The 230,686-nt window shown below is 71.3% G+C and carries 172 protein-coding genes and 9 pseudogenes (2 of these 181 cut by a window edge); 53 read left to right on the forward strand and 128 right to left on the reverse strand.

The genetic code is table 11. The annotated features are described in order from the left end of the window. Window positions 1-176: the 3' end of a tetratricopeptide repeat protein gene (locus tag BOQ63_RS00285; protein WP_454131645.1), read on the forward strand. Its footprint begins 1,174 nt before the window's first position; only the last 176 of its 1,350 coding nucleotides appear in the window; the start codon falls outside the window, past its left edge; its stop codon occupies window positions 174-176. Between the two features lie 138 nt (window positions 177-314). Here the strand turns inward: BOQ63_RS00285 and BOQ63_RS00290 are convergent, their stop codons facing one another. The 3 genes from BOQ63_RS00290 to BOQ63_RS00300 form a co-directional block, all read right to left on the reverse strand. Further along, the gene (locus BOQ63_RS00290; protein ID WP_143174560.1) at window positions 315-1,049 is read right to left on the reverse strand and encodes a hypothetical protein; all 735 of its coding nucleotides are present in this window, start codon (window positions 1,047-1,049) and stop codon (window positions 315-317) included. Window positions 1,050-1,306: 257 nt separating this feature from the next. Further along, entirely contained in the window at window positions 1,307-1,858 is a 552-nt protein-coding gene (locus BOQ63_RS00295) for a hypothetical protein (protein ID WP_072652970.1), read from the reverse strand. A 241-nt stretch (window positions 1,859-2,099) separates the two neighbouring features. Next, entirely contained in the window at window positions 2,100-4,028 is a 1,929-nt protein-coding gene (locus BOQ63_RS00300) for a helix-turn-helix domain-containing protein (RefSeq protein WP_454131624.1), read from the reverse strand. A 267-nt stretch (window positions 4,029-4,295) separates the two neighbouring features. Here BOQ63_RS00300 and BOQ63_RS00305 point away from each other — a divergent pair, with 267 nt between their 5' ends. Beyond that, entirely contained in the window at window positions 4,296-4,688 is a 393-nt protein-coding gene (locus BOQ63_RS00305) for a hypothetical protein (protein ID WP_072652973.1), read from the forward strand. 336 nt (window positions 4,689-5,024) lie between these two features. Next, window positions 5,025-5,282, forward strand: a complete 258-nt coding sequence (locus tag BOQ63_RS00310) for a helix-turn-helix transcriptional regulator (protein ID WP_072652974.1) — start codon at window positions 5,025-5,027, stop codon at window positions 5,280-5,282. Between the two features lie 43 nt (window positions 5,283-5,325). Here BOQ63_RS00310 and BOQ63_RS00315 read toward each other — a convergent pair whose 3' ends face one another. Next, window positions 5,326-6,798 carry a hypothetical protein gene (locus tag BOQ63_RS00315; RefSeq protein ID WP_454131626.1) on the reverse strand — a complete coding sequence of 491 codons (1,473 nt, stop codon included), beginning with the start codon at window positions 6,796-6,798 and terminating at the stop codon, window positions 5,326-5,328. A gap of 659 nt (window positions 6,799-7,457) precedes the next feature. Here BOQ63_RS00315 and BOQ63_RS00320 point away from each other — a divergent pair. From BOQ63_RS00320 to BOQ63_RS00330, 3 genes are read left to right on the forward strand one after another with little or no spacing between them, the layout of a single operon-like run. Next, complete coding sequence (locus BOQ63_RS00320; RefSeq protein WP_072652977.1) at window positions 7,458-7,751, forward strand: hypothetical protein; 294 nt, start codon at window positions 7,458-7,460, stop codon at window positions 7,749-7,751. After that, window positions 7,748-9,199: a DnaB-like helicase N-terminal domain-containing protein gene (locus BOQ63_RS00325; RefSeq protein ID WP_072652978.1), complete on the forward strand. Its 1,452-nt coding sequence runs from the start codon at window positions 7,748-7,750 to the stop codon at window positions 9,197-9,199. The genes BOQ63_RS00320 and BOQ63_RS00325 overlap by 4 nt, the downstream gene beginning before the upstream one ends. Then, entirely contained in the window at window positions 9,196-10,023 is an 828-nt protein-coding gene (locus tag BOQ63_RS00330; protein WP_454131627.1) for a hypothetical protein, read from the forward strand. The genes BOQ63_RS00325 and BOQ63_RS00330 overlap by 4 nt, the downstream gene beginning before the upstream one ends. On the opposite strand, the gene BOQ63_RS00335 is transcribed toward BOQ63_RS00330, so the two are convergent. Continuing rightward, a complete protein-coding gene (locus tag BOQ63_RS00335; RefSeq protein ID WP_072652980.1) occupies window positions 9,962-11,044 on the reverse strand; it encodes a beta-ketoacyl-[acyl-carrier-protein] synthase family protein in 1,083 nt (360 codons plus the stop codon). The two genes, BOQ63_RS00330 and BOQ63_RS00335, sit on opposite strands and share 62 nt — an antisense overlap. A gap of 728 nt (window positions 11,045-11,772) precedes the next feature. Here BOQ63_RS00335 and BOQ63_RS00340 point away from each other — a divergent pair. After that, window positions 11,773-12,405 carry an SMI1/KNR4 family protein gene (locus tag BOQ63_RS00340; RefSeq protein ID WP_072652981.1) on the forward strand — a complete coding sequence of 211 codons (633 nt, stop codon included), beginning with the start codon at window positions 11,773-11,775 and terminating at the stop codon, window positions 12,403-12,405. 249 nt (window positions 12,406-12,654) lie between these two features. On the opposite strand, the gene BOQ63_RS00345 is transcribed toward BOQ63_RS00340, so the two are convergent. The 4 genes and pseudogenes from BOQ63_RS00345 to mobF all read right to left on the reverse strand — a co-directional run bounded on the left by BOQ63_RS00345 (window position 12,655) and on the right by mobF (window position 20,646). Continuing rightward, window positions 12,655-13,305 (reverse strand): hypothetical protein, encoded by a 651-nt coding sequence (locus tag BOQ63_RS00345; protein ID WP_143174563.1) that lies wholly within the window; start codon window positions 13,303-13,305, stop codon window positions 12,655-12,657. Between the two features lie 271 nt (window positions 13,306-13,576). Beyond that, window positions 13,577-13,861: pseudogene (locus BOQ63_RS00350) on the reverse strand (WhiB family transcriptional regulator); the annotation flags it as partial. Next, window positions 13,858-15,687 (reverse strand): hypothetical protein, encoded by a 1,830-nt coding sequence (locus BOQ63_RS00355; protein ID WP_072652984.1) that lies wholly within the window; start codon window positions 15,685-15,687, stop codon window positions 13,858-13,860. The pseudogene BOQ63_RS00350 and the gene BOQ63_RS00355, both read right to left, overlap by 4 nt. A 162-nt stretch (window positions 15,688-15,849) precedes the next feature. Next, window positions 15,850-20,646: a MobF family relaxase gene (gene mobF, locus BOQ63_RS00360; RefSeq protein WP_454131630.1), complete on the reverse strand. Its 4,797-nt coding sequence runs from the start codon at window positions 20,644-20,646 to the stop codon at window positions 15,850-15,852. Between the two features lie 383 nt (window positions 20,647-21,029). Between mobF and BOQ63_RS00365 the strand changes: the two genes are divergently transcribed. Together BOQ63_RS00365 and BOQ63_RS00370 are read left to right on the forward strand one after the other, a co-directional pair. Beyond that, window positions 21,030-21,533 (forward strand): hypothetical protein, encoded by a 504-nt coding sequence (locus tag BOQ63_RS00365; protein WP_454131632.1) that lies wholly within the window; start codon window positions 21,030-21,032, stop codon window positions 21,531-21,533. Window positions 21,534-21,568: 35 nt separating this feature from the next. Further along, on the forward strand, window positions 21,569-22,012 hold the full coding sequence (locus BOQ63_RS00370; RefSeq protein WP_454131634.1) for a hypothetical protein: 444 nt from the start codon (window positions 21,569-21,571) through the stop codon (window positions 22,010-22,012). A gap of 105 nt (window positions 22,013-22,117) precedes the next feature. Here BOQ63_RS00370 and BOQ63_RS00375 read toward each other — a convergent pair whose 3' ends face one another. The 7 genes and pseudogenes from BOQ63_RS00375 to BOQ63_RS00405 all read right to left on the reverse strand — a co-directional run bounded on the left by BOQ63_RS00375 (window position 22,118) and on the right by BOQ63_RS00405 (window position 28,341). Further along, complete coding sequence (locus tag BOQ63_RS00375) at window positions 22,118-22,573, reverse strand: hypothetical protein (RefSeq protein ID WP_072652986.1); 456 nt, start codon at window positions 22,571-22,573, stop codon at window positions 22,118-22,120. A gap of 684 nt (window positions 22,574-23,257) precedes the next feature. Continuing rightward, on the reverse strand, window positions 23,258-23,632 hold the full coding sequence (locus BOQ63_RS00380; RefSeq protein ID WP_072652987.1) for a hypothetical protein: 375 nt from the start codon (window positions 23,630-23,632) through the stop codon (window positions 23,258-23,260). 84 nt (window positions 23,633-23,716) lie between these two features. Further along, entirely contained in the window at window positions 23,717-24,193 is a 477-nt protein-coding gene (locus tag BOQ63_RS00385) for a hypothetical protein (RefSeq protein ID WP_072652988.1), read from the reverse strand. Window positions 24,194-25,033: 840 nt separating this feature from the next. Beyond that, window positions 25,034-25,609, reverse strand: coding sequence for a hypothetical protein (locus BOQ63_RS00390; protein WP_454131637.1), 576 nt, complete (start codon window positions 25,607-25,609; stop codon window positions 25,034-25,036). 486 nt (window positions 25,610-26,095) lie between these two features. After that, window positions 26,096-26,527, reverse strand: a pseudogene (locus tag BOQ63_RS00395) (XF1762 family protein); the annotation flags it as partial. A 614-nt stretch (window positions 26,528-27,141) separates the two neighbouring features. Next, window positions 27,142-27,573 (reverse strand): hypothetical protein, encoded by a 432-nt coding sequence (locus tag BOQ63_RS00400; RefSeq protein ID WP_072652989.1) that lies wholly within the window; start codon window positions 27,571-27,573, stop codon window positions 27,142-27,144. Between the two features lie 240 nt (window positions 27,574-27,813). Continuing rightward, window positions 27,814-28,341, reverse strand: coding sequence for a hypothetical protein (locus BOQ63_RS00405; RefSeq protein ID WP_072652990.1), 528 nt, complete (start codon window positions 28,339-28,341; stop codon window positions 27,814-27,816). Between the two features lie 179 nt (window positions 28,342-28,520). Here BOQ63_RS00405 and BOQ63_RS00410 point away from each other — a divergent pair, with 179 nt between their 5' ends. The 4 genes and pseudogenes from BOQ63_RS00410 to BOQ63_RS00425 all read left to right on the forward strand — a co-directional run bounded on the left by BOQ63_RS00410 (window position 28,521) and on the right by BOQ63_RS00425 (window position 30,894). After that, entirely contained in the window at window positions 28,521-29,018 is a 498-nt protein-coding gene (locus BOQ63_RS00410) for an IS5/IS1182 family transposase (protein WP_072652991.1), read from the forward strand. Between the two features lie 80 nt (window positions 29,019-29,098). Next, window positions 29,099-29,522: pseudogene (locus BOQ63_RS00415) on the forward strand (transposase). 649 nt (window positions 29,523-30,171) lie between these two features. After that, complete coding sequence (locus BOQ63_RS00420) at window positions 30,172-30,333, forward strand: hypothetical protein (RefSeq protein ID WP_167395613.1); 162 nt, start codon at window positions 30,172-30,174, stop codon at window positions 30,331-30,333. 189 nt (window positions 30,334-30,522) lie between these two features. Beyond that, window positions 30,523-30,894, forward strand: a complete 372-nt coding sequence (locus BOQ63_RS00425) for a hypothetical protein (RefSeq protein ID WP_072652992.1) — start codon at window positions 30,523-30,525, stop codon at window positions 30,892-30,894. A gap of 667 nt (window positions 30,895-31,561) precedes the next feature. Here the strand turns inward: BOQ63_RS00425 and BOQ63_RS00430 are convergent. From BOQ63_RS00430 to BOQ63_RS00470, 9 genes are all read right to left on the reverse strand, one after another. Continuing rightward, window positions 31,562-32,047: a hypothetical protein gene (locus BOQ63_RS00430; RefSeq protein ID WP_072652993.1), complete on the reverse strand. Its 486-nt coding sequence runs from the start codon at window positions 32,045-32,047 to the stop codon at window positions 31,562-31,564. Window positions 32,048-32,751: 704 nt separating this feature from the next. Then, window positions 32,752-33,240: a hypothetical protein gene (locus tag BOQ63_RS00435; protein ID WP_072652994.1), complete on the reverse strand. Its 489-nt coding sequence runs from the start codon at window positions 33,238-33,240 to the stop codon at window positions 32,752-32,754. 390 nt (window positions 33,241-33,630) lie between these two features. Continuing rightward, entirely contained in the window at window positions 33,631-34,371 is a 741-nt protein-coding gene (locus tag BOQ63_RS00440; RefSeq protein WP_072652995.1) for a hypothetical protein, read from the reverse strand. Between the two features lie 302 nt (window positions 34,372-34,673). Continuing rightward, on the reverse strand, window positions 34,674-34,946 hold the full coding sequence (locus BOQ63_RS00445) for a hypothetical protein (protein ID WP_072652996.1): 273 nt from the start codon (window positions 34,944-34,946) through the stop codon (window positions 34,674-34,676). 622 nt (window positions 34,947-35,568) lie between these two features. Further along, window positions 35,569-36,063, reverse strand: a complete 495-nt coding sequence (locus tag BOQ63_RS00450; RefSeq protein WP_072652997.1) for a hypothetical protein — start codon at window positions 36,061-36,063, stop codon at window positions 35,569-35,571. A 677-nt stretch (window positions 36,064-36,740) separates the two neighbouring features. Further along, complete coding sequence (locus tag BOQ63_RS00455; RefSeq protein ID WP_072652998.1) at window positions 36,741-37,097, reverse strand: hypothetical protein; 357 nt, start codon at window positions 37,095-37,097, stop codon at window positions 36,741-36,743. A gap of 177 nt (window positions 37,098-37,274) precedes the next feature. Then, on the reverse strand, window positions 37,275-37,775 hold the full coding sequence (locus BOQ63_RS00460; protein WP_072652999.1) for a hypothetical protein: 501 nt from the start codon (window positions 37,773-37,775) through the stop codon (window positions 37,275-37,277). 348 nt (window positions 37,776-38,123) lie between these two features. Beyond that, complete coding sequence (locus tag BOQ63_RS00465; protein ID WP_072653000.1) at window positions 38,124-38,303, reverse strand: hypothetical protein; 180 nt, start codon at window positions 38,301-38,303, stop codon at window positions 38,124-38,126. Between the two features lie 1,256 nt (window positions 38,304-39,559). Continuing rightward, on the reverse strand, window positions 39,560-41,596 hold the full coding sequence (locus BOQ63_RS00470) for an ATP-binding protein (protein ID WP_072653001.1): 2,037 nt from the start codon (window positions 41,594-41,596) through the stop codon (window positions 39,560-39,562). A 698-nt stretch (window positions 41,597-42,294) separates the two neighbouring features. Between BOQ63_RS00470 and BOQ63_RS00475 the strand changes: the two genes are divergently transcribed. Further along, window positions 42,295-42,987, forward strand: coding sequence for a HEPN domain-containing protein (locus BOQ63_RS00475; protein WP_143174564.1), 693 nt, complete (start codon window positions 42,295-42,297; stop codon window positions 42,985-42,987). Window positions 42,988-43,016: 29 nt separating this feature from the next. Here the strand turns inward: BOQ63_RS00475 and BOQ63_RS00480 are convergent, their stop codons facing one another. The 11 genes from BOQ63_RS00480 to BOQ63_RS00530 form a co-directional block, all read right to left on the reverse strand. Further along, window positions 43,017-45,035 (reverse strand): site-specific integrase, encoded by a 2,019-nt coding sequence (locus BOQ63_RS00480; protein WP_143174565.1) that lies wholly within the window; start codon window positions 45,033-45,035, stop codon window positions 43,017-43,019. 334 nt (window positions 45,036-45,369) lie between these two features. Further along, the gene (locus BOQ63_RS00485; RefSeq protein WP_072653004.1) at window positions 45,370-45,717 is read right to left on the reverse strand and encodes a helix-turn-helix domain-containing protein; all 348 of its coding nucleotides are present in this window, start codon (window positions 45,715-45,717) and stop codon (window positions 45,370-45,372) included. A 1-nt stretch (window position 45,718) separates the two neighbouring features. Beyond that, window positions 45,719-46,795, reverse strand: a complete 1,077-nt coding sequence (locus tag BOQ63_RS00490; RefSeq protein ID WP_499503212.1) for a tyrosine-type recombinase/integrase — start codon at window positions 46,793-46,795, stop codon at window positions 45,719-45,721. Window positions 46,796-46,893: 98 nt separating this feature from the next. Further along, window positions 46,894-47,571, reverse strand: coding sequence for a hypothetical protein (locus BOQ63_RS00495; RefSeq protein ID WP_499503214.1), 678 nt, complete (start codon window positions 47,569-47,571; stop codon window positions 46,894-46,896). Window positions 47,572-47,754: 183 nt separating this feature from the next. Next, window positions 47,755-48,774, reverse strand: coding sequence for a PD-(D/E)XK nuclease family protein (locus BOQ63_RS00500; protein WP_072653005.1), 1,020 nt, complete (start codon window positions 48,772-48,774; stop codon window positions 47,755-47,757). Continuing rightward, window positions 48,771-50,093 (reverse strand): hypothetical protein, encoded by a 1,323-nt coding sequence (locus tag BOQ63_RS00505; RefSeq protein ID WP_499503216.1) that lies wholly within the window; start codon window positions 50,091-50,093, stop codon window positions 48,771-48,773. Before BOQ63_RS00505 ends, BOQ63_RS00500 begins: the two co-directional genes overlap by 4 nt. An 807-nt stretch (window positions 50,094-50,900) precedes the next feature. Then, window positions 50,901-51,956, reverse strand: coding sequence for a hypothetical protein (locus BOQ63_RS00510; RefSeq protein ID WP_499503218.1), 1,056 nt, complete (start codon window positions 51,954-51,956; stop codon window positions 50,901-50,903). 396 nt (window positions 51,957-52,352) lie between these two features. Then, the gene (locus tag BOQ63_RS00515; RefSeq protein ID WP_072653008.1) at window positions 52,353-52,952 is read right to left on the reverse strand and encodes a hypothetical protein; all 600 of its coding nucleotides are present in this window, start codon (window positions 52,950-52,952) and stop codon (window positions 52,353-52,355) included. Window positions 52,953-53,234: 282 nt separating this feature from the next. Continuing rightward, window positions 53,235-53,411: a hypothetical protein gene (locus BOQ63_RS00520; RefSeq protein WP_167395614.1), complete on the reverse strand. Its 177-nt coding sequence runs from the start codon at window positions 53,409-53,411 to the stop codon at window positions 53,235-53,237. A gap of 24 nt (window positions 53,412-53,435) precedes the next feature. After that, window positions 53,436-54,182 carry a hypothetical protein gene (locus tag BOQ63_RS00525; protein WP_072653009.1) on the reverse strand — a complete coding sequence of 249 codons (747 nt, stop codon included), beginning with the start codon at window positions 54,180-54,182 and terminating at the stop codon, window positions 53,436-53,438. Further along, window positions 54,179-55,369: a C40 family peptidase gene (locus BOQ63_RS00530; protein ID WP_454129482.1), complete on the reverse strand. Its 1,191-nt coding sequence runs from the start codon at window positions 55,367-55,369 to the stop codon at window positions 54,179-54,181. The genes BOQ63_RS00525 and BOQ63_RS00530 overlap by 4 nt, the downstream gene beginning before the upstream one ends. A gap of 376 nt (window positions 55,370-55,745) precedes the next feature. Here BOQ63_RS00530 and BOQ63_RS00535 point away from each other — a divergent pair, with 376 nt between their 5' ends. From BOQ63_RS00535 to BOQ63_RS00575, 9 genes are all read left to right on the forward strand, one after another. Next, window positions 55,746-56,066, forward strand: a complete 321-nt coding sequence (locus BOQ63_RS00535; RefSeq protein WP_072653783.1) for a DUF8827 family protein — start codon at window positions 55,746-55,748, stop codon at window positions 56,064-56,066. Further along, window positions 56,066-56,875: a DUF8175 domain-containg protein gene (locus tag BOQ63_RS00540; RefSeq protein ID WP_072653010.1), complete on the forward strand. Its 810-nt coding sequence runs from the start codon at window positions 56,066-56,068 to the stop codon at window positions 56,873-56,875. Before BOQ63_RS00535 ends, BOQ63_RS00540 begins: the two co-directional genes overlap by 1 nt. A 130-nt stretch (window positions 56,876-57,005) precedes the next feature. Beyond that, a complete protein-coding gene (locus BOQ63_RS00545; RefSeq protein ID WP_454129484.1) occupies window positions 57,006-58,535 on the forward strand; it encodes a hypothetical protein in 1,530 nt (509 codons plus the stop codon). Between the two features lie 36 nt (window positions 58,536-58,571). Then, complete coding sequence (locus tag BOQ63_RS00550) at window positions 58,572-60,059, forward strand: SCO6880 family protein (protein ID WP_197697922.1); 1,488 nt, start codon at window positions 58,572-58,574, stop codon at window positions 60,057-60,059. Between the two features lie 14 nt (window positions 60,060-60,073). After that, complete coding sequence (locus tag BOQ63_RS00555; RefSeq protein ID WP_454129669.1) at window positions 60,074-61,441, forward strand: putative type IV secretion/conjugal transfer ATPase; 1,368 nt, start codon at window positions 60,074-60,076, stop codon at window positions 61,439-61,441. A 23-nt stretch (window positions 61,442-61,464) separates the two neighbouring features. Continuing rightward, window positions 61,465-63,216 carry a type IV secretory system conjugative DNA transfer family protein gene (locus BOQ63_RS00560; RefSeq protein ID WP_072653787.1) on the forward strand — a complete coding sequence of 584 codons (1,752 nt, stop codon included), beginning with the start codon at window positions 61,465-61,467 and terminating at the stop codon, window positions 63,214-63,216. Then, window positions 63,209-63,799, forward strand: coding sequence for a hypothetical protein (locus BOQ63_RS00565; RefSeq protein ID WP_072653011.1), 591 nt, complete (start codon window positions 63,209-63,211; stop codon window positions 63,797-63,799). The genes BOQ63_RS00560 and BOQ63_RS00565 overlap by 8 nt, the downstream gene beginning before the upstream one ends. Before the next feature lie 88 nt (window positions 63,800-63,887). After that, window positions 63,888-64,775: a TniQ family protein gene (locus BOQ63_RS00570; RefSeq protein ID WP_072653012.1), complete on the forward strand. Its 888-nt coding sequence runs from the start codon at window positions 63,888-63,890 to the stop codon at window positions 64,773-64,775. Window positions 64,776-64,789: 14 nt separating this feature from the next. Further along, window positions 64,790-65,536, forward strand: coding sequence for a hypothetical protein (locus BOQ63_RS00575; RefSeq protein ID WP_072653013.1), 747 nt, complete (start codon window positions 64,790-64,792; stop codon window positions 65,534-65,536). A gap of 293 nt (window positions 65,537-65,829) precedes the next feature. Here BOQ63_RS00575 and BOQ63_RS00580 read toward each other — a convergent pair whose 3' ends face one another. The 3 genes from BOQ63_RS00580 to BOQ63_RS00590 all read right to left on the reverse strand — a co-directional run bounded on the left by BOQ63_RS00580 (window position 65,830) and on the right by BOQ63_RS00590 (window position 104,206). After that, window positions 65,830-66,006: a nucleoside phosphorylase-I family protein gene (locus BOQ63_RS00580; RefSeq protein ID WP_167395615.1), complete on the reverse strand. Its 177-nt coding sequence runs from the start codon at window positions 66,004-66,006 to the stop codon at window positions 65,830-65,832. 473 nt (window positions 66,007-66,479) lie between these two features. Continuing rightward, window positions 66,480-66,821 (reverse strand): hypothetical protein, encoded by a 342-nt coding sequence (locus BOQ63_RS00585; protein WP_072653014.1) that lies wholly within the window; start codon window positions 66,819-66,821, stop codon window positions 66,480-66,482. Window positions 66,822-66,844: 23 nt separating this feature from the next. Then, window positions 66,845-104,206 carry a DUF6349 family protein gene (locus BOQ63_RS00590; RefSeq protein WP_465398221.1) on the reverse strand — a complete coding sequence of 12,454 codons (37,362 nt, stop codon included), beginning with the start codon at window positions 104,204-104,206 and terminating at the stop codon, window positions 66,845-66,847. A gap of 925 nt (window positions 104,207-105,131) precedes the next feature. On the opposite strand from BOQ63_RS00590, the gene BOQ63_RS00595 reads away from it, so the two are divergent. The 3 genes from BOQ63_RS00595 to BOQ63_RS00605 all read left to right on the forward strand — a co-directional run bounded on the left by BOQ63_RS00595 (window position 105,132) and on the right by BOQ63_RS00605 (window position 107,714). Further along, window positions 105,132-105,479, forward strand: a complete 348-nt coding sequence (locus BOQ63_RS00595) for a hypothetical protein (RefSeq protein WP_143174568.1) — start codon at window positions 105,132-105,134, stop codon at window positions 105,477-105,479. After that, window positions 105,469-105,972 (forward strand): hypothetical protein, encoded by a 504-nt coding sequence (locus BOQ63_RS00600; protein ID WP_072653019.1) that lies wholly within the window; start codon window positions 105,469-105,471, stop codon window positions 105,970-105,972. The genes BOQ63_RS00595 and BOQ63_RS00600 overlap by 11 nt, the downstream gene beginning before the upstream one ends. Window positions 105,973-106,751: 779 nt before the next feature. After that, entirely contained in the window at window positions 106,752-107,714 is a 963-nt protein-coding gene (locus BOQ63_RS00605; RefSeq protein ID WP_072653020.1) for an ATP-grasp domain-containing protein, read from the forward strand. A 119-nt stretch (window positions 107,715-107,833) separates the two neighbouring features. On the opposite strand, the gene BOQ63_RS00610 is transcribed toward BOQ63_RS00605, so the two are convergent. After that, window positions 107,834-108,883, reverse strand: a complete 1,050-nt coding sequence (locus BOQ63_RS00610; protein ID WP_499503226.1) for a helix-turn-helix domain-containing protein — start codon at window positions 108,881-108,883, stop codon at window positions 107,834-107,836. A 434-nt stretch (window positions 108,884-109,317) separates the two neighbouring features. Here BOQ63_RS00610 and BOQ63_RS00615 point away from each other — a divergent pair, with 434 nt between their 5' ends. Further along, window positions 109,318-110,130, forward strand: a complete 813-nt coding sequence (locus BOQ63_RS00615) for a helix-turn-helix domain-containing protein (RefSeq protein ID WP_072653022.1) — start codon at window positions 109,318-109,320, stop codon at window positions 110,128-110,130. Between the two features lie 686 nt (window positions 110,131-110,816). Continuing rightward, a complete protein-coding gene (locus BOQ63_RS00620; RefSeq protein ID WP_072653023.1) occupies window positions 110,817-112,664 on the forward strand; it encodes a hypothetical protein in 1,848 nt (615 codons plus the stop codon). Between the two features lie 787 nt (window positions 112,665-113,451). Here BOQ63_RS00620 and BOQ63_RS00625 read toward each other — a convergent pair. The 4 genes from BOQ63_RS00625 to BOQ63_RS00640 all read right to left on the reverse strand — a co-directional run bounded on the left by BOQ63_RS00625 (window position 113,452) and on the right by BOQ63_RS00640 (window position 116,898). Continuing rightward, window positions 113,452-113,949, reverse strand: coding sequence for a hypothetical protein (locus BOQ63_RS00625; protein WP_072653024.1), 498 nt, complete (start codon window positions 113,947-113,949; stop codon window positions 113,452-113,454). A gap of 26 nt (window positions 113,950-113,975) precedes the next feature. Next, window positions 113,976-115,190, reverse strand: a complete 1,215-nt coding sequence (locus BOQ63_RS00630; RefSeq protein ID WP_143174569.1) for a chymotrypsin family serine protease — start codon at window positions 115,188-115,190, stop codon at window positions 113,976-113,978. A 493-nt stretch (window positions 115,191-115,683) separates the two neighbouring features. Then, window positions 115,684-116,046, reverse strand: a complete 363-nt coding sequence (locus tag BOQ63_RS00635; RefSeq protein ID WP_072653026.1) for a hypothetical protein — start codon at window positions 116,044-116,046, stop codon at window positions 115,684-115,686. A gap of 726 nt (window positions 116,047-116,772) precedes the next feature. Beyond that, window positions 116,773-116,898, reverse strand: a complete 126-nt coding sequence (locus tag BOQ63_RS00640; RefSeq protein ID WP_454129492.1) for a hypothetical protein — start codon at window positions 116,896-116,898, stop codon at window positions 116,773-116,775. Between the two features lie 111 nt (window positions 116,899-117,009). Between BOQ63_RS00640 and BOQ63_RS00645 the strand changes: the two genes are divergently transcribed. After that, the gene (locus tag BOQ63_RS00645; RefSeq protein WP_167395617.1) at window positions 117,010-117,162 is read left to right on the forward strand and encodes a hypothetical protein; all 153 of its coding nucleotides are present in this window, start codon (window positions 117,010-117,012) and stop codon (window positions 117,160-117,162) included. Between the two features lie 35 nt (window positions 117,163-117,197). Here the strand turns inward: BOQ63_RS00645 and BOQ63_RS00650 are convergent, their stop codons facing one another. The 6 genes from BOQ63_RS00650 to BOQ63_RS00675 form a co-directional block, all read right to left on the reverse strand. Then, a complete protein-coding gene (locus BOQ63_RS00650; RefSeq protein ID WP_454129494.1) occupies window positions 117,198-118,679 on the reverse strand; it encodes an NUDIX domain-containing protein in 1,482 nt (493 codons plus the stop codon). A 500-nt stretch (window positions 118,680-119,179) separates the two neighbouring features. Then, window positions 119,180-119,944, reverse strand: coding sequence for a PIG-L deacetylase family protein (locus BOQ63_RS00655; protein ID WP_072653027.1), 765 nt, complete (start codon window positions 119,942-119,944; stop codon window positions 119,180-119,182). A gap of 63 nt (window positions 119,945-120,007) precedes the next feature. Further along, window positions 120,008-120,223, reverse strand: a complete 216-nt coding sequence (locus BOQ63_RS00660) for a hypothetical protein (protein ID WP_454129496.1) — start codon at window positions 120,221-120,223, stop codon at window positions 120,008-120,010. After that, window positions 120,193-120,915 (reverse strand): glycosyltransferase family 2 protein, encoded by a 723-nt coding sequence (locus BOQ63_RS00665; RefSeq protein ID WP_454129498.1) that lies wholly within the window; start codon window positions 120,913-120,915, stop codon window positions 120,193-120,195. The genes BOQ63_RS00660 and BOQ63_RS00665 overlap by 31 nt, the downstream gene beginning before the upstream one ends. Beyond that, window positions 120,912-123,254 (reverse strand): methyltransferase, FxLD system, encoded by a 2,343-nt coding sequence (gene fxlM / locus BOQ63_RS00670; RefSeq protein WP_454129499.1) that lies wholly within the window; start codon window positions 123,252-123,254, stop codon window positions 120,912-120,914. The genes BOQ63_RS00665 and fxlM (BOQ63_RS00670) overlap by 4 nt, the downstream gene beginning before the upstream one ends. A 26-nt stretch (window positions 123,255-123,280) precedes the next feature. Next, entirely contained in the window at window positions 123,281-124,279 is a 999-nt protein-coding gene (locus BOQ63_RS00675) for a phosphotransferase enzyme family protein (RefSeq protein ID WP_454129500.1), read from the reverse strand. Window positions 124,280-124,512: 233 nt separating this feature from the next. On the opposite strand from BOQ63_RS00675, the gene BOQ63_RS00680 reads away from it, so the two are divergent. Continuing rightward, a complete protein-coding gene (locus BOQ63_RS00680) occupies window positions 124,513-125,085 on the forward strand; it encodes a hypothetical protein (RefSeq protein ID WP_072653029.1) in 573 nt (190 codons plus the stop codon). Between the two features lie 99 nt (window positions 125,086-125,184). Here BOQ63_RS00680 and BOQ63_RS00685 read toward each other — a convergent pair whose 3' ends face one another. The 10 genes from BOQ63_RS00685 to BOQ63_RS00730 form a co-directional block, all read right to left on the reverse strand. Next, window positions 125,185-125,310: a hypothetical protein gene (locus BOQ63_RS00685; RefSeq protein WP_454129502.1), complete on the reverse strand. Its 126-nt coding sequence runs from the start codon at window positions 125,308-125,310 to the stop codon at window positions 125,185-125,187. Next, window positions 125,307-125,786, reverse strand: a complete 480-nt coding sequence (locus BOQ63_RS00690) for a GNAT family N-acetyltransferase (protein WP_072653030.1) — start codon at window positions 125,784-125,786, stop codon at window positions 125,307-125,309. The genes BOQ63_RS00685 and BOQ63_RS00690 overlap by 4 nt, the downstream gene beginning before the upstream one ends. A 65-nt stretch (window positions 125,787-125,851) precedes the next feature. Beyond that, a complete protein-coding gene (locus tag BOQ63_RS00695) occupies window positions 125,852-126,520 on the reverse strand; it encodes an NUDIX hydrolase (protein ID WP_454129504.1) in 669 nt (222 codons plus the stop codon). Next, on the reverse strand, window positions 126,450-127,298 hold the full coding sequence (locus tag BOQ63_RS00700; RefSeq protein WP_454129506.1) for an NUDIX hydrolase: 849 nt from the start codon (window positions 127,296-127,298) through the stop codon (window positions 126,450-126,452). The genes BOQ63_RS00695 and BOQ63_RS00700 overlap by 71 nt, the downstream gene beginning before the upstream one ends. Before the next feature lie 29 nt (window positions 127,299-127,327). Beyond that, window positions 127,328-130,498, reverse strand: coding sequence for an ATP-binding cassette domain-containing protein (locus tag BOQ63_RS00705; RefSeq protein ID WP_072653031.1), 3,171 nt, complete (start codon window positions 130,496-130,498; stop codon window positions 127,328-127,330). Window positions 130,499-130,832: 334 nt separating this feature from the next. Next, window positions 130,833-131,924 (reverse strand): hypothetical protein, encoded by a 1,092-nt coding sequence (locus BOQ63_RS00710; protein ID WP_072653032.1) that lies wholly within the window; start codon window positions 131,922-131,924, stop codon window positions 130,833-130,835. Window positions 131,925-131,927: 3 nt separating this feature from the next. After that, complete coding sequence (gene fxlM / locus BOQ63_RS00715) at window positions 131,928-133,982, reverse strand: methyltransferase, FxLD system (RefSeq protein ID WP_072653033.1); 2,055 nt, start codon at window positions 133,980-133,982, stop codon at window positions 131,928-131,930. A gap of 45 nt (window positions 133,983-134,027) precedes the next feature. Then, on the reverse strand, window positions 134,028-135,101 hold the full coding sequence (locus BOQ63_RS00720; RefSeq protein ID WP_072653034.1) for a lanthionine synthetase C family protein: 1,074 nt from the start codon (window positions 135,099-135,101) through the stop codon (window positions 134,028-134,030). Beyond that, window positions 135,098-137,134 carry a lantibiotic dehydratase family protein gene (locus BOQ63_RS00725; RefSeq protein ID WP_454129509.1) on the reverse strand — a complete coding sequence of 679 codons (2,037 nt, stop codon included), beginning with the start codon at window positions 137,132-137,134 and terminating at the stop codon, window positions 135,098-135,100. Before BOQ63_RS00725 ends, BOQ63_RS00720 begins: the two co-directional genes overlap by 4 nt. 80 nt (window positions 137,135-137,214) lie before the next feature. Then, window positions 137,215-137,391, reverse strand: a complete 177-nt coding sequence (locus BOQ63_RS00730) for an FxLD family lanthipeptide (protein ID WP_107488394.1) — start codon at window positions 137,389-137,391, stop codon at window positions 137,215-137,217. A 232-nt stretch (window positions 137,392-137,623) separates the two neighbouring features. Between BOQ63_RS00730 and BOQ63_RS00735 the strand changes: the two genes are divergently transcribed. Beyond that, window positions 137,624-138,910: a helix-turn-helix domain-containing protein gene (locus BOQ63_RS00735; RefSeq protein ID WP_072653035.1), complete on the forward strand. Its 1,287-nt coding sequence runs from the start codon at window positions 137,624-137,626 to the stop codon at window positions 138,908-138,910. On the opposite strand, the gene BOQ63_RS00740 is transcribed toward BOQ63_RS00735, so the two are convergent. The 3 genes from BOQ63_RS00740 to BOQ63_RS00750 form a co-directional block, all read right to left on the reverse strand. Beyond that, window positions 138,896-139,513, reverse strand: a complete 618-nt coding sequence (locus BOQ63_RS00740) for an HAD family hydrolase (protein WP_072653036.1) — start codon at window positions 139,511-139,513, stop codon at window positions 138,896-138,898. The two genes, BOQ63_RS00735 and BOQ63_RS00740, sit on opposite strands and share 15 nt — an antisense overlap. 826 nt (window positions 139,514-140,339) lie before the next feature. After that, on the reverse strand, window positions 140,340-140,567 hold the full coding sequence (locus BOQ63_RS00745) for a DUF397 domain-containing protein (RefSeq protein WP_072653037.1): 228 nt from the start codon (window positions 140,565-140,567) through the stop codon (window positions 140,340-140,342). Further along, entirely contained in the window at window positions 140,551-141,444 is an 894-nt protein-coding gene (locus tag BOQ63_RS00750; RefSeq protein ID WP_072653038.1) for a helix-turn-helix domain-containing protein, read from the reverse strand. The genes BOQ63_RS00745 and BOQ63_RS00750 overlap by 17 nt, the downstream gene beginning before the upstream one ends. Before the next feature lie 373 nt (window positions 141,445-141,817). Between BOQ63_RS00750 and gntD the strand changes: the two genes are divergently transcribed. The 7 genes and pseudogenes from gntD to BOQ63_RS00785 all read left to right on the forward strand — a co-directional run. Continuing rightward, window positions 141,818-142,804, forward strand: coding sequence for a guanitoxin biosynthesis L-enduracididine beta-hydroxylase GntD (gntD, locus tag BOQ63_RS00755; RefSeq protein ID WP_072653039.1), 987 nt, complete (start codon window positions 141,818-141,820; stop codon window positions 142,802-142,804). Further along, window positions 142,804-143,931, forward strand: coding sequence for a capreomycidine synthase (gene vioD / locus BOQ63_RS00760; RefSeq protein ID WP_079183303.1), 1,128 nt, complete (start codon window positions 142,804-142,806; stop codon window positions 143,929-143,931). The genes gntD and vioD overlap by 1 nt, the downstream gene beginning before the upstream one ends. Continuing rightward, a complete protein-coding gene (locus tag BOQ63_RS00765) occupies window positions 143,928-145,751 on the forward strand; it encodes a non-ribosomal peptide synthetase (RefSeq protein ID WP_072653040.1) in 1,824 nt (607 codons plus the stop codon). Before vioD ends, BOQ63_RS00765 begins: the two co-directional genes overlap by 4 nt. Next, window positions 145,748-149,578 (forward strand): SDR family NAD(P)-dependent oxidoreductase, encoded by a 3,831-nt coding sequence (locus tag BOQ63_RS00770; protein WP_072653041.1) that lies wholly within the window; start codon window positions 145,748-145,750, stop codon window positions 149,576-149,578. The genes BOQ63_RS00765 and BOQ63_RS00770 overlap by 4 nt, the downstream gene beginning before the upstream one ends. Continuing rightward, on the forward strand, window positions 149,575-151,728 hold the full coding sequence (locus BOQ63_RS00775; protein WP_072653042.1) for an asparagine synthase-related protein: 2,154 nt from the start codon (window positions 149,575-149,577) through the stop codon (window positions 151,726-151,728). The genes BOQ63_RS00770 and BOQ63_RS00775 overlap by 4 nt, the downstream gene beginning before the upstream one ends. Before the next feature lie 118 nt (window positions 151,729-151,846). Continuing rightward, a complete protein-coding gene (locus tag BOQ63_RS00780; protein ID WP_072653043.1) occupies window positions 151,847-153,490 on the forward strand; it encodes a glutamate--tRNA ligase in 1,644 nt (547 codons plus the stop codon). A 146-nt stretch (window positions 153,491-153,636) separates the two neighbouring features. Continuing rightward, a pseudogene (locus tag BOQ63_RS00785) lies at window positions 153,637-154,005 on the forward strand (helix-turn-helix domain-containing protein); the annotation flags it as partial. A gap of 35 nt (window positions 154,006-154,040) precedes the next feature. On the opposite strand, the gene BOQ63_RS00790 reads toward BOQ63_RS00785, so the two are convergent. Genes BOQ63_RS00790 through BOQ63_RS00800 form a run of 3 tightly spaced genes read right to left on the reverse strand, consistent with a single transcriptional unit; the run spans window position 154,041 to window position 155,023 of the window. Beyond that, window positions 154,041-154,502 (reverse strand): hypothetical protein, encoded by a 462-nt coding sequence (locus tag BOQ63_RS00790; protein ID WP_072653044.1) that lies wholly within the window; start codon window positions 154,500-154,502, stop codon window positions 154,041-154,043. Beyond that, window positions 154,421-154,798 carry a hypothetical protein gene (locus BOQ63_RS00795; protein WP_454129514.1) on the reverse strand — a complete coding sequence of 126 codons (378 nt, stop codon included), beginning with the start codon at window positions 154,796-154,798 and terminating at the stop codon, window positions 154,421-154,423. Before BOQ63_RS00795 ends, BOQ63_RS00790 begins: the two co-directional genes overlap by 82 nt. Window positions 154,799-154,852: 54 nt before the next feature. Continuing rightward, the gene (locus BOQ63_RS00800) at window positions 154,853-155,023 is read right to left on the reverse strand and encodes a hypothetical protein (protein ID WP_465391506.1); all 171 of its coding nucleotides are present in this window, start codon (window positions 155,021-155,023) and stop codon (window positions 154,853-154,855) included. 74 nt (window positions 155,024-155,097) lie between these two features. Between BOQ63_RS00800 and BOQ63_RS00805 the strand changes: the two genes are divergently transcribed. Then, complete coding sequence (locus tag BOQ63_RS00805; protein WP_197697923.1) at window positions 155,098-155,550, forward strand: site-specific integrase; 453 nt, start codon at window positions 155,098-155,100, stop codon at window positions 155,548-155,550. Between the two features lie 103 nt (window positions 155,551-155,653). Further along, entirely contained in the window at window positions 155,654-156,562 is a 909-nt protein-coding gene (locus BOQ63_RS00810; protein ID WP_143174570.1) for a hypothetical protein, read from the forward strand. Between the two features lie 296 nt (window positions 156,563-156,858). Here the strand turns inward: BOQ63_RS00810 and BOQ63_RS00815 are convergent, their stop codons facing one another. From BOQ63_RS00815 to BOQ63_RS00825, 3 genes and pseudogenes are all read right to left on the reverse strand, one after another. Continuing rightward, window positions 156,859-157,458, reverse strand: coding sequence for an SMI1/KNR4 family protein (locus BOQ63_RS00815; RefSeq protein ID WP_072653046.1), 600 nt, complete (start codon window positions 157,456-157,458; stop codon window positions 156,859-156,861). A gap of 384 nt (window positions 157,459-157,842) precedes the next feature. Then, window positions 157,843-158,379 (reverse strand): annotated as a pseudogene (locus BOQ63_RS00820) (coenzyme F420-0:L-glutamate ligase); the annotation flags it as partial. A 318-nt stretch (window positions 158,380-158,697) separates the two neighbouring features. Then, window positions 158,698-159,645, reverse strand: a complete 948-nt coding sequence (locus tag BOQ63_RS00825; RefSeq protein WP_072653793.1) for a S66 peptidase family protein — start codon at window positions 159,643-159,645, stop codon at window positions 158,698-158,700. 83 nt (window positions 159,646-159,728) lie between these two features. Between BOQ63_RS00825 and BOQ63_RS00830 the strand changes: the two genes are divergently transcribed. Further along, window positions 159,729-160,211 (forward strand): glycosyltransferase family 4 protein, encoded by a 483-nt coding sequence (locus tag BOQ63_RS00830; RefSeq protein ID WP_072653047.1) that lies wholly within the window; start codon window positions 159,729-159,731, stop codon window positions 160,209-160,211. A gap of 151 nt (window positions 160,212-160,362) precedes the next feature. On the opposite strand, the pseudogene BOQ63_RS00835 reads toward BOQ63_RS00830, so the two are convergent. The 4 genes and pseudogenes from BOQ63_RS00835 to BOQ63_RS00850 all read right to left on the reverse strand — a co-directional run bounded on the left by BOQ63_RS00835 (window position 160,363) and on the right by BOQ63_RS00850 (window position 164,692). After that, a pseudogene (locus tag BOQ63_RS00835) lies at window positions 160,363-161,670 on the reverse strand (UDP-glucose dehydrogenase family protein). A gap of 505 nt (window positions 161,671-162,175) precedes the next feature. Beyond that, window positions 162,176-163,012: a 5'-3' exonuclease gene (locus tag BOQ63_RS00840; protein WP_499503243.1), complete on the reverse strand. Its 837-nt coding sequence runs from the start codon at window positions 163,010-163,012 to the stop codon at window positions 162,176-162,178. Window positions 163,013-163,095: 83 nt separating this feature from the next. After that, on the reverse strand, window positions 163,096-163,605 hold the full coding sequence (locus BOQ63_RS00845) for an NUDIX hydrolase (protein ID WP_079183306.1): 510 nt from the start codon (window positions 163,603-163,605) through the stop codon (window positions 163,096-163,098). Between the two features lie 307 nt (window positions 163,606-163,912). After that, window positions 163,913-164,692, reverse strand: coding sequence for a methyltransferase domain-containing protein (locus tag BOQ63_RS00850; RefSeq protein ID WP_072653048.1), 780 nt, complete (start codon window positions 164,690-164,692; stop codon window positions 163,913-163,915). A gap of 698 nt (window positions 164,693-165,390) precedes the next feature. Here BOQ63_RS00850 and BOQ63_RS00855 point away from each other — a divergent pair. Beyond that, on the forward strand, window positions 165,391-165,723 hold the full coding sequence (locus tag BOQ63_RS00855; RefSeq protein ID WP_072653049.1) for an NUDIX domain-containing protein: 333 nt from the start codon (window positions 165,391-165,393) through the stop codon (window positions 165,721-165,723). Between the two features lie 105 nt (window positions 165,724-165,828). Here the strand turns inward: BOQ63_RS00855 and BOQ63_RS00860 are convergent, their stop codons facing one another. Continuing rightward, window positions 165,829-167,034 (reverse strand): response regulator, encoded by a 1,206-nt coding sequence (locus BOQ63_RS00860; protein ID WP_072653050.1) that lies wholly within the window; start codon window positions 167,032-167,034, stop codon window positions 165,829-165,831. Beyond that, window positions 167,031-170,012 (reverse strand): ATP-binding protein, encoded by a 2,982-nt coding sequence (locus tag BOQ63_RS00865; RefSeq protein ID WP_454129673.1) that lies wholly within the window; start codon window positions 170,010-170,012, stop codon window positions 167,031-167,033. Before BOQ63_RS00865 ends, BOQ63_RS00860 begins: the two co-directional genes overlap by 4 nt. A 440-nt stretch (window positions 170,013-170,452) precedes the next feature. Between BOQ63_RS00865 and BOQ63_RS00870 the strand changes: the two genes are divergently transcribed. After that, window positions 170,453-170,824 carry an NUDIX hydrolase gene (locus tag BOQ63_RS00870; protein WP_197697925.1) on the forward strand — a complete coding sequence of 124 codons (372 nt, stop codon included), beginning with the start codon at window positions 170,453-170,455 and terminating at the stop codon, window positions 170,822-170,824. 258 nt (window positions 170,825-171,082) lie between these two features. Further along, entirely contained in the window at window positions 171,083-172,849 is a 1,767-nt protein-coding gene (locus tag BOQ63_RS00875; protein ID WP_072653053.1) for a hypothetical protein, read from the forward strand. 127 nt (window positions 172,850-172,976) lie between these two features. Here the strand turns inward: BOQ63_RS00875 and BOQ63_RS00880 are convergent. Further along, a pseudogene (locus tag BOQ63_RS00880) lies at window positions 172,977-173,099 on the reverse strand (helix-turn-helix domain-containing protein); the annotation flags it as partial. A gap of 131 nt (window positions 173,100-173,230) precedes the next feature. On the opposite strand from BOQ63_RS00880, the gene BOQ63_RS00885 reads away from it, so the two are divergent. After that, complete coding sequence (locus BOQ63_RS00885) at window positions 173,231-173,551, forward strand: DUF6087 family protein (RefSeq protein WP_072653054.1); 321 nt, start codon at window positions 173,231-173,233, stop codon at window positions 173,549-173,551. Between the two features lie 348 nt (window positions 173,552-173,899). Next, window positions 173,900-174,250, forward strand: coding sequence for a competence protein CoiA family protein (locus BOQ63_RS00890; protein ID WP_143174571.1), 351 nt, complete (start codon window positions 173,900-173,902; stop codon window positions 174,248-174,250). Between the two features lie 789 nt (window positions 174,251-175,039). Here the strand turns inward: BOQ63_RS00890 and BOQ63_RS00895 are convergent. The 22 genes and pseudogenes from BOQ63_RS00895 to BOQ63_RS01000 form a co-directional block, all read right to left on the reverse strand. After that, window positions 175,040-175,357 (reverse strand): hypothetical protein, encoded by a 318-nt coding sequence (locus BOQ63_RS00895; RefSeq protein WP_143174572.1) that lies wholly within the window; start codon window positions 175,355-175,357, stop codon window positions 175,040-175,042. A gap of 233 nt (window positions 175,358-175,590) precedes the next feature. Continuing rightward, a complete protein-coding gene (locus BOQ63_RS00900) occupies window positions 175,591-176,256 on the reverse strand; it encodes a M15 family metallopeptidase (protein WP_072653796.1) in 666 nt (221 codons plus the stop codon). 33 nt (window positions 176,257-176,289) lie between these two features. Next, window positions 176,290-176,694, reverse strand: a pseudogene (locus tag BOQ63_RS00905) (GFA family protein); the annotation flags it as partial. A gap of 34 nt (window positions 176,695-176,728) precedes the next feature. After that, window positions 176,729-177,832, reverse strand: coding sequence for an NUDIX domain-containing protein (locus BOQ63_RS00910; RefSeq protein WP_072653055.1), 1,104 nt, complete (start codon window positions 177,830-177,832; stop codon window positions 176,729-176,731). Between the two features lie 45 nt (window positions 177,833-177,877). Then, window positions 177,878-178,656 (reverse strand): annotated as a pseudogene (locus tag BOQ63_RS00915) (PIG-L deacetylase family protein). An 18-nt stretch (window positions 178,657-178,674) separates the two neighbouring features. Then, entirely contained in the window at window positions 178,675-179,286 is a 612-nt protein-coding gene (locus BOQ63_RS00920) for a hypothetical protein (protein WP_454129525.1), read from the reverse strand. Window positions 179,287-179,536: 250 nt separating this feature from the next. Next, the gene (fxlM, locus tag BOQ63_RS00925; protein WP_072653056.1) at window positions 179,537-181,909 is read right to left on the reverse strand and encodes a methyltransferase, FxLD system; all 2,373 of its coding nucleotides are present in this window, start codon (window positions 181,907-181,909) and stop codon (window positions 179,537-179,539) included. A gap of 32 nt (window positions 181,910-181,941) precedes the next feature. Beyond that, the gene (locus BOQ63_RS00930) at window positions 181,942-183,324 is read right to left on the reverse strand and encodes a phosphotransferase (RefSeq protein WP_072653057.1); all 1,383 of its coding nucleotides are present in this window, start codon (window positions 183,322-183,324) and stop codon (window positions 181,942-181,944) included. Beyond that, complete coding sequence (locus BOQ63_RS00935) at window positions 183,321-184,172, reverse strand: class I SAM-dependent methyltransferase (protein WP_072653058.1); 852 nt, start codon at window positions 184,170-184,172, stop codon at window positions 183,321-183,323. Before BOQ63_RS00935 ends, BOQ63_RS00930 begins: the two co-directional genes overlap by 4 nt. Continuing rightward, complete coding sequence (locus tag BOQ63_RS00940) at window positions 184,169-185,422, reverse strand: methyltransferase domain-containing protein (RefSeq protein WP_454129528.1); 1,254 nt, start codon at window positions 185,420-185,422, stop codon at window positions 184,169-184,171. The genes BOQ63_RS00935 and BOQ63_RS00940 overlap by 4 nt, the downstream gene beginning before the upstream one ends. 62 nt (window positions 185,423-185,484) lie before the next feature. Beyond that, window positions 185,485-186,855 carry an MFS transporter gene (locus tag BOQ63_RS00945; protein ID WP_072653059.1) on the reverse strand — a complete coding sequence of 457 codons (1,371 nt, stop codon included), beginning with the start codon at window positions 186,853-186,855 and terminating at the stop codon, window positions 185,485-185,487. Between the two features lie 102 nt (window positions 186,856-186,957). After that, window positions 186,958-188,280: an NUDIX hydrolase gene (locus tag BOQ63_RS00950; RefSeq protein WP_197697927.1), complete on the reverse strand. Its 1,323-nt coding sequence runs from the start codon at window positions 188,278-188,280 to the stop codon at window positions 186,958-186,960. A 71-nt stretch (window positions 188,281-188,351) separates the two neighbouring features. Continuing rightward, window positions 188,352-189,119: an ABC transporter ATP-binding protein gene (locus BOQ63_RS00955; RefSeq protein ID WP_454129531.1), complete on the reverse strand. Its 768-nt coding sequence runs from the start codon at window positions 189,117-189,119 to the stop codon at window positions 188,352-188,354. Beyond that, entirely contained in the window at window positions 189,116-189,802 is a 687-nt protein-coding gene (locus BOQ63_RS00960; protein ID WP_072653061.1) for an isochorismatase family protein, read from the reverse strand. Before BOQ63_RS00960 ends, BOQ63_RS00955 begins: the two co-directional genes overlap by 4 nt. Further along, window positions 189,799-190,383, reverse strand: coding sequence for an NUDIX domain-containing protein (locus BOQ63_RS00965; protein ID WP_079183312.1), 585 nt, complete (start codon window positions 190,381-190,383; stop codon window positions 189,799-189,801). Before BOQ63_RS00965 ends, BOQ63_RS00960 begins: the two co-directional genes overlap by 4 nt. Beyond that, entirely contained in the window at window positions 190,380-191,741 is a 1,362-nt protein-coding gene (locus BOQ63_RS00970; protein ID WP_072653062.1) for an NUDIX hydrolase, read from the reverse strand. Before BOQ63_RS00970 ends, BOQ63_RS00965 begins: the two co-directional genes overlap by 4 nt. Window positions 191,742-192,007: 266 nt before the next feature. Further along, window positions 192,008-192,265, reverse strand: a complete 258-nt coding sequence (locus BOQ63_RS00975; protein WP_143174573.1) for a hypothetical protein — start codon at window positions 192,263-192,265, stop codon at window positions 192,008-192,010. A 47-nt stretch (window positions 192,266-192,312) separates the two neighbouring features. Beyond that, window positions 192,313-193,323, reverse strand: a complete 1,011-nt coding sequence (locus tag BOQ63_RS00980; RefSeq protein ID WP_079183314.1) for an NUDIX domain-containing protein — start codon at window positions 193,321-193,323, stop codon at window positions 192,313-192,315. 27 nt (window positions 193,324-193,350) lie between these two features. Next, window positions 193,351-193,767 (reverse strand): hypothetical protein, encoded by a 417-nt coding sequence (locus tag BOQ63_RS00985; RefSeq protein ID WP_072653064.1) that lies wholly within the window; start codon window positions 193,765-193,767, stop codon window positions 193,351-193,353. A gap of 191 nt (window positions 193,768-193,958) precedes the next feature. Next, window positions 193,959-195,080: a phosphotransferase enzyme family protein gene (locus tag BOQ63_RS00990; RefSeq protein ID WP_454129534.1), complete on the reverse strand. Its 1,122-nt coding sequence runs from the start codon at window positions 195,078-195,080 to the stop codon at window positions 193,959-193,961. A 47-nt stretch (window positions 195,081-195,127) separates the two neighbouring features. Next, window positions 195,128-195,364 carry a hypothetical protein gene (locus BOQ63_RS00995; RefSeq protein WP_072653065.1) on the reverse strand — a complete coding sequence of 79 codons (237 nt, stop codon included), beginning with the start codon at window positions 195,362-195,364 and terminating at the stop codon, window positions 195,128-195,130. 32 nt (window positions 195,365-195,396) lie between these two features. Beyond that, window positions 195,397-195,639 (reverse strand): hypothetical protein, encoded by a 243-nt coding sequence (locus BOQ63_RS01000; RefSeq protein ID WP_143174574.1) that lies wholly within the window; start codon window positions 195,637-195,639, stop codon window positions 195,397-195,399. A gap of 73 nt (window positions 195,640-195,712) precedes the next feature. Between BOQ63_RS01000 and BOQ63_RS01005 the strand changes: the two genes are divergently transcribed. Then, complete coding sequence (locus BOQ63_RS01005; protein ID WP_079183316.1) at window positions 195,713-196,102, forward strand: hypothetical protein; 390 nt, start codon at window positions 195,713-195,715, stop codon at window positions 196,100-196,102. Window positions 196,103-196,179: 77 nt separating this feature from the next. Here the strand turns inward: BOQ63_RS01005 and BOQ63_RS01010 are convergent, their stop codons facing one another. The 7 genes from BOQ63_RS01010 to BOQ63_RS01040 all read right to left on the reverse strand — a co-directional run bounded on the left by BOQ63_RS01010 (window position 196,180) and on the right by BOQ63_RS01040 (window position 204,191). Further along, the gene (locus BOQ63_RS01010; RefSeq protein ID WP_072653067.1) at window positions 196,180-197,181 is read right to left on the reverse strand and encodes a thioesterase domain-containing protein; all 1,002 of its coding nucleotides are present in this window, start codon (window positions 197,179-197,181) and stop codon (window positions 196,180-196,182) included. Then, entirely contained in the window at window positions 197,178-198,188 is a 1,011-nt protein-coding gene (locus BOQ63_RS01015; RefSeq protein ID WP_072653068.1) for a beta-ketoacyl synthase N-terminal-like domain-containing protein, read from the reverse strand. Before BOQ63_RS01015 ends, BOQ63_RS01010 begins: the two co-directional genes overlap by 4 nt. Then, complete coding sequence (locus tag BOQ63_RS01020) at window positions 198,185-199,318, reverse strand: beta-ketoacyl synthase N-terminal-like domain-containing protein (RefSeq protein ID WP_072653069.1); 1,134 nt, start codon at window positions 199,316-199,318, stop codon at window positions 198,185-198,187. Before BOQ63_RS01020 ends, BOQ63_RS01015 begins: the two co-directional genes overlap by 4 nt. Next, window positions 199,315-201,099: an AMP-binding protein gene (locus BOQ63_RS01025; RefSeq protein WP_454129537.1), complete on the reverse strand. Its 1,785-nt coding sequence runs from the start codon at window positions 201,097-201,099 to the stop codon at window positions 199,315-199,317. Before BOQ63_RS01025 ends, BOQ63_RS01020 begins: the two co-directional genes overlap by 4 nt. A gap of 95 nt (window positions 201,100-201,194) precedes the next feature. Then, window positions 201,195-202,037, reverse strand: coding sequence for a nucleoside 2-deoxyribosyltransferase (locus BOQ63_RS01030; RefSeq protein WP_143174575.1), 843 nt, complete (start codon window positions 202,035-202,037; stop codon window positions 201,195-201,197). A gap of 91 nt (window positions 202,038-202,128) precedes the next feature. Then, the gene (locus BOQ63_RS01035) at window positions 202,129-202,848 is read right to left on the reverse strand and encodes a uracil-DNA glycosylase family protein (RefSeq protein ID WP_072653072.1); all 720 of its coding nucleotides are present in this window, start codon (window positions 202,846-202,848) and stop codon (window positions 202,129-202,131) included. 119 nt (window positions 202,849-202,967) lie between these two features. Further along, the gene (locus BOQ63_RS01040; RefSeq protein ID WP_072653073.1) at window positions 202,968-204,191 is read right to left on the reverse strand and encodes a class I SAM-dependent methyltransferase; all 1,224 of its coding nucleotides are present in this window, start codon (window positions 204,189-204,191) and stop codon (window positions 202,968-202,970) included. Between the two features lie 754 nt (window positions 204,192-204,945). On the opposite strand from BOQ63_RS01040, the gene BOQ63_RS01045 reads away from it, so the two are divergent. The 3 genes from BOQ63_RS01045 (at window position 204,946) to BOQ63_RS01055 (ending at window position 208,076) form a co-directional block, all read left to right on the forward strand. Next, window positions 204,946-205,653: a hypothetical protein gene (locus BOQ63_RS01045; protein ID WP_072653074.1), complete on the forward strand. Its 708-nt coding sequence runs from the start codon at window positions 204,946-204,948 to the stop codon at window positions 205,651-205,653. Beyond that, window positions 205,650-206,546 (forward strand): glycosyltransferase family 2 protein, encoded by an 897-nt coding sequence (locus BOQ63_RS01050; protein WP_072653075.1) that lies wholly within the window; start codon window positions 205,650-205,652, stop codon window positions 206,544-206,546. Before BOQ63_RS01045 ends, BOQ63_RS01050 begins: the two co-directional genes overlap by 4 nt. 162 nt (window positions 206,547-206,708) lie before the next feature. Next, complete coding sequence (locus BOQ63_RS01055) at window positions 206,709-208,076, forward strand: NsdA family TPR-like regulatory protein (RefSeq protein ID WP_072653801.1); 1,368 nt, start codon at window positions 206,709-206,711, stop codon at window positions 208,074-208,076. A gap of 45 nt (window positions 208,077-208,121) precedes the next feature. Here BOQ63_RS01055 and BOQ63_RS01060 read toward each other — a convergent pair whose 3' ends face one another. The 22 genes from BOQ63_RS01060 to BOQ63_RS01165 form a co-directional block, all read right to left on the reverse strand. Continuing rightward, window positions 208,122-209,486 carry an NsdA family TPR-like regulatory protein gene (locus BOQ63_RS01060; protein WP_072653076.1) on the reverse strand — a complete coding sequence of 455 codons (1,365 nt, stop codon included), beginning with the start codon at window positions 209,484-209,486 and terminating at the stop codon, window positions 208,122-208,124. After that, window positions 209,483-209,644, reverse strand: a complete 162-nt coding sequence (locus BOQ63_RS01065; RefSeq protein WP_167395619.1) for a hypothetical protein — start codon at window positions 209,642-209,644, stop codon at window positions 209,483-209,485. The genes BOQ63_RS01060 and BOQ63_RS01065 overlap by 4 nt, the downstream gene beginning before the upstream one ends. Window positions 209,645-210,001: 357 nt before the next feature. Next, a complete protein-coding gene (locus tag BOQ63_RS01070) occupies window positions 210,002-210,679 on the reverse strand; it encodes a hypothetical protein (protein WP_143174578.1) in 678 nt (225 codons plus the stop codon). A gap of 334 nt (window positions 210,680-211,013) precedes the next feature. Continuing rightward, entirely contained in the window at window positions 211,014-212,030 is a 1,017-nt protein-coding gene (locus BOQ63_RS01075) for an NUDIX domain-containing protein (RefSeq protein ID WP_072653079.1), read from the reverse strand. Window positions 212,031-212,284: 254 nt separating this feature from the next. Next, window positions 212,285-213,127, reverse strand: coding sequence for an SAM-dependent methyltransferase (locus tag BOQ63_RS01080; protein ID WP_079183320.1), 843 nt, complete (start codon window positions 213,125-213,127; stop codon window positions 212,285-212,287). Window positions 213,128-213,296: 169 nt separating this feature from the next. Beyond that, a complete protein-coding gene (locus tag BOQ63_RS01085; RefSeq protein WP_072653081.1) occupies window positions 213,297-213,839 on the reverse strand; it encodes a hypothetical protein in 543 nt (180 codons plus the stop codon). Beyond that, window positions 213,836-215,755, reverse strand: coding sequence for a glycoside hydrolase family 15 protein (locus BOQ63_RS01090; RefSeq protein ID WP_072653082.1), 1,920 nt, complete (start codon window positions 215,753-215,755; stop codon window positions 213,836-213,838). Before BOQ63_RS01090 ends, BOQ63_RS01085 begins: the two co-directional genes overlap by 4 nt. A 795-nt stretch (window positions 215,756-216,550) precedes the next feature. Next, the gene (locus BOQ63_RS01095; protein WP_072653083.1) at window positions 216,551-217,267 is read right to left on the reverse strand and encodes a hypothetical protein; all 717 of its coding nucleotides are present in this window, start codon (window positions 217,265-217,267) and stop codon (window positions 216,551-216,553) included. Next, entirely contained in the window at window positions 217,267-218,106 is an 840-nt protein-coding gene (locus tag BOQ63_RS01100) for a hypothetical protein (protein WP_072653084.1), read from the reverse strand. The genes BOQ63_RS01095 and BOQ63_RS01100 overlap by 1 nt, the downstream gene beginning before the upstream one ends. Beyond that, complete coding sequence (locus tag BOQ63_RS01105) at window positions 218,103-218,603, reverse strand: hypothetical protein (protein WP_072653085.1); 501 nt, start codon at window positions 218,601-218,603, stop codon at window positions 218,103-218,105. The genes BOQ63_RS01100 and BOQ63_RS01105 overlap by 4 nt, the downstream gene beginning before the upstream one ends. Beyond that, entirely contained in the window at window positions 218,600-219,124 is a 525-nt protein-coding gene (locus BOQ63_RS01110; RefSeq protein ID WP_072653086.1) for a hypothetical protein, read from the reverse strand. The genes BOQ63_RS01105 and BOQ63_RS01110 overlap by 4 nt, the downstream gene beginning before the upstream one ends. Next, entirely contained in the window at window positions 219,121-219,303 is a 183-nt protein-coding gene (locus BOQ63_RS01115; protein ID WP_072653087.1) for a DUF5999 family protein, read from the reverse strand. The genes BOQ63_RS01110 and BOQ63_RS01115 overlap by 4 nt, the downstream gene beginning before the upstream one ends. A 51-nt stretch (window positions 219,304-219,354) precedes the next feature. Then, window positions 219,355-219,558, reverse strand: coding sequence for a hypothetical protein (locus BOQ63_RS01120; RefSeq protein WP_143174579.1), 204 nt, complete (start codon window positions 219,556-219,558; stop codon window positions 219,355-219,357). Next, entirely contained in the window at window positions 219,558-219,821 is a 264-nt protein-coding gene (locus BOQ63_RS01125; protein WP_072653089.1) for a hypothetical protein, read from the reverse strand. The genes BOQ63_RS01120 and BOQ63_RS01125 overlap by 1 nt, the downstream gene beginning before the upstream one ends. A gap of 9 nt (window positions 219,822-219,830) precedes the next feature. Then, a complete protein-coding gene (locus tag BOQ63_RS01130) occupies window positions 219,831-220,766 on the reverse strand; it encodes an SAM-dependent methyltransferase (RefSeq protein WP_079183321.1) in 936 nt (311 codons plus the stop codon). A 51-nt stretch (window positions 220,767-220,817) separates the two neighbouring features. Next, window positions 220,818-222,047 (reverse strand): cytochrome P450 family protein, encoded by a 1,230-nt coding sequence (locus BOQ63_RS01135; RefSeq protein ID WP_072653091.1) that lies wholly within the window; start codon window positions 222,045-222,047, stop codon window positions 220,818-220,820. A 30-nt stretch (window positions 222,048-222,077) separates the two neighbouring features. Further along, on the reverse strand, window positions 222,078-223,316 hold the full coding sequence (locus BOQ63_RS01140; RefSeq protein ID WP_072653092.1) for a cytochrome P450 family protein: 1,239 nt from the start codon (window positions 223,314-223,316) through the stop codon (window positions 222,078-222,080). Continuing rightward, a complete protein-coding gene (locus BOQ63_RS01145) occupies window positions 223,313-223,909 on the reverse strand; it encodes a GTP-binding protein (RefSeq protein WP_079183322.1) in 597 nt (198 codons plus the stop codon). The genes BOQ63_RS01140 and BOQ63_RS01145 overlap by 4 nt, the downstream gene beginning before the upstream one ends. Beyond that, window positions 223,884-224,225, reverse strand: coding sequence for a DUF742 domain-containing protein (locus BOQ63_RS01150; RefSeq protein WP_072653093.1), 342 nt, complete (start codon window positions 224,223-224,225; stop codon window positions 223,884-223,886). The genes BOQ63_RS01145 and BOQ63_RS01150 overlap by 26 nt, the downstream gene beginning before the upstream one ends. Continuing rightward, complete coding sequence (locus BOQ63_RS01155) at window positions 224,222-224,641, reverse strand: roadblock/LC7 domain-containing protein (RefSeq protein ID WP_072653094.1); 420 nt, start codon at window positions 224,639-224,641, stop codon at window positions 224,222-224,224. Before BOQ63_RS01155 ends, BOQ63_RS01150 begins: the two co-directional genes overlap by 4 nt. Further along, the gene (locus BOQ63_RS01160) at window positions 224,638-225,918 is read right to left on the reverse strand and encodes an ATP-binding protein (RefSeq protein ID WP_072653095.1); all 1,281 of its coding nucleotides are present in this window, start codon (window positions 225,916-225,918) and stop codon (window positions 224,638-224,640) included. Before BOQ63_RS01160 ends, BOQ63_RS01155 begins: the two co-directional genes overlap by 4 nt. Before the next feature lie 207 nt (window positions 225,919-226,125). Beyond that, a complete protein-coding gene (locus tag BOQ63_RS01165; protein WP_072653096.1) occupies window positions 226,126-226,731 on the reverse strand; it encodes a hypothetical protein in 606 nt (201 codons plus the stop codon). 233 nt (window positions 226,732-226,964) lie between these two features. Between BOQ63_RS01165 and BOQ63_RS01170 the strand changes: the two genes are divergently transcribed. Further along, the gene (locus BOQ63_RS01170; protein ID WP_072653097.1) at window positions 226,965-228,344 is read left to right on the forward strand and encodes an NsdA family TPR-like regulatory protein; all 1,380 of its coding nucleotides are present in this window, start codon (window positions 226,965-226,967) and stop codon (window positions 228,342-228,344) included. A gap of 75 nt (window positions 228,345-228,419) precedes the next feature. Next, complete coding sequence (locus BOQ63_RS01175) at window positions 228,420-228,902, forward strand: SAM-dependent methyltransferase (RefSeq protein WP_072653098.1); 483 nt, start codon at window positions 228,420-228,422, stop codon at window positions 228,900-228,902. A gap of 113 nt (window positions 228,903-229,015) precedes the next feature. On the opposite strand, the gene BOQ63_RS01180 is transcribed toward BOQ63_RS01175, so the two are convergent. Further along, window positions 229,016-229,495 (reverse strand): ATP-binding protein, encoded by a 480-nt coding sequence (locus tag BOQ63_RS01180; RefSeq protein WP_167395621.1) that lies wholly within the window; start codon window positions 229,493-229,495, stop codon window positions 229,016-229,018. Window positions 229,496-229,792: 297 nt separating this feature from the next. Between BOQ63_RS01180 and BOQ63_RS01185 the strand changes: the two genes are divergently transcribed. After that, a protein-coding gene (locus BOQ63_RS01185) for an NsdA family TPR-like regulatory protein (protein ID WP_465398220.1) crosses the window boundary here: on the forward strand, window positions 229,793-230,686 show its 5' portion. It continues 459 nt past the right edge of the window; only the first 894 of its 1,353 coding nucleotides appear in the window; it begins with the start codon at window positions 229,793-229,795; its stop codon lies off the right edge, out of view.

A 230,686-nucleotide genomic window follows, 5' to 3' on the forward strand; every position in this document is an offset into this window, starting at 1 on the left:
CACGGGCGCTCGCCCTCGCCGCGCTAGGCGAGAGCGAGCGGGCCCGGCGATGCCTGGAACAGGCCCTGGCGGTCCGGGACGGATCGGACCGGTTCGACCCCGTGCTGTACGAGCAGTTTGCGCGGCCGCCGCTGCCCGGGCTCGAGGTCCTGGTCGGCCTGTGGCGCGATCTGTGATGCGAACCGCCGGTATAAAAGTGTCGGCGTCGGGGCCCCCGGATCATCCCTCGTGGAGGGCCGTCGACGAGGCGAGTGCGGACGAGTCACCCGGTGTGCGGTACGGAGACCGGGTCGGCGGTGGCCGGCGGCCGGCGGTCAGTGTGCGGACTGGAGGCCGAGCGCGCGGTCCAGGCGCTGCTCCCAGTCGGAGGCGAGGAGATCGCCGACGCACAGCCCGTGCCCGAACCGGTAGGAAGTCCAACGAGCGGGGCTGATCTCCAGGACCTCAGCTGCCCGCGTGCTCAGTGCGCGCGTCCCGGCTTCCCAGCGCTGCTGAGGCGACAGCACCCGCCAGGCCTGCACCGCACGGTCCGGGTCCTGGTCCGGGTCCTCGGCGTAGCCGCAGTCCCAGAAGTGGGGGAACTCGCGGTTGTAGGAGACGACGACGGGGTGGTCGTCGCGCTGGCGCAGGAACGCGGCGACGTTCTCCCAGCCGACCCCCGGCGGGTAGGCCTCGGTGAGCAGTCCCACCTCCACGATGCCGGCCAGCCAGGAGCGGTGGGCACCGTCCACCCAGCAGTTGATCTCGCACTGGCCGTGGAGGCGGGCGGCCAGGCGTACCGGGTCGCCGCCGCGTGCGATCGCGCTGTTCAACAGGAGAGGCCACGTGGACAGCAGCCGCCCGCGGTACTCGAGCACCGGGCGGCCGGAGCCGCTGTGCAGCTCGCGGGTGTAGTCCGTGAGCCAGCCGCCGATGCCCCGCCCGGACGGGTCGGGGGCGGGCTGTTGCCGAAGGCGGCTTGTGCCGGGCAGCAGCCCGTACAGGCGGGTGCCGATGTGGCCGGGAACCCGGCCGCGGGCGAGGGTGTCGGCGACCGATTCGTGGACCAAGCCGAGAAGGTGGAGGCGCGGGTGACCGGGCAAGGTCGCGCAGCCGGATGGGTCCTGAAACCGGATGAAGCTCACTCGGGGCGTGCCCTTCGGTTCGGCGGGCCTTGAACGGCCGGGGGCTGCCCGGGTCGTCCTCTGGTCGCGCCCCGGGCCGGGGTGCGGCTGTGACCGGTGCCCGCGCGGGTGGTGCGGTGGACTGGGGGTGGCGGTGGGGCGGCCCGGCTGCGTTCCCCTCCTGCGCAGCGGGCCGCCGCCGCTCATGCCAGGCGCAGGCCCGGCCGCTTCTTGCTGCAGGCCTGACCGGCCGCTGCCGGCGGGCGGGTGCGGCGCGCGGGGGCTGGCAGCGACTGCAGGTGATGGGGGCGCGACGGCGGCTCGGCCAGGCCGAGCTCGAGGGAGGCGATGGGGATCTCAGGGCGCTGCGTGGGCAGGACGAGGTCGGCAATGGCCAGGATGGCGTCGCACACCTCCCGGCTGCGCAGGTCCAGGACGGTGGGGGGGCTGGCGACCAGGACTCCGCGCACGTCGAGGACGGGGACCCGGATGCGTCTGACGCGGGCGAGGTCCTGCAGCAGCCCCCAGGGTTCGTCACCGGTGCGCGGATAGTGGGTCATGTCGAGCCACCAGCCTCCCGGTGCCATCGCGGCGATGACGCGGCGGGTCTCGTCGTAGATGGCCGGGCTCGGTTCCGCGGCGGCGAACGCGGTCACGAGCACGTGGGTGCCGGTGGCCGGCGGCTGGGCGCCGGCGGGCGGTGCGCTGGTCGTAAAGCCGGCGTCGGCCAGACGGTCGGCGACGCTTCGTGCCACGGATCCGGTGCCTATGACGGTGACGGAATCAGGTCTCATGGTGTCCCCCCGGTTCCGCACGTGCCCTGTGACGTGCGGTTTAGAGACCGTAAGCCGGTCATGAGGACCACGGGAACTGAACGAGCGCACCATCGCGGCCGCGGTGGCATGCATGAGCGCACCACGGCGCTACGGTGGGCGTCTGTGCGGCAGCCGTGCGTGCCGGAACGGCTGGACCCGCCCCCGTGCTGGCATGGGACGATCAGATCCGGCCATCCGCTCCGCTGGGGATCGACAGTGCCAGGACGACGTCGTGCGCGCCGACCACCCCGGACACGGCCTCCGCGTCCGTGTCGGGCACGGCGTCGAGGTCGAGTGAGGTGCCCGTGACCAGGCGGCGCTGCAGCAGGCGCTCGGCGGCCCGCAGGTGCGAGCGGACCGTGGCCGGGTTGACGCCCAGAGCCTCGGCGGTGGCCTCGATCGCACTGTTGGCCCTGACCCAGGCCTTCAGCGTGGTGGTCAGCGGCCGGCGGTCGGTGCGCAGCGGCTGGAGGAACCGGTCGGCCCACCGGCGCACTTCGTCGGCGCGCAGGATCTCCTCGAGTGCTGCGGGCTCGGCGGGTTCCTCGGGCAGGCGCTCGGCGCGGGTTCGCAGTTCGAGGGCCAGAGCGAGCGCGGAGCGCTGGCGGATGTCCTGCAGGTCGATGCCGAGGACCTCGCCCGCTTCCTTGAGCCGGCGGGCAACCGTGTTGCGGTGGGTGCTTCCCAGGATCCTGGCGGCTGCGGCGGGGGTGAAGTGGAGACCGACGGGCAGGGTCGCCAGGAGGGGTTCGCGGCGTTTGCCCGGCAGGTTCAGCAGCGGTGCGAGGTAGGCGCGGGCCCACGCGTCGGCCCGGGCGTCGAGGATGTGGGAGAGCTGGACCTCGGCCGCGTAGAGGTGGACGCGCTCGGCGACGCGCTCGGCGACGATCAGGGCACGGCTGGCGTCGATGTAGGCCTCGTCGGTCTCGGCCAGCTGGCGGGTGGCGCTGCCGCCGAGGTAGCGGTTGGGGGCCTTGCGGGTGACGGCGGTGAGGCCGTCGACGACCTGTTGTTCCGTGCCGCCGTGCGGGACGACGACGATCACCTGGTCGGGGAAGGCGGGGCAGGCGCTGACGAGCGCGCTTCCGGCGACGGCGTCCTGGCAGTCCTGGATGACGGCGGTGCGGTCGGCGTGCCGGGTCCTGAGGATGAAGACGCGGCACTCGTCGGTGTCGAGGACTCCTGGGGACAGACCTTCGACGGTGCGCTGAGCATCGGTCACATGGCCTGTCATCAGCAGTTGCAGGACGGCCTGGCGTACGCCTGCCTCCCCGCGTCTGAGGCGGCGCCGTTCGATGGCGGCGGCTTCGATACTGGCCTGCAGGGCCAGCAGGTCGAGGATGCGCGCGGTGGCGGTGTTGGTCTCGGGCGTGAAGGCGTGGGCGGGGGCGGCGACGGCCAGCACGTGGGAGGGGCCGGGATCGCCAGCGGTGCGGGGGCCGATCGCGAAGAGGCGGATCTGGAGACCGTCGGCGTCCACGGCGGCGGCTCCACGGCCGGTGCGGGCGAGGTCCTCGATCGTCTCCCGGGCGGGCGCCAGCACGTCCGGGGCCGGCGCAGGGCCGCAGGCCGTGGCCGGGCCGGCGGCTCCAAGGACGGCGACGTACGCATCAGTGAAGGAGGCGAGCCAGGCGACCATGCGCTGGGTTCCGTCTGGCCGGCCGAGGTGGTGGGCCTGTTCGAGGAGCCGCTGGTGGAGTTCGGCGGTGCGCATCGCGCGATCGTGGTTCTGTGCGGTGAGCGTGTTGTGGAGCGTCAGCCAGTGGGCGGGGTCGTCGCTGATGGACAGCAGCGGCACCCCGTGCTGTCGCGCCGCGGCGCGCACGGAGGGCGGCGGCAGGGCGCCCGGCGGCAGGGCGACGGCCACGCCCGCAGCGCCTGAGCGCCTGAGGGCGGTCATCAGCCGGTTCAGCTGCGCGCGCTCCCCCAGCCGTGGATCTTGGTCCTGGATCACCACCAACCGGTGGCGGGTGCCGGTGTCGTCCACCTCGTCGCCCAGGGCCAGGGCGTGGACGCCTTCGAGTGGCTGATCAGCGTCTGTGGCCGCGGCTTCCTCTACAAAGGCCAGCCTGACGTAAGGCACACTGGTCGCGAATCGCAGCGTGGGCAACCTGACCTCCCCCGGGGTACGGATGCCCCGTTGGCCGGGGCACTGCCTGCGCAGTACCCGGCCGGTTGGACGGCTAGCCCACCCGGCCAGAAGTCTGAACGGATTCAGAGAACTGCGGGCTGTGATCATAGAAAACTGGTTGAACGTTGACCATACGGTTGAACGTTGGCCATACGGTAGACGGCCCCGCGGACAGGCAGCGCCGGCTGCTGCGACTTCCACCAAAGCTCCACCGGATGGCAGGCGATCGTCGAAGGGGGCGCAGCCGTGAACAGTGAGGACACCCCTGGGACCACCCTGGCCCAGCGGATCGAGAGCCTTCGCCGGGCCAACTCTCCCGCCGGGGGCCGGCCGGCCTCCGACGCCGAGGTGGCCACCGCCATCGCCAGTACCGGCGGGAGGATGAACGAGAACACCCTGTATCGGCTGCGCACCGGGCTGACCGTCAACCCGACCATGGAGACGCTCGCACTCCTGGCCCGCTGGGGCGGGGTCACCCCGGACTTCTTCTTCCCCGACTGCGCTGGGGACGACCCGGCGCAGTACCGGGAGATCAAGACTGCGCTGGACCGCCCGGACGTGCGCCGGATCGCACTGCGGCTGGCCGACATGCCGCCCGACAGGGTCGCGGCGCTCGAACGGTTCCTCGAGGTTTCGTAGGCGGGGTTGCGGTGCTCGCCCCGGCGGGCCGCGGGCCCGGGCTGGCGCCCCGCCCGGTCCGGGCCCCATCCCCGGGGGCGGACGGCTGTACCGGGGCGCTGCGGCCTCTTCGCGGGCCGCGCGCCCGGTGCGCGCCGGCGGGTGCGGTGTGCGCCGGTGTGCGCCGGGTGAGCTTTGCGCGGTGTCCGTGGTGCGCTCGTGCAATACCGCCATCCGGCGATCTCTGATTTCGTTCAGAGTGCACCGCCCGGCGCGTAGGACGCGCGGCTGGTGGCCGGGCGGCGACGTCCCGGCCGCGGCCCGGGCGGTCCCGCAGCTTACGAGGGAGGCCCCGCCATGTCCGTCATCACCGCGTCGCCGGCGCCCGATACGCTCCGCGATCTCATGGTGGCGTGCCGCGACCGCATCGGTGCCTCCCAGGAGCAGGTGGCGGTCACGGTGGGGGTTTCGGGTCGCCATTACGGCGCGCTCGAACGCGGGCGGGTGCGCAACCCCAACCCCGTCCTGCTGACCCGGGTGGCCGAGGTGCTGCGGATGAGCCAGGACGAGCAGGAGCGCATGCGCGACCTGCTCGAAGCCCTGCCCTCCGCCTGAGCGCCCCCGCAGCACAGCTGCGGGGCGGTGGCACCGCCGCACGCTAGGCTCCCGCCCCCGGCCGGAACTCTATGCGCCGGTACAGGTCCAGGATCGCGTCCGGCAGGGGCAGGTCCACCGGCGGCGGCGCCACCGCGGGCCTGGTGCCGCTGTGGTGGCGGATCGCCAGCTCGTGGTCCACTCCGTGCCACCACCACCAGGACCAGGCGGTCAGGCTCTGCCACGCCTGGGCCTCCCGCTCCAGGCGTCTCACGCGCCCGGCCACGGCCAGCAGATCGGCGGCCACTGCCTCCTCCCGCAGGCGCGGCAGGTCCTCCAGGAGCCGCTCCCAGTCGCCCAGCGGATCCGCCGACCACGGTGCCCGGGCCCGGGCGCCGGCCATGAGGGCGCGCACCCGGCCCGCGGCGCACTCGCTGCGTTCCCACGCCCGCCCGGCCTCTCCCAGGTGGACGCGCTGCCTGGCCCGGCAGGCGGCCCGGCCCGCCCGCGCCGAACGCAGCCGCAGCCACCACCACCAGGCGGGCCGGCCCGTGCGGCGGGCCAGCTGCCGCGCGTGCGTCAGATGCTCGCGCCTGCGCCCGAGGTCCCGTTTTCGGCCGCGCTGTACCCGCACGGCGGCGGCCATCGCGGCAGCCGCCTGGGCCACGTGCGCTGCGCGTGCGCGCAGCCGCGCCGAGGCCGGCCCGTCCTCGTGGAGCGCTTCGTGCCGCAGCGCCCGGGCCTCGAGGGCCCGGACCGCGGCAAGCCGCCCGGCGGCGCGCACCGCGCTGCGCTCGGCCGCGGCCAGCTGGGCGTGCAGCTCAGCGGTACCGCGGTGGGCGTGCGGGCGCTCACCACGCCATTCGAGGTTCTCGCACCGCCCTGAGCACGCGTGGGCGCCGCCGTCCCGTCCGCCAGAGGGTTCCTGCGGCGGGTCCCACCACTGCTCCAGCCCCTCACGGTCCGGGCGGGGCTGGGCCAGGCGCGTCATGCGGGCGGACAGGAGGCCGAACCAGGGGCCGTGGGCCCAGCGGGCGAGCAGGTCGTCCGCGTGGCCGGCCATCTCCCGCTCCACGGCGTCCAGGCGCACCGGGTCGGGCTCCGCGTCCCGTGTGAGGCGCTCGGCCTCGGCCTCGGGCAGGACGCCGCTGGCACGTGCGAAGTCCACGAACGCCCGGCCGTCCCGGTAGCGGGCGCGTTCCATCGCGTCGAGCTCGTCCAGCGCGCCGCGCTGGGCCAAACCGGCGGCCACCAGGTCCTCGAGGGCGAGCTGGGCCAGGGGTTCCTGCGGGGCCTGGGCGCAGGTGAGCAGCCGCCAGGCCGCCTCGGCCCGGTCGGTGGGGACGCCCAGCGCGAGGGCGGTGAGGCTGCCCGAGGAGCGCACGGCGTACAGGTGGGCGCTCTCACGGTGGCGGATGAGGGTGTAGAGCGTGCTGCCGCACTGCCAGGAGGCCCCGGCGTCGGCGCCGCCTTGTTCGGCATCCCGCAGGGGTGCGCCGAGCTGATCGGAGCCGAGCTGACGCTCGCTCTCGGGCACGAGCAGCCACGGTGCCCGGCCAGGGCCTTGCCGAGCGCGGCGCCACCGCGGATCCGGTGACGCGCTCGTGCCGCCGGGCCCGGGCATCAGCACCGCACCCCGCCGGACATGGCAGGCCGGCGCAGCGGCGCGGCGTGGGCCATGGCCTGCTCCACCGGATACCTCACCGCGCTCCTGCCCCCATCGTTCGACCTCGCCGTCCCGGCCCCGGTACAGGTTCAGCCCCGTGCGTGCCGGTGCTCGTAGCCGTCCTCGTCGTCGGCCGCGCCCTCCTGCGTCTGCCGTCCCAGCACCGCGTCCCACTCCTCGTCACCGACGTCGTCCCGGTTCACGCCCGTGCCTTCCCGTCGCACTGTGTCTGGATCCCGGGGCGGCCGGCACTGGGGGGCCGCCGCCCCGGAAGGGGGACCGGTCCAGGGCGGGCCGGATCGCGTCCAACAGTGCACCCGGCGCTTTGGCGCCGCGCCGCGCCGCGCCCCGCGCCTCCCGGCCCCCGGGAGACGGCGGCACCGGATCCCGGCAGGCGGGATCAGCGCCCCGCGCGGCCCGAGGGTCCGGCGGCCCCGTGCTTTTGATGGGCCCAGGTACTTCGACGGCCTCCGCCCGGCGGTGCCGGGCGGCGCTGTCGATCCCGTGCCGCCGACCCGGGAGGCCCGCACATGGCACTGACCGACCATCAGCTCTCCTCGCTGGCGGACTTCGCCGCCGCCCGCACCGACCGGCTGCGCTCCCAGCCGGTGGGACTGGAGGAGATGCGCGCCCTTCTCGACGAGGGCCAGGCCACCGCGCTGGGCGAGTTCACCGGCGCCCCGGTGCGCTACCTCGACCGGTGGTGGCGCGCGGGCAAGGACTGCTGGGAACCGCTGAACGAGGCGGCGGGCGCGGTCCTGGACGAGGACGCCCGCCGCTGGGCCCTGGCCGCGCAGGCCGCTCACACCGCGGACTCGGTGTGAGCGCCCCGGCGTCGGCGTACGCGGAAGCGGCGCTGCTGGGGGCGATCCTCAAGGACCCGCGCCGGGCCCTGGAGGTACGCGACTGGATCCGGGCGGAGGACTTCGACAGCTTCTGGGACCAGGAGATCTATCGGGCGCTGACCGACCACGGCCTCTACGCCCGCGCCGACATCCTCTCTCAGCCGGCCCACCTGCGCAGCGCGGCACTGCAGCGCGCGGTCCTCGAGCAGCTCTACCACACCGCCACCGTGCAGGGTTGGCCGATGTCGACCCAGGCATGGCAGGAGGTCGCCGCCTATGTCGCCGATCTGCCCCTGCCCCGTAACGTGCCCGACGCCGCCAACGCCGCCGCCTACGGGCGTGTGGTGGCCCAGGCCAGCCTGGAGCGCACGGTCGGTGTAGGCGGGGAGCTGGCGGAGCGGGCGGTGCTGGCGGCGGTGCTGGCCCGTCCCGAGGAGGCGCAGCGTCTGAGGGGCTGGCTGAAGTCCACCGACTTCATCGACCCTGCCTACGGGCAGATGTACCGGGTGCTGGTGGAGGAGAGCCTGGCCTCGCACCCGGCGGTGACGATCCGCCGCCCCGAGGAGCGGACGCAGGTCCTGGCGAAGATGCTGTACCAGCAGCTGCAGCACAAGGCGGCGGTGGAGGGCTGGGGGACGCCGCAGGAGTTGTGGCCTGTGGTGGCCCACCAGATCCGCGACATGACCGGCGTGCACCGGGTCCCGCACCCGGAGCGGGCCGCGCAGCTCGGACAGCGGGTCCTGCAGTCCAGCATCCAGCGTCTGGTCGCCGCGAGCGGCGACATGGTCGAGCGTGCGCTCGACCATCCCGGTGCGCTGGCCGCCTCTACCCGGATCAATGAGACCCTCGCGCTGCTGCAGCGGTTGGAGGACCGGTGGGAGCAGGCGATGGGCCGCCCCGAGGGGGCCGGCGCCAGTCTGCCGCCCGCTGCGCGGCCGCGCACCAGCGAGTTTGCCTTCACCGAGGACGCCGTACTCGGCTCGCTGTTGCGCGACCCGGGCCAGGTGGAGGGCGTGCGCACGTGGCTGCGCGCGCAGGACTTCAACCAGCCGGGCCGGGCCGAGTTGTACACGGCGATCGTGCGGGCCGTCGACTCCGGCGGCGCGATCGATCCGGTGCTGGTCGTCTGGGACGCCCACCGGCGCAGTGCGGACCCGCAGGGGATGGACGCCGACACGGTGTGGTCCATCTACCGGCGGGGCGAGCCGGGACTGGCCCGCTCGGGCGCCAAGCAACTGGTGGAGGCCACCATCGTGCACCACGTGCGCTCGGCCACCACCGCCATCTCCCAAGCCGCCAGCGACCCCACCGCTGCTCCCGGGATGGTCATCGGCACCGCCCGCGGGCACCTGCAGCACGCCAGTGCCCAGGCCGCCCGGCTCGCACTGGCGCAGCAGAGCACGGGCCCGGTGGTGTGGGCCCGGTGACACGCACATCCGCTGGGCACACGGCGGCCGCGGTCCCCGCTCGGCTGCGGGCCCGCTGGCGCGACCTTCCCGTGCTCGCCGCCGTCCTCGCGAACGCCTTCGCCCCGCCCGGGGCGCGCCCGTGCTGGCTGTGGCGCCTGTTCGTCCCCTTCTGGCTGGTGCAGGCCGTCCTGCAGCAGGTCTCGGGAATGGTCCTGGCCGTGGGCCCGGCCACGGTGACTGTGCGTCAGGACGGGGCGTGGGGGCGCCGCGTGCTGCGGGGCGCGGTGGCGCTACCGGCGGCCGTGCTGGGACTGTGGGTGGCGCTGCTGCCGCTCGTGGGGGCGGGGGCGCTGGCCGGTGCCGCCGGCGCGGGCGGCGGCTCGGCGCCGGCGGGCGCGCTGGCGGGCCTGGAGACGGGCGCGGGCCTGCTGGTGTGGCAGCTGGCCTTCCTGGCGCGGGCGGCGCCCGCGGGCGCGCAGTTGCGCCGTGTGCTGCGCCACCTTCGGCGGGACGGGGCGTGGGCGGAGGTGGCGTGCCTGGCGGGCGGGCGAGACGGTCAGGCCACCCGGGAGCTGGTATTCGCGGTGCTGGCCTGGGCCGACGAACAGCGGGTAGGGCTGGCGGCGGTGCCCGCCACGCCGCAGCTGGCCCGCTCGTACGGGCGGGCGGGCTTTCGGCCGGCGTTTCCCGGGGCGGCGGTGCTGGTGCGGGAGCCGCAGCACCGGATGGCGGGGCCCGAAGGGGCGCGGTGCCCGGTGGGGCGGGCTGCCGCGCCGCTCGTCACGCCTGCGCTGGCGCCGCGTTCGGCTGGGTCCAGGTCACCAGGAGCGCTGCGAGGGTGACGCCGGGGCCCAGGCCGAAAACCAGTCCGCGGGCGCCGTCGGCGGGCGCGGTGGCGTAGGTGCGGTCGAGGACGGAGAAGATCGTTGCGCCGCCGAGGTTGCCCTCTTGAGCCAGGACGTCGGCGGAGTGGGCGGTGAACGCCTCGTCGACGCCCAGCGCCCGGCCGAGTTTGGCGAGGATCTGCGGCCCGCCGGGGTGCAGGACCCCGAAGTCCAGTCCCCCGGCGGCGACATCGTCGAGCCACTTGCGCAGCGCAGGGGTCAGGTCGCTGACGGAGCGCAGGGAGTCGCGGGTGCTCGCGAAGTGGTCGCCCAGGTGGTCGGTCTCCTTCTGGTAGCGGTGCAGGGTGCCGGGCAGCGTGATCTCCTTGCTGTGGTCGATGCGCAGACACGCCTCGCGGCCCAGCGGGCGGGTGGCGACGACGGCCGCGGCCACGGCGTCACCCCACAGCGCTTTGAAGATCTGGTCGTCCAGGGACGTCCTGCTGCGCTGGTGGATGGAGGACAGGTGCTCGGCGGCCACCACGACGACGTTGTGGTCGGGGTGGCGGGCCAGGTACTCCTCCGCGGTGATCAGCACCAGGGCGCCGCCCATGCAGGCGGCTTGGGCCGTGGCCCGCAGCCGTGTGTCGGGGCGCAGGCCGAGGGTGTTCAGCAGGTGCTGGTGCAAACCGGGCAGCATGTCGCCGGTGGCGCTGGTGACGATGAGGCAGTCGACCTGCTCGGGTTCCAGGCCGGCGGCTTCGAGGGCCTGGCGGACGGCTTCCTCGGCCGCGGGCAGGAGCGTGTCCAGGACGTGGCGTTTGCGTTCGGCTGCGGTGCGCTCGGCGGTGACGGAAGTGTAGTCGTGGAAGTAGCGGCGGGTACCGGGCAGGTTGGCCGTCGCCCTCCTGATCTTGTCCGCGTCGGGGTTGTCGGGGTCCTGGGCGAGGATGTCGTCGCGTATGTGGGAGGCCGGCACGACGTGAGGGCCGCGCACGAGGGCGGGGCGTGTGATGTAGGCGGCTGGGGCGGCGGTCACGGGGTGTGTGTCCTTCGGGGAATGGCCGGCGATACGCGGCGGGGGCCGCGTACCCGGCTGGCGGGGCCCGCTTCCTGCGGCGGGGCAGGAAGAGGGCGCGTGGAAGAACGTGCCTGCTGTTTCCGGTCGGAACAGCAGGCACGGGTGGTGCGGGGGGCTTAGCGGGAGAAGCGGCGTCTAGGCGCCGCTGGAGCGCAGCCTGGCCGAGGGCTGGTACGTCCGGCCGGTTCGGGCAGCCGTCGAAAGGCCCCGGGAGGGCGCGGGGCCGACGGGCCGGCGCCGGGTGGGCGCGGACACAGCGCCGGGGCAGGGTTCCGGTCGGCCGCACGGGGTCGCCGCGGCGCCGGGTGGTGGGCGCGCGTGGTCCGTGTGGCCAGGGCGGCATGGCTGCGCGACATCCTCGTCCCCCCAGTGGCATGGATGCTGGTCTGATTCACGCTATCGGGGGGCACAAGAGCGCATTCGTACCGGCCGGTATGCGCGGCGGGCCGCTGCCGGGCGTGTGGTCCGGACCGTTGCTTTCGGCAAGATGATCGGGGTTCTGACCCAGGTGGTGTGCCGCAGCTACGGAGAGTCAGATCGGTTCCGGTCTACCTTCTGTGAACGGTGACACTCACCACCGGGGCGACCTCGTGTCGGAGCCGTCGCCTAGAGTGCAGCGTCCAACGGGCCGACGGCTGGCAAGAGGGTGGGCGATGACCGAGGCATGGAAGCGGCTAAGAGCGCTCATGGGAGAGCCGGTGTACACCCCGGCACAGGTTCCGTGGGAGCTGGCGCCCGTTGATCTGGGCGTCCAACTACCCTCGGACTACCGCGCGTTCATCGACCTCTACGGCGGGGTGAACCTGAACGGCGAGTGGGGTGTGTTCACACCGAAGAGGAACTCACGCTTCCCCGACGTGCCGGGCGGGATGGCGGGATGGCGCATCGAGGCCGACATCAACCTCCGCGATCAGGTCGAAGGCGAGGAGCAATGGTGGGACCAGCAGGACCCCACCCCGGTGTTCCCAGACCCCGGCGGCTTGCTGCCCTGGGGCTGGAACAGCAACCACCAGCAGTGCTGCTGGCTGACAACCGGTCCGGACCCAGAGCAGTGGCCGGTGACGGTGTTCTACGACGACCGACTCGACCACTTCGACGGTGGTTTCGCGGAATTCCTGCTCACCGTGCTGACCGGCGGTTACGCCGCAGAGGCCGAGTTGCTGGTACGCGCCGACCCTGACGTGTGGGGGCCTCCGCTGCCCCGCCCGCTCTGGTCGCCCGGCGATGACTGGGCGGGCAGGAACTGGGGCCGTGAGTGGGGCATCGAGGGCTTTCTCACCGAGCCCGGGTCGACGGAGATGCCCTGGGTCCGGAAGTGACGCTCTGCGGGAGAATGCAGACACCGGTCAGCGACGGTAGGCCGACTCACATGCGGACGGCAACACTCACTGCCACCTCGTCACAGAAGTTGGTCCGGCCCCCGAAACACCCTGCCCAATACAGGACCGTCATGTCCTGTTGGTGAAAGGCAGGTTCGTGGCGGCCGGCGCGGGCCTTGCCCCATCCGGGCGGGTGTTGTCGCAGCGCGGGCCCTGCGGCTCGGGTGCGGATACGGGCTGGCGGGGGTGTCAGGCGGGTGCGGTGCCGGCGGTGTGGGTCACCTTGTGGAGCTCGAAGTCGTCGAGGAGCCGGGCGAGCGTGGCTTCGTCGCCCTGGCCCGGGGCGCCGCGCACGACGAGTTCGCACAGGCATGACAGCGCCAGTTCGACGGCGGCCGACAGCACCGACATCAGCGCGGCGTGAGGGGTGGGGCCGTGGGCGAGCGCGCGCACGAGCGGGCCCAGGGCGCTTTCGTGTAGGGGCCTGCCCGTGGGCAGTTGTTCAGCCATGGCCAGGCGGGCCAGTTCTACGCTGGTGTGGCCGTGGGGATGGGCGCCGACGGCGAGCAGATCCCAGTCGTGGCGGTCGAGGGCCGCGGTGATCGCGCGTACCTGCTCCGGCACCGGGGCGCAGGGTGCGACGGGCGGCCATCGGTCGGCCGCCGGCTCCCGGGTGTCGGGGGCCGCTGCCCTCAGTGCCGCGTAGGAGAGCCGGGCGAGGGCTCCGACGGTGGCCAGGGCCGCGTCGTGGGCGGTGAGCGGAGGATGCTGCGCGGCCAGGAGTGCCATGGCCTCGTCGGCTGCGGGCAGGAGGGGGCGGCCCGCGCTGGCACAGCGTATGAGGTGCACGGCGTGGAGCTCGGCGTGCCCATACAGGCGCCGGTAGTGCTGGGCAGTCATGGTCACACTCTTTGCTCCGCGGCTTTCCCCTTGACCCGGTGGCGGGCCAACGCTCTTGGCAGCTGGGGTGGTTGGGGTGGTGTCGGATGCACACCGTATCGCGTGGCAGGCGGGCTCCGTAGGCGGGGCGGGCGGGGCTCGAGTGGACGGCAGCGCGGTGCACCCGGGGTGGCGCGGTGCGGCGGCGGGGTCAGCCGGACGTACCGACGGCGGGTGCCGTGGGCTGGGGGCTCTGCGGACGGGGGGCGGTGGTCCTGCCGGGAGCGGACTTGGCCGTGCTCTCGCGCTTCCTGCGGCGGGCGGCGCGCTGGCGGATGGCACGCAATTCGTCTTCGTCCAGACCTCCCCATACGCCGCAGTTTTGGCCGGTCTCCAGAGCCCATGTCAGGCACTCGGCGCGTACCGGGCAGCGGTCGCAGACGGCTTTGGCCTGGCTGGTCTGGTTGGTGACCGTGCCGGAGGGGCCGAAGGGGAAGAAGAGCTCGGGGTCCTCCTGCCGGCACTGGGCCCGGTGGCGCCAGTCTGCGGCGCGCGCGCCCTGGTGGTGGCCGGTCACCGCACACCTCGCTGGGTTGCCGAAGGGGCCGGGCGTGCCGTCTGCTGGCGGGCCTGGGGGTGGGCGGACGCACGTGCCGGCGCCACGGGCGCGGGTGCGGGCGGTGCGGGGTTGAGGTTCTCGGTGAGGCGTTCGGTGAGGGTGCGCCGGTGTGCGGCCAGGCGCTCGAGTCCGTCGTCGGTCGGCTGCCGGGGGGCGGGCAGGTCCATCACGGCCCGCAGTACGCGCATGGCCGCCTGGGCGGCGGGCCATTCGCGGCTGCGCAGGTCCTCCCACCGCTGCTGGGCTTTGGCCGCGAGGTCGCGGGTGGCGGCGAGGTTCTCGTCGCTGGGCTTGTGCGTCTCATGGGGGTCGGCGGCGCGGGCGGTGAGGTGGTCGAGCTGGTTGCTGGCCGCGGCGTAGGCGGTACGCGCCTTTGTCAGGGCGCGGGCGTCGACGCCGCGGAAGAGGTCCTCGTACAGGTGGTGGGTCGGGCGGGGGAAGTGAGCGGCCACGGTGGCGCGCACGGTGCGCCGCTGCTGCTCGAGGCTCTGGTCCACGACGCGTTTGGCGCTGTCGTAGGTGTTCAGGAGCGCGGCCTGCCCGGCGGCGTGGGCCTCCCAGCCCTGTGCGCCGTGTTCCTGCTCGGAGCGGCCCGCCGCTTCGGCGGAGCGCTGGGCCGCGTCGTGGAGGGGAATCTCCAGTGCCTCGGCGGCGTCCTCGGCGCGGGCCAGAGCGTACAGGCGGCCCAGGATGGCGTGGCGGCCCTGCACTTCGTAGGCCAGTTCCTCGGCGGCCCGCACGCTCCCGGTGTCGCCGGCGGACCTCGTTCCGGCCTCCGCTTCCCGGCGGGCATGGGCGGCGTAGTCGAATGCGCTGTTGAGGAACTGGTCGCAGTCGCGGCCGTCCCGGGCTGCGGAGGGCACCATGCGGCGCCACAGGAGCGCGGCCTGGACGTCGCTGGCGGGCTGGGCGGGCAGCTGCACCTCGACGCTGACGCGGGTGCGGGCGACGGTGTTCTCCAGCCGGGTGCGGGTTGTCTCGTCGAATCCCCAACGGTCCAGCTCCTCGCGGGCGGCGTCCTCCAGCAGTGCCCGGGCGTCCACCGGGTCGTCGGCGGGAGCGGCGGCGTCCGGATCCGGGCCTGTGTCGTGGCCGGCCCCGCGCGCGGGTGCGGGCGGACGGGCGGTGAGCGGGCCGGTGGCGGCCAGCTGCTCCAGGTACCACTGGGCGGCGGCCCGTACGGCGGGCTCGCGGTGCGGCGCACGGTCCAGAAGCTGGGCGTTGGCGCGCAGCAGGGCCGGGTTGGCCTGCGGCGCCGGGGTGCCGCTCTGGCGGATCGCGCGGGCGATGGCGAACGCCGCCGAGCTGAAGCTGTGCCGTCCCTCGCCCCGGGGCGGGGCCGCCTCGGCGAGGCGGTCCAGGACCTGGGCCTCGGGAAGCGGCAGGCGCGGGCCGAAGGCGGCGCCCCACGCTGTTCCCGCCCGTTCCCAGGAGGGCTCGTCGTCCTCCCACTCCGCCGGGTCGCCGGGCGGGTAGAGGCGGTGTTCGAGCCACTGGGACTGAGCGTGGTCAAGCAGGCTGCGGCGCGGGTCGTCGTGCGCGAGCTCGCGCAGGGCCCGGTCGAGGATCTCGGCGGGCAGGCACGGTGTCAGCCGCCCGCCGTCGAAGGCGCTTTCGGTGAGCACGTCGAGGTGGCCGGCGCGGTCGTGGCGCAGGAAGAACTCGGCGGCGAGGAACGGGTCGCCGGTGAGCAGCGCGGGGCCTTCGGCACCCGCGAGGCGGTAGTCGGTGTAGACGCTGGTCAGCGCGTAGTGCGCGGGCTGGGGTTGTGCTGGCGCCGCCATGGTGGGGTTTCCCTCTGCTTGCCGGGGGCCGCGGTCACCCTCGAGGTTGCGGGGGGCGGGCCGGGGTGGGCCATCTCGGCGGGGGCGCGCTCCCGGTGCGCGGGAGCGGCGCGCGGCCCCTCCCCGGGCGGGATGCCGGCGCGCCGGGCGGGCGGGTGCCGGTCAGCGGCGGCGCCGCGGCCCGGGGCGGCGCGGGCGCCCCGGGGAGCCGGGGCGTGTAGGCCGGGCGGGTGCCGGGCAGGCGGTGGCAGCCTGCTGGGCGGCGGCCTGCAGGCGTTGGCGGTCGGCCTCGCGGCGCAGGCGCAGCAGATGGAGGCGGTCGTCGATGCGGGCGCGCTGGTAGAGGTCGAGGGCGCGGGCCAGGTGCTGGCGTTCGTCGGCGGTGTGGTCCTCGCGGGGAGGGCCGAGGGGGTCCGCCCCGGTGACGTGCCGGCGCATCCGGTAGTCGGCGATGGCGGCGACCAGGCGCTGGTAGAGGTGCTGCTGGGCGGTGTCGTCCTCGTCGGGGGCGGGGATCTGCTCGACCCATTCCTCGGGGGCCGCGGTGTGGGTGAGGGCAGCGGCGAGGGCGGCGAGGGCGAGGCGTTCGGCCTGGGGCAGCAGGGGCTGGACGGCGGGCAGGCGGGCGGGGCCGGCGGCGGGTGCGGGCTGCCGGCCGGCCGGGTGGGCTGGTGCGGCGGGGTGGGGTGCGGTGGCGGCGCGCAGCAGGCGCAGGCGGGCCAAGTGGGCCAGGGCCTGCCGGGCCAGGTCGCCGGGCCCGAAGTGGCGGTGCTGGTGGGCGGTGCGGATGCGGTGGCGCAGGGTGTGGATGCGCTGTTCGAGGCTGTCGTAGGCGGCGCCGTGGAGGGGGTCCTCGGGGCGGGGGCCGAGGCCGGGGGTGGTGTCGGGGACGGAGTTGACGGCGCGCCAGGCGTCCAGGAGGGCGGCGGTGCGTTCCCAGTCGGCGCGCAGCGCGGCCCCGGCCTGGGCCGGCGGGAGGGGGCCGAGCGGGCGGGCCCAGGGCGGGGTGTCGGCGGCGAGCTGGGCGCCGCGGGCGGCCAGGTGGCGGTCGATGATGTCGCGGCGCTCGGTGAGGTGGTGGCGCCAGCGGGCCGGGGTGAGGTGGTCGGCCAGGGCTGCGGTGGGGGTGAGCCAGTGGGGCAGGTCGCCGCCGGGTTCGGTGTGGGCCTGGTGGTCTGGCAGGCGGTGGCGCAGGCGGCGTTCGGCGTGGATACGGGCGGTGACGGCATCCGCGCGCTGCCAGGCGTGGTGGGCCGCCTCGGTGCGCCGGCGGGCGCGGTGGAGGTGCTCGCGGGCGGCGGCCGGCGGGTCGGCGCTGTGGGCCGGGGAGTGGTCCAGGCGGCGCTGGTAGTCCTCCCGTGCCCGGTCGCGCCAGGGCATGGCCCGGCGCAGGCGGTGTTCGTCGCGCAGGCCGGCGAGGGTGTGCGCGGCGGCGACTTCGGTGCGGTGGTCGCCTTCGTCGGCGGCGCGGCGCGCGGTGCGGCGGGTGACGGCGAGGCGGTGGGCGAGGTCGGGTGCGGTGAGCGGGCCGTGGGGGCGCTCGGGCCAGGGGGCGTGGCGGCGGCCATGGGCGGTGACGGGCTTGGGCTGGGAGGCGAGTTGAGCGTCGGCGGCGTGCAGTTCGGTCAGGGCCCGGGCGCGGTGGTCGGCGGCGAGGGCGGCCAGGCGCTCGAGCTGGGCGTCGTCGAGGGCGCGCAGCAGGCGCCGGTTGGGGTGGGGGTCGGCGTCGGCCTGGGCTTCGGCGGCGCGGGCGGCCTTGACGCGGCGGTCGATGCGCCAGGCCAGGGCGGCGCCGGGCACGTCGGCGCCGGTGAGGGTGCCTTCGGCGTGGGCGGCGGCGAGGATCCGTGCCGGGGTGAAGCCGGCCTGTTCGGCGCGGGCGAGGGCGCCTGCGACGGCGGTGAAGGCGCCGTCGATGTCGAGCTGGGCGGCGGCGGGCCCCAGCGTCTGGTGGGCGGCGGCGCGGTAGCGCAGTTCGTCGGCGCGCTGGGCCGCGTCCTGGTACTCGGCGGCCAGCTGGACGATGCCCCAGGCGCGTTGCTGTTCCTCGCGCAGGCTCTGGCGGGCGCTCTTGGAGTAGGCGCTGTGGGCGGCGATCCGCTCCAGGACGTGTCCGAGGTCCTGGTCGTCCTCGAGGGCGATGTAGAGGCGGTTGCCGGCCCGGCCGCGGGTGGCCGCGACGTAGGCGGCCTCGCGGGTGGTGCGGGCAGTCAGCAGGGCGTGGGAGCGCTCGACGGTCATGCCCTGGGCGCGGTGGATGGTGGAGGCATAGCCGAGTTCGCAGTGCTCGGTGAGGTAGTCGGCGGGCAGGGTGAGGCGGCCGTGGTGGCTGGTGTGGCGCACGATGGCGTCGCCGCGCCAGGTGTAGCCCTCCAGGCACCACACGTCGCCGTTCTTGACGAAGTCCTTGCCGCCCCGGCACACGAGTGTGCGCCGGTTGCGGCGGGTGACGATGAGGTCGCCAGGGTGGGCGAGGTGGCCGTCGCGCAGGCGGGCGGCGGGTTTGAGGCGGGCGGGGCGGATGTCGCCGCGGGCCAGCCGGTGGGCCTGGGCGCGGGTGTTGAGGCGGGCGACCAGGTCGCGGTCGGGGGCCATCATCAGGGTGTGGTGGCCGGCGTCGACGTCGGTGCGCCAGGCGGTGAAGACGGCGTCGAGCATGTCGGTGGTGGTGCCGCCGGTGACGCGGCCGTGCTCGCGGTACCAGGTGAACGCGGTGTGGGGGGTGCCGTCGCGCAGGACCAGGGAGGCGTCGGCTTCGCCGGGGGCGCGGAAGCGGTGGACGGCGCCGAGGTGAAGTGCGCCGACCTCGGTCTGCAGCAGGCGCAGGGCGCCGCCGGATTCGACGGCGGCGAGCTGGGCGGGGTCGCCGATCAGGCGCACGTGGGCGCCGGCGTCCTTCGCGCGGGCCACGACCTGGTCGAGGTCGAGGGTGGCGGCCATGCCGGCTTCGTCCACCAGGACCACATCGCCCGGGCGCAGGCGCTCGCCATGGGGCAGGACCAGGCGGCCGTGGTCGGCGAGCTTTTGGCGGCGCAGCCACAGGTGCAGGGTGTGCGCGCCGTGTCCGATCTCGGCGCCCAGGACGTGGGCGGCGCGGGCGGAGGGGGCCAGGGCGATGACGCGCCGTCCGGCGGCGGTGATCGCGGCCGTGGCCAGGCGCATCGCGGTCGTCTTGCCCGCGCCGGCGGGGCCGATCGCTGCGACCAGGCGCCGGTCCGCGGTGGCGAAGGCCTCGGCCATGGCCCTCTGCCCGGCGTCCAGGGGCCCTTGATGGCGTTCGAGGACGCGGGTGAACGTGGCGTGGTCGCAGGCCGCGGGGATGCGGGCGCGGGCGGCGGCGACGATGCGGTCCTCAGCGGCCAGCAAGGCGCGGGTGGTGTAGAGCTCGCCTTGGCGGCGCCGGTAGATGCTGGTGCCGTCCGGGCGCGCCAGGGGCGCGAAGGGCGGGTTGATGTCGGGCGGGGTGAGGTCGACGCACACACGGGCCAGGGCGTGGTCGGTGATGCGTTCGGCCCACCCCTGGCCGCCGCGCCCGCGGGTGGTGCGGGTGGTGTAGCGGCGGGCCTCGGCGAGGATGTGGCGGCGTGAGAAGACGGCCCGGTGCCGGGAGACCGCGCCGACGACGTCGCGGGCGGCAAGGTAGAGGTCGAGTTCGGGCGGGGCCTGGTCGCCGTGGAGGTTGCGGGCCGCGGTGCGGGCGGTGGCGAGCAGGTCGTCGACGCGCTGTTCGCCGGCGGCTTCGACGGCCTGGTGGCGCCAGATCTGCAGGAGTGTGTGCAGCGGCCTGGCCTGCTTCTTGGCGGGGCGGGTCTGGCGGGCGGCCTGATCCATCAGCGCGATGCGCGTCTTGGCGTCCGGCTGGCGGCCGTGGCGGAGCCGGTAGTCGTCCGCCAGCTGGTCGAGGCGTTCGCGGATCGCGCGGGCGCGCACGCCGTCGGCGCCGTACAGGGCGGGGTCCACGCCGGCGATCTCCATCACCGGCCTGCGCCCGGGCGCCGGTATCCGTTCCTCGACGGCCAAATCCAGCCTGGTGCAGACCCGGCGCAGGACCTCCTCGTTGTACAGCTCGGAGGCGGCGACCATCTGGGCCAGCAGCAGGCGTCCGTCGATGGTGCGCCAGCGCCCGTCGGCGGCCTGGACCCGGTTGGCGATCAGCACGTGGTCATGGAGAAGCGCCTGGCCGCAGCGGTTGTCGAAGTGCCTGAACTGGGCGGCAACCAGACCGCCGGGCACATCCTGCTGGGCGATGCCTCCCTTGCCCGAGCGGGTGGCCAGCGCGTGGTCCTCGATCCACGCCAGCGTGATGGCGATGGCCTCGTCGTGGGCCTGCTCGACAGCCGCGCGCACACTCTCGTCGCCCAGTGCCCACAGCTGGTCCACGCTGGAGGGCGGGCGGAAGACCGGGTGCCAGGCGGCCACCGGCTGGCGTGCCGGGCGCAGCTGGCGGGCGATGTAGCGGCCCAGTTCGGCGCCGTTCTTGGGGTCGCGCCGGTACTCGGCGCGAAAGGCGCGGGCGCCTTCGCTCCAGCGCGCCTGCTGCTGCTCCTTCGCGGTGGCCGCCCGGCCGGTCCTGGCTTCCAGGGCGGCGATCTTCCCCTGGACCGCCGTGGCGAGTTCGGTCGGTGTGCTGCCGAACTGGTAGTACCTGGCGCCCAGCCGGGCGGCGCGCACAGCCTTGCGCGCGCTGTCGCCGGCGCGCAGCCGCTCGGCGGTGATCTCCTCGGCCCGGGGGTGCAGGCCCTCCCCGTACAGGGCGCGCATCTGAGGCTCGGTCACCGCTCCCGCAACGCCCAGCACGGTGGCCGCCCGGCCCACCCACCAGCCGGGCGGAATCCCGGCGGTCCTCTGGTGCTCGGCCAGGTCACGGCCGCGCAGACGCACCTCGTCGCCGGAGGCGACCTGGCGCGCGAAATAACGCCAGCCGTCCCCCGGGTTGAGGCTGCCCATGTCGACCGTCACGGGCCCACCGTCGGGAAAGCACACGAAAGATGCAAGAGCTGTCATCGACTCCGACCCCCTATGCAGGGCCCTGTAACCGGCCCGGTGCTGACCCCGCGCCGGGGCCCGCTGGCAGTGATGCGCGACGTCCTTGCTGGCCACAGGTGGTGAGCGCGGTGTGAGGGTGCCGGATGGAGGGCGCCGGGGGCCTGTTTCGCCGGGTGGGAAGTTCGGTTCGGGGCTGTGCTCCGGATCCCGTCGGGCGGGATCCGGGGCCGGGCCGGGTTGGGCGGGTAGCGGGTGCGCGGGTTGCGTGGCTGCGAGGGCACACCCGGGGTGGGTGGCGGGAGCGGCCGGCCGGTCGTGTAGGCCGGTGCTGACAGGGACGGGAAGGGGTGGTGGCGGTGGCGGCGCGGAAGGCGGCGGTCTCGGTAGCGGCGCGGCAGCGGGCTCGTGAGCTGCAGGTGCGGTTCCAGGAGCGGGAGCAGCGTCTGCTGGAGGCGGCGGAGGAGTTCATCGCGAGTCAGGAGGACACCGGCAAGGCGCTCGCGGGGATCGGGAGGCAGATCGTCGACCTGGAGCAGGCTCGTGGGCGGGAGGAGCGGGTGGGGTGGGAGCGGGGGGCTCGGGTCGCGGCGCGGATGCGGGCTTTGGGGGCTCGGGAGGGTGAGGTGGCCGAGCGGCTGGGTGTGGATCTGGGTGAGTTGCGGCGGATGCTCACGTGGGCCCGGGATGTGGTGCAGGGCGGTGGGAAGGCGGGCCCGTCCGGCGGGGCGCAGCCTGGGGCGCGGCCGGGGGCGGGCGGGGCGGCCCCGGCCGCGGGCCCGGTGCCGGGCCCGGTGGCGGGCGGTGTGGCGGGCGGTGTGGGTTCTGGCGGCGCTGCGGTGCCCGGCGGGGTCAGGGTGTGAGCGGGTGGCCGGGTTGGGACGGGGCGGGTGGGGGTGTGGCCGTGCAGGTTGCTGAGGTGACGGCGGGTGAGGTGGATCCGACGTGGCTGGGCCGGGCCTTGGAGGTGACGGAGGAGGGACCGGACGGGCCGTTGGTGCACGGGATGCGGCTGGTGTCGTATCGGAGGGTCCAGGGCCGGGATCAGGTGGTGCTGGTGGGTGAGAACACCAGCGTGGTGGTGGAGTCGTCGGTGCGGCTGACGTTCTACGCCGAGCCTGCGGTGCCGGGGCGGTTCACGGGTGCGGTGGTGGATGCCGGGGCGCAGCCGGCGGCGGGCTGGCCGGTGGGCGGGTATCCGGCGCCTGGGGGTGTGGGGGTGGGCGAGTATCCGGGGACGGTGGCGGGGCCGCACGTGCAGGGCGCCCCGGCTGCCCCGGCTGCCCCGGCGGCGCCTGCAGCGCCTGCGGCTCCGTGGATGCGGCCTCGGCCGGGGCCGTGAGGCGCAGCGTTCGGGCATGGCGGCGGGCCCGCATCCCTTGGGGGGTGCGGGCCCTTGGCGTGGGGCGGTACGGGTTGGGTTCTGTCCGGTCGGGACGGGGCTGGATCAGAGTCGGCTGTTGATGAGGCAGGCGCGGGTGAGGGGGTTTTGGATGGCCAGGGCGAGCGGGAGCGGGGGGGTGATGCCGGGCAGTGCGGTGGCGGTGCTGTAGGGGCCGAGGGCGTAGTAGTGGCGCTCCTGGGGGTTGGTTTGGCGGGCGATGGCGATGACGTCGCCGGTGACGAGGGGGCGCAGGTGCTGGGGCCAGGCGTTGCGGTGCAGGTCGGTGGTGAGGCGGCGGCCGATGCTGTGGGCGCGGGTGATGGCTTCGTGCAGGTCGGCGGCTTCGAGGGTGAAGGTGAGGGGCTGGGTGAGGGTGCGGGGGTCGGCGGCCTGGACGAGGGTGTGGCCGGGGCGGTAGCCGAAGTGGTGGTCGGGCCAGCCGTGGGGGCCGGTGGCGATGTTCAGCAGCGGGGTCATGGCGTAGGGGGTGAGGGTGGTGGTGAGGGCGTGGGTGGGCATGGCGGGTTCTCCCGTGGCAGGGGTGGGGAGACCTGGGCAGGCCCGGGGCCGGGGGCTGCGGGTGCGGTGGCCGGGCGGCCCGTGGTGGCGTGGGCCGCGGGGTGGGTGTCCACCGGGGCGGGTGCGCGGCCAGGGGGCGGCGCTGTGTGGCCGGGCCCGGGGCTGGGGCGTGCCGGGGTCTCGTGACGGGGTGGAAGGTAGCCACGGGATACGGCCGGTCAAGGGGGGATGTTCTTGGGTTCCGTGCGGGCGGTGGTGGTGTGGGGTTCGGGGGTTGTCCTCCGGCCGGGCCGGGTGTTCCGGCGGCACCGACGGCACCGGCGGCCGCGGTCGCGCCGGTGGGTGCGCCGGGGATGCCGGGCGCGGTGGGGGGGTGGGTATCCGGTAGTGCAGCCGGGGTCGGAGGTACCCGGCGTCGCGCAGCCGACGGGCACCCCGGACGGGCCGGTGGTCCCGGCGGCGCCGTGGATGCGGCAGCGTCCGGGGCCGTGAGGCGCAGCACCCGGGCATGACGGCGGGCCCGTACCCCGGGATAGGGGGTACGGGCCCGTGGTGCGGGGGCGGTCGGGTAGGGGCGCGGGAGCGTAGCCGGGCCTGGCCGGCCGCCCCGGCGGTGAAGTGCCAGAGCCGGGGTGCGGGGACGTCAGGGTGGGGGTTGCTGTGCGGTTGCGGGGGGCGCGGTGGTCACCGTGGTCCGTTGTCCTCGTTGTCGGTGTCGGGGGTGGCTGCGCGGTCCGTGGTGAGGTGGGCGGGGTAGGTGGCGTTGATGCGCGCGCGGTGGTCAGCGGCCAGCTCCCGGAGGGCTTGGTCGTCTTCCCGGGTGGTGAGTCCGGCTGCTTCCCTGGCGTCGGCCAGTTCGGTCAGGGCGTCGGCCACGTTGTTGCCGTGCTGGTTCATGTCGGCGATCCAGAGCTGGTGGGGGGTGTCGTGGACTGCGTCGCCGGTGAGGGTGGGCCTTTGGGCGGCGTTGGCCAGGAACGCGGCCTGTGCCTTCGTCAGGGCGCCAAGGGCCTTCTCGTAGCGGGCGCGGGTGGCGGGGGTGGCGGGGGTGGGGGTCATGGTGATGGTCCTTGGTGTGGGCGGTTGGCGGGCGGGGGCGGCCCGCCCCGTGCTGTGGTGGGGCGGGCCGCCGGGTGTGGCTGGTCAGGTGGTCTGGTCGGCGGTCAGGGTCTGGGCGTGGACCAGGCGGGCGCTGATGGCGGGGTTCTGGATGGCCCAGGCGAGCGGGAGGGCCGGGGTGATGCGGGGCAGGGCGGTGGCGGTGGCGTCGGGGCCGAGGGCGTAGTAGCGGGGTTCCCGGGGGGTGTTCGCGGGGGTGAGGGCGATGACGTCGCCGGTGTACAGGCGGCGCAGGCGGCGGGGCCAGCCGGTGCGGTGCAGGTCGGTGGTGGCGCGCTGGCCGATGCTGCGGGCGGCCTGGACGGCGTCGGTGAGGCTGGGGGCTTCGAGGGTGAAGGTGAGGGGGCGAGTCAGCAGGTCGGGGTCGGCGGCCTGGAGGAGGGGGTGGCCGGGGCGGTAGCCGAAGTGGTGGTCGGGCCAGCCGTGGGGGCCGGTGGCGGTGTTCAGCAGGGCGGTGGCGGTGTAGCGGGGGGTGAACAGGGGGCGGCGGTGTTGGGGCATGGCGGGTTCTCCCGTGGCGGGGGTGGGGAGACCCGGGGGCAGAGCGGAGCCGATGCCGGCCGGGCGGGGCCGCGGCGGCAGGGCCGGGCCCGGGGCCTCCGGCAGGGTGTGGCCCATGGCGGGGCCGTGGCCTGGGGCCCGGGGCCGCAGTTGGGGTCTGCCGGGGTCTCGTGACGGGGTGGAAGGTAGCCACGGGATACGGCCGGTCAAGGGGGGATGTTCTCCGTGCGGGCGGTGGTGGTGTGGGGTTCGGGGGTTGTCCTCCGGCCGGGCCGGGGGGCAGGGGTCGGCCGTGGTGGCGTCGGCCCGGGTGCTTGTCCTGGCGCCCGGTAGGCACGGGCGGCGGCCGGCATGGCGGGAAAGGGGGGCGCAGCATGGGACCGTGGGTGCGCCGTGGGGCCTGAACCCGGACGGGGCTCCGTGCCCGGACCGCGCGCGGGCGAACGTAGGGGGCCGGGTCTTGGTTGCCGGGCAGGGTGGGGTCTCGACGGGGTGCGTGTCGGTGCCGGACTCCAGTGGCCCCACCCGAACGGCGAGAGTTGGCGCCTCCAAACGTTCGAGGGCGAGCCGCTTGCCGGGCTGGCGTACGGACATGGCCCGCAGAAACGGGGGCGAGACAGTCATCTCACTGGCTGTTCGAGGGTGGGGCCGGAGGAAGCCGTCTGGCTGGGCCCGGCGGAGGCCGTCCAAGACAGGTGCGGGTGTCGGGACGGGCGGTCGGTGGGCGGGGGCGAGGGGTGTGGGGGCGTGCGGCTCGGGGCGGCGGGCGCGGGAGGGGGCACGGGTCAGGGCCCGCCCCTGCCGGTTGGCGGGGTGCGGGCCCTGGGGGTGTGGAGCGGGTCAGAACGGGAGTTCGTCCGTGGTGGTTGTGGGGCGGCGCTCGGGGCGGCTGGCGCTGACGCTCAGGAAGCCGAGGTAGCGGGGGCAGGTGCAGGGGGTGGGTGCGGGAGGGAACGTCTGGTCGGGTTCGCAGTAGCCGTGGTCGTAGCGGTCCTCGTGCTCGTAGAGGTGGAGGGTGTGGGTGGGGCAGTCGTGTTCGGGCAGTCGTTCGATGCTCAGGCCGTGGACCGTGCGCAGGGTGGTGGCGGTCCATGGTCCGAACGCGCGGATGCGGTCACCGCGGCTTGTGGTGGACGGGTGGGGGCGCAGCCAGGCTCGCAGCCGGGCGGGCAGCGGGCGCGGTGCGCGTTTTAGGGGCGGGAACTCGCTGTCGAGGTCGTCCATGCGCCACTGGAGGGTCAGGTCGAGGACGGCGGCCGGTTGTGGGGCGCGCCGCCAGGGATCGGGTTCGGGGTCGGGGGTGTGGGGGCGGTGCAGGGTGAGGGAGGCGAAGGCGGTGGGGCTGAGGGTGAGGGTGAGGGTGAGGGTGAGGGTCCAGCCGAGGATGCGTTGGGCGTGGATGCGGACCGGGTCCACGGGCTTTCTCCGTTTCAGGGCGGGACGACGGGGGCGGAGCGGGTGGGGTGGTCGGTGGGGCACTGGCCGGGGCGCAAGGTAGCCAGGGGAGACGGCCGGTCAACACGGGTGTCGTGTTGGGTGGCGGGTGCGGTGCGCGCAGGTGGCTGGTGGTCCTGGGGGCCGGGCCCGCAGGTGGCGGCCGGCTGCCGAGAGGAGGCCGGTATGGGCCGGGACGCGACCCGGGGTGCGCGACCGTGGACTGGGCCCCCGGACGAGGGCGCGCCGGGACGCACGGGTGCCGCGGGCCGGGAGGTCTGGTCCTGATGGCGGGGGCCGGGAGCGGGCGGCGCGGTGCTTGCGGGCTCGGCATCGGGTCGAGCACGTCGTGCGCGGGCGGCCAGGGCCCGCGCGAAGGGGAATCGGGTTACCGCACTCCTCACACGGGATTTCGTTACAGATTCCGTTACGGGGTAGCGCAGTTGGCCCCGCCTTCGCGGTCGTGATCTCCCACAGGATGCGGGCGATGCGATCGGTTCCACGATCCTGCCGGCGCCGCGAGGGAGTGTCCCACCCCCGGCGAGGCGAGAGCTCGGCCGCCCGCCGCCAGCCCACCGCGCGGAGGCTGGCGCCAGATTCGCCGGCCTGGGTGTACGTGATCAGCCGGTGGTAGCCCATGCCGCGTACGGTCCGCCATGCTGCGCCGTAGAGGGCGGAGCAGGCGTTGTGGGTGCCGTCGGTGGCGACGCGGGTGACTTCCAGGGTGAGGCCGGTGTCGAGCGCCCGTGCGACGGGTCGGCCGACGATGGCAACGCCCACCAGGGCGCCGTTGGCCACCGCACCCAGTGAGAATTTGTGCCCCTGGGGGGCTCTGTGGTGGCGGTGCAGTGCTGTGACGTAGTCGCAGGCCTGCCGGAAGGTGAGCGGCACGATGTTCACGGTGCTCCTTGGGGTCGTAGCGGTCCTGTAGCGCCGCGTTCGGGCGTCGGTTGGCCTCGTGGGGCCGCTGGGGTCTTTCTCCTCGACCGCGTGGTGGAGGGCGGCCAGCCAGGGGCAGTTACCGGCGGAGTGTTCGCGGCGGGCGTCGACGGGGGCGGCGGCGAGGCGGTCATTCCACTGACCGTTCGAGGAATCCGTCGGGATGGGTCCAGTCAGGCCCTCCAAGACCCCGGCCCGCCCCGCCCGGTCCCGGCGTCGGGCCGGGCCGGGCCGGGACAGGACGGGCGGGGACAGGGCGGGCGGGGTCGCCCCACGCATCTGGGGGGTGGGGGTGCGTGGGGCGGCCGGGACGGGGCCTGCCTCAACCCACCGCTGCGGGACGGTAGGGAGGCGCCGGGGGCCCCGGCGGGCAAGCCCGGTACCGGCCGGAACACCGGGGGCGGGGTGTTCAGCAGTCGGCATCGGGCGGGACCGGAGGACGGAACACGACGGACGGTATCGGCGGGAACGGGCCAGTCAGGACGAGAGAAGGGTCAACAGGGCGGTCGGTGGGCGCCAGCCGCCCGGGGGGCCAGGGCGGTGCCTGGCAGTACGGGGCGTGCTGTGGAGCCTGGTCATCTGCGGTGCTGCATGAGGATCTGGTTGATCTGGCGCATCGTGTCCAGCACCTCGTCCACCGCGTCCAGGCTCTCGTCGGGCGAGCGGCGGCACACAGCGTGGTAGGCCTCGGCGAGGATGGTCTTGGCACTGTCGAGGCCGCAGCGGACCTGCAAGGCTGGGACGCCCGGGAGTTGGCGGTAGAGGTCCATCATGTCCAGCCCGGCGGTGGCCTGTTCCATCAGGTCAGCGACGATGACCAGGTGACGGCGCAGCACTGTCGTCCACGGGGTCCTCTGGTGGGGGATGAGCCGGAGCGTGATGCGGTCCAGGCTGTCGCTGGGGCCGAGGTAGGACGCGAGGCGGGTGATCTCCTCCTCGATGGTGGTCAGTGTCGGCGCGAGGCGCCTGGCGGTGGTCTCCAGGTCGGTGGACTCGGTACCGGTCATGGCGGGTTCTTCTCCTGAGCAGGCGGTAGAAGTGGGGTAGAGGCCTGCGAAGCAGCGGCCGGGGCGCAGCGGGGGCCGCTGCGGGCACCTTCCCCGGGCGCACGGGCGAGCGATACCGGACGGGCGGCGCGCGGCCGGTCCGGGCCTGTCGGCGGCGGCCGGCCGGTGGGCGCCTCCACCACCCGGGGGGACAGGCAGTAGGGGTGCGGTGCGGCCTCACAGCGCGGCTGCGCCCGGAGTTCAGTGGGTCGGGGCGATGACGTGGGTGGCGTCCGGGGTGGCATCCGGGTCGGTGTCGGCCACGCCCGGGTAGGTCCACTGATCGGCGTTGTGCGGGAAGGGCCAGCGCAGGGCGGTCAGCTCGGCGCGGGTCGTGGGAGACAGGTGGAACATGTGGGAGAGGGCCAGCCCGGCGAACAGGTTGCACCAGGCGATGGGCTCGATAGGTACCCGGCGCTGGCAGAAGCAGCAGCCCTGTTCCTGTGGGTCGCACTCGGCGTCGTGCAGGGTGCGGTACCGCATGGGGGACGGGTTGACCAGGGTGACCAGGCGCCAGTCCTGGACGGTGCCGCCCAGGATGCTCGGCTCGCCCGTGTCGATGATCTCCCACACGCACAGCGTGGTGTTCTTCAGCGCGGGGTCGTCGGCGGCGGCGTCCAGGGCGTCACGGACGGGGCCGATGTTCAGGTCGTCGGTGAGGATGGCGCGACTGACGGTGGTGAGGCGGAAGCCGGTGCGAATACCGGGGCCAGGGGCGGGGGCGTTCATGGCGGGCTCCTGAAAAGGGCGGTTGGTGCGTTGGGCGCGCTGTGGGGCCCGGGCTGCGCCGCGCGGGGCGCAGCCGGGGGCTGCGGGGGCTGTCAGGCGGCATTAGGGCGCGTATTCGGTCGTGATCAATCTGCCCGATTCACCTTCGCGGCGGGTCCCGATCCGGTAGACCGTAGTGCGTGACACGAGCGCAACTTACGGATGCGGAGTGGGTGTTGATCGAGCCGTACTTGCCGATCGGCGAGTACGGCCCGTACCCGGAGCGGCTGCGGCAGCAGTTCGAGGGCGTGATCTGGCGATTCCGGACGGGCGGGCAGTGGCGGGAGATGCCGAAGGAGTTCGGTGCGTGGTCAACCGTCTCCAATCGGTTCCGGCAGTGGAGGGACGCCGGTGTCTTCGAAGCTCTGATGGAGGGCGTGATCGCGGAAGCCGCGAAGCGCGGCGAGGTGGACTTGTCCCTGGTCAGTGTGGACTCCACCACCGTGCGCGCTCACCACGACGCCGCCGGGATGCACCTCGATTCCGACACCATGGCCGCCCTGGAGAAGGCTGCCGAGGAGGCGGAGAAGGCCCGGCAAAAGGGGGAGGCCCGGAGGAACAAGACGGGCGGGACGCCTCAGGTGACCCGAAACGGGCAGAACGGCGACGCATCCGGCGCCGGCGCAAGCTCCGGCTGAAGGAAGCCCTGCTCGGGCGCTCCAGGGGTGGGCAGACCAGCAAGATCCACGTTGCCGGTGAGCGCAAGTGCCGCCCGCTGGTGTTCATCCTGACTGAGGGCCAGACCGCGGACAGCCCGCAGTTCATCCCCGTGCTGAAGAAGGTCCGGGTCCGGGTGCCGGTCGGCCGTCCTCGCACCCGGCCCGACGCGGTCGCCGGGGACAAGGCCTACTCGTCCCGCGGCAACCGTGCCCACCTGCGCAAACGCCGCATCAAGGCGGTCATCCCGGGAGAAGAAGGACCAGGCCGCCAACCGGAAGAAGAAGGGCAGCCGGGGCGGCCGGCCTGTCAGCCACGACGCCGAGCTCTACAAGGAGCGGAACACCGTCGAGCGCCTGATCAACAAGCTGAAGGCCTGGCGAGGCATCGCGACCCGGTATGACAAGACCCCGGAAAGCTACCTCGCCGGCCTCCACCTCCGCGGCGCAATGATCTGGATCAAGGACCTCACCCGAACCCACTGATCACGACCGAATACGCGCCCTAGTGGGTGGCGTCGGGCGGGCGGGTGCTGGTCATCGTGGTCGTGACGGTTGGTGTCGCGGGCCCGGGCCCGGGCCCAGGGGGGTTTGTAGTGCGTGGGGCGGACGTCGTGCCGCGCCCGGCCGTGGCGGGGCGCAGCAGCGGGGCGGGGCGGGGCGGGCCCTGGAGCGGGCGTGGCGGCATCCGCGGAAGGCACCCGGCCGGGCCGGGGCCGTGGGCAGGCTGCGAGACCGGGTGACGGGAGGAAAGGTAGCCACGCCGCCAGGCCGGTCAACACCTCGCCGGGCCGGTCTACTCCGTGGTGTCGGGCGGTAGTCGACAGGGATCGGACCGGCGCGGGCCGGGAACCTGCCCGGCCACTCTCCGGCCCCGGCTGTCTCTGCCGGGTCCGCTCACGGGAAGCGGCCGCCCCGCGCACCCCCGGGGGGAAGGGGGCGGCGGGGCGGCCGGGCGAGACACGCCTCGACCCGCCGGGGGGCAACGGGGAGGCAGCCTCGCGGGGAAGCCCACCCCCGGGCCGGAGCAGCACCACTCGACAGCCGGGAACAGGCAGGACCACAAGACGGAACAGCGCGACGGGCAGGACGGTAACCACCCCGCGCGGCCGGTCAACCCCCGGGACTGCGCGCGGTGGGCTGGCTCATCGCCGAGGCCTGGGGCCGCAGCATGGCCTTCGACACCGTCGAATGGCTCCTGGAAGCCGTTCAGGGGATGCTGCCGGAGTACGGGCCCCACCTGAGCTACTACGCCGCGCTGGAGAACCCGGACGACCCCAGCCAGTGGCTCGACTGAGCCGCGGGCCTGGACGGAACCACGCTGCTGGCGAGCATCGGGGCCTGGAAGGCCGACAAAAGAGGCCGCGGAACCGACCCCCTCACCTGCCCAGCCCCTCCCCGGTACGGTTGGCCACGCATAGGCCTCCCCATCGCGAAAGACGACCCGATGCCACTCCCGGACAACAGCCGTCCATCCAACCGGCCCGTGCCGGCCGCCATCCACGCACTTGTCAGCAGGCATGGCCTGGTCACAGTCGAAGACGATCCGACCCGAAACGACGCGCTGGTCCTGCACATCGACACCGCAGACCACGCCATCGCTTGCGCCCGCCTGCTGCGCCGAGCCGACTACCGTGTGGCCTATCTGGACCGTGCCCACCAGGGAAGAGAGCAACTGCAAGTATGGGGTCCGATGCCACCCGAGTTCTCAACCGCCAGCCGCTCCCTGGCCGAGATCATGGAAGACACCCTGGATGCCGTAGAACTCGCCGAGCACGACCTTCTCCCCAGCGAGCCCAGCGACCAGCACCGGCAGACCCTACGCGATCTGGACCGCCGGACGTGGCCCAGCCAATGACGGTGCATCAGGTCAGGGCGTAGCCGCGTCGAGAGGGCCGAGCGGGCGAGCAGAGGCCGGGGGGTGCGGCGCAGGGGCAGGTACGAGGCGTCCAGATCCTCCAGATCCCAGCGGACCGTCAGGTCGAACGCGGGCTCGGGACGCGGCCACGGGTCGGGAGTGTGGGGGCGGTCAAGGGTGAGGGACGCGAAAGCGCTGGGGCTGATGGTGAGGGTGAGAGTCCAGCCGAAGATGCGTCGGGCGTGGATACGGACCGGGTGCACGGGTCGTCTCCGATTCAGAACGGGAGTGGATGGTCGATAGGTCGGTGAGGCTCGCGACCAGGAGGGAAGCCGGGGTGGAAGGTAGCCAGGGGAGACAGCCAGTCAAGAAGTGGTGCTCACGGCAGACCGGACACGGGCTGGCACGGAACAACGCAGGCGGCGGGCCCCGGGAGCGGCACGATGCCAGGGGCGCCGGGGGGCGGCCGGCTCCCCGGGAGGAGCGGCGAGTGGGCCGGGCGCAGCGGGGGTGTGCTACGGGGCACCGGCCCAGACAGCACGCCGGGGCGGCACAACGGCGCAGCCGCCTGGTGGGCGAGGGCTATCGGCCCGCCGCGTGACGAGCCGGTGAAGGGCAGACGCCCTCCGCCCCGGGAGGGCGGGGCGGAGGGCGTTGTTGTCGCCTGTCAGCTCTGCGGAGCCTCACCGGCGGCATCCGCCGCCGCAGCGCGTTGTTCGGCTAGCCGCGGGGACTCCAGTACGGCCCGGTTGACCTGCCGCATCGCGTTCGCGGCCATGGTCAGTTCTCGCAAGGCCGGATGCTCCACCTGGGCACACACCGCCCGGTGGGACTGCTCGACAGCCGACTTCGCCTCGTGGATGACGGCCAGGATCACCAGCGCCGAGGATCCCGGCAGCGGCTGGGAGAGCTCCCTGCGCAGAACGCCGGCGCCCGCCTGCTCTAGCAGGTCGTCGACGATCGCGAGGCGGCGGCGCAGCGATGCGGTGTGCGGGATCGTCTTGTGGCGGCCGGGAATCAGTGTGATGCGGTCCAGGTCGTCGAGGAACCCGAGGGACGACGCGAGCCCCGTGATCTCCTTCTCGATGGTGTCCACCGCTGTCAGGAAGCACGCGGCGACGGTCTCGAAATCGATGGTGTCAGTACTGGTCACAGTTGTCCTCCGAGAGGTTTGACAGTGGATCGGGCAGGCGAACCCAGCACAGGCCCGGCCGGGACGCGGCCACCGCCGACCGGCGGGTGCCGGGGGAGGAAGCTAGCCAGCCCGATAGCGTGGTCAAGTGGCCTGCCTGACACGGTGCCGCCCGAGACACGGACGCGTGGCCGTGGTGTGTGGGCGTGCCCGGGCTCGGGCGGCGGGCGGCGGCGGTCCTGTGAACGGGCACAGCGTGGCAGCGGGGTGACCGGTCGCGGCAGGCCGCGCCCCGGGCGGGCAGCCGGGGGCTGGTGGGGCGACGGGAGAAGTGCGCGCCCGCCCCCCGGCACGCGGGCGGCCGGCCGCGTGCGGGCGTGCGCCCCGTGCCTGGGGCTTGGACTACTGGGACACGGCCGTGGAGGGCGGCAGACGAAGCCGTGCCCGGGCCGCAACCTGCCGGCGCGGCACGGGCCAAGGTCAGGGCCCGCCCCTGCCGGTCAGCATCTGCGGACTGACTCCGGACCAGGGGTCGGGCGGCGGCCGGAGTACGGGCCGAGTGGCCGAGGGCGGCCGGGGATGCAGTTGGTCAAGCCTCGGGCCCGCTCCTGCCCGTCGATGGGTGTCCCTGTACGACAGCCCGCCCTCTTCCCGTACGCGGAGTGCGGGAAGAGGGCGGGTTGGAGACGACCCGGTGCTATGTGGAGCGTCGCTGGGAGCGGTGGCTAGTTGGTGGCGGGCACAAGGGCGCGCTTGCGGCGGCGGGGCTGCGTGGCGAGGTAGTGCGCGGCCATACGCAGAAGGATGAGCGCGCACACGCCGACTGTGTTGGTGACGGTGGCGGCGGGTCCCCCTCCGACCATAGTCGTGATCATGGTGTCGTGCGGGGCCAGGAGGATGACGAAGACAGCTATCGGGCCGAGTGCCGCGAAGGCCAGATCGAGGCTGACGGCGAGATTCGCCCAGCCGGTCCGCACATCGGCCGGGTCGACCTTCTTCACGTCGTCTCCCGCTATGTCGGCGACACTGCGCCTGGCGGCAAGGGAGGCAACAGCGGACACCAGGACGGTGACCGCCAACAGGTAGGCCAGGTATCCCAGCTGGTAGATGGAGAAAGCTACGGCGATGACGACGTCTTCGGCGTTGAGGACCCTGTGCAGGGAGCGGCACCAGCGGTGCGGGCAGGCTCTGGTCAGGGTGTGGGGCTTGCGCATCAGGGCTCCTTAGGGAGGGATGGTCAAGACAGGTCGCGGGATCGGTTCGCTGTGCTGGGAGCAGGACGCGCTCGTGACAGCCGCGCCTGGACCCGCCCGGGGGGAAGGGGGGCGGCCTCGCGGGGAAGCCCGCCCCCCGTCCGGAGCAGCGCTCGGACAGCCGGGGACAGGTAGGACCGCACGAAGGGAACGGTGCGGCGGGCAGGACGGTATCCACCCCACACAACCGGTCAACCCCCGGGCGGGACAGGCCGACGACCGATCCAGGCGGCACCACGCCTGCCGTCGGGCGAGGCATGCCGGGGCGGGACGTTTCACACGCCCGCGCGCAGCACCGCGGTCCCGGGGCGCGGCACCGCGGCCTACAGTGCCGCGCCCCGGCACCGCTCGTCAGCCAGGCAGCGGGAGGAATCCGGTCCCGGCGCAGCGCTGGCACGCACACACGCTGGCGCGGATCTCGTCGCTGGTCCCCAGGTTCCCGTCGGCGGGAACGAGGGCGGGTTGCAGACAGTCGGGGCAGGCAGTGTTCTCGGTGACCACCCGCACCCGGCTGACTGCCGTCGGGTAGCCGAGGCCCGTGAGCACCGCGGTGAAGTGATCGGCCAGCACCCGGCGCCGGTCTTCCGCGGTGGGCTCGTTGCCGGGCGTCGGCGCCGTGAAGACAGCGGTGCGGCGCTGTGCGGGGTGGAAGAACTCATACGTGCCCTGTTCGGGCAACGACTCGTCGGTGAAGCCGGTGCCGGGGGTGTAGGTGATCACCTCGGGGAAGTACTCGACCTCGTAGCCGACGGCGACGCCCCAGATCACGGCACTGGCGCGGTCGGCGCACGCGGCGAACCGGTTGAGCGTGTCGAAGAGGTGCAGCCGTACACCGTCGTCGCCGCCGGGGTCGCGGGTCACCCAGGCCAGGCCCGTGACGGTGTCCGGCTGGTCGCCGGGCAGCAGGGCGTAACGGGTGTAGGCGCCGACGTGCTCCTGTTCCTTGTTCCATGCGGTGGTCAGGGCCTGGCCCGGGACGAGGAGGGATGCCTGGTGCGGCGTTGCCGTGTCCCAGGGCCCGGCCAGGAACCGGGCGGCCGGAAGCGCCTCGTCCAGCCAGACGACGCCTTCCGAGTCGTAGTAGCCACTCATGACAGGGCTTCTCCTTCAGTTTCAGTCGAGTTGGCCGACCCTTGCCTGAACACGGCCAGGCACAACGGGGCCAGGGGGTGGCAGGAAGCCGCCGGGCGGGAGGTGTGGGTGGTGCACCGGGCGGGTTCACCGGTACTGGTGTGACGGGAGGGAAGGTAGCCACGCGGCGGGGCCAGTCAACTGCCCTGGACCGCACCGTGATGGGCCGATGCGGCCCGGCAGACCCGCGCGGCCGTCCCCTGGTGCCCGGCCATCAAAGGGCGATGGCCGGGCACCAGGGGACGGGGCGGCGGGGCGGGCTGTCAGAAGTAGTGGTAGCCGTCGTTCACTACGAGGGCCCCGTTGGATCCCGCCTGAAGGATGGCGCACTCGCGTTCGTGTCGGGGACACAGTTCCCAGATCACGGTGAGCCGACCCGCGAGATAGGCCTCTTCCAGAGCGGCAGTCGGGAACGGGCAGCCCTCACACTGGCGGTGCGCGGTGTGCGGGCCGCCGCCGGCCCTCGGGTGGCTGCAGCGGGTCCCGGGGTGGTCCGGGCAGTCATCGCCGGAGGTACTGGCGTGCTGGCTGGTCATCGGCGGAATACTCCTTCGTGTCGTGGCTGTATCCGGGTCATGGCTCACAGGCGACCGCCCCGGCCCGCGGCAACGGTGGAAACGCCCGGGCGATACGGCCCGAGGAGTGCCGCTACTCCCCCGCCCCCAGGCCGGCTGCCCAGAGAGCGGGAGCAGCAGTACGAGGTCTCGCGTCGGAACGGGAAAGTAGCCGCGCAGGAAAGCCAGTCAACCCGCCAGCCACGCGGGGCTGGTGTGCGCCGGAGCCGGGACCGGCGGCGGCCGGGACGGCGGCCAGCACGGGACGCCCGGGGTGGGCGGGTCGGACCGTGGCAGAGGCGCAGCGGGCGGGCCGGGATGCGCTGCCTGCTGGTGGCTGCCGGGCAGCGGGAGGAGCCACTCCCCCGGTGCCCGGGCGGGCAGGGCGGCGGGACCGGTGGCGGGCTTGGGAGCTGAGCGCGGCCGCAGGCTGGACCGTGATCGGCGCGCGGCCGGCGGAGCGCCCGGGCGGCCGCCGGCCCGCGGGCTGTCGGACGCCCGGGGCTTCAGTGCTTGATTCGAAGGGGCTCGGGGCGGCGGTGCCAGCCGCAGCCCCGAGCAGGTGCTTGAGCAGGTGTTGATGCGGGCCGCGCCCGGTGGCCTGTCAGTTGAGCCGGTCGGCCCGGAGCACCACGGGCGTGCGCGGGTGCTCGGAGCCGTTCTTCCAGCCGTATCCGTGGCGATCCACGTGCACGACCGACGGGTGGTCGACCGGCAGCGCGCACCAGGGGCCGGGGCCGCTGGCCGGGCGGGCCTTGCAGAACTCGGCGGCCATCGCCTGCACCTCCTCCCAGACGTCCTCCGCTATGTCGGGTCCGTGTTCGGCTATCAGGCGGGTGTAGAGCTGGGGGAAGGTTTCTGTGGGGTGGTCCAGCACCAGCATGACCAGCTCCCGGGCGTCCTGGGGCAGGGAGGCGGTCAGGTGCGACTCAAGGGGGTCGAACGGGGCGATGGTCACGGTCAGGCCCTCCGGGTGGGGCGTGGTGTGGAGCTGGCCGCCCAGCCCGCACCGGAACTGGTCCGCGGCGACCCTGTTGTCGAAGGGACCGATCCGGACCGTCGGATGCCCGGGGCTGGTGAGAAGAAGGGAGAGCTGCATCGTGGCTCCAGGTCAGTGCGTGATGTGAACGTGGTTCCAGGCCAGTGCGTTAATCGAAGGGCCCCCGGGGACGGCGGTGCCTGCCGCGGGCCCCGGGGACGTGGCCTTACCTTGAATCGGGCGCAGCGGCCGGTCAGGGAGGCGGCACACGCCGTACCGTATGCGGGCTTCCGGCCCGGTCAATCCCCAAGCCCGGGGAGCTGGACCGGGTGACCGCAAGCGGCATGGCGGCGTCCGGGTTCGAGGGGCTCCGGGACTGTCTGGCCAGCCAGACTGCTGGACCCGCCTGCCAGCCGGGCTGCGGTGCGCGGTGTGCAGGGCGCCGCGCTGTGGGCTCGTCCTCGCCGGAGCTGCGGTCGGGGCGCGGTGTGTGGGCCACCGCCGGGCTCCGTGCGGGCGGGCCCCGGGGGGCACTGCCCGGACTGTGACAGCAGATGGACCTCGGATGCGCTGCCTACTGGCCGCAGCCCCGGGCAACGCTCCCCCGGAACCCCGACAAGCAGATGGCGGAGCACCTGAGCAGCCGCCAGCCCGGGTACGCGCGGGTCTCGGCCGTGTCGGCGGTGCCGGCCAGCTCGTCGGGGGTCAGCGTTCGTTCACGGTGGGGTCATCGGGGAGGCCGGGCCCGGCTGGTGGGCCGGGCCCGAGGGGATGGGCAGAGGTGACGTAGCAGGCCGCTACAGGGGCGTGCCGTCGCAGTCGACGTGCTCGCCCTGGCTGTTGCGGTGGGGCTGGTAGCACTCGGCGTGCGGGTCCTGGCCGTGCTGCTCCAGGAAGACGCTGGCGTCCTGGGCGGCGTCGGCCCAGCTGCCGTGCGGCTCCTCGCTGGCCCCGGGGGTGCCGTCCACGCCGGTGGCCTCCCACACGAAGCCGGCCCCGCCGGGCAGCTCAGTGATCTCGATGGTGTCGTTGGACAGCCGCATCAGCTCGCAGACCTTCCAGCCCTCGTCCCGAACCATCACCAGCGGGGCGGCGGGCGTGCTGACCGCCGGCAGGTTGTCGCTGGTGTCGAAGGTGGTCTTGTCGTCGCTCATGGTCTCGCTCTCCGTTGAGTTGTCGGGTCGCCGCCCTGGTAGCGGGTGGTCGAGGGATGAGGTCAGGACTCGGTGCGCCAGGTGAGGTACTGCTGGCGAACGTAGTGCCGCGGGGGCCCTTCACGACGGCCCGGTCGTGCCGGTCGGCGAGGGCGGCCCCTGGGGGTGTGGAGCGGGTTAGAACGGGGGTTCCTCCATGGTGATGGTGGGGCGGCGCTCGGGGCGGCTGATCCTGACGGACAGGTAGCCGAGGAAGCGGGGACAGGTACACGGGGTCGGGATCAGGGGCTCGGCCTCGTGGGCGGGGCAGCCGCCGTCTTCGTCGTAGATGGAGAAGAGGGTGTGGGTGGGGCAGTCGTGTTCGGAGTGGCGTTCCACGGTCAGGCCGGTGCGGTACACGTCCAGGGTCCACGGTCCGGGGGCGTGGGGACGGGGGCGGGTCCACCGGGTCCGTAGGCGGGCGAGCAGAGGCCGGGGGGTGCGGCGCAGGGGCAGGTACGAGGCGTCCAGATCCTCCAGATCCCAGCGGACCGTCAGGTCGAACGCGGGCTCGGGACGCGGCCACGGGTCGGGAGTGTGGGGGCGGTCAAGGGTGAGGGACGCGAAAGCGCTGGGGCTGATGGTGAGGGTGAGAGTCCAGCCGAAGATGCGTCGGGCGTGGATACGGACCGGGTGCACGGGTCGTCTCCGATTCAGAACGGGAGTGGATGGTCGATAGGTCGGTGAGGCTCGCGACCAGGAGGGAAGCCGGGGTGGAAGGTAGCCAGGGGAGACAGCCAGTCAAGAAGTGGTGCTCACAGCAGAGCGGACACGGGCTGGCACGGAACAACGCAGGCGGCGGCCCCGGGGGGCGGCACGATGCCAGGGACGCCGGGGGGCGGCCGGGCCCGCAGCCACCCCACACCCGCCGGAATACCGGTGACGGGCGGAGGCAGCTGCGGCGGGAAGCCCGCACCAGCCGGAACACCACCAGGGCGGGTGATCGACAGCGAGCACGGCGGGACCGAGAGTGGGACGGGCGGCGGATCAGCGGGCGGCGTCGTCCATCGGCTGGTCCGAGCTGTGGGCGCCCTGCTGGCCGGCAGCGGCCTCCTGACGGCCGTAGCGCTGGCCGGAGCGGAAGGCGACGTGCCAGAGCACTGCGCCGAGAAGGAAGTGGCTCACCGTACTCACGGAGAAGATGTCGTCGAGGATTTCGCTGAACATGTTTGCCTCCTGGGGCGGTTGGATGTCCCGGCAGCAGCCGGGCGTGTGGGCGGGTGTGTACTGCCCCGCCACGCGAAAATGGGGAGGGCGGTGTGCTTCCCCGGCCGGGCGAACGGGCTGTGAACCGGGCACGGGCCCGGACGACGGTGGCCGACGATCCGATGGATCGGTGTAGGCGGGACCGGGTGCCAGGACGGACGGTAACGACGAGAGCAGACCGGTCAACCCACCGCCAGGAACGGCGTCCGACCCCGCCAGGCACGACGTCGTGTCGGAGAGCTGACTGCCGCCGGGTAGCAGTCAGCTCTCCAACGAGCTGCGCGGCCACGGCCGAACCAGACCGAGGCGGGAGGGTAGGCAGCCACCGTTCTCGACCGGCGGCCGGGTCCATTGGGCCGGAAGAGGGGGCCGCCCCCGCCCCAGGGGGTAGGGGGTGCGGGGCGGCCGGGCCGGAGCCGCCTCGACCCGCCGGGAAACGGTCGGCAGGGGGAACAGCCCCGGCGGGAAGCCCGCCGCCAGCCGGAACACCACAGCGGGTGCTCAACAGCCGAACGGGCAGGACCGGGTGGAACAGGACGGGAACGTAGCGGCGGGAACCGGCCAGTCAAGACCCGGGCAAAGGGCAGATGGCCGGGTCGACGGCAAGGCGGGCGCGCTCGGCACCGGGCTGGGCGGCGGCTGCCGCCCACGGGATCCGACCAGCCCACAGCACGGCAGTCGACGCGCAGTCGAGCGCTGGCCTGGACCAGACACGAGCACCACCCGGCATCCGCCCGACAGATTGGCCGGGGCACGCAAGCGAAACTCGGGCATGGAGCCCGGCCGCCTGCAGCCCCCGGCCAGTCCAGGTCCCCCAGCGGTGCGCGGTCGCGCCGGGCGCGGGCCCGCACGGCGTCGCGCGTCAGCCCCCGGGCACGACAACGGGCCCGCCCCAGCAAGGGGACGGGCCCACTTGTGGCCGGATCGTGCACGGCCTGTGCGATGCCTCGGACTGAAGTTCAGCTCGAAGGGCTCCGAGGCCCCTCGACGATCTCGGCGACTGTATCCGTCATCGTGACGTGCACGTAGGTGGGAACGCAGGCGATCCGGGTGACGGGGTTCAGCGTCCGGCGGCTTCGCGGGTCTTGTCTGGAGGTCCGGCTATCCCTGAGGCGAGGGGGCGTGGATCGGTCCTGGGTGCGACTGCCCGGGAGGTGCGGTGCGCGGAAACGCCGGTGCCGCCCGGCTCTGGCTGAGCCGGGCGGCACCGGTCGCTTCTAGCTGAGTCGTTCTTCTTCGGCTTCGAGCAGGATGTGAATTGGCCTCAGCCACTCGCCGTCTTTGTCGCTTGGGGTCTCTCCGTTGGCCATGGCGCGGATGCTGGGGACCTGTTCGGCGTAGATGCCTCCGGCAGTTTCGAGGTCGGTGATGGCTCGTGCCACCGATCCTTGAATTCGGCCGGACCATGGCCGCTGGCTGTGGCCGTCGCCGCGCCGGTTGTAGGTGGGGGCTTCCTCCGCCATGTGTGCGAGGAACACGACGGCCGGGTTGACGCCGACGAGGTTGGCGATCGCGGTGATCTTGTCGTAGTCGGTCAGGCAGCTCACGCCTTGGTTTCGGCGCCATCCCACCGGGTTCGGGCTGTGGAGTACATCCCAGTAGACCTTGTTCAGGGCGATGGTCCTGAGGACCCGGACGACGCTCTTGGTCCGGTGAGCGGCGAGGAGTTCCTCCATTCGCTGGTCGAGAATCTCGGCGAGGCGACGTCGGAGTGGCGATGTGTCGTTGAGTATCCGCGTTCGGGCGATTTCGTTCCGGTTGGGCTTGCTGTACTTGGCGGGGGGCGTGTGGGTGGCTGCCCCGGCAGCGGTTGTCTGGGCGGTGGTGAAGGCTTGGAGGAAGGTGGCCGCAATCTCGGTGAGAGCCCGTGTGAGTCCCTGGCTTCCTGCGTGATGGGTGAGCTTCTGGAGGTAGGCCATTCGGCTGGCTGTCATGTGGATGACGGTGCTGATGGTTTCGTCACGCTGGGTCAGGCTGTCGATGTGCAGTCCGATGGTGTCGGACTTCTGGTCGTACAGGCCGGAGGTGGCGTAGCCGATCTGGCGGGTCTCGCTGTAGGCCCGGGTCCTGCCGATGCTGTCGTTCCCGAGGGCTGAGCGGATCAGCGCTACCGCGTGTTCGAGATTCTGGCGCTGTTCCTCTGAGAGGTCCTTGTAGTCGACCCACTTGGTTGTGCGTTCCTGCCGGTCGACCTCGGTACGCGCCGCCGCTCGCCTGCGCTCGACTCCGAGGAGTTTCATCAGTGCTTCGTGCTGGTGCCCGGGCAGTTCGGTGTCGATGAGCTGGACGCCGCTCTCGCGGAGCCAGGCTTCCGCTTCGAGTCCGTCGGCGCCTGCGCCCTTGTCCCGGTAGTACACCCGCTGTCCGGCCGGAAGGAGCTTTCCGGCGATCTGTCGGAAGGCCAGTTCGACGGAGTAGGTGTTGACGGCGTGGAAGTACTGCTCCTGGGCGGCGATGGGCTGCTTGGCGAGGGCCCTGCTGACAAAGTGCTCGATGACGGCCGGGTCGCTGCTGTTGGCGAGGGCCTCCCGCAGGTGCCGGTCCAGTGCCCGGCCGTCGATGAACGTCCGGTCGCGGTTCTGGTCTCCCTTGGCCGAGGCCAGGGGGAGGTCGTAGCTGGCGCACAGACGGGAGTCGCGGGTGACGAGGATTCCGCCGATGTAGATCCGCCCGGGATCTCCGTCGAGCATGATGGAGGGGGTCCGGTTGGGCGGGGTGTAGCCGGGTTGCGTCAGGTACAGGACGCGGGCGATCGCGTCGTCTGCGATCTCCTGGGCGCACTGGATCGTGATCTTGGTCCCGACCGCACGGTCGAAGGGGTAGAACGTGTAGACCAGGGTCGCCGGTGAGCTGCCGTCGCGGCTGGGGACGATTCCGTCCAGGGGGCTGTGGTTCTCGATGGTCGGGGTGAACGCGTAGCCGACGGTCTCGAACCAGATTTCGCCGATGTCGGGGTCACGCGCTAGGACGAGCGAGGCGAGCTTCTTCCCCTCGCCGAACTGGCCGATCTGGCTGGCGGTCTTCTTGGATGCTCCGAGGAGGAAGGCGTCCTGGGCGATGCCGGGTCCGCCGTCTTCGATGGTGAGGACGCCGTTCTCCCAGCGGACGGTCGCTTTGCGGTCCTCATCGAGCGCGTTGGCGATCAGCTCGACGATCGCCCTCGGAGTACTCCAGGCCCTTACATACTCCGGGGAGATGGGGAATGGAACAGCCTTTCCCTTGCCGAGGTTTCGGTATTGCTGTGGGGCAGTCATGGATTCCCTCTCCATCATGAGCGGCCTTCTCGTGGGCCGCTTTCGATGAGCGAGAAGATATGGCTTCGAGAGCGCGAGTCAAGCGGCACTCCAGCGGGATTCCGTTGTCGGACTTCGCGCCGGTCTGGGTTGGCGCGCGTGGAGCATTCGCCGCTCTTGCGTGGGCACCCGGTGCTTTTGCAGCTTCGCTGCCTTGTCTGAACCGGGCCGGACCGGTCGGCTGGTCGCGCACAATTGCCCGGACATAGGCCGAGCCGCCCCGTCTCACGCTGGAGAGGGGGCGGCTTGCGGTATGGACTATTATCTCGCTCAGGCTGACGGTCCGACTGGCAGTCCCCAGTCGCCTCTGATTGGCAGGGCTGAAGCTAATCGTTCCGGCCCCGCGATGCCTCTTCTCTCAGGCGAAGTTCTTTCAATGTCAGCCTGTATACGACCTTATTTTTCTGTTCCTTGAGAATTGTGTAGTCGCCATGCTTGGCTCGGAAGGCCTCCTCCTGCGCCTCGGCCATGGCGTAGCGGTCGGGGAAGGTCCGCAGGGTGTGCAGCCAATGCGCCTTGCCGGCCCTGACGCACAGACCTCCGCAGTTAGATTCCGACGGGTTCGCGAATTCCTGGAGTAGATCCAGGCTGAACCCGTAGGCTCCTCCTCACTCCGCGGGCAAGTAGCCCTCGGGTTAGGGGCGGAGGATGGTCACGGCATGGGAGCTTTCGGCGTCGCACATCGCAGTCTTCTGGATGATGCAGTGCCCGATATCGAGCGGCTGATCGAGTTCCACTCGAAGGAAACCGGATCGGCTCCGGGCCGGCGACGGCCGGACATTCAGGTGGTCAGCCGCTCAGCAGTGGTGATGACCTGCGCGTCGTGGGAGGCGTTCTGCGAGGACCTCGTGGCAGAGGCCCTGCGCCACCTGGCCGATCATGCTCCGGATGGCGCCGCCTTGCCGAAAGAGGTCAAGAAGACCCTCAAAAAGATCTTGCTTGACGATCAGAACGAGCTGGCGATATGGGGCCTTGCGGATGACGGCTGGCGAACCGTACTCCGCGACCGGGCCACCGCACTGTCCGCGGACGGCGACAGCTCTCTGAACACGCCGAAGCCCGCACAGTTGAAGACCTTCTTCCAGCAGAACGTCGGCATCGCGGACATTACCTCGGCGTGGTTCTGGCACAAGAACGATCAGGCGCGAACCACCAAGCTGCTGAACGACTTTGTCGTTCTCCGTGGATCCATCGCGCACCGCCGCTCGCCAGCGGGAGGTGTGCGGAAGAGCCAGGCGACGGGTGGCCTCGACCTCATCCTTCGTCTTGCGGAGAAGAGCGCGGCGGCCGTCAGCGAGCACCTTCTCAAGCACACGGGCCAGCCGCTCCCGGAACTAGATCCACCAGCCTGACCCTCAAGTCTGCTGATTGCCAACGGAGTTCATGGCGCGATGGGATCGGGCCGGATGTCGGCGGGGTGCGCGGTGGCAATATACTTGATCGCGGTCGCCTGGGACAGGCCGAACATCCGCATCAGGTGGACGGGGTCGGCACTCTCGTGGGCCTCGTCCAGGATGCGGTCCTCCCGAAGCTTTCGGGCCTGGACGCCGGCCTGGTGGAACGGGGCTCGCAGGGTGATCTTGGTGACTGGGGCGTTCTTGTCGGAGGCCGCGGACACCCGGGTGACCAGGAGGTGCGGGTTGGCGGTGTAGGGCCATCGCTGGTCGCGTTCGATGACCCACTGGGTGGCCAGGTTCAGGGTGATCTCGTCGAGGAAGACGATGTGGTCGGGGTGGCCTGGCCTGATGACTCGAAGTCGACCTCTGGCCCGGTCCAGGCCCCGAAGTGGAAGCCTTCGCAGGTCGGCGAAGGTGAGGGCGTGGATGGCGACCAGGGCGAGGATCAGGCGGTCGCGCGGGCTTGAGACCTTGTCGAGCAAGCCGTTCAGCCGGTCCGGGGGCAGTGGCGTGGGCATGCGGGGGCTGACGTGCAGGCTGACGGCTCGGGCCGGGTCCCGGAAGATCAGGCGCTCGCGCCGCAGGGCCCGAAACAGCGACCTGAGTCCGACGTGGCGGGCCCGTTTGTCGCCGGCCTTGACGGCCTCCTCGACGTGCTCCTTGGTGATCTCGCGGAAGCTGGTGATGCCGGCGGCGGCCCAGCCCTCGAGCACGGGTGACACGTCCTTGACGTATCGGCTGGCGGTGGCAGGAAGGATGGGGATGCTGGGCTTCGTGCTCTGGCCCAGAAGGACGTCGATCCAGACGTTGACCCCGTGAATGAACGGCTTGGGCAGCCCGTCCGCGATGCGCCGGGCGCGTGCGATGTGCGCGTCGACGGCATCCTCCTCGGCCAGCAGGCCTTGGCGACGGAGGTAGTCGATCACGCGGGCGCCCTGGTGGTTGGAACTCAGCGAGGACAGCGAGCGGACATCCGCCTCGCGGATCGGCGCGTCGGCACCGAGATAGGCCAAGAGGATCCGCAGGACCCGCTGGCTGCTCTTGGTCTGCTCCGGCGTCCAGCCTCGGTCCTTGATGTAGTGGTTGAAGTCGGCGATCAGATCAGCCGCCTCAGGGGTGACGGCCGGCAGGTCGGCCTCATCGATGCGAGTCCAGTCCCGAGCGGGGGCCTTGAACAGCGCCTGCTGGCCCGGGGCGGCCAGGTGCTGGGACGGAGGCTGCGCGGCCCTGTCAGCCGCCTTCGCGGCCCGTCTGCGGGTATCGAAGCGGCCCCTGCGCGGGCAGCTCTGCCCGGGGCCGTAGGTCGCCCGTCTGGAGGGCGCGAACCGGCCGCCGAACCAGAGCTGGTCACCCCCCTCGAGTGCGGCGCCGTGGATGTCGACCTCGGTCTCGGCCAGGACGAGGGTGCAGAATCGGCAGAGCTCCCCGCTCAGCGGGAGTACTCGTCGACAGCGCGAGCACGGCCTGGGCCGAGGGTGGGCCTGCTGCCAGGCCGCGCAGGGCAGGCAGATCTTCCAGCGGTCGTTCGCCCAGGCCATGCAGTGGGCACAGCTTCCGGAGAAGAGAAGCGATCTGGGGACGATCCGGTGCTTTCGTTCAGCGAGGAGTCCGGCCCGGTCGAGGGCCGATTCGATCGTGGGCCGCATCTGGGGCAGGTCGGCCAGGGACTCCGGGTGGACCAGCCGTTCGCCCGGCTCCCGCGCGGCCAACGCGAGCAGGGCGAGGCCGCGGGTCGTACGTCGCCAGGCGGCGTCGGTTCCGCGCTCTGCCGAGATCTCCGCCAGCGTCTCCACCACGAGCTGGAGGTCGGGAATGTCGCGGGCCCGGAGACGGGCCGCATGTTCCATCGTGAAGAACCTGGGCGGGGTCGCGAACAGCCCAAGCTGGCCATCGACTTGCGGCGTGCAGATGTACTCGGCGCTCTGGTCCTCCTCGGGTGGGAACTCGGGTGGAAGCCGTCGGGCCTTGGTGCTCGCGGTGCCGGCACGGCTCGCCTTCCGCAAGGGCTGGATGTTGGGCAGTCGAAGTCCGTCCAGGTGAAGCGTGAGCTGACGGGGCCGGCCGCTCGGCAGGTACTCCCCTCGCACCTCTGCCCGAAGCCAGGCGTCGTCCTCACCGAACCGAACAGCCAGGAGACACGCCGGGCAGGTGCCTTCGAAGTTGAGAGCGACTCGCCACCCGCACCGCCGGCAGGCCCCCAGCCGTGCCCCGTCATTCCCGCGCTCAGCCCGGCCAAGGCTTCGAGCGCAGGTCGGACACAGTCCGCACCAGTTCACGAGCCCCCAGCCCGCGCAGAAGCTGCAGCTGCCGACCCTCCGTAGACGTGGCATCTGAAGCTCAGTTCGGGGGGAGCGACCGTCGGCGACCACCCGTGGACGGCTTGGCAACCGGCCGAGCCGGGCCGCTGGCGGGCCTCGCTTCGTCTCCGACCGCCAGCCGTTGCGGCCCGTGCTCGCCCACAGCCGTGGCGACGGGCTCGGCTTCCATGAGCTCAGCAACCGTGCAGTTCAACGCGGTGCAGATCATGTCGAGATCGTCGAGCCTGACCGTGATCGGCTTGTTCGACCACAGGGCCGCGACCTTGCTCAGCGAGGGGGTGAATCCCACCTCCGCGAAGGCCGCCTGCAGTTGGGTGGGCCGCCAGATGTCGCGCTTGGCCGCGACCCAGCGCAGGTTCCACTTCACTTCATGACTCCCCACTCAGCCGGCGAACCGCTCGCCGGGACGACTCCAGGCTCCGCCGCTCGGGATCTCCCTTGGCGGTCGCCAGATATCCAACCGTGGTCGTTGCCCAGGTATGACCCAAAAGCACTTGAATATCCCAAAGAGGCATCCCTGCTTCATAGTTGTGTGTTGCGCATGCATGTCTCAGCAGGTGCGGGAAGAGATGGTCGACGGAGCCGCTCAGATGTTCACGCGAGGCGATCTTCAAGGCCCGGCGGAAGGTGTCAGGACCGACCGGTGGAGCCGTCGGCATGTTGAGATCGGCCACCGACTTGGGCAGCCGCTCGGATGGGAACAGCGGCGCGTGGGGATCACTGGGGTCGTCGTGGAACTCTCCCCGGATCTCCTCGATGAACCACCACAGCAGTTCCCGCCCCTCAGCGAACAGGAAGGCCTCGCGCTCACGCGGCCCGGACCCCCGGGCTCCTTTGCCGTGGACCAGGAAGCGTCCCCACTGACCGTGTTCCCAGTGGATGTCACCCAGACGGACCGCACAGAGCTCCGCCGCCCTCACTCCGGAGATGTACGTCAGCTTCGACATCACGTAGTTACGGACCGCCACCGGATACTTCCGCGCGGCAGGAAGCGCGTCCCGCCAGGAAGCGAAGAAGTCCGCCGTCTCCCTGACCGAGGGCGGGATCCGAAGGCCGAAGTCACCACGATGCCGAGGCCGGTTGAACGCATCGATCGGCGATTCGACCGTGGCCCCGAACCTCCTCATGATCTCGCCCGCGTACCGCTGCTCGAGGAACGCAAAGTAGCCGTCGATCTTCGTGGCCTTCGCGCGCATCGTCGAGTGCTTCCCCGCCTTGCCCGGCCCGGCGAAGTAGCGGTCCAGGTCCCGCGACGTCAGCCGCCACGGAACGACGTCGTAGAACGAGCACACCTTCACCACGGGCTGCACCAGAGCCTGCAAGGTCCTGGGGGCCAGCCCGGCCACGTCCCGGGCCCAGCAGTACTCCGCGAGCGTGTCCTGGTACAGATCGCGCTCCGCCTCCGGCGAGGAGGACTCGCTGGCCCGCCGCTGAAGAGTGAGCACATCAGCAAGCGCCGGCTCCCGCTCAAGCGTGCCCGCGCCGCCTGCTCCCGTGATGAGGGACAGGCGAGGGGTCCCAGAATCTGTCACAAGCTGTGAAATTACGCGACAAGCTCCTGGAATCTGCCAGTAACCGTCAGAACCTCACCCGATCGTGTAGACCTGGCGCACAGGGCCCTGACCAGCGTGAACAGCAGAGACGCGCCCTCCAGCACCCCCGGGGAACCCGCCGTCTCTCCACTTTTGTGCGAATACCCCAGAGCATACAGGCGCGGTGGTTCTATTCCGGCGTTTCTGGCTTCTTCCAGGAGCTCTTCTTTGGTGAGTTCTGGCTCACCTTCGGCACAGAGGATGAATTCGGTGCGCCAGGGCTTCCAGTTTCGCGCGATCGGCGGGATTCTGGCCCTGTCCTTGGCACTCGCATCGATTCCGATGTAGAGGGTTGCGTGTTCCGGATCGGCGTTTCTTGTCAGCCACTCCAGGCAGGGTTTGACCTTCAGGTGGAGACTGCACGGGGAGAGTCGGCTATTTCCGAGGAATTGCTTGTCGTGGAATACCTGGAAGGGGTTCCTGCCATCTGCCACTCGCACCAGAGGAACATCGAGATAGTGGCTGGCGTCCTGGCTGAACCTCCAGAGGTCCGGGTCTTCGATAAGGGTGTCTGCTATGAGGAGGGTGGTGACCTCCGGGCCGTACCTTTCGACGACCCGGAGGGCCGTGGCAAATGATGCTATACCTCCGCTGAATTGCACGACGCGTTTGTGCGCTGGAGCTGCCATGCCGTTGCCTTCTCCCGTTGGTATGTCGCGCGGTGGCGGTGGAGGGGAATGTAGGTCGGCAGCGGTGCGAGTCAACCGCCGCCGGGCACGGCTGGCAGTGTGTGGCGTTTGGGGTGCGCGCGGGCGTCAACTCCTGGTCGTGCGCGGAGCCCGCAGGCACCATCGGCGCCTGCGGGGCGTGGGTCACCCGAGCGGGCGGCGTTTGACGATCGCCCGCCGCGATTCGCGGTCCGTCGTCATGGGTATCGGCAGGCCGTTGTTGGCCAGGAGGGCCTTGGCCTCGCCCTGGTTGAGGCGTCTGCGTCCGCCGCTGGCCACGATCTCCACCATGTAGCCGTCGGCTTCGTAGGTGCCGGGAGTGGTCCTGGCCAGAGCGGCACCGTGGAAGGCCTTCTCCTCCTTCCAGCGGCCCACCTGCGCGGCGGCCTCGGCATGGCGCAGGCCATGGTTGACGATGTCGGCGTCACTGCGCACCTGGGCGGCCTGGGCCGGCTGCGCCCCGGGCCAGCACTCGGACCGGAACGGGCAGCTGTCACACTCCCTGTCCAGTCCGGGGCCGCGGTGTCCGTCCCTGGGGGCGAAGAACGGGGCTCGGGCGTGGTGAAGAAGGTCGCGGACGCGGGCGTCGACGAGTGCCTCCTCACTGGGGCCGAACTCTGCGAGCCAGAGCCCGTCGGTCGCACCGTGGATCCGGGACATCGGCAGGATCGCGACCAGCTCGATCGGGTGCCCCTGGGCCCGCAGGCCCAGGGCGTAGCCCCAGATCTGCATGAGGCGTGCGCGAGAAGGCGGACGGGCGGGGTCGCTCTGGTCGTACCCGTGGGTCTTGAGGTCCAGGAGCAGCCCTCCCCCGATGGCGAGTGTGGCGAGATCGAAGCGTCCGCGGATGTGCAGGCCGCGCATCGGCAGGATGACGTCGTGTTCGATGAGGCTGAGTTCACGGCCCAGCTTGGCGGCAAGGCGGGGCAGGAACCAGTCATGGATGGCCCGGCCGAGGTGGGAGGCTCGTTGCTCCCAGTGGGAGTCGTCGTCGCTGGGGGCGTGCCCGGCGAGTTGGAGGGCAGCCCGGCGGGTGCACCCGCCGAGGCCGGAGAGGGTGAGTTCGCCGGGGTCGTGGTGATCCTCGGCCGTCGCGTCGGTGAAGACCCCGGCCACGGCGCCCTCAAGGTCCCGCCGGTGCTGCTCAAGGAGTTTGCGCTTCACGGGGATGCCGTCCCTTCGTCGGCCGGGCCCCGGTCGGCTTCAACGACGGGCATCTCGGGACGGGGCGCGCTCTGCAGGGGCGTCGATGAGACGGGGCCCGGCTCGGTGACAGGAGGGACCTTGTGCTTGAGCAGCGTCCGGTAGACGGTGTCCGGGGTGAGGCCGACGGCCTGGTGCGCCGCGCGTAGAGCCGCTACGTCGTCGGGGGTGATGTTGCCTGCGGATATCTCCTTAGCGGTCCGCTTCTCGTCGCCGGCGAGGATTCGGTAGATCGCGATCTCTTTGAGCCCCTGGGAGTGCCGGCGCAGCTGTTCCCAGGCGCGTTGCCGGTCGTCCTGGTCGGGTTGGTCGGGCTCGGTGTTCGGGTTCGCGCCTGCGGGTCCCGCAGTGGTGGGCGGAGCGGTTGCCGACGGGGGGTTGCTGTCGGCGGGTTCCGGTGCGGGTGTGGCGGGTGCGGGATCTGCTGCCTGGTTGGGCTCCCTGCTGGTGGTGTTGTCCGGGGGAACCGGGGCGGGGGTGGGCTCGGCGGAGGGGCGGGGGACCTGGGCCGCTGGGGCGGGGGGCGTGGCGGCTGTGGGGTGAGGGTGGGCGTGCCCGGGCTCGACGGGTGCGTCGGGTTCCGGCATGGGCGGTTCGTCGCCGAGGTCGGGTGCGGGGGCGGGGTCATGGAAGAGTGCGGGGGGCCTGTGGCCGGTGGTGTGTGTGGGAGTGGGGTTGGGGGTGCTGGTTCCGGTCGTCGGGGCGGGATCGGCCGCGAGGGGGGTACCGAGGATGCGCGGGCCCGCCCAGAGGGTGTGGCGGACGTGGGCTTCGAATGCGAGGGCGGTGACGCGGGCGTACAGCATCTGGCGTGGGTAGCGGCGCCAGTAGCTCGCGTTGGGTCCGTCGAGGAGCTCTGCAAGGCGGGCGTCTTGGATGGTGTAGGTCTCGGTGATCTCGCCGTGGCCGGGCTTGTCCGGGTCGGTCAGGGCGACGGTGCACCGCTCGGGTGTTACCTCGACGATCCGCCAGCCCCATCCTGCGCGGTGCATCAGCGCGCGTTTGGCGGAGGAATGGAGTCCCAGGCCCCCGTCTTCTGTCTCGTCGGGGTAGAAGGAGTTGAGAGACTCGTAGGTGGTGAGGCCGAGGTCCTTGCCGTTCTGCAGGACGAACACGATGTCGATGGGGTTGCCCTTGAGCCAGCGTTTCAAGGATCGGGCGTGGCAGAGCAGTTCGGCTTTGCGGATGAGCCGCGCGAACTCGGGGTCGTCGGCGAACAGTTCGGCGGTGTCGGACAGGACGGGGTAGAGGTCGGTCGGCCTGGAAAGCATTGCGGTCATGACAGTTAGTTCCTTGGCGGCGGGCCCGGGACCGTGTGGCCGGGCGAGGGAACCGGACCGGTGGGTCCGCTACGGAGCCGCACAATGGCATGGCGAGACGACGGGTCAAGTCCTGGTTTGCTGGAAGCCGGGTGTGCTCCGCCGACCTGGCCGTCCGGACGCCGCGTGGGCCTCACCGCATGTCCACTGGTGGTCCACGGGCCCTGTGTCCTGGTCCCCCTGCGCCGCGTGGCGGCAGCCGTCGGCGTGCTCCGCCCCGGGCCCGGGCCCGGGGCGCACAACGGCTCGGGCTCTGGAGAGTACGCACATCCGCGCCCGCCGTTCCCCCGGGTCGTGCCGCCAGGAACGTCCGGCGCGCGCAGGATGCGGCACCAACGGGCATTGCCAGATGCATACCGGTGGGCGGCGTGTGCCGCCGCGAGCCTGCGGACCGGATGGGGTAGTTACACGGTGGGCGGCTCAGCGGAGCGTCTCGGCTGGCTGGCCTGGGGGCGGCGTGCCAGGTTCTGGGTGCTGCCCGCGCCCTTTCGCGTGCGTGGGTAGACGGCGGTGCGCTGGCGTTCGTCCTGGGCCTGCTGCTGTGGGCTCAGTACAGCCCTCGTGTGCCGCTCCTCCAGCAGGGCGCCGAGTGTACTGTCATAGTCGGCCGCCACGTCCTGCAGTCGCGCGGCCTCGGCCAGAAGCCGCGTGGCCTCCTGTTGGGCTGACGCGATGTCGCTCTGGACCGCCCGGTCGTGGAGGTCCGGAAACCTGGCGCGGATGTAGGCGAGGTCGCTCCGAGGGTCACGGGGCCATAGGCTCCGTGCCTCAGCGAGCAGAACAGTTGCGTCGGCGCCGGCACGGAGTGACGCGCCGGCTGCCCGGTCGGCCGCCTCGCGCAGCCGCTCCGCGGCTGTCTGCTGGCGCCCCCGGGGTGGTCGCGTTCAGGAGGAGCCGTACCGGATGGCTGCCCGCACGCCGCTGCGCGCCCGCGGCCAACTGCCCCAGCGCACGGGCCTTCTCTGCTTGCTCCCGCTGCTGCGCGAACAGTTCGTCGGCGCGCCTGTGGCACTCCCCGGCCCGGCCCATGGACTCGAACCTGCTGCGCAGCCGGACGGCGTTCGGGCCCTCCCCGGCGGCCGCCTGGGCGGGGACGGCTTCGGCGCGCTCCTTGAATCCGCGGGCGCGTTCGCGGGTGCGGGCCGTGGCCTGGCCCAGCCAGGCGATCTCCTGGGCCAGGTGCGCGTCCGGCAACGATCCGTGGGGACGCGAGTGCCACGGGGGTGTTTCCGTGTCGTGGGCGGCCGGCCGGCCGGGGCGCCAGACGGCTTCGAGTCGCAGCCGTGTGGTCTCGTCGGTTCCGGGAGTGCGCTCGTTGTCCGTCGGGCCGGGCGGCTCGGTGGCGATGGGGCCACCGGGTGCGGTTCGGAGGTGGTGTCCCCCGAGCTGGCGCCAAAGTTTCTTGAAGGTCCGCAGCTGCCCGAGCCGTGCTGCGATGCTGTCGTGTTCGGCCGCCTGCCGGGTGAGCTGGGGCTCGAGGCGGGTCAGGTACTCCTCCACGTCGATGGCGCCTCGGTCGAGGAGGTCGCCGAGTTCCCGGCGCTCGGCCACTTCATTGAGTAGCTGCTGGTGGGCCAGCGCCCGGGCGGCGGCCTCCTCGACGATGCGCTTCTCCCTGCGGAGCAGGTGGAGCGGTTCGGTGGTGGTGGTGGCGGCGAGGCGGGCGAAGGCCTGGGGGACGCCGTCGCCGGTGAGGAGGGTTTCGCGGGTTCCGGATGCCCGGGTGGCGCACAGCGCGGGGCCGATGGCGGTGGCCAGCCATTCGTAGGTGGTGTCGCCGACGGTTGCGGTGCCCATCAGCTCGGTGGAGCGCCCGTCGTCCATCGGCTCTTGTCCCCCCGGGGTTCGAGTGACGGCGGTGGTCCGCCCTCTAGGATGATGTGCTGGTGAGAGGGGGCGGGCGAGCGCGGTGTCGTGTGGGTTCCCGGGTTGTGGTATCTAGCGGCCGAGTTCCCGCTCTGCGGGATCTCTGCCAGGCGTGCCGGCCCGCGCGCGCGATGGGGATGCGACGCGAAGTGGGACCTGACAGGCTGTCCGGGACGAGCTGGACAAGGTTGCGCGAGAGCGGGACGCGCACGGTTCACGCGCAGGTGGTGCGGTGCCGGTGATGGTTCGGGGCGTGGAGCGGTAATCGTCGAGTTGAACGCCTAGCGCCTCGCTGCACCGGCGCGTCAGAGTTGTTCAGGGGCGGAGGCGGGCCAGGTTGTGGCGGGTCGTCGCCTACGGCTTCGGTGTCTCTTCTTGATCGGCTGGGATGTCGGCGGGTTCGTCGGCGGTGCCGATCCAGATCGGGCTGCCGATCACGACGATATCGGCGGTGACCGCGCCGAATCGGATGGGGCCGCCGTGGTAGGCGTAGATGTATGCGCCGACCTCGCGGCGGGCCGGGAAGGCATGCTGCTCGTAGTGGCGATGGGAGTCGGCGGCCAGTTCGGCGATTTGGCGGGTCACCCCGGGTAGCGCGAGGGTCTCGATCGCGGCCTCGTCGGCCTCCGGGTTGTCCACTGCGAGAAGCTGGAGGGCGCGCACTGCCTCCGGACCGGTGAGGGTCTCCCGGGCGGCTGGCAGTGCGGTACGGCCGGGCCGGACGTTGCGGGCGGTCCCGAAGAGGGCCCAGGCCACTGTCACCGGCATCTTCTGGCTGACACCGGTGTAGAGGACCAGCCTCGGATCGTGAAACTCGCCGATCTCGAACAAGTCGAGCTCGGCGTGGGCCGCGTGCGTGGGCAGAATGGCCGGCCAGTTGGAGAACAGCTGGTCAGCGGAGGGGATCCGCGCCTTGATGGCGGCCAGGTCGGCTGCGTGCTCGTGCGCGCTCACAGGTTGTATCCCCCCTCGCTCCCGGCGCCGGTTACAGCCGAGGGCTCGTCCAGGATACCGAGGCCGGCATTGTCCACTCCCCGCGCCATGCCACGGTGTCCGAAGACACGGACGTCCTGCCTGATGTGGGACATGTTCGTTCGTTCCTGTCTGTTCCTGACCGTGTCCCGCCCGCACTCCCCTCGCTGAGCCGGCGAACGGCCGGCTCGGGGCGTTGGAGCGGTGAACGGGCCCGGTGCCGGCGATGTGCCTGCCATCGATACGCCGGCCCGTCGGGCGGTGTCAGCGCCGGGTGCGCGCGTTGCGGATGCGGCCGAGCACGATGCCGGTGGCTACGACGCCGAGTGGGGCGAGGATCTCGGGGAAGGTGTGGAGCTTCGTAATCGTGAGGAATCCGACGATGACCAGCACGTACGGGAGGTTGCGCAGGATCAGCCGTGCCATCGCGATCATCGGCATGAACTCCCCCTTGGTAGTGGGTGCTTACGTTACATCAGGTGCGGTGGCAGTGAGGCCGGCGAGGCGGGTTCGGACGGCTGCGAGGGCGCGGTCGGCCTGGGGGGTGGGAGCGATGGCTTCCAGGGCGGCCAGGAGAGCGGGGCCGGTTTCGCGCGCCTGAGTGTCGGCTGTGTAGCGCCAGGACGCGGTGGCCTGGCGGATGCTGAAGCGGGCCTGGCGGCTCGTAGGCCCGAGGGCTTGGGCCCAGGTGTCGGCGATGAACGTCCACAGCTCGGCGGCGTAGCGGAAGTCTGCGGACATCCAGGCGAGGTCGGCTCGGACCTGGGCGGTGGTGAGGGTGGCCGGGTGGTGGTGGCCGTGGGTGTGGGTGATGTCCTGCAGGAGTTGATCGGCGTGGCGGGTGGCGGTGGTGAAGTCGTGGGCGCGTCCGGCAGCGTGCACAGCTTCGAGGGCCTGGCGGTGTTCGGCGGGGAAGGGGTCGGGGTCCGGTGAGTGCGGTTGTGGCGGGGCGGCGGCGGGGGGCTGGTGGTGTAGGGGCTCCCCGGGGGCGAGCAGGTCGGTGGATCCGTCGGGGTTGACCTGCAGTCTGAGGTGTTGACCGGTGCGGTCGTCGGTGATGGCTGCGGCGAGGGGCTCGCCCAGGCCGGCGGCCTCGAGGGTGAGGTGGTGGAGGACCGCGTGGGTGGGGTCGATGTCGGCGGGGGCGGTCACCGAATCGTCGTTGATCGACGCTGTTCCGTCGGCGGTGATGTGGACTCGGGTGTCGTTCATGCCACTCCCTGGGGGATGGGCAGGGATGTTGAACCTGCCGCGGACGGGAAGGCGGGCTGGGCCCAGCCGCGGTAGCGCAGGTGCCACGTGCCGTTGGTGAAGTCGGTTCGGGGCCGGATGCCGATGAGTCCATCGCCGGCGATGTCGTTGCTGGCGACCATGTCGTTGCCCAGGTACAGGGCGACGTGTCCGGCGTTGCTGCCGGTGTCGTAGAACAGGAGCGCCCCTGCGGGGGGTGTGTTGTCTCCGGGGTGGGCGTCGCCGCTGGCGACCAGGCGCTGCCAGTGGACGTTGGCGGTCTCGGAGCCGGATGATCCCCAGCCGTAGGACTGGGCGACGAAGTTGTCGCACATGCGGTGGAAGTCCGAGCGTCCGCTGGTGGAGGCGGCTCGGGCGGCGGCGATCGCCTGGGTCGGGGTGCGGGGGTTGTGGGCGGTGAAGGTGCCGACGGCGTCCGCGGCGGCGGCCCCGATGGCGGCGCCACCCGCGGTGCCCGTGTTGGTCGCCGCGGCGGTGTCGCAGCCGGTGTAGACGGAGGTGACGGCGGCGGTGCCCCAGGAGGTGCTGACGAGCCCGCCGGCGCTCTGCTCCCACTTGGCGTAGGCCGTGCGGTAGCGCGCGTCGGGTGCCTGGACGTCCGCGGCGACGTCGGTCAGCGGGCGGGTCTGCCAGTCGCGGACCTTCACGAGTGCGTCGTAGTACTGGTTGGAGGCGTAGACCGGGTCGGTGATCTGCGCGGCCGTACCCCATCCCTGGCTGGGCCTTTGCTGGAACAGTCCCAGGCTGTCGCGGTCGCCGTGGTTCAGGTTCTCCAGGGTCGACTCCTGCATCGCGGTGGCGACGGCGATGACCGCGGCACGGGGGCTGAGGTTTCTGGTCCGTGCGACGTTGGTGATGGTGGCCGCGTTGCGGGTCTGCTGGTCGGACCACTTCGGGCTCTCCTGGGGGCCCTGGGGGTTCATCGGTACGACGACGGCCTGATTGCCCTGGGTGGAGGGGGAGTCCGCTCCGGAGGCGTCGGCGGCGGAGCCGGGCCCCTGGGCGCCGTCGCCTACCGGAGTGATGCCGCCCGTGCACGTCGTCGTGTTGGCTGCGCTTGCGTGACCTGCTGCTATGAGGACGATGACGGACAGACCGCCCGCCATCGCGAGGAGTAGTGCGAGAAAGCCCAGCGCGATCTTCCGCACCTCACCGTCCCTTTCCTTGAGCGCACTCGGGGCGGCCGCCGGACAGCTCAGATTCCGTGGGCCGGGATGCCGCCTCCGGCGTTTCCCGTCCTGCGGACTCCTGGGCCTTGAACGTCACGGGGTTAATGCGGCCGCGACCACTTGTTGCATGTAATGGGCCAGCGAACTTGCTGGGGTTCAAGGAGAGGGAGGAAGCCCAGACTCTCGGATTCGTGGCCAACATCCACCGAATCCACCGGAAAACGGAGAGTAGCCGATAGTTCCGCGATCTGCAATTGCCTTCCCATATTTCAGGCGGGAAGGGGCGGACCTTTCAATGCAAAGTCTTCAGCAAAGGGGTGGGCGGGATATGTTGCATCTTGCGCGGGAAGTTTTCTTGGCCAAGGATCCGGATTCTGGGAAAGCCGTCGGGGGGACCGTCGACGGGCTGGTCAAGGGTCTTGCACCGGACTGGGGGCCGTTCGCACAGATCGGCGGCACCGCGCGCACCGTCATTCAGGCGATCATGGCCGCGGTGATTCTCGTGCTGCTCGGCCGCGCCCTGCTGGGCGTCGTCCACCTGCGTTTCGGAAATTCGCAGCACGACACGGTCCAGGTCAAGCAGGGCCAGAAGGAGCTGGCGGGAAGCCTGGTCGCCGCATTCGTCGTCGCGTCTATCGGAACGCTGTTCACCATCGTCTACGGGATGGGGATCTAGTGCGCCGCGCCAGGTATTCCGGCGCCGGCACGAAGGTCATCAGCGAGGACAGGGAAGCGAAGCAGAACGCCCGTTTCCGGCGGGGCCCGGCGATCACTCTCGGCGCCATCGCGGTCGTTCTGGTCCTCGGCTTCGCGCTCGCCTCGCGCGGCGGGGACGGCACCAACAGCACACCCGGCCCCTCGCAGGCGGGGGCCGCTTCCGCGTCCGGCGCCGGAGGGGAGAGCCTGGCCGGCTCCGGCGCCAGCGGCCAGCCCGCGGGGCTGCGCCTCGTCGGCGGCGTTCCGGCCGGCTACACCGACACCCGTGAGGGCGCCGTCGCCGCCGCCGTCAACGCCGAACTCGCGCGCTCAAGTGCCGCCTACCTCACCGACCCCAAGGTCAGGGAGCGCATCCTGAAGGCGATCATGACCGCGGATGCCGCACCTGACCAGATCAAGGCCGATGACGCCGCCTCGGAGAAGTTCAGCTCCGCCCTCGGACTGACGGCCGATACCGCGGACCAACTGATCGCCCGGGCCTCGCCCCTGGGCTCCAAGCTGACGAGCTTCTCGCCCCAGGTCGCCACGGTCAGCGTGTGGATGTGCGGCGTCGTGGGCCTGGCCACGCCCAACGCCCCGCTCCCGGTGTCGGCCTCGTGGACTACCTACACCCTCTCCATGGTCTGGCAGGCGGGGGACTGGAAGGTCTCCTCGATCTCCGGCTCGGCGGGTCCCACACCTCTGCAGACCACCGGGCAGAAGCCGACGTCGGTGGATGCCTTCGCCTCGACGAACAAGGAATTCGATGCGCCCCCGTACGTGGGCTGACCGCAGTCTGCCGCGCCGAGCAGCGGCACCCGTCGCGAGCGCCCTGGTCGTGTTCCTCTCGGTGGTCTTCGCCACTCCGGCCCGCTCCGACAGCGGCGACGTCGCTAAGCAGGTGTGCAGCCTCCCCCTGATGGACCAGATCTGCGACACCGCCATCACGGTGGGCAAGACGGCTGACTTCGTTTCCGATCCGTTCGGCTACATCGCGCGTGCGATCGCGAATGCCGTCGCGAGCGTCCTGACGTCCCTGGCCGAGGACTTGGACGTTACCCAGGTCGACTGGTCCAATGAGGGTTTCGTTCGGACCTACACGATGGCGTTCGGCGCTTCCGTCATCCTGACCGTCATCCTGTGGCTGATCGCGGTCGCCAAACGCGCCATCCAAGGCGTTCCGCCCCTGCAGGCGCTCGGCGAGTCCATCGGATTCCTTCTGATGTCCGTCATGGCCTCAGCGTTCGCACCACTCGTCGTCGCCTACGCCACGGAGCTCTTCGACAGCGTAGCCGCCGCCATGCTCACACCGGTCGCCCACGACGTTGGCCGAGCGGCCCCCCTCATCCTCGGCGCGCTGCTGGCTCTCCTGGTCTTCGGGCCGGCGGGCATGGCCATCATCATGATGGTCGGCGCGTTCCTGCTGATGGCCATTCTCGGCGTGTGGCTTGAGATCATCGTCCGCAACGCCCTCATCTACGCCGGCCTTGTCTTCGGGCCCACGGTCTTCGCGGGCCTGGTCGACCGAGACCTGTGGGGTCACAGCAAGCGCTGGGCCGGGGTCATCGTCGGCATCATCGCCTCGAAGTACGTCACCTTCACGACCCTCGCCCTGGCGTCGGGACTCCTGGTAGGTAACGGGAGCCAGAAGGCCGGCATCCTGCAGGCGTTCGGAACCGTCCTCACGGCGCTCGCCCTCTTCTGGCTGGCCCTGTTCCTGCCCTTCCAGGTAGCCAAGTTCGTACCGATTCTCGGTGACCAGCTCCAGGAAGTCTTCAGCTCACGCAAGCAGCTGCAGGGCGGCGTCTCCGACGGCGCCAATTCTGCGCAGTCGACATACGGCGAGCTCAAGTCGCGTCTTGGCCCGAAGAAGCCGGAGAAGAAGGACGGCGAAGAAGGCGCCGATGGCGCGGCGGACCCGCAGGCGGCGGAGGCCGGGGCCGACGCTGCCGAGGGAGTCGGTGCCGCCAGCGCGGCCGGTGGCGTCGCGATGGGCAAGGCGGCGGACAAGGTCGAGCAAAGCGCGATGCGTGGCGTGGACGCTGCCACTGCTGCTACGACCCCGGACGAGCCGCAAGGTGGTCAGGAGGCGGGACCTCCGAGCCCGGCGGCTGGCACCGAAGATGGGCAGTCCGACCCCGGCGCTGCCTCGCTGCCGCAGGAGCCCGTGAGCGGCGAGCGGCCGGATGCGGTGAGCGCCGCGCCGGACGCCGCCTCCCCGGCAGCTCCGGACGGGTCCACTCCCCCGCCCGCACCGCCAGGCGGCGGCCCGGACACAGGCAGCCCGGGCACAGGCGGCCCGCCTCCTGCCGGCAGCGTTCCGGCTCCGCCGCCCCCGCGACCCATTGCTCCACCCGTGCCTGCCGCGCCCGCTCCCCCGGCGCCGGAGAACGCCACGTGGTCCGACGGGAGTCCGCTGGAGGAACCCCCCGATGTCGACGAGAACTGACCCGGCCCCGTCCCGAGACCACGATATGGAGCCCCGATGAGCCGCAGCTTCGTCTTTCCCCGCCCGCGTCCGCGGGGCCTGCTGGGGCGGCGCCTTGAGGCGGACGAACAGTGGGTTCTCGGCGGCGGCGTGCTCGCCGGTCTGCTCGCACTGTGGGTGAGCCCCGGCATCCCGCTCAAACTCCTCGCCTTCGTGCTCGCCGTGGGCAGCACCACCTGGGCGACGCTGGCCCCCTGGCAGGGCCGGACCTTCCTCAAGTGGTACGAGATCCGGCGCACCCACCGCCGACTGCTGCGCGACGGCCGGCTGCTCTACCAGTCCCTCGCGCCGAAGGTCGGCCGCAACTGGGACGGCTCCCCCCGGCCCGTCCAGCCGCCACCCGGGGTCCCCCAGCTCGAGTGGATCAACGCCCGTACCGCCTTCGGCGACCTGGCCATCTTGCTCCAGCCCGACGAGGCGATGTTCACGGCCGCCATCGAGATCGAAGGACAGCAGAACTTCGGCGGCCTGGACACCGAGGACAAGGAGCGGCTCGTCGGCGCGTGGGACAGCTTCCTGAAGGCGCTGGCCGACTCGGGAGGGCGCATCCGCCGCATCCAGTGGCTCAGCCGCGTGGTGCCCACCGACCCCAACGCCCATGCGCGGGACGCAGCGCAGCGTCGTGACCCCGGCGCGCCGCAGTGGCTCCTCGACTCCTACGACAGTCTGCTGCGGACCGTCGCGATCTCGGCGGAGGACCGGCGTCTGGTCCTGGTGGTGGGCATGCCCTACGACACGCGGTTGGTCGCCGAGGCCCGCCGGTACCGGACGCTGCACGAGGGGTTCGGGATCGTCCTCGGGCGGGAGGTGGAGGAGTTCATCCGCCGCCTCGGGATGGCCCAGCTGCGGTGGGTGCGCAACCTGGACGAGCCGACACTGGCCAGCTGGATCCACCACAGCTACGACCCGAGCCACTGGATCAACGACACGGAGGGCATGGACCGGGCGACCGCGTGGCCGGCCGAGGTCGACGCCCGTGACCCGAGCGTGATGCTCTCCCGCAGCTGGGAGGGGGCCGATCCCTGGCACAGCGTCACGGCCTGGTGGAAGCAGTTGCCGGTCCTTCCCGTGGGCATCAACTTCCTCGCTCCGCTCATGCTGTACGTGCAGGACGTCATCTTCACCGTCGGGGTGACGATGGACCTGGTCAGCAGCGACGACGCCCTGCGCGAGGCGATGGCGGACGTCACCAACGAGGTCGGGCAGGCCGACACGAAGGCGGGCAGGGTCGCCGACCCGCGGGAGGCCAAGGAACGGCGCACCGCGACCGCCGCCATGCACGACATCGCCAACGGCGCGGCGGGTATCCGGTTGACCGGCTGGGTCACCCTGACCTCGCCGGACCCCGAGCTGCTGCGCCAGCACAAGGACGCTCTGGCGTCCGGTGCCACCCTGGCTCACCTGCGTCTGGAGTGGTGCGATCACGAGCACTTTCGGGCCCACGCCAACACGTTGCCGCTGGCCGGCGGCCTGCTGAAGGACTGAGTGCCGTGCTGGAGATGCTCCGAGCACAGAAGCAGACCCGCCGGCGGGCGATGCGGACCACGACAGCCCAGGCGTGCGGGCTCTACCCCGCCGTCGGCGCTCCGACCGGTGACCCGCGGGGGGTCATCATCGGGCGTGAGATGTACAGCGGGAAGGCCTACATCTACGACCCGTTCATCCTCTACGACCCCTCTGCGCGCGAGCGCCTTCCCAGCGGCCACATCCTCATCCTCGGCAAGAGCGGGTACGGCAAGAGCGCGTTGGAGAAGTCCTATGTGCTGCGCCAGCTGCGCTTTCGCGACCGGGCGTTCGCCGTCCTGGACGCCCAGGGCGAGGACGGCGTCGGCGAATGGGACGGCATCGCCCGGGCGCTGGGGATCAAGCCGGTCCGGTTGATCTACGGCGGCCGCGACGAGGAGGGCGCCGTTCGGATCAATCCGCTCGACCCGCGGATCCCGGCCGAGCACCAGTTCAAGATCCTCTGTTCCATGATCGAGATCATCGGCGGGGACATGTCCGCCGAGACCCGGTTTGCGCTGTCCGTCGCCCACCAGGCCGCCGTGGCCGCCGCGGGTGCCGCCCGCCGGGTGCCGGTCCTGTCCGACGTGCTGAACGCGCTGACCGCGCCCGAGCCGGCGGAGCTCGGGCAGCGGACCGTGAGCGCCAGCGAGCTCGGGCGGTGGGGCCGGCCCGCGTCACTGGCCATGGACGAGCTCTGCTCACCGACGCGCGAGCTGGCCGGGATGTTCGACGGGCCGACGACCGCCGGCATCGACCTGGACGCGCGCCTGATCGTCTTCGATCTCACCCGCCTCCCGCGTGAGGGCACGGCCATGCCGCTGCTCATGTCGGTGATCGGGCCGTGGCTGAGGTTCGGGTGGATCCGGCCCGGTGACCGCGTCAAGCGCACGCTGATCGTCGAGGAGGCCTGGCACATCCTCAGCCACCGTCCTGTGGCACGCCTGTTCGAGGAGTTCGTGCGCTACGGGCGCCGCCTGGGGCTCTCCTTCATGGCCGTGGTCCACCACCTGACCGATGTCGACGTCAACGAGTCCCCGGAGGCCATGGCCATCCTCAAGCTCACCGCCACCCGGGTCCTGTACCACATGGACAAGGCGGACGCGGATGCCACCGCGGACTACCTGCAGCTGCCGCAGTGGGCGCGCGAGGCGATCGCCGACGGCACCAACGTGTGCGCGCCGGGGCGCGCCGTCTGGCAGGTCGGGGGTCGCATCTCCCTGGTCCAGCACATTCGTTCGGCTGTCGAGGTCCGCCTGACGAATACGAACAGCAGGATGACGGAGTCCGGGAGCAGCGGCGAGGCGCGCAGCGCCCCGTCGCAGGCCCCGCTGATAGCCCTCACGAAGGGCGGTGCGGCGTGAGCATACCCAAGGTCGCCTCCCCGATGTCGGCCACACGGCTGCGGCTTGGCCGGGACTCCTGGTGGATCGGGCCGCTGGTGGGGCTGGTCGTCCTCACGGCGCTGGTGTGGCTGGCCGCGGTGCTGTCCGGGCTGGCGGCCCATCAGCGTCCCGCCCATGTCGGCTGGGGCGAGGCCGGTGCTGGCTCCGCCAAAGTCTTCATCCACTTCCTCGAACCCTCCGTCGCCTTCAAGAAGGGGTCGGGAGTCGGGGGCCCCGTTCCGTTCTGGACGGTGTTCCTTGCGGAATGCGCGGGCCTGTACTTCCTGGTGAAGACCGGGTGGCAGCGCTGGCAGCGCCGCCGCTCCGACGGCGCGGACGGCCTGGCCACCCGCAAGCAGCTGGAGGCCGCGATGGGCGAGGCCAAGGCGCTGAGCCGGATCCCGGCGCTGCGGCCCACGCTCGCCACGGCCGCCCCCGTGGACGTGACCCAGGTCGCGGTCTTCTGCGGCAACGCGGATCCCTCGGGTATCCCCCTGTGGCTGACCATCGAAGAGAGCCTTCTCCTGGTCGCGCCCCCTCGGGAAGGAAAGACCAGCCAGTTCATCCTTCCGGCCATCCTGAGTTTCCAGGGGACAGTGCTCGCCACCTCCAGCAAGACCGACGTGCTCTTCGCCTCGGCCAAGCTGCGGGAGGTCCACGGCAAGGTGTGGGCCCTCGACGCGACAGGCCTGTCGGGCTGGCCCCATCAGCTGGCCTGGCCGTTGACCGACGGATGTGAGGACTTCCAGACCGCGCGCCGGCGCGCCGAGACCCTCACCGCCTCCACGAAGTCCGACGAAGGCACCAAGAACGGCGGCTACTTCGTCATGAACGCCAAGATGCTGATCACCTGCTGGCTCCACGCGGCGGCACTGGACAAACGCAGCGCTCTCGACATCCTCAAGTGGGCCACCGCACCGGCCGAGCGGGAGGCCGTGGACATCCTGGCCCGGCACGGCCGTGTGGAGCTCTCCCGGGCCCTCGCCGCGCAGCACGCGGCCGCGCCCGAGGAGCGGTCCGCGTCGTGGCGTACGGCCGAGCAGTCCTTCCTGGCGCTCTATGACGACCGCGTCGCGTCGATCTTCGCTCCGTCGCAGCGGAACTTCGACATCGAGGCGTGGCTTCGCGGCGGCGGGACCCTGTTCCTCATCGGAGACGAGGAAGAGGGGTCGGCACTCGCGCCGATTCTCGCCGTGTTCACCCAGGCGATCTTGGACGCCGCGAAGAAGATCGCGGCGCGGATGCCGAACGGGCGTCTAGACCCGCCGCTGGGGTGCTTCCTGGACGAGCTTGCCAACGTGGCGCCGCTGCCGCAGATCCCGAGCTTCATGAGCGTCAGTGGGAGCCAGAACATCTTCGTGGCCGCTGTGCTGCAGAACCTGGCGCAGGCGGAGGAGCGGTGGGGCCAGACCGGAGTGCGCAAGATGTTCGGCGCGGCCACCGCCAAGATCATCCTTGGTGGTGTGAGCGATGAGCAGGAGCTCAAGGCCTACTCGGCGCTCGTCGGGGAGTTCGACGAGGACACCGAGTCGGTGTCGGACGACGGCGACAGGGTGTCGTCGTCGCTGTCGGTCAGGCGCCGCGCCGCTCTTGAGCCGAGCGACATCCGCATGTTGGAGGAGCGGACGGGGCTGCTGGTGCACCGCCGCACTCCTGCCACCCGGGTGCGGTTCGTCCGTGCCCATGAAGGCCCGAGGGCGGCTGAGATCGCCGCAGCGACCAAGGAGGCCCTGGCGATGGTGAACCATGCCTGACGCGTTCGATCCGCTCTTCGAGGAACTGGCCTCGATGAACTCCGAGATCGCCGCGCTGACCCAGCGGGTGCTCGAATTGGAGCAGCGCCCGGCGCCCACGGCGGCTGGGGGAAGCAATGGGGCCGTCGGCGGGCCGTCCGATCGTGCTCCCGGTGTCCCGGTCCTGTGGCGGTCCCTGACCTCCGAGCAGACAGGGGCGTTGTGGCCGGAGTTCGTTGCGTGGGTGGTGTGGCTGGCTGACGCGTACGAGTTGACGACCGAGCAGCTTCCGCGGCAGTGCTGGTGGCAGCATGCCGGGGTGGTGGAGGAGCTGACCGCGCTGTGGACCTCCCACGCTTCCGCTTACGCCTCGGAGGAGGATGTCGGGGCATCACCGTACCTGTGGCAGGACGCGCTGGCCAGGGCTGTGGAGCGGATCAACCGGAACTGGCTGGGCGGGTGCGTCAACGGCTTCCACGAACCCCGGTCCCGGATGTCCTTCGGCCAGGACAAGGCGTATGGAGAGGTGATTGTCGATGCCGGACCGCCGCTGGCTGAGGAAGTGGCGGCCGGAGCCACTGAACTTGACGCTGGTGGGTCCTGACCAAGAATCGCCGGCGATCGGGATCGCAGCGGCGCGGCGTCAAGCGACGCGACTACGGCTCGGGGGTGTGAGGCTACTCGGCCCCTGCTTGCAGACCTCGCCGTCGGGGGGCGGCCCCGTCCAGGGCGAGACCCTCGGCTCCTACCTGCACCGCCTGGCCGTCGCCAACAACCGAGCAGCCAGCCGCCTCGTCCGGCTCCTTGGGCCGCTGCCTTCGGAGTTCTCGCCACTCACCGACAGCACGGTCGGCTGGACCCCCGAGTCTCCGAACCTGCTGTCCGCCCTGCTCAATCGCCCGGCGGCCCGACTCGCCAGGGCGCTTCCCGAGCTGGCCGACTTCCTCGATCCCCAACACGCCTTGCCCCGGTCGGAATACGTGATCGGCCGACTCTGCCGTTGCTGCACGGCCCGCCGCAACCCGTCGGCCACGATCGTGATCGTCCGCGCGCCCGCCCCCCGGCACCTCTGCCCGCGCCACAAGCGGTGGACCCGCTCCACGCATGACATCCCGCTCACCTCTCTACCCGAGGTCCTCCAGGCCCAGCACCACCTCGACCTGCTCGCCCGTCGTCAGGACCGCAGGATGCAGAAGGCCCTCGATCTCGCATGGAAGATCGTCGACGAGTGGTCCGCCAGCGGCATGCCGCTCGACCTCGGGCGCGAGTGGACCCGTCGCCTCGACCGCATCGACGACCACCCCGTCAGCAGGAGGATCCCCTTCGAGGACCGCCACCGCCTGGCGGCCTTCCCCGAGATCACCGTGCTTGCCGACCTGATCCTCAACCCGCCGACGGTCACCGTCGACCCCAAGGAGCTGTACCTGGCCACGACAGCTGAACTGAGCCGACGCTTCGCCCGCATCTACTCCACCCTCGGCGCTCACGACCCGCTCTACCAGCACTTCTGCCACCTCCCCCGAGCACGGCTCCCCAGTCCGGCCGTCCGATCTCCGCATGCGATCATGAGGACCCTCTGACCTGGGAGGGGCACATGGGCCACGTCTTCGCCGCTTCGCCCGGGTTCCCTGCGCCGCTCCAGCATCCTGGAATCGCTGAAGAGCGGGCGGACGACGATGTGTTGATCGAGAAGCTTCGTGCCCGGGCCTGGGATCCGGGGCGGCGCTTCGATAGAGCGAGGGTGCCGAGCGCATGGATCACGGAGCGCTACGGCGCAGAGTGGTTCGACCGACCCCACCCAGGCCTGCGGGCGACAGGCAGCGATGGGTCGGTCACGCTTGGATCCTGGGCCGAGGAAGTGGCCACGTACTACGCGGACGCCCCACGCGGACCGCTGTTCCCGCCAGTCACCATGGCTGAGGTCGAGGATGTCGAGCGCCGGGTCGGACGTCGGCTGCCTGATCTGCTCCGCCGCATCTGGACGGAGGTCGCGGACGGGGGCTTCGGGCCCGATGGCGGGCTTGTCAGCGTGCGCGAGGGGAATCGGGTGCAGGGGCACCTGAGCGACTGGCCTTCCGCGGTGAAGGTCCAGGAGAGGGACCGAGCGGAGGGGGTGCCGACGTCCTGGTTCTATCTGACGGGCGGCGGCTGCACGATGCACTGGTACGTCTCGTTGCTTGCCGTCGAGAATCCGGTGCTGCTCTACGACTGCGACGGTTGGGAGCCGGGGTGGGGCGAGACTCCGCACGACGGCCTCCGCCATGCGACCGCTTCGTTGCGGAAGTGGTTCTGGACCTGGGCCGAAGGCGGCAACGTCTGGCGGGAGGTTCTGGACAGATGACGGCTCGAATCCGTTCCAGTTCGATCGTGTAGTCACACGAAATTCCGCAGGCCAGGTCCTGTCCGTCGCCTGCTGCCACGATCCCGGACAATCACCCGATCGAGATCTTGGCCGCCCCTGTGGTCCGGCAACCCACTCCGAGATTCAAATTGAGAACGCGCGAACGCACAGTTCTCAACCGACCTGGCAAGCCTGCAGCTCAGAACAAGATCCACGGACATCCCGATTGCGACAGGACACAGGCACCGCTACCTCGACTGCGTCAGAGGTCGATGACGATCCAGTCGAAGCCGTCAGGGATGTTGGACCCTCGCTGGCAGCGCCCGGTCGCGGACGTCCAGGGAGCCGGGCGGCAGCTCGCGGCGAAGGGCGGCTGCGGTGCCGACAGAGGTTGCCGCAGGGGTGCCGAGCGCGGTGAGCTTCTCGAGGACTAGGGCGGTGGCGGGGGCGCCGAGGGCGATCGAGGCCAACCGACACCGAGTAGCCCACTGCGAGGACTCCGGCACCCGGGAGGTGCGTACCCTTGCCCGCCAGTACGCCACCAGGCAGCCGCTGTTCTCGGCCTGGTACGGGACCTACCGGAACACCAACTGCGGGCCGTCGTAGCGTACCGCCCGATCGGGCTAGGCTCACACAACCTCGGGGTTGCAGCGGAGACGGCCGGTCTGTACCTGTGGCGGCCGGGGCGGGGCTGTACGACATCGTCTACTCGGTGTTCGGCGGGCTCGACTTCACCGGCTCCCGCGTGCTGCTGCCGGCCGCTGCCCGTGCCTTGCGTCCCGGCGGCCTGTTCGCCGCCTCCGCGCTCGGCCACCACATCGGCGGCGTGCCCGCCGCGTCGCCAGGCTGGCGTTGCCCGGATTTCGGGCGGGTCACATCCTCATCATCGCCGGGCGTACGTGGTGCCGGGGTAACGCCAGGTGGCCCGCATCGCCAAGTACGCTCACCCCATCAACCGTCCGGTGTCGCTGACTGTGTTCGGCGATGCTGTCCGGTGTCTCCAGGTCTGCTGTTGCTGGGCCTCGGCTAGGGGTCTGGTGGTCGGCTCAGTGTGGGCCCTGGCTGGGCGCAGCGGGGCAGGATGGGTGTTGATGGCCGCGGTGACCTCATGCAGTCTGATGGCCAGGATGGCGAGCAATCGGGCGTCGGCCTGTTGCCGAGCTGGGTCGCGGGCGGCCTCTGGTGCTGCCGCGTTCTCCGCCATCGTGCGTTGGATGCTGAGCATCATCCGGACGAGGAGCGCGCGCACCCTGGTGAGCCAGTCGAGGTTCGGGGGCTCTGCCATAGGTCGTCCTCCCTTTCGCCGGATTACGCAGGCCCGCGGCGCGGGCTCTCGGGCCGGCGCGGGCGTTGCGCAGCTTGCTGGTTGGGGTTCGGTCCGCGCTGGGTGCGGGGCTGGCCCGCGGCAGCGGGTCGGGACGCTGCAGGCGCTTCGCCGTTGAGCAGGGTTGCCAGGACCTTGGCGTCGGTGTGTGCTGTGGAGGGGCTCGCGGCGAGGGCTTTCAGGCCTTGGAGGGTCTGGGGTACGGGGACCTTCCGCAGCTGGGTGTTCCGTTGGGTGGTTCCGGCGTTCCGGAGGGCCCCGGGCTTGAGCGTGACGAGCATCTGTTGTGTGCTGCGGCCCTGGTCGGTGTTCGTCCCCACCCGCCGGTAGTACTCCTCCCCCAGGTAGGTGAGGTGCTGCTGGAGTTGCTCGGCGGGCATCCGCGAGTACTGCTGGGGGGGTGCCGGGGCCTGCTCGGGTTCGTTGGCCGAGTTCAGCAGCCGATCGAGGTCGTCCGGGGTGGCGAGCGTGCGCCTGACGGGCTCCTTGAGGTCGTTGGCCTCAGGTAGCGGGCCGACGACTCCGGCGCGTTCGAGGATTCGGAGTACCTGGTCGGCTTCCATGAAGCTGGTGCTGAGGCGGTCCCGAAGTGTCAGGGGCGAGGCCGGGGTGCCGTCGACGATGGCCCTTAGAGCTGCGCCGACGGTCTCGGGGGCGGGGGCTGGCCCGGTTTCGAGAACACTGTCGCGGCCGCGGACCTCGAGGCGTAGCGCGCGGGCGAAGTCGCTGAGGGTGCGTGCCTTCTCGGGTTCGTCGGCGATGGTCTGCTCCGCACGCGCATCAAGGTAGGCGGCGAGTGCCAGTCGTTCCGTGATGGGGTCGCGAAGCGGCATGGCGCCGGCGACAAGGACGCTGGGTTCCCGTAGTCCTGCGGTGTGAGGGTCCGGGGCGGGGCTGACGAGGTGGTCGGAGAGGAGCGACTCCCGGTGGGCGTTGAGCAGCCACGCCTCCTGGAGGGCGAGTCGGTCGGGTATGTGCATGGTCGTCTGCTCGAGCTTCGCCGTGATCGTGCGGCGTTCGGCGCGCAGCTTCTGGGACTGGTCGGACCGTGCGAGGAAGTGCTCGCTGTCGTCGTAGTAGCCCTCGGGGCGGTTCTCCTCTGGCGGGAGAGTGCCACGCAGGTGTTCGCGGTGCTCCTTGATGCGGTGGCTGGCCGCGCGGGCGAGGTCGTCGATGCGCTGGCTGTGCTTGGTGCCGCCTGTCTTCGGTTTGCGGAAGGCGTCGATGCGATTGGCCAGTGCCTCGACGGCGTTGAGCCACAGGGCCTTGAAGAAGCCGAACTGTTGGGCGTTGGTGCCGAATCGGCGGCCTGCGGCGGCGGTGGCTTCGAGGTATTTCGACATGGCCGTCCACAATCGCATGACGCGGTTCCAGGCCGGTGCGGTGGCAGCGGCGATTCGCTTGTCGAGTCCGTTGAGCCATGTGCCGACGGTGGCTGCGGCCTTCTGCCAGAGGGAGAGGTCCGGGGTTTCGGGTTGTGATCCGTTGCGTGGGGTGGTTGGGGGCTGCTGGGTTTCGGTGGGTGCGCCGGGAGCGGGATCGGCGCCGCTTGGCGCCTGGGGTTCGGTGTCGGCCTGCTGTGTGGCCTGGTGGAGTTGGGCCTCGACGCCGTCCCTGTCGGCGCTGTCGTCATGGGGCAGCGCTCGGCCGAGGAGCCGGTTCTTGAGGGCGTCGGCCTTGCGGTAGAGGGTGCGGAGCGCTTCGTGGGCGGGGGTGTCGGCTTGCCCGCGGGCTTCCAGGCTGCTGGCGAAGCGGAAGGCTGCCTTGGAGATGCCCTGGGCGGCGGTGGCGGTGACGGCTCGCAGCGCGCGGGCGATGGCCGGGTTGTCGGGTTGGGCTTGGTAGTGCTGGTTGAGGGCGTTCCACGCTCCGATGGAGGCGGTGCGCAGGCTCTGGATCCTGCTCCATTCGCGGCCCGTGAGGAGCCATGGGGCGCTGTCCTCGACGGCGGCGATGTCGTTGTCGAGGACCGTGATGGGCTCGGGGTTGGCGGGGGAGTCGAGGGCGGCCGCGTCCTCGCTTCGGAAGATCTCGTTGAGGACGAGGCGGTAGTCGGTGAGCGCTTCGAGTAGGGCGGCCTCGGCTGCCTCGGTGTCCTGGGGGGTGGGCATCGCCTCTTGTACGGCCTGTGCGGCTTCCTCGGCGAGGCGCTGGAACGGGTTGGGGGCGGGTTCGGCGGCTGCCGGTGCTTGCTGGGGAGTAGCGGGACCGCCGCTAGGGGTGGGTGTGGCGGGGTTGTGGCGGGGTTGCTGGGGCTGGCGCGGGGCGGTGGCCTGCGGGAGTGCCTGCCCGGTCGCCGTCGCGGGTTGCCGGGCTGTCCCGGGTGCGGGTGCGGGGCTGGTCACGGGAGTGGTCTCCTTGGTGTCGGGCTTCGGCTCGGCCGACGGGTCGTGCGACGGCTCGCTCTCTACGGGGGCCGGGATGCCCAGGCGGTCGGCGGCGGCGTTGAGGTAGGTGTGGCGGGGGTGGCGCCCTGCTGTGGTGCACAGGTGCCGAAGCGCGCGGGTGGCGTCCCCGTTCAGGAAGAGCTGCAGGGCCTCGTCGATGGCCGTCTCGAGGCCGGGCAGGAAGTCGGGGCCGGGCGCCAGGCGGGGTGCCGTGTCCGTGATGATGGTGAGGAACTGCTGCCGGGTGATGGGGCCGGCGTCCGTGTCGAGGCGCTCTGGCAGTGTCTGGCTCCAGTGGGTTAGCCAGGTTGTGGTGCCGACGGGCCCGACCGGTTGGGTGGGCTCCGTGTTCTGCTCTGCGGGTACAGGGGGCTGCGCCCCGGGCGCGGGGGGTGTGCTTGTCGCCGTCGTGGACGCGGGTTGGTTGTGCTGAAAGGAGGGTGCTTCGGCAGGGGGCTCGTCGGTGGGCACGGCCGGTTCCTCCGTGGTGGTGGGTGTGGGGGTGTGGTCGGCCATGACTGCCCGCAGTTCGCGCATGTAGGCGGCGCTCGCCTGCACGTCGGCGAGGTGGGAGAGCTCCCGTTCGATCTCGTCGGCGACCTGCCGCGTGTCGACGCTGGCTGCCAGGCGCGGGAGCTGTCGGCGGATCTGCTCGGGTTGTCCGGTGGACAGGATCAGCCGGGCGATCTCCTCGGGCAGCGCGTGCGTACGGTTCGCATACAGGGTGACTGTGGCGTCGAGGACGGCGTCGAAGGCGGGCTGGACGCGTTGCCGCAGGAGTTGCTGGAGCTGCTGCGGCCCTTGGGTCTGGTGGATGTGGGCGGGGTCGTTCTTGGGCTTGCCCTTCTCGGAGGCCGGCAGGCGGACTGCCCAGATCTGGCCTTGCCAGTTCTGGCCCCGGAACTTCTCCCAGGCCGCCCGAAGGGCTTTGTCCCCGGCGTCGTCGGGGTCGAAGACGAGGACGACTCGGCGTGTGTCGTCGATGCCGGCGAGCAGCTGGACTTGTTCCTCGGTCAGGGCGGTGCCGCAGGGTGCGACGGGGATGACCGGGCGGTCGCCGCGGGTGACGCCGGCGGCAGTGAGCGCTGCGAGGTCGAATCCGCCTTCGCAGATGAGGACGGATCCCTCAGTGGCCAGGAGCTGGCGGTGGTGTCCGAGTCCGAGAAGGGAGGTCTTCTTGGTGAAGATCTCGGTGTTACGGGTGTTCAGCCACTTCGGGGTCTTCTCCCTTTCGGCGAGTGCGCGGCCGGTGAAGGCGATGACCGCACCGTCCGGGTCGAGGATGGGGAAGGTGATGCGGTTGCGCAGGGTGTCGAGGAGGCCGTGCTGGCCTTTGTAGCTGACGCCGGAGGCGAGCAGTTCGGTGTCGGTGAAGCCGCGGGCGCGTAGGGCCTCGGTGAGACGGGCTTCCCCTGGGGCGAAGCCGAGTCCCCAGAACTGGGCGGTCTCGCTGTCGGCCGGCAGTCCGCGGCCGGCGAGGTACGTGCGGGCAGGCTCCGAGCGCGGGCCATCGGCGAGGTGTCCGGTGAGGAGTTCCTGGGTCGCGGCGAGGATCTGCAGGAGCCTGTCGGGGTCGGGAGCGGGCTGGTCGGCCGTGGTGTGCGTGTGGATCTGAGCCCAGACGTCCTGCGGGTCGCGCGCTTGGAGGTCGGTGAGGCCCCATCGCGGGGCGTTCAGGTCGGGTTCCTGGTCGAAGGCCGCCGCCACGACCACTCCGGCTGGGCTGTCGAGCAAGGTGGTGTGGAGGATCCGGCCGTCGATTTCGGGCCCGGTCTGGGGGCCGAACAGCATGCGGGCCATGGAGAGTTCGACGCTGCCCACCATGTCCTGGTACTCGGTGAGCCGGACGGTGAGCGCGTGGTGCAGCAGCTCTTGGGGGCTGCTGGCCTGGTGGACGCCGGACGCATCGCCTCCCGTGGGCAGGGTGCCGGCGTCCGTCGGGCCGCTCGGCTGGTGCGCCACGGTGGGTGAGGCGGGTTCAGGGTCTGCTGTCTCGAGGGTCTGATCCTGGGTGGGGGCAGTGGGGTACTGGGCAGCAGGGGCAATATCGGCGGTGGTCGGCTCCTCCTGGACGGTGGCGGACTCGGGTGCGCTCTCGTGGCGCGGGGCGGGCTCCGGTGCCGGTTTCTCGTTGGAGGCGGACTGGGCGTCGGCAGGCTCGCCGGCTTCGTCGGGGAAGGCCTGCCGGGGTTCGGCCGGCTGCTGAGCTTGATCGGGGCTCGCTTCGGCAGGAGCAGGTGGTGCCCCCGGCGCGGGTTCGGCGATCGGAGCAGGGGGAGCCGGTTCGACAGCCGGTTCCGCTCGGCTTTGCGATAGCACCGTCTCGGCGGCGGGGGCCGCTTGGGCGCCTGCCGCGGCCTGTTCTTCGGCGGCGGGCACGGCCGCCGGGGCCAGGGCGAGGGGCTTGTTGCGGGGGAAGACACGGCGCTGCGTCCCGTTCTCGGTCTCCAGGGTGAGGAGCACTGCGCCGAGGGCGTCCACGTGGGTGCCGGTCACCGTCACGTCTTGGCGGTTGGTGTTCGGGCCGGCGATCGAGATGCGGTCACCGTCCCGCAGCTGGTCGGCGTAGGCCAGGCCTTCTGGCGCTTCGCCTCGCCCAGCCGACAGTTCGTACTCTTTCCATCGTGTGACGAAGCGTGAGGAGGGATGGTTGTGGGTGCGGTCGAACTCGGCTCGGGCCTGGACCAGGAGACGGTCCAGGGTTCCCGGGATCTCGCCCAGCGCTTCAAGGCGTTGCGCGGCGGTCTCGGCGAGGAGCGGGTCTGTCCAGTCGAGCCGGGGTACGGCGCCGGACAGCGGCGGTTGGTGGAGCAGGCGCGCCGCCGTGGCCGCGAATTCGCGTGCGTCTGCTTTGGTGTCGAAGCGCCCCATGGCCGGCGGCAGGTGGTCGAATCCGCCGCCTGTGGGCAGGAGGTCCCACTTGTTGTCGGTGCGGGTGGCGTAGAAGAGGCCGTCGAGGAGGACGTCGATGTCGCGGGCCTGGAGGGCGCGCTGGAGGGTCTCGCGCCGGGGGCCACTCGCCGCTTCGGCCAGCCGTTGAAGGCTTGCCCGCGCTTCCTGCTGGGTGGGGCGTGGCCGTTGGGGTGCCGCAGGGTAGGTGAGCCTGCCTTCGCCGGGCCGGACGCGGACGACGTCGATGTGCGGGAGGTCGCTGGTCGCCACCTCGTAGCGTCCGCCGCGCTGCGGCTGCGCGGTGATCCCGGGAGCGGTGCGGTGGACACGGATGGGTCCGCCGGTCGCGATGTACGCGGGTGGCAGCACCTCGGCCACCGCACTGGACCATGCCTTGATGTCCCGCTGCAGGCGGCCCCGGTCGATGGCGTCGTGCCAGAACGGCTCGGCGAAGACCGGGGTGTTGCGCCAGCCGGGGTGGCTGTGGTCGAAGGCGTCGGCGGCGGCGGGGTTCTGTTCGGTGTGCTCGGGCCCACGTGCCGCGCAGCACAGGCATGCGCCGCGGTGGGAGGTTCCGTCGGTCTCGACTGTCGCCCAGTGGGCCACGCCGTCGGGGGCGTCGTCGGGGATGGTTGCGGGGTGGCCGTCGGCGATGCGCCACAGCGTCGGCACCGCGACGGCTGGGCGTTCGGCGCTGACCGGTTTGGTGGGAGCTGTGGCCCCGGCCGGGGCGGGGGCGGATTCGAGGTCCGGCCCGGTGGCCGGCCGGGCCGGGTCGGCGGTGTCGACGGCAAGCGGCGCCTGCCTGGTGTCGTCCGGCCCGGCTGCCGGGGTGCTGGTGTGGTGGTCCGTGTCCTTGGCGGCGGTTGTCGGCGCCTGTCCGTCGGGGGCAGTCGGGCCGGCGTGGTCTGCGGTTACCGGCTGCGGTTCAGGGGTGGCCTTGGGCTGCACGTCGGGGGTGTCCGGTGCCTGCTCGTGTTCGGCGGCCTCGGGGGCGTCCGGCAGGGGGACGGATGCGCCGTTCTCGTCGAGGCCCGGGACGGCGGACAGCGCGCTCGCCATGGCCGTCGGAAGGTCGCGGCCCCTGCTGTCCCTGAACTCGCGCCACAGCTCGCCGAAGTTCTGGGCGTCCCAGGACACCGGCCTGCCCTGGTGGTCGACGAGGGACTCGAGGACCTCGGCGATCTGCTCCGCGTGTTCGCGGGAGGCTGCCCGGGCCAGGTTGGGGATCTTGCGGAGGAACCACGGTGCGTAGATCTCCCAGCTGCGGGCGCCACCGGATCGGCGCGGGGCGGCGGGAGCCGGGGCGATGGCCAGGCGTCCGCCCCTGGAGAGCGAGAAGCCGTCGGCCGCGGCGCGGCGGACACGGGCCTCGAGTTCCTGCCGGGCCGCTCGCTGATCCCTGATGTGTCCGGGGATGCGCATCGCCGCGTAGTGGCGGCGCAGGTGCTCGACGGTGCGGAACCACGGCTCGTCGACGGTGGCGTTCATGGGCGCCCTCAGGCTGTCGTCGGGTGCTGGTGCGGTGGCGGCGTGCGCGGCGATCGCCGGGGGTACCGCGGCGCCCATGTCGCTCAGGTGCGCAGCCGTCACACGCAGGGCTTGTGCTGCGCGGGTGGGGTCTTCGGCGTGGTCGCGTGTGCCGGGGACGAGGGCGGCGATGGTGCGTCCCCATGCTCCGGAGGCGGCGCGGCGCAGGACGTCGGCCGGGTCGGTGTCGTCGCCGGTCTGGCTCGGCTGGGACGGTGCCTGGCCCGCGGGCACGGCGAGGACCGCCGCTCGCTCGACCGATACGGGTAGGCCGGTGTAGACGTCGATGCCGTGCCAGGGCCCGGTGCCGCCGTTCTGGAGGCGGATCGTCGTGTAGCGTCCGCCGTCGGCGGCGATGCGTACTTCGTGTCCGGCGGCGAGGTTCGCTCCGGGGTCGGTGACGAACGACCATCCTTCGGGGACCTCGAGGTCGCGGGTGTGTGCCCAGGTCAGGGCCTGGTCGATGAGAGCGCCGATCCGGTCCGCGGGGGTGGCGCCGAGCCTGGCCTGGTGGCTGTCGAGCAGCTGGGCGAAGCGTTGTGCTGTGCGGCGCACGGCTTGGATCGGGTGGCCGGCATCGTCCTGCGCGTCGAGGCGCAGCCGGTTGTCCGTGGGGTGCATCAGGTTGTGCTGGGCCCTGTGGCGGGTCTCGGAATCGGGGTGCCCGGCAAGGACGCGGGCCGCCTCGGCGGTCTGGGCCAGCGTGCGAAGGTTCGCGGCCGTCAGCGCGGTGCCGGCGACGCTGGACAGGGCCGTCTCCCCGGCCTTGAGAATGGTCTTGGTGGCGCGCTCGGTGGTGGCCCGGTGCTGTCGGATGACGGCGGCCAGGTGCGCCCAGGCCTGCTGAACGTTCTCGTGGGTGTGCAGAAGGTCGGCGCCGCTGGTGTAGGGCCCGGTCGGGCTCGGCTGTGGGTCGGGTTGCCCGGCGCTTGTCTGGCCTGCCAGAGCGCGGGCGCGGTCCTCCACGGTGGTGAGCTGTGTGGCGCTGCGGTGCGCGTACACGGTGGTGGGGTCGACGTACCGGCCGGTCGCCAGGCCGAGGGAGCGCGCGCCGGGCGTCTTGACACTCTGCCAGCCGGCGGCGGCGACCAGCATCTCGTTGTTCCCGGCCAGCAGCACCTCGTCGCCCGGCTGGATGGGGAAGTCGCGCCAGGCTGCGGAACGCTGCTGGTAGGGCATGGCGAGCAGTGCCGCGCGGAGGCGGCGCCGCTCATCGGGCGACAGATCCGCCCGGGTAGCGGCCGGTGTTTGCACGGCGGACGGTTGCGACGGGACCGGCGGTGCGACGGGCAGGGGGGCGGGCAGCGGATTCGGCTGGGGCGTCGTCTTCGGTGTGGTGGGCAGGGCGGGGACCGCCTCGATGCTGGAAGCGCTGAACTCGCGTGTGCGTCCGTCGGGGGTCCTGCCGACGTAGCGGTCTCCGGCTGGGTCCTGTTCGACGTGTTCGATGGTGACGGTGCTGTAGACGCGTGTCGCGGGCTGGACCAGTGAGGGCGTGTACCGGGTCACCTTGAGCGGGCTGTTGGGCCTGGCGAACGGGCTGTCGAGGTCGATGACGCGCGCCAGGTCCCCGACGGCGAGGGGTGGCGGTGCCTCGTCGTGCCTGATCTTCCGCCATCCCGCCGGAGCGGGCTGGCGCGCGTTGGCACGCTCGTGAGCGTCCGCGACCAGTTCCACGGTGGATGAGCGCAGTTCGCTCTCGCCCCGGTCGGTGTTGTGTTTGGCGACCTCGCCGCTGACGTAGACCAGGTCGCCTGGCGCGGCGGCGGCTCCGCGAGGGTTCCAGGCCACCACGCGGGCGCCGGAGGCGGTCTCCAGCCGCACCAGGAGGGAGGTCCGGGAGGTGTTCGGCGTGCGGACCTCCCTGGTCTCGACGACGGTGGCCTGCACGGGCTTCAGCTGCTGGCCGACCGAGCCGAGGTACTGCCCCCGGCCGGGTTTCGGCGGCAGGTGGGGCGTGTGCTCCGCCTCGGACGGGGGCTCGTCCGCTGCTGGGAGCGGGTCGCCGCTGTTGCTCGTGGTGGCGACGGAGTGGGGTAGCGGGTTCACGGGTTCGGGTGCGGGCTGGTTGCCCGCAGCTGGCTCTTCCGCGGCCGGGCCACCCGTTCCGGCCGCCCCACGGGCGGTGTCGTGACTCTCCCGCTCCTCGGATACCTGTGCCGGAGCGACGGATTCCTGGGGTGGCGTCTGGCCGGCGGGGGCCGTGGACGGCTCCGTAGCGGCCTCAATGGTGTGCTGCCGGTCGTGACTCGGAGTGTAGGGCGTGGCCCAGGGGTCCGGTTCCCCCGGGTAGGGCAGGGTGACGAGGCGGGCCTCGGTTTCGAAGGCCTGTTTGTCCAGCTTGGCGGCGACCCGCTCGAGGATCCCCCTCCTTCGCCTGTCCTCGGTGGTGTCGGTGCCGGTGGCGGAAGCGGTGGTGCGCGCGGTGTGCGCGTAGGCCCGCATCTGGACGGGCGTCAGAACGTACCGCCGGTAAATGCCTGGCCTGAACGCGATGGGCTCGGCTGTGTCTGGGCCGGACCGGGCGAGTTCGAGCCGGTCGAGCTCGCGCACCTGTGCCTCGGTGAACTCCACTTCCTCGCTGACGTCGCCGGGCAAGTTGGGGCCCTCGGGCCCGTTGCTGTACGAGTGGTCGAGGGCCGCCACATTGGCGGCACGCACGGGGGCAATGCCCGCCTTCCGAGGCATGCCCTCGGCGAACGGCATGCCGTGGGGTTTGCCGCCGCGGGCGTCCTGTCCCCACCAGTAGATGCGACCGTCGGCGCCCTCGCGCCTGCGGATCCAGCCGATCACTGCGCCGGTCTCGTCCTCGACCACGCCGCTTCCAGCTGCTTCGTCGAAATGCGTCAGCTGACCGTCAGTGATTGGGATGCCTTCGGATGTTGCGGCCTGGGCGAGAATCTCCTGCTGGTCACGCGCGTCGTCCGGCTGGCTGGGAGTGCTTCCGACATGCCACAGCTCCTCGGCGGGGCGCGCCTCGATCGTGCCGTCCTCGGTGCGAAGGTGGGCTGTTCCGCTGCTGTCGATGCCCATGAAGGTGCCCGTGAGGCCGCCATGGCCGATGACCGGGTCTCCGTAGGTGAACCGATCGTGCCCGGTGCGCGGGGCGGCGGCGGTATCGGCGCCCGAGGTGTTGTGTCGGCTCTGCTGTCGGGTGCTGGGAAGCGGCGTCCGGTCCCAGCCCTCTTCTTCCGGCGTGTTGCTGTTGCCGGTGGCGACGGGTTGGTCCAGATCGGCTGATTCCAGTGCGGAGTCGGCGGGCGCCTGCTCCCCGCGGGCCCGATGGTCCGCTGATTCACCCGGAGATACGGGTGCGGGCGCGGGCTGTTGAGCGATGGTGTCAACGATTCGAGCCCAGTACTCGGACGTGGTGAGGGGCGATCCCCCGGCTCCGGCGACTACAAAGGGATCACCCTCGGTGAGTGTGTCGCGCACAACGTAGAAGGAGGCCTTGTCCGGGCGGGTCACGGTCCACGATTGATCGCCACCATCGACCAGGGACCAGCCGGTCGGGAGGGCCATGGCGTCGCCGAGTTCGGGCAGGTCGAGGGTGGTCTGTCCGGCCCCGGCGGTGTCGGAGGGCTCCGAGCCCCTCGCGCTGGTCCTGTGGTCGCCCGGTTTGACGGTGGGGGCCTGCTCGTGGTTGCTGACGGTTGTAGGGCCGGCTGCGGCCATCCCCGCAGTCTTCGCAGGTGCCGGTGGCGCGCCGCCGACGTCCTCGAGGCCGGGGTCCGACACGATGCCAGGCGCTTCATGCGGCAGCACCGTGGACGAGCGTGTCGCCTCCGGGACCGGCTGGTCGTACACCTCGGGGTCTGGCTCGCGTTCGGGCTCTGCGGCCATTGGCGGGGTGCCGTAGCTGTCATGCGGAGGGGTGGTGGCCTCCGGGGTGATCGTTCCGCCGGTCTCGGTGTGCCCGAAGTCGGCGCGGTGCATCTCCAGCCAGTTTCGGCCGGTCGGGTGCGGCGTGGGCGCCTCGCCGCTCGGCGCCCGGGTTTGGGCGCTGTCTCCTTCAGCGGGGCTGGAGTCGAGGCGCCGTTCAGCTTCTGCGATGAGCCTGGTGTGTCGTGCCTTCACCATGTTCGCGTGGTCGGGGTCAGCGGGCGGCATGTCGAGGGCGCCCAGCTCCGCCCGGATGTCTTCGGTGGTCATCGTGGCCGGATCGGCGATGCTGGGCCGGGCGTCCCCCCGGGGGACGGGGGTGTCCAGGGTGGTGATGCGGCCGGCCCGTCGGTAGGCGATCACGCCGATGATGGGGACGGGAGCGCTGCGGCCGGTGTCGAGCGAGCTTGCTTGAACTGCGTGGACCGGCTCCCACCAGCCTTGGGTGGTGAGCACTTCGTCGCCGATCCGGAAGTCGACCGGTGACCACCGCTGTCCCCGGGTTTCAGACGTGGACGCCGCCAGGTGTCGTCGCTCGTCGGGGGCAAGCTGCTCGAGCAGTTGATGGTGGCGCCCGCCAGCGGCCAGCGCCTCTGCACGGTCCTCGCGTGACAGGTAAACGGGGACTTCACGGCCCTCGGCAGCCAGCCGCTCAACAAGGGTCACCACACGCTCGTCCCGCTTGGCCTGCTTCCACGAGGTTGGCAGCTCCAACAGAACCTGGCCCCGCTCGGTGACGCTCTTGAACCCGCGGACCTCCCGACGGATCTTGTTGAACACCGTGTCGTGAGGGTCGGCCCCGTGAATTCGGGTGATCTTCTTGGTGTGCTCGATCCACGGCCCTGCCTCGACACTGAGGCTGGCGCGGTGTGAGCCGTGGCGCTGCTTGGAGTCCGCCCGCAGGGCGTCCAGCATCGAGGGCCACTGCTTTTCGTAGTGCTCGGTCGAGCGGCCCACCACGACGCCGTCGAGCTTGATCACCAGGTCGGCGCCCCGGCCGCCTGCGCGGCGGCGATGCTCCCGGGCGACGTTGTAGGCGATGCCCTCACGACTGGTAATGGTCCACGAGCGGTCCGCGTGATAGGTAATCGTCTCGCCGTCACCGACCTCCGGCATCAGCCACAGTCCGGACGCGTAGTAGAAGAGATCGGCAACCTGCCGCGGATCGTTGCCCTGCGACTGCGCCCAGTGCGCAGTGATGAACTCGGCGACGTCGTCGAGGGTCTTGACCTGGCACAGTGCCCAGACCTCGAGGTCGTCGCCCTCACCCTCGAGCCAGCTGCAGCGGTAGGACCTGTGCTCCGGCACACCGTTGCGGACCTTGCCCTGGCAGTCCCCCGTGACCCTGTAGCCGCCCATGTCGCCGATCGTCGCGGTCCAGGTGTAGGAGAAGGACCCTGGGTCGGCGGGCTCCTGAGTGAACACGACTTCCGGGGTGGCATCGTCCACCGTGGAGGTAGGGGCTTGGCCGGGGTGGAGGGTGGCGTCAGTGGCGCTGTCGGCCTGTTCGTCGGCTCGCAACTTGTTCTGGAGCCAGATTCGCTCTTGGTCCGTCATCCCGCGCCATAGGTGTGTTGATTCCCGGCGGGCCACCCAGTGGTCGGCCCACGCTCTCAGGTACTCGCGAGCCACCCCATCCGCCGCCTGGGAGGACGCACGGCCGATAGACATGCCGCTGGGGTTGAAGACAACCCAGCGGTCCGCGTGCGTGCTGAGCTCGGGCGGGAAACGTCGAATTGCGAAGACCGATCTGCCGAGTCGCAGGTGCCACAGGTCATCAGCGACCTGCTCATAGGCAGCTTCGGCAACGGAATCCTGGTAGGCAGCACGAACTTCCAGCCAAGGCGTCTTGCCATGACCACGGGCGCCCCCAAGAACGCGGCTTACGTGACTGAAGTAAACGCTGTTCGCAGCCCCGAGGGTCGCGAACGTACCAAGGTCCGCAATCTCGCCGGCGTGCGGACAGACACACAGCGCTGTGACTGTGCCGTCGGTATGCGGCACTACTCGACCTTCGTGGGAGTGCCCGAACACTCGGCCGGTCGTGTCAGGGCCTGAAACCTCGTAGGCAGGGAGCGCCACCAGCGCCCTCTCGTGCCGCGTTAGTGCTGTGACATCCAGATTGGCCAGCGGATCGACAGGTGCCGTGACGAGTTGTCCAGCGGATGATTCGGACTTGGAGGAGTCGTTATGCACGCGACGCCGCTCGGACCTGCTGCGTTGCTCCACATCGGTCAGGATCGAACGCACCATCTTCTGGCGCTTCGAGACTTCTTCAAACAGTATGGGCAGGCCCCACTCGGAGCCGTCGGCGTAGTAGACGAAGTAGCGGCCGGATTGCCTGCTGACCCAGTAGGAGTGTCCCCAGATTTCTGCTCGTTGCTGGTCCCCGTCCCCGCTGAAGGTGATGTCCGATGCCTGGGGCTTGGTTTGGGGCCCGGCCGGGTCTCCTTGGCTGATGACGGAGTGGTGCGGCAAAGGGTCACGATCGGGTGCCGCACCAACCGGGTCTGGGCGGGGCTCCGGTCCGCTGCCCTTGGCAAGGACTGGCTCGCCGGACATGGGCGCGAGGTCGCCCGAACGTTGAGCCTCCCGAGCGATCTGGCCTGTCCGCGGACCCTGGGCTGGCTTGTACGGCACGTCGGTAGCCGGAACTGGTACGGCGGGAACGGGATCGAGATCGAGCCCCAGCTCTTGTTGGCCGGCAGGCCCGGTGAGGGCCTTTCGAGCGGCCTCTTTCGCGGATGCGCTGCCTGCCCGGTACGGGACCTCGCCAGTGGGCATGGCGACGACGTTTGATGCCGTGAAGACGACGGGGAAGTCGGGGTCCAGGCTCTCGTAGTACTCGCCGCCGGTCAGCGGACCGACCACGGTGGTGACCCGCTTGCCCTTGACCAGTAGTTGGACGGCCTCACCGCCTTGGAGGTCAAGGTCCGCGCCGACGACGGGTTCCCACCGCTGGGACTCGGGCGGGTCCCCGAGGGGGGTGTTCAAGGTGCCGCTAGCCTTGGCGCCGATAAGGACGGAGCGTTCGCGCGCGAGTCGCTGCTGCTTCTGCACCCGCGGGTCGGCGAGCAAGCGCTCGGCTCGGCTCTGCTCGTCGGGACCGTCGTCGACGACGTACTCGGTGAGAGGATGGACACCCTGGTGGTATCGAAAAACCGAGCACCGCGGTCCGTCCGAGTACAACGACCAGGTGTACAGACGTAGTGCGCCGGGGTGCCCGCTCTCGGGCCCGGTGTGGGTCACCAGGTAGGAGGTGCTGAACTGGGCATTGCCGTATTGCGTCCGGACCTCTCGCACGATCTGGCCGGGCTCGAGATCCTTAGCACGCACGATGCGGCTGGTGGCCGGCAGGTCTGCGGCCCAATCCGGCTCCGGCATAGTCGCGCCGGTGGCTGTGGCGCGTAGCCGGCCCGATACCACGAGGTGTTCATGTCCCTCGGGGTCCCGGACCCACCAGACGTTGGCGTGGGCGGCCATCGTGATGTGGCCGTAGGGGATGTGGCGGCCGTCGTGGGTGTAGATCTCGACGGTGTCACCGGGCTCCCAGTCGGCACGGTCGGGGAAGGGGGAGACGAAGGAGGGCAGGAGTCCGGCGTTTGTGTCGGCTGCGGCCTTCTCCACGCGGACGGTGTTTTCCGCTGCCCGTGCCTTTCCCCGGCTCAGGCAGTCTCGAAGGTCGGGCTGCTTGAGCCTCGTGTCGGCGAGCGCTTTGATGTGGCCCGCTTCGGCCCTGGGCACCACGTCTCGGGGGGCCAGGATGAGGGAGCGGCCGTTGATGCTGGCACCGAGGTTGTCGAGCTTGATGTCGTGCCGGCCATCGGGGCGGAGGTACGCCGATGTGACGATGCGGGGAACCCCGAATTCGCCGGATCGCTCGAGGGTGAGAACGACGTCACCGACCTTGAGGTCCGAGGCTTGGGCGAGCCCGTAGTCGTCGGGCATGCTGTCGGCCCACTCCGGTGGTGTGATCGGCTCGTCGTCGCGGTACCAGACGTCTCGGACGTTGGCCTCGTGGACGATGCCGTCCTTGTCTGCGACGAGGAGGTACGGCCACCGTGTGTCGCGGAACTCACCTCGCGCGAGTGCGCCCTCTGGGGTGTGGAAGTAGGCGGGATCTCCTGCGTGCCATGTGCGGTAGGGCGCTGTCCCGGGCAGCAGTTCGTCGCCGCTCAAGAACGCGTCGTCGGTCTTGCCGGTGAGCTCGCCTGCCGCGTGTTCGCTCGCTCCTCTGGAAGCGCCGATCGCGGGATCGGTCGGCTCGCCGTCGGCGGTTCGGTCGGGGGGTATGGCCTTCGGACCCGTTTCTGCCGGCTCAGGCGAGGCGTGTTGGGCAGTCGGGCTCTGCGCCGTCACGGTACTGGTCTGCGTGTTTGTCCCGTGTCCGGGGACTGCGGACAGGTCGGTGTCTTCGTCCGGCACCACCGGTGCGATCCCGCTGACCTGCAGTATCGGGTTGGCACCCGCGGCCACCTGGGCCGGGACGGCGGTGGGCCCGGTTGCGAGTGTCGTGGTGGCCGCGGGCTCGGTGCCGGGGGCTGGCGAAGCAGCGGCGGGCGCTGTGGGCTGTGGCTGTTCGGTGATGGTTGGCGGCTCGGCGGTGACCACAGCGCCGGTGTCCAGGCGGCGTACGGGTCCGTTGATGCGCAGGATGTAGTCGAGGGAGCCGAGTTCGAGCTGTTTCTTGGCCCGGGTGACGGTGACGTAGGCCAGGCGCAGGTCCTCGTCCGGCGGCAGCATGAGCTCGCCGGTCTTGGTGTCCTCCTTGGGCTGTGGGAAGTCCGGGCCGATTCGGACGTTGGGCCATTCGCGGCCCTTGGCCTTGTGGGCGGTGGAGACGGTCAACTGGGGTCGCCGGTCCGGGGCCTTGGCGTCCTCGGGGACCAGTTGCCTGATCATGTCGATGATGTTGTCGGGGCTGTGGCGTTCGAGCAGGCGTACGAAGGTCTTGAGTGCCTTCGCGTCCTCGTTGGACTCGGCGTAGTCGCAGACCTCGTCCCAGTCCTTGAAGTCCTTGAGTTCGGGGTGCTTGGTACGGCGTCCGGCCTTGAGGTCCTTGGCTGCCTTGGCAACGGCCTCGATGTCGGCGCCGCCTCCCACCATGGCGACCCTCTTGTCGGCCTCCAGCCCTTCGAGGACGGCGTCGAGCGCACCGACGTTCGTCTTGGTCAGAACGGCGTCGGGATCGTCGACCGTGCCGACCGTCGTGTCCAGGCCGGGGTTGCCCTGGAGGGTGAGGTCTGCTTCGAGGAGCTGGAGGTAGCTGTTACCGATCGCGGCGACCTGCTGGCCGAAGCGCCAGCTCTGGGTCAGCGGAAGGACGGTGTCGGCAGGCCAGCGCTTGAGTGCGTCGACTGCGCCACGGAAGGTGTAGATCGACTGGTGGCTGTCACCGACGACGATGGTCTGGACTGGCTGGTCCTGGATGACCTTCATCAGCACAGGATTGATGTCCTGGGCCTCGTCGAAAAGGATCACGTCGTAGGGCAGACGTGGCCTGCCCAGAGCCCAGATCTTGATGTAGTCGTCGGGGGTGAAACGAATCTTGTCGCTGTCCGGGTCGGTGATGTCCGCCCAGACGCGCCTGGCCACGCTCAGAAGCCCGGCGGCCGCGGAGGTTGAGCCCCAGGCGCCGAGGTGCTGCGGGCCGAGCTCCTCGTCGGCGCTCTCGCGGTAGCGCTTGACCGCCTGGATGGCGATCTTCGCGGCGTCCTCGGGGTCGATCTTGCCGCCTGGATGGCGCACCGCGCGAATGGCCAGGGCCTTGGCTACGCCCTCGGGCAGAAAGGCGCCCGGGTGGCGACGGGCCATGCTTACCTTTCGCTCGATCGGAGTGCCCTTGAGACCGGCGCTGGCGAAGGAGTGGCTAGTGTTCGCCGTGACGTTGCGTGGCATCTTGGCCTTCGCCTCGTCGGCGACGGAGCGGTTGAACGCGATGTAGGCGATCCGCTTGTCAGGCAGGCGCCGGGTAAGCATCAGCAGTGTCGAGGTCTTGCCGGTGCCAGCCAGGGCCTGGACGGCCACGTCCAGGCCCGCAAGGCACGCGTCGATGATCTTCTGCTGCTGCTCGGTCGGGGGGTACTCCTTTTGCGGTTGGGCTGCGGCCGCGGCCAGTTCGGCGGCCTGCCGTGCTTCCTCCTGCCGGTCCATGGCCGCGAGGTAGGCGCGCAGTTCCGCCAGCACGGCGGGCCGGTCGCTTTCGCGCCCGATGTATCGCCAGCGCTTCGGCTCCTGCTTCCCGTCGAACCTGAAGTTCTTGTTCTTCCTCAGCAGGGCGCGGAGGTCGTCCTCGTGCTCGTACCAGCCCCGCTCCCCCGTTCCGGTGACGTAGGTCGTGCGGCTCTTGGTCTCTATGCGGATCCGGCTGCTCCATGCTGCGGAATCGGCTGCTGGCGTCCCCGCCTCCGCCGGCGCGTCGTGCCTGGTGTCCGCCTGTTCGCCGGCTGCGGGCGGTGCGGGCTGCGCCGCGGGCGGTTCCGCCTTTTCGGCTGACGCTGCCTGGCCCTGAGCCTGGGATGCCGTCGCCGGGCCGGGTTCCTGCGGCACCGTCGCGGCATGATGGTCGGCGACGGCGGGTGTCACGTCGGGGGTCCTGGCGCCGTAGTACTCGGGCGGATGGTGGGCCCAAAGCCTGCCGACGATGTAGTTGATCGTCCCCCGGAGTAAATCGGCGTGATGGTTGAGCTGTTCGTCGTCGGCGGATAGCTGGGCCAGTACGTCTCGCAGGACGACCAGCGAGTTCGGGTGCTGAACCATCAGTTCGTGACGGCGGAGCATGAGTGCGCTTGTGGACAGCACGGTGATCGTGTGCTGGTCCACGGTTCCCGGCTCGGCTCGGTACAGGGCCCGTACCAGGGCGTCGGCCTGCGAGCTCGCCCATGCCCACAGGCGATCGCGCTCCAACTGGCCATCCGGAGTCGCCAGAATAGCCTGGCGAGCCAGGACCGGGTCCTCGGCCAGGGGGGAATCCGACGCGAGGCCAGCGGCATCAGCCTCGGTCAGCGCGCTGCCGAAGAGTCCCTCTACGAGCGGACCGTCGATCCGCCGGTGGATGCGCTGCCCGGTGGCGCGGTCCAGCAGGTTGACGGTAGCGCTGAACTGCGCGCACGTGGCTTCCAGGACGATGCTGCCGCGTCGACCCTCATTGAGGAGGATGTTGCCCGGCCGCAGGTCGGCGACCCGCAGTGTCTCGGGCGTGTGCGCGAGACGGGGCAGGGGCCGGCCGCCGTGGGTACGGTGCAGCACCACGACGGCACTGGGGGGTTTGGCGAAGGCGACGTGTTCGACCTGGTCGATGTGCCCGTCGGCATGCTGGACCGTGATGTCCGTCAGGGGCCAGAACGGTGCTCCGCTCTCCCGGGTGGCGTCAACAGTCGCCTCGATGCGCAGCCAGGAGGGGCGTTCGGGGTTGTCGTCGTGGGTGAAGTCGCCTGGCAGGAATTCTCGCCCTGCGTACTGGATGTCGAGGGATCGCCAGTCAGAGGTGAAGGAGATCCGGTCGCCGGGCTGGACGTCGCCAAGCCGCGTGATGGTGCCAAGCCGGGTTCCGTCGGGTCCGTAGACGCCGGTGTCGGCATGGACGGCGGGGACCAGGCGCATCGTGGGTGTGGTGTAGAGGTGTCCGCTGTCGGTGGTTGAGAGGATGAGGCCGCCGTCGGTGCCATGGCGGATGTCAGTGATCTTCGTGAGGTTGCCGGCCGGGTCGACGATCTCGGTGCCGGCTGTCAGTTCTCCGGCGGGAACGCCGCCGGCTCCTGCTTCCTCGGACCACAGGACGTCCTCCGCCTCGGCCTCATGCGCGTCGGCAGCACTGCGGGGCATGCCGGCGGCGCTGCGTTCACCGATGAGGGCGAGTTTCGCGAGGAGTGCACGCAGTTCGGCTTCGACCGGTGCCCTGGTGTAGGCGGAAGGAAGTGCTGCCACGTGTTGGAGCGCGGCCTGGGTCCGGGCCGTGACGGTCTGGCAGGTGTCAGCGAACGCAGCTGCTCCCGCCTGCGGGTCGTCGGGGAGTGGCCCGTCGGGTTCCGCGGCCTCTCGCATGTTGTGCACGTCGGTGAGGAGCCTCTCGGCCGCCGCGTGCTCGCGCGGGAGCAGATCTCGGAGTCCGTCGGTGGCCCAGGTGACGTGCAGCCAGAGCGTGACACGGGCGAACTCCACGCTGGGGAAGGCGGCCGGGACGCCGGGCGCAGGGCGATAGCGCAGTCGTGTCCAGGCGAAGTCCGTGGGAGCTTCGTGGTCGGCCGGTGCTGCGGCTGAAGGGGCCGGAGGCTGGGGGGCGGCGAGCCGCGCTGGCTCGGGACTGTGTTCGGCCGCCGGGATGGGGGCGGGCTCCGGCTCGTAGTCCGCTTCCCGGAGCTCAGTGGCCTCCGGTGCGAGGCCGGCATCCGCCGGGTCGGGCTGGCGGCGGGCCTCCTCCACTGCGGCGATGTCGGCCTTGGTCAGGCGGTACAGGGCCTGGATCTGCCCTAGCTTCTGGCGGGCGTTGTCCCGGACGATCGGGTCGTTGTGATGCTCTGCGACGTCGAGGGTCTGGGCGTAGCTCCGGCGGCCCTCCTCGATTTCGGATGTGCGGGCGGCTTTGGTTCGGCTCTGGTGTTCCTCCCCTCCGGGAAGCAAGGGAAGGATGGGCTTCCTTCGCGCTTGCGGGGACCTCAGGCGGCGCTGCTCCGTGCGCACCCGCTCGGTCGCGGCCGCGTCGTCGAGCAGCAGGTCCGGGCGGAGGTCGGCCAGTGCGAGCGCCCTGAGGCCGTCCGCGGTGGCGCTGATACCCGAGTCGTTTACGGTGAGGAAGCCTGAGTCTGCGAGGAGGCGAACGGACTCGGCCCGCACCAGGGTGCGGCCGTTTCGGCGGTAGTACTGTCCGTCGAAGGTCACCTCGTCGGCCGCTGCCCAGCGGACGATGTTGGCCAGGTGCGGGGACCAGTGGAGTTCGGGGACGATGTGCTCCGCGTCCAGCTTCATTCGGGCCGCGGCGTCGAAATCTCCGGTGGGACGGTGGGGCTCCTGCAGGGGCTCGACGACGGGTGGCGGGTCGTCCGGGATCTCCGTTTCGGGCGGGCGGCCTGCGGAAGCGGTGGGTGCCCCGTCGGTGCCTTCACTGTTGTCGTGGGCTGGCTCGTGTGCGGTGGTCTCGCCTGTTGTATGTGTGGTTGGGGTGTCGACGGGTGCTGGCGTGACTTCGGTGGCTGCGCTGCGTGTCTGGGTTCGCTTGGGTCCTGCGGGGGCAGACGGCTCGGCGTCAGGGCGGGGAGTGTTAAGGGGGTCGCGTACGTGCGCGGCCCATGCTGTGGCAAGCGCCGTGAGGTTTTGGTGATGCTCGCGCAGGGCCGCGCTGGTGCGGTCGTCGGTGGTGTCCGACATGGCTGCCGCAGCTGCTGCTACCGCTTCCAGTCGTTGCGCAAGGTCCTGGCTGCTTAGTGGCCTTTCGAGCGCCGCGTCGAGCGCCGCGTCAACAGCGCGCATCAGCGATGTCGTTTCTCTGGTCAGCATGTAGGAGCCACGGAACTTGCCGCGGCGCCGCAGGTCGAGGCGGGCGGAGCGGCGGGCGATGTGCCCAGGGGTGTAGGCAAGGGGGCCTTGGGCCGGTGTGCAGGCGCCGTTGATGCTGATGGCGGCGGGGACTGTCTCGGTGACGGAGGTTCCGCCACGGGTGCCGGTGACGGTGATGTCTCCGATGTCGTTGCGGCTGAGTGAGGTGACCGTCAGGGGCTCGCTCCAGCCGATGGGGCGCTCCCCGTCCTCGCTGGTTTCACCGTAGGCGGGGACACAGATGGTCAGTCCAGTCGTGTCGTCGTCGAAGGCATGGGGCCGCCAGCCGTCGGGAGCGCGATCCTCTGCCCGGTCCTGGCGTGCGTACGTTATTTCGTGGGCTTCCTTGCGGGTCTTGTACTCATACGGCGTGGGATTGCCGTCACGGTCGAGGGAGTCCCAGCGCTTGCCGTCCTGGGAGCGGGCGACGGCACCAATGGGAGTTCCCTCCTCGTCGATGGTGCGTTCCTTGCGTCCCTCGGGTGACCGCTGGCGCTGGGACCGCTCGGCTCGCAGGTCCTCCCAGGCACGTTGCGCAGCACGGCGCCGTTGCAGGGTGTCGCGGAGCTGGGCCTTGCGGTCTTCGACAAGGTCGCGATGGGCTGGGTCGGCAAGCGGCGACTCCAGTTGGGCCAGTTCGCTGGTGAGGTCGTCGTCGGGAACCTTCTTTGGATCGGTGGTGCGCGGGCGGGCGGTCGACGAGTGGTCGTCGACGGTATCGGCAATGGTGAGCAAGTGGCCGTCACGGCGCACCGCCCACAGGGTCTCGTAGGAATGGTGGCTGTTGCCGACGGTGTGAACCCGGTCAGTGTCGACGGCTGTGACTCGTCGCCACCATGGTGTGTCTCCGGCGAGGATCTCTTCGCCGATCTGGAGGTCGATGGATGACCAGCGCATCTGGCGCTGTTCCGCGGGGGTGCGCTTGAGGGCGGTGCGTTGGGTGGGCCAAAGTTCAGGTGCCGCGGGGTCGGCCGGCCCGTCGGGGCTGTGGGGGTCTTCCTTGACCCGGACGACGCGGCCTCGTTCGAGCATGGCCTGAACGAACTGGCCGGTCTTGTAGAGGCTGGTAGACCGGGTGGTGGTGCGGGCCTGGACGTGGGCGCCTTTGCTTCGCGCGTACAGGAACTGGTTGGACTGGCGGGCCGCCTGGGCCTCGTCGTCGCCGGTTTTGGGGATGCCGTAGAGGATGGCGGTCTTGCCTGTGTGGTCGATCCAGAGGGCTTCGCCGGGGCGCGGCTGGTCGAAGTCGACCTCGCTGAACATGGTCTGGTGGTAGTGCGCGATCCTGGGTGCGGTGTCCTCGGGGGTGTGGGCGCCTCGGACGCGGTGGCTGTAGCCCTTGCCGGCGTAGCCCATCCAGAGAGTCTTGTTGTCGTACTGGTCGGGCTCGGTGGCGTGGCCGACGATGGTGTCGCCGAGACCGATGGTGATCGTGCGATGCCAGACGGGGGTGTAGTCGGCGTAGGGGTCGCGTTCGGGCTCGGGTTCTTCGCGCCACCAGTAGCCGGGGTAGCCGGGGATGGCGGTGGATCCTTCGGGGATCGTCGCCGGGGTGTCGGAGGAGGGCACGGCGCGAGGTTCGCGGGTGTCGGGTGTGGTGCTGCTCATCGCCTCTCCCTCATTGGGGTCGTGCCCGTCCGGGTCGGTAGTCCCGGTCGGCCGCGGTGTGGCCTCGCTGTCTGAAGTGACGGGGGTCGTGTCGGTGTCCGTCTGGGGCGTGGGGCGGGTGGCATCGGCGGATTCGGCGGGCGCCTGGGTGGTTCCGGGATCAGCGTGGACGGGCGCCGGAGCCTTCTGCTCTGTCTTCGCCGCGGTGGGTTGATCGACTCTGGCCGGAGCGGGAGCTGGCGGATTGGGTGTGGCCTGGCGTTCGTGTCGGCGTGCATCCAGCTGGTCCACGGTGGCGGTGAGCCGTCCGACGGCGATGTCGATGGGCTCGGCGAGCGCGTGAAGCTCGATCGTGTGCTCGGATACGTCTGGCGCTATGGGGTCGCGGGTCAGCAGGTCTAGGCAGCGAGCGTGGGCCTTGGCCAGCAGTTCGCGGGTTTTCCGGGCCCGGGCGATGGTCCAGGCCTCCTCCGTCTCTAGCTCGCCCAGCAGCCCTTGGAGTTCGGCGAACTGGTCGTGCGGCCAGAACGCTGCCGGATTCACGGCGAGCCTTCGTCCGCGGCTGAGAATCGAGTCGACCGCAAGGGCGAGCGAACTTCGGTCGTAGGAGGCCCAGCCCGCGCCAGCGGCATGTCGGCGTTCACGCGGGACGACCCACACATCATCGTTGTGGAGGAGAGTGAAGGTCAGCGATTGCCCGGTCTGGATGTCCTTGGCGGTAACGCTGGTGCAGCCCCGCGGGTTTCGGACCAGGCGGGTGCTGGTGACCCGTAGGCCGTAGTAGTTCGGTCCGAGCACCGTGCTTTCGGCGAGGAGGTCACCAGGACGAAGTTGTGCGACCGGGCGCTGCTCGGGCCTGAACTCGGCTCTGTGGTCCGTCAGGGTCATGGATTGGGGCAGGCGCACGATGATGTCGCATCCGGAGAGAACGGATGTGCCGTCGGTGGCCTCGATGACGGCGCCGGTCAGGACCGCTCCTGGGTAAAGGGGCGAGCGCCGGCCGCCGGGTGCGACCATGCCGCGCGCGATGAGCTGATCGGGTATGTCAATGCCACGGGCGCTGTCCGGCCACTCGATGATGTCCCGGCGGGAGAGCGCCATTTCAAGCACGTCGCCGCCCGCCACGTCGTCCCGAGCGAGAGGACGGGGGAAGGAAGTGTCCGTGCACGGCTCCTCGGATTGGGTTGCGGGCTCCTCCCCCGTGTCCGCCTGCGCAGGCGGCTCGGTTTCGTGCTCGGACTGTGGGCTGCCGGTCGGTCGGCTTGACTGCTGGAGCCGGCGAATGCGCTGAGTGGTGAGCGCCTGGTGGATCGTGCCAGACGAGGTGCCCACGGATTCGGCCATGCAGTCCGCGCACTGGGCGCCCGAGTGTCCTGGTGTGGAGCCCAGAGGCGCGGTGTGGGTGCATCGTCCGCATGTGCCCTGGCCGATGTAGGTGAGTTCTACGTAGGTGTTGGATCGTTCGGAGTACACGCGCGTGCCGGTGTCCGTGGCCAGGGTTCGCGCGAACCGCTCGCAGGCATCGATGGCGGATGCGTGAGATTCCGTCTCCGGGAGGAAGGCGATGGGCTCGTCCCCGTCGACGACGGTGGGCCAGAATGTGTCGCGACCTGTGGGTTCGTGGGGCTTGCGCTCGACGATGAAGGGGATGCCGTCGGCGCGTATCTGAAGGATGGGCGTGCCAACGGGCAGAGGTCCGCCGTCGGGAGCCGTGCCCTGCTCGACGACCAGTTCGATCGGCGGCTTGGGGCTCTGGTAGGGGGTCTCTTTGTAGGTTCCGTGCCAGTCTGCGTAGGGCGGTGGTGGCTTCGGGGTGGTGGCGCCGGGCACTGGGTGATCGACTGGGGTCTGTTCTGGCGCGGAGGGGCCGAGGGAGCGAACGACGGCGGAGCCGATCCGGTACGGGCCGTCATCGCCGGCTTTGGTCATCACGTGGTATTCGCCGGTGACTGCCGCGCGGTCGGTCAGGACGAAGTAGCTCCTGGCCTGGGGTGCAGGGGACCAGACACAACCGTTCACGGTCGTCTCGGTGCCCTCAGGGGTCCACTGGACCCAGTCGCCGACGGCCAGCGGCTTGGGCGCCCAATGCGACTGGCCCCCGGTACGAAGACGGCGTTTGCCAGGCGTGGCGAAGATCTTGCCGAGGCCTTTCGCGTCGTGGTCCTCGCGGGCCTGCTGGTAGGCGCGTGCGAGTTCTTCCGCACCGCGCGGCGGCTGCTTGGAGGCGACGGCATCGATGAGAGCCTGGCGGAAACTCTGGTGGTGCTCCCGAGGGCCGGTGTAGTCGTCGGGCAGAAGCGGCAGGGAGAACTGGAGTTGGCCATCCTCCGAGTGGAAGTATTCACGGTGGCTGTCGCGGCGCACCAGCCGGGTGAATTCGTCTTCCTGGGGCGTCTGCTCGACGCCGGTGGGTTGGGGGCGGGCGGCATTGATGGTGTCGGTTTCGACGCCGTCCACCGTGTCTGGCCCGCTCAGCGCAGTGGCTGCCGTACCCGAGGTGGCCCGGGTCGCGCGGTCAGCGGTGAAGGCCTGACGGGCGGCGGTGATTACTTCCGCGAACGCTCGGCCGTGGGTGTCGCGGAATCCGGCTAGTTGGGCCGGGAGGTCGGGTGCGGTCCAGTCGAGTGGCTCGCCGTCGGCGCCGGTGATGGTCGCCGCCAGGTGGTCGGCGAGGTCGAGGGCCTCCGCCTCGTCCGCGCAGCCGCCGGCCCGGGTGAGGGTGTTCCCGGTGGCGATGAGGGCGACGTGCCACTCAGACTCCTGGAATACGGCAAAGTGCCCGGTTCGGGAGATTCGCAGCGTCGCGTTGGTCTCGGCGAGTCGTCGGCGTTTTTGGGCCGTGTGCTGGTCGTGTTCGGGGTGGTCGTTTTGCCAGGTGCGGCGAAGGGCGCGGCTGTCGGGGATGGGTGCGCCGGGTGGTGCGGTGGGGCCGGAGTCGGCTGTGAGATCGGTGCGGATGGCGTTGTGCTTGAGCGCGTCGAGGGCTGGTGTGATGTCTTGGTCGTTCTTGAGGTGGTTGAGCAGGTGGGGGGAGGTCCAGGGAATGGTCTTGCCGTTGACGACGAGGTCTTCCAGGGCCTGGGCCAGGTCGAGCGCGGCGTCGGCCCCCAGGGGCAGGTCGAGCCAGCCGGGGATGGTGTCCAGCGTCCCGGTGTGGAGGATGTCGTATCGGGCGGGGTCGGCGGGTGCGTTGGCTGGGACGACGATCAGGTGGCCGCGCTGGGCGATGCACGCGGTGTCCGGTATGGGCCTTGGATTGTCGAGGGTGGCCGTGTGGGTGCGGACCTGGTCGATGGTGGTGAATCGGGCCTGCTGTGTGCGGGCTCGGTGGGTGATGGCGCCTATCAGGTGGTCGCTGAGCTGGTGGGCCGCGGCCGCGGTGTCCACGAGGTGGTTCTGGTCGCCGGGGTGGATGTAGTCCCAGTCGAGGGCGGCTTCCAGCTGCTTGGCCCTGGTGATGACTTTGTCCAGGATTCGCAGGAATGCGGATGGTCCGGTGTTGGCGCCGGGCTTGGTGGCGGTTGCGACCCACCCGGTGGCCTCGTCGAACCAGCGCTGGTACATCTCGGCGTCGTGACCGGGGGTGATGGCTTGGGCAGTGGCGCTGGTGCGCCAGCGTTCGGTGGCGGATGCGAGGTCTGCGATCCAGCGCTGCATGAGTGCCTTGTCGGCTTCGATGGCAGTCGGTGCCTGCCATGAGGTCGACTGGGTCTCTACGGAGGCCGTGCGGGCGCAGATCTGTTCGGGTGTCAGCGGCGTGACGATCTGGAGGTCGTCGTTGAGGGTGACGATGCGCGCGGTGCCGTCGGGCGAGGTCTCGACCAGCTCGCGGCGGCCGTGTGCGCGTTCCGAAAGGTCGATGATCAGGTCGCGGGCGGTGCGCGGCGTCAGAGCACCCGAGAACAGGGTGCCGTTGTGGATCGCGGCGGTGGAGAAGACGGGGCTCGGGACCGGTTTGGTCAGCCAGTCTGGGTAGTTAGCGGCTTCGGCGGTTGCCTCGCATTGCTCCAGGTGCCGCTCGATTTCGGTGATCGCCGGGGTGAGCCGGTCAGCGGCCTCGTGGTGACGGCCATCGGCCCCGTAGGCGTCCCGGACAGCCCGGGCCTCCTCGAGGAACGGGCCGAGGCGGTCGTGGTCGTCCAACGGCAGGGTCTGTGACAGGCGTTGCTCCCAGCGGCGGGTCTGTTCTCGGCAGACGGCGACGATCAGGTCGCGCATGGAGTGCAGCAGGGCGTCCTCGTACGCGGCGCTGGCGTGCCTATGTAGGTAGCTCGCGGTGTGGTGCAGGGTGCGCAGGAACTGGTTCTCGCTGTGCTGGTGCGCCTCACGGTCCGAGAACGAGCCGCGGGGAAGGGAAGTGAGGAGCCGCTTGGCTTCCTGGCTCGGGTGGGTACCGGTGCTGCTGTGGCGGACGCGCCGTCCGAGGTCCCGCAGCTCCTTTGCGGCCTGGAGGGCGCGCTCGCGGCGCTCTGTGGCGGTCAGGCGGGGCCGTAGGTGCCAGGTGTGGCATCCGATGGCGCGTTCGCGCCGGAAGCCGGCCTGGCGGAGGATCTCCTGAACCTCGAGGTCGGTCGGGTGGATGTGGCGGGCGCTGGTCAGGCCGTCGTCGCGGTGAACGATGCTGATTTCCTGGCCGGTGTCTCCATCGGTGGTGGCGGGCGCCAGGTGGGGCTGTGTGGCGGCGGATGCGATGCCGTCGGTGTCGGGGCTTCGCATGAAGGTGGAGTCCTCGACAATGATCGTCTCGAGGGCGGCCGCGAAGCGCTCGAGTGCGTGAAGGACAGCGGCGTCGCTTCCGGGATCGAGGCCCTCTGCCAGTTGACGAGCGAGTCCTTGGGTGCGGTGGGTGTCGGCCAGTGCGGCTGGCCGGCGTTCGTTGGCGACGTGGGTGCAGGCGTCGGCCCACGCGAGGTCGAGTTGGCCCAGGGCATCCGGGGGGCTCTCGCCCCAGCGGTCGTAGGCGGCACCGGTGAGGGCGCTGTGGGCGTCCTCGGCGTGGATCTGGCGTCGCCCGAAGCCGCTGGGAACCTGCGGCGCCGGGGGTTCGGGCGCAATATCAGGTCCGGTCGGCTCGCGGTCGCGGACCGCTGCGAGGGTGGTCGGGGCCGGAGAGATGGCGGGAACAGACTCCTTGACGGCGGGCGCTTCAGTGCCGGCCGGGTCCACGACGGTAACGCCGTCTCGGGTGCGCTCCATGATGCGGTCGTAGGGGATGCGCGAGACTCCGTCGCGCAGGCTGACCGTCGTGGGGTTGGCGTGGTCGACGACACCTTTGCTGGGCAGGCCGTTCCAGGTGTAGCGGATGCGGTCGCCGGGCCGGAAGTCGCCGGGCTGCCATGGCCTGCTCTGGGCTGCGAGGGCTTCGGCTGCCTCGGCTCGCTGTTCAGCGGCGCGCGCATCGCGCTCGGCGTTCGTTACTTCTCGTCCGAGTTCCACGGCGTTGCGGGACTTCTGGTCGGCTCGCGCTCGGTCGCGAAGGGCGCTTCTGCGGGAGTGCCCGGGGATGATGGGCTGTCCGCGGTAAAACCGTCCGTAGCCTTCGGAGGCGGCCTGGTGGGCGGCGTCGGAGGCTATGGCGAGGCGTGCGGCGTTGCTGTTTGCGGCGTCTGCACGGGCGCGGGCTTCGCGGGCGGCGGCGGTGAGTCCACGGCGGCGCAGGTCCTCGTCGGAGACGCCGGCGCGGCGTTGCTGCTCCTGGTGGAGCTCGTGTGTCCTGTGCTCGGCGTGTCGGATCCGCGCCCGTTCGGTGTCGGGATCGGCCTCCTCCATGACCTTGTCCAGCCGGTCCAGCTCGGCGATGAGCTGGTCGGTGTCCAGCAGTTCGGGCAGCGCCTGGTGGGTCTGCACGGCCGTGCACGGTGCCGGTTCGGACGGCCAGTCATCGGTCTGTCCGGCCGGGTTGGTCTCGACGTGGCGGGCTGTGGCGTGCAGTCGGGCCGCCAACAAGTCAAGGTCCTCGGCCAGCCGGTGGGCTGCTTGGCGGGCTCGTGGGCTGTGCGGTCCGTCCTCCTTCGCGATAGGGGCGAGCAGGGCAGCGAGATCGGTGTGGGCCTGCTCGACGGCGGCGGTCATGTCGACCAGGCCGTTGAGGGTCTCACAGGTCTCAACCTGGCCGAGAAGGGGTTCGAGTTCGGCCATGGCCGCCCGGTCGGCACGGTTCCCAGCTGACTGGACGAGTATGCGGGCAGTATGGGCGAGGCTGCGCAGCGCTAGCCGGGCGCCGGGCTCGTCGTACCAGCCGGTGTAGGTGAGGTCGGCGGCGGCACGACGCTCCTTGGGGACGGTCTGGACGGCGTCGTTGTGCATGACCGTTCGGGTGACGACCCGTCCGGTGATGGGATCGGCGCCAGTCAGGGTGGTTTCGCGGTTGCGGCCCGTGTTGCGTTTGGTGCGCCAGACCTCGAAGGTGAGTTCCCCGACCTCGCGGTCCCAGGTGACGAGGTCGCCAGGGCGTATGTCGAAGGGGCGCGTCATAGTGGCGTGGAGGTCTGGGCGGTGTGCGGCGTCGTTACGGCGGACCGGGTCCTCAGTGCGCACATCCAGGTAGGCGGCGTGGTGGAGGGGCCGGCCGTCGAGGTCGTACACGGTGGCTTCGCGCAGCAGTACCGGACTGTACCTGCCGTCCCAGTGGCTGGGGGCCACGGTGCCGTGTACTTCAACACGGTCGGGCAGCCCGGGGGGTGGGGTATCGGGCCAGGTGAGCGCCTGGGACTCGATTTGGGTGGCGATGTAGTCGCCGCTGCTGATGTCGAAGAAGTCGACGTCGGTCCATGCCGGGGGGTCCGCCGCCGTTGCCGCGTTCTCGGGTTCCGGGGTGTGAGTGTCCGGGACGGGAGGCTGAGGCCCGGGCTCGCTCGGCGGTGTGGTGGCGTCCCTATCGGCGGTGGGGGCGGGCAGGTCGAGGATCCTGCGGTAGACCAGAGTGCGGAAGGCGGACCAGAGTTGAGGCAGGTTCTCGTGGCCTACGGCGTCGCGCACAGTACGGGCGAGGCGGAAGGAGCCTTCCCGCCAGCGTTCGATCGCGCCGAGTCGTGTTTCTGAATTGGTGAGGAGGTGGGTGGGGACCTCTTCGGTGGCCCGGTCGGCCAGGGCGTGGAGGTGGGGCAGGGCCTCGCTGGGCAGGGCTATGGGAAGGGTTTCGTCCAGGAGTACAGCCGACAGGATGCGGGTGCCGTCGGCGTCGTGCAGTTGGATGCCGCCCGCGTCGGACGTAGACGTTTTCCCGGTGTCCCGGCATGTCTCCAACAGGCTCGCCAGTTCGGCGCTGGTCTGCTCCTGGGTGACGACCCGTCCGTCGGCGAAACGCCAGACGACGGTATAGAACCGGCCAGGCTGCGGGCCCGCCGGTTCCGTGGACAGGTCTGGCGCGGTGGCGGCTGGCTCCGCAGGCGCCTCGCCGGATACGGGCTCGGAGGCTGCGTCGTTGAAGGCATCCAGGGCGAGGACGGCATGCTGCAAGCGCTGTGTCAGCTCGTCGCGCGTCCGCTCGATGTCGGGCTGCAGAACGTCGTCCTGGTCCGCGGCAGCGTGGGGAAGCTTGTCGAGCTCGACGTGGGCGGCGACGACGGCTTCGAGGAGGTGGAGGCGTCGGCGGGTCCGTTCGATCTGGGGGCCGACGTCCTGGTGCTTTACGAGGGCGCCTTCGAGGTCAGCGATCTCGCGGTCAATGCCTGGCAGCGCTTCGGCTTCCGCGCTCTGGAGTCCCGGTGCGGTGTCGAGAGCCTTCCGCAGCCCTTCGATGATCTTGATGCCGTGAGTGTCGTTCTTCAGGTCGTCGACGGTGGCCTCGTAGGTGCTTCCCGGCAGGTCCGGGAAGTCGACGCGGGCCACGATGGCGCCGTCGCGCATGCCGGTGCTCAGGGACAGGGGCAGGCCGCCGAAGGCGCCGATCGTGTCGTGCTGGGCGGTGGAGGTGCGGGCGTGGGTGGTGAGGGCGTCGACGACGCTCTGGCGTAGTGCGGCGGCTGCGGGCCGGTAGTGGGTGTGGTGGTGGTCGCCGAGAGTCAGGGCGAAGTTGTCGCCGATGGTGGGCCTAATGCGGGGCAGGGCTGCGGCCCGGATGGGGAGGTTGTGCCGGATGGTGGCGGCGGCGGTGCGTTTGGTGTCCAGGAGCTGGGTGGTTGACAGCCGGCGGGCGCCGGAGATGCGCTGGTCGGATTCGAGGAGGGCGAGGTCGACCTGGGTCAGGAAGAGTTGGAGCAGGTGGATGTTGCCGGACAGCTCGGCCTGCATGATGCCGAAGCTGGCCTCGACGTCGCTGATGTCCTCCAGTGCCGCGCTGTGGAGGTCGCCGGTCTGCATCAGGAGAGCGGCGGCGATCTTCATGGCGAGGATGCTGTACTTCCAGCTGTCAAGGGTGCGCCGGGTGCCGAGCAGGAAGATGTTGATCTCGGGGTTCTGGTTGCCGTAGCGGTGCACCCTGCCGAAACGCTGCTGCGTCTCCGATGGGGTGAACGTGGGGTCGAGGATGACCAGATCGGTGGCACGGTTCTGAGCATTGATGCTCTCGCCCATGCGCTTGGTCGAGCCGATGAGGACGTTGATCCGCCCGTCTCGGGCCTTGGCCAGGAGTTCTTCGATCTGCTCGGGTCCATCGGCGTCATGAATGAAGGCGATCTTGTCTGCGGGCACACCACCGCTGACCGCCTCCGTCTTGATCGCCTCGTAGGCGTTGAAGCCGGTGCCGCGCATCTTGGCCGCGGCGCCCGGTTGTTTGGGCACACCACGGTCGGCGAAGACGACGATCAGCCCGCCCGGAGTCGGGTGCGGGCGCGGATCGCTGATGGAGTACGCGTACCGGTTGTCCTTCGTGGCGTGATAGCGCTCGGCGATCAGCTGCCCAGCCTTGGTGAGCTTGTTGTCGGGCGTGGCGTCCGGGTCGACGAGTCGGGTGTCGAGAGCGATGTCCTGACCGAGGTTGCCGATGTCGAGCATGGTGGGCTGCCTGGGGCGGCTGCCGGGCTGCCCGGCCTCGATCCACGCCTTCATGTCCTCGAGCCACTGGCGGCGGGCCTCGCCGGAGTGGATGGCGGCGCCGGCGGCGATGAGGTCCCGCGCGTGGCGCTTCTGCTGCTCGGTGTCCTCGACCAGGACGAGCTGAGGTCCGCCACCGGCGATAGCCGGGCGGGCGATGCCGACCTGGTCGCCGGTCTTCACGTCGGCGACCAGCAGCCAGTGCAGCAGGAGGCCGTAGAGCTCGTCGAACTGCGCGAACCGCTCGACGAGCCGGATCCCCGACATGTCCGGGGCCTGCTCGATGCGCTCGACCGTGCGGCCGTAGGTGCTCGCCCAGTCGTGGAAGAGCCGGACGCCGAACTCCTTGAGCACTTCGGGGTCGCCGAAGCGCAGCAGGTTGTAGATCTCGGCGATCGTGTTGGTCATCGGTGTGCCGGTCAGCAGCGCACAGGTCGGCTGCCCGCCGCGGCGCTCGTGCAGTTCGCAGAGCTTCTGGTGCAGGTCCAGCCCGCGTAGGGAGTCCTCTGGCGCGTTGGACAGCAGCGAGGTCTTGACGGCGATGCGGTAGCGGTGGATCTCGTCGACGATGGCGTAGTCGAAGCCGAGTTCGTCGAAGTAGACCTCGCCGGGGCGCCGCTTGGGGGCCTTCGCGCGGCGGATCTCCTGGGTACGGCGCTGTAGGCGCTCTTTAAGCGCTCGGGAGCTGAGTTTGCGGTTGAGGCTGCTCTTCTCGGTCTTGATCTGCGCGCGCAGCAGGTCGATTTCGGCTTCCTCGTACCGTTCCTGGTACTCGGGGCTGACCGGGACCGACTGGAACGCCTCCTCCTGCCAGATCACCAGGTCGTGGCGGTGGTTGCGCAGGTATTCCAGCATCGGGCGCCGCCGGGCGCCGGCGAGGTCCTCTGTGGTGACGGCGATGATGTCGGCGTTCGGGAAGAGGAAGCCGACCTCGGTAAGCCAGTGCCCTACGGCCTTCTTGGGGGCGACGACAAAGGGACGCTGGATCCGTCCGGCGGCCTTAAGGGCGTTCGCGCCGACCGCTGCGGTGGTGGTCTTTCCGAGGCCCACCTCGGCGGCCACGATCACGGATTTGGAGTGGAGCATCCGGGCTGCACCCGCAGCCTGGTGGGGCGCCAGGGTGCGCTCGGTTGTCATCCCGTCGTGGGACACGTCCATGCCGTCGAAGGTGGGCGGGACATGGCTGTTCATGACCGCGTTGTAGGCGTCGGTGACCTGCTCGAGAACGGTGGCATCCGCGAGGACCCACGCCTCGAACGCGGCCCGCATCGCCTCGACCTGCTGGCGGTAGGCGCGCGAGGCGTCCTCATCGACCGCGTCGATGGCGACGGTGCGACCATCGGACAGTTCCAGGGTCTCGGCACTCATGACCTGAGTAGTGCCGCCGTTGAGGGCCTTGAGGGCGACCTGGACGGCACGCCGCCGGGCGGTGCCGTACATTTGGTTTCGGGATTCGGGCACGTGGTTGGCGTGCACGGACCAGCCGACGGCGGTGTGGACGACGGTGAGGGTCGGGTCGTCGAGGTGCTGGCGCAGGAAGGCTTGCACGAGGTCAGCGGGGATCCACGAGGCGCCGAGTTTGGCCTTGAACTCACCGATCTGGCGGCGCCTGGGCAGGGCGGCCTCCAGGGCGGTGACGTTCACCTGGAAGGCCGGGTCGGTGCGGGCCGCCTCGCGGGCGGCGACCAGCTTGGCCCCGACGTGCCCGGTCAGGTACTGCCAGGCCGGGACGATCTCACCCTCGGGGGTGTCGAAGACGAGTGTGCCCAGTCGTGTGCGGGCGCCGGTCTCGCTGGTGCCGAGGAGAACAGCGATCTGGGCCAAGTCGACGCGGGCGGTGCGGCCCAGCACGGCGGCGAGGGCGAGACTCGGATCTTCGGTGGACTGCAGGGGCTCGTGCACGACCTCCTGGCGGGCCGTCAGGATGCTCGCGACTCGTGCGGTGGCCGTGGCGCGGTCCCAGCGCTCCAGGCCCCGGACGGCACCGGACTGTGGGTCTGCGAGGAACCAGCCCCACGCGGTGGGCTGTGCTCGACGCTCGTCGTCCTGCCCGTCTATGCGCTGCACGGCCCGGCCGGGCTGGGATAGCGGTCCCCAGCGGGCGGTGAACACGGCGTGGGAGTCGCGCAGCCGGGCGCGCACCTGGTCGGCGGCGGCCCGGTCGCCGTCGGCGTCGGCGTCGCGCTCGCGCAGCTCTAGGGCCAGGTCGCGCATCGCGATGAGGTGATGGAGCTGTTCGAGTTCGCCGTCGGCGGGCTTGACCGCCGTGTCCGGCTGGCCGTTGTTGTGCTGCCACACGGTGCCGTCGTCGTCGACCCACAGTCGGCCGGAGAAGTCAGTGGCGTGTTTGACGGAGGCTTCGACGAACCGCAGCGGCGGGCGGTCGTCGCCGTCGGGGTGCGGGCCGTAGCCGCGGCCGTCCGCGACGGCCTTTGCGGCGGTCTGTGTGAGGGCCCGGGTGAGCTGGTCGGGTACGGTGCCGGGGTCGCCGGTCACTGCGAGTTTGGGTCCGAATTGCCCCTTGGCCAGGGTGAACTCGCCGAGGACGTGCTCGGGGTGATGGTGGAAGTAGGCGTTGACGGCCACCGTGCCGCCTCCGACGGCCAGTGGCATGGTGCTGATCCAGGACCGGTCGGCGGGCGGCTCGCCGGCGGCGCGCTTGCGGAGCACCAGGAGGTCGGCGACGACGTCGGTACCCGACTCGGCGAAGGTGCCGGACGGCAGGCGGTAGGCCGCGACGAGGTCGGCTTCCGCGGCGATGCTCTCACGCGCACGGGTGTCCTCGGAGTCCAGCACGTAGCGGGAGGCCAGGATGAACGCGTACCCACCGGGAACCCACCGCTCTGCGGCCTGATCCTTCCTGGCCTGAGGCTCGGCAGGCCGCGCACCGGCACCGCCTCCGTCCGCCTCCGCAGACCCGTCACCGCCAGTGGGCGCTGGTTGCCGGGTTCCGGGGCGCAGGAGGGCGATGGCCTTTCGGACGCAGTAGTCGTGGAGGCTGAGGCCGTTGCGGTCCTTGCGGGGGTCGGTGACCGGGATGCGGGCGAACGGGACGTTCGCGAAGACCGCGTCGAAGCTGTCGTCGGGGATGTCGGTGTCGGCGAACGATTCGTTGAGGATGGTGGTGTCGGGGTGGATGAGGCGGGCGATGAGTGCGGAGGTCACCTCGATCTCCACGCCTGTGATGCGGGCCGTGGGCGGCAGGCTGGCGGCGAGGGTGCCGCTGCCACAGCCGGGGTCCAGTATCTCGCCGGTGGTGAAGCCGAAGGCGCCCAGTCCTTCGGCCATGACGTCGGCCAGGGCCTGGGGGGTGTAGTAGGCGGAGAGCACGGAGTCGGCGGCGGCCCGCCACCGGGTGGGCGACAGCTCCTCCTCGAGTGCGGCGCGGACCTGGCCGTACTTGTCCCACCGGGCGAGTGCGGAATCGAACAGCCCCTCCTGCGCGCCGCCGGTGGCGAACAGCGGGTCGTTGGGGCTGGGGCGGTCTTCGAAGACGACGGCGAGCGCGCCCCACCCGGTCCAGCGGGAGAGGATCTCCCGCTCGGCGTTGCTGACCTGCGCAGCGGCGCTCCAGCCGTGTGTGTTGAGGACGCGGATGGCCGCGAGGTTGTTCTCCGCCGCCTGGACCGATCCGGCGGGCGGGCGGCGATAGGCGGGATCGGGCCGGAAGCGCGGCCCGCCTTCGGTCAGCGCCGGTAGACCAGTTCCTCCAGGGCCTGCTCCTTCGCCATCGCCCCGGCCTGGTTCCACTGCCCGATTCGGATCTGGTAGTCCTCGGTCGCCGGCATCGCCGCGAAGATCTGTTCCTGGAGTTCGACGATCCGCATCTGCACGGTCAGCCCCAGGTCGGTGAAGAACCGGACCGGATCCTGGATCCGTTCCAGGTCCGTCGGCCGGTCGCTCGCCCAGTGCTCGCGTGCCATCGTCCCGTACTGGTTCATCCGACTCCTGCCGGGGTGAAGGGTCTTGGTTCAGGGTCGCGACCTGGCGGGCCAGTTCTTCGGCGGAGACGACCCTGACATCATCATCCCAGCCCGCCTCTGCTGCCTTGGCCCGCGCGTCCTCGATCTCGCGTAGCACCGGCACGCAGGCCTTCAGCTGTCGGGTTGCCCGCGGCCGGTCGTGGTAGGTCCGGTCGAACTTGTCTTGCTCCAGCGACGCGACCAGCGCGCGCACGGCACGCTCGAACTCCACCAGCAGGCCGGAGGGGACGTCGAGCCTGCCATGCGCCCGGACGACGATATTCAGCAGGTACTGGTGGGCATCGCTCGCGTTCTTGCGGCTGTGGGCCCGTCCCAACCGCTCTCTGTAGGCGGTGACGAACGCCGACGATATCTCGACAGCAATGTAGGGCCCCCACGTGCGGGCGCCCTCCATGTCGGGGTCCCGGTCGAAACGGCGCACCAGCTCGGCCAGGGCCTTCGTGCGGGTGCGTTCGTATGTTTCACGTCGGACCCCGCCGCCGTAGTAGGAAGCGGCCCAGCACTTCTTGTGCTCCTGCCAGCTGGCGCTTCCGTAGCTCTGCCGGTCAACACAGATGCTGACGCTCGTGGCGCTCTCATTACGGATCGTCACCCGGGCGGTTTCCGTCCGGTAGGTCTCCTCGTGCAGCGCTTCGAGGCGGGCAAACAGCTCTCGTGTCCGCAGGTCGCGGGCGTCCTTGTACGCGTGGGAGGGCTCCGGCAAGGCTGTCGGCTTCTCAAGCTCGTCGAGCTCGCGCACCACAGCGGGTTCGTCGAGCAGGTCGACGTCGTGCCTTTCCGCCATCTGCGCCAGGCGGCGGATCGACCATTCCCGTCCGAGCTCGGCGATACGGGCCTCGACCGTGCTTGTGGTCGGGCCCTGCGCGGGGTGCTTCTTGCGGACCTCGGTGATCAGGCCCCGCTGTTCGGCTTCCAGCTCGTCGTCGGTGAGCGCCGCAGGCGCCGTCCGGTCGGCGATCTCAGCGGCCTCCCTGCGAAGCAGTTCGCCCATGAGCGCCTCGGCGCGGCCCTGCAGGAGCGGGCGCAGGATCTGCGGCGTGGCGTAGTGCTTGCTGCGCTCGACAAGGGCGTCGTGCTCGGTGAGGATCGCGGCGCCGTCGGCGATGTCCTCGGGCGCCGGAAGGGCCTCCACGATGGTGCTGTAGCGGGCGGCCTGCTCGGTGTGGAGCTGGTCGCGCAGGTCATGGGCGGCGGCAACGTTCGCCGGCACGGGGCTGGTGGGGTTGGCGTTCCAGTCCAGGATGACAGCAGAGACCCGGGCTTCCTCCGCTTCCAGTTGCCCGTCCTGCATCTGCTCGGGAGGCAGCGAATCGGACCGGACCACGACAGCCCGGTCCCTGCGGGCGAGTTCGGCCAGCAGATCGGCCACATTGTGGTCACAGGTGTCGCTCTTCCAGTTGTCGCCGGTCCCGACACACTGGTCCGCCTTGCGCCACCGCATGCGTCCCGCTTGACGGACCAGGTCCTCGTCGGCGCTGTGGTGCTTTGCTCCGTGAACGGTGGCGCCCCCGCCGGGCCGCCACTCGATCCACAGGATGTCGCGCTCGTCGCGGGGCAGGCGGGCCGCTCGGTGCTGGCGCGCCGCCAAATGCCAGATGCGCACGGGGCCGTAGCCGGGGGCCGGGATTCGGATCCCGTCGACGACGGCGGCGTGCTGGTAGGGCCGGGTCACGGCGATGACCCGGTTCGTGGGGTCGTAGACGGTGACGACCCCTTGGTGCTCGCTGTAGTGGTACCCGTCGACGCCCTCGACGGGCCGGGATCCGTCGGGCAGGACCGCCGGTTCATCGGCCGCGTGTGATTCCTGAGCCGCCTGCTGTGCTGCCGCGGCTTCGCGTTCCTTGGCCTGCTTCAACGCAGCGCTGGCTTCCTGGGTCACGAGGGTGCGGTGGGCGTCCCAGCCGGCGAGCCTGGAGAGGGTCTGGAGCTCCGTGTAGCCGGGCTCACCGGAGTCGGCCAGGTCCAGAAGCGCGCGGCTCAACTGATGGACGTGCAGGTGGGTGGCGATGCGCTGGCGATGGGAGCTTTTCCCACCCGGGGCCCGCTGCAGCCATTCCTGCTGCAACTGCCGGACCAGGGCGCGGGCGTTCTTGTCCGTTCCGAGCCGGGAGCGCAGGGGTGAGGTGTCCCACTGCTCCCAGGCAGCGCTGATCGCCGCGTTCGCCTCCCGTGAACGCTCCCGCGCGATCTCGTTCCCGTTCTCGGCGCCGAGGTCCGCGTACGGGCCGGGGCTGACGTCCGCTCCGAGTGAACGTGCATCGGTGACGAGTTCGGCCGTCATAAGCCGGGTGACGCCGGTGTGGGCGTCCGCGTGGGAGTCGTAGAAGGCGGTGTCCGCGATCGAGCCGTCGAGCCGGTGGATCTGGATCTTGCGGCTGTGTCGGCTCGGCTTCGCGGTGACGTAGCGGCCTCCGGGTGCCAGCTGGGCGAACTGCGGCAGGCGGGCGAGTCGGCGTGCCTCGGTGAGGCTGGTCAGCACCGGCCGCCGTGTCACCGGCGAAGGATCGACGTCCGCAGGTCGGAACGTGTCGGAGGAGCCCTGTAGGGGCTTGTCGTTCACTGGGGCGCCCCTCCTGTCTCGGCATCTGGCGGTCGGAACCACCCATGCCTGGAAGGGACGGGTGTCCACGAGGGCTGCGCGCAGACTCGCCCGCGACGCGCGGTTGATCTCAGCAGCGCGGTCAACGTTCCGGCGGCCGGTTCAGCGGATCAACGTGGGGGGATCAGAAATCCCGGCGGACGGGAGCCGTCATCCGCTCGGCCGCGGGGATATCCCGCCCTGCGGGATCCAGGGCGTTGTCTGCCTGAGGGTTGAGGAGGTAGGCCACGGCTGCTTCCAGGACAGAGACGTACCTGCGTAGATGTTCGATCTCGCTGTCGCCGCCTGAGGTCGGAACCACCCGGGTGTCCGGGAGGCCAGCAGCCGGCGTGTGCTGGCGGGCGGCCCGCTGGGCCGCCAGCTGTTGGAGAAGGTGAAGGTGCTCGGGGGCAAGCTCCGCCGGTTCCTCGCCGCCGGAGGGTGGGCCTTCTGTCTCAGGTTGCGTTCCTGCATTGGTTGCCACGTCAGTTCGCCGCCCTCAGGGATTCGATGGCCGCGGGTCGGCGCGCTCCTACGCGGGGGTGGGCAACGGGCAGGCAACGGCGGCCGGGGTGCATGCCTGTGGCCGCCGTGACCACCATGAGGGCACCGCCAAGGAACACGAAGGTCAGCACGCAGGCTGACAGCTGCGACAACGGGACCTCCTGCTGGGGCGCTTGTCCGGACACCGGTCTTCCTTATGGCATTTCGGGTCCTGTCTGCCCCGCAACCGGCTCGGTCTCAGTTCCCATGGGGCGGAATCTTTAGGGCGCGCTCCCGTAGGTGTCCCGTAGGGCGGGATGAGGGCGCCGGGCGCTGGCGCGCCAAGGCGTCAGGGAAGCAGGCTTGGCGTGCCCCTGCGGGATTGTGGGCTTGTCTGCAGAAATCAGGCCGATAGCGTGCGCGTGTGAATGAGAACTCAAGCGATCTGACGCACTGCGAGGTGCTGTCGCCGGCAAAGGCCTCGGCACTGCTGCGCACCCTGGTTGAGCGGCTTGCCCGCGGTGAGGCGGAGCACGTGCTGGTGGGGCGAGACGACACGCCCGAAGCCGTCCTGCTCCCTTTCGCCGACTACCGGCGTCTGTTGCAGGTCATGGAGGACGTGGACGCGAGGGAGCTGTCCGAGCGACTGTCCTTGGCACCGGAGCCGGGCCACGGAATTACGACGGAGGCATTGGAGGCGATGGTGACGGACGGTCTTGACGGGTCCAACCAGGTGCCCGGAGCGGGTCCGGCCGCGCGGGATGGCGGCTGACGACCTCTACCGCGGCGACCATCTCCCCCAGGTCGCCGCGGACATCCTGGCTCTGCCGACACGGCAATTGCAGCGGATCGCCGTCATCCGCATCGGGCAACTGACCCGGGGGGAGCTCAGCGGCGCAGCGTTGGAGGCGCGGCGCGGCTGGCCGGACCTGTCCGACTGCAGGAAGTTGTACTTCGACGTCCGCCAGGGCGGACTCGAGGTGGGACGCGGGTACACGCCTCAGTGGCGGATCGTCTACCGGCTTACGGACCCGCCACCGGGGCCGGACCAGCGGCTGCTTCTCCAGGTGGTCGCCGTCGGCGCGCGCCCGCGAGGGGCCGTCTATGTGGAGGCGGGCGACCGGCTCGGCCGCACGCCGCCGCAACGTACCCCGATACGCCAGCCCGCCGCACCCGACGCCGGCGCGCCGGCTCGGCGGAGTCTGGCTGAGGCGCAGCGGGCGGCGCTGGAGAGGGCTTCCCGCAGTGTGCGGTGGCGGTTGTGAGGCGCGGCGTCGGTGTGGTGAGCGGGTCTGCGGCTGGTGACTGTGTTCGGTGTGACCGTGACGGTGAGGCCTGGCCGGGCGAGTCGGGCCCTCAGTGACAACGATTCCTCCCGCAGGCGTGCGAGCCGGGCTCTCGGCTGCCCCAGGGCGCTTCGGCGCGGGCGCGCAGGGCAAGTCGACCGGCGCCGGTTTCCGTAGGGCGGGATATCGCCGCACTCGCGTAGGGTCGCTTCCCGCCGACGGGAATGCGGCCGTGCTGGGGCCGGGCTGCACCCGGGGACCGGACACTTTGGGTACTGCGCGGTGGCGCACGTCCCGCAGCCCCGAGTCCAGGCTGCGGCTGGCGGCCCGGCGCGGCTTCGGGCATCATCCGAGCCGACGGTGTTTCCCGACGGCGTCCCGGCAGGACCCCGGCTCGGCGGCCGGCTCGCGGTAGAGCTCCGGTGCGGCCGTTGGGGAACAACGGGCGCGGGCCAGCCGTCGTTTTGGGCAGCACGCCCAATCCGCAGCGGGGTAGACCTCACGCGCTCCCCCAGCTCCCCTCGTCATCGAAGGCGACATCACGCATGTCTGACATTCCTGCAGTCCTTGTAGCCGGCGCCGTTGCGGACCACGACCGGGCGCTTGGCACGATCAGCCAGGCCATACCGCTGTGCCGCACTGACGATGACGGCCAACCGGGCCTTGGGCCCATCCCTGTTGGGGCGTCTGCGGGCGGAACCATGCCTGCTGCGGGGGTGGTCGCCCTTTCACCTGCCGCGCTGCCCCAGGCAGCGCGGATGGCCAGGCAGCTGGGCATCGACGGCCCGTCGGAGCGCTCAGCCCAGGCCAGCACGCAATGGTCCACGGCACGCCAGCTCCTGCTGGCCGCCGGCATCGGCGATCCGCGCCTGGCCCACGTGGAAACGCTGCCCGAGGCGGTCGTGGCCGCCGCCGGCATCGGCTACCCGGTGCTGCTGCGTCCGGCTGTCAACCTGGGCCACCACGGCCAGGTCTGTGTACTCGATCGCTCGGGCCTGCAGACGGCCTGGGCCGCGGCCTCACAGGCGGCACGCGAAGTCCCCGGCCGCCCGGGCGGGATCGTGGTCGAGCCCTACCATCCCGGCTCCCGGATCTCTCTCCAGACGATGACCACAGACGGCCGGAGCACCGTCGTCGCGGCGGTCCACACCACCCTCGGCACCTTCCCGCCGCTCGTCCCGCTTCGTCACACCGTCGACTCCGAACCTGTGGAGCCCGAACTCGCCGCCCTCGCCACGCAGGCCATGGCCGCCATCGGCGCGGCCGACGGCTCCGGCCACGTCGACGTCGTCCTCACACCGTCCGGGCCGGAGGTGGTCGACATCGCGGCCACCGTCCCCTCCGCCTGCCTGACCGAATTGGTACGCCTGGCCACCGGCATCGACCTCGTCCTCGCAGCCGTCACCGTCGCCGCCGGTCACCGACCACTGCTGACTCCCGCTCACACCCGCAGCGCGTGCGAGGAACTCGTCCACGCCGAGACGGCCGGCCGACTCGAGCGCCGACAGATCGATCTGACCGCCGTCGAGGCCGACTGGTTCGTCGCCTGGGCGTGGGAGCAGCCGCTGGGAACCGACGTCGCGCCGCCGCCCGCGCACTCCTCGCTGCTGGCACGCTGCACTGTCACCGGCCCCACCCTCCAGGCGTGCCGGGCCAACGCCCGGCACGCCCGCGAGGCCCTCGCGGTCACCATCGCACCGCAGGCGCCGGCCGGCCGGTGACCGGGGGGCGGCCCCGCTCACAGCCGGGGCGGGACGGCCGGGCACCGGGGGCGTGTCTGCCGGACCGGCGCCAGGCCCGGTCATGGGCGGGAGAGACGAGTTCCCTCGGTCGCGCGGGGTCAGCCGCTGCCCGGCCCACCCGGGTCCGCCCGTTCATCTGCGGCCTCCTGGTCGGGCCGCGGCGACGGTGCGGCGTCCGGCTCCACCGGCCTGTGTCCGGTGTCCCAAGCCAGCTCCGGACACCGGGCACCGACGGGCCCGGCCGCCTCCCGCACCTCCGACTGCGCAGAACCCGCGACAAGGCGCTGGTAGTCCGCAAGCGGGAGCAGGACGGCTTCCGGTTCACCGTTGCCTCCCACGAGCAGATGCCGTGGACCACCGCTCGTCACTTGCTCGGCGAGGAGGCGCAGAGACGTCAGCATCGACGACACGTCGTTGTGCCAGTCTGCGCCTGGTGGAAGGATCCACACGATGCGGTGCCCTGACTCTGGATCCAGGCCTCTGAGCATCAGGAGGGTGATCTCACAGGGCCCCCATTCGGCGTGGTCGAGCAGGCGGGTGTCGCCACTGCCGTGGATGTACTCCTCGTTCCAGGCTTCCCTGCACAGGTCTGCGAGCACCGGGTCCTGGGCCGCGGCGGTTTCGACTTCCTGCTGCAGCCGCTTGAGGCCGTCGTCGGCCGGCCAGGTGAGCAGAGCCGCGCGGACCTGGCGCAGGACCGGCAGGGCCCATCCGCTGGCCCAGTTCAGCAGAACGGTGTCGCGGACGCGGGGCTCGGTGAGCACGTAGAGCACGACGTTGCTCGGTACGGGCCCGTCGCCCCAGACCCGCATCCATGCCTCGTTGTACTGTTCGACATCCCACCGCTTGTTCGAAACGTAGGCGGGATAGGGACTGGTGTTGAGTACCGCCTGCACGATGGCGGCGGAGGGGAAGTCGAGGGATCCCGACGGCGGTTCCTTGCCGGTGTTGAGCAGGAAGAGCGTGTACCGGTCGTGGGCGCTCATCCTCAGGACCCTGGCCAGGCGTTCCAGCACCTCGGTGTCGAGGGCCATGTCGTGGCCATTGCGCTCGAGAATGCCGTACCAGCGTGCGGAGAAACCGAGTTCGGCTGCCGCAACCTCCTGTGACATTCCCTCGCTGCGGCGCCCGCGTGTAGTGACGGCCATCTGAGCCTGACCGCACTTGACCGATCTACGGCATCGGACCAGCAGGGCCTGCCACTGTTCACCGCGGTCGGAGCCGACTGCTGGCCGCGGAGCAGGTTCCGTCGGCCGTTCGGCGTCACGCTCGGTCGGCATGGCCATCCCCCCCTACGTTTTAGCGTTTCACTGCTGCGCTGCGTCCGCCCCCGTGCCCCGCCCGTGCGCGCCCCGCTGCCCAGGCTCCCCGTCCTGGCCGGCAGCGGCTCCACCGGTGATCCGCTCTCCGTGCACGGAGTTGGGCCCGAAACGATACCGCGATCTACGACTCTGGCCGAACTTCCGGAAGTCCGCCTTCCTGGCCAGACTGCCCAAGTGTGGGCTACACCTTGTCCTACGGGGGCGTCGTGGCATTCTCGGCCCCCGGCCGACATCACTTCGCTCACAGACCTGGGGGACTGATGACCCGCCATACTCCGGCGGCGGAACCGACCCACGAGACCAGTCCGGACCGCAGCAGCTCGGCGGAGCGAGCCTTCTTGGTACTGCAGGCCATGGTGGAACTCGGCCCGGGAGCCCACTCCCTGGCCGTCGTGGTGGCCCGCACCGGGCTGTCCCGCAGTACCGCGCACCGCATGCTGCAGTCCGGGGTACGCGCCGGGACCTTCCTGCAGTCGACTTACGGCTACTATTCGATCGCCCAGGGCTCATCGCCCGGGAACATGGGGCCGGACCCCGTCACCGCCCTCGCGTGCGGCTCTCCCGCGGTCACGGAGGAACTGCGCCATCTCCAGATGCGCACGAACCAGGTCGTCGCCCTGCACAGTCAGCTGCTGCTGGCCACGCCGTCGCGGGTGTGCGTGGGCCTCGCTCACGGTAATCGGGCGGACTTCGTGACGGCTATGGCATCAGGACAGGCGGCCGCGGCCCTCAACGCCGCCCCCCTGCACACGGACGCGGCCGGGCTGGTGATCCTGGCCAACCTGGAAGAGCCGGGGCCGAGACCCGCGAACCCGGTCCTGCGCAAGGTCAAGATCCTCGGTCACGCCCGGACCCAGTCGCCGGTACCGGGCTGGGAGATGCTCGCGGTGCCGCTGTGGCGCGGGAGGGCGATCGTGGGGTCGGTGAGCCTGCTTGCGCCTCAGGCGTACCTGCACCGACGCTCGCAGCGGCTGATCGATGTCACGATGGACGCGGCAGCGGCTATCTCGCGGCGCCTGGACCACGCAGGGGTCCAGCGGCAGGTTCTGCCGCCTCTTGCTCAGGCGAGCTGAGTACCTGCCGCTGTTTGGTCCCTGGAGCCGGAGAATCCTGTGCTGCTCTTGCCCGGCCTTCGGCGCCTTCTCCGCGCGGGTGTGGACGCCCGTTGTGGTTGCGGAGTCAGGAGCGTCTTGAACTGACTTGCTGTGGGCCCGGTCCTGCGTCCGGGCCTTGGAGCGGCTGATACCCCGGTGTTGGAGCACCGGGAGCACCGTCTGCCCCATCTCGCTGTCGCGGATGGTCGAGTTGGAGCTCGACCGTCCGCGGCTTGGAGACCGGACCTCCCGTAGGAGCGGCCGGTCGCAGAAGCGCCCTCGTCACAGGGCGATCCCGCTGGTTGTGCTGAGCCCTGGAGTCATGCCAAGCCAGGGCTCTGTGCTGCCCCCACATCCCGTAGAGACATTCTGATGATGCCTGACGACACACCGATCTGTCACGCAGCGGCTGAGCGCTGCCCCGGTCCCGCCCGCAGGAACGCGATCCGTCCCCGGCTCTGCCGAAAGCCGCCGAATCATGGCACGCTCGTCCATTGCCTCTGCCCCGGTGCCGAATCCGCCTCCCTGGGTGCTGACGCGCGGGTCCTCCGCCTGCGGTGTGAACGGCCGGCCCTGTGACCGCCCACCTCCTTGATGGCAGCACTGAAACGCCTCAAACCGGTGCCCGGGTGTCCTCTCTCCCGCCCCTGCGACTGGAGGAGCCCATGCGGCGGCGGCTTCTGGCGGCCGTCTTGGCCGCGATCGGTGGAGCCGCGGCAGGCCTGCCGGACACCGACCGGCTGCTGCGTGTGGTCACCGTGGCTAAGGCGGAACTTGCTCGCAACTGCGCCACGTCGTCCACCTCGGCGGAGCTAGGCCGGTGGCTCGGGGTGTCGGCGTCAGCGGTCCAGCAGTCTCTGGACCGCCAGCGGGAGGCCGGCACGATCATCACCCGTCCCCGACTTGCGGCCAACGGACGGGTCGTCGGCCTCTTCATCGGTGTACCCGAGCAGATCGCAGCCCGGACCAACCGCGACATCCAGCACCCCCTGTTCCTCGAACGCCCGGCCCTGGCCACCCTTCTGCGCCTGATCGAGTACCTTTTCGCCCCGGGCTGGAGGCACGCCGACGGTGGCGTGACGGAGCCGGGCCTTCTCGCGGACCGTACGGGCAAGGGCGCGCCGTCCGACCGACTGGCGATACTCCTGCTGACCCTGCAGGCCCGGACGAACGGCACGGTCCGCCTGTGCAGCGGGCGGGTCGACGGGCGCGGTCGCCCTGCCGCGACCTTGGCCCGATTGCTCGGCAACCGCTGGACGTCGGCCGGTGCGGCCGGTGTCCTGCGCCGCCTTACGGACTGTGATGCGATCTGCCTGGTCCGAGCCCAGACCCGCAGCAGCCTTCGCAACCGTGGCGGCATCCTCATACCCGACGTCAAGGCCCAGTGGCGGGCCGCCCGCACCACTGCCGGGGCGAACGCCGGTCCTGGCATGCCGCTTCAGCTCCGCCACTCCCCCACGTCGTCCCTGGCCACGGTCTGCCCGTCCCGTCGGCGCCGCGCAGACGCAGACAACGCCGCTGCTGGCCACCTTCACGCTTCTCACACCCAGGTGGTTCATGAGGGAGGTGATGGCGATGTCGTTGATGGCTTTTCCGGCGAAGCCGAGATTCGGGTTCCCACCGTTGCCGGTGGTCCGCGTGTGCGCGCGAGGAATCACCTGCCGACCGCTGGGGCGCCATCGGGCAGGGTCGACCCTGCGGGTCAGGTCCCCGCGGGCCCGGAGGCCGCGCCTTCTCACCGGCGGCAGCGAGCACCGCGACTGCTGCTGTCCGAGACTGTCCACCGGGTCCTGCGCGAGGTTCCCGTGCTGCTGGCCCGCATGAACCCCTGGGAGCAACGCGAGGCCGCCCGTGCGGCCGGCGACGCGGTGCGGGACGCGGACGGTGACGTGGACCGGGTTGTCAGGCGTCTGCGGTTCCGGTACGCGACCACCGAACGGATCGCCAGCCCTTACGGGTGGCTGACCGACTACGGTTTGGTCCGGCGCAGCGACTGCGGTCAGCCGGCCTGCGAAAGCGGTATCGACCTCTCGACCGGTGCCCGATGCGTGCCGTGCAGCTACCTCGCCGAAGGCCAGCGTGCCCGAAACACTGGCACGTCACCTGCCCAGCCAAGCCGCCCTATCACACCGCCAGTTGGCGTGGACCCAGTCATGGAATCCGGCCCGGCCCCGCAACGACATGCGCCACGTCGCGGCACTTGCCCACGATGCTCAACCGCCGCCGAGCTCGGCACAGACGGTCTGTGTGGGGAGTGCGATCTCGCCCAGGTCATCAGCTCCGTTCAACAGCTCCTGATCGAGGACTCAGCGCAACCCGGTGAGCAACTCCCGAGCAGCTTCACCCGCACCGATCGGGTGATGGAGGTCGCCACACGGGCCCGCAACGAAGCCCAACGGGCGGGGCTCCTACCACCCGGTGCGCGCGCCAGCGTGCGCCTGGCTGTCCAGACCTATCTGCTCGACAGGAATCTTGGCTTGAGTATGTGCACCAGGGTCGGCGTCCATCGCTGAATACGTAGAGTCGTATCCTCACCCGGTACTCCGGATGCCCAGCCGGTATCCGGAGTCCGGCCAGGGACTCGGTGATCTGCTGGAAGCCTTCGCGGACGCCCCTGTCGGGCGCCGGCCCTGTGGCGGCGGGCTGGGGTGGTCACCGAGCCGCCTCAATCAAGCCGAGGACCGCGGAGGTGGGGGCATAGGTCGCCGGAGGCGCGGTAGAGGTTCTGGACGGCGGCGCCCTGGATTTCGCCATTGCGAGCGGCCGTGCGCACACGTCCGTGACTACCTCGCACACCACGACAGTGTCAACGCCGCGGTCCGTAGGCCAGGTCGGCCAGCGAGCACAGGCCGGGGAAGAGGGCGCTGCCGGCGTCCTTACCAACGAGCCAGGTCGCGATCCTCATCGGCAGGGAACTACAGGCCTGAGGCGCCCAGCGAGCGACCCGCTGCCGCCGGAGGTGAGGACAAGCTGCGCAGACTGCGGGCCGTAGGACTCCTCGTGTGAGCACTCGACCGACCGGATCGCGGCAGCACCCATGCCACCGCTTCGGCAGCCACAGCCCACCTGACCGGCCGGGAGATCTCCGCACTGCTAATGAGAAGCCCAAGGCCCCGCGACCCTGCCTTGCAGCGGCAACCGGCCGCTCCCGCGGCATCCCCCGGACCTGGGCGCCCGGCACCCCGCTGTTCGAGGCGATCTGCGGCCGCCGTAGCAGGCTTGGAAGCTGGACCGGCTGCTGTTCCCGGCTGGTAGCTAACTGAGGTGGCCGCGTCAGGCCTTCAGCGGGCCGACGGCGGGTCAGGGGGCATTGCCGTGGACGATCGTGCCGGGGTAGTGCGCATTGATGTAGACGCGCGCGGCCTGGAGGTCGCCGACGACACCGACCGTGGTGGTGTGACCGTCCGGCGCGAGGCCGGTCTGGAACACCTGAAAGCCAGGCTGGTCGAGGCCCTGGAGTTCACCTTCGAGCTCGTAGTCGTGGCCGCGCCGATAGACCAGGTCGGAGGTGATGTGGCCGCGCACGACCTCGGTCTGGCCGGGGAAGCGCTGGTCAAGGACTCGGCGGGCGGCCTGGAGGTCGCCGATCACTTCGACCCTCTGTACCCGGTGGCCCGGGTTGGCGCCGACGGTGTTCACGTGCCAGGTCGCCGGGCCGACACCGGCCTGGTAGATGGCCTGCTGGAGGTCGGCTAGCTCCTGCCCGCTGGGTCCGGCGCTCTGGGCGGCGGCCGCGCCGCACGCGATAGCCAGAACTGAGAGGGTGGCCACGAGCCGGCCGGTGAGCGCGATGTCCACGGCGCCCCTTCCTTTCGTGCTGTCGGTCAGGCGATGGACAGGCCGAACCTGTCGATGACCGGCGAGATCGGGGTGTACAGGACGGTGTCGTAGCAGATCGTTCTGGCCGCTGTCGGGCTGCAGACGGCCTTCTGGCCGCCGCCGGCGACGATAATGCCGCGGGCCTGCATGTCCTCACCGCCGTTGATGCTGGCGAAGACCGGGCCACCGCTGTCGCCCTGGGCCACCGCAACGGTGCCGGAGTCGGTGCGTTCGGCGACATCCATATCCTTGTGCCAAGTTCCTTCGACACTGGCCGCGTACTCGGTCTGGGTGACCTTCAGTCCGCAGTGCACGCCCGACATCGCCCCGCTCCCGCATACGAGGCCCCCGACAGAATTGTGTCCAGCGCCAAAGACACGCTTGGAGTACCCAGAGGCGTTGTCCCACGCGCCGTCGTAGAAGCGACCGCTCGGGGTGCCGTTGGTGTTGATGACGGTGATGTCGAGCCCGGTGTCAGCATCGGACGCAGCGCCGATCACCGTCCCGGTGCCGGTCTTGTACGTGCCGGAGGTCCCGCAGTGCGCGGCGGTGAGCAGGACCGGTGTCTTGTCGCGCCAGGCGCCGAACCCGGAGGTGCAGAAGGCGTTGCCCGGTGTCGTGAGTTCGGCGCCGGCGCTCCAGGGATTGGCGTCGGAGTGCCGGGTCGCAGTGGCTGCCGGGGCTGTGGCAGGGGCGGCAGTGACCGGGACACCGGCGATATCGGCGGCGCGCGCGGCAACCCGCTCGCCAGTGAGCATACGGTGGCCGCCGTTGATGGCGGGGGTGTAGGTGACGGTCAGCCCGGTGCCCTCTGGAGCGGGCCCGACCCCGTTCCACACCGCATCAGCCTCGCCGCGTGCAGCAGCTACTACAAGCCGGTCCCGCGCTTCGCACAGCTCCTGAAGGGTGTAGGGCGCCTGCCGGACCGTTGCGATAATCCCTGCAGGGGGGTGCGCCAGCACGTTGCTGACGCGCTCGGGCACGTCACCGTGCCAGAACAGCGTCAGGAGACCCAGCCCGGGGTCGATGGTGTGCCCCGCGTAGCCGGCAACCGTCACGCGCCGGTGTTCAGGCACTCCGGTGACGGCGTCAGCGAACTGCTCCAGAGCCGTCTGACGCCCCAACACCCGGTGATCCACGACGCCGACCTGGCGGTGGGCGGCATCCCCCACCGATGGTGCGGCCGCGTGGCCGGGCGCCGCGGGGAGCAGGGCGAGCACGGCGGCCCCGACATGAAGCGACCTCCTGATACGCACTCGCCCAGTACTCCATGGCGCGCACCCCCGCCGCCAGCACACGCCCGTCCTGTCACCCGCATGGGTGACGACGCGAGGGATGGCACCGAGCCGCCCGGCCGCGGCCGTCGTCCCGGGCCAGTGGGCATGCCAGCCAGGGCGGGACCGGCCCGGTGGCAAGCGGCACCGGCACCTCGGGGGCCGGGCGCACCGGCCTCCTCCGGTCGCGTCGCACCGGCGCGGCGGCGAGGCGCTCGCGGAACAGCCGCGGCGCGCTGGCGACGTCACGGTCACAGCGGCAGCACCCAGTGAGGGCCCGGGCCTTCGATGACGCGCTGCTCCTGGTCGGTCAGCTCCAACCGGTAGGCGTCCGGCCGTCTGGCAGCGGCCCAGCGCTCGCGGATGTCCTCGGCGAGCTGCCACAGGGCGCGCAGTCCCCCTCGGTGACGGTGTCTCCGCCCGGGGTGAAACGCCCCGCTCAGATGTCCGTTGCACCCGGATAGTGGCGACGAAGTTCGCTGAGTACGCGCTCGTCGACAGCCCTGACGTCCCACAACGAGCTGTCTACCTCGGTCAGGATGACCATCAGCTTGTCCTCGGCGGAGCCACGCGCTTCGGCGTCGATCAGTTGGAGGAAGGGGGTAGTCAGCGACAACAGCGTCAACGTGTCCATGCCGCCGTCGACCGAAAGTCTCTCCATCTCGACACAGCGAGGATCGACGATTTCGTCGCATTCGACGCGCCACGTCAGGTCCAGACCCAAGCTGCCGAGGCGCACCAGCAGTTCAGCCAGAGTCACGTAGCGCTTTCCGTGCCAGGCAGGAAACGTGATGCCCTTCATCCCACCTCTGCTTCGGCTGTATCGCGTGACAAGTGACCCCCTTCGTTGAGCAGCAAACACTAGCGGCTGGCCCTGACTAGCCCGCGCGACCAATCGGACAGCCCCTGATATGTAGGGCGTTTTGTCAAGCGGTGCAGGGTGGCTTCGCCCCCGAAGTGGCGGGATGGGGGCTGGTGGGGGTCCTGGGGTGGGGTGCGTGCCATGGCGACGCAGCAGCGGCCCAGCGCTCGTGAACGTCCTCGGCGAGCTGCCACAGGGCATGCGAGCCCCATCGTTCCTGGGGCTCGCCAGTGGCACCGTACGCCGCGCAGAGGTGGGCCGCCGCCCCCGACTTGATGTCAGTGCTGGCCAATAGGTTGTCGCGTATGACCTCCGCACGCACTACCGCCAGTCACATGAGGACGATCAGGCCGATTACCGGCCCCGGCCGTATCACCGAGCTCCGCACTCACGTCGGCGCTGCGCCCGTCAGGGTCGTTCCACTCTGGGCAGCGCCCTGTGCGCTCGCCCCGCAGGGCCGGGCGAAGCGCTGAGGCGCCCGAACGCGGTCACAGGCCGGGCATGGCCGTCGCGGTCGGAAGTCTGGGCCAACATCGGTGGCGGTACCTGCCACGTACTACTTTGGCTCGTCATGGCCGCGCGCTCCGTTTAGGCAGTGATGTCCTGGCTGCCGCGTACTGATCTACATTCAATTCGGGTTGGGAGCACGGTCGCCGGTGCAGCGTGCTACTGGCCTGGTGCCGCCACGCCCGCCGACCGGGCCGCGTGATCGGCAAGGTAGCGCCGAAGCCCGTCGTTCACCGCCCCCGGATCCGGCTCGGCGGGGGCGGTGTGCTGGTCGATGGTGGACACCTGGTTCCTCTCAGTCGGGGGAGGGGGTGTGCGTGCCCGGTGCCGGGCGGCGCTGCTGTTCAGGGACGATCCGGCGGAGGGAAGGGCAGACCGAGGGCGTCCAGCCGGACCATGACCGTGCGGACCCGGCCGCTGGGCAGAACTCGCGCCGGTAGGGAACGCGGCGTCGTCGCCGTCCGGGACGGCGACGCCCTCATCCGTGACCGGTTTTCCGCCCGACACGGCCCGCATCTGCTGCGCGGCCTCGGCGGGGCGCTGCGCTGACGGGTCGGGCAGGCGGCTGTGGCGGCCGGCCACGCTCACACGGTGTCGGCGGCGAGCGAACCGGAGCAGGCGGTGGTGCGCTGCGCGGCCAGTAGGACTGCCACAAGGGTGCCGGCCTCGGTGATCCGACCGTCGCCGCACATCTCCACAGCCTGCTCCAAGGGCACCCAGTGCAGCTCCATGTCAGCCTCGCTCGCGTCCCGGTGGTGCTCGCCGACGCTCAGTCCCCGGGCGAGGTACAGGTGCTCGCGGGTGCGCGCGCCGGCGGGCATCCGCCACATCATCGTCAGCGGCTCGACCTCGGTGGCGCGGATGCCGGCCTCCTCGGCCAGTTCCCGGCGCGCGGCCGCCATGGGCTCCTCGCCTGGTTCGCATCCGCCGCCGGGGCACATCAGCAGCCGCTGGCCGCAGACGTAGACGGACTCCTCCACCAGGGCAATCCGGCCCCGGTCGTCGAGGGCCACGACGCGCACGCCGTCGACGGACTCGGTGTACTCGTAGGTCCCCGTGGTCCGGTCGGCGCGCAGGACCTCGTCGCGGCGTACCACCAGCCGGGCTCCCGTGTACTGGGTGGTCGATGAGACCGTGGTCCAACCGTCGATCATGCCGACTTCTCCTTCAGACTGTGCTGCGTTGGTGGGAGCCCCGTGGTTGCTCGGTGAGCGAGGTAGGCGCTGAGCTGCATTGGGTCGTCCTCGACGCCGGCGGGGGCGCCGTCCAGCCAGGTCATTCAGCTGCAGAGCGAGGAGCCGGCTGCCGTCGGAGACGGTTAGGTCGGGGCCGAGGCGGTTGTAGGCGAACCAGGTGAGCTGGTGGTCGGGCTGCTCGGTGGCCGCAGACGCGGTGGCCACGAGGGCCAGGTGGAGGTGGTCGACGTGGGTGTGCGGGGTGTTGGTGTGGCCGTCGGGGTTCGCGCCGCCCTCGCAGATCCACCACGGAGCGGGAACCAGGCGGTGGGGGAAGCCGACAGGAGCGGGCGCCGCGGGCCCAGGAATGAGGCGGGCCTTGTGGCCGGTCTCCTCCAGGATCGCGGTGCCCGGTACGTCGTCGGGCGGGCGAGTCAGGCCCGCGAACCGGCCGACCTCCACCAGGCGCTCGCCGTCGGGGCGCAGCGCGAGCGCGGCGACCTCGGTCGGTTCCGCCGGGCGCCCCGCGGGGGTGAGCCCTTCGAAGTCGATGACGATCAGGGTGAGGTCGTTGAAGCGCGGGTCCTGAAGCAGTTCCTTCACGCCGCGCCCCCTCATCGGGCAGCTGGCCGTGTACCGGGCCGGATCGCGGCCGGGGCGGTTCGAAACCGAGTAGTAGCAGGCGTGGCCGGACAGCAGCAGAAGCCGCCGGTAGGACAAGGACCCATCGGGCAGCCGCAGCCGCACCGCGACGTTCGCCGGTGCCTGGTGCGGCGCGCCGGGGTGCTGGTAGGTCCCGTCATGGACGAACACGCTCCCGCGCTTCACGAAGATCACGTTGTGCTTCGGGCGCCGCAGGTTCGCGGTCACCACGTTCTCGTACGCGTCCATCCCCAGCGCCTCGGCCGCCACTTCGGCGTCCGAGGGTATGCCCTTGGCCGGGTCGCCAGGCTGGGCCTCCTGCCAGAGGATGATCTCCGGCGCCGGGTGAGGGATTGGATGAAGGTGATGGCTTCGCCGCGGTGCCAGCCGTGCTGGATGTTGTGCAGCCCAGGATCCGGACCGTTTCCGGGATCGTGCTGGCCTCGCTGCTGCTGGTGTCGGACAACGCTGCTCCTTCGGGTGATGGGTGTTGCACGTCGACCCGGGACTGGCCGCGTGGGAGGTACTTCGGCCCGGCCGGCGCCCGGGGCTGCGCGCTGGGCCTGCCCGCTGCGGGATGCTGGTCCGCACGCGGTGTCATGTGCGGCCGACGGGTGCATCGGGGCTGGTGGTCGATGGTGGTGAAGCCGTGGGCGGCGGGCGGACGCATGCTGATGCTGCTTCTGCTCGGTGGCGTGAGGTCGGGTGGGCGGGGGGGAGGGAGGCCGTGGGCCTGGCACGAGCGGCGGTCAGCGGGGCTGCTCGCCGCGGCGGGCGGTCGCTGGCCGCAGGTCGATGCGCGTGAAGTACTCGCGGCCGATGATCCGGTCCCGGACGTCTGCGGGAAGGCGGGCGAGCAGGCCAGGCAGCGGCCGTTCCCGCTCGACCTGGCTTCGGTGGGCGCAGATGGCCGCCCACTTGGTGTCCAGCCACGGGCGTACGTCCGCGACCAGGTCGACGCTCTCGTCGGGGACACTGAGCACCGACTTGTCAACCCGGGTGAGGAGCGGGCCGAGGTCGGCGACGGCCGAGTGTGGGTGGGTCGCCAGGTGGATCGCCGAAGGGCGCCAGGGAGCTCCGGCGTCCGGGTAGAGGTGCTCGAGCCCGGCTGCGGTCGCGGCGAGCACGACGACCCGGTGGGTGAGACGGTGGTCCGGGTGGCCGGTGAGTCCCCCGTACGCGTCGTGGGTGACCACGATGTCGGGCCGGAACTCCCGGGTCTGCCGTACGACGTCTTCCACCACGCGCTCCAGCGGCGCGTCGCACAGCCGCGGCCCGGTGGACGAGTCGGCGAGGCGGTGGTCTGCGTACCCGAGCAGCCTCGGCTCTCCTGCCCCGAGGATCCGGGTGGCGTCGGTCAGCTCGGCTGCGCGGTGGGTACCCGGGGCCCAGGTGGCGGTCACCACCGCGGTGCGGGCCCCCGACTCGGCATGCTGGGCGAGGACCCCGCCGGCGACGAGAGTCTCGTCATCCGGGTGCCCGAACACGCCGAGCAGGCTGGGAAGTTGTGACACAGATACCTCCTGGAGCAGTGGGGGTGCCGGCTGGCGACCGGCCGGGCGGCGGTTCGGGTCGGGTCACAGGACGGTCGGGCGGCCGGAGGCGGTCAGGCGCCACGCGGTGCGCCAGCTCATCGGCCGCCGGTCCTGCTCATGGCGGCCAGCCCACCCTTCGCGAAAGCCCTGCCAGGACTCGCGGGCGCATCCGCCGCGCACGGCCCGCAGCGCCGTTGCTGCGGTCCACACCGCCAGGTACACGAGGATCAGCGGGGCGGGCAGGTTGCGGTAGGCCACCCACACGCGGTTGCGGGCGGACAGCCGGTGGAAGAGGGCGTGCCGGGACGGGCTGGTGAGAGGGTGGTGCATTCGCAGCCCTGCCGCGTACCAGCCGGTGTAGCCGAGGGCCGGCCCTCGCACCACCCGCCGACCTGGTCGAAGACGGTCCGGTGGATCAGGACAACGCCTTCGGTCATGGACGTGATGGTGCCGGGGCGGCCGGGGTCGCCGGTCCGAAGCCGGGGTACCCAGCGCCGGGGCGTGGTGGTGTCGTCCGGGCCCGTCAAGCGCGGCTGCACGTAGCCGGCTTCGGGGTGAGGCTCAGCCTTGGCGACGAGCTGGGCGAGGATGTCCGGCCTGGGGAGGGAGGCGTCGTTGTCCATGAAGAACAGGTAGTCGGGGGGTGGGTCGAGCATGGTCAGGATGCGGGCTCCCTCGTTGCGGCCGCCTGGGATGCCAAGATTCTCGGGTAGGACGACGGTCAGGGCGCCCGCCGGGACAACGTCCGGTGTGCAGCCGTTGCCGACGACGCAGATCCGCACATCGACGCCCCGTTGGGCCAGGAGGGTGGCCTGCGAGGCGCGCTCCTCGGCGGGGTGGTCGTTCATGGTCAGCAGGACGACGCCGACGAGCGGACGCCGCGCCCGGTCCTGTGCTTCGGCCGGGCCGGGGGCCGCGGGCGCCGCCGGGGGGCGCCGGGTGCCGGTCACTGCGCACTCCGCGCGGCCAGCTCGCCAGCCGCCTCGGAGGCGGGTTCGTCAGGGCCGGCCCACTGGAACACCAGCCGGCTGAGCACCTTGTCGACGACGTGGCCGGCCGGGAGATCCCGGTCCGGGGTCGTGGCGGGATGGACGGTCATCCGGGGGTAGCCGTGGCCGCGCGCGTGCTCGTCCCAGCGGCGCACCGCGGCGGCGAGCCGGTCGGCGAGGGCGGGGCCGCTCACGCCGAAGGCGTGGGCGACGAACTCGGCGCGGCGCTCGGACGGCGTCTTGCCGTCTTTCACCCAGTCGTAGGTGAGGTAGGCCAGGCTGGCGTCGCCGAGCAGGGCGGGTGCGTTCTCGCTGCGGGCGAAGGCGGCGATCCCGGTGTCCTTGTCCCGGTCACCGGCGAGGCGGCAGAAGCCGGCCGCCGTGGTGGCCAGGTAGAGCTGCAGCGTCTCGAAGGACTCGCCGCCGGCGATGGTCACGCCGGTGCGCACCTCGGTCCGCGGGCCCCGCAGCGCCTCCTCGTGCCCGGTGGTGTCGCGGGCCGGGCCGTCCTCGAAGCGCAGGCGCAGTTCGCCGCCGGCCAGGTCGACGACTGGGGTGGTGCGGCCGTTGCGGCCGAGGTCGCGGACGAACCCGCAGTACGTCCAGCCCGTCGCGTGCAGCACGTCACCGCGGCGCTCGAGGGCGATCGCCCGGGTGTAGCCGTGGACCTCCAGCGGGACCACCAGCGTCGCCCCGTCGCGGAGTTGCTGCCGCCAGGCGGGGGCAATGTCCCAGATGTTGTGGGTGATCACGATCCCGTCGAATCCGCCGCGGGGCACGTGCCGCGCGGGTGCGCCGAGCGCCCCGTCGCCCCGCAGGGCCAGGACCCGGCCGCTGCCGGCCTCCGCGGTGAACCGCCGGGTCCGGTGCACGACGTACTCGTCGATGTCCACGGTGACCACCCGGCCGTGTTCGCCGACGATGTGCGCGAGCAGCTCCGCGTTGTACCCGCCCGCGCCGACCTCGAGCACCGTCGCGCCAGGCTCCAGGTGGAGCTTGGAGATCATGTCGGCCTGCAGCCACACCGCCGACACCGAGCTGGTCGCCCGCCCGTTCTCGTCCCGCCGAGTGATGAGGGGCAAGTCGTCGTCGTAGGCGGCCGCCAGGTCCTGCTCCGGCGCGAACCGGTGCCGCGGCACCGTGCGCAGCGCCGCAAGGACCTCTTGCGGCAGGGAGGGGTTGGCGGCGGCGACGCGGTCGGTCATCTCGGTGCGGCGGCGGGCGGCTTCCGGGCTCTCGCCTGGCGCGGCCGGGTGGGCGGTGTCGTGCGGGTACGTGGCGACCGGCGGCAGGCCAGGGACGGAGCCCGGCAAGGTGACCTCCAGGGCCTGCGCGGCGGGCGTGAACACCGGGCCCAGGCACGCCAGCGCGGTGGTGTCGAACCACTCCCACCGCGTGAACTTGTGCGGCTCCAGCACGGCGGGAGTCCCGGTGAAGGCGGTGACCCTCGTGACGGCGGTCAGCCGGGGCACGCCCTGAGCAGCGTCGGTGAGGATGCCCAGCACGGTGGCCTCGGCTGCCACCAGGCCGGTCTCCTCGGCCAGTTCACGCACCGCTGTCTTCTCCAGCGGCTCCGCGCCGACGATCTTGCCGCCCGGCAGCTCCCACATGCCCCGGGCAGACCAGCCGAGCAGCACCTGGCCAAGGGCGTTGGTGACGACGGCCAGGGCTCCAGCGACCGCGACGTTGCCGGTCGCCGGAACCGTGCGCTCGGCCGCGACGGTGTCCGCGCATGGGCCACGCAGCACCAGCACGGCCAGGTCGCCAGCCTCGATCCGCTTCACGTCCGTCCAGCCGGACGTGAGGGCGGCGATCTCGTCGTCGTCGAGGGCGATGCTGCGCTTGTCGGTGGGTGTGGAGACGGCGAGCGGCGTGAAGACCACCACGGTGCCGTCGGGGCCCAGCCGCCGCCCGAGCGCGTGCAGCAGGTTGGTCCGGCCGGCGACGAAAGCCACCGAGAGGCGGAAGACGATCAGATCGTAGGGGTCGTCGCCGAGCGGGGCGGGGTCGTCGTGCTCGATGTCCAGGCGCAGCCACCGCACCCCCGCAGCGTCCGGGTGGGCGGTGCGGGCGCGCTCCAGCGCGGCCTCGGCGAAGTCGACCGCGTCGACCTGGAAACCGGCGGCCGCCAGGTGCGCGGCCAACTCGCCGGTGCCGCAGCCGACATCGAGAGCCCGGCCGCCGCCCTTGGGTGCGGGAGCGTGCTCGGCGAGCAGCGCCCGCTCGTCCTCCCCGAGCGGACGGAACTCGATGCCGTCGCGGTACAGCTGCTCCCAGTGGCCGGCCGGGGCGGTGCTCACAGTGCTGCTCCTCACGGGTGGGCTGGTCATACGCGGTGGGTGGTGCGCAGGTGGGCCAGGGTGCGGCGGCCGCGCTCCACCAGTTCGGGATCGCCGTTCGCGGCCCCGTACTGAATCCCGGAAACGGCGTCCAGGACGGCGTGGACTGCCAGGTGCTGCTCCTCGGCCGCCGTGAACTGCCTTCCGTAGCCGGCCATCACGGCCTCGTGGAGGTCCGAGCGGCCGGTCCAGGCGTCGGCCAGGCGCACGAAGTCCCTTACGGCGGGGCTACGTTCGGCCCGCTCGAAGTCGATCACGTACAGGGTGGTGGTGGCCGCGTCCCAGCGGAGGTTGCGGAGCTGGAGGTCACCGTGGGTGGGTACCAGGTCGAGGGCGGGGAGCTGCTCGGCGCTCTTGGCGATGGCGCGGATGTAGTCCTCGTCGCCAGGCGCCAGGTGCTCGCGGGCGCCGGCCAGGTGCCGCTCCAGCTTCCCCAGTGCCGCCGGAGGCCCGTCGCCCGGTTGGGCGGGGGCGCTGTGGTGGATCGCGGCCGCGAGCTGTCCGATGCGGTGGAAGATGCGCCGCTGCTCCTCGGGCGGGTGGACGGCGCCGTGGAGGGAACGGCCGGGCACCGCGGTGAGGATGACGGCCCGAAGATCCGGGTCGACGGCCACCAGGCGGGGCGCGGCCGCGCCCAGGGCCGGCACCCAGGTCTGGTAGGCGGTCACCTCCCGGCCGTGGAAGCGGGCGTTCTGGTGGACCTTCACGAACCACTCGCCGCCCTCGGCGCCACGCACCCGCCACACGCGGCTGCCCTCCCGCTCCCACGAGGTGTCGGTCCAGATGGTGATGCGCCCCACCGCCTGCTCGGCGAACTCCCGCACCCGTCGGTCGGGCGCCTGCGGGGAGGCGTCGACGGAGGACACCAGGCGCAGTCGGTCCGCCGTCGGCTCGAACTCGATCGGGTCGCCCGGCTCCTGGAAGTGGACGGCGAACTGCCGGCCGGCCTGGTAGGCGTCGACCCCGGCCCGGCAGTAGGCCACCATCGGGGAGGGCAGTTCAGCGAGCGGGTATCGGCTTCTCTGGGGCTCAGCGCACTGTTCGGCTGGTAGAGCGCCACATTTATCCAGGTCACGCGGTTGCATGCGTTGCTCTCTTTCTGCAACAGGTGTAGTGGAAGCGTTAGCTAGCAGTTGAGAGGCGGTCCCAACCGTCGAGGGAGGTCGGTCAGCTTCGACCCTGCCCAGGCATGGGAAGAGGACCCTGTAGCGGTGCGTCGATGTTCGTCGCCGTCGTAGACTCCGTGATCATGTTCAAGGGGTGGTGGCATGTGCTGCCGGACGAAGAGCGGCAGCAGTGGATGTTGGAGCCGTTCGTGGGTGTGGGGCCACTGCGCTTCGGCATGAGCCCCGTCGAGGTAGCGGACGCGATGAGCGATGTCACGGCGGAGACCGAGCGGCACCAGCGCCATCGTCCTGCGAACTCGAATGTCTCCACGGTCGTGCAGGGGGTCTATCCGAAGTTCGGCCTGCACCTCTTCTACCGGGATGAGGGGCTCGCAGGCGTCGTGGTCGACGCCCTGTGCGGGCCGCAGGTCTCCGTGGAGGGCACGACGCTGGTCGGCCGGGTGCCCTCCGTGCTGGAGCAGTGGATGGTCGATCGAGCCCTGCCGTCCGAAAGCGACCTCGTCTACATGAGCGCAGGCGTTCCGGCCTCGGAGTCCCTCGGTGTGACGATCAATGTGCAACGAGAGGGCGACCGTCTCCTCACCCGGCCCGTGTTCTACCCCGCTGAGGCGCTCGATGATCTCTCCCACTGGCTGCCGAGGGACGTCTGGGCGATCCATGACTGAATACTTCTGCGGTCCGTAGGAACACCGTCTACGCGCGGATGGCGCCGTCGGCCCTATGTAGGAGCACGTAGACCTTGGTGACACTGTGGTGTCGGTTGGTCATGTGGCTCTTCCCAATTCTCCGCGGCGGTTGACGAGCAGCACCGATGAGGCCGGGCGCTGGATGCCAGCGGCCACGGCTTGAGCGAGCAGGTCGAAGGGCGGTTGCTGGTCGGCGGCGGTCATGGGGCGCTCCAGGTCAGCGGGGCCGGGCTCGCCACGTTGGCGTAGCCGAGCGAGCGGTACAGGGCCGCGGCCTCCGGGGAGGCGGTGAGGTTGATCTGGCCGCAGCCGCTGGCGGTGAGCCAGTCGTGCACGGCCTCGACGACGAGTCGGGCGTGGCCCTGGCGGCGGTGGCCGGGGTCGGTGGCCACCGAGGCGATGTGCCCGACGTACGGGCCTTGACCGGGCCGGGGCATGCGGTCGGTGTACTGGCCGACCGCGCAGGACAGCAGCCTGCCCGCGCCGCCGTCGATGATGAACGCGGCGAAGCGCTGGTCGCCCGCGAGGCGGTCGGCGAACCACCGCTCGCACTCAAGACTCCAGGGCTCCGGCGGGACAACGCCGGCGGAGGCGAGCATGACCAGGCGCAGCCGGGTGAGTTCGGCGGCGTCCGATGGCAGGGCCCGGCGCGGGCGGGCCGTGGGTGCGGTGTGCTTCACAGTGCGGTGTCCTCTCGTCGGACGGCGGTGAACCAGTGCAGCGTGGGCCTGGTGTGTGGCCGTGTTCACCAGCCCATTTCGGTGTACGGCCGGCCGGCCCGGATACCGTCGATCGCGGCTCGGGTGTACGGAACGATCTGCTCGGGCAGGGCATCCGGGTGCCACCACTGCCAAGCCGTGCACTTGCCGGGCTCGCGCAGTTCGGGCGTGCCCTTCCAGAAGCGGACCCGGAAGACCAGCCCGAGCCTGGGCTGGGCGCCCGGGGCGTCGACGAGGTGGACGGCGTGCGCGAACTCCACGTCGGCGGGGTCGATGACCAGGCCGGCTTCCTCCATGGCCTCACGGATCAGGCACTCGACGGCCGACTCCTGCTCGCAGTGCCCGGCCAGGAAGTGCCAGGTGTTCCCGGCGTAGGCCGAATCCGGATGGCGCAGCCCGAGCATGACCCGGCCGTCGCCGTCCTCCAGGTAGAGGTGGACTCCGATGACGTTGGGCACGGCCTGGCTGCCGGGCCGCGCCTTCGGCGCTCGGCGGCTGGCCGTGTGCTGCACCGCGTGCCGGTGCACCAGCTCGATCGTGGAGGGGCGCAGCAGCAGCCGGTGCAGCATCTCCGGCTCGAACCAGCGCAGCATGACGCCCTCGTTCAGGGCCACGGCGTCGGGTTCACCGTTCCAGCGGGCGGCGTAGATCTGGACCGGCACGCACAGCCCGTCCACGCCGGTGGTCTGCTCCACCGCGAAGGGCTGAAGCTCGTCCAGTTCGAGGCCGGGAGCCTCCTCGGCGCTCGCGCAGCAGCGTGTCCGTCAGCGTGGCATCCAGCGGCTCGCGCCCGCCGCCCAGGAGCGACCACTCGCCCGGTGCCCAAATGCCGCGGTAGTTGTCGCGCAGGTGGAAGAGGTAGCGGCCGGCGCCATCGTGGATCAGGACGGAGGCATTGACTGGTTCCGCCTGGCCGTCGATCTCGGCCGCGAGCAGCTTGGCACGCAGCGAGGGTGAGGCGACCCGCTCCAGGGGGCGCCACTCGGCTCCGGTGACCTCCTCCGCCTGCAAAGCGACCTCGGCCGAGTCGGCGACGAGACAGAAGGCGAACCGGAAGTCCCAGTGCTGGTGGGCACCTTCACCCTTGGCCGGGTTGGGGCCGATGTCGTTGATGTCGATGTCGACTGGGACGCCGAGGATCTGCGGGGTCAGGCACAGGTCGCCCGGCGCGATGCCGGCCTCCTCGTGGACCTCGCGCAGGGCCGTCGCGAGCAGGCTTTCGTCACCGGCCTCGACGTGCCCGCCCGGGCAGATCACCAGGCCGGTGGCCTTGTGGTGGATGTGCAGGACCTGGCCCTCGGGCCGGATGACGACGGCGCTGCACGTGATGTGCGCGGGCAGCGTCGCGCGGCTGGTCGGCTCGGGCACCGAGTCCAGGAGCGCCAGCAGCGGCTCCAGCCGAGCCCGTTCCCGCGGGTGCCGCCGCAGGTAGGCCTGGACGAGCTGGCGGATGTCGGAGTGGGCAGGCGGCATGGCGGGACCTCTCGGGCGCGGGCGGGGCGTCATCGACCGGTCGGGAGCCGGTGCGGCAGGTCGTCGGCGGGCGACCGGGGCGACGGGGTGAGCTGGTTGCCGGGCAGTACCCAGCGCAGGCCCCGGCCGGCCGGTCCGGCGTGGACGGTCTGCCGGGCGGGGTCGGAGAGGTCGAGCCGGTACTCGCCCGGCCGACCGGCCTTCTCCCAGCGGGCGTGGAGTTCTTCGACGTCCGCCCACAGGTCGTGGCCACCGGACCAGGACACCTGCCAGGAACCGTCCTCGTCGGTCAGCAGGACGCGGGCACCAGTGGCCGGCTGATGCAGCATCCACCGCCCCGGGCCCTGCGCCACGCCGTTGGCGACGCCCAACAGGTGCCCGGCGGCCAGCCAGAACCCGGCGTACGTGAGGCGGTCCGGAACCGGGATGCGGCTGACCCGCCGGTGATCCGCCTCCACGGTGGCATCGGCGAGCGGCTGCGGGCGCCAGTAGTCCTGCCCGGCCGCGGGGGCGGTGCCGCCGCGGGTGTAGGGGATCAGGGCCGCGTCCCAGCCGGTGGCGGTTCGGGTGATGCGGCAGTGGGACGGCCATGAGGGCGATCCGGTGTGGATGCCCGCGACCAGCGAGCCGCCCGGGGCCATCTGCTCCAACAGAGCGGCGGGCACACTGCGCACGGAGAAGGACAGCACGATGGTGTCGAACTTCTCACCGGGGCAGCCGACCAGGGCATCGCCGGTCAGCAGACGCGGCCGGTACCCGGCGGCGGCCAGGCGCTCGCGGGCCGCCCGGCCCAGCCGCGGGTCGACCTCGATGCCGGTCACCCGTTCCTGGCCGGTGATCTCGCACAGAAGCGCGGCCACCGTCCCGGCGCCGGTTCCGGCTTCCAGCACGCGCGCACCACGGCGCAGAGCCAGGGGCTGGAGGAGGTGTACGAGGGCGGTGGTGTGGGTGGTCTGCGACGCGAAGCCGCCGCCGACCACGAGGTGGCCGCGCGGCACGGCGGCGGGGTCCTGGCCGGGCAGGTGCAGCATCAGGGACTCGCCGCTGTAGACCAGGTCCAGCCACTCCTGCAGGTCGGCCGGGTGGCCGGCGTCCAGGAGCTGCCAGACCCGCCGGTCGGTGCCGGCGACCTGGTCCCTGGGGGCGTAGCCGCGCGGCACGATGATCTCTCGGCGCACCGCCGAGAACGCCGCGCGCAGTGCCGGGTCGACCAGGCCCGCCTCCGTCTCCAGCCGCTCGACCAGCCGGGCGCGCAGGCCGCGGCCGGCGTCGTCCACAGGTTCGTCCTGGCAGCTGCCGGTCGGCGGGGTGTCGGCGGCGGTGTCCTGCTGCTGCAGGGCCCAGAGTTTGGCCAGTTCACCGCCCTCCTCGAGGGCGAGAAGCGCTTCGAGGGTGCCCTCCTCCGCCACTCGTCCGTCCTTGAGGACGACGACGCGGTCCACGTACCGAAGGCAGGTCAGCCGGTGGGTGACCAGCACGGTGGCGCGGCCCTGGGCTTGCTCGCGCAGCCCGGTGATGATGCGGCTCTCGCCTTCGGCGTCCAGCGCGCTGGTGGGCTCGTCCATGATGAGGAGGTCGCTGGGGCGGTAGAACGCGCGGCTCAGCGCCACGCGTTGCCACTCTCCGCCCGACAGGTCGCCGGAGCCGCCCCAGAACGCGCGGGCCATCAGCGTGTCCAGGCCGTGCCTCAGCTTGCCGATCACCCGGTCCGCGCCGGCGGCCTCGGCGGCGGCCAGCACCGCTGGGCGCCCGCCGGCGTGGGGCTGGCCGAGGGTGATGTTGGCTTCCAGCGTGACCGGGAACTTGGCGTACTGCTGCGGCACGTACGCCACCCGCTTCCACGCCAAGGCGGGGTCCAGGTCGCGCACGTCCACCCCGTCCCAGGTGACCTGACCGCTGTCGGGCAGGTAGAGGCCGGCCAGGCACTTGCCCAGGGTGGTCTTGCCGGAGCCGTTCATGCCGACCAGGCCGACGATCTCCCCGCGCCGGACTTCGAAGGTGACCTCGTCCAAGGCCGGGCGGGGCGCGTCGGGGTAGGTCAGGGTGATCTTCTCGGCGCGGAACACGCGCGCCTCGACCACGGGGGTGGTGCCGCGGGTCAGGCGGTGCTCGGCGGCCTCCTCCAGGAAGGTGCGCCACGAGCCCAGGTACGTCGAGGTTCGGAACAGGCGCCCTGCGGCGATGACCATGCCCCACAGCGCGGTGCTGACTGCCTGGAGCGCCAGCACCGCCGTCCCGGCCCTGGCCAGCGACATGTGACCACTCGCCAGTAGCGCCACCAGCGCGCCCCACAGCAGCGCGGAGGACAGGCCAGCCACGGCCGACCCGATCGCGGCGATCTTCGCGGACCGCCAAGCCGCCTGGTGCTCGCGCTCGCGCACCAGGGCGGCGTGGTGGCGGTAGCGGCCCAGGAGGAAGCCGGCCATCGTCCCGGCCCTGACCTGGTCGGCCGGGTACTTGTCGCTCAGATACCAGCGCAGCGCGCCCATCATCCGCCGGTCGGGGATCGAGCGCTGATAGGAGGTGTACTCGACGTGCTGGGCGCGGATCAGGGAGATCCAGCGCGGCACGATCCCCAGCGCCAGCAGCGGCAGAAGAAGGGGGTGAAGCACGGACACGACGAAAGCGGAGCCGACCAGGGAAGCCGCCGAGGCGATCAGGTCCTGGGTGCCGGAGACCAGGTCGCCGGCCGTGTTCGCGCCCCGCTCGGCGGCCTCGGCACGGTCGCTGAAGCCAGGGTTCTCGAACGCGACGAGCTCCGCGCCGGCCACGGCCTCCAACAGCATCGCCTCGGCCTGCGCGGTCAACTGCGGTGCGACCCGCCGCGACAGCGCCGCGACCGTCAGACCCAGCAGCGCCCGAGTGCCGCCCGCGCAGGCGAGCACCAGCAAGGAGGGCAACGCTGCATCCAGGCGGGAGCCGATGCCGCCGGAGCCGATCAGCACGCCGATCGCCCGCGTGGTGGCCAGCAGCCCGCCGGCCTGCAGAACACCGGCAGCGACCTGGCACACCAGCAGTACCACCACCGCGCGGCCGTCCACCCGCCACGCGAGCCGGAACGCCTCGCCCAGCACCCCCGGCAGCCGGGCCGAGATCTGCCGCACGCCTGCCGCACGCACCTCCTGGTCCGCCGCGTCCCAGCCAAGTCCCAGGCCGTAGTCCTCCTCCACGGACTCCTGCGTCTCGACCCCGGTCAACACCCACCCCCCTCCTGGCTCCAGCCGGCCCGAACCGGCGGCCGGTCGTCGATGCCCGCGCACGGCGCCGCACCACCTACCCGGCCGACCGGCGGTGCGCGGTGAACGTCCGGCGGCCCGGAGCGGGACGTGCCCGAGGACATGGCTCTCCCGAGGTGGTCGAAGGTGGCGTAGCGGTCGGTGCGCAGATCCTGGCAGCGCGCGGACCAGCCCGTGGGCGTGTCCTGGCGCTTGTCATCACTTCAGGGAAACTCTCGTGTCGGACCGGCGAGTTGATGGACACCACCGGTGCCGCCGGGTTACCCGCCGGACGGTGTCGCGCGAGGTGGTTCGCGGGTCAGAGCAGGGCGCGAAGTGCCTCCTCTGCGGTGTCCGCGGCGGTGGCCAGAGCGTCCGCGTGCTCTGGCCGAAGGCCGCCACCGAGTCCCGATGCGGCGAGCACTGCACACAGCTGCCGCACCTGTTCGATGGCCAGGTATGAGTGGGCCTGTTGGTGGTTCAGGACGTCCCGGGCGGCATAGGCGTCCAGGGCCGCCACGTCGACGAGGGCCTGCCGCAGCGAGGTACTGCTCTCGGTCTCCTTGTCGGCCAGGTCGAGCGCGGCAAGGGCGACGCGGGCCTGGAACGCGGCGGTGGCCGGGTCGGGCGGGCTGGTCAGCGCGAGTGCTTCCCGCAGGGCGCGGTCGAGTTCGTTCTTCGGTAGTGGCGAGGCGGCGGGCCGGCAGTACGCGAGCAGGAGAGCCGCGACAGAGTCCTCCCACGGCTCCGTGCTGCTGGTGACCTCGATCATGTCGCGGGCCTGCTGGTCGAGGCCGCGTTCCATCAGCGACATGATCACGATCTGGCGGCCGTCGAGAAGCCGGTTGCCGACGCCGCGGTGGGCGGTCATAGCTTGGGCTGCCTCGCTCCAGCGGCCGATCCGTGCCAGGGCCCGGGCACCGTCGGTGAGCACGGCGACCCACAGCTCCTCGCAGACCTTGCGGTGGTCGCCCGGCGTCGCGCTGAGCCCCGCCAGGTCGACGGTGTGGCCGCGGATCTCGGCCGCACCCCGCTGCTGGGCTGCGCGGTAGAGCCGCTGGAGCACGTCGTAGGCGCCTTCGCCGTCGCCTTCGCGGATCATCAGGCGGGCGATGTTCACCACCGGCATGAGCGCCATCACGGCGATGTCCCCCGAGAGCGTCCCGGCGTCGGCGAACACCCGGTACTGACGCCAGCACAGCTCGGCGGCCAGGTCGGGCAGGGCGGCGTCGGAGGCGATCAGCGCGGCGTAGTTGAGGACCCCGCAGGTGCGGGCCACCAGATCACGGTGGCCCGCACCCGCGGGCTGCACGGCCAGCGCACCGAGCTCGCTGATCCGCCTCTCCAGGGGTAACCCGGGTGCCTTGGGGCGGCGCACCAGCGGGATGCGACTGGCTATCGCGGGAACCATCGGTCAGCCCCTGCGCGGCCAGTCGACGACGATGCGACTGTTGGACTTCTCGACGATGAAGCGCGGCTCGGCCGCCGTCAGCCGGCTGCGGGCGTCGCCGACGGCCATGCGGAAGCCGGGCTCCGGGGCGTCGTTGCCCCAGCCCTGGTGCCACTCGCGGATCTCGATGGCGACCTGCTCGGCGAGGGCGGCGGCGCGCGAGCCGTGGCCGATGACGCCGATCTCCCAGAACCGGCCCAGGTCGTCCTCGCCCTCGCGCACCGTCAGGTAGGCCAGGGTGTCGCCGTCGAGGGCGGCCATCGAGCCCCAGCCGAAGTGCGGGGTGAACCCCGGACGGGAACCGGGCATCCGGGACAGCCCGTTGGGCAGGACGCACGCCAGGTACAGGTACACCCACTGCCACGGGTCGCCCTGGCGGAACTTCACGCCGGTGTAGACCTTGGTCTGCGGCTGGTCCAGCACGGCGCGCATCGCCTCGCGGTCGACCTCCTGCTCGCTGAAGGTCTCCAGGCGCACGTTCCCCTCTCCGATGTGGGGGACGAGGGTGTAGATGTCGTCGCAGACGCCCTTGCGCAGGGGCACGAACGTGGCCATCTCGCAGGAGACGGTCTTCCACGCCTCGCCGTCGCGCTCGAACGCGAAACTGCGGGAGATGCTGCCGCGGATCCGCATCGGCAGGACCAGCCGTCCGCCGGGGGCGAGCTGGTCGAGGATCCCCAGCGGGATGTCGCCGGCGCCGACGGTGAACTGGATGCGGTCGAAGGGGCCGTACTGGGGCAGGCCGACGGCGCCGTCGCCCAGGACAGCGGTCACGTTGGAGGCCCCGGCATCCGCCAGGTGCTTGGCGGCGGTATCGACGAGGTCCTGGTCCACGTCCAGGGTCCACACGTGGCCGCCGGGGGCGACCAGTTTGCCCAGCAGCGCGGCGTTGTAGCCGGTCGCGGCGCCGGCTTCCAGGATCTTGTGGCCGGGGCGGGCACCCAGCTGTTCGAGCTGGGTGGCCACGATCGACGGGGCGCTGATGCAGGAGATCATCTCGCCGCCGTCGTCGTGCTTGATCGGCACGGCGTCCTCGACGTAGGCGGTCTGAAGGTCGACGCCGGGCAGGAACCGCTCGCGCTCGGTGGTCTCGAAGGCGGCGATGACGTCCGGGGTGCGCAGCTGGCCGGCGTCGACGAGGCGGGTGACGAGCGCCTGGCGCAGGTCGGCGGGGTCGGCTTGGGTGCTCAGGGGGGTCTCCATCCGTGAGAGGTTAGGGGTCAGGGTGGCAGATGGCCGGAGCGACACGTCGGCGGATTCGCCTTCGGCGAGGGCGACTTGACGGGCCATCCAGGCGGCGGCGGCCTGGGCGTCGACGGGGACGGCGCCGCGGTTAAAGGTGAAGATCACATGGTGGGCGAGCACGGTGCGCAGGCCGCGCACCAGCCGCCCGTCGGCGTCCAGGCACCGCAGGCGCAGCCCGGCGTCCTCGAAGGCGGCCACGCGTTCGGACCAGCCGGGCTCGGCGTCGGGCCGCAGGGCGGCGTCGGCGTTCATCAGGCGCCGCATGGCCGCGACCGCCGTCTCGCGTGCGGGACCGGCGGGCGGGACGACCGCGGGGCGGGTGGTGGCGAACCTGACCCAGACGTCGCCGATCTCGAACGGGTCGAGGCCGGCGGCCCGGTGCATGGTCGACAGCAGCAGGATGCAGCGCTCCCGCCCACCCAAGTTGCCGGTCTCGGGCAGGGCGAAGCGGCTGTCCGCGCAGAACAGGTCGTGTGCGACGTCCATGGCCTCGGGGCCGCCGAACGCCTCCGTCTCCGGCTCGTAGATCTTGCCGGTCCAGGCGCTGGCCACCTGGTCGGCGACCAGCTGGTCCAGGACGTCGGCCGCGGGGTGCTCGGTACGCAGGCGCAGCCCCTGCTCCTTGCGCAGGAAGTGGAACCGACTCTCGCCGAGGGCGGCCGACAGGGCCCGGGCGGCCTGGGGGCTCATCGTGCCGCCGGGGAACGCCACGCTGGCGTGCCACCAGGTTCCGGTGTCGATGGTGATGGCGGGGTCCTGCTCGTCAAAGTCCATGGTCGTCGGCGCTCCTTACTTCTTCGTTACGGGCTTGAGCAGGGGTCAGGCGATCAGCAGCGCACGGGTCCACCCGGTGGTGTCGCTGCCCTCCAGTGCGAGCTGCGCGCCGGCGCGGCCCTCCAGGAAGCCGGGCTTGGGCAACTCGCCCAGGGTGGCCGTCAGCCGGGTGGTGAGGTGGGTGATGTACAACGTGAACCGGCCGGGGGCAGGACTGTCGGTGGCCATGGCACGCACGATGGCCAGCAGCCCGGCCCAGCCGTGGCACAGCGAGGCGTCGGTGACGTGCTCGAGACGGGCCGGGTCGGCCAGCACCCGCAGAGCGGCGTCCTCCGCCGCCTCGCGCCGGGCCTGGTCGCCGAGGGCGAGGGCGGCCACCTGCCGCGTGCGGGCGATGCCGAGCTGGCCGTAGCACCAGGACGGGCGCGCGGTTACCGGCCCGGGCGGTGTGCGCGCGGACAGCTGGTCGAGCGTGATCCAGTACCCGTGCTCGTGCCGCTCCAGCCAGCCGTTGAACACCTCGATGGCCTCGCGCTGCCCGGCCACCTCGGCGCCGTGGCGGGCGGCGAGGGCCAGCACGGCCAAGGGGCCGGCCACACCGTGCGCGACGCCGAGGTTGCCGTGACCGCCGGGCATCTCCTCGTCGGCCGGACCGGCCTCGGACCACCAGCCCGGCAGTTCCCGGCCCAAGGAGCGCACTGGCTGGGCCAGCGAGACCAGGTAGGAGAGCACCTGGTGCAGCAGCGGGTGGGCGGGTTCGCGGGCGAGTAGCAGCGCGCCCAGGCCGGCAAGGCCCCGGATCAGGTCGAACTCCGCCGGGCGCGCCAGCGCCCCACCGTCGCGGCGCAGGGCGGCCGCGGCCAGGCGCGCGGAGACGACCTTGTCCGCGGCCTCGCGCACCTGACGGGTGGGCGCTCCGGCACGGCCGAGCACGAACTCCAGGGCCGGGGCTCCGTGGAACAGCGACGCATTGCCCCCGGTACTGACTCCGCCCGCCACCGCCTGCGCCAGGTGCCGGCGGGCGGCGGCGAGGTCACCGCGCTCGATGTGCAGCAGCGCCACTCCCAGTGCCCCCTCGGACAGCTCCTGGAACCGCGGCACGGCGATGGCCGACGTCATGAGGCCGCCGCCATCGGGACGACGATGCTGTGCGCCCGTCCGCCGATCCAGCCGTCCGCGTCCGGCGGTGGCGCCTCGTGAAGGACCGCAACTCCGGTCGGGCTCGCGGCCAGGTGCGCGCGCAGCACGTCCAGGTGCATGTCCAGGCTCAGGTCGAGCGGCAGCTGCTGGTCGTCCTCGGCCAGCAGCACGCGCTCCGGCACCTTGAAGCGGCCCATCCAGGCGCGCAGCTGCCCCGCCCACTGCTCGAGCGTCGCGGCGCGTCCGGGCAGCGCCTGGGCGGGCAGTTGCCAGCGGGCGGCCACCAGGACGGTGCGCCGGTAGTGCAGGGCCGGGGTGAACGGGAGGGTCCAGGCCGCGCCCCAGTCGAACCACGTCACCTGCGGCGCGGCGGCGCGGCTGATCTCGGCCAGGAACCTGGCCAGCGGCGGGGTGTAGTTGTTCCACAGGAAGTTGATCGCGGTGGGGGCCAGCAGCTCCAGGTGCCGGCCAGTGGCGGCCTCGACCAGGTAGAGCCGGCCATCGCAGGCGCCGACCGCCAGGTCACAGGGGAAGAGCACTCCCGGTCCGCGGTGGCGGAACTCCCCGACGCTGACCACCCGGGGCAGCACCTGCGGGGCGCGGGTGAGCAGGTCGGCCGGGACGCGCCCGGCGTGGAAGGACAGCTGGACCAGCTCCGCACCGGGCTCGACCGTGGGCAGCGCGGCGTGCTGCTCGCCGAGTTGCGGGAACAGGTGCCAGAACCGGCCGGTCATCGAGCCAGCCGCGCGGGAGACCGTCGCCACCCGAAGCCGGAAGTCACCGCGGTCCAGCGCCCGGAGCGAGCCGGCCTGGACCTGCACGCACACCTCCAGGTGCGGTGGGGTGAGGGCCGCCGGTTCACCGGCGGCGGCCTCCAGCCGTTCGATCATCGCGCCGGACAGCACCACCGCCCGCGTGCCCTCCACGGCGGCCGTGCCGGCCAGTTCCAGCAACAGCCGGTCCCTGCGGGTCATCGGACGAGGAGGCTCCACGACCTGACCGAACCCCTCGGGCCGGCCCAGCCCCCGCTCGGGATCCGTCAGCTGCTCCAACGCCACCACGGCACCCTCGCCGTAGCGCTCGAGGAACCGCTCGGTGTAGCGGCGCCACACCGGCGTGCCCGCCGGGTGGGTGGCAAGCCGGGTAAGGACAGCGGCGGCGGTCTGCGCCTCCAGCTCCACGGCGTGCGGAAGCCGCACCGCCGCGTCCAGGCCCAGGTCCACCGCGGCCGTGCGATCGCAGGACTCCCGCAGCACGGCGGGAAGGGGGCCGAGCGGGTCAGCGAATGTGGCCGGTGCGCGCAGCTGCGACCGCAGCACCCGTACCCGCAGCAACTGACTCAGCAGTTCCGTCCGCTGGGCCTTTTCCGTCTGCGGGAACTCGGCGGCGACTTTGTCCGCCAGCTCCGAGTAGGCGATCGGCGCCTTGGCCGCGTCGAGAATGAGCGCGAGGGCGGGCGACAGGGCCAGCGAGTACTCCGCCGGTCCTTCCGATGGGACGCACACGCGGCCGTCCTGACGGCGAACCAGGCTGTTGACGCAGACCTCGACACCGGCCATCCGCTCGCTGTCAGCCTCCCAATCGCTGACCACCGCGTCCAGCGCCACCGGGTCCGGCCGGCCTACCACCTCGTGCCGGTCTCCGAAGCGCACCACGGACACCTGCCCGAAGCCGACCAGGGCAACGCCCGCGAACCGGCCGAACGGTGTGGACCGCTGGGCGTAGCGGATGGTGTAGCGGGCTACCGCCAGCGCCGCCCGGCGCAGCCGGCGCGCGCTGGGCAACCGCCCAGCGACGATCTCCTCGACCCTGCGCGCCAGGTCCGGGCTGGCACCGGCCACGGTCTGCCGGAAGGCATCGTCGGCCCAAACCCCGGCCAGCCACGCACGCCACTGCTCGCCCGTGGCGCCCCGCCCCGGCCACTCGGGCGTCTTCGGCGCGCTGAGGCTCACTGCAGCTCGCAGCATGCTGTCGCCGACGCTGCGGTACAGGCTGGGTCGCGAACGCGTCATCACCCACTCCGTTCTGGAAGAGGAGCAACGGGAAGGGGTGCGGTGCGGGACCCGTCACATCCCGCACCGCACGCCCCGGGCTACGACGTCGTGCAGGCGCTCGGGCAGGAGCTCCCGCAAGTGTCACCGGTGCTGCACATCAGGACCGTCTCGGTCGCCGGGGTGTTCTCGATGAACGTGATGTCGAGGCCGAACGGGTCGCCGATGTTGGCGGCGCCCTCGTTCTGCTTGCTTTCCTCGACGGTCGGCGTACTCATCTGCGCTCCTTCTCGGGAACAGTTGCAGTGGACCTGCCGCCCGGTGGTCCGGGCGGCCGTAGCTGCCGAGGCCGGACGGCGAACGCTCCCGTGCCGTCCCCGCAGCTCGCCCGCGCTCGTCATGAGGCGGGAACAGTTGCGATCTGTGCCGAACTGAGCACACACCGCCAGCGGGCGGGGAACAATGGCGTGCACCGATTCACTACCGATTCAATTCCGAGGAGCACCGCCGATGGCCAACCAGCTTCGGGACGATATGCGGGAGGCTCGCAGAGCTTCCGGCATGGTCTGGGCGAAGTTCGCCCGCGAGGCCGGCTACGGCGAGGCGCACCTTCGCAACGTTGAGAACGGCAACCGCTCGGTGACCGCGGACGTGGCGGCCGCCTACGACCGGGTGCTGCGTACCGGCGGGGAGTTCGCCGGCAGGCTGGCGGCCGCCTCCGCGACCGGCGGGAGCGCCCCGTGGACGACGGACGAAACGCTGTCGGTCCTCACCGACTTGGTAGATGGGAGCGGCGTGGATCGCAGAGGGTTCCTCACGGCAGGGGTCGCACTGTCCGCCTCAGCAAGCAATTGGGCCAAGGCACTTGAGTCGCGACCTGCCCGGACGCCCCCGGGCCTGCCGGGCAACCCGGCCTTGCTGGCACACATGGACGACCGGCTGGACCATCTGCGCCGCCTCGACGACGAACTCGGCAGCGGCGAGGTCTACCAGCTCGGCCGCGGCGAGCTGTCCCTGGCAGTGAAGCTGATCAGGACCCGGCGCTACAACAGCACAGGGCTCGGCCACCTGCACTCGATCGCGGCGGAGGCCGCTCGCCAAGTCGCCTGGGCCGCCTTCGACCAGGACCGCGCCGGAATCGCCCAGCGCTTCTTCGACGCCTCCTTACGAGCGTCCGCCGAGGCGGGAGATCCGATCAGCGGTGCCTATGCCCTGAGCTTCGCCGCCGTCCAGTGCTACTCCACCCCTCATCAGGCCGGCCGCGCTGTCGCCCTACTCGACACCGCACGCACCCAGGTCAAGGGCATTGGCACGCCGCGCATGGACGCCATGCTGGCCGCCCGTACAGCGCACGCTCTCTCGAAGACGGGTGCGAAGAAGGAGACCGCGCATCAGCTCCGCCTTGCTCGGGCAGCCCTGGACAAGGGCCAGCGCGACAACGACCCGAAAACCCTTTACTGGGTGGACTACGGCGAGATCGAGATGATCGCCGGCTCGTGTGCTCTTGAACTGGGTGACCCGGCCGAGGCACTGCGGCGGTTCGAGGCCGGCATGGAAGCGTCATACCCGGGCGACGAGGAGTACCCCCGAAGCCATGCCATCTACCTGTCCCGGGCCGCCGAGGCGCACCTCGCCTTGGACGACCTGGACGGCGCCGTGGCCACCGCGCGTCACGCGGCGGCCTGCCTCGGCTCGGTCGACTCCGTACGTTCGGCATCCCAGCTGACTGGCCTGCGGGAGAAGCTCGCCCCGCACGCGGCCTACCCCGCCATCCGCGACTTCCTAGAAGCCGGGTAGGCGCAGCAGCTCGCGCAGACGCCTGACGACCACCTTCTCGTCCAGCCCGAGCACGGGCGTGAGGCCCAGTTCGGCAGCGGCGGCCAGGTTCTCCTCGCTGTCGTCGACGAACAGGCACTCTTCGGCCGCCACGCCGAGCTTGCCGAGCACCAGGCGGAAGATCTCGGGGTCGGGCTTGCGGATCCCGTGCTCTGCGGAGAGCACCACCTCGTCGAAAGTGCCGCGCAGGTCGAAGCCGGTGTACGGGTCGTAGGGCTCCCGCCCGAGGCTGTTCGACAGCACCGCTGTCCTAATGCCGGCCGCTCGTGCTTGCCGAGCCACCTCGATGACCGGGTAGGCCGGGAAGGCGTCATGCAGGTACCGGGCGAGCAGGTCCTTCGGCGGGACGCCCATCAGCGCGCCGAAGTCCGTGTTCCAGTCGGCCTGAGTGATACGGCCCAACTCAAGCTGACGGAAGAGCTCCTGGCCCCGCGGATCGGCCCAGGCACGCAGGAAGGTGCCGTTGGCGATCCCCTCCCGAGTCTCGAAACCGGTGATCACCTCGACCATGTTGAAGGTCAGGACACCGAAGAAGTCGAAGATCACGCCACGGTACGCTGCCATCCCCGAAGCCTACGGGTCAGCACGCGATCGCGGTGGCCAGCCAGCGGAACTGGCCGTGTGTGAGGGCCGGATCATGTCACCGGCCGGGCCCAGGTGCCGTGGCGGCGGTGCCCAAGGGTGCCGTCGAAGTCCCAAGCACAGTGCCGGTCACCACAGGTTCAGCCTCTCAAGGAGGAGGGCAGCCCGGGGACGGGCCGCGGTCGGGACACCGGTGAGGAGCTCGTCAGGCAGATCCGCCTTGTGGTTGAGGCGGATCATCTCTCGCCACCGCAGCGCGTCCTGCCACTGCGCTGCCCATGCGAGCGCGAGCTCCTCGGCCGGGATCCGTTCGAGGGGCCGGCCGCCGTCTCGTGGACGTCCGGTCCAAAAGTCGGTTAGGCCAAGCCTGGGCTGACGGCGGGCGGGTTGTACGGGGCAGCTCGGCGCGGGCCGGGCACCAGAAGCCGGGCCGAAAGGCCTATCTGCCGCTATCGGCGTCCGGCAGGCTCGGCTCCTGCGCTGTTGTGCCCGGCCCGGGCGCCGCCGGAACTGCGGGCTCGATCGTCAAGTCCTCTACGGCCAGGATCCCGGTCAGCTCGTTGCCGCGCGGGTACAGGACCGGGTGGTGGCGGCGGGAGCCGACGAGGGTGTCGCTGCGCGTGTAGTCGCCGACCAGCGCGGTGGAGGAGAGCTCGAGCTCTGCCCGCGCTTCGTCCTGTGCCCTTCCGGGCGTTGAGTCTCGGTGCGCACGTTCCCGACGTGTCGTAGCCGGCTGTCTGGGAGAATGGTCGGCGGGGCCGGCCCCACTTCGTCTGGGGCCGACCCCGCCGGAGCCCGATTGGCGGGGTTAGGCGAGGTGGTCGAAGTGGCCAGCCTTCGCGCCGAGGAGCATGGCACGGATCTCGCTGCGGGTGTAGATGAGCGGGACCTGTTCGGGCCGCTGGGAGTCGCGGATGGCCACGTGATCTCCGATTGCGCCGAACTCCACGCAGTTGTTGTTGCCGCCGCTGTAGGGGCTCTTCTCCCACGTCACGGTGGAGAAGTCGATCTCGGTGGGGTCAGGCTTCACGGTCACTGGGACGAAACTCCTTGATCATTTCGGTTATGCGGGTACGAGTCTCCGGCGGACCGAGAGCTCGGGCACGCAGGTGGTCGAACGCCTCGTCGTAGCGTTCCACGTCTTCGGCCGTCTCGAGACACACCGACTTGGTCAGGTTCTCCACCCACACGACGGCCGGGGTGGGGTCGGGGAAGCCCATTCGCATGAAGCTGCCGTAGCCAGCCGGGTGGAGACCGATGACAAAGGGCAGGATCTGCACCACGATGTTGGGCCGCCGGGACATCTCCATCAGGTGGCGGAGCTGGCCTTCCAGGAGTGCTGGCGTGCCGCGCAGGCGCCGGAGTGCCGCTTCGTCGATCACGGCCCACAGCTTCGGGGGGTCGTCCGAGTTGAGTACGTCTTGACGCCGCATGCGGACCTCGACAAGGTCTTCGATGCTCTTGGCATCGAGGTCGACCCGCATGGCGCCGATGACGGCGCGGGCGTAGTCCTCGGTCTGCAACAACCCCGGGATGAGCTGCGCTTCGTAGGAGTGGAGGCTGGTCGCGCTGGACTCCAGAGCGACGTAGCCCGAGTACTGGGTCGGGGCCATCAGGGCCGAGTACTTGCGCCACCAGGTGTTGCGTTGGGCGATGTCGGCGCGCACCAGGTCCAGCAGGTCTTCGCGGACCACGGGGTCGGTGACTCCGTAGTGGTCGAGCAGCGCCTTGACGAGGACTGGGGTTGTTCCGCGCTGGCCGGTCTCGATGCGACTGAGGGTGCTCTGCGTGATCTCCACGGCCTCAGCGACCGCGACCAGGGTCATGCCGGGGATGGCTTCGCGCAACGCCTTGAGCTTGGGCGCCAGTTGGCGCCGGTACACGGACTGGGGTGCTGGGGGCCTCTTCGCCATGAACCACAGTCTGGCGGTTGGACCGTTGCAGGGCAACGCATCTGAGGCAATATCAGTTGGGCATATTGCCCAACTGCCTTTCGTAGGGGCATGCTGTGAGGGCGACAACGAGGAGTGAGCGAAAGGTCACTCCTCCTGACGTCGCGCGCTGCCGCGATCCCGTGCACTGACGCCCGGATACGCGCCTCCCCGCCTCGGCCTCAGCCCGGCCCTCTCGCCGGACCCGTCGACCTCGTTCAGCCCGAGAACCACCTGCACAGCCGCTGCCCGCAACCCCGAAGGCACCGGCCGGCAGTGCGCCACAACTCCCGTTCCTCACTGCCGCCGGCCCCTGCCGGGCGGCCGTGGGCGCGAAGACCCGAAGGAGCCACGCATGGACCTGTCCCTGACCGCTTCCGAGCGCGAGGAGACCTCCTCGCTGATCGCGGGCCTGATCGGCCAGTACCGCAGCGCGGAGGATCCCGAGCTGCTGGAGCGCGCACCGGTGCTCGCCCGGGCGCTGCCGCACCGGGTCCAGGAGCACCTGAACCAGCTGCGGCGCCACGAACCCGGCTACACCGTGATCCACGGCCACCACGTCGATGACGCCCAGGCCGGCCCCACTCCCAGCCACTGGAACGCGCTGCCCGACCCGTCGCCGACCCTGGAGCTGGACCTGACGCTGGTGCTCTACGCGGGCCTGCTCGGCGACGCGTTCGGCTGGGCCACCCAGCAGGACGGCCGGGTGATCCACGACGTCCTGCCGATCAAGGAGAACGAAGGCCAGCAGCTCGGGACGGCCGCCGACGTCCTGCTCGACTGGCACACCGAGGACGCGTTCCACCCGCTGCGCCCGGACTTCCTCGCTCTGGCGTGCGTGCGCAACCCGACATCCACGGCCACCACCGTCGCCGTCGTAGACGACCTGCGGTTGAGCGCGGCGGACCGGCGGATCCTGGGCGAGCCCAGGTTCCGCATCCTGCCGGACAACTCCCACCTGCCGTCGAACAACTCGGCCAGCGCCGAGGGCGACTTCGAGCGGATCGAGGCGATGCTCGCCACGCCGCCCGCGGTCGCGCTGCTGGAGGGCCACTACCTCCGGGCGGACCGCTCGTTCTGGGGGGTGATCGACCCGGCCGACACCGAAGCGCAGGCCGCGCTGGAGCACCTGACCCGCGAGATCGACCGCCGGCTGCGCAACGTCGTACTGGAGCCGGGCGACATCCTGATCGTCGACAACCTCCGGGCCGTCCACGGCCGGGTGCCCTTCGAGGCCCGCTACGACGGCACGGACCGGTGGCTCAAGCGCGTGCTGATCACCCGGGACCTGCGCAAGTCCCGCACCGTCCGCCCGAGCCTGCTCTGCCAGGTGGTGGGCTGATGCGACCGCTGATGGAACGCGCCCTCCTGGAGGACTTCCTGCGCGAGCGGTACCACGAGGCCGACATCGACATCAGCTCCAGCGGTGCCGAGCCTTACACGATGGCCGAGCTGCGGGACCTGCTCGGGTTCGACCTTGAACAGCTGGCCGCGGTGTCCCTGCGGGACTCGCAGTCCGCCGGCGGCGACGAGCTGCGGGCGGCGATCGCCGCGCGCTACGGCCTCGGCGACGCCGGGCGGGTGCTGGTCGGCAACGGTTCCACGGAGGCGCAGCTGCTGTGCCTGGCAGCGCTGCTGGAGCCGGGGGACGAGGTGGTCGTCGTGGAGCCGGCGTACCACTCGCTGCTCGCCCCGGTGCTGGCGCGCGGCTGCCGGGTGCGCCGGTGGCAGCTGCGACCGGAGGACGGGTTCCGTCCGGACCTGGAAGAGCTGCGGAACCTGGTCACCAGCACCACGAAGGCCGTGATCGTGAACTTTCCGCACAACCCCACCGGCGTCACCCTCACCACGGAGGAACTGGCCGAGCTCGTCGCGATCGTGGAACGGCACGGCTGCTACCTGCTGTGGGACGGCACGTTCGAGGACCTGGCGTTCGATGCGCCACCGCTGTCGGCCCCGACGTACTACGAGCGGGCCCTGTGCTTCGGAACCATGTCGAAGGCGTTCGGCCTGCCGGGGCTACGGGTGGGCTGGGGCATTGCGGCCCCCGAGATCGTGCATGCCGCTGTGGGGGTGCGCGACTACACCACCCTCGCGCTCTCGCCACTGGTCGAGTGGGTCGCGCAGCGGGCGCTGGAAGGGGCCGAGCGGCTGATCGGACCGCGCATGCTGACCGCGGCCGCCAACAGGCGACTGGTGCACGGGTGGCTCGCGGCGCGCCCGGGCGAGGTGTCCTTGCCTGCGGGCGGGGCGGGCGTCGTCGTCTTCCCGCACCTCACCGGAGTCCCGGACACGATGGCGCTGTGCGAGCGGCTGATGCGCGAGCACCGGGTACTGCTCGTGCCCGGCGAGTGCTTCGGCGTCCCCGGCCGTGTGCGGCTCGGCTTCGGCGGCACCACCGCCGACCTCGCCGCCGGCCTGGACGCCCTCTCCCACCTGCTGGACACCATGGCCGAGGAGGCCTCGTGAACCCCAACGACACCACCTTCCCGGACATGTGGCGGCGCAGCGTGGCCGCCAACCCCGGCAGTGTGGCGATCGACAGCCCGGCCACCGGGACCCACACCTACGCCGAGATGCACCGGCAGGCCGAGTCCACGGCGGCACGGCTGCGCGTCGCCGGCGTCGCGCCGGGCGTCCTGGTGGGCATCAAAACGTCGGACCGGCACGCGTTCTGCCGCAGTCTGCTGGCGGTTTGGCTGGCCGACGCGGTCGCGGTGCCGCTGAACGCCGCCGCCCCGCCGGCGTGGACGCGGGAGATCTGCGAACGAGCCAGTGTGGCCGGTGTCCTGGTGGACGGCGAGACGCCGGGCACCGTCCTTCTTCAGGAGCCGCCGGCCTCGGGCGCCCGCACCGCGCCGGGCGCGGCCTACGTCATGCACACTTCCGGGTCGACCGGGCGGCCCAAAGCGGTCGTGCTCTCCCACCGGGCGCTGGGCTCCTACTGCCGGGCGTTCGGCGCCGCCGTCGGCCTGGGCGCGCGGGACCGGTTCCTCCAGCTGGCACCGCCGTCCTTCGACGTGGTGTTCGAGGAGCTGCTGCCCGTGTGGTGCGCGGGCGGTACCGCGGTCCTGACCGGGGCGCAGCCTGATGATCCCGCCCAGCTGCTGCGTGAGCTGGACCACCGAGGTGTCACCGTCGCGGAACTGACCACCGTCTACTGGCAGTTACTCGTGCGGCACCTGCGCGCCAACCCCCTGCCGCTCCCGGCGTCGCTGCGGCTGCTGCTCATGGGAGGGGAGCAGGCGCCGCCCGCGCTGATCGAGGAGTCCTTGGAGCGGGGCCTGCCGCTGGCGCACGTCTACGGGGTGACGGAGGCCGGCATCACCTCGACCGTGCGCATCTTCGACCCGCAGCAGCCGGTGGCCACCGACACGGTGGGTACCGCCTTGGAGAACAGCACCGTGCAGGTGGTCGGTGAGGATGGCGTCCCGCTCGGCGCGGGCACGGTCGGGGAGGTGTGGATCGGCGGCGAGAGCCTCGCCGACGGCTACCTCGACGCCCCCGCCGCGACGGCCGCCCGGTTCGTCGAGACCCCGGGCACCGGCCCGCTGCCGCCGGGGCGCTACTACCGCACCGGGGACTTGGGTCTGCTGGATGCTGCCGGGCAACTGCGGGTGCTGGGGCGCATGGACGCGCAGGTCAAGGTCAGCGGTGTGCGCGTGGACCTGACCGAGCTGGAACGCCACCTGGTGGCGAGCGCGGCGGTGACCGAAGCGGCGGCCGTGGCCATGCCCTGCGCACCCGGTGGGGCGGCGCGCCTGGTGGCGTTCGTGGTCCCCGCGACCGGAGTGGACCCGACCGGCCTCGAGGCCGGGGTGCGGAACGGGCTGGCGGGGCGTGTGCCGGCGCACCTCGTCCCGCACCGCGTCGTGGCCCTGGACGCGCTTCCGGCGACCGCGCACGGCAAGGTCGACCGACACCGCCTGCCCGAGCTTCTGCCCGTCACCGGATCCGACGTGCCGGACACGGTGTGGGCGACGGCGACGCAGCGCACTATCGCCGAGGCCTGGCAGGGGGCACTGGGCCGTCCGCCCCCCAGCCCCGACGAGCGGTTCGCGGACGCTGGCGGCACCTCGCTTGACCTGCTCACGTGGGTGGTCCGCCTGGGTGAGTTGGGCATCGAGGTCACGGCGGCCGATTGCCTGGACAACCCGACTGTGCGCGCGCTCGCCGCCCACGTCGACGGCAAGACGGATGAGGCGCCCGCTCAGCACGAGCCCGGCGCCCGGCGCAACGAGGCGCGGGGCGTCCTGCGCCGGCGCCGCACCGGGGCGGAGGACCGATGACGCCGATCCCCGAGGACGCCGTCGCGGTCGTCGGCATGGCCGCCCGCGTGCCCGGCGCCGACAACGTCCAGGAGCTGTGGGACAACGTCCTCGCCCACCGCGCCAGCGTAATCCGCTCCACGGACGGCCCCCGGCTCTACGCCCGGGGGCACCTGGGTACGGACGTCGGGCTGTTCGACCCCGCCTTCTTCGGCATGTCGCCGCGCGAGGCCCTGACCTGCGACCCGCAGCAGCGTCTGCTGCTGGAGTGCGCCTGGCAGGCCTTGGCCGACGCGGACGCCGGCCGTCCGCAGGACGCCGCCGTCCGCGAGCGGACCGCAGTGTTCTGCGGCACCAACTTCAGCGGCTACCGCGACCTGCTGGCCCGCTCCGGCCCAGTCAGCGCTCTGGAGTTCGAGGCCGGCACCGACAAGGACTTCGCCGCCACCCGGATCGCCTACCGGCTCGGGCTGCGGGGACCGTGCGTCGCCGTGCAGACGGCCTGTTCGTCCTCCCTGGTGGCGGTCCACCTGGCGTGCCAGGCCCTGCTGCTCCGTGAGGCTGACCAGGCGCTCGCCGGCGGAGCGTCCATCGTCCTGCCCAACTCGCCGGGCTGGCAGTACGAGAGCGCGTCGATCCACAGCGCCTCCGGCGTCTGCCGCCCCTTCGACGCTGCCGCCGACGGCACGGTGATGGGCGACGGCGCGGCCCTGGTGGCGCTGCGCCGCCTGGAGGACGCCGTGGCCGACGGGTCGCGGATCTACGCGGTGATCCGCGGCTCGGCCGTCACCAACGACGGCGGGCGCTCGAACGGGTTCACCGCGCCGAGCGGGAGCGGGCAGGCGGAGACCGTCCGTGCGGCGCTGGCCCGCGCGGGCCTCGACTCCGGGCAGATCGGCTACGTCGAGACGCACGGCACCGGTACCGCTCTCGGCGATCAGGTGGAGCTCCAGGCGCTCGCGGACGTTTTCGCCTCCCATCCCAGGCCGGGTGGCGTGACGCTGGGGTCCGCGAAGGGCGGGCTCGGGCACCTGGACATAGCGGCTGGCGTGGTCGGGCTGATCCGCGCCAGCCTGGCCCTGCACCACGCCGTGCTGCCCGGCACGGTCAACCACACCACGCCCGCCCCCGCCCTGGCCTCCAGCGCCGCACCCCTGCGGGTCCTGACGCGACCTCAGCCGTGGGAACCGGCCGAAGGCGTGCGCCGGGCCGGGGTGAGCAGCTTCGGTGTCGGCGGCACCAACGCCCACGTCGTCCTGGAGGAACCCCCGCCGTCGGGCACCGCTCCCGGACGGCGCCCGGCAACGCTCCGGGACGCGGGCTACCGGCCCCGCCGGATCTGGCCTGAGCCCGCCACCGGCGCCACCGACAGCGTCGGCGCGGCCGAGCCCGCCAAGGCGCAGGTGGAGTTCCGGCGCAGCAGCTGGGCCCAGTGGCCCGGGCGCCCCGGCACCGAGGCCCCCAGCTGGGCGTGCGTCGTCCTGATGGCCGAGCAGGACGACCACACGGGCCGCAGACTGTTCGACCTGTTGTCCGCATCGGTCCCCGAAGGCACCCCAGTGGTGTGGGCACCGGACGGCCCCATCGAGGCGCCGCAGGGCCGAGCGCTGGTCGTGTGCGGGTACGCGCTCGGCGCAGGCTCCCAGCCCGCACGGCGTGCCTACGACGCCCTCGTGGCGTTGGCTGCCAGCACCGCGGGTTGGCCCGCCGCCTGCGGCGTGGACGTCGTGGCGCTTACCCGGCGCGCGCACCCGGTGCTCGGCACCGAGGGCGGCGACCCCCGGGCGGCCACGCTCACGGGCCTGGCCCGGGCGCTGTCGATGGACGTGCCCGCGGTCCGCGTCCGCACCCTCGACCTGGAGGGCACTCAGCCCTGGGAGCTGGCCGAAGCGATGCGCCGCAGCGTGGACTGGGCCGCCGAACCCGTACTCGCCCTGCGCGGCCGACGGTGGTGGAGCCCCGCCTACCCGCCCCTACCCGAACCCGAGCCGGGCTCGGTCGGCGGTGTGTCGGTCGTCGTAGGCGTCGGGCAGATCGGCACCGCCGCTGCCCGCGTCCTCGCCGCCGTCAGCGGCACGCTGGTGCTCGCTGCCCGGCCTGGCCCCGGCCTGCGCACCGCGCACCGCCTGGCCGACGACCTCGCCGCGCAGCCGGCCCGCATCGTCGTGCGGGAGTGCGACGCCGCCGACCCCCGCGCCCTCACAGCCCTCATCGCGCACGTCACCCGTGGCCTTGGTCAGATCGAGCGGATCGTCATGGCCGCCGGAATCTCCGGCGAGGCCGCCTACCAGGACAGCACCCGCCTACCGCAGTGGGCCGACGAACGGCACTTCGCCCTCAAGATCGACGCCGCCGCGACGCTGCGTGCCGCAGCCGCCAGCCACCACGTACGGCGCGTCGTACTCATGTCCTCCCTCGCCGGGGTACTCGGCGCGATCGGCCTTGCGGCCTACAGCGCGGCCTCGGCGGCGACCGACAGCTACGCCCTGCACGGCGAGTACGCCCACACCCGCTGGCTGAGCATCGGCTGGGACGCCTGGCAGCACCATGACGCCACCGCCTCGGCCCACGAACAGCGCATGGTCCAGGGCGGCCTCACCCCCAGGGAAGCTGAGCAGGCCCTGACCCGCCTACTGCTGTCCGACCAGAGCGGACACGTCCTCGTCGTCAAGGGCCGCTTCCCCGAGCGCTACGAGCGGTACGTGCGCGCCCCGCTGAACACCACCCACTCCCCCGAGCCACCGGCGCTGGCCGACAAGCCGCAGGCCGACCTGCTCGTGACCCTGCTGGATGCGTGGCGCAGCTGCCTTGCTGACCCCGACCTGGGCCCGGACGACGACCTCGCCGCGCACGGCGCCGACTCCCTCACCGCGATCGACGTCCTCGCCCGGGTCGGCGCCGAGACCGGCCGCGTCCTGCCCACCGAGCTGTACTTCGCCGCCTCCTCGGTACGCGACCTCGCCGCCGCAATCGACTCGACCACCGACCAGCCGCCGCGCACCGCAGCGGTCCGGCGCTGGGGGCAGGGCGACCGGTCGACGCTGTGGTGCATGCATCCGATCAGCGGATCCGCCGACGCCTTCGCCCCCTTGGCCGCCCAGCTCGGCGGCAGCCACCAAGTCCACGCACTCCCCGGCCCGCCCCTGTCCGATGTCACCGGCGAGACCCCGATCGAGGAGTTGGCACGCCACCATCACCAGCAACTCACCGCCAGCGCGCCGCGCCCCGACGTCGTCCTCGGCTTCTCCTTCGGCAGTCACCTGGCCCTGGCCGTCGCACAGCAGGTGTACGACACCACCGGGCACGCCCCCACCGTGGTCGTCCTCGACATGCCCGCGCCCGCGGGCCCCGGCCCCCGTAGCATCGCCCAGGTCCCCGCTGCCGAGATCGTGGCCGCTATCACCAGCCACCGGGCCCGCGAAGCCGGTCGGCGTCTGGTCGTGGATCCGGACGCCATGCGCCACACCCCTCCCGAGCAGGCGATGGCCGACCTGCTGGACGAGCTGCGTACCCAGCAGGTCGTGCCCGGGTCCTTCACCACCGAACTCGCCGCCCGCCTCGCCGCCGGCTACCGCCACCGTCTTGCCGCTGCCGAGCGCTACCGGCCCCGCCCCTACCCGGGCCGCATCGTGGTGGTGCGCGCCGCCGAGGCCGAGTACGACGACTCGCTGCTTGCGGGCGTCCTGCCCGCCCCAGCCGACGACTCCTCCTGGGGGTGGGCCGCCCTCGCGCAGCACGGCCACGCCGTCCACGTCCTCGACGCCCACCACACCACGCTCCTCCAGCACCCGAGCGTGGCCGACATCGTCCACCACAACGCCCCACGTCCGGAAGGACTTTCGACATGACGCTCCGAGCCGTCTGGGCGCCCGACGGCGCCGTCACCACGGCCCGCACGGCCGGCTGGAACGACCTGTTCGTGACGGGCCACGCCGACGAAGCCGCCCCGCTGCTCCTCAACGCCGACCTCGCCGCCCGCCACCACGACGGCCCCACCGTCGCCTACTGGTCCGACCCGGCCTGGCAGGCCGCCCTCGACACCACCCCGATCGTGCTCACCGCCACCACTCGTGAACTGCGCATCGAGCTGCCCCCGGTCTGGCGCGCCGAACTCCACCTCGCCTGGGACGGCACCAGCCTGCTGATCTCCTCCGACCTGCGCACCCTCGCCTGGGCCGTCGACGCCCGCACGCCCGACCCGGACGGTGCCGCCGCGTTCCTGACCGGTGAACGGTGGACCCGCGGTCTCCTGCCGTCCCTGTACCGCGGCATCCTCACCCTGCAACCCGGCCACGCTGCCGTGGTCCGGCCCGACAGAACGATCCGCACCGAGGCGACCTGGGCCCCCCACCGCGACCCCGCGCACGCCTCCCAGCCGCTGGAGACCAGCACCGTCCAGCTGCGCGACCGCCTCGATGACCTCGCCGACCGCATCCTCACCCGGCACCGCCGTGTCGCCTGCCTGTTCAGCGGCGGCCTGGACTCCACCCTCATCGCAGCCGCTCTGCTGCGCCGCGCCCCCGAACGCGTCGTGCTGCTCAACGTCGGCAGCGGCCTCGGAACGCCGGCCGAGGAACGGCTGCGGGAGCGGTTCCTGCGCCAGTACGGGGCCCGGAGCGAGCCGGTCGACCTGCCCGCCAAACCCGGCCTGGTCGCCGCCCTGCGCGACGTCAACGCCATGACCGGCCTGCCCACCGGATCGCCCTTCGCGGCCGCCTTCGAGGAGATCCTCGCCGTTGCCCACACCGACTTCGACTGCGACGCCATCGCCACCGGCGACGGCGGCGACGAGGTCTTCGCCGAGCGCGACGAGCTCCTGGTCGATCTGCTCGCCCGTCACCCGAGGGCCCTACCGCCCGCGCTCGGCCACCACGCGCTGCGCACCCAGCAGCGCGGCCTGGAACCGCTCCTGCGCGCTCACCGCACCCTGCGCTACCTACGCGGGCACGCACCGGCACCCGGCCACACGGCCACCGGCCTCGACACGCTGCTCGGTGACGCGCTCGCCAGGCAGGTCGCCTCCGCCCGGGCCCGTGCCCTGCATGCGGACCGCGAGCGGTGGCTCCAGGGCTGGACGTGGTCCGCGCTGGGCTCGGCACGCCGAGCGGCGGCCGTCCCGGAGTGGGAGCCCGCCAGCACGCAAGCCCCTGGCATGGCCGTCCTCAGCCCTCTCGTGGACGCCCAGCTCATCGCCCCCGCCCTCGCGCTGCGCCGCACAGCCCTCCAGCCCTCGGTCGCCGGCTTCCAGCCGAAGTGGTTGCTGCGGCAGGCGGCCTTGGCCTGGCTGGATCCGCAGATCGCGCTCCACCCGAAGATCGGCAGCGCCGACGGGACGATCCTCCAGGCCGTGCGCACCGACGAGCACGGCGACCTGCTGGACCTGCTCGGCTCCACCACCGCGCAGCAGATCGGCCTGCGTCTGCCGTCCGAGGCCGAACGGCCCGACCACCCGCTGTGGCACGACGAGGGGTGGATTCGTCCTGCTGCCCTGGCCGCGTGGCTCGACCAGCCCGTTCCCCGTCCGCACCAGCCTTCCGTGACGCTGAGCAGTCCGCCGGCCCCGCCCACCATGGAGCGCCCGCCTCTGCCCGCAGCACGGCACCGGCGACGTGCTGCCCGCCGGCACGTCGTTGCTCTGGCCGCGCTCAACGTCGCCCACCAGCTGCTGCCCGGCACGCCCATTCCGCCCGCCCGGGTGACCGCCGCCGATCCGGGACTCGGCGAGACGCTGACCGACCTGGCGCGCCGGGCCTGCGCGTTCCCTCTGGTCAGCGGCGCCTCCCAGCCCATGAGCCAGGCGCTCGCCCACTTCCTGCGGCTGCGAGGGCGCCGTGCGACGGCGGTGTACGGCGTCCAGGAGGGCCGCCCCGGGGCCCGGTACTGGGTGGAGACCGCCACCGTCCACGTGGACGTCCACGGCGCCGAAACCCCCCTCACGCCCGCCCCGGAGGTGACGGCCGCTCACCTGTCGAACTCCCGTCCGGGCACGCGACGTTAGGGCAGATCGGGCCGCTCGCTCGCGTACCATGCGGGCCAGCGGCCCGGCCCGCCCGCACCGACCGAACCGCCGCCCGGCCGCCGTCACGGCGAGAACACACCGCACCCGGAGGACCCCCGTGCTCAACCCCAGCGAGATCGACGCGCTCTTCGACCCGGACCTGCCCGCGCCGGCCTTCTGGGAGCAGCAGTACCCCGCCCGCCAGCTGCCGTCCGGTGCCGAGGTCACCCGGTTCTGCCCTAGCCCCACCGGCCACGCGCACATCGGCGGCATCCACGTCGCCGCGATCGACGCGGCCATCGCCCACCAGAGCGGCGGCACCTACTTCGTGCGCATCGAGGACACCGACCAGGCCCGCGAGGTCGAAGGTGCTGTCGACCGCTTCGACCGCGCCTTCCGCCACTTCGGCGTCGCCTCCGACGAGACCGACGACACCGGCCTCTACGGGCCCTACACCCAGTCCCGGCGCGCCCGTATCTACCAGAGCTACGTTCGCGAACTGATGCGCCAGGGCAGGGCCTACCCGTGCTTCGCCACGAAGGACGAACTCGAGGCCCTGCGCGCCGACCAGCTCGCCAAGAAGGTGCCCAGCGGCTACTACGGCCAGTGGGCGCCATGGCGTGACGCCAGCGACGATGCGGTCCGTGAACGGCTCGCCGCCGGTGTGCCGTACGTCGTGCGGTTCCGTTCCCCGGGCACCGGCGAGCGCACCACCTTCCACGACCGCATCCGCGGCACCATCGAGATGGACGACAACCGCGCCGACACCGTCATCCTCAAGACCTCCGCCAGCCCGCTGCGCCTGCCCACCTACCACCTCGCCCACGCCGTCGACGACCACCTGATGGGCGTCACCGTCGTGATCCGCGGCGACGAATGGCTCTCCTCCGTCCCCGTCCACCACCAGCTCTTCGACGCCCTCGGCTTCCCCCGCATCCCCTACGCCCACATCGCACCCCTGATGAAGCAGGAGGGCAAGACGCGCCGCAAGCTCAGCAAGCGCAAGGACCCCGAAGCGGACGTCGAGTACTACGCCCAGGCCGGCTACCCGACCGAGGCCGTCCTGTACTACCTGCGCGGCCTGGCCAACGGCCGACTCGCCGAGATGCCCCTCGACCAGGCCCTGCGCGAGCCCCTGCGCCTGGAGGAGTGCGGGGTGACGGGCGCGCTGATCAACCTGGCGAAGCTGGAGGACATCTGCGCCGACCACGTCGCCGCCCTGCCCGGCGCCACCATCCTGGACCGCGTCAAGGAGTGGGCCAAGGCGTACGACGTGCCGCTCGCCGAGGTGCTGGAGAACGACGAGGACCTGGCGCTGCGGGCCCTCGCCGTTGAGCGCGACGGATTCGACAACCCGCGCAAGGACCTCCGCAAGTGGGGCGACTTCCGCACCCACTACGGCTTCTTCTTCCGGCAGCTCTTCGCCACCGTCACCGATCCTGCCGATCCGCGGTTCGGCGGCCTGGCCCCGGACGTGGTCCAGGAACTCAGCCGGCGCCTGCTCGACCGCTACCAGCCCATGGAGGACGGTGACGCCTGGTTCGACCAGATCCGCGCCGTCGCCGCCGAGCTGAACTTCGCCGACAGCGCGAGGACTTACAAGCAGAACCCCGGCCTGTACCCCGGCTCCATCAAGGAGGCGTCGCAGGCCATCCGCGTGCTGCTCACCGGATCGACCCGGAGCCCCGCCCTGCACCTGGTGGCGGCGACGCTTGGAGAGAACGAGGTACGACGGCGCGTGAACGCCGTGCGGACGGCCTGACCACGCCTCGGTCGGTCCTGACCAGCCCTCCAGGACCGACCGGCCGTGTTCAGTGGGCGTTTCGGCTCACGGGTTGGGACGTCGAAGGGGCGGACACACATCGTGGGTTCTAGGAGTCGTTGCAACACCCCAGCTCAGGGGATGCAATGGACTTCGAGATCCGTAAGGACCAGACGAAGCCTCAGGGGCGGAAGAAGCTCACCAGGGAGCGGGAGGCATACCCCCGGCTCATGCAGCAGGGCATGAGTAGTCGGGAAGCGTGCCGGATCGTCGGGATCGACGAGCGGACCGGCCAGAAGTGGCGCAACGGACGTCACGCATACGGAAACCGGAAGGCGTTGCCACCGATCAACGTGGTGGCAACGCCTTCCGGGCCGTCCCGGTACCTGCGCGAGGACGAGCGGATCCACATCGCCGATCGGTTGCGGGAGAAGGCCACTGTGCGGGCGATCGCCGCGGAGCTGGGCCGAAGCCCGTCCACGGTCAGCCGGGAAATCCGCCGCAACCGCCACCCGGGACCTGTCAAGGCGATCAAGGCAGGTGATGTTGCCTAATTTTGGGTCCGGATCTCCTTCTCGGCGGTCTCGTCGTCGGTGGGTCTGTTGATCCAGGCCTGCTCGGGTATCGCGGGTGGTTCGGGGAACTTGCGCACGAAGCGTTCGGGGTGCTGGTCGTAGGCGTCGGCGAGGACCTTGGCCCGCAGGTCGCGTACCAGGTCGGCCTCGCCGTGGTGGACGTCGTAGGGCGTGTGGTAGCCGATGCCGCTGTGCCGGTGTTCGATGTGGTACCAGTCGAAGCACGCCGCGCACCACTGCCGGGTGTGGGGCAGGGAACCGAACCGGTCCAGGTAATCAGGCCGGTTCAGCTTCTCGGCGTCGCGCTCCAGGGCGGCGGCGGGTGACGATCGGCAAAGCCGGCGCCGGGCGGCGGTCAGTGCGGGGTGTGGCAGTTCGGGTCGGTACAGGCGCCGGCCAGCGCGAGGGTGCGGTCCTGGGGCGGGGAGTCCAGCCACTCCGCGCGCATCGCCTGCAGCCGGTCGACGTCGGAGGCCAGTTCTGGCACCTGCTCGCGCAGCTGCTCGGCCCACTGGCGGGTCAGCGGGCGGCCGTTGACATAGAGTTCGCCGTCCCGGCCGCCGACCGCGAGCAGCACACCGCCGCGCTGGGCGGGGATCACCATCGCGCCGACCCCTTCGGAGACCTTGCCCTCGCGCACCAGCACCTTGGTGGCCTTCTCCGCGGCGGCCAGGGCCTTCTTGTCCAGCGGCGGCATCGGGTCCGGGGCGGCGGGCAGGTCCAGCAGCATCATGCCGTCCTCGGGCGGCGCGCCGTCCAGGCCCCGGCCGTCGATCTGGTTGCGCTCTTAGAAGGTGACCATGTGCGCCAGCAGCGGCAGCTCCCGGCGCAGGCGCTCGGCCACTGAGGGGGTCAGCCGCTCGCCGTTGGCCAGCACCTGAGCGCTCTTGCCGACCGCCACGGAGAGCACCTCGCCGTCCGGGGCGAAGTGGTACTTCGTCTCGGCGTCGTCGTCCATCAACCCGGTGGCGACGGCCCGGTTCCACGCCGTGAGGACCCGCCGTATGGCGGCCTCGGGGAACGGGGGAGAGGGTGGCCGCTGCACTGATTTTGCTTTATGCCCAGCCCATCCGGCGTCTGGTCCGGCTCACCATCCACGACATCCAGCACGAAGACGATCAGGTCGCACTCCGGCTCGGCGATCCGCCCACCCCAGTCCCCGAACCCTTCGCTGGCGTACTTCTCAACTACATTCACACCGCACGGCCGAACCGACCGAACGGCACCGCTCCGGCCAGTGACTGGCTCTTCCCCGGACGCCGAGCCGGGCAGCCGATGGACCCCGCGAGCCTCGGCAGGCGGCTCGCCGTCGCGGGCATCCCCACTCTCCATGGCCGAACCGCGACCCTGCAACAGCTCGTACTTCAAGCCCCGCCCTCGGTTGTCGCTGGGATGCTCGGCTACCACGCTGTCCACACCGAGGCCGTTGCTGCTCAAGCGGGAGGAATCTGGAAGAAGTATGCCCCAGGTGACCACACACGATGACCCCACGAGCCATCAGGCCCAGGAACACCGATCACAGTGCACCAACCGCTACCGGTGCTCCAAACCTCCACGGGCCACTGAGCGCGGCACTACGATGCGGTGCATGCCGCCTGCCTCCGTGTACCGCCAGCAGTTCCTAGTCCAAGCCCTGCACGCCAGCGGGGAAGATCTCGACGCGGTCCTCTCAACTGAGAGCATTCTGCAATCCGCGGGCTTGAGCCCCGATGACGAGCAGGCGATCGTGTCGCATCTGGTGTCTACGCGGAAGTTGAGGGCTATCCACCAGCAATCAAATGGCGCGGTCCTGACGTTTCAGCTGACACCCCGTGGTATGGGCGATGCCATGAGCCTGGAGGCCGCCGCCCAGGACCGCGCGAGGCGTGAGAAGCATCTTCACCGAGTCCTGCCCGACTGGATATACAACGCGGCCGGACCCGATGGATGGACCTCCCTCCAGACCTTTGCCGCGAGCGAACACTGGTGGTTCAGCGGCACCGAAGTGACCTGGAACGAGGTCGACCAGGCCGTGCAGTATCTGCAGGCCAAAGGCGTCATCGCGACCACCGTCCCCCTGGACGGGCGAGTGCAGCTAACGGCGGAAGGCATCGACATGGTGCTCTCCGGAACAACTGTAAGGAGCATTATGGGTACCAGCAGGCCGGCCGAGATCAACATTCAGACCTATAACAACAATGGCGGCCAGACTGCCTTCGGCGACCACGCCAGGCAGTCGATGACTACCACGACCACCACGGGCGTAGACACAACCGGTCTCCTCAACCTTGTCAGTCTGCTCCGGGCCAACGCTCCGCTGCTGCAGCTCCCCCAAGAGGATCAGGACGAGCTGATTCAGGAAGCTGAAGTCATCGAGGACGAGGCTCGGGCGGACGCGCCCGATCAGGGCCGCATCAGGCGCGCGCTCGGCCGGGTCGGCGAACTGGCGTCAAAGGCTTCTGCCAACCCGCTGGTGCAGCAGATGGTTTCGACCGCGATCTCGTCCTTCACTGGGTAGGTAGCTGCACTGCGCGGCGATCCAGACCAACATGGAGGGGCGTGGTGCCTGGTGGCGACGCCCTCGTGTGGGCACCGCTGACTACGCTGGCTGGCCGGTGGCTCCGGAGGTGCGGTTGTGGATGCTGGAGATCGAGGCGGAGGTCCAGCGCTTCCTTGAGAACCTCTCGGGCGACGAGTACCGAGGCCGTTGCCGCTCATGCGGGAGGAACCTGAAAGAAGTACGCCCCCGGTGACCACACACGATGACCTCACCGGCCGTCAGACCGTGTCTGAGATCTGCAGCAGGCAGATGGATTACTGAACGAAGTCCTGCCAGAAGGCGACGGTGGCCTGCGGATTCCAGGCTGCGGGGTGCTCGTGCCCCTCTTCGAACTCGTGGCTGATGTACTCGGCAAGGTCTTCGCCGTAGTAGATGATGTCCGTGCCCCAGATCGACAGGACCGGGTGCCCGTGGGTTCCGCTACCTGCGGGAAGGAACCGGTGCGCGTAGAGAGGTACCAGTTGGGGCACCGACGCCAGATGCTTCTCTGCTGCGGCCCGGGCGTCCTGCGGTTCTGCAAGGCGCGGGCCCCACGAGGCGTGCCAGTACCCGTGCTCGACCGCTGACAGCACCCCGTCGGTCGGCCAGGCGAGGTGGGAGCGGAGTTCGTCGGGGTCGCCGTTGCGCCAGTCCGGCCAGGGCTTCTCCCAGGTGGCGCCTTCTTCGGGCGGTGAGCAGACGGGTAGGCCGGCTGCCAGGAAAGCGCGGTGGTCGTCGGAGAACTGGATGCCGTGCTCGGCCTCGATGCGCTCGAACTCGTCGTCGCTGAGGCCAGGTTCGATGGTGCAACAGTCGGTCTGCTGCAAGCGGCGGGCGGCTTCGGATCCGAGGCGGGTTCCGTCGGTGTTGATCACAGTCGAACAGTAGCGCCCTTGTTGGCCCAGAGGTTCAGGTGAGGCCGCTCGGAACTGCAGCGGGCAAGAAAGCGCGAACCATGGCAACGCAGGATCACCATCGGACCGCACCACGGATGAACTCAGATCACCAGATCACCAGATCACAGACTCCTACCAGTGTCACACCCCCGGTACGGATCATGCTCAACCTTTTCGACCAGTCCGGGTGGCAGCGCGACGGCCGTGGTTCGCTCGGGCGGCGTCGGGTGGCCGGGGTCGTCGGGCAGGGTGACGCCGAGGTCGGCGAGGTGCTGCTCGAAGGCGTGTGTGCCGCCGGGCTCGCGGAAGTGGTGGGCGTGCAGTCCCACGGCTCGGGGCGGCTTCGGTGTTGATGTCGGAGTCGTCGGTGAAGGTTTCCTCCTGGCGCTTGCCACCGTGCCCGGTGGTCCGCAGCGGGGCGATGCCGGCGGCGCCGATGGAGATGACGGTCGGGCGGCGCCGGTCGGCCTGACCGTCGGAGTCTGCGATCACGACCGCGACCTGGGCGCCGGTGGCCGTGGTTAGGGCGTCGCGCAGGTGCCGGGCGGAGGCGTCGGGGGCGGCGGGCAGTAGCCAGGCGCCGTCTGTGCCAGCGCGGTCGATCCCGGCGGAGGTCAGCTGGTAGCCGAGCCGGTGCCGGGCGGTGATCGGCCTGTGCTTGGTGGCCAGGTAGTGCGCGCTGGAGTGGTCCAGGATGAGCTGGACGATTGCGGCGGGCTTGCCCGTACGGGCCGAGATCTCCACAGCTTCGGGCGACGGGGTGACGGTGGCCAGGTCGACGTAGCGCTTCTCCGCGACGGAGACGACCTTGGAGGCCACCACCACGATGTTGCCGCCGCGCAGTTCGGCGCCAGTGGCGTCGACCGCGCCGAGGATGACGCCGGCCAGGTCGTCGCCCATCTCAACGTTGGGGAACGGTTCCAGGGCGAAGGCAGAGAAGCCAGAAGTGGCCGGTTCTTGCGGGACTCCATCAGCGAGTGCGGCATGCAGGCTGGCGGGGCGACGGCGAGCGTCCTGGCCTAGGGACGACACCGCGGCGACGGTGAGTCGGTTACGCATGCGAGCCACGCACGACTGCAGGCGCTGCCGCCCACCGCGCGTGCCCCATCAGGGGCCTTCCGAGACCCGAGTGATCCAGCTGTGTCTTGGCGATCAGCCTGGCTGGCCGGGCTGTAGCCGTCTGCTTGTGCCGACATCACGCTGATGATCCAAAGCGGCTCAGGTGACTGCAGGTTGGACGGTCAGCGTCCCGGCGTCAGTGTCGATCACAGCTTGGGCACCCAGGGGAATGGTCGGTGGGTTGGGCCCGTGGCCGGCGGGGATGCCTCCGAGGATGGGCACGTCCAGGTGCTGAAGGCGGTCGCGGAGGACGTCGGCGATCCCCCACCCACCGAGCGACTCGTCGCCGTCGTCTACGTCGAAGCCGAGGAACTGGCCGAGGGCGACACCCTTGATCTCGCTGAGGGCTCCAGTGCCGATGAGCTGAGTCAGAGCGCGATCGACCTCACCGAGTCCGGTGCCCCGCTTGTGCTCGAGAAACAGGATCGATGGGCCAAAGTGCGGCAGGCCAGCGCCGGCCATGGTGCGTAGCGCGTCCAGGTTGCCGCCCAGAAGTGGACCGGAGGCGGTGCCGTCGACACGGATCTGGGCGGTGGTCTGCGAGACATCCCGATGCAGGACCACGGGGTCGGTGGTCATCAGGGCTCGACGCAGGGCCTCGGCAGGACCGTCGTGGCCCTTGTCAGGCGTGCTGACGAACGGGCCGTGCAGTGAGGCGAGACGACACGCCGCCCACACGGTGGTGTGGAGGTGGGTGATGTCGCTGAACCCGACGATGGGCTTGGGGTCGCGGCGCAGCGCATCGGTGTCAAGGTCCCTGGTGATCCGGTAGGTGCCCTTGCCCCCTCTGGTTGCGATGACCGCGCGGACTCCCGGGTCGGCGAACGCTTCGTTCAGATCAGCGGCGCGTTCGCCGTCACGGCCGGCGCAGTAACCCCACTGGTCGAGAACGTGGCGTCCCAGTTCGACCCGTAGACCCCAGGACGTCAGCAGTTCCACGCCGCGTTCGACGTCATCACGGCTGGGGGGACTCGCCGGTGATACGACCCGTACTCGGTCGCCCCGGCGAAGTCGGGGCGACAGTAACGCTGACGAACTGTCATTCATCACCCGAGCATCCCACAGTCGCGGGTTTGGGCTCGCCGAATCCCCGGACTCTTCCGAACCGGTCGGCAACAGCTGTATGGGGCGTGCACCCGGCCCTGCTGGTGCTGGGCGGCTTCCCGGGCGAGTGGGAGGGCGAGCACCCGCACACGATGGCCGAGCGGCTGGGGATCACCGAGGACGTGTACTTCGCGGGCTGGCGTTCCCACGGCGGCCTGAACGACGCCCTGAATGCCTCCGACCTGTTCGTCACACCGTCCGTCGGGGAGCCATTCGGGCTGGTCTGCCTGGAGGCGATGGCCTCCAGGACACCCGTCGTCGCCTCCGCCAGCGGCGGACCCCTCAGCACCGTCCAGCCCGGCGGGTCCCAGCCGACCGGATGGCTCACCGTGCCAGGCGACGCCGACTCCCTGCACGCCACCCTGCTGACCGCGCTCACCCACCCCGGGGAGATCGAACGCCGCGGCCGCCACGCCCGCGCCTTCGTCGTCGAGCACTACAGCTGGCCCGCCATCACCGAGCGGTACGCGGGCATGTACGACCGCGTCCTGGCCGGCGTCCGGGTCTGACCTGCCCGGTCCACCGGCAGCAGGCCAAGACGCCGAGCCGGGGAGCACAGCACTGGAGCAGCCAGACCGGAGCATGGGGGAAGGTGTTGGCCGGGGCAGCACGCCGCCCCGGCCAACACCGTATCCGTGGCGGCCGGTCACGGGCACAGGGTCAGGCCGAACCGCGCACCGTGCGGCGGCCCACGCTCATGTAGGTGAAGCCGAGGGCGCCCATCTGCTGGGGGTCCAGCACGTTGCGGCCGTCGAAGACCAGGGGGTGGGCCATCGCCGCCGCCGCCTGCTCCCACGCGAGGTCCCGCAGCTGCGGCCACTCCGTCACGATGATCGCCGCGTCCGCGCCGACCATGGCCTCCAGCGGCGTCAGGCAGCGCGTGGCCGACGACCAGGGGGCCTCGTCGAGCGGGCGCACCAGCGGGTCCCAGCACCTGACCGACGCGCCTTCGACCTGGAGCCGGGAGGCGATGATCGTGCTCGGAGCCTCCCGTACGTCGTCCGTGCCCGCCTTGAACGCGATGCCCAGCAGCGCGACCGTCCGGCCCTGGAAGCCGCCCAGCTCGTCCTTCAGCCGCTGAATCGCCCGCCGCGGTTGAAGGTCATTCACCTCGATGACGGATGTCAGCAACTGGAACGCGTATCCGGAGTTGCCGGTCAGCGCCCGCAAGGCACGGGAGTCCTTGGGGAAGCAGGAGCCGCCGTACCCGACGCCGGCGCGCATGAAGTGCGGCCCGAGCCGGTGGTCGAGGCCTACCGCGTGGACAACCTGCTCAACGTCCGCGCCCGTCGCCTCGCAGATCGTCGCGATCTCGTTGGTGAAGCTGATCTTCGTGGCCAGCAAGGCGTTCGCAGCCAGCTTGACCATCTCCGCGGAGGCGACGTCCATCTGCGCGATCGGCCCGTCTACCCCGTCGTGCAGCTGCGCCACCAGCTTCGCGGTGTCGGGATCGTCGGTGCCGATCACCACACGGTCCGGGTGGAGGAAGTCGTGCACCGCCCTGCCCTCCGCCGTGAACTCCGGGTTGGCGGCTTACCCCACGGCCTGGAGGCCCGCGCTGTCCAAGGCGGCCCTGATCCTCGCTCCGGTGCCCACCGGCACCGTGCTCTTGACCACCACGGCCGCCAGGTGCTGGGCATTCCGCAGGGATTCGATCACCTTCCAGATCCTGGACAGATCGGCGTCCCCCGACGCCGTGGGCGGGGTGTCCACGCACACGTACACGACGTCTGCGCCGCGCACGGCCTCCTCGGCATCCAGAGTGAAGGTCAGCCGGTCGGCGTTCTCCGCGATCAGCTCGGCCAGGCCGTCCTCGTGGATCGGCACCCCTCCGCCTGGCAGGACCTCGATGCGCTCCTCCTGGATGTCGCGCACCACGACCTCATGCCCCAGCTTCGCGAAGCAGGCGCCGGTCACCAGGCCGATGTAGCCCGCCCCGAACACAGCGATTCGACGGTTCCCCACCATTGGTTCGTTCACCCTTCCGGCATCGAGATGCCCTGCCTATCAGCCGCATTCGACCATAGAGCATGCTCGCTCCTTGTTACGGCTTCCCCATCGAGAGTGAGGGTCACCGCCGCGTGCTCGCCCACGGCTGTTCTGAGGCCAGATCACGGGAGGGGACAGAGGACAGGGGCGCACGGTCCTCACGCCTCGCTGCCGCTGCCCTGCCGAGCCTGGCGGCCGAGGACGGTTCGGCAGCTCGCCCCTGGAGACGATGACGACTCACGCGTCCGCGAGGCGAGTGACGCTACGCGTGTGCGTGGCCTCACAGGTCCGATGGCTGTCACCCGCTCCCGGGGCCGCCAGCTTGGCTGTGGGATGCGGTGTGCGGCCGGGGCCGGGGCACGAGGCTGGCTGGTGGTGCCAGCAGGCACTGTCGCGGTGCGCCGCGCCCCAGGTAGGGCGGTGCCCTCGGCGGGGCTGCCGTCGCAGTGTCGGGAACCGAGCGTGCTCGGCGACGGGTCGAGCCTCACCACAGGCCCAGCGCTTCGACAATCGCGGCGGCCTTGGGGATCTCCGGTGCGGGTGCGCCGGTCGGCTCAATGGGAAGGGCGATATCGTCGATCATGCGGACCACGTCACGCCAGGTGAGGATCTGTTCCCAGGAAGCCAGGACGGCCTGGCCGAGGCGCCCCGTGAGTCGTCCTGACTCGGGGAGATCCTCGAGGTGAAGGCCGTCGGCGAGAAGTCGGGCAGCGGTGATCGGCCCGACTCCCCGCACGCCGGGAATGTTGTCGCTGGCGTCTCCGACCAGCGCGGCCCGATCGCACCACTGTCGGGGTTCCACCCGGAAGCGCTGGACGATCTCCTCGGGGCTGATGATCCGCTGCCCAGCGGCGCGGGAAGTGTTGAGCACGTGCACCCGCTCGTCCAGGAGTTGGTAGTAGTCGCGGTCTCGGCTCAGGATCACGCAGTGCCGGGCCTCGGCGCACCGTGTCGCGGAGGCGATGACGTCGTCCGCCTCGTGTTCGTCAATTTCGATCCACGGAACGCTGATGACGTCCAGGCCGCGCTTGACGTCAGGCAGGCTCTTGATCGGCAGCGGCGTCTGTTCGGAGCGGTTGGCCTTGTATCCCGGATCGAGGGCCTTGCGGCCAGCGGAGCCTGCCTCCCCGTCGAAGACCACCAGGACCTCCGGTACTTGTGGGACGTTCTCCCGGACGGCCTTACGTAGGAGGGCGAGGAACATGAAGACGCCGGTCAGATCCCTCTCGCCGTCTCGGCTGGAGATCGACGCGGGGCTGCCCATGGCGGCCGTCCAGAGGAGATTGTGACCGTCGACGAGCAGCAGCGGCGGACGCGTCACCGTGTGACCTCTGACGGGTCGGGGCTGGCCGGGGACAGCCTGCAGCTGCGGTGGCCGGGCAGGTGGGACCGGGCGGCTGGTCATCACTTCCCAGCCCAGCCGAGCTCGCTGTAGAGAACGCCGGCGCGGATCGCTCCGAGCGCCGCGCGGGTGTAGTCCACCAGCTGGTCGGGAAGGCGGTCGTAGGGATGCCACTCCCAGCCCGCACATTTGTGCGGCTCGGCGTTGCTGATCTGCCCAGCCCACGCGTGCACCATGAAGAACGTCTGGACCCGGTCCCGGCCGTCGACCAGGTCGTGCAGGTGCAGCACGTGCGCCAGCTCAAGGTCGGCGGGCGAGATGGTCACCCCGAGTTCTTCGGCGGCCTCGCGCACCGCGCAGTCGCTGAGCGACTCACCCGGCTGTGCCTCCAGGTGGCCGGCCGGGACGTGGTACCAGCCCTCGGCGAACGTGGTGTTGAGGCGGCGGCCCAGCAGGACGCTGTCGTCCTGCTGGAGTACCAGGTGTACCCCGACGATGTTGTCGTGGCGCCCCGAGCCTCCGCATCCCCCAGTGCCCGGCGTGCTCTCGGCGACTCCGACCTCTGCTTCCATGAACGCAGCTCCCTCACGCTGTAACGATCAGTACTCCTATGAGCGCTGTGGGTCACCATGGCAGGCGGCACTGACAACTCGGCCCGGGCGCGACCTGACACTCGATCAGCGCGAGGCCCCAGGCGCCTGCTCCCGGAGCGGCTGCGGGCCCGGGCGAGCATGCACACGTCGGCTGCTGTGCAGATCAGGACTCGTATCTGCCAGTGGTCGGGCGGGCCGTGGCAGGCGAAGCAGGCGGCGTCGCAGTGCGCCCGGGCGGTGGCGAAGGCGCCGGGGAGGGTGAGCGGGCGAGTTCGTCGAGGTGCGGTCATGACGTGTCCGTGGCCCGGGCGAAGAGGTGGATGAGGCGGGCGACGTCGCGGTAGGGACTCTGCTGGCCAGCGCGCCATTCCAGGTCGAACCACTGTTGGAAGGTGCTGTCGACCGGGGCGTCGCCGAGGTGGTCGGTGAAGATCCGCACGCCGTGCCAGGCGAGCGGGGTGGCGCCAGCCTTGGCGAGGACGGCGTTGAGGTCGGCGGTGAAGTGCCCCCGGCTGGCGACTCCGAGGCGCCCGGTCTCGGCCGAGGCGTCGAGCAGGGCGAGGGCGTCGGCGGGCCGCCGTTCGAGGGCGGGTCGCATCGCCAGGGCGGCGGCGTGCTTGGTGAGGACGGAGAGCAGCCCACCGGGGCGTGTGCAGGCGACCAGGGAGCGGAGCATCGGGGCCGGGTCGGGCAGATACATAAGGACGCCGTGGCACAGCACGGCGTCGTAGCCGGTGCCGGCGATCTCGGGGGCGTGCTCGCCGTCGCCAAGGAGGAAGGTGACGGTTCCGGTCGACGTACCGGTCTGCTGGGTCTGGCCCCAGGCGGCCCGGGCCTGGTCGAGCATGGCGGCGTCGAGGTCGAGGATGCTGACGTGGTGGCCGTTGCCCGCGAGGCGGACGGCCTGGTGGCCGCCGCCTCCCCCCACGTCGAGGATGCGCAGCTGGCCAGAGGGCAGGTGGAGGTCGAGGGCGCGGGCGACCAGGGCCTGGCGCAGCGCGCCGCGCAGGGTGGTGGTGTGCCGCCCGTAGGCGGCGGCGAGCTCGGGGGCGTTCCAGGTATTCATACGCGGTCATCGGTCCTCAGGAAGGAGCGGAACAGGGGCAGGCAGGTGCCGTCCGTGGTCTGTCCGGCCGGGCTCCAGTGGCGGGCGGGGCGGGACCGGAGCGGCGATGATGACGTCGGTTATGCCGACGCCAACGGCTGCGGGATGAGGGCCGCAGGATGTTGTGCGTGCTCAGTTGGACGGCCCAGGTGCGGGGTCGGTGATGTGGAACGTGGCGGACGGGAAGCCCGGGCGTGATCACGAAGTTCGTGGGTCGAGCGGAGCCTGTGCTCCTTCGCAAGGTGGCATGCCGGGCTTCGGGGTACGTTTGGCCAGGTGGTGGAACTTCTCCTGGTTCCTGCCGCCAGGGCTGGTTGCAGCAGATAGGTGGTGACCGCCTTGGTGAACGCTGCAGCGTCGAAGTCGGGGGGGCAGCCTGGTCACGGCCGATCCGGGAGATCCGTTCGTGACTCAACATCCTTTCTTTCAGGGGAACTTGGGAAATCATTCGACCACCCTAGTATCGGCGGTCCGTGGCGTCGGGCGCCTTGGGATGGATTCCCCCGTCGGGGGGACAGCAGCGGCGTGTCGGCTAGCGGACGGCGGCACGCACCACAAGTCGCCGCGGGCGGCGAACGGCGAGGTAGCGACGAGCCCAGCATCCGGCTGGGTGATGGCATGCGATTACCGGCCGGGCGCCCCTTCTCTGCCAAGTCGGGGTGCCCGGCCGGCCCCGGATACTGAGCCGCGGAAGGGGGACAGGGGCCCGGCCACCCCTCCGTCCGGACGACGTCCTGCCGGGGCTGTGGGACTACCCCGCCGGCGGACTGGAACAGGGTAAAGACCCGCGCGCGGGAGCGATCCGGGAACTGGTTGAGGAGACCGGGATCCACCGCACCGACATCGAGTCCAACGCCGCCAGGCGGCAAGGATTCGGTCACCGGCACAACCTAGCGCCACACCCCGATCCGAGTGCGTCTCTTCCGGTAGATTCACCGGGAGCAGCGGCGACTCGTACCAGGCACTCCCCCCAGGCCGGTCCCGGCGCGTAGATCGATATGAAAGTCCCACTGACCGAGGCACCCGCGTTGTAGCGGCGGATCCGAGGACCGCATAAGCCCGTTCGGCTGCCAGCGTGGCCTCGCCGTTCCGGTGCGTCAGGGGGCTGTCCACTGCGCCAGCGCGGGCCAGGTCGCGGTGGGGTACGCGCCTATCGCTTCGTCGCCATCGTCGGCCCTGCTGTACTTCAGGGGTGTGGTCGGGCCCGGGCCCGCCTTGCCGCGCTGCAGGCCGTCAAATTGAAAGCAAAGAGCCGTTCCTGATGCTTGGGTGTCCGCAGAGGCCATCAGCGGCGCGAGCGGAATGGGCTCGGCGCCTCTGTCGAGAAGCAGCACCGTTCCGTTGACGACAGGGGTATGTGTGAACACCCTGTCCGGATTCGGCTTGCCTGTGCCACGGAACACGAGGACCTCGACCGCATACCTCGCCCCGTCGAACGTCATGGAGGTCGGGACGGCCAGGTCGGAGCTTCCGCACGACGCTGCTCGGTGCGCGAAGCGCCGAAGAAGAGCATCGAGACGGTCACGATCGGCGCGGCGTGGAGCCGCCCGCCCGTGCGCCAGGTCGTTGCGGATCGTGATGAACTCCTGGACAGACTGACGGACGGCCGAGTCCGGCGCCAGCCACGAGAACAGCCGTCCGAAGCCGGCGCCCGCTCCAGGGACGTCAGCGAGCGCCGTGCACAGGTTGAACCACGTGCCCATGCTGGGGTTGGCGAGGCGCTCGGGGGTGATCCCCCGCAGAGGGGCTGGCGGCGTGGTGGCCAGGCCGAGCGTTGCGGCGAGGCGGAGGACTGACTCGAGCGCGTGGAGCCCTTCGGCCAGCTGCTTGTCGGGGTCGGTCGTCCGGATGTATCGGGCGATCCGGAAGGCGATCGGGGTCGGCAGCTGGTCACTGGCGGCGGCGAGGGCCTGCTCCAAGCGCTCTCCGAGAATTGAGACGCACCGGTCGAGCAGTTCCTCGCCGGCGTTCTCCTTGACGATCCAGTCGGCCGCGCCGAGCCGCATGGCTTGTATGACCTGCTGCTTCGCTCCTTCGCCGGAGAGCACGAGAGTGGGGATACGCCACCCGCCGGCCTCGAGTTGCCTAAGCAGCCACAGGCCGCCCCATTCTTCAGGGGGCATCTTCATGTCCACCAAGACGAGATCGAACGGCTGGGCGGCAACTGCCTCGATGGCTGCCTGGCCGTCGCTGACGTAACGTAGCCGCGCTCCGGCTTTCCGAAGCGGGCCGCACAGGGTTCGGGCAACGTCGCCTTGGTCGTCCGCTACCAGGATGCGTGCCTCGGCAAGAGCTTGGGTCACTCCGTCTCCAGGTTCATCATCGTTGCGATGGGAAGTGTCACGAGCCAGGCAGTCCCCGACCCCGCTGGGAGAGCTGCCAGTTGCCCTCCCGCCCGATTCAGTAGTGCACTCGCTCCCAGGAGGCCCAGCCCGTTGCCTCCGGGTTTCGTGCTGCGGATCCGATCGCCTGAGGCCAGCGCGGCAACGACCTCGGCAGGAAGGCCAGGACCGTTGTCCGCCACCTCGACCACCGTCTCGTACTCATCGGCGGTCCACTCCAAGGTGATGGCACCGCCGTCGGGCATGGCCTCGATCGCGTTCCCGACCAGGTTGTCAAGGACCGCGCTCAGCACCCGTTCGCCAAGCGCCACGTGGACCACGCTGCTGGCATCGGGGATCGACAGAGAGATCGACCCCGGTAGACGCGAGAGGACGGCCGCAGCGTAGGAACGCAGAAATGTGCCAAGCTCAACGCTCTCCTCGCCGGCCTTTCCGAGGGTGGAAGTCGAAGCTCTGAGTCGAAGAGCGAGGGCGTGCGCTTGGTCAAGGTGCCGGCTGGCAGTGAGCTGCTGCTCGAGTCTGGCAGTCCGGCTCCCGGCCGGCGTTGAGACGGCCAGGCGCGCAGCGACAACCTGGTTCTTCAGATCGTGCAGCAGGTCGGCGACGGAGGCCAGGTACGGTTCTGTCACAGGCTGCAGTACGGCAAGTGCGGCGCGGGTAATCGGCCCTGGAGAAACTGGAGCGTCTGCCCCGACGATGGCCACGTCGACTCCGAAGTCGGTGGGTACGAGCGTGGCCGTCCTTGTCACGCCGGACCACAGGGCGCACATCTGTGTGACGGTTGCCGGGTCGAGCGTGCTGCTTGAGGCGAACCGCAGACGCAGTGGTCGCTGGCCGAGGACTTCTACCGAGATTGGCGTGTTCGGTTTCATCACGGCGGTCGCGATTGCGTCGAGGACTGCCCGCTCACGGCCCGTAAGCCGACCGTCGGTCATGCTCGCGCCCACGGCCACGTCCAGCTGCCCGCGGTACAGCACCTTCCAGTCGTCGATAAGTTCGGCGAGGCCGATATCCGGATCGTCCGTGCCCAGGCACCGGTAGATGTCACACAGCTGAGTCAGGCGATCAAGGTGGTCACGGGTCAGGGACTCGGGGTCCTCCAACTGTTCCAGAAGGCCAAGAACCTTGGCGAGCTCCACATCAATGCCGCGGGCCTGGTCGTCCGCCACTTCAGCGTCGTGAGCGGCGCGGAAGGCGCCCTCAAAGTGGTGCCTGTCCGCTTCGAAGCCCGCAATCTGCGTCAGCAGCAGGTCCGACTCCGCAGCCCACTCGACGAGGGCCTCAGGAGACCCAGCCCAGTGAAGCCCGAACAACCGTCCGGCGATCCAACGCGGCAGCGGAATACGGTGCCCAGCCAGTACTGCGGCCTGGTGGGCCAGGATGAACCGCCCCGTAGACTGGTCCACCTCGGATCGGGTCAGCAACGCCTGTGCAGGTCTGCGCTCGCCGAGGGCGTCCAAGACGTCCAGGACGACCTCGGCCGCGCGGAATCGTGCTGGCGTCTTGCCCCGGATCCCGGACCCCTCTGCGGCCCTCATACGGGCACCTAACACTGCGCTACTTAGCACGGCCGTGGCATGGTGAACAGTCCTATGATCCGGGCCGGACTCCCGCACCTCGAAGTCCACGTCCAGCTGCATGCTGCTGGCCGCGCGGCCGAGCTCCGTCGTGGGATCGAGCCCATTCGGCGCCTCTGTGAAGATCCGCCACAGCGGTCCCCACTCGAGCGGCCACTCCGACGAGAGGGTGACAGGAAAGCCCTTCGCAATGAATACGGCGCCGAGCAGCGCCTGGAAGGCGTTGGAGCCCAGCTCGATAGGAATTCCCTCCGACGCCTGGCCAACCCCCAGGAGCAGGGCGGGCACGAGATCCGCATGCCGGAAGGCAGTGTCGAATACTGTGTTCGGAGGAGTGTTCAAGCGGAACTCTTCAGGCGGGGAGATCACTGCACGCGCCGCCTGAATAAGGACAGCCTCGAAATTGAGCACCTGCGAGCCCATGAATCCGAGGACTTGGTTGTCCTGCTGGCCGCAACGCGCCATCAGGTCACGTTGCTCGTAAGCCCAGGACGCATGGACCAGGGCCTGCCCCAGAAGAGGGCGAGCAGCCGGTGACAGCGAGAACAGATCCTGCACCCTTCGTACAGCTCTGCGGTGCGGCTCCGGGCCAGGAATCTCCATGAACAACGGCTTCCGAACCTCGCGATCAGCCTGCGCACGCACAACGTGAGGCAAATGCCTCTGCAGGAAGTCCAGGGCGGCGTTCCGGCCCGCCACTTTCTTGCTGCCACCTTCTCCCGCGCCCTGGCGGCCGTCGTTGTCGGTCACGACGGCTCTGAAGACAGCGGCATGGTCGGGACCCTCGCGGTAATACTCATAGCTGGGTCGGCTGTCAGCCAGCTGTTCCTGCAGCTCCGTCTTGGGATCTGCGATTGCCTGGGGACTGGCTGCCCCTGAGACGAGGTCATCCAGCAGGCTCTCGGCCACGGATTCCCTGCCAGCCAGGCAGAGCAAGCCGAGCAGCTGGCGAAACAGAGCAGCGGCCACGCTGGGCGGCAACGAGCTCACGTTGAGGCTGCGGCCGACTCGGCACAATCGCAGTACCCAGGTCTGCTCGACAGCCCAGCGCTGAAACTCAGGAGGGACCTGTCCGACGTGCTTGGCCAGGTGACCCACGGCCGAGAACGGTTGACGCTGGTACGCCCTGACGGCCGCCAACTTCCGAAGGTAGGTAGAACCGAGCGCCTGTAGTGCCTCCAGGAGACCTCCCGTCACACCTGGTAACTCTTCTGGGTGTTCATAAAGATAGGAGGAGTGCGTAAGCGCGGCACTGAGCGCCCGGCGGAAGCCCGGAGGCGGGTCGCTTAACCCGAGGTCATTCAGCATCACCAAGGCAGGTGTCAGATCGTGCTGACCGTCTACCACCGTACGCTCCAGCACGCCCAACGGGCGCCCTGTGGAAGCGCGGGCCGAGCCCGTAGTCATCCGTCCCCCACCACCTGAGCCGCGAGTCGCCTCGACGTCGTTCTCTCACGCAGGACAGTAGTAGCGTCAGCTCCCCCAGGTGAGGCGATCAAGCAGATCTATGGTCGGCACTCCGCTCCCGAAGCAAGTCTCGGCGTTGCCACCCTCGGCGACCGATGTCGGCACGGCGCGGTGGCCAGGCCCAGATGCCGTCAGCGGCCGACGATATTTCTGGCCGGATGTGCCATCACGCACTGTCAGCGGCAGCAGCCGCACTCAACGGCCGCCGGGCGCGGGGGAGAGTGATGCCCGGGCCATGGGAACACCAGGCGGCTAAGCCTCTTATCGAGGACGTAGCCGGCCGGAAGGTTGCTGTCCGGGGTCATGGCAGGGTGGACGGTTAGCTGGGGGTAGCCGTGGCCGCGCACGTGCCGGTCCCAGAGGCGGACAGCGACGGCGAGCCCGAGGACGCCGACCTGGAAGAAGCCGCGCTGCTGCGGGAAGTCCGCGAGGAGATCGCCGGCGAAGCCGTCGACCTGCACCCGTTCTGCCAGCTGGAGAACGACAAAGGCGAGACCGAGCACTTCTACCTCGCCCAGATCGTCGTCTGGAACTTCGACGACCGCACCGGCCCGGAGTTCGCGCGCGACGACCGCGGCGAGTACCTACTCGAGGAGGTCCAGCTCACCGTTGAAGCCGTCGAGGCACTGAACCTGATGCCGCCCCAGGTCAAGGACGCGCTGCTCGACGCGATCCGCGCGGGAAGCCTCACCGTCCCCGTGGCGTAGCCGGCCGCCGCCAAGTCCAACCGGCTGGCTTCCTCGCCGACCCGAAAGTCGCCTTCACCATCGCCGACCACCTCGTCGGGGCTGTCCACCCCGGGCGTGGCCTCGCCAGGGAGCTCAGGACCTGGGCGAGACGTCCGCTCGATACTTCCGGCACGCTGACGGTCCGCTGTCGGCGGAACGCCCGCGCCTACGAATCCAGCGATCTATCGTTTGTTGCAGAGAGCGAGTGGGGGCGACGTGGTTCGGGACACGAGACTGGTGCAGACCGCGGTCATCGGCGATGAACACTCCGATGTCCCGATCATCCTGCCGACCGAGGCGATCGAGCTCGACGTGTTCCGCCGTGCCCACCAGCAGGACACGTTCTGGTGCGGGCTGCTCCTGGGCGGCTGCGGGGGCCAGCTCGCCACCAAGCTCTACGTCGACCGTCAGTGTCACTTCCAGCACAATCCGCTGCCGAACGGCGCCCCGAACACCTGCCGCCGGCCGTCCGTCGGCGAGTCCAGCGCGGATCACCTGTACGTGAAGTCGGCGATGTCGCGCTCGCTGCTCGAGTTCGGCCGGTTTGCCCGGTTCGCCTTTCCGCCGCCGATCGGCTCCCTCGTCGACGTCGATCTGGAGGACGGCCTGTCCTTGCGCATCCACATGGACGGCGCTGTGCAGCCGGACTGGGCGCGTCAGCACACCGTCATTCTCGGCCCCGGGGTGGTGCCGGATCCGGACGTGCTCGCGGACTGCCCATACGTCTACCGAGTCAGGTGCGACAGCGACGGGGCGAGTCGCCGCGTGTGGATCGGAACCCAGAGTCTGGCCCGCCCCACCGAGTGGGTCCCGTTCAGTGAGTGCACGTGGGCGGGCGAGGGCCTGCTCACCCCTGCCGCCTCCCACATCCTGCGGGACCGTGCCGCCGCCGGGAGCCGGCCGGCCGCACCGGGGCCGTCCTCCGGCCGGGGCACTCTGCCGGAGAGTGTGGTCACGTTCGTCCGCGGCCTGGAGGCAGCGCAGCGGACGGGGACGGTGGACCACGTGCGCAGGCTCTGCAACGGCAGCAGCTCCTTCCTGGACAGCTTGCCCTCCACGGCCCGGGCCGAGGCCGAAAGGGCCCTTCAGGAAGCGAAAGCGTGGCTGGCCCCCCACGAGGAGTACCAACGTCGCATCTTCAAGGACCTGGACACCGCGGTCCGTGAACGGCGGGCATGGGATGTCCGCTCGGGGATTCAACAGGCCGCGTCCCTGACCCGCCGGGGTGCCAGCGCCGAGGAGCACCGCATCCTGGCCGCGGCCCGCGCCTATCTGCGCGAGTACGACTACGCCGATCAGTCCCCGGCCCAGGCGGCCTTGCGAAGGCAGTTGCACTTCCGGCCGGCGCCGACGGCCCCGAAGAGGCCCGGGCCCTCCAAGAGCAAGAAGCCGAACAGGGCAAAGGAGTCAGCAGCAGAAGCCCGTGGCCTGCTGGAGCGGCTCGACCGCGAGAGCGACCTCCTGGCCGACGATGAGCTGGCGCAGCTGGTGGAGGAGTTGACACGGGCGGCGAACATCGCAGGCCCCAACCTTAGGGACCCCGAACGCAAGCGGGTCGCCAACTGGAGTCGCAAGGCGCGACAGCGACGCCCGGCGCGCACCACGGACACTCAGCCCCGTGCCTGCACGAAGCCCCCGGCGGCCGGGAAGCCGGAGAGCCCCGCGCGGGTGAAACTCGACCCGCTGGCCGCCGCGGTCAAGAGCATCCTGCAGAAGGCAGCAGCGACCGGCTCGACGCTCACCTGGGCGCAGATTCGCGCCCAGCTCCCGCCAGGTCTGCCCGCCATCGACCGGAGCCAGCAAACTGCTGTGCTCATCCAGGTGGACCGGAGCCGCGCGAAGACCGCGCCGTTGCTGTCCGCTCTGGTCACGGGGGCCGATCACGACATGCATCTGGCCTACCCCCGGATAGCGGCTGCGGCCGGCCAGCCCCAGCCGCGGGGCGACCTTGAAGCGGTGGCGCAGTGGGCTGTGGAGGTCTCCCGGTTCCAACGGGCGCAGTAGGAGCACCAGCGGCGGCCCCCGCACCCACCCCTGCGGACGGCCGGCTCCCGGCGCCGGCTCTCGGTACGGCGCGGGGCGCCGCCGCGCGAGCGGAATGTGGCCCCTGCGTCTTCGAACCGTACGAGCGGCCCGTCTCCTCGGCCAGAGCCCTGATCGACTCGTCTCCCTCGTACTTCGACTTCAGGTCGGCGGCGAGCTCGTCGCGGTCCGGGCCGGGCGTGAGCCGGCGGGCAGGCGTCTTCTTGGGCATGAGCTGATTCCCCCTGCAAGGGTGGGCGATGCCCTCATGATCGTGTGAGGGGGAGGCGCTGGCCACCGATTCGGCGAAGACAGCGCCGCGCAGGGTGACGGCACGGAGCGCGCTTGCGCCACGATGCTCCGATGAACGAGGAACCGCTGGAGGAGTGGGCACGGCGGCGCGAGGAGCGCCGGGCTGCCTCGAAGGGGAGGCTACGGGCGGTGCCGCTCACCGAGGGTCGGCATCGAGCGGCGCACGTCGAGCCGGACGCTCCCCGGGTCATTCAGGAGTGGAACGGCACAGAGTGGGAGACGATCGGCGTCGTCGAGAATTTGGACGCCGCGAAGGCGCTGCTGTATCCGCCGCAGCCGGTGAAGGATAAGCCAGCCGAGTGGGATCGCCCTGCGCTCGGGCCGGGGAAGGGGCGGCACCGCCGTACGGCCCCGACGGAGGAAGGCCGCTGAGAGCCTGAGTCAGAGCGGCGCCTCCGCGCGGGCCGGGCCGCAGCGAGGGCTGGTTTAGCAGATGGTGGCGGGCGTGCGCGCCGGGAACGATGTCGCGATCCGGGCCTTGCTGCATCGGCTGGCTGGCGGCGCCAGCACCGTTGTCCGCTCGCTGCGGGCGTCGGCTCAACGAGGACCTGCACCGCTGACCGCGGCCGGACGTACACGTGAAGGGGGCACGACCTTGGGTTTCACCGCACAGCACGACGGACGCGAACGGCTGGATGCCACCCAGGCGGATCTCGGCTGCGGCTGGGCGTGGGAGGCGGTCCACCACGCCCGGCCCCGGGTCGCGGTGACGTGCCCTGCGTGCGCGCACCCGGTCCACGCGAAGGTCTCCCGGCACGGCCTGAGGTTCTTCGCGCACGACCCCGGCTCACCGACCTGCGCGCTGGCCGGGGAGTCCCTGGAGCACCACCTGCTCAACTCGACCTCGCCACCGCCGTACGCGCCGCTGGCTACCACGCCGAGCTGGAGGTCCGCGGGCCGGACGGCGACTGGCGGGCCGACGTCATGGCCACCTCCCCGGACGGGCGCCACCGCATGGCCTGGGAGGCACAGCTGTCCCCGATCACCGTCGACGAGATCAGCCAGCGCACCGCCCGGTTCGCCAAGGACGGCGTACGGGTGTGCTGGGTCACCACCAAGCTGCGGCCCTGAGTTGGCGAAGTGCCCTCCGTGCACGTCCGGCCGCCGAGCGACGACGAGCCGAATTGGACGGTGGCCGGCGGGCTGGCCCGCTTCACCGTCGACACGTGCGACGAGCACTTCCTGTGCCGCTCCGTCGGCCACGGCGAGTGGCACGAGACGGAAGCTGGCCTGCGGCCCTTCACCGCCTGGGCGCTGACCGGCCGGGCCGTCGCCCACCGATTACCGGACTGGCTGCACACCGAGCAGCATGTCTGGACCGGCGTGTGGACTGCACCGCAGTACATACCGCCGCCGCGGGCTACCGGAAGGCCCACGACCGCGCTGACCGCGCTGTCGCCAAGCTCGAGAAACAGCAGCGACTCGAAGAGGCAGAGCGCCGCCGCTGGGAAGCGGAGCGCCGGGCCAGGGCGGCAGCCCAAGCCCCCGGCTCAGCAGCCCGTCGTACCCGAGCAGGGTCGCCGCGCGGCCTGGCGTCCCGAGCCGGTGTGGCAGGTCAACCTGCCCAGCCGCGAGCGCGAATACCTGCACGCCGCCGCCGAGGCCCGCCTCCTGCTGGGGGTCGACGCCCAGCTGCGCCACCACGAGGGCGATCGCCGTTGGGGCCTGGGCACACCCCTGTACGCGGGCAACCGCCCCCCACGCCGTCCTGCGGCCCCGGCCCCAGTTCGTCGACTGGGGGCTGCTCATCTTCGTCCGCAACCTCGACGAGCTGCGCATCCTCGGCCGCACCGCGCCCAACGGCACCCGCATCATCGTCCTGCCCGAGCAGGAGCCCCTACCCAGTGAGGTGGCTGCCCGTCAGCTGCTGGTGGGACGTGGGTGGGTGGCCCGGTGCCTTCTCAGCTCCGCGCTGCCGGGCCGTCCGCTGGCCGGACAGCCCTCGACCACACCGCATGCCTCCCGCACACCGGCGTTGATGGCGGCCTGGTGCAGGTTCTGACCGCCCGGCCCGTACCCGCGGTCGACAAGCCGCTGGACAACCCGGTCGCCGTGAAAGAGCGCGTTGAGGTCGCCTTCGGCCTTCTTATCGTGGCCCTGCCGGAAGTAGTTGCCGGGCCGGGCGGCGGATCCGCACCCGCAGAAGCACTCCCCAGTGGGGGCTGGGATCTCAGTCATGTCCGCACCCTGCTCTTGGTAGTCTTGGATGTCAAGACATCCAAGACTCGCAGCTGGCTTCTCAGGCGTTGAACGCCGCATGGCCACGGCTACGTTGCCGCTCGCTCGGCTCTGTTATAGCTGGCGCACCGCTCGTGATTGCTCTGCTCGTGCGTGCGCCTGACCTCGGGCACCGCTGCGCTCCCCGCCGGAAGCGAGCCGGTGCCCGTCCCCTTGGCCGCGAACAAACCCGGTCAGCGAAGGGCTCGGGGCCCGTACAGGGCCGCTGGCTGGTTGGTCATCAGGGCCCAGTACCGGTCGCCGTAGCTCCAGTGCCACCACTCCGTGCCGTAGTTGATCAACCCGGCGGTGGACAGGGCCTCAGCCAGCACGGCCCGGTTCGTGCGGGCCTGGGGGCTGATCGAGGCGGCCTCCGTGTAGCAGGCACCGTCGCTCTCTTCGGGGCTGGCGTTCATGCGCGTGCCCATGTCGAGCTCGACGCCATCGGCGTCCACGAGTGTGAGGTCGACGGCGGCGCCGGCACTGTGCGGGGCGATCTCCGGCGGGGACACGTATCGGCTGGCGGCCTCGTGGACCTGGTCGTCAGGCCAGGCCGGGTTGGCCGCGCGGAGCTCGCCGGCGTACTCCTCGAAGTAGCGCCGCTGCAGGTCGGGCGGGCGGTAGCCCTCGACGTAGAGCAGGCGCACCCCGTCGGGCAGGAGTGACTGGGCGTGAACAAGCCGGTCAAGGACGCCGCGGCGCAGATGGGCGTACGAGCCGGTCGTGTCGGCTCTGCGGTCGTCCACCAGGAGGGTTCTGCGCACATCGGTGAGCGGCTCGCCACAGTCGGTGACGGGGATGGCCGCCACGCGCGGGTCGGACATCAGGACGATCGGACCGGGCGCGAGGGTGATGTGCATCCAGGGCACGGCGTTCTCGCGATAGGAGTGACCGAGGGGTTCGATGCCGCTCTGGTCAGTGAGGCTGAAGCCGGTCACCATGACCTTGCTGGAGTCATCGGCCACGGACACCAGATGGGTGCCGCAGTCGGGGCAGAAGCCACGGCGGAGGGTCGGGTAGGTCGCATACCACTTCGGCTCGCCACCGGGCCCGGTCCAGATCAGGGACTCCAGGGGGAAGCCCACCCACAGCACTGCGGGCCCGCCGGAGATCCGCGTCTCATGGACACATGAACACAAATGCGGATCATCCGGGACTCCGGTGAGCTGATAGGAGATCCGGCCGCACTGGCAGTGTCCCGTTCGAACCGGCGGTGGAGCATCCGACGCGGCTCGTGTGGCCAGCAGGGGCCGAGCGGGCACGGAGGGCGTGCCGAGAGTGGGTGATGTGTTGCTCATGCGAGTCCTCGCTTCGAGATGGTTCGGGGGAGGGCTACAAGGTGGTGAGGTCGGTGGCGTCCGGCAGTTCGGTGAGGGGCTGCCGCGCGGCACGGGGGATCCCGAGCCGCGCGCGGGCCTGGTGGACGGCGGCGAGCTGGTCGGCCGCCGGGAGTCCCCAGTCGAAGAGCTCCAGAGCCTGCTCGGGTGTGGCCAGGACCCGGATGTGGGTACGGCCGGTGGCCGGGTCGACGGGTGGCGGGCCGAGACGGGTGAGGGGCGCGGCGTAGCGGAGGCGGGCATACGGCTTGTCGGGGTCGGAGAGGTGGCCGAGGAGCAGCGGTTCTTCGAACTCGGCTGCGGCTTCCTCGAGTACCTCCCGGCGCAGCGTGACGAGCGGGTTGCCGCGGTCCGGGGGGTCGGGGGTGCCGCCGGGCAGGCAGGCCGCGCCGGTGTCCGGTTCCAGAAGCACCAAGGCTCGGCCGTCGGGCCCGAGGAGCCAGCCCCAGACCTGGACCACCGGGAGCTGCTCCGAGGCCGGGCCGGTGTGGAAGGGGAGGTGGTGTCGGGCGCGGGCGGCGCGAAAGGCGCCGGCCCGGTCCAGGACGGTGGGGGCGATCGGGAGGCCGTTCTCCAGCAAGGCGGGCCCGGCGGCGTCGATGCGGGCGCGCAGGGCGGACAGGGCCCGGCGGGCGTCGCCGGGGGACATCAGGTCCGGTAGCCGGGCGGGTTCGACGAACTCGACGGACTTGATCTCACGGTCGGGCAGCCGGATGGCGGCGATCTGCTCGTCGTCCCACGTACCGCCGTCGTAGACGTGCAGGATCTCGCCGGGGAAGCGCATGTCGGCGGGCGCGTTAATGCTGTCCGCGCTGACCCAGTCCACGGCGAGCCCGCGATCGACGGTCATGGTGACGCCGAGTTCCTCGCGCAGTTCCCGAGCGGCGCCCTGGGCCGGGGACTCGTTCTCGTCGACGGCGCCGCCGGGCAGGAGGCAGGTCGTGCGGTAGTCGACGCGCTGGATCAGGACCCTGCCGCGCTGATCGGTGATCAGAACGGACGTTCCGGCCCACAGGGCTGCTGAGGCGCGTAAGGCCCCGTACTCCTCGTCGGTCATCGACGTGCTGGGCGGCGCGTCAGGGGAGGGCGTGGCGGTCATCTCGTCTCCGATCGTGCGGGCGTGACCTTGTGGGCGGTGGGCCGGTCAGGCGACGAGCTTGTGCGGGGTGCCCGGGGCGGGGCCGAGGGAGAGTCGGGTGAAGTACTCGGTGCTGATGATCTCGTTGCGTTCCGGTTCGAGCAGGCGGGCGAGAAGGCCGGGCAGGGGCCGTGGGCGGGCGACCTCGCTGCGGTGGGCGCAGATCGCCTCCCACTTCACCTCGGCCCACGGTGAGACGTCGACGGTCGTGGTCACGTACGCGTCCGGCACCGCGAGGAGCGTCTTCCCCACGCTCTGGAGGAGCGGGCCGAGCAGGCCCACTCCGGATTCCGAGTGCGTGGCCGCGTACAGCGCGGCAGGCTGCCAGGCTCCCCAGCTTTGGGATACAGGTGCGGCAGGCCGGCGGCCTCGACGGCGAGGAGCGTGATCTGGTGGGCGCGCCGGTGGTCCGGGTGTCCGGTGAGCTGGCCCAGGGCGTCGTGGCCGATCACGATGTCCGGCCTGACCTCACGGATGTGTGCGACCAGGCGGCCGACGGCCTCGTCCAGAGGAGCGTCGACCAGGCGTACAGCGCCGCCGGGGGCCGAGGCGGGGTTGCGGGCATCGGCGTAGCCGAGCAGCCGCGGGGCCCCGGCGCCCAAGATGCGCAGGGCCTCGGCGAGTTCGGGGGCTCGGGGACTGCCGGCAGTCCAGGTGGTGGTGACGACCGCGGTGCGGGCACCTGCGGCGGCGTGCTGGGAGAGCACGCCGCCGGCGAGGAGGGATTCGTCGTCCGGGTGGGCGAAAACTCCGAGCAGTGAGGGAACGGCGGGCGGTTGCGTCACGGGGGGCCTCCGGGCCGGTCAGGGCGTGGGGACGGGGGTGTGGGTCAGCTCTTGGGCCCGGCGCGCGATGAGCGGGGCGAGGGTGGGATGGACGCCGCGTGAGCATGCCTGGAGCAGCTGGGCGAGCGCGACAAGCTCGCCGGTCCGGCCGGCGTCCGTGTCCAGGACGTGGGCGAACTCGCGCCGGATCCGGGCGGCGGTCGCCGGTGCCGCAAGCGAGTACGCGTGGAGCAGCCCCAAGTCGTAGCCGACGGGCAGGCGACCCCAGTTCTCCCAGTCCAACAAGACCAGGGGCGCGCGGGTGAGGTTCGCCCAGTGCAGATCGGCGTGCCCGGTCGTCGTCTCACAGATCAGGACGGGGTCGATGCCGAGGAAGCGGCGGAAGTTCCGCTCGACCCAGCTCTGCCGTACGGACTCCCGGTCGGTGGGCACCGTCGCGAGCGTGCCGAGCGCGGACTTCAACTCCGCCCACCACGATTCGGGCAACGCGATGTCCTGGTCGAGGGCGGGAGTGTCGCTGGTGACCGGAGGAACGAACACACACTCGGTGAGCTCGGCCCGGTAGGCGACGTCCGGCGCGGTCCGGTCGAGGACGCCGCGAAGCCGCGGCCTGGGTACCGACCGGGGCACGTGCGTGCCCGCAGTCGCCGTGCCCTCCCACAGCCGTCCGCCCGACTTGTCCCTTCGGCGGAAACGATGCGCAGCAAGCAGTCCCCGGCCCGGCGACCCAGGGTGCGGCCCTGCCACCCCCACACCTCCGGTCCCGACGCGGACACCTGGAACTGCCGGGCGGCGGCCGCGTGCGCGCGCCGCATCCGATCTCGATCACCACGCTCTGTCGGTGCGACGAACACCGCCTCGCGTACCACCCGTTCCACCGTCACACCCCCTCCGTCACGACGTCGGCCCCGGGGTACTCAACCGACCGGGGCGGCGGCACGTCACGCCCGGGCCAGCGGACCACCAGGCGGCAAAGATCCTTGTCCAGGACGTCGCCAGCGGGCAGCGCGTCGTCGGGCGTGCCGGCCGGGTGGACCGTCAGGACGGGATCAGCGTGCTGGTCATTGCCGTCTGCGCGGACGTGGCGGTCCCAGGCAAGGACCGTGGCCGCCAGCCGCTCGGCGAGCGCGCGTCCCTGCTGGCCAAAGGCGTGAACGGTCCACTCCCACTCCTTGTCCTGCGGGCTGTCGCCGTCCTTGGTCTGGACGTGGACCAGGTACGCGAGCGAGGCCTCGCCGACGATCGCGGGGGCGTCCCGGTCCTTCGCGATGCCGGTCACACCCTCGCCCGGTTCCTGGTGGGCAGCCAGACGGCAAAAGCCGGACAAGGTGGTGGCCGCGTACAGCTGCAGCGAGCCGAAGTAGGCGTTCGCTCCCATGGTCACGCCCGTGGGGACCTCGTGCCGAGGCCCGCGCAGCGCCTCCTCCAAGCCCCTCGTATCGGCGGCGGTGCCGTGCTCAAAGCGGAGCGTCAGCCCGCCGTCGAGGAGGGAGAGGACCGGGATGGTGCGCGCCTGTTGCCCTTGGTCGCGGACGAAACCGCAGTGCGTGAAGTGGCGGGCGCGCAGCACCTCTCCGTGCCGCTCGAAGGTGACCGCCCGGGTGTAGCCGCCCATCTCCAGCGGCAAGACCAGGCGGCCGCCCTCGGCCAGCTGCTTTCGCCAGGCCGGGGCAATGTCCCAGCAGTTGTAGGTGATCATGCTGGCGTCGAACCCGCCGCGCGGCACGAGGTGAGCGGGGGCGCCGAGGGCGGCGTCGGCTTCGACGGCAGTGACGCGGCCGCTGCCGGCCTCCGTGAGGAACCGGCGGGTGCGGCGCACGACCCACGGGTCGATGTCGACGGTGACCACGCGTCCGCCGGGTCCGGCAACGTGGGCGATCAGCTCGGCGTTGTAGCCGCCGGATCCCGCCTCGAACACGACCGCGCCCGGCTCCAAGCCCAGGTGCTCGATCATGTCTGCCTGAAGCCAGGCCGCGGACACCGAGCTGATCGCCGTCCCGGCCTCGTCGTATCGGGTGATGACGGCCCGGTCGCCGCCGTCGTACGCGGCCAGGAGGTTCGCCTCCGGGGCGAAGCGGTGCCGGGGCACGGTCCGCAGCGCCTCCTGCACCGGCGCGGAGGGGGCCCAGCCGCCGTCGATGACCATCTGGGCCATCGAGACGCGCAGCCTGGCGGCCTCGGCCGGCTCCCCCGGCACGGGCGGCTGGTCGGCGGCGATGGGGTAGGAGGTTGTCGGCGGCAGGCCGGGAATGGTGCCGGGCCACACGGCATCGAGCGCGAGAGCGGCTGGGACGAACACGTCCCCGACGCAGGCGAGGGCGTGGAGGTCGAAGAACTCCCACCGGTCGAACTTGTCCGGCTCGGGGTTGGCCAGAGTGCCCGTCCAGGCGGTGATGCGGACGACGGCCGTGAGCCGCGGGACCCCGTGGCTGTCGTCGACCAGCATCGTCACCACGTGCGCGTCGGTCGGATCGGCGACCAGCCCGGTCTCCTCGGCGAGTTCGCGCGCCGCGGCGGCGGCGAAGTCCTCCGGGCCTGTGGTCTTGCCGCCGGGCAACTCGAACATGCCGCGCCGGGAGCGGCCCAGCAGGACCCGGCCAGCGGAGTCGGTGACGACGGCAAGCGCTCCGGTCAGGGCGTGGCCGGTGGTCGGCCGCTTCTCGACGGCCCGGGTGTCGAGGTGGCATGGCCCGCGCAGGACCAGGAAGGCCAGACCGTCCGCGTCGAGCCGCTCCACCGTTTCCCAGCCAGCACCGAGCAGCGTGATCTCGTCCTCGTCCAGGGCGATCCCGCGCCGCTCCTCCGGCGTGTTCTCGACGATCGGGGTGATGACGACGAGTGCGCCGCCGTCGCGCAGCCGCTCGCCCAGCCCGTGAACGGTCCGGCCGCGGTCCCTCACGAACGGGTACACCAGCCGCAGCGTGATCAGGTCGTACCCCGCCTCGTGCAGCGGAGCCGGGTCGTCGCGCTCGATGTCCAGCTGCAGCCAGCGCACGCCCTCGATGCCGGCGTGCTCCTCGCGGGCCCGGGCGATCGCGCTGTCCGCGAAGTCGACGGCGTCCACGGTGTAGCCCACCCTGGCCAGGTGGGCAGCCAGCTCCCCGGTCCCGCATCCCACATCCAAGGCCCGGCCCCCGCCCTCGGAGATCGGGGCGTGCTCGGCAAGAAGTTGCTGCTCGCGCTCACCGAGCTGCCGCCACCCCTTCCCCTCGCCGTAGTGCTCCTCCCACTCGTCGCGGGCTGTGTACGTCAACGTGCTGCTCCTCGTGGTGGGCGGGGTGGGGGTCAGGGGCGCTGTGTGGTGCGCAGCCGGGCCAGGGTGCGCAGGCCGCGCTCCACCAGCTCGGGATCACCGTGGGCGGTGCCGTAGGAGATGCCGGAGACGGCATCGAGGACGGACAAGACCGTGAGCTGGTCCTCTTCCTCTGGGGTGAAGGGGCGGCCGTAGCCGTCCATCACGGCCTGGAAGAGGTCGGGCCGGCCGTGCCAGGCGTCGGAGAGCCGTACGAAGTCCCGCACGGCCGGACCGTCTTCCGACCGTTCGAAGTCGATTACGTAGAGGGTGTCGGCGGTCTCGTCCCAGCGCAGGTTGCGGAGCTGGAAGTCACCGTGCGTGGGCACCGCCTTCAAGGGGGCCAGGCCGACAGCCCTCTCGGTGGTGGCTCGGATGAACTTCTCGTCGCCGGGAGCGAGATGGGGCAGGGCGCCCGCGAGGTGGCGCTCCAGCTTCCCCAGCGGCAGTCTGTCGGCGGCCGGCCGGGGCGGGGCGCTGTGGTGGATGGCCGCCGCGAGCTGTCCGATGCGGTGGAAGATCCGGCGCTGCTGCTCGGGCGGGTGGACGGCGCCGTGCAGGGTCCGGCCGCCCACCGCGGTGAGCACCACGGCCCGCAGTGTGGGGTCGGCGGCCACCAGCCGGGGTGCGGCCGCCCCGAGGCCGGAGACCCAGCTGCGGAGGGCGTCCACTTCACGTTGATGGAAGCGGTCGTTCTGGTGGATCTTGACGTACCACTCGCCGCCCTCGGCTCCGTCCACCCGCCACACACGGCTCTCCTCCCGCGCCCAGGACACGTCCGTCCACGCGGTGATCCGCCCGACCGCCTGCTCGGCGAACGCGCGCACCGCCTGCGCCGGGACCGCGCCGCGCGCGGCGGGTTCAGGGACCAGGACCAGCCGGTCGACGGACCGGTCGTAGGCGATCGGGTCGCCGGGCTTCTGGAAGTGCACGGCCATCCGCGCGCCGGCTCGGTAGGCATCCAACCCGGCCCGGCAGTACGCCACCATCGGCTCCGGTAGGGCGTCGAACGAGAACCACCCCATGGCGTCGCACACATGGTGTTCCATGACCTCCGGGGTGCCCTCCCACCGCTTCACCTCGAAGAACACCCCGATCCGGGCGCCGCCGGCGGGGGAGCGGTGGTGCACCGTGACGGCCGCGCGGACATCGGCCGGGTCGATCACGACCCCGGACTCCTCCCGGGCCTCGCGCACCAGGGCGGTGACCATGTCCTCCCATGGGCCGTCCAAGTGCCCGGACACGAGATGCCAGCAGCCCGGCGCGTACACGTTCCCGGCCCGACGGGACAGCAGCACCTCAGGGCCCGCCGCGCCGTCGCGTACGGCGATCAGGTGGACGTCGAGCGGCTCGGTGTGCCGCTGGGTGCCGCTCACGCGCCACCACCGGGGCGGCGCGCGAGCAACACGGTGAACACCGCGTCCTCCTTCAGGACGCCGCCGTCGGCACGGTCCTGGAGCAGCCGGAGAGCAGCAGCCTCGAACTCGTGATGGCGGCCGAAGAACAGGGCGGGGCGGGCAAAGCTGGTGGTGCGCAGGTAGCCGAGGACGTCCTCGGGCGCCCAGGCGCGGGAGACGGGGAAGCTGTGCTCGGTCACCTCGCTGAACGCCGAGTCGGCCAGGTCGTCCTCGTAGGAGCGGCGCGGCTCGGCGTATGTGCCGGTGGTGCCGGCGCGGCGGTCTTCGCCGAGGCAGGTCTGGATCAGCTCCCGCAGAGCCGTTGCCCAGTCAGCCTGGTGGGTCCACAGGCTGCCGTCGCCCATGATCGCCACAGCGGCGCCCGGCGCGGATACGCGGGCGGCCATCGCCAGGACCTCCGGGCGGGACATCCAGTGGAAGGACCGGGCGCAGGTGATCAGGGTGGGTGCCCGGCCGGGCGCGGCGGGGGCGAAGGTGTGGGCGGCGCCGGTGAAGAGGTCGACCGTGCATGCTCCGCGGACCGGTTCGAGTTCGGTGCGGGCCGTCTCCAGCATCGACTCGTTCACGTCGACCAGGTCGATGTGCACCAGTCCGTGCAGGACGGGCAGCAGCGCGCGGGGCACCTGGCCGGTGCCGGTCCCCAGGTCCAGGAGGACGGGGGCGGACACGCCGTCTTGCGTGGCGGCCAGGAGCCGGACCGCGGCGTCCGGAAGGCCGGGACGGTAGCGGGCGTAGTCGGCGGCCTCTGGCCCGAACAGGACGTCGTCCGAAACCGCTGCGGAGGCCGGTTGGTCGGGGCGGGTCATCGTGCATCTCCAGTCTCGCCAGGGGAAAGCTGCCAGGTCAGGGCGCCGTTCGGGCTTGTGGCCCGCTGGCTGCCGTCGGCATCGAAGTGGAGCCGGTAGACGTTCGGTGCACCGGCTGCGCGCCACCGGCCGACGACATCCTGGATCTCCGCCCAGATGTCCCGGGGCCCGGAAGTCGTCACGTCCCACCGGTGGTGGCCGACAGTCCGCACGCGCATCCACGACCCGCACTCGGGCGCGCCGACCGTCAGGTCCTCGGCACCGAAGTGGCGGACGAGGCCCGGGTACAGGTGGTCCAGGGCCAGCCACAGGCCGCGGGCCGTGTCCTCCGGCGGCGCGAGCCGGCTGCGCTGCGTGCGCCCTCTATCCGGGGTGATCGTCGCGCGGAACGCGGCGCACAGGAACAGCCGGTCGAAGCCGGCACCGGCGCGGTGCCCGAACTCGACCGCCCGCAGCTCCGCCTCCACGCTCCCGTTCTGTCGTCTTTCGATCACGGCCAGGCCCGGCCACGACGGCGACGACGTCCCGAGCGTCATCAGTGCGCGTCCGCCCGGCGCCAGCTGCTCCACCAGGGCCTCTGGTACGCGGCGGACGGCGAAGGAGACGAACATCCGGTCGTAGGGACCTGCGTCGGCCCACCCAGCGGTGCCGTCCCCGGTCACCGTGGCCGGCCGGTAGCCGAGGGCGGACAGCCGATCGCGGGCGGCCGCGGTGACGTGAGGGTCGATGTCGAGGGTGACGACGCCCTCGTCACCGCACACGAAGCACACAATCGCCGCGGTCACCCCGGCGCCGGTCCCGACGTCCGGCACCCGCTGCCCGGGCTGCAGGTCCAACTGCCGCAGCAGGTCCGCAGTCATGCCCATCGTGCTCGACATCGCGGTCATCACACCCCCGCGCCGCGGCCCGGGAACGCGGCCGAGGATCTGCTCGCTGCCATGCTGGATCGCGACGCTGTCCCCGCTGTGCAGCCGCTCCAGTAGCTCCTCCCGGTCGGCCGGACGGGAGAAGTCCAGCAGATCCCAGTACGGCGGGGTCTCGTCCGGGGCGCTGCGCCGCACGTACGCCTGGGGCATCAGGATCTGGCGCGGCAGCGCGAGCAGGGCCTCACGCACTGGGCCGGAGCCGAGCTCTCCGCTCTCCTCAAGCCGAGCGACCATCGCCGCCCGCGCGGCCACAACCCCCGGGGTGTCGACGGCGGGCTGCGGCGGAAGCAGGGGTGCGGCGGGTGCGGTGGGGTCGGTTAGCACGGTGCACTCCAAGGGATGAGGTGGTCCGGCTGCAGGAGTCGCAGCCGAGTCCGGCACCTTGTTCACAGAGCATCACCTCCGAGCGAGCGATCGGGCCGCGCGTTGTCCGTGCGCGCTGGGGCAGGCACGTCCGAAAAGGATGTTCGGGCTGGGGGCGGCGATGGCAGAGCGGAGGCGGGCGGGTCCGGCATCTGCCGTAGGGCGCGGATCGGGGAGCGGGCGAGGACGACGAGCGGGACCAGCAGCAGGAGGGTCCCGGCGGTCAGAGCGGGCCGGACACCGATCCACGTGCCCAGGCCGCCGGCGAGGACCGCGGCTACGGGGCGGGCGCCGGACGTCAGCCACGTGCTCACCGCCTGCATCCGCGCCTGCATCCCGGTCGTGGTGATGATCTGACGGATGGATCGCTGGGTGGTGCCCGCGGCACCAGCGCAGGCGAGCTGCAGGAACAGCGCCGCCCCGATCGTGATCTGCCAGTCGAGGCCGGGTGAGGCGAGCAGCAGCGGGAGCTGGGTCAGCGGGGTGATCGCGAGCGCGGCGAGCATCATCGGCCCCGGGCCGAACCGGCTGGCCAACGCCGGGGCGGTGAGCGCCCCGGCGGCCGCGCCCAGCGCACCCAGGCCCAGGACCACGCCGAACGCGGTCGCGCTCATCGCCAGGGACCGCAACAGGTACAAGGCCCACAGGGTGTTGAGCAGCCCCAGTGCGAGCGAGGTCGTGGCATTGACCAGGGTCAACGTCCACAGCCGGTCGTCGCCGCGTACGTACCGCAGGCCCTCTGCGATCTCGCCGCGCAGCCGGCGGGTCTCCGGGTGCGCGCGGGCGGGTTCGGCGGTCTGGATGCGGGCGGTGCACACGGCGCTGATCAGGTAGGAGGCGACGTCGCCGAGCAGGGCCCGAGCGGGGCCGAGGAGCGCGGTCAGTGCGGCGCCGAGGTGGCTTCCGGCGGTCGCGGCGACGGCGAACAGTGCGCCGACTCGGCTGTTGCTCCGCTGGATCAAGGACCGTTCGACGAGGCTGGGCAGCAGGCTGATGGCCGCCGCGTCATGGAGCACGCTCGCCGCGCCCTGAACCACAGCGACGATCATGAGCTGCGTCAGGGTCAGGGTGCCCAGCGCGGCCGAGACCGGCACGGTGGCAAGCACCGTTGCGCTGACCAAGTCACCGGTGATCATCTGCCGGCGCTTGGAGTGCCGGTCGGCGAGCGCGCCGGCATGCAGGGCCAGCAGCGCGGGCGGGAGCTGTCCGAGGAACGACAGCCAGGCGACCTGGGCGGTGGTGGCGTCCAGGTGGAGCACGGCCAGGACCGGCAGCGCCATCTGCGTAATCGAGCTGCCGGCCACGCTCGCGGCCTGGCCGGTCAGGTACCGGCGGAAGTCCCCGTGCCGCCACAGCGAGGTGCCGGAGGCGGAGGGGGTCTCAGCGCGGGGCATCACAGCGCACCCCCGGCTCCTCCAAGCGCTCCCGCGCCACGCGCGTGGGCTCGGTTTGGGCCCTGCAGCCGGGCCCACTCCCGATCGGTGTGCTCACCCTGCTCACCAGCCCAGTTGGGAGTAGGGGCGGCCTTCGGAGATCGCGGCGATGGCCGTTCGGGTGTAGGGGACGATCCGGTCCGGCATCTCGTGCCGCGGCCACCACTGCCAGGTCAGGCACTTGTCGGGCTCGCGGACCAGGCAGGTGAGGGCGGACTCCCGCTCGCACCGACCGGCGAGGTAGTGCCAGATGTCTCCCGCGTACTTCGAGTCGGGGTGACGCAGCCCGAGAAGTACCCGGCCTTCAGCGTCTTCGAGGTGGAGGTGGACTCCGATGCCGTTCAGGACCGTCCGGCTGCCCCCGTCCCACACGGCGGGAGCCGCGGCCTGCTTGTTGTCCGGAGGGTTCTCGGCCGCGTGCCGGCGGATCAGGTCCCGGGTGGCAGGGCTCAGGCGCAGCCGGTCCAGGTCATCGGGGGCGAACCAGCGCAGCAGCACACCCTCGTGCAGCGCGAGACGGTCGGGGTTGCCGCGCCACCGGGCGGCGAAGACCTGGACGGGGACGCTGAGGCCGTCGATGCTGGTGGCGGCCTTCACGGCGTAGGGCTTCAGGTCCTCGAGGCAGAGGTCGGGCACCTCCTCGGACAGCTCCCGCAGCAGCGTGGCCTCCAGGCTCTGGTCGTCGTGCGTGCGGCCGCCGCCGAGAAGAGCGAACGCCCCCGACTGCCAAATGAGGCCGGGCTTGTGGTCGCGCAGCTGGAGCAGGTAGCGGCCGTGCCCGTCGTGGATGAGCGCGGAAGCGTTCACCGGCTCGGGCTGGCCGTCCAGCCGCGCGGCGAGGAGTTTCGCGCGCAGTGTCGGCGAGGTGACCTCCGGCTGGGGGAGCCACTGGGCGTCGGACACCTCCTCGTCCTGCAGCGCGATCGCGGGCGGCTCCTCGCCGGCGAGGTAGAAGACGTAGCGGAAGTCGTAGTGGCGGTGGGCCGGTTCCCCTTTCGCCGGGTTGGCGTCGATGTCGTGGACGTCGATGTCGATCGGAGACCCGAGCAGCTGCCGGGTCAGGCACAGGGCGCCCGGCGCGATCCCGGTTTCCTCCGACACCTCGCGCAGCGCCGCGGCGAGCAGTGTGCGGTCGCGGGACTCAATGTGGCCGCCGGGGGTGAGTACGAAGCCGCCGGTGGCTCGGTGCCGGATGTGCAGGATCCGGCCCTGCCGGTCGATGACGACGGCGCTGCACGTGACGTGCGCGGGCAGCGTCGTCCGGGCGGTCGCGTCGACGGGCCGGTCCAGCGCGGCAAGGAGCCCGGCCAGGGCGTCACGCTCACCGGGGTGCCGGCCGAGGTACGCCTCGACGGTTGCGCGGATCGCGGTGGAGCTGGGTGGCATGGGCGTCGTCTCGCCTTCGACGGAGTGGCGCGTGAGGTGGCAGGCGGGGCTGGGGAAGTCGCCCCGGTGGATCAGCTTGCTTTCTCGTGGCCGGACGGCTGGGTGCCACGGGGCCGGGGAACCGGGTCGGCCATAGGCGCGATTCCGTACTGCGCGGCCTGGGCGGTGAACATGCCCTGATACAGGCCGCCCTTGCGGGCCATCAGGTCCTCGTGGGTGCCGTCCTCGACGACGCTCCCCTTGTCGAGGACGTAGATGTGGTCGGCGTACATGGTCGCGGCGAGCCGGTGGGTGACGAGCACGACCGCGTGCCCCTCCCCGGCCAGGGACCACAGCCCCTCGAACGCGGCGATTTCCGCATGGGGATCCAGCGCACTGGTCGGCTCGTCGACCAGCAGGAACGGCGCCTGCCTGTACCTCGTTCGAGCTGTCCCCAGCTTCTGCCACTGGCCCCCCGAGAGCTGGACACCGCGCTCGTAGCCCTTGAACACGATCGAGTCCCAGCCATGCGGCAGGCCCTCGACCAGCTCGAGCACGTCCGCCTCGCCAGCGGCCTTGCGGACGCGGTCCATGTCCCGGGGCCGGTCGCCGGCGTGCAGGGTGAACAGCAGCGGGGGCAGGCGGCCGGCTACCGCCAGGCCGGCGACCTGCAGGGTGGAGGCGTGCAGCTGCAGCGCGGCGACGACCGGAACGGCCACCAGCGTCACCCCGCTGCCGGCAACCGAGATCCCCTGTCCCAGGGCGTAGTTGCGGAAGTTCGGCTGCCGCCACAGCGCGCCCGGGCGATCCGGCTGGCTGTCGGCAGCGGTGTGCGGGCCGCGGGCCGGGGGCGCGGTCACCGGCCGACCCGGATCAGGTCGAGGATCTCCGTGGTGGGCCGCACGTCGCCGAAGGACCGGTAGAGGGTCCGCAAGGTGGCGTTGTGGACCTCGTCGCTGCCGGCGGCCGTGCCGTCGGCCACCACGATCACCCGCAGGCCCAAGGTGAAGGCGTCGCGCGCCGACCCGGCCACGCACACGTCGGTGACGACCCCGCACACCACCACGGTGTCGATGCCACGCTCGGCCAGCAGGCCGGGCAGCGGGCAGAAGCCGGGGAAGAACGCGCTGGCCGCCTCCTTCTCCACGAGCAGGTCGCGGTCCTCGTCGACGGTGAACTGCGGCCACAGGCGCCCGGGGAGCGGGCCGCTGCCGCCGGAGGTGCGGAACATCTCCGCGATCTCGGGGCCGTAGAACTCCTGGCGGGCAGCGCTCGGCTCGCCGTCGCCCGGCAGTACCCAGGCCACCAGGCCGCCGGCCTGACGCAGGGCGGCCGCCAGCGCCTCGATCTGCGGGATGATGCCGCGCGCGTACGGCCCGTCGAAGAACGGCACCATGTCCACCACCAGGGCGGTGCGAGCGGGGTCGAGCCGGATGTACGCGTGCCGGCGTCCCCGGCGCTGCTCTTGGCGGGCGTACTCGCGCTCCGGGATCGCCCAGGCGTGCACCCGGGCCGGCGCCTGCGCCGACGGTTGGGCGCTCACGCGCGCCCCGCTGCATCGACGGCCTGGGCGGCCATCAGGACCGACACCACCGCTCCGGACAGCAGGAGCCGGCCGTCCATCGCGGCGGCCACCGCCTCCTCCAGCGGCCACCACTCCACGGTCATGCCCGTCTCGGTGCTGGTCAGCTCCTGCTCACCGGCCGTCAGGTCCCGGGCGAGGAACATGTGCAGGTGAGCGGTGCTCTTGGTCATCAGCGCGATTCGGCCGAGCGGGCTCCACGTGGCGGCCGTGATGCCGGACTCCTCCTTGAGTTCGCGCTGGGCTCCCTCCAGCGGGTCCTCGCCCGGGTCGAGATTCCCGCCGGGCGGAGTGAGGACCTCGCCGTGGACGTAGGAGCGGTAGCGGACCATGGCGATCCGGCCCTGGTCGTCCATCGCGACCGTCAGCGCGCCGTCGAGCTGGGCCTGGTGGAACTCGAAGTCCCCTTGGGTGCCGTCGGGCTGGGTCACCGTGTCGCGCTGGATCAGGTAGGAGCGGGTGTCCAGCAGGGTCTCGCGGCCGTGCTGCTGCCACGGCCGCGGCACGGCCGGCTGGCGGACGGGGGTCGGTGCGGTGTTCACGGGCGGACTCCTTCGGGCTGGCTGCCAGCGAGCAGCGGGAGGTAGTGCTGCAGGTAGGGCGGGACGTGGAGGTTGAGGACGTCGGCCAGGGGGACCATGCGCAGGGCCCGGCCCTCGTCGCCGAGCTGGAGGTCGTTCTCGGAACCGTTCCAGGCGGCGTGCAGGACGCGGGTGAGCGGGAGGCCGAGGTCGGGGTGGGGGTCGGGGAGGGTCCGAAGCCCGGTGATCTCGATGCCGGCCTCCTCGCGGACCTCGCGTACCGCGCTCTCCTCGGCGCTCTCCTCGCCTTCGCGCCAGCCGCCGGGCGGAGTCCAGTAGCCGGGCCAGGGGCCGGGGCCGGTGTCGCGCAGGTGCATCAGCAGGCGGCCCGCCGGGTCGGTGACGAGGACCAGCACGCCTTCGAAGTCGTCGTCCGGACGGGCGGGGCGTTCCAGGTAGAGCGCGCGTCCGCTCCGGTGGGCGCGCAGGACCTGCCGCAGCCGCTGGTAGTGGGCCAGGTCCATGTGGTGGCGCCAGTCGTGGGCTGTCTCGAAGCGGTGCTCGGTGTGCTCGGCGGGGTCGAGGCGGATGCGGGCCTGCTGCTCGGCGGTCAGGGTGCCGCCGTCGAAGATGTGGCCAAGCACCGGCACCGGGTAGTCGGCGTCGGCCTGGGTGTGGATCACGGCGATCAGGCGGCGGAGAACCTGCGGGTTCTCCGCGGCCAGATCCAGGCCGAGTTCCTCGCGGGCCTCGCGCACCGCGGCGTCGAACGGGGACTCGCCGTTCTCGACCATCCCGCCGGGGAAACCCCAGACGGCCGGGTCGATGGCCGAGTGCATCCCGAGGATCCGGCCGGCGGGGTCGGTGACGAGGAAGCTGGCGTAGGCGGCGGGCCGGGCGATGGTGGTGAGGTGGCCGCCGACGGGCCGCCAGCCGAGGGTGGCGAGGCGGCCGGCCAGCCACGTGATGACCTCGCGCTGCCCGTCGCCGGTGTGCGGCAGCGCCTCGGGCAACGCCCACTGCTGGCCGTCGTGGTCGCAGGACAGGACCGCGGTCGTGCCGTCCGGGACGACGGTGGTGAAGACGAACTGCCGCACCCGGCGGCCGTTCGTGTTGGTGAAGTCCAGGGTGCGCGCGAACTCCAGGCGCAGGTTCGTGAGGCCGGTCTCCTCGGCGAGCCCGCGGGCGGCGCCGGCGTCCACCGCCTCACCGTCCTCGCAGCCGCCACCCGGGTACTCCCACAGGCCGGGCAGGACGTCATGGGCGGCCCGCCGGATCAGCAGGACTCGGCCCGAGCGGTCGCGGACCACGACGCCGACCCCGAAGCGTTCGATTCCCTCGCGGCGGGCGGAAGCCGTCAGCACCTCGAAGTCGATCATTCGTAGAGCCCCTCTTCCTGGAAGGTGAGCACAGCGCGACCCAGCGCCGTCATATCGCCCGCAGACGTCAACAACTCTGCTTGGCATAGAAGTTGATGCACAGTCGGGAATGGCGTTCGGGTTGGAGATCCTGCCGCTGTTCGAGTTGTCCGATCAAGCCCGGCGATTCCCGGCGCCCCTGGTCGAAGGCGGACCTTTCGATTTCCCGCGTCCACTGGTCTCCTCCACCGCGGACACCGCGGAGAGGCAGTGCAGCGGGCGGGCCGTCACGGTTCACCGGCCAGGGGCCGGTCGGGCGGCGGGAACGGGAAGAGGCCGGCGAAGTCGAGGCGGACCAGGCAGCTGTGCACCCGCCCGTCCGGGTGGAAGACGCGCCGGGAGAGGAAGACACGGTCGCCTCCGTCCGGGACGCTGACGCCTTCCTCGACGACCGGGCGGCCGGTCGTCAGCGCCTTCAGGTGCTGGTCGGTGTCACCGTCGCTGGCCTGCCAGATCTCGGTCGGACGGCTGTGTCGGCCTGCCATGCTCATCGCCTTCCCCCCCTGGCGGTCCCGGCCCGGAGTGCGGGCGGTCACGCGTCCCTCCCGGACTCGGCAGCCGCGTCGGCGCCCGGGCCGGTGCTGCGGTCGATCTCTACGACGGTGCCGCGCTCCAGCGCCTGGAGGCCGGCGGCCACGCGGTCGGCGAGCACCGCCGGCAGCACCTCCTGGGCGTCCTTCGGTGGCAGCCACAGGGCTGCGCGGATCTCCCCGTCGGTGAAGCGCAGCGCCTTGGCCTGGGCGGGGTCCAGTGGTTCGGCGTCGTAGACGTGGCAGGTCAGGGCGCGGCCGTGCCGGGACAGGGTGGCCGGGTTGCAGTCGCAGACCAGCAGCCGGCCGACCGGCACGCGCAGGCCGAGCTCTTCGGCGAGCTCGCGCGCGGCCGCCTGGCGCGGAGTCTCGTGGGCCTCCACCATGCCGCCGGGCAGCTCCAAGTGGTCCTTGTACCGCGGGTCGAGGACCAGGATCCGGCCCTCGGCGTCCCGCACGAGCACGGTGGCCGCGGCCATGGGCGCCGGCAGCTGCCGGTAGTAGTCGAGCCCGTCCCGCAGCACGCGCCGTCCGTCGCGCAGCACTGCGATGTGCGCGCCGCGCTCGGCCCGGGCCGCCCCGGCCAGGCGGGCCGCGACCGGGGCGGCGAGCAGCCGCATCGCTTCCTGCTCGGTGGCGAAGCGGGCCTCGCGGATCTCGCTGTGCTGCAGCGGCAGGCGCTCGACGTCGACGGGCGCGGCGGGGTGGGCGGCGTAGACCAGGGCCAGGATGGTGCGGCCCAACCGGTCGGGCGGCACGGTGTCGTGGACGAGGAGCCGGCCGACCTGCGCCTCCAGGCCCAGTTCCTCCCGCAGCTCCCGGGTGAGGCCGTCGGCGGGCTCCTCGTCTTCGAGCATGCCGCCGGGCAGGTCCCAGCCAGGCTTGTACACGGGGTCGACGATCAGTACCCGTCCCTGGTCGTCGCGGATCAGTGCGTCCGCGCACGCGGCCGGCGCGGCGTGGGCGGCCAGGTAGGCCACCAGGTCGGGGGCCGGTTCGGCGGTGTCGGTCACTCGGTTCTCCTCGGTTCGGCTGGACGGTCAGCGGACGACGTAGGCGGGGGCGCCGGTGCGGAGCGCGTCGAGGACGGCGAGCGTCAGATCGTGGGCGTGCGGGTCGTCCAGCTGCGTCAGCCCCGCCTCGGAGACGAGCCTGTCGGGGTGGAGGTGGTGAGCTGCGACGTAGGCGGAGTGTGGGGCATAGGTGTAGAGGCCGAACTCGGTCTCCGCACCGGCGGCTTCCGGAGTTGCCGGCAGGGAGCGCAGCACGGCGTCGAGGGCAGCCGGCCCGGTGACGGGCAGGTGCTGGTGCAGGCCCTCGGCGGTGCGGGTGATGCGGGCCTTGAGCTCCAGGCCGGGCAGGTCGGCGGCGACCTGGGCGGTGAAGGAGACGGCGTCGAAGCCGGGGCAGGTCGTTTGCATCTCCTGCCCGATGCGGGCGATTCGCTCCGGGCTCAAGGCCCGTTCCATCAGGGGGACTTGGGAACTCACTTGATCACCCTAGTGCCAGGTCGGCGCGGTGGCGGGCGACTCGGTGGGGATTCCCTCGTCGGGGGGACTTGGGCGGCATGTCGCCTGGCGGACGGCGGCCGGACAGTCGAGTTCGCTCTCCGGGACAGCGGCGTGCGTGACACATACAGGTCATGCACTCAGCGAAGAGCGTCACGGAGGGCCTCCTCCAAGACAGGTAGCCGGTTCAGCAGCATCAGAGCTACCTCGTGCCGTGCCCGCGCGTAGGACTCGAGGGCGGCATCGACGAGGTGCGGTCGTTCCACTGGTGCCGACAGAGGAAAGGTCGAGCAGATCTTGGCTGCACAGCCGACACGAAGCGAGGACAGGAGGTCCTCCGCGGGCGCCTTGGGGTTGGCGTCTCGATAGGCGAGGGCGAGATCGGTGTATCCCTTGAGCCAGCTCTCCACACCGTTGGACAGGACGCTCTTGGGGTCGCAGCCAAGGCGCACGATCTCCCAGGCGAGGTACCCAGGTGTGGGTGGTCCGAAGTCCACGATCGCGGCGACATCGTCGTCCTTCACCAGGACGTTGGGGCCGGCCAGGTCGCCGTGCATGACCTGGACCGTCAGCTGTGGAAGTGAAGCGAGGATGCGCTCGACGTCGCCCAGGACGGCTTGCCGCTCGCGCGCCGCCTGCAGAGCCCAGGCCTCGAACTCCCCAAGTGACGCCCTGGTCTGGTAAGCGAGAATCAGTCTCTCGAAGCGGTGGCGTGCGTTGGCCATGTCGCACAAGGCGGCACCAGGTTCCAGGGCGGGTGCCGCGGCGGGGTGAGTGGCGAGTCGGCGGTGGAGGCAGCCCATCGCAGTGCCGGCCGCTGCCCACCGCGCACCCCTCAGGGTCCCCTCGGCAGTCTCGCTGTGCGACACGTACGACCACAGCGACATCGGCAGGCGGCCGTGTGTCTCGATGAGTTCGTGCCCGCGCGTCCGGATTGCCCGCGCGGTGGCGACACCTCCGTCGGCGGCGTACTCGGACAGTTCGACCGAGGCCCGATCAAGGGTCAGGCGATCTCGACCGCGATAGACCTTGGCGAAGTACCAATGGCCTGTCTGGTCCACGACGGCGTAGTTGTCCGTCGCGGTGCCCTCCGGAATTCGCGTGATTTCTGCCGGGTGCAGTCCGTACGCGAGCGCCAGCGTGTCGGCGATCGCCGTGATCTGCTCCCCGTCCGCGGTGCGGCCGGGTGTGGAGGGCGCGGCGGCCGGCGCGGTGGCGGGCTGGTGAGCTGCGGTGGACATGGTCTCCTCGTCGAAGCGCACAGCGATAGTGGGCCGGATGATGGGCGGGCGGCAGCTGGTCGGGGCGGTCAGGACGCGGGCCTGGGGGTGCCGGTGACGGGTTCGGCCCGAAGGGCGATGTGGCGGGTGATGTGTGGAGCGAGCGTGGGGTGGACACCTCTGCCGCAGGCCTGCGGCAGCTGGCCGAGCACGACCAGCTCCCCGGCCCGGCCGGCCGTCAGGCGCTCAGCGAGCTGCGTCGGGCCGCGCCGGGTGCGGCGGGTCCGCAAGGTCGCCGACGGACAGCGCTCCGTCAATGCGGTCATCTGCTTGCGCCTCCCTCGTTCGGGTGGTGGTGCTACCCGGCACCGCCGCCAGCTGCCGGCAGGAAACCGGCCGGCCAGGCCGACACCGCGGCGCCCTGCGGCGTGAACCGGCCGATCGAGGCGGTGGACGCGGTGGCCGACACCGGCTCTTCGTGGCAAGGCAATCGGTTCGCCACCGCACAGGCGGAACGTCGCGCCGACCGGCGGGCGCCGCGGCGCCGGGTGGGGATGCTCTTCGCATAGAGTGCGGTCGCGCGGGTGTCCACATCGTTCACCAAAAGATGATCTTGGATGCCTTCGTTCTCGTCTCCGCAGGCACCCCTCGGGCCGCACCACCAGGAGGAACCAGTGTCGTCCCCGCAAGTGATCACCCCCGAGGAGAAGCTCGCCGAGGCGAAGAAGCAGCTGAGCTTCCCTCATATCGTCGCGATCTGCGGCTCCACCCGTTTCATGGCCGAGATGGCCGAGGTTGATCTGCGGGAGACCATGGCCGGGAGGATTGTCGTCAAGCCGGGTTGCGACCTGAAGTCGCCGCACGCAATGTGGTCCGATCCCGTCGAGGCCGAGGCGCTGAAGATCCGACTCGATGAACTGCACCGGTCGAAGATCCTGCTCGCCGATGAGGTGCTCGTGGTAGGCGACTACATCGGTGACAGCACCCGGGCCGAGATCGCCTACGCCCGATCGCTGGGCCGGCCCGTGCGGTTCACCCACCCCGAAGTCGACCCCGACGCCTGAGGGCTCGCTCCCGCACCATTCGCCGGCACCTCGTTGGGGTTGATCCTCTGGCGGGGGCTCTGGTGGCAGGAGCGGGCTCACGGAACTGTAGGGCGCATCGCGGCCGTGATGGCGGCGGCGAGCTGCCGCTGGTGGCCCATCAGGTAGAAGTGGTCGCCGTCGTACCTCTCAAGTCCGCGGAAGTCCGTCGTGAGCCCCCGCCAGGCGACGAGCCGGTCCGCGTCGATCAGCTTGTCGTGCAGGCCCGCGAATGCACTGAGCGGGACGGGCAGCGGCTCGGGGCTGCGGGGCGGAGCCCAGGTGTCCACGAGTTTGAAGTCGCTGCGTAACACCGGGGCGAACTTGTGCCACACATCGTCGTTGTCGAGGAGCTGCGGTGGGCTGCCGCCGCCGCTCCGCAGCCAGGCCCGCAGTTCATCGTCGGCCATCAGGTGAGGGCTGCTGACGGCGCTGGCGTCGCCGAGTGCCGCGCCGAAGGCGGACACTCCCAGCCAGGAGGGGAGCGGTTCCCCCTCGTGGAGGAGTCGGCGGGTGAGCTGGTAGGCGATCAGGGCGCCCATGCTGTGGCCGAAGAACCCGTAGGGCCGGTCGAGCAGTGGTGCGATGGCGGTGTGGAAGTAGTGGACCAGAAGGTCGCAGTCGTCGATCAGCGGCAGGGCCTGGAGGTTGCCGCGGCCGGGGGCCTCCAGGAGGCACAGTTCCCAGTCGTCGGGGAAGTGCTCCGCCCAGCCCCGGTAGAGCAGGTGTGAGCCGCCGGCGTGGTGGAGCAAGAACAGGCGCGCCACCGGGTCGTTCACCGGCCTGGGGCGGATGAGCGGGGAGGCCGGCGTCTCGCGGGTGAGCTGTGAGGTGAGGAAGGCGTGCAGCTCGGCGAGGGTAGTGGCGCCGCTGGCGGCGACGGCGTTCTCCGGGACACCGAACGCGCTCTCCACGCGGGTGGAGATCTCCAGTATCAGCAGCGAGTCGATGTCGAGCTCGTGGGCGAAGTGCGCGTCGTCGGTGACCTCCTCGGGCTCGGTCTCCAGTACGACGGCTATCAGGGCGCGGAGCTCCTCGATGGGCACGCTCGCGGTGGTCATGGGTGTTGTCCTCGTTCCTGCGTAAATGGGCGAGAGGCCGGCGAGGGAGTCAGCAGCAGGGCGGCCGTCGCGTCGTCGCGCGGGCCTCCGGCCGTGGCCAGAACGTTGCCGGTGGCGTCGCCCTCCAGGTAGGCGGCCGCGGCAGCGCACTGCAGGACACCGAGCGCCCCGGACAGCGGGCCCAACTGGGATTCCAGGTCGATCCGGCGTGGGGCTGCGAGCAGACAGCCCGCTCCGGCGGCTTCCGCCTCGTCCGCGAGCCACAGCCCGACAGACCCCTCCTCGGGCACCTCGGCCAACGCCAGCGCCGCGGCGAGGTTTTCGGCCCGTGCGTAGCCGGTGATCGTGGCCCGGGGTCGTGAGCCACGGGAAGCGGCCGCTTCCGCGGGTTCCAGTACGGCCGCGACCGCCGCGTCGGCGGACTGCTGGCCGAAGATCTTCGTCGCCACGTCGCCTGCGGGTTCGACGCCAACGACGACGGCTGCTTCGGCGCGCCCAGCGATGATGAGGTTGCGGGCCCAGGCCACGGCGTCCAGACCACTCGTTGCGCCGTTGCAGATGGTGAGGTTGGGGCCGCGCAGCCGGTAGCGGATGGCCACCCAGCCAGCGATGACGTTGCTTGAGGTCTGGGGCAGGCCCAAGGGGCTGAGACCCATGACGCCTGCCGTGGCGATGGTGTCGGTGGCCTCGCAGACGCTGTCCGCGTTGCCCAGGTTGGTGCTGACCACGACGGCGGTCGAGTCGGCCGTGCCCGTGAACGTGTTGTCGGCGTCGGTCAGACCGGCGTCGTGGAGGGCGAACTCGGCCGCGCGCAGGGCAAGCCGGGACGCGCGGTCCTTGTGGCGCAGCTCGCGTCCAATCAGTCCGGTGGCCGGGTCGAAGCCGCCCTCGCCCGGCAGCGGTCCGAGGAGGTCGCCGTACGTCGCGACTCCGGGCAGCGCCAGGCCGATGCCCGTGACGACGACCTCCCGGGCGTTCGGACCCCTCCTGGTGTTCGTGGCGTTCATCGGGCTGCCTCCACGATCGCGACGGCGTTGATCCCTCCGAAGCCGAATGCGTCGATCTGAGCGATGACCAGTTCGCCGGCGGCCGGGCTGCCCTGCACCAGGCGCAGCCCTGCGGCCTCCGGGATCGGATCGGCCAGGCCCAGGACAGGGGGTACCGTCCGGTTCTTCATGGCGAGCACCGCCACGACGAGGCTGAGCAGTCCCGAGCCGCCCAGGGTGTGTCCGGTCATCGCCTTGATGGCGGTCATCCGCGGGCCCTCCCCCGCGCCCTGGAAGATCTGGCGAAGGACGCTCGCCTCCGTCGTGTCGTTGCGGGGGGTTCCGCTGCCGTGCAGCATCACCAGGTCGATGTCGCTCGCCCGCACCCCTGCTCTGCTGTGGGCGTCGATCACGGCGCGGGTGATGCCGTCGGGGTCGGGCGCGGTGGCGTGGTGGGCGTCGCAGTTCATGGACACACCGCGCACCCGGGCCTGCACGGGCCCGCTCCCGGTGCCCGCGCGCTGGACGACGACGGCCGCCGCGCCCTCCCCCATCAGCATGCCCTTGTGCGTGGCGTCGAAGGGGCGTAGCGCGTCGGGGAGGTCGTTCTGCACCCGGTCGAGCGTGCCGAAGCCGCTCTCGGTGGCGGCGTCGGTGCCCGCGACGACGACCGTGTCGGCCATGCCGGCCTCGATCATGTCGGTGGCCATGCCGAGCGCGTACAGCGAGGCGGAGCAGGCGTTGGCGAAGGTGTACGTGGTGCACGCCCCGAAGGCCGCTTTCAGCGCGGTGCCGAAGTGCAGGTCAGCGAGGGCGACGTCCGCGCCGTCGCGCCACCGCAGTTCGAGGCTGCGCTGCTCGCGCATGGTCGTGCCGACCAGCACGGGCACCTGGGACAGGTCCTCGCCCAGGCCGGCGTCGGCGGCCGCCTGGCGCACGACGGTGGTCAGCCAGCGGGTGGCGCGCCGTGGCAGGTCGCCGCCCTCGGGCCGGTCGTCGATCTCGTAGGCGTACGCCGCCCGGTACTTGTCCGGGTCGAACGCTATCAGGGGCCTGCGGCTCTCCCGGCCCGCGCACAGCGCGGCGAAGATCTCCCCGGGGGTGGCGCCGACGTTGGCGACGGCCGCCATGCCCGTGATGTCCCAGGTCACGGTCGGGTTGCCGCCTTCCTCAGCTCGAAGGCGGCAACCTTGCCGGTCGACGTGGTCGGGAGCTGCTCGAGGAACTCCAGGCGGGCGGGGCGCTTGAAGGCGGCGAGACCGCCACGGATCGCGGCGGTCACCGCGCGCCGCACCACGGCCTCGTCGGCTCCCGGCCGGGCCACCAGGTACGCCACGGCCTGCTCCAGGCCGTCGGCGTCGCGGCCGCCGACCACCACGCAGTCCTGGACTCCGTCGGTACCGCGGACGACGCCCTCGATCTCGCTGGGCACGACCTTGTAGCCGCCCAGGTTGAGCACGTCATCGGCGCGGCACAGATGGGTGAACGTGCCGTCCGGCGCACGGCGCACCACGTCGCCGGTGTAGGCGCCGCCGTCGGCGAAGGTGACCGCCGCGGCCTCCGGCCGGCCGATGTAGCCGAGCGCGACGGTCGGGCCGGCAATGTGCAGCCGGCCCTGCTCCCCGTCGGCGACGGACGTGCCGTCAGCCGCGCGGACGGTCGCGGTGATCCCGGGCACCGGGACCCCGAAGGTCCCCGGCCGGTCCTCCCCGGGCGGAGTGCCGACGACGATGTAGAGGACCTCAGTCGCGCCGAGGCCGTTGAGCAGCTCGGCGTGGAAGGCGGCGCGGATCCGCTCGCTGAGGGGACCGGGCAGGTTCTCGCCCGCCGCCACACACAGCCGCACGGAGTCGACGCTGCCGGGGGCAAGCTCCGTTGCGGCGGCATTCAGCAGCGCCGCGTACAGCCGCGGGACGGAGAACAGCACGGTGGGCCGGTAATGCTGCAGCGCGGCGGTAAGGGAGTGGACGTCGACGGTGCCGCTGATGAGCGCGACGCGAGCGCCGGCGGCCAGGGGACACAGGACGGAGCTGCCGAAGCCGTAGCCGAAGGACATGCGGGCGCTGGACAGCACGGTGTCGTCGGGCGTCAGCGCCAGGACCGTGCCGACGCCGTCGGCTATGGCCGCGATCGCGCCCGCCGAGTGCCGCACCCCCTTGGGCATGCCGGTGCTGCCGGAGGTGTACTGCACGAGCGCCTCGCTCCCCGCCCCCCACGCGGCTGGCGGCCCGGCCACCTCGGGGTGGTACGCGGGGCCGGCCGAGGCCGTCGCCAGGGCGGCGCGGACGTCGGCGCCGGCGAAGCGGGTGGTCGTGGTGAACCACGCCTCCAGGGCGCGCTGGCGCGCGGGAGCTGCGTCCAGGTGCACCATCGCTGCGGCGCAGTCGGCGGCGATGTAGCGGACTTCGTCGTCCGTGAGCACGGGGCTGATCACCACGGGGATGCAGCCGTGCCACCACAGGCCGAGGACGGCGGCCACGGTCGCCACGGAGTCGTCGGCGACCAGGAGGCCGCGGGCGCCGTCGGGTACTCCGGCGGCCCGCAGGGCGCCCGCGTACCCCCGGGCCGCCTCCAGGAGGCCCGCGTAGGTGATCTCCCCCGCCTGGGGGTCGAGGTAGCTGGCCCGGTCGCCCCGGCCCGCGGACACATGGCGTGCCACCAGGTGGTCGATCAGGTCGATCCGCTGGAGGCTCCTCGCCCGCTCGCCAAGCACGGTCACCGCGGCGTCGAGGCTGGTGAAGGCTACCGCTTCCTGGGTGGACAGGGCTCCGAACTCGCGCTCGACGGCGACCACGACCTCGGTCTTCTCCAAGGAGCTCATGCCGAGTTCCTCGTAGAAGTGGGCACCAGGCTCGATGGCGTCCTTGTCCATCTCAAGGACTGACGCCACGATCTCTCGCAGCCTGTCGCGCGCTATGTCGATGTGTTCCACCGGCGGGAGTCCTTTCCGTATCTTCGTAGCCGAGAAGCGGGGTCGGGTTGGGCAGAGAGGACGAGCAGGCGACCTTTTCCCGGGGACTGAACCGTTCACCGCGACGCGATCCGGGCGTGGATCCGGGAAGGGTGGGTGCGTCGGTCCTCAGCGGGTTGGGCGCAGGCGCCCAGGCCCACCTCGCAGGGGAAGGACACCGACACGCCCTGGGGCTCCTCCGTGAAGATGACCCTCTTGCCGAGCGCAGACATAAAGCCGAGCTCGAAGACGGTGCCGCTTCCGACACGACCGCCCGGGTTGCACACGACAACGGCGTCGGCTCGCCGAAACGCGTCCATATGCACGTACTTGTGCCGCCAGGTGTCGCGCGGGTTCTTCAGCAGGTCCTGATAGTCAAAGAGGATGAAGTTGGTGCCCTCGGTCTCCGGTTTGATCCTGGTGCTGCGGGGGCTGAGCACCTCGGTGCCGGTTTCGCGCAGCTGGGCGATGGTGCCCTCGATGTCCCCCAGCGACTGCTGGAAGCTGCCGCAGACGACGGCCGTCCGGAACTCGCGCCGGACCAGGCCTTCCAGCATGTCGGTCGACCCACAGGCGGCCAGGGCCGTGTCCAGGTAAAACCGCTCCAGCTCGGGCCCCACGATGTTGAAGTACAGGCCCGTGTCGACGTAGACGCTGTTGACCAGCGCGGCCGCTTCCGGCTGCGGGAGCCGCTGGAGGACACCGGTGGCGTGCACTCGCGTGGTCTTGTTGTCGATGGCCTCGGCGTACTCCTTGAGCCCGGCGCAGAACTCGCCGACGCGCTCCGCCAGGGCCTCGCCGGCGAGGCCGGCCCCGAACGGAAGCCGCTCCCTCGTGAGCACCTGCAGCCCGCCGCCCCGGGCGCGGTGGACGCTGACGTGTTGCGGGCCGAAGTGGACCAGGATCCTGCCGTCTGACACCACTGTGCTGTTCTCCTTCTTCTCGATCCGTCCGGTTGGGCGCCCTCAGCCGGGGAGCCAGCCGCGGGTGGAACTGCGCTGGGCGCCGCTGCTAATCAACTTCTCCGCGCAGAGCGCTGAGGTATTTCTCGGCGAATTCTTCTTTCCTGTCGCCGTTGTATTGCGTGATGAAGCGCGGGTGCTCCAAGGGCACGATCTTCTTGAAGTACCCCTGGTCGTCGTTCAGCGCCGAGAGGAATTTAAAGTTCCCGCTGCTGCCGATGCAGTAGCACACCGAAGTGTCGGTCCCGAATGCCAACTGGCGCTCCAGGGCGTCCACGAGGAAGGCCCGCAGGCACTCCACCAGCGTCTTGCTCTCGTAGTAGTTGCAGTTGACCTCCCTTCCCTGGGGATTCGCTCTCACCAGGCCGAGCGGGCACACGAAGCTCATGACGAAGTCGGCGTAGAACCGTGTCCGGCCCCCGTAGCGCGCGATGACGTCGTGCAGGAACCCGGCAGAGGGCCGGCTCACCGCATAGCCGTCGGCGATGTCGACTCCCGTGTCGCTTTCCAGGAGCTTCGCGTCCTCGAACGGCACCCCGGTCACGGCCGTGCCCCGGCGGGCGGGCGAGCTGCCCAGGACCAGCCGGCGGGGCTTGTCGTCGTCGTAGTACCTGCGGTAGAACGCGGTCGTCACCTCGCGGACGCGCTCCTTCTGGTGGCCGCTGAAAGGGTTGACAACCCTGAACCCGGGGGGCAGTTCGAGCGTCGTGCCCGCCAGTACGTCGTTGAACTGCAGGATGCGGTCGGCAACCGTCGTTCGCCCGTTCATTGCAGAAGCCCTTCCTTCACACTGCCCCTCCAGGCCGCCCGGCCGCCCCTGCCCTCCGCCGTCCTTCCCGCGGCTCCGACGGGGCGTCGCGACCGCGGCCGGCCGGGCGGGTGGAGGCGTCAGACGGCGACCGCCGACAGGTAGATCTCGGTACTTGTGGGGAGCATTCGAACGTCTTTGAATCCAGCGCACTCGAGGTCCGCGCCTATCAGATCCGCCGTTTCCATTCCACGGTAGAGGTCGACGAATTCAGTTCCGGGAATGATCAGCCCCGGCACGACGCAGCCTCGCCGAGTATACAGAAACCCGTTGGCCACGGAGAGGATAATCACCGCGCCGGGCTTCATTACTCTGTGCGCTTCCCGGGCCGCTGCGGACGTGTCGAAGAATGACGAGTTGTACGTCCTCAAGGACACATACAGATCAAAACTGTCGTCTGGCAGGGCGGACAGATCCTCAGCGCTGGAGACGACGGTTCTCGAATGGGGAATGCGTCCACTTATGTTGGCGAGGCCACTTTCCGCGATATCAGCGAAGGTGATTCGTGGGCAGTCGGAGAACAGGGCCGCTGCTTCTTGGCCAGCGCCGACGCCGACGTTGAGGACACTGACCGCGGACAGGGGCCGTGTGGACGTCCTCCTGTACACCGACATGAAATCGTCGGCCCACCCTGCGTTGGCGGTGCGGGCGTCGAACGCGTAGTCGTAGGTGCCGTACTTCGCGTCGAACGCGGCGGCCAGTGCGTCGCCTACGGCGCGATCCGCGTCCTTGTACTCGGCTCCGTACCTTTGGGAGATGAGAGAGGCGAGCGCCGCCCTCCCCCGGTGCGCGTTGACGTCGTCCTTGGTCAGCGCGAACCCCATGGACAACAGCTTGGCGGTGACGGCTTCGCTGATCCGGTGGGTGGAGTAGTGGGGGTTGCACTCGATGCTCTGCCCGCTCGCCGTGTAAAGGTCTCGGTTCTGGTGCAGGATCTGGCGCTGGAGGTCGTCGGGGAACCGGAGTACGTGGCCTCGCTCGGTGACGGGATCGCCGCTGAGGTAGGTCGTCAGCGCGGGGTCCGGCAGGCCGATGTACACCCTGTCGATCCGCACGTCCGCCAGGAGCTCTGCCAGTTCGAACGACCGGTTAGCCGACAGGGAGTTGACCGTCAGATAGACGCTCTGGGCGCTGGATGTTCCGAGCTCTTGCATCCTGCCCCGCAGGGTGCGGTACCAGGATGTGTCGGGTACTTCGCCCTCGAAGGCGGAGCAGATCAGCTCGTTGCTTTCGGAAACGAGCGCCACGCCGACCCGCAGACCTGACTGCGGCGCCCTCTGTGCGACCCCGATGACGTGTTCCATCCAACGGGTACTGTTCGGGCTCATCTGAATCTCCGTTCCTCACCTTGCGCGGTACGCACGGGGGCGTCACCGCTCCTCGGGGACGTGGGCAGGCCGGCTCGGTCCGGGCATACATGGCACGGACGCCGTAGCCCCCGCGGCGGTTGGCCGGCACCCGGGGCGCTCACGGGGAACAAGCACACAGCAGATCGGCCCCTGGCGGGAGGCACGTTCGGGGGGCACTTTTCGGTGCGGGCGATCTCCGGGCGGGCGGGCCCGGCCGGGCTGGGCGTCCACCCTTGCTCCCTCCTCTTCGGGCAGCACCCATAGCCGGTTCGAGCGGCCGGAGCCATCGGACGCCCCCTGAGCGGGGCGACGAGGCGGGCCGTCCGGACATGCGAACTCGTGCACACCGCACTACAAAACAGCGCATATGACGCGAACTGACCCTGGGTTCGGGTCTGCGCCGCTTCGCGCTGCGGTCGTCCCAGTGAAACCGGCACGCTGCCCGTCCGGGCAGGGGGCGGAGGGTACGGACACGTTCATCGTGTTCATGATCAAAAAGGGTCGCGATGGTGGCCAGCGGACGTATGTACGGAGACCGGCCTGTTACCAAGCCGCGGCCGGCCGGTCGTCCCCGCATCACGACAACTGCTCTGCTGGACCATTGGCCTTCTCGGACTGCGCGCCGTCTCCCAGATATCGGCACGCAAGCTGGATCCGATCCACTACCTTCTGGGGCAGACGATCTGACGCACCGGCAGGAGCTTGCGACGTGACCCAACAAACGAGCGAGCCCCGGATCACGGGGGCTGCTGTTCTCCTGTTCGAGGCCCGGGAAGCCGGGGAGATGCCGCGCATCGGCTGGCGCTACGACGGTGTTCCCTTAGGCGCGACCGAGATCATCGCCGACCAGGGCGACAGCACCGCCGTCATAGGACCCGCCCTGGCCGCGATGGAAGGCGTGAACCCCGAACACACCGCCATGCTGTGCGTCCTGCACGACCTGTCCGACCCCCGCACCGTGGCCGCCGACCAGGTCGCCGCCGCACACCCGAACGTCCAAGACGTCGTACTCGGCGCGATCGCCGAATTCGAGGACGACGACGCCCCCGACGCCAGATGCGCCCACGACGCGGACAAGCTCGACTGCTACCTGCAGGGCCTGCGCCTGCTGCGCCAGAGGCACCGGGTGGAAGGCAGGATCCGGCGCTGCCGCGAGGCGCTCAGGGCCGCTTCCGCGCGGCGCATGGCGGACGCCGACGAGACCATAGACCCGGCGCAGTGGGCAGCACGACCTGCTCCGCGTCCCGGCCACGCGCTGAGCCCGCCCCGGCGCCGTCCGCCAGCGATCATGAACGCGATGAACACGCGCGCGGCCCCGACCCCCTACCATCGGCCCAGCACTGGCCGATTGACTGGTGCACACCGGACCGCCCCGTCTCTTACGCCACTTGGCACCCAGCTCCCGGAGCGCGCATGAGTCCCACCGAGACCGATACCGCGGCGGTCGATGCCGTCGTCCTGACCATGAACGACCGCCCCGAGCAGGCGGCGGCACTACAGTCCCTCCTCGCACAGGAGGGCGTCGACCTGCGCGTGATCGTGGTCGGCAACGGCGTCCAGCCCGAGCATGTCCCCGCCGGCGTGACGACCCTGGCGCTGCCCCAGAACGTGGGCATCCCCGAGGGCCGCAACATCGGCGCCCAAGCGCTGGCAAACGCCGACGGCGGCGGCGAGTTCGTGTTCTTCTTCGACAACGACGCCCACCTGCCCGCCCCCGACACCCTGGCCCGCCTCGTGGCAGAGGCCCGCCGGCACCCCGAGGCCGCCTGGGTCCAGCCCCGGATCGCCGACCCCGACACCGGGCAGACCGTCCGCCGCTGGGTGCCCCGGCTGCGCACCGCCGACCCCGACCGGCCCGGCACCGTCGCGGCGATGGCCGAAGGCGTCCTCCTCGTCCGCCGCCAGGCGTTCGAGGAGGTCGGAGGATGGCCCGGGCACTTCTTCCTCTACCACGAGGGGTTTGACCTGGCGTTGCGGTGCTGGAACGCGGGCCTGACGGGCTACTACGCGCCGCAGGTGGTCGTCCACCACCCCGCCAGCGACCCCGCCCGCCACGCCCTCTACCAGCGCCTGGTCGCCCGCAACCGGGTCTGGGTCGCCTACCGGCGCTTGCCCGTGCCTCTGGTCCCCGTCTACATCGCCACCTGGGTCGCCATCACCGTCCTGCGGGCCCGGCACGCTCCGCGCTCGCTGCTCCCGTGGTTCTCCGGCCTGTGGGAGGGACTCCGCGGCGGCCACGGCGAGCGGAGCCCGATCTCCTGGGCCACCGCGTGGCGCCTGACCCTGGCCGGACGCCCCCCAGTGATCTGACCGCGCCCCCCGGCTCCTGCGCCGTTCCCGACGTCCCGTCAAACGGGTTGTGCGGAATGCGGTGTGCTGCATTCTCAGAGTCGCGGACCGTGAGTGCGCCGCGGCGCTAGCGTGGACACCACCGGCCGGGTCCGTCGGTGGCGCGACCACCAGGGGCGGACAGTGGCGACACCCAGAACACCGAACCAGCAGTTGGCCGACGTGATGGCAGCGGCCGATTTCACCCTCGAAGGACTGGCCCGCGCCACCAGAGCAGTGGCGGCCGAGTGCGGAGTCCGGCTGGCCACGTCCCGCTCGGCCGTCCACGCCTGGGTAAGCTCCGGCGCCGTCCCCGTGGGCAACACCCCCGCCTACGTCGCCGAGGCGCTGTCCAGAAGGCTCCGGCGGCCCGTCACGGTCGCCGAGATCGGGTTGGGCGAGGACACAAGCACCGACTTCATGCTCCTGGGCCTCTCGGCCGCCGCAATCGAAACCGGAAGGCTTCTCGTGCACGACCGCCGCGATTTTCTCGCCCTCGGCTTCTCCGCCGCGGCCCTCCTGGCCCCGCTGGCCCCGGGCCCCCGCACAGCCGCGGCACTGCCCGCCGTCGGCCGTGGCCGCAGGATCGGCAGCGGCGAGACCATGGCGGTGCGCCAGTTCACCGCTACCTTCCGTGCCTCCGACGAGCTCCTGGGCGGCGGGCACGGCCTCAGCGTCGCCGGGACCTTGCTGAGCGACGTCGTCGCCCCCATGCTGCACGGCACCTACGCCGACGACCGCGCCCGCGCCGACGCCTTCGCCGCCGCCGCCGACCTCGCCACCCTCATCGGCTTCAAGTGCCACGACGCCGGACGTGAAGGCGCAGCCCAACACCACTACAGGCTCGCCGTCCGCCTCGCCCGCGAAGCCGACCCCGACGACCGCACCGGACAGGCCGCCTGGGGCATGCGGGCCCTCGTCCACCAGGCCCTCGACCTCGGCCACCCCACAGGCACCGTCGACCTCGCCGAAGCCGCCCTCGCCCGCACCCGCGGCCGCGTCGACAAGCGAACCGAGGCCCTGCTGCTCATCACCGCCGCCCGCGCCCACGGCGCCAGCGGCAACCCGAGTGCCGCCTCGGCCCTGATCGACACTGCCCGGGAGGCGGCCCGCACCGGAACCGACGCACTGCCCTCCTACGCGGCCGCTGTCGGCCCCACCGACGCAGTCGTCGCCTCCCACACCGGCCGCACCCTGACCGAGATGGGCCACCACGCCGCCGCAGAGCGCCACTACCGCGCCGCCCTGACTGACCGCACCGACCACGCCTACCGCCGAACCCGCGCGCTGACCCTCGCCAACATCGCCCGCGCGGTCGCAGCCCAGGACCGCCACGAAGAGGCCGTCGACCTCCTCACCCGCTGCCTCGACCTGGTGGACGGCGTGGCCTCCCACCGCGCCCGCCGCGAACTCGCCGGCATGCAACCGCAGCTGGCGATGTACGCGCGGCGCGGTATCCGCGGTGCCGCCGACGCCGCACACCGCGTCACCCGCCTGGCCGCAGCCTCGTAGAGCGGGCCGACCACTGCGGGAACGGTCTCCTGCAAGAGCGAACGGTCAGATGGCCGATGGCAGTTCGGTACGAACCCGGTGGACGACCTCGCGCACCCCGGGCTCGTCCCGCCACCGGCCGAGCCGGCCCACCACGTCGTGCAGGTAGGCATGGGCACGGGGAGAGCGGACCCCGCCCAGGATGTCCACCGCACGGTGAGCGTCCGCGAGCGCCTGTTCGAGGTCCCCGTCGATCAGGTGGACGCCGGCCAGTACGGCCCGCCGGATGCCGACCGCCCGGGTGAAGCGCTGCACCGGCATCGCCCCCGCCCGCTCGGCCCACACCATCGCCGCCCGGGTCCGGCCCAAGTCCCGATGCACCTCGACCGCGTCGGTGGCCATCCGCCCGGGGGTCATGTACGAGATCCACCCGGGGTCGTGAGATCCGGGCCGGAGCCCCGACAGCAGGCTCTCGCACAGGGCCAGGGCCGCTCCCGCACCGGCCCCGTCGCCCTGCTTGGCCAGGGCCCGGGCCTCGGCCAGCTTGCAGAACGCCAGAACCCTGGGGGCCGCGTGCCCGCGGCCACGGGCATAGGCAGCGGACGCCATCTCCGCGGCCTGCGCGCACCGGCCGGCCAGATACCCGGAGAGGGACATCGTCGCCAGGACGTAGCAGCCCATCTCCACGTCGCCTGCCGCGCGAGCCATCCGCAACGCCTGGATCAGCAGCCGGTCGGAGGCGGCGCGGTCCCCGGCGTCCATCGCGGCCCAGCCGGCCACCCTGGACAGTTCGGCCAGCGCCGTGTGCAGGGCCTGTCCCGTCGAAGCCGAGTAGGCGCCGTCGAGGAGCGGCCCGGCTCCCCGCAGGCAGTCCATGACCTGGCTGCGGCGCCAGTGACCGCCCCCGAAGCGGGAGTCGGCGACCTGCGCCTCTGCGGCCGCCGTCCACAGGCGCTCGACGTCCGCCGGACCGACGCGCACCGTTCCGGCGCGGGCGGCCGGCTCGTCGGCCGGGTCGGCTAGCCAGCGGAAGGCCGGCGTGGTGAAGGACGCTCCCGCCGTCAGCAACAGGTCGCGACGGTCCACATTTCTCCAGCAGTTCACGGCGCCCGCAAGGGCGGCCTCGCGGTCATGGGGGAAATCCAACCCGGTGTCCTTCCCCGAAACCGGCGGGATGCCCCAACCAGCATCCGAAAAGGTGACGGTCCGGCCCAGTAGGTTGCCGAGCACCTCGACGATGCACTCCTGCGCCGCATGCCGCGGTGTCGCGCCGCGCAGCCACGCGGCGACGTGGGTATGGGTGTACGCCGTCCGCCGCCCACTCGCCTGTGTCGCAGCGTTGATGCGACGGGCAAGCTCCCGATGCGACACCCCGCACGCTTCTACCAGTGCGGCCAGGCGCACGTTCGGTCCCCTCACATGACCGGTCACGGGGCAACCGCGATCAGGTAGGCGTCGAGTTCGCAGTAGCTGTCGTACTCCGGCCCGCGGCTGGCGCAGCTGCCGGTCACGAGCTCGCTACTGCCAAGGTTCTGCACCCGGAACACGGCGAGCTGGTCGAAGGGCGGGTACTGGTCGGTGTCGGTCACGGGATGCTCCAGGTCGGGGGCGAAGTCGCGGCTCGGTGCGGCGCAGCGGGCATCAGGACCCCAGGTCCGTGAGCGGCGGCACGCCGCAGCAGAGCAAAGGTGTCGGTCAGCGGGTGGGCTCGGTTGCTGCGATCGTCGAAGTCGCCCGAAGCGCCTGTGCTGTAGGCGATGAGGCCGGTGCCTGGGTCCGCATGAGCACGCCGTCGAGGTCGAGCAGGACCTGGGAGCCAAGCAGCGGACTGCGCGCCGGGATGACCCCCAGCGACAGCGAGGTGGTCTCGACCAGATCGGCGAGCAACGCGAGCTGGCCGGTGTGGGCCTCGACGGTGCTCAGGCTCGCCAGGAAGCTGGCGTTGATCAGTACCCCCGTAGTTGCCGGGCCGGGCTGGCGGATGCGCTCCAGGAACGCGACTGCCCGGGCGGCGGCGACCCGGCCGAGCCACTCCCGTTGACGCCACTGCAGCTCCTGCGCGGACCTCCCCGGTCGAGCAGGACGCTGCGCAGCAACGCGCACCGCTCGCACGGCGCTCCGGTCACATCCGGGATCGAGCCCCGCCCGGGCGGTGGTGCTGCGAGCCCGCGGGCCATCCGGTCCTTGACGGAGGCCTTGCTCTGGTGGAGGAAGTCGCGCATCCCCGGGGTGAGGACGGGCAGGTCCTGCACCAGGACGGCGGCGATCTGGATCCGCGCCGCCTTGGCTTCGGCGAGGTGGTAGCGGTGCGCCGCTCCCGGACCGGAGTCGATGAAGTCGGTGAGCTCGGCGGTACGACCGGTGAGGCCGGCCAGCCACTCGCCGGCCTCGCGCTCGCTCGCACCGTAGTGCTGCGCGAGTGCCTGCCGGTAGCCGTTCTCCAGAGCCTCGCACAGTGCCGTGGTCCGCCCCGACTCGAGGTCATGGGTGTCGTAGGGCAGGGTGAGGGCGTCGATCCTGTCGGCGTCTGGGGGGCGAGTGGCACGCAAATGGTCGAGATGCAGGCCAAGTACTCGTTCCAGAGCACCGGGGGCGCGCGGTTCGGGGACGGCGTCGCTGGGCAAGGATCGGCTCTCCTGGGAGCGGGCTCGCGGTTTCGGCGAGGGTGGCTGGTGGACGGGGCGTAGTTGGTGTTGAGGAGACCGTGAGCGGTCTTCAGCACCAACCTCCGGTTCCGGAGGCGAGTCGCTGTTGATGGGGGCGGATCGCCGCGCCGATGAGACAGGATCTGCGCTGGCACGTGCGCTGCCATGCAGCCCAGCACGTGCGGTGCTCGGGCAGCTCTCGCAGGGTCGCGCCGAGGACTCTGGCTGCGGCAAGCTGCCCCGTCTAGTTCGGCAAGGTGTCCGGCGCACCAGGCTGGCTGATGGTCAGGCGTGAGTGGTGCAGGTCTGCGGGTTACAGCGCGGCGATGCCCGAAGATGGCACCTCAGTGATTGGCTGTCGGGCGGGGTCGGCGAAGCCGAGATCCCGGGCGGCCTCGCTTGCGGCCCGTACCTCGGTGGCGTCGGTCTGGCCGGCGGTCAGCTCCAGCGCCTGCTCCACGGTCGCCAGCAAGCGCACCGGCGCGGGTCCGGCCGACGCCAGGGCGGCGAGCCTGGTGACCGCGCCGACGAGCCGGGCCTGGTCGCCGCGATGGCCCAGCTCGCGGGCATGGTGGACGTGCGCCATGACGGTGGACGCGCAGGCGCGCCTGAGCCCAGCGGACGGGTGGTCGTCCTCGCCGGGCAGCAGGGGCCCGCCAGGCAGGTGCACGTCGCCGGTAGCCGGGTCGAAATAGAGCAGCACCCTGCCGTCCGGCACGAACAGCCAACCGCGCGCCTCGCGGACCTGGCCCGTGAACGGGCGCCCGGCCGACGTCCAGGCCGCAAGCCGGCGAACGTCGGCCTGATCGAGGACTCGGTGGCGGTCCAGGACCCCGGGCATTCGCGCGATCCCGTCCACCAGCTCGCTGGTACGCCCCTCCACGCGGGCGTGCAGTGCGGCCAGGACGCGGCGGGCCTCGGCGGGGGTCTGAGTTCGCAGTTCGCCTGGGGTGAGGAATCGCAGGCCGCCGATCAAGCCGTCGTCGGCGGTCAGCGTGGCGACCTGGGAGGCGGTGAGCGTCCCGTCGTAGAGGTGCACCACCCGGTGCTGCTCGGCTTCGCCGGGTGCGGTTCCTGGCCCCAGCCAGTCCACTGCGATCAGCGGTCCGGCGTCCAGGCCAACCAGGGAGGTGGCGGCCTGCGCGGCGCGGGTGGCGGCCGCGGCCGGGCTCTCGCCGACCAGCGGGCATCCGGTGGGCAGGCTCGTGACGTCACCGGTCGGGCCGGTCTGGGTGTGCACCAGCACACGGTGGTGGCGGTCGGTGAGCAGCAGGGCGGCGTGGAGCGCAACGCCGGCTTGCCTGGGGACGGTGTGGGTGGTGGCGGTCATGGGTGCGCTTCTCCTTCGTGGTTTGGTTGGGCGCCGTAAGCTGGGTTCGGCGACGATGGCGGTGGCCTGGGGTCGGGTGGTGGCGCCGACGGTGCGCAGGGTCCGCTGGACGTGCGTGCGGGCAGTGGAGGTCGCGATGATTGGACCGGGTGAACGACCCGGTGGTGGCTTTCAAGACCGGGGCGGGTTCGGTTCCGGCGGCCGGCTCGGGGCCGGGGCCGCAGGCGCGGCGGCGGGTGCATGTGCGGGATTGGTCACGGGCTACCCCCGGGCCGGGTGCTCACCTGGGGCCGGCCGAGGTGGATGATGCCGCCGAACTCGGTCACTGTCGGCCGGCGCGCGCTGCCGGCTAGAGCGAGCGGATCGGTTGCTGGTGCGATCGGTCCCGGCGGGCCGAGCATGGGATGGGTCATGAGCGCTTCGGTGATCTCCGTGCTGGAGCGCGCCAGACCCCACATGCTCTGGGTGCGTTCGGCCATCAGGCCGTTGACGCTCCAGCGCAGGTGATCGTCGTCGATGGCCCACTGCGAGAAGGCGAGCATGCTGCCCGCGGGCAGCTGGGAGACCATTCGTTTGAGCAGGTCGGCGAGGTCAACCAGCGGCGCGGTATGCGCAGCCGAGACCAGGAGCACGCACACCGGCCGGATCGGATTGAGGTGGCGGGTCAGCACACGGTGGTGAAGCACGTCCGGTGTCAGGAATGGTGCTCTGAAGACCGGAGTGAGGTCATTTGCGTCCAGCATGGTCTTGACCCAGGCCCAACCGGTCAGGTCGTTTTCCACGGAGACGACCAGCGCGTCGGGGTCCAGGTATTGCGCGGTCTCGTAGAGGTAGGGCCGACGGGGGATGCCGGTGCCGAGGTCGACGAACTGGCGGATCCCCATGCCGACGGCACCCCGCACGACCGCCTGCTTGAACGCGGCCGCATTGCGGGCCGCGTCCCCCACCCCGCCCACGATCGCCTCAAGCTCCTCAGCGAGCCACTTGTCAGCCGAGAAGTTGTTACTGCCGCCGGCGAGGTAGTCCACCATTCGCAGCCCATTGGGCGTGCTGAACTTGAAATCCTCGCCGGGCCGAACGTAGGGGTCTGCGCTCATCGGACAGCCTCGGGGCGTCGCTCGCCGGACCGGCCAAGCCGGTGCTGGCGGATGGACCTCGCGCTCGCGGCTGAGCCGACGAGCGGGATGCGGCTGGCCGGGTCGGTCAGCAGCAGTTCCGCCGCCCGTTCCGGCCTGTGTGGGCCGCTGGGCGGGGTCGGACTGTCGGTCACGCGCTTCCCTTCGGTGACACCGACACCTCGCCAGCGCGATAGTCGGCGAGGGTGAGGGCCGGGAAGCTGGGCCGGATGCGGTCCAGGGTCAGCAGGCCGGTGGTGATCGCGGCGTAGCCGGCCTGCCCCGGGGTCCGGACGCCGAGATCCCGGGGGCGCCAGTACGCGGTGACGGTGTGCTCGGTGATGGCCGACGCGGTCTGGTCGGCGGTGTGCCCGCCGACAGCGAGAACGAGCGCTTCGGTGGGGCGCACCGTGGGGCGCCAGGGCAGGATCTGCCCGATCTGGAGCTGGTCGGCGCTGAGCAGTCGGTGGGCGGCGACGAGGGCACCGACCTGGACCAGGGTCGCGGCGACGACCAGGCAGCACGCCCGGTCGTCGGCGTCCTTGATGTCCGCGGTGCTCAGCCCCGTGGCGGCGAGGCGGGCCCGGCGTCCGCCGGGCAGGATCGCGTACCGCAGAAGCGCCAGCTCTGCGGCGTCGAGCAGCGGCGCGGGCGGCATCACGGCCGCCGGCGCCGCCTCGGTCAGGGTGCTCATGCGGCTACCGCGGCGGCGTCCTGGTCGGTGCGCGGACTGCGCTGGCCGGGCAGCGTGACTCCCTTGCCCGTGCGGGGGAGGCCGGACAGCCGGACGGCGGCTCCGACCAGGGCGAGCAGCGGGAAGCCCTGCAGCGTGTTGCCGAGCGGACGCTTGTTCGCGGCGTCCCACATCTCAGTGAACACGCCGTGCGGGGTGCGCAGCGCGAGGAGCTCGTCGAACAGGGCGTGGGCGTTGTCGATGCGGCCGATGTAGGCGAGCGCCTCGACGAAGTGGAAGCTGCAGGCGAGGAACGCGCCTTCGTCGTCGGTGAGTCCGTCGACCCGTCCGGTCGGGTCCGGCAGGTAGCGGCGGATGAGCCCGGCGGGGTCGGTGAGTTCTCGCTGGATGGCGTCGATCGTGGTGATCAGCCGCTTGTCGTCCGGGGGCAGGAAGGCACTGGTTGCCATCAGCAGCACGGCGGCGTCCAGGTCGCGGCCGCCGTAGTACTGGGTGAACGCCTGGGCGTGAGGGTTGTAGGCGTTCTGGAGGATGTCTTCCTTGATGGTGTCCCGCTCGGTTGCCCAGCGGGCGATGGTCGCCGGGTCGGTGACCTCGGCTCCGGTGGCCGAGCGGTCCTGGGCCCACTCGACCAGCAGGTGAAGGCCCTGCCAGCACAGCAGCGCGCTGTGGGTGAAGCGCCGTGCGGGTCCGCGGACCTCCCAGATCCCGGCGTCGGGCCGGCGCCAGACACGCATGATCTCCGCGCCGAGCGCGACCATGAGGGCGTCGACGCCGGCGTCGACGGGCAGTCCCGCGCGCTCGGCCGCTACCAGCGCCTCGATGACCTCGCCGTAGACGTCGTTCTGTGTCTGGGTGGCGGCCGCGTTGCCGGCCCGCACCGGGCGGGAGCCCTCGTAGCCGGGCAGCCAGTCCAGTTCCCGCTCCGTCAGCGTCCGGGAGCCGTCGAGCCGGTACATGATCGCCAGGTTCTGCACGTCCCCGGCGACGGCGCGCAGCAGCCAGCGCCGCCACCTCGCCGCCTCCCTCAGCAGGCCCAGCTGGACCAGGGCGCGGATCGTCAGCGCGCTGTCCCGCAGCCAGCACGCCTCGTAGTCCCAGTTCCGCTCGCCGCCGATCGCCTCGGGAAGGCTGCGGGTCAGCGCCGCGGAGACCGCGCCGGTGAGGCGGATCGTCAGGGCCCGCAGCAGGATGGCGGTGCGCCGGACGGGTTCCTGGTAGGGGCCGGTGTAGGTGAGTTCGGCGGTCCACTCCTGCCAGTCGCGGCGGGTCGTGTACAGGTCGGTGTCTGCGTGCGGGCCGTCGCCGGGTGCCGGGTCGCCGATGGTCAGGGTCAGCGCCGTCCGCGCACCTTCGGCGGCGGTGAAGGCGGCGGTCCAGCGGCCGAAGGCGTCGAGGGTGTGGTCGGGGCCGTCGAGGAGGAGGGTGACGGGTCCCGCGGACAGTTGCAGCGTGCGCCGGCCATCGGGTCGCCTCAGGATCTCGGGATGGCCGGGCAGCCGTCCGTCCTCGAAGCGGGGCTGGAAGACGGAGTGCATCTCGACGGTGCCGGTGACGCCTTCGACGATCTGGTGCAGGCGGCTGGGGGCGCCGGCGTGGGGCTGCGGCGGCATGAAGGTGATGATCCGGACCGTGCCGTGCGGGGCGTCCCATTCCTGGGTGAGGATCAGGTTGTCGCCGTCCCAGCCGCTTCGGTCGGCCCGGCCTGCACCGGCCGGACCGAGGCTCCATTGCCCGTGCCGGTGGTCGCCCAGCAGCCGGGCGAAGTGCAGGCTGCCGCCGATCTCGTGGGCGCCGTACTCGACGACACCGCTCGTGCTCAGCAGGACGGCGGCCTTGTTGTCGCTCAGGGGGACGAGTTCCTCCAGCGGGGTGCTCGGCATGGCGACAGGCGGGGCGAAGGTGGTGGTCTGCACGGTGTGGCTGTTCCGTTTCGGTCTGGGTGGGTGGGTGCGGCGCAGGGCCGGGAAGGCATGGCGACGGCCGGGGCCGCCGGGGGGAAAGCGTGGGGCCGGGTCGCGGCGGGTCGGGATGCCCGTTCGCGCTCGCCTGCTCCAGGCGGCTCTGGATCCGGCGGGCGTCACGGGGGTTGCCGCTGTAGACCGCCAGCGCGGTGCGCAGTAGTTCGTCGACCTGGTCCGGGGGGCCGGCGGCTGCGGCCGTGTCCGCGCGCCACTCCAGGAGCAGGGCTTGCCAGGCGCGAGAGCCTGCGGCGCCACCGGATGGCCGAGTCCACCAGGTGCGGGATCCGCTCCACCCCGAAGGCCATTCGCAACGCTCGGATGGTGCTGCCGACCTGGTTTTTCGTCAGTCCGTGCTGGCGAGCGACGGCCGCTGCGGTCAGGCCGCGCGCGAGCGGCAGCAGCAGCGCCGCCTCGGACGCGGGCAGCACGATGGTGTGGCCGCAGGAGCACGGCTCGCCGGCCGCCGCCTCCACCGGAGCATCGGCGGCCGACCCGCCAGCGGTCTCCGGGCCCGGAAGTGCACGCGGTGCGGCGTTGGCTGTCGCCGCGGCGGCCATCCGCACACGCGGTGCGCCGGTGCCTATGGGAGTCGCCGGCCGGTTGGCGGTGGGTACGGGGGGCACAGCAGGGTCTCCAAACAGGGTGCGGGGCGGTGGAACTGTGCGGGCGGGGGTCACCGTTACGGCGGACTGGCCTGACGCGCCGGGTGCGGTGACCGCTGTGCGCGGCTGGTGCGGGTGTTGAGCATCAGATCGACGCCGTGGGGTAGGCGGCGGCGACCTGTTCGGCGAGCTCGGTGTGGCCGGCCGCTGCGAGTTCGGCGGCCAGGTCGACGATGGTGCAGCCGCGCAGGAGTGCCGCCTGGGCGGAGGCGACCAGCCAGCCCACCACCGGGTTGTTGTAGGGGACAGTCGCGGCCTTGCCCTCCGAGGTGGGGACCGGCCCGGCGGGTGAGGGCTGGTAGAGGGTGCCGCAGTAGCCGTACTCCGGGTCGGGGTCGGCGACGCGCACGGCAACCCAGCCATCCGCCAGGTGGCCGCAGGCCAGGACCGACCAAGCCGCCCCGTCCAGGGACAGCGGGGGATGGAGGGTCACCGCGCCCTCCGGCCAGCTGGCGGGTGTCTCCTCCGCACCCCGAACGTCACGCAGGAGGAAGAGGACGCCCTTGTCCGTCCAGTCGGCCTCGGTGAAAAACACCTGGCAACGCAAGTCGTCCATCGCGGCGGCCTGGCGCTCCGGGTGGGCGTGCCGGTACCGCGGCGCGCCCGCCGGGCACACGCTGACCCGCTCCCACAGGACGTCGCGATGGTCGCGGTCCTCCTCGACCTCGTCGGCGTAGCCGATCCCGACCACCGCGAGGCCGTGCCGAACGTAGACGACGGGTGGCTTCTCGTACTCCTCGCCACGACGGATCGTCAGGTACGGAACGGGCGCCTCGGCCGGTGACAGCGGTGCGGGCCCCATCAGGCCACCTCCGCGAGGACCGGGTCCGTACCGAGCCGGGCCAGGGCGCCCAACCGGGACACCGGCCTCTCCGCACGGCCGATGCCGATCCGGGTCGGAACCTGCAGCCCGGTGCTGCTGCGCCGGTGCAGCAGCCGGGCCCGGGCCTCCGGGGCCTGTCCGGCGCCGCAGGTGGTGGGACGGCCGGCGGAACCGCCGGGGCGCGGCAGCAGGGTGAGCCCGCACATCCGCAGCTGGGCCGCGCAGTGGGCGGCAGCATCGAGCAGGAACAGCCGTTCGGCGTCCCCGGTGCCAGGTAACGGTGCCTCCAGGAGGAGTTGGACGGGCAGTCCGGCGTCGACCGCTGACCGAATGCCAGTCAGCGACTGCTGAAAGGTCGCTTGGTGCGGCGAGGCCAGCTTGTCGTGTTCGCACTCGGTGGGCGCGTGAAGTTGCACCCGCAGGGCGTGCACGACGCCGACCAGGTCCTCGGCCAGCCTCGGCAGGCCGGGCCGGTTGGTCGTCACGGTCACCAGCAGGCCCGCCTCGTTCAACCGCCGGGCCGAACAGACCAGGGTGTCGTCCAGGCGGGTCGCCAGTAGGTTCACCGCGACGATGCCGGCCCGACTGAGCATGGGCAGCGCGCGAGGCGGATCGGTGAACAGCCCGCTGGAGCCGCGGACGGCGAGGACCGGTGCCGACTGCTCCTCGGGCCAGCCGGTGACCTGCTGCTGGTCCATGGCCACCCGGCCGGTGGGCAGCGGCTGCGGGCCCCGGTGGGCGGCGCCGGTCAGCGGGTCGAAGACCAGCGGCCGACTGCTGGCGGCGCCGGCGACGGCGAAGGCTCGGGTCTGCGTCACGCGGCGGCCCCCTGGTCGTGGCCGGCAGGTGGCGCGGCGGGGTGGACGACGACGATGTTGGGGGCGGTGCCCTTGCCGGCGCGGTCGGGCACGACCACAAGCACCAGCCACTGCTCGACGACGTTCGCGTAGCAGCGCCACGTCCCGTCGGCGCGCACCGTGGACTCCTGGAGCCGTCCTTGGAGGAAGACGCTGAGGAAGTCCGCGGCCTTGCCCTGGGGCACAGTGGCGGTGAGTAGCGTTTGGACGAAGCGCTTTCGGCTCCGCTCAGATCGGACAGCGGCGCGGGGAAGGGGATGGACCTCGGTGCGGCTGCCGTCCCCGTACCGGCAGAACGTGAACGCCGGGCCGGCGACGTCGGCCGCTTGGGCGGTCGTCCAGCGGGTGTCGGCGGAGGCCAGGAGTGCCACGGGCGTCCGGGACGCGTCCGCGATGACCTGGGCCTGGGCGGCGCCGGGAAGACTTCCGATGTTGTGGTGGAACGCGGTGGCGGTCATGCCGCACCCCCGGGCACCGGGGCATCCGCGAGCATCGCCTCGACCAGGTCGGCAGGCCGGGTGAGCAGGTCGGTCGGCGGCACGGACAGCCAGTACCGGCCCTGGGCGGCGCGGCCAGGACGCGGGCACCGCACGGAGTACGCCAAGTGGACCACGCCGTACAGGGCGAGGCCACGGGCAGCGCCCGGCTCGCACAGCAGTTCCAGGCAGTGCCGCGGGGTGGTGGCCAGCACCGGGCCGACCGGGGCGCCGGCCAGCAGCAACCGGGCGATGGCGGCGACGGCGACGGGCTCGAGCAGGCGCACCACCTCAAACCGGCCCGTGCCGTCGACCTCCGCGAGCCCGGTCGGGGTCGACCACGGGGTGGCGGTCGTCTCGGGGCCGACGAGCCAGGCTGCGAGCCGGTTGTGGTCGTCCGGACTGCCCTTGAGGGCAGCCCGTTGCTGCTCGGTGAGCCGGGGAGCGGTGGTCGGGGCGCGGGAGAAGCACCCCGGGGCGCGACCGGGAACGGTGGCCCTCACCAGGTCGCCCGCTCGTACACGGCGGGCACAACCGTGCCATCGGGGCCCAACTGGCCGCCGTCGTCGAAGACCAGCGTGCCGCTGGCCAACCGCCCCCAGCCTTGGGCGGGGACAAAGGAGACGAGCTCGTCCTCCTGGGTGTCGGACGTCGTGCCGGACGAGGGCGCTTCGGCGGGCATCACGGACTCCTTCGGGTGACAGGAATGAAGGGAAGCGGGGGCGGAGCGCGGTCACCTGCCCGGCCGCCACGTACGTACCGCACGCTCGGCGCGGGGCGGGCCCGCGCGTTCGGCTCCCGGCGGCGCGGGCGGGCGCAGCGCTGCGGCAACGGCGGCCAGCGGGGTGAACCCGACGCCTGGCCGGACCCGCCAGTACAGACCGTCCGAGGAGGTGGCGGTCAGCGGCGGGGCGTCGATCTGGGTGCCTGGCGGCATCATCCGCACCCGGGCGCGCGCGGCACTGCGTCGCGCAAGTGCTCTCCCGGTGGGAGCAGGAAATCGCCATAGCCGAACGCCGAGGTGATCACCGGCCCGCAGGCAGAGCCGATCGCGGCCAGCACCGTCTCCGCCTGCTCCTCGTTGCACCGCAGCACCTCGAAGTCGCGTCCGCAGTAGAGCCGGATCGTGTGGGCCGGCAGCCACACCGGTCGGGGCGGGAACGACGCCTGGGCCGCAACCGGCCCGCCACTGCTACCCATCGCCGCCTCCTACGGCTTTCGGGCGATCACGGCGTAGCCGCTCGCCCGGCGCCGTGTCCGCGGGTCGGTCAGGCTCAGGGACGGGAACCACTCCCCCACGGGGGCGACACCAGGACCGAGGAGTTCCCAGCCCTCCACCAGGCCAGCGACTTCCTCCCGGGTCCGCGCGGAGTAGGGCAGCCCTGCCGCCCGGTAGCCGTCGGCCTCGGCGCGGCCGGTCGGACTGTCCGCGCTGCGGTGACTGACTACAAGCCAGCTGCCGGAGGGAGCAGCCGCCTTGTAGCCGTCAAGCACCATCTGGGCGTCCGGGATCTCGTGGAGAACGTCGAAGAACAACAGCGCCACCGGCCGGTCCAAGCGGATCGGCACGCCGGACCAGCCAAGGACGCCGGGAGGGTCGGCAATGTCTGCCTCGTGATGCCGCACACGGACCGGACCTCCCGCCGAGCCGGCGAGCAGCGCCCGGGCGTGTGCCATCACCAGCGGGTCCATGTCGACGTGCACCACCGTGGCCCCCGGGACGGCCAGGTGGTGGAGCTCGTCAAGCGCCAGCCCGGACGCCCGGAGCAGCTGCGGCGGCAGCGGGAGGCCACACCCGAAGTCGACAAGCTGGTCGGCGCCGAGCCCGGAAAGGTGCGCGGTCGCGAGCGTGCGGAAGCGCTTGCGGGCCACGGCGCGCTGCTCCGCAGCCTGGTCAGTGTCCACGACCCGCTGTGCTGCCGTTCGGTCAGCGGGGAAGTGTGTCTTCCCTCCGAGCAGTACGTCTTCCACCCTTGCGGACTGCGCCAGGCTCAGGTCCAGCATCCGGCAGGGGTGCTCTCCCGAGTCCGGCAGCGGGGTACCCCAAGGTGCGCGGAATCGGGTGTCGGCCACCTCGCGCGACCGGGTGGGGAGCCTGGTCACGGGGCGGGGTGGCCCGGCGAGGCGGCGGGCAGTGCGGGTCATCGGGTTCTCCAGCGGTCGCGGACGGCGGGCGTAGGCTCGAAGCCGCGCGTCTTAGGACGTCGTGGTCGTCTTCGGGTTGAGGCGGACCGACAGATTGGCGGGGCCGTTGGAGATCAGGGAGTCCACCGGGTCCAAGCGGGCGCCGGTGAGCAGCGTGGCGTCCGGGAAGCGGTCGTAGAACTTCCGCAGCGCGGCTTCGGCCTCGAGTCGGGCCAATGGCGCTCCGAGGCAGAAGTGGACGCCGTGCCCGAACGCGAGGTGCTCCTTGTCGCCGCGCAGGGCGTCGAAGTCCGCGGCGTTGTCGCCGTGGGCACGGGGGTGGCGGCCGGCGGCCGCGTAGGAGGCGAGGATGGGCTCGCCCTTGCGGATGACGGTGCCGTCGGGCAGTTCGATGTCCTCGGTGGCGTAGCGCATCGGCAGGTGCGCTACGGGGGCGTTGTGGCGCAGGCTCTCCTCGACGACGTCGGCCCAGGTGGCCCGGCCGGCGTGTACGTGGGCGAGTTGGGCGGGGTCTGTGAGGAGGGCGGCGAGGGCGTTGCTGATGAGGTTGACGGTGGTCTCGTACCCGGCGGATATGACCAGCAGGAGGGTGTCGCGCAGTTCCTGCTCGGTCAGGGCGCTGCCGTCGCCTTCGGTGTCGCGGGCGTCGATGAGAAGGGTGGTCATGTCGTTGTCGGGAGTCTGGCGCTTGACGCGGATCAGCTCGTCGAGCATCGCGTACAGGGCCGCGGTGTTGGCCTGGGCCTGGGTGGTGGTGAGGGTGGTGTCGAAGACGCCGTCGACGGTTGTGCGGAAGTTCGCGGCCAGGGTGTCCGGCAGGCCCATGAGGTCGCCGATCACGCGGATGGGCAGCGGGTAGGCCAGGTGCTCGCGCAGGTCGACGGGCTGGCCGGCCGGGAGGGAGTGGAGGTGGTCGAGGATCGAGTCGGTGATGGCCTCGACGCGGGGTTTGAGGGCTTCGATGCGCCGGGCGGTGAAGGCGGCGCTGACCAGGCGGCGCAGGCGCCGGTGGTCGGAGCCGTGCGCGGTGAACATGTTCTTCACCGCGACCCACAGTGCGAGCGGCCAGTCGTCGATGGCCTTGGGCAGCTGGGGCCAGTGCTGGTGGGCGTCCTTGGAGACCCGCGGGTCGCGCAGGAGTTCCCTGAGGACGGCAGGGTCGGCGACCGCCCAGGCCTGGACGCCGAGGATGTCGACGGGGGTGGCGGCGGCGCGGTGCAACACGGCGCTCTCGGCGTCGCGGTCGCGCCCGGTCGGGTCGAGGACGAGCGGCTGGTTCACGTGCGGGCTCCTTCGGGTTGCCGGCTCCGGTCAGGCGGCCGGGGCGGGTACGGAGACGGGGACGTGCACGGGCAGGGCCGACAGGGCGCGGTGGAACGGGCCGGTCCGCCACACGAGGTGATCGGCGGGGACGGCCAGGGCCATCTCGGGCTGGGTGTAGAGGAGTTCGGAGATCGCCCGCTCGGCGATCACGCGGGCGGGGGTGCGGGCGGGGCAGGCATGCGGGCCGGCACTGAAGGCCAGGTGCGCGCGGGTGCCGGTCAGCGGGCCGCCGTCCATCTCCGGGTCGGCGTTGCACGCGGCGATGCCGATCACGACCGGCTGGTTCGCCGGCAGGAGGACCCCCGCGACCATGGTGGGCACGGGCGGGTAGGACAGGCAGTAGTTCGCCAGGGGCGGGTCAAGGCGCAGCGCCTCGTCGATCGCGTCGCGCACGCTCAGGCTCCCGCCGTGCACCTCGCGGGAGAAACGCTCATCGGTCAGCATCAGGCGCAGCGCGTTGCCGATCAGGTGGGTCTGCGGTTCGATGCCCGCGCCGTAGAGCGTGACGAGCTGGTGGACCATCTCCTCGTCGGTAAGAGCCGCGGGGTGGGCCAGGAGGCGGGAGGTGATGTCGTCACCGGCGCGGGCGCGCTTGGCCGCAACGAGGCCGAACAGCGCTACGGCGACCATCGAGCCGCCGCGCTCGGCGCCGTCACCGCTGTCGAACATCAGCGCCATACCGTGTGCGACCTGGGCCCCGGTCTCGGGCGGGCAGCCGAGGAGGCCGTTGAGGACGTCGAAGGCGACCGGGAGGGCGAAGTCCCGGATCAGGTCGGCGTGGCCGTGCGAGGCGAGTGCGGTGCTCAGCCGGCGTGCCACGTCGGCGGCCGCGCGGTTGAGCCTGTGCAGGTCGACCGCATCCAGGGCGGCGAGGTTCGCGGCGCGGTAGCGCTGGTGGACGGCCCCGGAGTTGCGCAGCGCGTTGGGGCGCCACTCCACCATCGGCAGGATCGGACTGCCGTGGGGGACGCTGCTCTGCCAGGCCCGGGGGTCGGCGGGGAAGCGGATCTGGTCGTGGAGGATCTCCCGTGCGGTCCGGTACCCGATCACGAGGGTGGCCGGCACGCCGGGAGCCAGGAGCACCGGCGCGAGCGAACCGAAACGCTCCCGCATCCACCGGTAGTGGCCGGCGGGGTCGGAGGCGAACTCGGCGGTGTAGAGGGGCACCGGGTCGGATCCGGCCCCTAATGGCCGGGGGACGGTTGCTGGAGCATCTGCGGTCGTCATGAACGGTCTCCCCGGGCGGTCAGGTGGGTCATGAGCGTGATCAGGGCGTGGACGGAGGAGCGGAAGTCGCGAGCGTCGCAGAACGTGAGGGGCGTCGGTGGGGCCAGATCCAGGGCCTCCCTGATCTCCTCGGCTGGGTGGTCCGGTGCCCCGTCGAAGCGGTTGACGGCAACAGCGAAGGGCAGTTGGCGTTCCTCCACCGTCGCCAGGATCTCGTCCGCGGCATCGAGACGGCGGGTGTCGACGAGGACCAGAGCGCCTTTCGCACCCTGGGCAAGGTCGTCCCACATCGCTGCGAAGCGCTTCTGACCGGGCGTGCCGAACAGGTAGAGGGCCGTGGATCCGAACGTGCGGCGTCCGAAGTCCAGCGCCACGGTGGTGGAGTGCTTGTGCGGCAGGCCAGCGAGGTCGTCCACGCCGATGCTGGCGGCGGTGATGGGTTCCTCAGTGTGCAGGGGCGCGATCTCGGAGACCCGGCTGACGAGGGTGGTCTTGCCCGCGCCGTAGTGCCCGCAGACGAGGAGTTTGACGGTGCTCGTCACGTGGGTGGGCAGGAGAGCGGGGGCGTTAGGCGACGAGCTTGTGGAGGCCACGGAGCACCTCCTCCAGCACGCTGGTGTCCGGGCGGTCGGCGGTGTGTACGGCGAGACAGCCGTGGTCGATGAGGTCCGATACGAGGATCCTGGTCACGGAGGGCGGGACTCCGATGTACGCGGCGATCTCGGCGACGGACATGGTGCCCTGTGTCCCGAACAGGGCCATGATCTGGCCGTGTTCGGGCCCGGGGTCGGGCATGGTCCCGCCTCCCGGTACGACGAGCGCGATGAGCGCGAGGCGCTGGGAGGCGCGCAGCCTACCGCCGGCCTTCACGTAGGGGCGCACCAGGCCCGGATCGGACCGCTTGTTCACTGTGGCACGCTGCCGGTGGCGTTGGAGCGCAGGTCGACGGACAGGTGTTCGCGCACCCGGGAGGCGACGCCCGCCATGCGGTGGGCGAGGACGGTGGGGTCGACTGCGCGTCCGGCGCGCACGCCCAGCACGGTGTTCGTCCCGGCGGCCATGCCGTACAGCCAGCCGTTGTCGAATTCCAGCACGCACTGGCGCACCCTGTTGGCTGCGTCTCCGTCGATGCTTGCGGCCTGCTTGGACACGGACATGACCGCGGAGAGGTTGGCGGCAGCCCTGTCGGCGCCGTCCTGGTCGATGTGGCCGGCGGCGGTGTGCACCAGCCCGTCCGTGGTCGCCACCACGGCGTAGCTCACGTCCGCGACCTCGGTGATGTCGGTCAGCAGCCAGCTGAGGTCGGGCTTCGCGGTGTGGTTCATCGGTCTCCTCCTGCGGGGTTGTTCGCGCTGGCTGTCATCCAGGCGGTGAGGTGATCGGTGCTCGGTGCGTGGTCGCTCAGACCAGAGCCGGCCGTCACGGCCGCGGCAGGTGCGCGGCGCTGGCGCCGCGCCAGGCCGCCCGCGGTCGGAACCCGTGCCGGTTCGGGCGCAGTCGTGGCCGGCGCGTCCGCGGGCGCGGCGGACGCGGGAGGGTTCACCACTCCGAACGGCAAATGCAGAACCGCCCGGGTGCCGCCGAAGTGGTTCGGCGCATGGACTGCGGCATGGAAGCCGTACTTCTGGCATAGGCGGGCAACGACGTGGAAGCCCAACTGCGGATTCGGCCCCAGGGCGCGGGGGTCGATCTGCAGGTGGGCGGCGAGGATGCGGTTGGCGCGCTCGACCTCCTCGTCGCTCATCCGCAGGCCGGCGTCGTCGACGAGTATCGACACCCCGTGCTGGCCGACCTGGAACGAGACGTCCACGAAGGCGGTGGGCGGCGAGAACCGCAGCGCATTGTCCAGCAGGTTGGCAAGCGCATGGACCGCGGGCTCCACCGCACGCCCCGCCACGACGAAGTCCATCGCCTGGATCCGAACCCGCTGGAACCCGACGACCTGGCCCTGGGCGCCGCGCACCACGTCGGTCAGGGGCTGCGCCGGCCAACTGCGCCCGGACGGGCCGCCGAACATGACCAGGTAGTTCTGCACGAGGCGCAGGACCTGCTGCACGCGGTGGTCGAGGACGCTGAGGGTCTCATAGACCCTCTCGCCCGTGTGGCGCTCCAGCGCCTCGCCGACGTGCTGGCTCACTCCGGCCGTCAGGCTCACCAGACCGGTGGCGACAGTGATCACCGCGGCCGCCGTGGTTTCCTCGGCCGCCGTCGCAGCAGCGCGTCCGGACTCGCTCTCCACTTCCCGAAGGGCGTCAGCGAACTCCTCCATCAGCCGTCCGAGCCAGTAGGTGAACTCGCTGCCAGCGATGGGGGGAGGGACCTCGAGATCGAGGATCGAGCCGCTGGAACTGCGCAACCGGTCGACCAGGGCCGGCATGCCCTGCTCCGCCAACTGCCGCAGGACTGCGTCCCGAGCCTCGGTGCCGTCCTTCAGTGACTGCATCTGGTCGGCCAGGGCCTGAGCAGCCCGTTCCCGTACGGCACGGTCGCGCTCGAGCGAGGCCACCCGCCCGCGGAGCCTGAGCGCCCACCCGCCGGCCACGCACAGCCCACCGCTGGAAATAGCCGCCGCGGTCACCGCGGCAGCGAGAGGGACGGTCATCACGGCCGCCCCCCGGAGAGGCGAGTGCCGTCGGGCCGCGCTGCGTGCGCACTGCTGCTGGAAGTCATGGTCATGCCTTCGGGTCGTGGGGGACGGGGCCAGTCGCCGGCGGTACTTCCGGCGCCGGTTCCGAGTCAGGGGCGAGCCTCGCTGTGAGGTCGCGCCGTGGGACCGGGGAAGCGCCATCGGGTTCCTGGCCGGGGCTCATCACGCTGCGGCTCCCTCGGAGGCGCAGGCCTTGACGAGCAAGGCCGCGTCCTCGAGCGAGGAGCTTCCCACCGCCCTGGCGATCAGGGCCGCCAGATGGGTGAGGTCCTCCTCGGGCGCGCCACCATTGCGGACGGTGGCCTCCAGGGCGGGCAGCAGCCTGATCTGCTCGGACAGGCCCGCGTTGGAGGCGATCGTCAGTGCGGCGGCGAGACCGTCCGCTCCGACGAGGAAACGGCCGGGCCATCCGCCCCGGTTCACGATCTCGACGAGCACCTGCACGGCGTTGCGGACCTCAGTGAGGTACACGAGGCGGGCGCCTTCGCTCCGATGCCGCAGGGCCATCTGGTCGGCGCGCTCAACCGCCCTCGCCAGCCGCACCAGCTGGTATCGCAGGGCGAACCCAGAGTCCAGGTTCGGCAGGTCCGTCTCGGCCGCCACCGGATGGACCCAGCCGGCCCTGGGTTCGACGGGGGGCAGCTCCAGGCGCGTCCCGCCGTCACAGGGCCGCTGGGCACGGTAGCTCGCCAGACCACTGTCGATGCGGCGCAGCCAAGCCGCCGTACCGCGAAGGCGGCCGCTCGCCGTGTGGCTCGGGCTGGTCATCGTCCCCTCCTGGTAGGTCGAGCAGTTGCGCATCGGCGATTCGGACAGTCAGAACGTGTGCGCAACAGCGCGTCTGACGACCAACAAGAATCGGATTCCGCCAACATGTGGCGTCCGAGCGGCCTATCGTCTTGACGGAGAGCAAACCGCCTGTCACAGGCCGTGGGTAGAGGGTTGCCTCCGCGAACCCCATAAACGTCATAAAAGATCGTTTGCGAGAGGAAGGGCCTCCGTTGGCGCTGCAGCGCAACACCCGGCTGGAGGGCCTCATCAAGGAGCTGCGCTGGTCGCAGAGCGGCCTCGCAGCAGCCGTACGTCAAGTCGCCGCCGAGATGGATGCTGGTGACTTCCTCACGATCACTCAGCCAGCCGTCTCGCACTGGGTTCGCGGTGGCACACCCAGTGGTGAGGGCCCGGATATCGTGTGCGAGGCGCTGACCCGCAAGGCGGGCCGCAGGGTCACCAGGGAAGACGCCGGCTTTCCTCCGCCGAAGGAGAGCACGCTCCAGACCCAGCCCGAGCAGGACAGCGACCCTCTGACCGTCCTCGCACACCTCAGGGAAGACATGCCCGGCACGATCGGCCGCCGCTCGATCCTCTACTCCGCGTTCGCCGCCACCGTGCCCGGCCAAGGCTGGTGGGACCGTCGCCGGGAACGGGCCCGGCAACGCGCGCCCCTCACCACCCTGACGGTCACCGCCGCGCACGTCGAAGCACTTCGGGACGCCGCCGCCTACCACTCGCGCCAAGACCAGCGTCTCGGAGGCCGAGCCGGCCGCGGCGCCCTGCGGTACTTCCTGAGCACCGACGTCGCCGCCTACCTGTCCGGCCGTCCCGCCAACGATGGCGTTCGCCTCGCTCTGCTCTCCGCCGCTGGCCACCTGGCCTACCTCGACGGCTGGACCTCGTTCGACGCCGGCGAACAGGGAGACGCTCAGCGCGGCTTCGGCCTGGCACTGACACTGGCCGCCGAAGCGGGCGACGCGGCGCTGGCCGGCCACATCCTGCGCGCGCAGGCCCACCAGGCGCTCGACCTCGGCCACCGAACGGCCGCGCTGCGCTACGCCGACGCCTCGGTCGACAGCTCCCGCTACTCCGCGGCCGTCCCCCGCGAGCGCGCCCTGCTCGGCGTCGTCCACGGCCGTGCGCTCGCCGCTGTCGGACGCAAGCAGGACGCGATGGCAGCACTGCGGCGCGCCGAACGCGACCTCGGTGCCGCCGACACCGCTCGTGACGAGCCGGACAGAGTGGCGTTCTTCGCGCAGGCCAGCCTCGCGCACGAGACCGGCCTGGCCCTGCGCGCCCTCGGCGACCTCAAAGGCGCCGAGGAGCAGCTCCAGCACAGCGCCCGCACCAGGGCAGCCTCCTCCGCCCGCACCCACGCGGTCACCCTCGGGCTCCTCGGCGGCGTTCAGGCGCAGCGGGGGCACATCGACGAGGCATGTGACACCTGGAATACCGCGCTCGAAGCGATGACCGGCATCCAGTCCGGTCGGACGCGTGACATTGTCCTGGGCATGCGCAGCGCCCTGTCGCCGATCCGAGCGCGCGGTGGCCATGTGGCGGCAGCGCTGGACGCCCGTGCCCGGGAAGTTCTCCACGCCATAGGCTGACGCGGGCAGGAAGTCGATCGCCCGGAGTTGTGGCCGCCACGTGGTCGCGTTCGCTGGGCTGGGGAGGAGACACACGTGAAGCTGACGCTCGAACAGGTCGCCGTAGTCGTCGGCGGCCACACCGAGGTCGCCGACGACTACCAGGGCGGCGTCGAGTCGATCATCCGCCTCAACGCGGACTACCCGCTGGAGACGCTCCAGGGCATCAAGGAGTTCTCCCACCTCCAGGTGCTCTGGCACTTCCACCGGGGCTCCGACGAGGACGTCCAGCTTCACGCGCGGCACCCGCGCGGTGACGATCGCTGGCCGGCCACCGGGACTTTCGTGCACCGGAACCACCGCAGGCCGAACCGCCTCGCGGTGTCGTTTCCACGGCTGCTGCGGGTCGACGGCCGCGACCTGCACGTCACCGATCTCGACGCCGTCGACGGCACTCCGGTGTACGACCTTGTGGTGCTGTTCGACGAGATGGGACCGCGCGGTGAGCGCCGTCAGCCTGCTTGGCCGGGTGAGATGCTGGTCAACTACTGGAGCCCTGCCGGCGAGCGACCTCGGTAGCGCACCGTGCCCGGGAACGGGATCGGGTCGTCGTCGGGATCCGCGGGTGGGGGTCGCGCTGGTCATCGTTTCTTCCACGGGATTGTCAGGTGGCCAAGGGCTGGGCACGCGGCTCAGCCAGCGATCGGGACGGATTCGCCGCGGACCGGGCCGGTGTCGGTTCCAGAAGTCCGCCAGAAGGCGCAGACCTGCTTGCCGCCGTCGCTGGTGGGCAGGACGTGCCACTCGTCGCAGTGGGCTGCCACCAGATGCAGTCCCCGGCCGCTGGTCGTGCGGAGGCTCGGCCTTCCGGGAACCGGCTTGCCCGGGTGCGGATCCTCGACGCTGAGGGCGAGGACTCCCGGCACGTGGCCGATCCGGAGGCAGATCTCGAAGTCGGTGGCGTGAGCGGGCTTGTGGCGCACCGCGTTGGTGACCAGCTCGCTCACGACCAACAGCACGCTCCCGAGGTCGACGATCGCGCCCAGACCCCAGGACCCGATGGCGTCGCGGGCGAAGCCCCGGGCCGCGCCGGCGGACCGGTCTTCGCCGGGCAGCCGCACCCTTGCCGTCCCCTCTCGCAGTCGGCGGCTGTCGGGGCGGGCGCGCCTCATCAGGACCTCAGCGGGCGATCCAGACGTGGAGGGAACCATGTCTTCCCCTTCGGGATGATGGCCGGGCGCAGCGGCGTGGACGGTGGGTGACTTCCCGGGTGCTGCTCGGGGTGGCAAGACTCGCTGCGCCGGCCGCACTCGGCAACCGACCGAAGTTGAGCCAAAGGACTCGATCCAGGCGCAATGTTGGGCCGTCTCCGGCACCTGGCCCGGTCCGCGCGGTGAAATCGGGCCGTTTCGGCCCGGCTCTGCGGCGATCCGCGTTTCAGGGCCCGCCGGGGACGCACAATGGCCGGTATGACGAATAGTCACGGGCGCGCCTGCGTAAGGCGACTGCGCACGTCTCCCGCAGTGATCGACCGTGGTCTGCCCGCGTTGGTGGCAGCGCTGCAGGAATGCTGCGCCATCAGTGCCCTGCGCGCTCATCGGCAGGCCCGGGGCTGGAGCCGCCCCGAGGTCGTCACCCGGCTGGCTGCACTTGCCGAGGAGCGGGGTCAGACGCCCTTCCGGGGAACCCGGGAGCAGCTGCGCACCTGGGAGGACCTTGGCACCCGGCCCCGCGAGCGGGCTGTGGGACTGCTGTGCGCCCTCTACGAGGCATCGCCCAGCGACCTGGGCCTGGACACCGCGGCCTTTTCCGCCGCACTGGCTGCTGTCCCCGCGCAACAGCCACAGCAGACGGAGGCGGCGAACGACCGCGCCGAGCGGACCCGGCGCGCGATCAACCGCACCCTGGCCACCACCACGGTCAGCCCCGGGGAACTGGACCTGCTCGACGAGCGCCTCCAAGGCGTCCGGTGTCTGTACGTCACCGCTCCCCCGGAACAGATGATCGAACTGCTGCTCGCCGACCTGGACGACATCCAGGCCTTGGCCGCCGAGCGCCAGCCGGCCGCAGCCCAGTCCCGCCTGTCCGAGCTCACCGCGATCGCCTCCACCCTGGTGGCCGACGCCATGATGAAGCTCGGCCGGCTGCCCGAAGCGCAACGCTGGTACGGCACCGCCCGCTTGGCCGCCGACGACGCCGGCAACCCCGAGCTGCGAGCCCGCGTCCGCGTCCAGGCCGCGATGCTTCCCTACTACTACGGGCCGCTCCTGGCCGCCGCGCAGCTCGCCCGCGAGGCTCGCCTGCTGAGCCGCGGTCGTCCCGGACCGACCGCAGTGTTCGCCGTCGCAGCCGAGGCCCGGTCG

This window comes from Streptomyces viridifaciens, assembly GCF_001888885.2.
Taxonomy (GTDB): domain Bacteria; phylum Actinomycetota; class Actinomycetes; order Streptomycetales; family Streptomycetaceae; genus Kitasatospora; species Kitasatospora aureofaciens.

Excerpts from the sequence above, each read along its gene's own strand:
- BOQ63_RS00310 (WP_072652974.1), top strand. The coding sequence starts at position 5,025 with ATGTCCGTCATCACCGCGTCGCCGGCGCCCGATACGCTCCGCGATCTC.
- BOQ63_RS00320 (WP_072652977.1), top strand. The coding sequence starts at position 7,458 with ATGGCACTGACCGACCATCAGCTCTCCTCGCTGGCGGACTTCGCCGCC.
- BOQ63_RS00340 (WP_072652981.1), top strand. The coding sequence starts at position 11,773 with ATGGGAGAGCCGGTGTACACCCCGGCACAGGTTCCGTGGGAGCTGGCG.
- BOQ63_RS00345 (WP_143174563.1), bottom strand. The coding sequence starts at position 13,305 with ATGACTGCCCAGCACTACCGGCGCCTGTATGGGCACGCCGAGCTCCAC.
- BOQ63_RS00355 (WP_072652984.1), bottom strand. The coding sequence starts at position 15,687 with ATGGCGGCGCCAGCACAACCCCAGCCCGCGCACTACGCGCTGACCAGC.
- BOQ63_RS00375 (WP_072652986.1), bottom strand. The coding sequence starts at position 22,573 with ATGCCCACCCACGCCCTCACCACCACCCTCACCCCCTACGCCATGACC.
- BOQ63_RS00380 (WP_072652987.1), bottom strand. The coding sequence starts at position 23,632 with ATGACCCCCACCCCCGCCACCCCCGCCACCCGCGCCCGCTACGAGAAG.
- BOQ63_RS00385 (WP_072652988.1), bottom strand. The coding sequence starts at position 24,193 with ATGCCCCAACACCGCCGCCCCCTGTTCACCCCCCGCTACACCGCCACC.
- BOQ63_RS00400 (WP_072652989.1), bottom strand. The coding sequence starts at position 27,573 with ATGACCGGTACCGAGTCCACCGACCTGGAGACCACCGCCAGGCGCCTC.
- BOQ63_RS00405 (WP_072652990.1), bottom strand. The coding sequence starts at position 28,341 with ATGAACGCCCCCGCCCCTGGCCCCGGTATTCGCACCGGCTTCCGCCTC.
- BOQ63_RS00435 (WP_072652994.1), bottom strand. The coding sequence starts at position 33,240 with ATGCGCAAGCCCCACACCCTGACCAGAGCCTGCCCGCACCGCTGGTGC.
- BOQ63_RS00440 (WP_072652995.1), bottom strand. The coding sequence starts at position 34,371 with ATGAGTGGCTACTACGACTCGGAAGGCGTCGTCTGGCTGGACGAGGCG.
- BOQ63_RS00445 (WP_072652996.1), bottom strand. The coding sequence starts at position 34,946 with ATGACCAGCCAGCACGCCAGTACCTCCGGCGATGACTGCCCGGACCAC.
- BOQ63_RS00450 (WP_072652997.1), bottom strand. The coding sequence starts at position 36,063 with ATGCAGCTCTCCCTTCTTCTCACCAGCCCCGGGCATCCGACGGTCCGG.
- BOQ63_RS00455 (WP_072652998.1), bottom strand. The coding sequence starts at position 37,097 with ATGAGCGACGACAAGACCACCTTCGACACCAGCGACAACCTGCCGGCG.
- BOQ63_RS00465 (WP_072653000.1), bottom strand. The coding sequence starts at position 38,303 with ATGTTCAGCGAAATCCTCGACGACATCTTCTCCGTGAGTACGGTGAGC.
- BOQ63_RS00470 (WP_072653001.1), bottom strand. The coding sequence starts at position 41,596 with ATGACTGCCCCACAGCAATACCGAAACCTCGGCAAGGGAAAGGCTGTT.
- BOQ63_RS00475 (WP_143174564.1), top strand. The coding sequence starts at position 42,295 with ATGGGAGCTTTCGGCGTCGCACATCGCAGTCTTCTGGATGATGCAGTG.
- BOQ63_RS00495 (WP_499503214.1), bottom strand. The coding sequence starts at position 47,571 with ATGGCAGCTCCAGCGCACAAACGCGTCGTGCAATTCAGCGGAGGTATA.
- BOQ63_RS00505 (WP_499503216.1), bottom strand. The coding sequence starts at position 50,093 with ATGACCGCAATGCTTTCCAGGCCGACCGACCTCTACCCCGTCCTGTCC.
- BOQ63_RS00510 (WP_499503218.1), bottom strand. The coding sequence starts at position 51,956 with ATGGACGACGGGCGCTCCACCGAGCTGATGGGCACCGCAACCGTCGGC.
- BOQ63_RS00520 (WP_167395614.1), bottom strand. The coding sequence starts at position 53,411 with ATGCCGATGATCGCGATGGCACGGCTGATCCTGCGCAACCTCCCGTAC.
- BOQ63_RS00525 (WP_072653009.1), bottom strand. The coding sequence starts at position 54,182 with ATGAACGACACCCGAGTCCACATCACCGCCGACGGAACAGCGTCGATC.
- BOQ63_RS00545 (WP_454129484.1), top strand. The coding sequence starts at position 57,006 with ATGGACCAGATCTGCGACACCGCCATCACGGTGGGCAAGACGGCTGAC.
- BOQ63_RS00550 (WP_197697922.1), top strand. The coding sequence starts at position 58,572 with ATGAGCCGCAGCTTCGTCTTTCCCCGCCCGCGTCCGCGGGGCCTGCTG.
- BOQ63_RS00555 (WP_454129669.1), top strand. The coding sequence starts at position 60,074 with ATGCTCCGAGCACAGAAGCAGACCCGCCGGCGGGCGATGCGGACCACG.
- BOQ63_RS00560 (WP_072653787.1), top strand. The coding sequence starts at position 61,465 with ATGTCGGCCACACGGCTGCGGCTTGGCCGGGACTCCTGGTGGATCGGG.
- BOQ63_RS00565 (WP_072653011.1), top strand. The coding sequence starts at position 63,209 with ATGCCTGACGCGTTCGATCCGCTCTTCGAGGAACTGGCCTCGATGAAC.
- BOQ63_RS00575 (WP_072653013.1), top strand. The coding sequence starts at position 64,790 with ATGGGCCACGTCTTCGCCGCTTCGCCCGGGTTCCCTGCGCCGCTCCAG.
- BOQ63_RS00585 (WP_072653014.1), bottom strand. The coding sequence starts at position 66,821 with ATGGCAGAGCCCCCGAACCTCGACTGGCTCACCAGGGTGCGCGCGCTC.
- BOQ63_RS00600 (WP_072653019.1), top strand. The coding sequence starts at position 105,469 with ATGGCGGCTGACGACCTCTACCGCGGCGACCATCTCCCCCAGGTCGCC.
- BOQ63_RS00605 (WP_072653020.1), top strand. The coding sequence starts at position 106,752 with ATGGCCAGGCAGCTGGGCATCGACGGCCCGTCGGAGCGCTCAGCCCAG.
- BOQ63_RS00610 (WP_499503226.1), bottom strand. The coding sequence starts at position 108,883 with ATGGCCGTCACTACACGCGGGCGCCGCAGCGAGGGAATGTCACAGGAG.
- BOQ63_RS00615 (WP_072653022.1), top strand. The coding sequence starts at position 109,318 with ATGACCCGCCATACTCCGGCGGCGGAACCGACCCACGAGACCAGTCCG.
- BOQ63_RS00620 (WP_072653023.1), top strand. The coding sequence starts at position 110,817 with ATGCGGCGGCGGCTTCTGGCGGCCGTCTTGGCCGCGATCGGTGGAGCC.
- BOQ63_RS00635 (WP_072653026.1), bottom strand. The coding sequence starts at position 116,046 with ATGAAGGGCATCACGTTTCCTGCCTGGCACGGAAAGCGCTACGTGACT.
- BOQ63_RS00645 (WP_167395617.1), top strand. The coding sequence starts at position 117,010 with ATGACCGTGCGGACCCGGCCGCTGGGCAGAACTCGCGCCGGTAGGGAA.
- BOQ63_RS00650 (WP_454129494.1), bottom strand. The coding sequence starts at position 118,679 with ATGGACGCGTACGAGAACGTGGTGACCGCGAACCTGCGGCGCCCGAAG.
- BOQ63_RS00675 (WP_454129500.1), bottom strand. The coding sequence starts at position 124,279 with ATGGTGGCCTACTGCCGGGCCGGGGTCGACGCCTACCAGGCCGGCCGG.
- BOQ63_RS00680 (WP_072653029.1), top strand. The coding sequence starts at position 124,513 with ATGTTCGTCGCCGTCGTAGACTCCGTGATCATGTTCAAGGGGTGGTGG.
- BOQ63_RS00685 (WP_454129502.1), bottom strand. The coding sequence starts at position 125,310 with ATGACCGCCGCCGACCAGCAACCGCCCTTCGACCTGCTCGCTCAAGCC.
- BOQ63_RS00700 (WP_454129506.1), bottom strand. The coding sequence starts at position 127,298 with ATGCCGCCTGCCCACTCCGACATCCGCCAGCTCGTCCAGGCCTACCTG.
- BOQ63_RS00710 (WP_072653032.1), bottom strand. The coding sequence starts at position 131,924 with ATGGTTCCCGCGATAGCCAGTCGCATCCCGCTGGTGCGCCGCCCCAAG.
- fxlM (WP_072653033.1), bottom strand. The coding sequence starts at position 133,982 with ATGGACTTTGACGAGCAGGACCCCGCCATCACCATCGACACCGGAACC.
- BOQ63_RS00720 (WP_072653034.1), bottom strand. The coding sequence starts at position 135,101 with ATGACGTCGGCCATCGCCGTGCCGCGGTTCCAGGAGCTGTCCGAGGGG.
- BOQ63_RS00725 (WP_454129509.1), bottom strand. The coding sequence starts at position 137,134 with ATGACGCGTTCGCGACCCAGCCTGTACCGCAGCGTCGGCGACAGCATG.
- BOQ63_RS00730 (WP_107488394.1), bottom strand. The coding sequence starts at position 137,391 with ATGAGTACGCCGACCGTCGAGGAAAGCAAGCAGAACGAGGGCGCCGCC.
- BOQ63_RS00735 (WP_072653035.1), top strand. The coding sequence starts at position 137,624 with ATGGCCAACCAGCTTCGGGACGATATGCGGGAGGCTCGCAGAGCTTCC.
- BOQ63_RS00740 (WP_072653036.1), bottom strand. The coding sequence starts at position 139,513 with ATGGCAGCGTACCGTGGCGTGATCTTCGACTTCTTCGGTGTCCTGACC.
- BOQ63_RS00750 (WP_072653038.1), bottom strand. The coding sequence starts at position 141,444 with ATGGCGAAGAGGCCCCCAGCACCCCAGTCCGTGTACCGGCGCCAACTG.
- gntD (WP_072653039.1), top strand. The coding sequence starts at position 141,818 with ATGGACCTGTCCCTGACCGCTTCCGAGCGCGAGGAGACCTCCTCGCTG.
- vioD (WP_079183303.1), top strand. The coding sequence starts at position 142,804 with ATGCGACCGCTGATGGAACGCGCCCTCCTGGAGGACTTCCTGCGCGAG.
- BOQ63_RS00770 (WP_072653041.1), top strand. The coding sequence starts at position 145,748 with ATGACGCCGATCCCCGAGGACGCCGTCGCGGTCGTCGGCATGGCCGCC.
- BOQ63_RS00775 (WP_072653042.1), top strand. The coding sequence starts at position 149,575 with ATGACGCTCCGAGCCGTCTGGGCGCCCGACGGCGCCGTCACCACGGCC.
- BOQ63_RS00795 (WP_454129514.1), bottom strand. The coding sequence starts at position 154,798 with ATGATGCTGCTGGACCTGCCCGCCGCCCCGGACCCGATGCCGCCGCTG.
- BOQ63_RS00800 (WP_465391506.1), bottom strand. The coding sequence starts at position 155,023 with ATGGACGACGACGCCGAGACGAAGTACCACTTCGCCCCGGACGGCGAG.
- BOQ63_RS00810 (WP_143174570.1), top strand. The coding sequence starts at position 155,654 with ATGCCGCCTGCCTCCGTGTACCGCCAGCAGTTCCTAGTCCAAGCCCTG.
- BOQ63_RS00825 (WP_072653793.1), bottom strand. The coding sequence starts at position 159,645 with ATGAATGACAGTTCGTCAGCGTTACTGTCGCCCCGACTTCGCCGGGGC.
- BOQ63_RS00845 (WP_079183306.1), bottom strand. The coding sequence starts at position 163,605 with ATGGAAGCAGAGGTCGGAGTCGCCGAGAGCACGCCGGGCACTGGGGGA.
- BOQ63_RS00850 (WP_072653048.1), bottom strand. The coding sequence starts at position 164,692 with ATGAATACCTGGAACGCCCCCGAGCTCGCCGCCGCCTACGGGCGGCAC.
- BOQ63_RS00885 (WP_072653054.1), top strand. The coding sequence starts at position 173,231 with ATGAACGAGGAACCGCTGGAGGAGTGGGCACGGCGGCGCGAGGAGCGC.
- BOQ63_RS00895 (WP_143174572.1), bottom strand. The coding sequence starts at position 175,357 with ATGACTGAGATCCCAGCCCCCACTGGGGAGTGCTTCTGCGGGTGCGGA.
- BOQ63_RS00900 (WP_072653796.1), bottom strand. The coding sequence starts at position 176,256 with ATGCACATCACCCTCGCGCCCGGTCCGATCGTCCTGATGTCCGACCCG.
- BOQ63_RS00910 (WP_072653055.1), bottom strand. The coding sequence starts at position 177,832 with ATGACCGCCACGCCCTCCCCTGACGCGCCGCCCAGCACGTCGATGACC.
- BOQ63_RS00935 (WP_072653058.1), bottom strand. The coding sequence starts at position 184,172 with ATGACCCGCCCCGACCAACCGGCCTCCGCAGCGGTTTCGGACGACGTC.
- BOQ63_RS00945 (WP_072653059.1), bottom strand. The coding sequence starts at position 186,855 with ATGCCCCGCGCTGAGACCCCCTCCGCCTCCGGCACCTCGCTGTGGCGG.
- BOQ63_RS00950 (WP_197697927.1), bottom strand. The coding sequence starts at position 188,280 with ATGCCACCCAGCTCCACCGCGATCCGCGCAACCGTCGAGGCGTACCTC.
- BOQ63_RS00970 (WP_072653062.1), bottom strand. The coding sequence starts at position 191,741 with ATGATCGACTTCGAGGTGCTGACGGCTTCCGCCCGCCGCGAGGGAATC.
- BOQ63_RS00975 (WP_143174573.1), bottom strand. The coding sequence starts at position 192,265 with ATGGCAGGCCGACACAGCCGTCCGACCGAGATCTGGCAGGCCAGCGAC.
- BOQ63_RS00995 (WP_072653065.1), bottom strand. The coding sequence starts at position 195,364 with ATGACCGCATTGACGGAGCGCTGTCCGTCGGCGACCTTGCGGACCCGC.
- BOQ63_RS01010 (WP_072653067.1), bottom strand. The coding sequence starts at position 197,181 with ATGACCACCGCGAGCGTGCCCATCGAGGAGCTCCGCGCCCTGATAGCC.
- BOQ63_RS01015 (WP_072653068.1), bottom strand. The coding sequence starts at position 198,188 with ATGAACGCCACGAACACCAGGAGGGGTCCGAACGCCCGGGAGGTCGTC.
- BOQ63_RS01035 (WP_072653072.1), bottom strand. The coding sequence starts at position 202,848 with ATGAACGGGCGAACGACGGTTGCCGACCGCATCCTGCAGTTCAACGAC.
- BOQ63_RS01040 (WP_072653073.1), bottom strand. The coding sequence starts at position 204,191 with ATGGAACACGTCATCGGGGTCGCACAGAGGGCGCCGCAGTCAGGTCTG.
- BOQ63_RS01050 (WP_072653075.1), top strand. The coding sequence starts at position 205,650 with ATGAGTCCCACCGAGACCGATACCGCGGCGGTCGATGCCGTCGTCCTG.
- BOQ63_RS01075 (WP_072653079.1), bottom strand. The coding sequence starts at position 212,030 with ATGACCGCCACCACCCACACCGTCCCCAGGCAAGCCGGCGTTGCGCTC.
- BOQ63_RS01080 (WP_079183320.1), bottom strand. The coding sequence starts at position 213,127 with ATGAGCGCAGACCCCTACGTTCGGCCCGGCGAGGATTTCAAGTTCAGC.
- BOQ63_RS01085 (WP_072653081.1), bottom strand. The coding sequence starts at position 213,839 with ATGAGCACCCTGACCGAGGCGGCGCCGGCGGCCGTGATGCCGCCCGCG.
- BOQ63_RS01095 (WP_072653083.1), bottom strand. The coding sequence starts at position 217,267 with ATGGGGCCCGCACCGCTGTCACCGGCCGAGGCGCCCGTTCCGTACCTG.
- BOQ63_RS01105 (WP_072653085.1), bottom strand. The coding sequence starts at position 218,603 with ATGACCGCCACCGCGTTCCACCACAACATCGGAAGTCTTCCCGGCGCC.
- BOQ63_RS01115 (WP_072653087.1), bottom strand. The coding sequence starts at position 219,303 with ATGCCCGCCGAAGCGCCCTCGTCCGGCACGACGTCCGACACCCAGGAG.
- BOQ63_RS01120 (WP_143174579.1), bottom strand. The coding sequence starts at position 219,558 with ATGCCGCCAGGCACCCAGATCGACGCCCCGCCGCTGACCGCCACCTCC.
- BOQ63_RS01125 (WP_072653089.1), bottom strand. The coding sequence starts at position 219,821 with ATGGGTAGCAGTGGCGGGCCGGTTGCGGCCCAGGCGTCGTTCCCGCCC.
- BOQ63_RS01130 (WP_079183321.1), bottom strand. The coding sequence starts at position 220,766 with ATGACCCGCACTGCCCGCCGCCTCGCCGGGCCACCCCGCCCCGTGACC.
- BOQ63_RS01140 (WP_072653092.1), bottom strand. The coding sequence starts at position 223,316 with ATGACGACCGCAGATGCTCCAGCAACCGTCCCCCGGCCATTAGGGGCC.
- BOQ63_RS01155 (WP_072653094.1), bottom strand. The coding sequence starts at position 224,641 with ATGAACCACACCGCGAAGCCCGACCTCAGCTGGCTGCTGACCGACATC.
- BOQ63_RS01160 (WP_072653095.1), bottom strand. The coding sequence starts at position 225,918 with ATGACCGTCCCTCTCGCTGCCGCGGTGACCGCGGCGGCTATTTCCAGC.
- BOQ63_RS01165 (WP_072653096.1), bottom strand. The coding sequence starts at position 226,731 with ATGACCAGCCCGAGCCACACGGCGAGCGGCCGCCTTCGCGGTACGGCG.
- BOQ63_RS01180 (WP_167395621.1), bottom strand. The coding sequence starts at position 229,495 with ATGAGGCGCGCCCGCCCCGACAGCCGCCGACTGCGAGAGGGGACGGCA.